The sequence below is a fragment of the Flavicella sp. IMCC45668 genome, assembly GCF_057219105.1.
In genome coordinates this window covers 1,671,795-1,902,480 of sequence record NZ_CM170114.1, presented here as the reverse complement: position 1 = coordinate 1,902,480, position 230,686 = coordinate 1,671,795, and the positions used below count along the sequence as shown (strand labels likewise).

Genomic DNA, 230,686 nt, shown 5'->3' with positions numbered 1-230,686 from the left:
AAAGATATGTTGTTTCCAGTGCGTTTACCAGGATCAGCAGGAGCTTATTATGACCCTATTACAACTTATAATATTGGGAATATGACGAATAAAGGATTAGAATTGGCCTTGAATTATAAAGAAAATATAGGGAAGAGTAGAATTAGACTAGGTCTTACTTTTACTAAGAACAAAAATAAAATCACCAAAATGGCCAAAGGACAGAATTTGATTTACAATAGTAATTCCACTTTGATTTCTGGAGACCTTAATTCAATTACCACTGTTTTGGCTGAGGGGTATGAAGTTGGTTCTTTTTTCTTATATGAAACTGATGGAGTTATCAAAACACAGGAAGAATTAGATGAGTACATATTACTAGATGGACGACAAAATGCACGACTTGGAGATTTAAAATATATTGATCACAACAATGATGGCAAAATTAACGAAGATGACAAGCATTATATGGGGAGCGCATTGCCTGATTTTGAAATGGGATTCAATTCTAATTTCTCATATAAAAACTTCGATGTGGTAATGAATTGGTATGGTACATTTGGTTCTCAGATATTGAACGGAAATAATGCTGCTGCTTATACTAATGGAGCCCATAAGGCTTTAACTGGAATGTGGACTCCTGATAATTCAATATCTGATATTCCATTACATACCGGAGATTCTAAAAGTGGTTTGTATAACTACACTGGGGTAACAGATCAATGGTTAGAGAGTGGTGATTATTTGAGGTTGAAATTAATTGCTTTGGGGTATTCATTAAGACCTGCAATATGTCAAAGTATGGGGGTTTCAAATTTTAGAATCTATTTGCAAGCTCAGAATCCTTTGACTTTTACAAAATACAAAGGTTATGACCCAGAAGTTGGAGGAGGTAATGTTGCTAGGAGAGGTTTAGATGTATCTAGATACCCTGTAAGCGCCTTGTATACGTTAGGACTTAAATTTACTTTTTAATCTAAAAAACACATTAATATGAAAACAAAATTTATATATTTCATAGGAATGATATTAATGACAAGTGCATTCATATCATGTTCAGATGAGGCTTTAGAAGAAATAAATCCGAATAGTGTTTCTTCGGATATATATTGGTCAAATTTGGAAGAAACGAATGCTGCTTTAACTTCCGTTTATGGAGGAATGTATAATCATTTTATCTTAGGGTTTGATGTTGAAGCTTGGAGGTCTGATTTAGCTTTTCCAAAATCAAGAACAAATCCTTACACCAAAGCCATTCCTTGGTATGAAAAAACTTTTAATAATAGTTTAGCAGATGTTACTAACAAATGGAATGCTTTGTATCAGGTTATATGGAGAGCCAATCAAGTAATTGAGGGCTTAGAAAGAATGGATGCTGAATTTAAAGCTGATGAAAGATGGACAACTCAAATGGCAGAAGCTAGATTTTTTAGAGGATTGTGTCATTTTTATTTACACTCAGAATATAATGGAGGTGAGATTGTTTTAAGAGATAGAGTTCCTAGTCCAACAGAACTTTCTAAACCTTTATCTACTTCGGCAGACGTTCAAGAATTTTTTAGAGCAGATTTAGAGTTTGCCTATCAAAATTTACCAGCTCAACAAGAACAGAAAACAAGAGCTTCTGCAGGGTTAGCGGCAACAATTTTAGGGAAAAGCTACTTGTATTCAAGAGATTATACAACTGCAATGACTTATCTATCAGATGTTATCAATAATTCTGCTTATGGTTACAGTTTGTTAACAGGAAACGATGTTGGTAAATTATTTAGATCTGAGGGTGATTTTAATTCAGAGTCGATATTTGAGATTAATTATGCTAGTGAGCATCAGTTAGAAGATGGTAATTTTGATGAGGAAAGTTTCTTTAATAGATGGGCGCGATATTCAGGTCCGACTGGATCTGTTTTGGGGGCATCTGCATTATTTGTTCCATCAGCTTGGTTGACACATGCTTATTCTAATGAAACTATGGATTCGAATGATCCTAGGAATTATATAGATGATGGTTCAGGAATTAATCAATTGAGAAGTGTTCCCTTAAGAGCAGCGCAGATGATTGCTGTGGTAAATGATGAAGAGTCTGAGTATTATCAGAGTCCTGCAGCGAATACTGTTTTTAATTTCAAAGGAACTGTTTTTTCATTATTTAAAAAATTTACGAATCATGATATAGCTAGTTCAGAAAATGATATTGCCTCTACTGCATGGAGGTCTGGTAAAAACGTGGTTGTTTATCGTTTGGCAGATGTGTATTTGATGTATGCAGAATGTTTGACGGAGACAGGAGATTTAGATACTGCTATTTCATACATAAATGAAATTCGTCAGAGATGGGGAGTAGAATCAATAGGTTTGCCAGATGGATCAAACCATGATTTTAACCTAGTTGTTTATACTCAAGAAACTTTAAGAAAACATATCCAAGAAGTTGAAAGACCTTTAGAACTTTCATTAGAAGGTTTTTCAGAAAGAAGTATTGATCTTAGAAGATGGGGGATTTCAAAACAACGTTTTGAAGATTTAGCTGCAATGGATTTTTATTTAGAAAATTATACAACGCAAGGTGATACTCCAAAAAATTTAAATAAATCTAAAATCATCCAAGGATTAAGTCCAACAGATCCTACAGATCCAACTATTCAGATAAAAGAATATGAACAAGCAGCGGAACGTTATAACAGTGAATTGCATGATTATTTACCATTGCCATTAAGTGAAGTTTTATACAACCAAGAACTAAATAACTAAAAACTTAAATGATGAAAAAAATATTGATATTAAAATCACTTTTGTTTGCTTTTATTTTAGCGGCAAGTTGTGATAACGCTTATGAATTCCCGTATAATGATTATTCGAGTTTTTCTATATACACTAGCGGAACTTGGGCTGAAACTGATAAAGTGTTAAATATAGATAACTATGTTATTTATAAGGATTTGTCGACCAATGCTATTGAACATACTTGGACGATCCCAAGCTCATGTAAATTTTTAAATTCTGAATTTACCGAATTAGACAGCGTATATTCTGATTTTATAATTCCAAATGCTGGAACCGTATCGACAGAAGCACAAGCTAATGTTTTGTTTACGGAACCAGGGATTCAGGAAGTTAAATTGCACAATGTATTTAAAGATTCTGTTGTTGGTTCTGTGCTGACAGGCGGACAATGGGTATTAGATACTATTTTTAAAGTGGATGTGTTTGCAAATGTTAATCCGGCATGTAATGTATATACTGTAGATAGATTGACTGATCCTTCAAACGATCCTATCTTAACAAAAGTGTTAACGCTTACTGAGGATCAATATCCTAAGGAAAGTGAAATGGGAACTTGGGATCAAGTTACCATTGAAGCAGGTTCAGAATTGTATTTCGAAGATCAAACTTCAACAGGTAGGCCTACGAGTCGTAGATGGTATACACCAGGTGCCAGTTCGGAAGAATCAGGTGCGAATCCAGCATTTATCAAATACAATAAGTTAGGAGAGTTTACAGCTTCTATGGAATCTATTAGAAGTGGAGAAGGAGTACCTAGCAATACTGTAGGGAAATTAATTCCATTGGTAATAAATGTAATAGGATCTTCTCAACCTTTTGTACAGTCTGGTAAACCTTTTGTTGAGGAAGATGGAGATGAACAATATATTTCTTTCTCCGTTACAGGAGAAGTAGAAACATTGATTTCAGAAGAAGATAATTTTACGGTTCATGTGACCAATACGGGTGCTGGTTTTGATGGTAATATTGCTGTTCAGTCCGCTAGAATAAACAATGAGGATGCTACGATTATTGAATTGGTTTTAGCGGAAAAGGTGTATAACACTGATGTAATTGATCTTTCTTTTGCTGGTGGGAATATTGTATCTGTGGATGCTAGAGTTTTGGCAGATTTTAGCGCTGTTCCTGTAAAAATGGAAGCAGGAAATAATGTTCTTGTTCAAACTTGGGCTGGTTTTGAAACCTATAAAAATAATTGGAAAACTGCCAATTGTACGGGGTATTGGGTTGGTACAGCAAATGGAACAGCTGAGGCTCCAATGTGGACGCGTACAGAGGAACAAGCTTCTGAAGGTACTGCTAGTATGAAATATACAAAAGCCTCAACAGCAATAAAATTGCAAGGTTCTGATTTTTCAAAACCAGCGGGGTTAACTGGTGGTGAATATTTAGTTTCAATTGATGTTTACTTGGAGTCTGGAAATACGATGAAAAATTTCTTAACAGTATTGTCTGCTCCTTATACCGTATACACATGGGATATAGAATCATTGCCAAGAGGTGAATGGGTTACACTTTCTCAAATAATTACGATACCGGACGTTGCATCTGGTGTGAAATTAAATTTTGATATGTCTACACCTGAAAATGCAGGTTCGTTAGATGGAGAAGTAATATTCTTAGATAATCAAAGTTGGGTTGTTTTAAATCCAAGACCATAATAATTTTATCAAATTTATTTGGAAGAGGCTGTGTTTGACACAGCCTCTTTTTTTTGTTAAAACAGCCGTATAAACCTTTAGATACATTTTATAAACTGAGATACACGGAATCTTTTCTTATCTGAAGTATATTTGAATAACTATTGACATATAATTAAAGAACATATAAACGAATCATGAAAAGTATAATCAGTCAAATTTTAGCATTAAGCGCTTTATGTATTTTAAATTCTTGTGCTGAATCAAAACCAAAACTTAGTGAATCAAAACCAAATGTAATTTACATTTTGGCAGATGATTTGGGGTATGGAGATATAAGTAGTTATGGACAAGAAAAGTTTTCTACGCCTAATTTGGATGCTATGGTTGCAAACGGAATGAAGTTTACACAGCACTATAGTGGAACTTCTGTTTGTGCGCCATCTAGATCCTCTCTAATGACTGGTCAGCACACAGGGCATACTCATATTAGAGGAAATAAAGAATTAGGGACTGAAGGGCAAGAGCCTTTAAAAGGGAGTTCTATTACCATTGCTGAGGTTATGAAAGAGGCAGGTTATGTTACCGGGGCTTTTGGTAAATGGGGTTTAGGGTTTGTTACAACGGAAGGAGGAGCCACGCGCCAGGGGTTTGATGAATTTTTTGGGTACAACTGTCAACGTATGTCTCATAGATATTATCCAACTCATATTTGGCATAATGAGGAAAAAGTATTGCTTGAAGGAAATGATTGGACGCATAAAGTAACCTATGCTCCAGATGTTATTCAAAAGAAAACATTAGAGTTTATTGAGAAAAATAGTGACAAGCCATTTTTTGCATATGTACCGATAATATTGCCACATGCAGAAATGATTGCACCGGAGGATCCAATTTTTGAAAAATACAAAGGGAGGTATGCAGAGATACCTCATACTGAGGAATCGGACAATTATACATCAGATTATGGACCTAATATGGTTCCGAAACATTATTGCCCGCAACCAACTCCGCATGCCGCGTTTGCTGCCATGGTTGATAGATTGGATATGTATGTTGGACAAATAGTTGACAAAGTAAATGAATTGGGAATTGCTGAAAATACAATTATCATGTTTGCTAGTGATAATGGTCCTCATGGAGAGGGTGGAGCTGATCCTAAATTTTTTAACTCGGCAGGAGGGTTGAAAGGAATGAAGAGAGATCTGTATGAAGGTGGTATTCGAAGTCCTTTTATAGCAGTCTGGCCAAATAAAATAAAAGCAGGTTCTACTACAGAACACATATCGGCTTTTTGGGATGTAATGCCTACAATTGCGGATTTAGGTGGTGTTAAAACTCCAAAGCAAAGTGATGGAGTGTCATTTTTACCAACATTATTGGGTAAGGAAACTCAAGAACAACATGAGTTTTTATACTGGGAGTTTCATGGGAAAGGTGGTCGTCAAGCTGCAAGAAAAGGAAAATGGAAAGCGGTGGCATATCAAATAGAAAATCCCAAAAAGACAACTTTTGAGTTGTTTGATTTAGAAAAAGATCCATCAGAGTCTAATGATGTTGCATCCCAATATCCAGAAGTAGTGAAGGATATGAAGCGAATTATTAAGGAATCCCATATAGAGTCAGAAATTTTTCCATTTAAATGAAATATGAGCAGCTTTTAAAATATTACTGTTTTTTTGTTTTAGGCTTATCTTGTCAGTGCTTGGTTTTTTCTCAAGTTGTAAAAAATAACAATGTTGTTAGTGAGGAAAAATACCAAATAGTTGCCGGAGAGTCTTTAAGTGATTACCGGGTCAATTTGCTTCCGGGCAAGTACGATATGCGTATGTTGGTTTGGGTGAATGAAGGGTCGAGTCTTAGAGGGATTAAGTCTGTTATTCTGGCGGAAATACCAATTGATGTAACTTGGGATTTGTTTGGGATTGAAAAAGGATCGTGGATTGAATTAAAAAAAGATTTTTATTTGACTACAGAAGTGTCAGATGCACTTTTTAGCATAAAAATGCAGAAAGATTTTTTAGGAGTTGGAGAAGGGGAAGTCTACATAGATGATATTAGGATTCAAAGGAATCAAGATTATTTGGAAACAGATAACTTTAGTATCCAAACAGTGGGTGAAACATGTTTAGATAAAAATAATGGTAAGATAATTATTGAAGCAAAATCAAGTCAAAATTATACTGCAAATTTAGATGGAGTAGAATTTAATTTTATGGAATCTTTAGAAATCGAAAATTTATTCTCAGGTGAACATAATTTATGCATTTCCATTGAAAATTTGAATTTTGAACAATGTTATTCTCTTCAAATCCCCCAAGGGAAAAAACTTTTATCTAAGATGGGTTTTGATAAAGGTATGGCTACAATTGATATCGAATCTGGGACACCACCATATACGATTTTCTTAAATGATGAGATTGTTTTAACCACTTCTGAAAAACAAATTAAATTGATTTCTAAACATGGAGATGAAATCAGAATTTCATCAAATGTGGCATGTGAAGGAGTGGAACATCAGAAACTTACTAGTGAGTTTGTTATTTATCCAAATCCAACGGAAGGAGAATTTAGGATCTATGTTCCAAGTGAAAGAACATCTGTATTTGTAACCATTTTTAATTCGTTCGGTAAAAAAGTTTGGAGTGGAACAAGAGAAGTAGAAAATGGATGGATCTCGATGGATCTAAGGGAATTGAGTTCTGGGGTGTATTCAGGGGTTTTAACTCTTGATAAACCAGAAAATTTTAGGCTGATAAAAAATTAAACTGCGGTGACTTTTATCAGACCTAACTTTTAAAACTCTTTTGAAAAAGATTATATTTACTTTAGTTTAATCAAACAAAAATAAATATGAAAAGTAAAATAATATTTTTATCCCTTATAATTCTTGTTGCTTCTTGTCAAAACAAAAAAAGTTCTAGTGGACAGAATCAGACAGTTGATAATAAAGAACTGTTAAAATTGGCCGATAGTTTAGAGTTGAAGCAAACTGAATATGATGATTTAATTGATAGTGTCAATACTTTAAATAAAAAATCTGATTTGTTTTACCGAAAGATACATATTCAGAAAAAAGAAATTGATCGACTAAAAGATGAAAATAAAATATTTGCTGATGTAATTGCTAAATTAGAAAAGAAAGAGGAAAAACCTGTTCTTTCGAAACAGGAGAAGGCAATTCAAAATTTGGTATTTAAAATGCACAAGTCTTGGGCTAATTTGATAAAAAGCAAAGACCCAAATGATGTTCTTCAATATTTTAATTCGAAATATTTAGTAAGTAGAATTTCAATAGATAAAGACGATAAAGCATCGGTTTCAAGGTTTTCTCATGATGACTTTAAAGAATATATTGAGAAAACTATTATTGCTGAAGATGGCTTGTCAGTTGAATTTGCTGATGTTGACTTTTTGGATATCGAAATTAAAGATAACGCTTATTTTAACGTAGCCTATAAATGCGTTATGGGAACTTACCGTAATGATAGGTTGGAGGCAACTAATTCTTTATTGGTCACTATTACCGGAAAAAATATTGAAGGAACTTGGGGGATTTCTAGTTATTCCTGGGTCAATTTTAAATATGGTATGGATTAATTTTCTAAAAAAAAGAGTTCCAATTGGAACTCTTTTTTTTATCTGTTTTCTGCTGATGTATTTGTAAAACTAGGAATAATTGATTTTTTTAAATCATTATATTCAAAAGAGGCAACACCTAAATCACCTTTTTTCCATGTGTCATAAGCAGTTGAATTTTCAGAAATTAAACATTTTAAATAATGTTTGTTTACCATTTCACTTAATTTAGAAACAGTCAATGATTTATTTTTTTTAATTTCTCTAGTTATTTTTTGAGCACTTTCTGCAGTAATCGCATTTAAAATAGCAATTCCATACAACTCGTCTTTTTGATTTTTAAATACATCGCCATTTTCGTGATGTGTGTTAAATTCTAAAATAGAGACATTTTCAAATCCAACACCAGCTTCATCAAGAATTGCTACTGTGTTAAGATGTTTGTCAATATATTCTTCAACTTTTTTATGCATGTTTGAAATTGTTTATTCGTTACTGGTTGCAAAAGTAAACGTTTTTTGAATACTGATAGATATCATATTTCATTCATTTAAAGATTAGGACATTTATATGGTGTAACCAATACTTAAAATTATGGATCGTGATACGCCTATTTCAAAAATTATGACCACAAATGTAATTGCTCTTACTTTGAGTAATTCATTGTTAGATGCGGAGCAGCTATTTAAAAGCTATAAAATACGGCATATACCAGTAGTAAGAAATAAGGATATTATTGGTATTTTAAGTTTGACCGATTTACAAAGAATAAGTTTTACTGATATGAGTCAAGAGCATAGTCCAGAAACAGAAGATACTTATTTAGAAAATTTAAGTGTTGAGCAAGTAATGGTAAAAAATCCGATTCAAATAATTGCAACTAAAACTATTAAGGAGGTGGCAGAAATTTTGTCAAAAAATGAATTTCATGCACTACCTATTGTGGAGGATCACGAATTGATTGGAATTGTAACTACAACAGATTTATTGAATTATTTGATCGAACAGTATAATTGACTATAGTTTGAAGTTGATTCCTTTTTCAACTAGTTTGTCGTATTTTGTTCTGTTGAATTTGTATAAAAATGCACCTTTTTTAGAAGTCGATTTATCCTTTTCATCTAATTTTGTCAGTACATCTAGTGCAATAATTTTTTTTCTAAAATTTCTATCGTCAAATTTCTTTTGATAAATAGATTCATAAAGTCTCTGTAAGCTTGGAATTGTAAATTTTTCTGGAAGTAATTCAAAACCGATTGGTTGATAGCTCGCTTTCAATCGTAATTGAGCTAAAGCATCTTCTACTAGTTGGTTATGATCTAAAACTAAATTTGGCATTTCATCTAAATCATGCCATACCGCTCCGTGTTTTTCTACCAATTCAATGTCTTGGTCTTCAATTCTAATTAGTGCATATTGACCAACCGTAATACAGCGTGCCCCAGGATCTCTTTCAACAGCACCATAAACTTTTGATTGTTGCATAAAAACATTTTCCAGTCCAGTAATTTCGGTTAAAACACGTTTGGCAGCATCGTTAACACTCTCAGTATTTTTCACAAAACTACCGATAAGAGACCATTCTCCTGCAAACGGAGCAATTTCTCTCTTGAAAATCAGTAGTTTAATGGATTGATTATCGAAGCCAAAAATAATACAATCTGTTGCAATTAAAATTTTGTCCTGTGTACTGTAGAAATTTGATTGTTCTCTGCTCATAGAATTCAAAAGTAAATAAAATTGGTGGATTTTAACATCTTTTTTATAAATGTATTAAATACATTTATTATATTTGTAAAACTTTAACTTAAATTATCGCGTCAAATGAGTACGAAATTATCGCAGGCAGAATATGATAGAATAGACAATATCTTTACATCAGGAGATTCTGATGTTTTGAATATTGAGGCACCAGGAAGAATTAATTTAATTGGTGAACATATTGATTATAATGGAGGTAACGTGTTGCCAGCAGCAATTGATAAGTGTATTTACTATTCTTTTAAAAAGAATGATAGTGAAGCAATTTCAAATGTTTTAAGTAAAAACTTTAGTGAAGGATTTTCATTTGATATAACGGTACCTGAAAAACCGGGTGATGGTTGGCTGAGTTATTTATCGGGTGTCCTTTCTGAAATAGATAAAATCAGACCGGGAAAAGTTTCTGGGTTTGATTGTTCATTAGATAGTAAATTACCTATTGGTTCTGGTATTTCTTCTTCAGCAGCACTTTTGTGTGGATTTGCTAAAGGGTTAAATGAATTATTTTCTTTAGAAATTGATGATATTACAATTATAAGATTGTGTCAGAATGCAGAACGCATATTTTCAGGAGCAAATGTTGGAGTGATGGATCAATTTGCGGTTGTTAAAGGGAAAAAGGATCACTTTATTCTCTTAGATTGCGAAACTTTAGAATATTCTACGATACCAGCTGCGATGAACACGAATATGTTATTGTTGTTAAACACAAATGTATCGCATAATTTAGCAGATAGTGCCTATAATGAAAGAAGGGCACAATGTGAATCTGCGTTGGAAATTATTCAAACTAAATATCCAGAAGTGAAGACTTTGGTTGAAGCTACGGAGGAAATGGTTGAAGAGTTTAAATCTGAACTCGGTGAGGATAGAGTGAAAAGAGCTACGCATGTAATTCAAGAGCAGAAAAGAGTTGAAGCAACTGTTGAAGCATTGAAAAATAATGATTTCACCTTAGTCGGTGAACTTTTAAATCAATCACATGATGGGCTTCAAAACTTATATGAAGTAAGTTGTCCTGAATTAGATTTCTTAGCAGCCTATGCGAAAGCAGATGATAGAGTGTTAGGAGCTAGAATGATGGGTGGTGGTTTTGGTGGATGTACCATAAATTTAATAGATGAAAAGAATGTTGAAAGTTTTGTTGCTGATGCGACAAAGGCTTACAAAGAGGCTTGTAATCTTGACTTAACACCAATACCAGTAAAAACAAATAACGGAGTTCAAAAAATATAATTATAATGGCAACAAATATTAATGAAACATCGCATAGAAGGTATAATATTCTAACTGGAGAATGGATTTTAGTATCTCCACATAGAACAAAAAGACCTTGGCAAGGAAAGAAGGAGGAAAAAGCAGTGATGGATACTACAGAGTACGATGAAAATTGTTACTTATGTCCTGGCAATTCAAGAGTTGGTGATGATGTAAATCCAGAATACAAGGATACTTTTATTTTTCAAAATGATTTTGCTGCAATTCTAAATGATGAGCCAACAACTTTTGAAAATGGTTTGTTAAAATCTGAAGTTGAAACAGGGATTTGTAAAGTAGTATGTTTTTCTCCGAATCACTCATTGACAATTCCATTGATGGAGGAGTCTAGTATTACCAAAGTAATAAAACTTTGGAAAAACGAATATACAGATTTAGGTTCTAAAGAAGGAATCAATTACGTTCAGATCTTTGAGAATAAAGGATCTATTATGGGTTGTAGTAATCCACATCCACATGGTCAAATCTGGTCGCAGAGATCTATTCCAGGTGAGATTGTGAAGAAATCAGAAAAGCAAGCTGAATATTTTAATGCGAACGGAAAAAGTTTGTTAGGAGACTATATCAAACAAGAGTTAGAAGGGGATAGAGAACGTATATTGGCTGAAAATGACGATTTTGTTGCATTGATAGCTTATTGGGCAGTATGGCCATATGAGGCAATGATTGTTCCTAAAAAGCACTATCAAAATATTTCTCAGTTGTCGGAAAGTGAAATGGAATCTTATGCTTCTATTTTAAAAGAATTGACAATAATGTATGATAATTTATTTGAAGTTTCTTTTCCTTATTCTGCTGGGATTCATCAAAGTCCGACAGATGGAGGTGACCATGAGGGTTGGCATTTTCATATGTCTTTTTACCCACCATTATTAAGATCGGCAACAGTTAAGAAATTTATGGTTGGTTATGAGATGTTTGCAAGTCCACAACGTGATATTACAGCTGAGCAAGCGGCGGCTACTTTAAAAGCACTGCCTAAAGTTCATTACTCAAAGCAATAAAAAATTGATATTTTATAAAAAGCCAAAACAGAAATGTTTTGGCTTTTTTTATGCCTAAACTTTTAAGGCCTTCCATTCAACGAAAGAAATAAGTCGTTTATCGATAAACGCAATGGTAAAAAAGCTTGTTGTTTTACTTTTGAAGTATAGTTTATTGAACCACTTAATTTATTTATTATGAGAAGAGTTTTACTTATTTATATGTTTTTGACTCCAATATTCATGATTGCACAAAAAAGCTTTGATTTTAAAGGAATGCACGAAACTTTTGGTTGGATTGAATCTGGTGGTTCTAGTGAGAATTCAGGTATTACTACAGAGGGATATGAATTGAATTGGGAGGCGTACAAGACTCCAAAAATCAAGCATGATGCTGCTAATATTGACGCCCAAAAGACACCTATTTTAGCAGTAACAGTAAAGATAAAATCTGATAATATAAAAACATTACGCATCGCTCATACTAATGGGAATATAACAGAAGAGAAAGTATATTTAGCGGATGAAATTTTACACAGAAGTCCGGTCGCTACTACTTATTACTATGATTTATCAGGAGAAAACTGGAAGAATTATACTGATGAGGGTGATCATGATTTTTTTGAAATAGGGTTTCAGGATTATGAGAAGAGGAATCTATTCAGCCCAAGTTCTTACGGAGATTTGGTAATTGAAAAGATTGAGTTCCTAGAAAAAACTCCAGAAGAAAATTCAGATAGCAGTATAAGTGACGCAGGTTTACAGGATAAAAATTGGAAGCAAAACGACAATGGACTGTCTGTAAGTGAAGCTGATTAATGAAATTAAAAGAAGAAAGTGAAAAAGAATTTCTCATTTTATTAGGGGTAATTTAATTGAGAAAAGTTGTATCATCTTTGGTATTGGATGATATAAAAAAAGGTGATACTTATGTATCACCTTTTTTATTTTATATAGAATATATTAATTGATCATTGCTTTAAGCTCTGCAACGGTTGTAATTGGGTCTTCAGCACCAAATACATAACTACCTGCAACCAATACATCAGCACCAGCTTCCACTAATAAGTTGGCATTTTTATTGGTAACCCCACCATCTATTTCAATAAGAGTATCAGCTCCAGCAAAATCGATTAGATTTTTTAACTGTTGTACTTTTTTATAGGTATTCTCAATAAATGATTGTCCACCAAAACCTGGATTTACACTCATGATACATACCATGTCAATATCTTTTATTACATCCTCTAAAACAGCGACAGGAGTATGAGGATTTAAAGCAACTCCTGCTTTCATTCCTTCTGCTTTAATCGCTTGAAGCGTTCTGTGTAAATGTGTACAAGCCTCATAATGAACAGTCAATATATCTGCTCCAATTTTTTTAAAAGTAGGAATGTATTGATCTGGATTTACAATCATTAAATGCACGTCCATTGTTTTCTTTGCGTGTTTTTTGATTGCTTGAACCACTGGCATTCCAAATGAAATATTAGGTACAAATACCCCATCCATTACATCAATATGAAACCAATCGGCGTCACTATTGTTAACCATTTCTATATCCTTTTGAAGGTTTGCAAAGTCTGCTGCAAGAACCGAAGGGGCAATTAATTTGCTCATTTCTTTATGTTTGAATAATTATTTTGCAAAAATAGTATAAAAAAAGAAAACTCTCGATAGGTATATCGAGAGTTTTTGGTAGTTGATTATTAATACTTGGTTATCCTAAGTAAGTCATCAAGATTTTTGATCTTGAAGTGTGTTTTAATCTTCTAATAGCTTTTTCTTTGATTTGACGTACACGTTCTCTTGTTAAGTCAAAAGTTTCTCCAATTTCTTCAAGAGTCATTGGTTGGTGCTCCCCAAGTCCAAAATATAATTTTACAACATCAGCTTCACGAGGAGTTAAAGTTTCAAGAGCTCTTTCAATTTCAACTCTAAGAGATTCATGTAATAACGTTTTATCTGGATTAGGAGATTCTCCTGAATTCAATACATCATATAAATTAGAATCTTCACCTTCAATTAAAGGCGCATCCATAGAGACATGACGACCTGAGTTTTTCATAGATTCCTTTACATCATTTACAGTCATGTCTAATTTCTTAGCAATCTCTTCAGCTGATGGCGGACGCTCGTTTTCTTGCTCTAAGAAAGCGTACATTTTATTAATCTTATTGATAGATCCAATTTTATTCAATGGTAATCTAACGATACGTGATTGTTCTGCAAGTGCCTGAAGAATAGATTGACGAATCCACCATACTGCATATGAGATAAATTTAAATCCACGTGTTTCATCAAAACGTTTTGCAGCTTTAATCAATCCCAGATTTCCTTCGTTAATCAAATCAGGTAAAGTCAATCCTTGATTTTGGTATTGTTTTGCTACAGAAACCACAAAACGTAAATTTGCTTTGGTAAGTTTTTCTAGCGCTACTTGGTCACCCGCTTTAATACGTTGTGCCAATTCTACCTCCATATCGGCAGTAATCAAATCTACTTTTCCAATTTCTTGTAAATACTTGTCTAACGATGCAGTTTCCCTATTGGTAACCTGCTTGGTAATTTTCAGTTGTCTCATAGTGTTGCAAATGCTAAGCAGAAGTCGAGTTGAGTCTCAGTCTTCTCCGCTTGTATATATACGTATGATCGTCAGAAAATGTTACAAAAAATAGTAGTTATTTTTTGTTTTATTTTTAAGAGTATGTGTATTCTACTGATTTGTAGGTTATTGGGATAGTGAATTCAATTCTGGTTCCTTCCCCAATTACGCTATGTATTTTGAAAGATCCGTTCATCATTTTTATTCTTGCCTCAATTTGATGGATTCCTATACCGTTAGATTCTATTTTTTTAGAAGTATCAAACCCAACTCCATTATCTTCAATTTCTACATGCAAGTTTTTCCGATATTCCATAACATTAACATGGCCCTCTGTGGCACGACTGTGTTTTATAAGATTGTTTACCAGTTCCTCAATGATATTATTGGTCTTGATTTCGAAACTTTCCTCGTATCGTTGTAGATTTTCTGTAGATGCTGTTATCTCTAAATCGGTATTTGAGTATTTCTCGCAAAAATCTTGAATGGCATAGCTGAGTCCAAATTTTAATAAAACCGATGAGATAAGTTCGTGCGATAAATTTCTGATTTTCCCTGAGGCCTCATCAATGATAGTTTGAGTCTTATCTATTTCTATAGGGATCTTACCAACTACCTTGTTTTTACTTGCCTGCAAATGTAGATTGGCAGCGGAAAGAAGTGCACTTACACTGTCGTGTAATGTTTCTGCTATTTGTCTACGTTCCGCTTCTTTTCCGTCAAGTGTAGCATTTAAAATTTTGATACGGGTGAGAGATTCCATGTGTTCAATTTGTTTCTCTTTCATTAACCGCGTTTTCTCAATAACAAGATCTTTGTTTTCGTCCTTAAGCTTTGCATTTTTAGTGTAGATCCAAAAAATAAAAATTAAAATAAATAAACAAACAATTAAACTTATGATAATGAGCTCAAAGCGTTTTTTTTCTTGAATTTGAAGTAATTGTTTTTTTGCAGCATTTTGTTTGATGATGTCTACATTGTGTTTGGCCTCAATTTCAGTTATAATGGCATCAAATTCGGCATTCCTTAAACTATCGGCAATTTTGTTAGCTCTATTTAAATATTCATAAGCGATGTAATCTTTTGTTTTGTAATAGGTCCAAGCAAGATTTGCATTGATCATTCTTTGTAGACTAGTTTTTCTATTTGACCTAGAATTTTTTAACAAATCTAAAGCTTCAGAATAATAGGCTTTAGCTTCATTGTATTTCGTTAATTTAAGATCATTACCTGCTAATGTATTTAGACAAATTACTTGTCCAATCGTGTCTTGTCTTTTAATTTGAATGTCAAGTGCTTTTTTGACATAGTTTCGGGCTTTGTTATGTTTATTGTTTAGAAAATATATTATTGATAAACCATTATATTGCTCTGCCTTTTGACGTAAATATTTTGGGTTGGTACCAATGTACTTAGAGGCAGTTTCGTTATAGTAAAATAGAGTGTCTTTACTTTTATTATATTTAAGACTATCCTGTACATATTGATTAAAGTGATTAGCACTTAAATTTAGATTGCTGTTAATAATAAAGGAGGTGTCTTTAAGGATTTTTGAGAGGGATAATGCTTTTTTATTGTAAAATATAGCTTTTTGAAAATTATTTATGTTTTTAAAAATTTTTGCTATTTCTGAATTTGCAATGTATAGAACTTTCAAATTATTTCTAATTCGAGCAATTTCGATAATCTTGAGGTATTCTGTTAAAGCCTTTTCTATTTCATTTGATGCAACAAATTCTTCCGCGTTTTTAAGTAATTTTGGTAAATCATTTTTTTCATGAATTTTATCAACAACAAAAGCCACTGAAAAACCGTCAGTGGCTAATATTTTGTTAAAAGTTCCAAAAAGAACCAAAGTAAAAAAAACTTTTAAAATTTTTTTACTCATATATAATGGTTATTTTTTATTGCATTACAAACTCAGGAGGATCTACCTTATATCTGTTACTAGTTCTAGCACTTAAAGTAGTTGTACTTATGTTACGCATAAATACAATGTTTAATTTTTCTCCGTCGAATTTAAGATAATTTTTTGAATAATTGTTTTTTCCTTCTGTAACACCTGGATCTAGATATATTTCATGTCTATTTAATTCGTCATTAAATCCAAAAGTCGCTACAAAATTTTTCTTTAGTTTAAAGTCTAATTGGTATGAGCCATCTTCTAACATTGTAATTTTATAATCTTTTACAATTTTGATAGTTTTCGCACTTGCAGTTTGAGAAATTTTATCGTCTAAAATGCTAATGCCAGGGATTTTAATCTCATCGTTACTGATGAAGTCTAACTTAATTTGGTTGTTTACCAAGGGTAAAACCGTTGTGTTGTTCACGTTTGTAGTTCCCTCAGAAATGATGATTTCATTTCCTTCTGAACCACTTACAATTGTAGAAGTGTTACCTTCACTTAAAGTATGTTCTAAAATAAAACTTCCATCCTCTGTTGTTGATAAAGAGTATGATTTTAAAGAAGTTTCTTGACTTAATTCTTCTGTTAAATTTGAATCATCGGTACAAGAAGTTAATCCGATTGTTAAGGCTGCAATAGCCAGACTTTTGTAAAAAGTTTTCATAATTTTAGGGTATATGGTTATTAAACGGTTCGTTGTTTGTAAAAAAATGCCCTAGCTTTTGAGGGCTAGGGCAGTAAAATCAAATATTAGGGGTAGGATCTGATTTTATAATAATTTATTCCTCACAGCATACATTGCTAATCCAACTGAATTTTTTGCTTTTGTTTTGAAAAGCAGGTTTTTTCTGTAAGTGTCAACAGTGCTTGTGCTGATGTTAAGTCTTTCAGCTATTTCTTTAGTACTTAATTCAATACTAATTAGCCTTAAAACTTGTAGTTCTCTATCTGTCAATGAGCTGGTGAAAACACCATCTTGATGTACTTTTTTTCTAACTGTTCTTCCTACTGCCGCAGCAACTAGGTCTTTTTGAACTTCTTTACTAAAATATTGATCTCCGTTGTAAACAGAGTTGATTGCTTCTACGATGTTTTCTCCAGCACATTTTTTTGCTAAAAAACCATCAGCACCAATTTTCAGTACTTCTTTTACCAATTTAACATCATCGTAACTCGATAATACAATTGTAGGTTGTTTGATACCATTTTTATATAAATGATTTAAAACTTCCAATCCGTCAAGCTTTGGCATGTTAATGTCCAAAACCAATACATCCGCTTTATTCTCCTCTAACCAACTTAGTACATCCTGTCCGTTAAGTGAGTGTCCTGCAACTTCAATATTTTTTTCATCTTTTAATACTGCTTCAATTCCGTCAATTAATATTTGATGATCATCCGCAATATGAACTTTAATAATTTCTTTATTTTCCATTAGCTGTTACAAATTTAAATGGTTTATAGGTTACTCACAATCCTGCTTATAAGCGAAATTTACATATCCCTAAAAATAGGGATGTCTTAAAAACAAATATATAAAGTATTTTTTGGTTAGAATTTTGATAAATTCAAACTAGTGTTTTATCCATAAAAAAACCTGAAGCTGAACTTCAGGTTTTTTCCGCATAAATAAACTAAGATGTTAGGGTTATCGCAGACGATCTACAGATTTTACAAGGTTTTCATCCTTTTTAATTGCTTTGTTAGCCATGACGAGCAAAACAATAACAATAATTGGAAGAGTTACCCCAATACCTTTCTCCGAAACGTTAGTTCCTCCAGATACCATTAGAGACTCGAATAACAATACACCTAATAAATAGAAGTTGATTAGAATGTTTAATCGTCCAAGTACAAATTGATTTTGTCTATTTTTGAATAAAAAGATAGACAATGCAGATAAAAGACTTGAAATGAAAAAACCAATTCCAATTGATTTTATTAAGAAACGATCATCAGTGATTAAACTTGTTATATTAGAAAGATTGTCGTTTTCACTTCCTAGAAAGGAAACAAAAAACACAACTCCACCTGAAATAAAGGCTGCTAATAACAAGTAAATAGACTGGATTCGTTGTATCATTTAATTAATTACTGATAATTTTGGTGAACAAAAATAGTTTTTCTTGTTTGAATATTCAATAAAAATTGAAGTTAACTTGTGTATTATATTTTGAATGATCAATAGTAGTTTGATATACAGAAATTTGTATGGCTAGAATGTCGCTGTATATTTTAGATTTTTTTTATAAACTTTATGTTTTAAAGAATAAAATTATATATTTGTTATTCATATCGATACTACGTTAGGCTGTTTTGAACTCTTCAAAACTTCTAATGGGTTAGTAATTCACAAAAATCATATCCAATTCTTCTTCATTTTATTTTCGCTAGAAGAATATCATAAATTATATACACATTAACATGTTTGAAATTTCACAACTCAAGAGTAAGACTCTTGTTGAGTTACAGGCTATTGCAAAAGAAAAAGGACTAAAAAAAACAAGTCAATTGAAAAAAATTGATTTGGTCTACCAAATCTTAGATGCTCAAGCTGCTGAAGGTGCGTCTGCAAAAGAAACTGTTGAAAAGACAGAAAAGGTTGCTCCGAAACCGAGAAAAAAAAGAGTGAAAGTAGAAAATCCGGTCGTATCAAAGCCAAAAGAAACTTCTAAAGAAGTAGAGGCTGTACCTGCTGCTGCCCCAATCAAGGAAGAAGCTAAAATGGAAATTATTAATTCCGATAAAAAGATTGGTGCAAAAGAAGATAAACCTCGTGTACCTAAGAAAAGAGTAGAACGAAACGATGTTTCTAAGGCTCCAACTAAGGACGTGGCTGGTTCTGAGAATCAAAAAACTAATGAAGGTGTTAAGTCTAAAGGACCACAACATAGAAATAATGATGGGAAACAAAGACAGAACCCAAATCAGAATCAAAAAAGAACTCCTCAACATAAAAATCAACATAAAGAAAAGAATCACAATAAGAGTAATACCAAATTTAGAGATCCTGATTATGAATTTGACGGGATTATTGAAAGTGAAGGGGTGTTAGAAATGATGCCTGATGGGTATGGTTTTTTAAGATCTTCAGATTATAATTACTTATCATCTCCTGATGATATTTACGTGAGTCAATCGCAAATTAAATTATTTGGTTTAAAAACTGGTGATACGGTTCTTGGTAATGTAAGACCTCCTAAAGAAGGTGAAAAGTATTTTCCTTTAATTAGAGTTTCTAAAATTAATGGTTTACCTCCTAATGTGGTTAGAGATCGTGTTTCATTTGAGCATTTGACTCCTTTGTTTCCGAATGAAAAATTTAATTTAATAGACAGGAAAAAAACATTGTCAACTAGAATTATGGATTTGTTCGCTCCAATAGGAAAAGGACAAAGAGGGATGATTGTTGCCCAACCTAAGACAGGTAAGACAATGTTGTTAAAAGATATTGCAAAAGCAATAGCAGAGAATCATCCGGAAGTTTATCAGATTGTTCTTTTAATTGATGAAAGACCAGAAGAGGTTACAGATATGCAACGTAGTGTAAAAGGAGAAGTAGTTGCTTCTACGTTTGATGAACCTGCTGAGAAACATGTTAGAGTAGCAAATATTGTGTTAGAAAAAGCAAAAAGACTTGTTGAGTGTGGACATGATGTGGTAATTCTTTTGGATTCAATCACACGTTTGGCAAGAGCTTATAACACCGTAGCTCCTGCTTCCGGTAAAATTTTGTCTGGAGGTATTGATGCAAATGCATTACACAAGCCAAAACGTTTTTTTGGTGCTGCAAGAAATATTGAAAATGGAGGTTCTTTATCGATTATAGCAACTGCATTGACAGAAACTGGTTCTAAAATGGATGAAGTAATTTTTGAAGAATTCAAAGGTACTGGAAATATGGAATTACAGTTGGATAGAAATATTTCTAACCGTAGAATTTACCCTGCAATTGATCTTATCAAGTCAAGTACAAGAAGAGATGATTTGTTATTTGATGCTAAATCAGTGCAAAGAATGTGGGTGTTACGTAAGTATTTGGCTGATATGAATCCTATTGAAGCAATGGAATTTATTAGTGATAAAGTAAAGTACTCTTTAAATAATGAAGAGTTTCTTATTTCTATGAATGGATAATAACAAAAAAATATATTTGAAAAACGGACTGCTTATGCGGTCCGTTTTTTTTTTAAAAAGATTCTAAAACTATTTCAAGTTTTTTTTGATTACCAATTAAGGATGTAACCGAGTCTATATTCAAATTGGAGATAATCCTATGATGCCCTAAGTTTTTACCGGTTTGATTTATATTTAAGGTTTCAATAAGAATTGCTTTTGTTTGTTTGGCAACTGCCCTTCCGGAATCTATAATAGAAATAGAATCGCCTGTCAGTTTTTTTATGCTTGGAATAAGAAAGGGGTAATGAGAGCATCCAAGTACAAGGTAATCGATATTTTTGGCCAACATGGGCGTTATGTATTTCATTAGAAGCGCATCCATTTCAGGGCTTTCTATTTGGTTCTGCTCTATTAGTGGTACAAGACCTGTTCCGACCGTTTCAATTATTTTAATACCATCCATGTGCTTTTTAGAAGTTTCAGCAAATAGGGAGCTATTGAGAGTGCCTTTGGTAGCAAGGATACCAATTATTTTGGATTTTGTTTGTAGAGCTGCCGGTTTTATTGCAGGTTCTATACCAATAAAAGGTATGTTGTAAGTAGCACGTAAGGTTTTGATTGCATTTGTTGTAGCTGTATTGCATGCTACTACAATTAGTTTACAGCCTAGTTCCATTAACCTTTCAGTGTTTTTGATACAAAGTTTTAATATTTCTTCCTTTGATTTTTCTCCATAGGGAGCATTTTTGCTGTCTGCAAGATATATAGTGTTTTCCATAGGAAGTAAATCAATGATTTCTTTCCAAATAGAGAGACCTCCGACTCCAGAATCAAATATTCCTATAGGCTTTGTACTCATGAAAAAATCTTCTAATTAGTTGTTTTATGAAACTGTTAGGGGCTAAAATAAACAAAAAAAAACTCGTTATTCATTGGAATAACGAGTTTCAGATAAAGTGTGAATTCTTTATTGAATTCCTAATTTTGTTTTTACAGCTGGACCTAAATCTTCACCTTCAGAAACGATTAGTGCTTTTGAGTCTAAAACATAAACAAAACCTTTAGTTTTAGCGATCGCTTTTATAGCGTCTTGTGCTTTTTTAATAATTGGCTCAAGAGCTGCTTTCTCCTTTTGTTGTAGTTCTTGCTGAGCAACTTGTTGTAGTTGTTGAATTTTTCCTTGATCAGCTTGAACTTCTTTGATTCTTGCCTCATTTTGAGCTGCAGTTTGAGAAACCTCTTCTGCAGTATACTTGTCAATCTTAGCTTTTAATGCTTTCTGAGCATTAGTGATTTCTTCACCGTATGTTTTACCAAGTTTTTCTAAATCTGCTTGAAGTTTAAGAGTTTCAGGCATTTTAGATACAATCTCTTCAAAATTAATATGTGCTACTTTTTGAGCTTGAGTGAAAGTAGACATCCCTAGTGTTATCACTACTGCTGCTAATAAAGTTTTAAAATGTTTCATCTTTGTAATTATTTAATATTTATTCTTTTGGTTATTTTTATCTATGGATAATTTTACTTTCTCTTTCTGCTTTTTTACGCTTTTGCTCTTCAATTCTTTTTTCTAGATCTTCTTTAGCTTGTGCTTTTTTAAGTTTCGCTTCTTCTCGTTCTCTTTCTTTTTCTGATTTCGTAATGTAAGAGATTACCGTTTTACTAATATCATACTTTGGATTTGCATATAGCATTGTAAGATCACTAGTTCTATCGAAAACAAAGTCATATTTTTTTCTTGCTACTATTTGCTGAATGGCATTAAATACTTCGTCTTGGATAGGTTGAACTAATTGTTTTCTTAATTCGAAATAAGCTCCTTTTGTTCCAAAGTAACTAGCACGCATTTTTGATAATTCGTTTTCTTTTATTTGGATATCTTCTTGTCTTTCTACTACAAGGTCTTCCGTTAAAAGTATTTTTTCATTGTTAAGTTCTAATTTTAGGTTTTTTATTTCGTTTTCAGAACGTTCAATTTTTTTTCTCCATTGCGATGCTTTAGAGTCCAATTTTAATTGTGCTTTCTCATAACCTGGTACATTTTGTAAAATATACTCCATGTCTATAAAAGCGATGCTCTGTGGTTTTTGACCAATACAAGCACAACTTATGAAAATGATTAATATGGAAAGTTTTTTTAACATTATTTAACTCAAAAATTTCTACGAAAACAAATATAGTAAATTAGAACTGTTGACCAATAATAAAGTGTGTTTGCCATCCTGATGGTTGGAAACTACCTGGAGGAGCATCAAGTCCATTTGCAAAATCTATACCTAATAAACCAAAAGCAGGCATAAATATACGTACTCCAAGTCCAGCAGATCTTCTCACATCAAAAGGATTGAAAGATTGAAAGTCTTGGTATGAATTTCCTGATTCTAAAAATCCTAATACATAAATAGACGCAGAGGGTTTTAAAGTAATTGGATATCTAACTTCCATGGTAAATTTGTTATAGATAGTTCCTCCATTCACGCCAGAAAGACTAGAGTTTTCATAACCTCTCAAACCTACAATTTCCCTACCGTCAAATTGACTTTGCTGCAATCCATCTCCACCTACGTAATATCTTTCAAATGGCATGTCTTTTAACGCTTCATTATAATACCCCAGGTACCCTAACTCTATTTGTGTCATCAATACTGATTTTCCAATCAATTTGGTATACCATTTTGATTTGTAACCAAGTTTGTAATATTCCAACCATTTATAGCGTGCTTCGTTGATTCGCCCTTGGTTTGGAACTGTACCTAAGTATTCACCATTTGGTCCGTAAGCATCATCTCTATATGCTGGGTCATCTTCTATGGTACTAAAATCCGTACTGCTGAATAATGAGTGAGGTAAAGTAAATTTTGCAGAAACACTGAATTCTGATCCTGTAGTAGGGAAAATTCTACTTGGTCCTGATGAGTTTCTTCCTAGGGTAATGCTATAAGATAGGTTATTAGAAACTCCTGTACCATCTTCAAAGTTTAACAATCCAATATTGTATTGGTTGATGTCGTATTGTTTAAAACTAATAGCTTGACTAAGCGTAAAGAAATCATCTGGCCATGTCAAACGTTGCCCTAAACCAACCGTTACTCCAAAAATATTCAAACGTCTGCTTTTGTCAACATTATTTGATGTGAAATCAACTTGATATTGTCGAGAATTGTAAATAGAAAATGAAAATGATTTAGGTTTTTTACCACCTAACCAAGGTTCTGTAAATGAAAAACTATGTGTGCTGTAGTATCTACTTACCTGAAGTCTCAATGCAAGAGATTGACCATCACCCATCGGTAAAGGTTTGTATTCTTTACCGTTAAATAAGTTTCTTATAGAGAAATTGTTAAACGATAATCCTAATGTTCCAATGAAAGATCCACCACCGTAACCTCCTTGCAGTTCTATTTGACTGGAACCTTTTTTAACAACCGAGTAGTCAATATCAACGGTTTTATCTGCATAATTAGGTTTTAAATCAGGAGTCACATTTTCAGGATCAAAGAAACCTAATTGCGAGATTTCACGAATAGAACGGATAATATTTTCCTTACTGTATAGATCTCCTGGTCTCGTTTTTAGTTCTCGATAAACAACAAAATCATTCGTTACCTCATTACCAGAAACTGTAACATTTCGAATAGTGGCAGGGTCATCTTCATGGATTCTGATTTCTACAGAAATCTCATTGTTATCTACCCTTGTTTCAACAGCATTTACTTGAGAGAACAAGTAACCACTATTTTGGTATAAAGATGAAATATCTTCGGAGTCAGGTGAACCATCACCTTTTACTCTTTCATTAAGTAATTTGGCATCATAAACATCACCTTTTTCAATTCTTAAGAAACGATTTAATTGGGCAGTGGTGTAATTACTGTTTCCAAGGAAGTTGATGTCACCAAAATAGTAACGTTTCCCTTCTTCTAATTTAATTTGAAGACTAATGCTTTTGTCATCTTTGTTCCAAATAATACTGTCAGATATGATTCTAGCATCACGATACCCTAACTCGCTATATTCGTCTAGTAAGTTTTGTAGATCGTCTTTGTATTTTTCTTTGATGTATTTAGAAGACTTCCAGAATCTACCCCAAAATTTTCTTTTGGTATCTTTAAAAAAAGTTCTTAATTGAGCATCACTTATATCTTTATTTCCATCAAAAGAAATTTCTTTAATTTTTATCTTTTTACCTCTATCAACCGAGATTAAAAGGTCCATAGCATTTCCTTCTGTGGTGTCTTTTCGAGTATGAAGATTTACTTTTGTTTTAAGGTACCCTTTGTCAGTATATGTTTTTTTAAAGTAGTTTTTGGTGGTTACCATAAGGTTGTCAGTAAGCATATCACCTTTATTGATGTCAGCTTCTTCCCTTAAATCTTTTGCTTTTGATTTTTTGATTCCTGAAATGGTAATACTACTAATCTGTGGCAATTCAGTAACATTGAATTCTAAATAAGCGGTATCTCCGTCAATTTTAGAAATAAAGACTTCTACAGAACTAAATCTTTTTGTACCATAAAGTTTTTTGATTGCGCTTGAAAGCTTGTCTCCGGGAATTTTTATAACCTGACCGGTTTTAAGACCAGAATATACTTTTACCGATTGTTCGCTAAATTGTTGCGCTCCAACAACAGAGATTTCACCTAAAATGTACTCTTTTCCACTCTCAAAAGGAACAGATGAAGTAGTGGTGGAGGACTCAGTTTCTTGAGATGTGGCTATGCTTGTGCATAATACAAAACTCAAAAAAAGAGTTAATATTTTGATACTATTCATTTAGGTTTTCAATTTGTTCGCTTGTTTTTCCAAAGCGTCGTTCACGATTTTGATACTCAACTACAGCCTTATAAAAATCGTTTTTTCTAAAATCTGGCCAAAGAACATTTGTAAAATGAAATTCTGCATATGCAATTTGCCATAATAGAAAGTTGCTAATACGTTGTTCTCCACTTGTTCTGATAACTAGGTCAACTTCAGGCAAAGAAACTGTATATAAATGATTATTAATAATTTTTTCATCAATTTCTTCAATTGAAAGTTCATTATTAACAATTTTTTTTGAAATGTTTTGTACGGCTTGAACAATTTCCTCTCGAGAACCATAGCTCAAAGCAAAGGTGAGGGTTATTTTTGTGTTCGTTTTGGTTGCCTCAATAACATCTCTTAAAGTATTTTGTGCTTTTTTGGGTAAGCTTTCTAAACATCCAATAGCATTAACTTTGATATTGTTTTCTTGAAAGCCAGGTAATTCTTTTTTTAAGGAGTTTATAAGTAGACTCATAAGAGCGTCTACTTCGAGTTTGGGCCTGTTCCAATTTTCAGTAGAAAAAGCATATAATGTAATTGCTTTAGTTCCAATCTCGCTTGCTGCCTCTACAGACTCTCTTACAGATGTAAGTGCATTTCTATGACCGAATATTCGGTTCATTCCTTGCTGTTTAGCCCATCTACCATTACCATCCATAATGATAGCAACATGTTGAGGGATTTTATTTGAGTCTATTTGAGTAAAGTAGTCCATTAGCGTCTTCTTGTTGTGTAATATCTAGTCCTACCAAAGGTGTAAGACAAGGTGAAACCGGTAAATGCATACCAGTCGTTTGTTTTGGGGTCCCCAAATTTAGCATTTTCTGGGTGATTTGTCAGTATTTCATTTTTATAAAATTGACTATCATCCAAATCGTCAGTAAAAGAGTATCGAATGCGGAGCTCTGCCCCTAAAATTAGATTGTCTGAGATCTGAACTTTATATCCAGCACCAAAAGGGAGTGCGATTCCAAATTTGTTTTTATAACTGTAATTGTCAGCGGTACCTTGTGCAGCTTTGTAATGAAAAGCAGCCAATTCAAAAATCAGATATGGGGTATGCGATTTATGCCAATGTGAAACAGTATAATCGAAAAAATTAAAATCAATTCCTGCTGTAATTTCAGAAACAGTTTTATTTACAGGTGTATCAAATTGTTGTCTGATTTCATTTTTAGAATCTGCGTTGTTCGCCTTTATTTTCATAGCAGTGAAAGATGCACGATAAGAAATTCTTGGGTTTCTGTTGTATTTGTACATCAGTCCAAACGCAGGTGCATTTGGAATTACAAGTGTTGAAGTTCCTATATCTCCACTATAGTTACTTCCTCCAATTGATGCTCCTATTTCATGTAATTGGGCAAAACAGCTTGCTCCAAAGCAGATAAATGTTAATATTATTAAATTTTTCCTCATAATTTAAAATAGCGTGCAAATATAAATATTTCAATTTGCATTGTTAAGTAATACATTCTCTTTTTATTAACTTAAATATAGTAGCTTTATTGTAAGGGAATAATTTATCTGTGTGAATAGAGGCGTTAGTTTGTGTAATTTCTTTTGTCTTCTCCCCAAAATAATTTTTCTCTAAGGGTTCCTATAAAAGTTTGTTGATTTAATTGGATGATTTTTACAGGAAAATTAGCTTTTGTAAGAGTAAGTTCAATTTCAAAAGGTACTGTAGATACTCTCGAGTCTAGAGAAAGAAAAAATTCCTTTTCTCTTCCGATAATTTTTAATTTAATCTCTGTGGTGTCAGGGATAACCAAAGGTCTTGCGCTTAAATTATGAGGAGCAATAGGTGTTAGTACAAAATTATTTGATTCTGGCATGATAATCGGTCCATGACAACTTAAAGAATATCCAGTAGATCCCGTTGGAGTGGCAACAACCAATCCATCAGACCAATATGTGGTTAGATATTCGTCATTTAAATAGGCTTCTACTCCAATCATAGAAGTAGAGTTTTTACGTGCAATAGTTACTTCGTTTAAGGCAAAGTTGATATCGTTAAAATGAATATTTTCATCATTTGTAGAAATTTGTAAAACCGCTCTTTCTTGGATGGTATATTCTTTGTCGATTAAAGATTGAATTGTGTTTTCAATTTCTTTTTTCTGAACTGTAGCAAGAAAACCTAATCTTCCGGTATTAATTCCTAGTATGGGAATATTTAAATCTTTTACAAGTGTTGCTGCATTTAAGATGGTTCCATCTCCTCCAAGCGTAAATAGTAGGTCAAAGGTGCTGTCTAATTCTTCATGTTTTTGAAAAGTTTTATAATTTAGATTTTCAACTCCTAATTCGTCAAGAATGGTTACAAACTCTTTATAGATTAAAATTTCAATATTGAATTTGTTTAAGTTTTCAATAAGGATTTCAAAGTATTGTCGATCCGTATTTTTATACGCTTGTCCAAAAATGGCAACTTTATTCATTTCTTGTGTTTTGTGTTGAGTAAGATTAGATACTCAAATATCTTTGTAAATAATTAGATCTGTTTTTTAGGTCCTCTAAATAAGAGTCATCCTCATGATTTGAGATTACATTATATTCATAACGTCTGTATGATTGTATAATTTCGTCAATAATATCTGTTTTTATTTTTAGCGTAATCTGTGTGGTTTTTTCATTTTTTAGAGAAACATGCAAGCCAAGGACTAGGGCATTGTTGGATTCTGAAATTTGAGTAATCTCGGAAATAGAATACGTTGCTGTATCTTTTTCAAGGATTAAAACGATACCCTCTTCCGTTAAAAAAGGAGTTTCTGCATAGATATTTAGGATCTCGTTTAGTTCGTAAAAGCCAATATATTCCTTTTTTGAATTTAGAACTGGTAGAATATTCGTTTCGTTTGTCGCAAAAAGAGTTAATAAATCAATTATATTATCTTCATCTGTCGCGAAAAAAGATTCAAACGAATACTGGTATTCAGAAATTAATTTTGATTCATCGCTGAAGGTTTGCAAATCACTTGCCGATAAAGAACCAAATAATTTATTATTTTGAAGTATCGGAAAATGACTAACTAACTGATCTTTAGTTTTTAGTTTTGAGTCTGAAACACTTTCGTTAAAGTTTAACGTAGGTAAATCGTTCGAGATGTAATCTTCTAATTTCATGGTGTTTTCTAATTGTCGCAAATTAATAAAATTTCATGTAAAATGATGTATTTTTGCCTTTTTAAAATGGCTGTTTCGAATAGTTAAAATACAAAAAATATTATGACAAAATTAAGTGTGAATATTAATAAAATAGCGACGTTAAGGAATTCAAGAGGAGGGAATACTCCAGATTTGCTTAAGGTGGCTTCGGATATAGAGGGGTTTGGTGCAGAAGGAATTACGATTCACCCAAGACCTGATGAACGTCATATTCGTTATCAAGATGCTTATGATTTAAAAGACTTGGTTACAACTGAATATAATATTGAAGGAAATCCTATTGAGCAATTTAAGAAAATGGTTTTAGAAATTAAGCCTACGCAAGTTACCTTGGTGCCTGATGGAGATGATAATATAACTTCAGATGCTGGTTGGGATACCATAAAACATCAAGAATATTTAAAAAATATAATAAGCGAGTTTAAGTCTCAAGGAATCAGAACTTCCATTTTTGTAGATCCAATTCCGGAAATGATTGAAGGTGCTGCCGCTACAGGAACCGATAGGATAGAATTGTATACAGAGGAGTTTGCAGTTGCGTATGCTAAAGGAAATGAAGCAGCGATCAAACCGTATGCAGCTTGCGCCCAATTAGCACACGATTTAGGAATGGGAGTGAATGCTGGGCATGATCTAAGTCTTGAGAATATTGAGTTTTTTGCAAAAAATATTCCGCATCTTGCAGAAGTATCGATTGGGCATGCACTGATTTCTGAATCTTTGTATTTAGGATTAGAAAATGTGGTGAATATGTATAAGAATAAGATGAAATTTGACTAGCTAAATATTTATGGAAGTTTTACATTCTAAAATTCAGGGAGAAGGAACTCCGTTACTTATTTTACATGGGTATTTTGGTATGGGTGATAATTGGAAATCTCATGCCAATAAACTCGCAGAAAATTATCAAGTTCATTTAATTGATCAGAGAAATCATGGAAGGAGTTTTCATTCTGACGATTTTGATTATGAATTATTAGTGGAAGACTTAGAAGGGTATTATGATTTTCATAAGCTAGAAAGTGCTATTGTATTAGGGCATTCAATGGGTGGGAAAACTGCGATGTCTTTTGCTGTGACTTTTCCTGAAAAAGTAGAGAAGTTAATTGTAGCAGATATTGCCCCTAAAAATTACCCACCACATCACCATCAAATATTGGAAGCTTTAAATGCAGTTGATTTTTCTAAGATTTCATTACGAACAGAAGTGGATGGCATTTTGAAGCAATATATTGATGAAGTTGGAGTTAGACAGTTTTTACTTAAAAATGTATATAGAAAAACTAAAGACCAACTTGCTTTTAGGTTCAATCTTGAAAGCTTAACGGAAAACAATAATGAAGTAGGAGCGCCATTGGCAGCATTTACAGAGTATGATGGGGAGGTGCTTTTTTTAAAAGGCGCTAATTCAGGGTACATATCTGACGATGATATTCCGCTTATTGAGGCGCATTTTTCAAATGCCACGCTAGTTACAATTGAAAATGCAGGTCATTGGTTGCATGCTGAAAATCCTACAGATTTTATGAATGCACTCCTAGCTTTTCTGAATACGTAAGAATTTGAGTTTTAAATAAACACTACGTTTATTAACTGTTTTATTGTCAGTGTTTTTGTTAACTTGTCATGATACAACAGAATGGTATTGTTTTGGCTGTTGTTTATTTAAATTTAAATATATGAAAACACTTATAAAAATATTGGTTACTGCAGTTGCGGTATTGATTATTTCTAATTTATTACCCTCTATACATGTAACAAACTACACTTCTGCTGTTTGGGTTGCAGCGGTTCTAGCCTTATTGAATACCTTTTTAAGACCCGTGCTGATTTTGCTAACCTTGCCCGCTACTATTTTAAGTATGGGATTGTTTATCTTCTTTATAAACGCAGGTATCGTATTGATGGCTAGTAATATGGTTGATGGTTTTTATGTAAATGGATTTATGTCGGCCTTACTTTTTAGCTTGTTGCTTTGGGGGGTAAGAGCTGTGTTGTTTTCATTGTTGCTTGAAGATGACCAAACTCCAAGAAATAGAATAAGTTAAAGATTGTTCAATTCGCAAAAAAGTATTATTTTTGCACCCAATTTTAAGGAATATAAAAGTCAAAGAATTAAGATGAATATTACAAAAGAAAGTATAGACTCGTTAAATGCTGTTGTAAAAGTTGATATTACGGCTGCAGATTACAAAGAGAAAGTAGAAACTATTTTACAAGATTACCGTAAAAAAGCTGATATCCCTGGATTTAGAAAAGGACATGTGCCTTTAGGTATGGTTAAAAAGCAGTATGGTAAATCTATCATGATTGACGAGATCAATAAGATGTTGCAAGAATCTTTGAACAATTATTTAACTGAAGAAAAGTTGGATATATTGGGGAATCCTTTACCAAAAGTAAATGAGGAATTCTCTTGGGATACTGAAGATTTTTCTTTTGAATTCGAATTAGGTTTAGCTCCTCAGTTTGAAGTTGACTTAAGTGCGAAGAAAAAAATTACTCAATACAACATTATCGCTGAAGATAGTTTGATTGATAAAGAAGTTGAAAATTTACAAACTCGTTTTGGAAATGTTATCCAAAAAGAAGCTGTAGAAGAAACTTCTAATGTTACTGGTACTTTTGTAAATGCAGAGAAAGAAATCGAAAAGAAATCTACTGTTGCTGTATCTGATATCAAAGGAAAAGTAAACGTAAAGAAATTTGTAGGAGCTAAAGTTGGAGATGTTTTAGAATTAAAAACTAAAAACTTATTTGAAGACAACCATAAATTAATGGGAGCTTTAGGATTGAGTCATGATGAAATTGAAGGATTAGAAATTCCTTTGACTTTTACAATTGAGGAAATTACTGAAACTGAATTAGCTGAATTAAATCAAGAATTGTTTGATAAAATCTTTGGAGAAGGAAAAGTAGCTACTACTGAAGAGTTGAGAGCTAAAATCAAAGAAGATGCAGAAGGTCAGTTCAAACAACAATCTGAGCAACAATTATTAAATGCAGTAACGGAATACTTAGTAGAGAATACTAAGTTTGATTTACCAGCAGAATTCTTAAAGAAATGGTTAGCTACTGCTGGAGAGAACCCAATTTCTGAAGAGCAAGCAAATGAAGAGTTTGAAAAGTCTGAAAAAGGTTTACGTTACCAATTAATCGAAAGTAAAATTATGTCAGCTAATGACATTAAATTAGATTTCGAAGAGTTAAAAGAGTATGCTAAAGGATTTATCAAAGCTCAAATGGCTCAGTATGGAAATTTAGATCCAGAAGAGAAAGAATTGGAAGATATCGCAAACAGAGTATTGGGTAACCAAGATGAAGCGAAGCGTTTACAAGACCAATTGGTAAGTAAAAAATTATTAGATTTCTATAAAGAAACGATCACTTTCAAAGAGAAAGAAGTTTCTTATGATGCTTTCGTAAAAGAAGTATACAAATAAGAAATTTAAAAGTATAAAGAAAAAGCTCTAAGGGAAACCTTAGAGCTTTTTTCATTTCTATTGTAAATAAAGTTTATGTACCCTTTGATAAGTTCAAATGGTTAGAATTAAGTTTTGTTTTTTAGTAATTAGAAATGGACTTTTTTGGGGTAGGAAAAACATAATAACTACTTTATTGATTAGCAACAATGTTTCTTTTTTTTAATGCTTTTAGGTTTGTCCTAAAAGCATTTTGATGTATTCTATTTTTTGATAATCTGCTTGGTTGTGCTTTTGCCGTTAGAGTAGATTTTAATAAAATATAGTCCGTTTTCGTAGGGGCTTAAGTCCAAATCGTTTCCAATATTTTCGCCTAATGTGTTGTATACTTCAACTTGGTCAATAACGGAGTTGTTTCCAGATATGTTAACTAAACCAGTAGTTGGATTAGGAGTAAGTTTTAAAGTGTTAAAATCGTATGTTTCTTTTGTGGCTAGACTAGGTTGGGTAATTGAGAATGTTTGGGTTGCTTCTATTCCGTCCGTATTGGATTTCCAGAATCCAATTGTTTCTGTCCCGGTAAATACTGCACCTCCAAAAAAACCTGGTGAGAATGTGAATGTAACATCTCCTGATGCATCTGTAGTGACTACCTTTGAGCCACCCGCCCATTGGTCTCCTGATACATTAGTAATTCTAAATTGATTGAATACCGTATACTCCGTATCCGCGGTAAAGCCTGTTAAGGTAATTTCTAAAGCGGTAGCAGGTGTTTGTGACCAACTTATTGCCTTATTGTCTCCATCTGTATTGATGATGGCAGAGGTAATGGTGCTTTGAGTAATTGTTTGCGCTTTTGAAAGGAACCCAATAAGTAATAACACAAATGTTAAAGTAATTTTTCTCATAATTAAATAGTTTTAAGTGAGTTTCAAAGTTAGGTTATAAAGTGGTTCTAAAGACGGGGAAAAAGTTTACACGTACCTCATTGCGATTATTTTGGTTTTCTTTTTACTTAGTTAACATGTTAGTTAACATGTTAGATAGCAAAGTTATTATTGAATATATTGAGTCGGGCTAGGAGCTTAAGAATTGACCTTTTTGAGTTTCATAAATTAATGACGAGATAGTGAGTTTTTGAAGTCAAGTTTTTATCTATTTTTATTAATTTTAGTTAGCTGTTTTTCGGTGAGTAATTGGAATTAGATTAAAAATAAAAAAGCTTTTAGGTGTCCCTAAAAGCTTTTTATTATTATTTGATCTTTGTTTTTGAGGCTATTTTCGCTTCTGACCTCTCGTTTTTGGTTTTTTATATTTTTTAGCCAATTCTCTCCTGTAAGATCCACCTTGGTTTGTTTTTTTGTTTTTCTCTTTCTTTTCATGAAAAGCTGGTCCTGGTGCAAACTCTTTAGATTTTTTCTTTTGGTAAGGTTTTATGACTTCAACCGGCATTTCATCTTCCGTCATTTTTGAAGAAATATCAACTTCTTCGGGAAATGCAACAGTTTCGACTTTTAGGTTCATCAACGTTTCTACGTTTTCTAAAATTTCTTGATCATTTTCTGTAATAAAACTAATAGCATTTCCTTCATTTTCTGCTCTACCCGTTCTACCAATTCTGTGAATGTAATTTTCTGGGTCATCAGTTATATCAAAATTGATTACATGTGTGATTCCCTCAATGTCAATACCTCTAGCAAGTACATCTGTAGCAATTAAAATTCGATGCAATCCTTCTTGGAACCCTTTTATTGCTTGTAATCTGTAGTTTTGAGATTTATTAGAGTGAATTACAGAAATTCCATCGCTGTCTCCAGAGTTTTCTAATTCGGTAAATAGTTTATCTGCCACCCTTTTGTTTTTTACAAATACTAGGGCTTTGCTATAGCTGTCTTTATCTGCAAGTAAAAATTTAAGTAGATTAACCTTGGTATAGAAGTTTTTTACATTGTAAATGCGTTGTTCTATGTTTTCAAGTGGTGTTCCTGAACGTTCTATTTCAACAGTTAATGGGGCTCTAAAAAATGTATTAATTATATTTTTAACCTCAGCGGTCATGGTCGCAGAAAATAAAATACTTTGTTTCTTTTCTGGCAACAAATCTAAGATTGTTTCTAATTGATGTCTGAAGCCTAAATTTAAAACTTCATCAACTTCGTCTAAAACTAATTTCTGAATTTTTTTTAAGTTCAATACCTTACTTAATCCTAGGTCAATAATTCTTCCAGGAGTAGCTACTAAAATATCCAACCCTTCAAAAATTAATTGTTTTTGAGTGTTGATGTTTGCTCCTCCATAAACACCACCAATTCGGGTATTGATGTAGGGAGTTAATTCTTTTAAAGCCTCTTCTACTTGTACTACTAATTCTCTCGTAGGAACTATAATTAGGACTCTTGGGTGTTTTTGTTCCGAGTATTTTAATTGCTTTAATAGAGGCAGTAAATACGCATAGGTTTTACCAGTTCCGGTTTGTGCAATCCCAACAACATCTCTACCTGATGATATTACAGGAAATGCTCTGGATTGAATAGGTGTTGCATAATCGTAGCCTAAATCATCAAGAGCATTTAATAAAGGTGTGTTTAGTTTTAAGTCAGAAAACCTCATAATCTTATTTTTCAATTGTGATGCAAAGGTAATCTTAAGATTCCATACTAAAATGGTTTAGCTCATAAATTAAACGATACACATATAAAAAAGAAGAGCCGCCATTTGGAAGCTCTCTAAAGTTAATCTTTTCTGTTTTTTATGATTTCATCTTGAAGTTTTCGACTAAGCTCTTGCTGTCTAACCAATGATTTTTTTTGATGGGCTTCAAATTCGTCTTGAGTTTCTTGTAAAAGTTGCTTTGCTTCTTTGGTAATTATATTACTATTGGTGTATTTGTAAAAGAAGAAAAGTGCTACGGCAAGTAAAGTGAAAATGATGATTCCAGCAATCAAGTTGTAATTGTTTTTATTCATGCTTAGTCCCACAACACTAATAGAATCTTTATTGGTGTTGGCCATAGATAAAGCTTCCTTGTTAGTTGCCAACTCATTTTTTAATTTATTGATTTCAGTTAGTTGGGTGTTATTTTCTTCATGTTTCAAATTCAATAGCTTTTTTTGATTTGCCATCGAGTCTAATACATTTTTATGTAATTTGTTGAACTTAACCTTAGTGATTACCTTATATTCTTTGTAATTGGTCGAGGTCTTTTCAAGATAAATAAACTGACTATTTAAATCTCCTTTGGTTTCAAATGGATTTTCTAATTTCTTTTTTTGAGCATGACCTACTGAGAAGGCTATAAATAGGAATAAAAATATAATAAGTTTTCCGTTTTTCATTTTTGTGGTTTTCTATATGTGGTTTGTAAATTTATACAAATCTAACGACAAAAAAATGCGGTTAGTATACAAATATGCCCAAACTGTGAAATTCTAATTGAACTTTATAATTATGGAATCATAACCTAAGGTTTTAGTAAAAAAGAATCTTAAATAAATTAATTGTTTTGAGATTATTTTCTATATTAACCAAACAAATATTCCTACGGGTAATGGAGATTTCATTTACAAATGAATAACTCGTTTTAAGGAATAACTTAGTACCTTTACAAACTATAATTAAAAAATAGAATCAAATGGATTACGGAAAAGAATTTGAAAAATACGCAACAAAACACCACGGAATTAATAGCATGCACTATGATAAAATTAGAAGTTCTGTAACTCCGTATATCATGGAAGAGCGTCAAATGAATATCACACAAATGGATGTGTTTTCTAGATTGATGATGGATAGAATTATTTTCTTAGGAACTGGGATCAATGACCAAGTGGCAAATATTATTCAAGCACAATTATTATTTTTAGAAAGTGTAGATGCAAATAAAGATATTTCTATTTACATAAATTCTCCTGGTGGAGGTGTATATGCAGGATTGGGTATTTATGATACTATGCAATTTATCAAACCAGATGTAGCAACAATATGTACAGGAATGGCAGCATCGATGGGAGCAGTTTTAATGTGTGCAGGAGAAAAAGGAAAAAGATCAGCGTTGCCTCATTCAAGGGTAATGATTCACCAACCTTTAGGTGGTGCACAAGGACAAGCAAGTGATATAGAGATTACTGCAAGAGAAATATTAAAGTTGAAAGATGAATTGTATCAAATTATTTCAAAGCATTCAGGACAGTCTATTGAAAAGGTTCATGATGATTCAGATAGAGATTACTGGATGAAAGCTGATGAAGCGAAAGCTTATGGAATGGTTGATGAAATTTTATCTAGAAATAAATAAAATTAGATATGTGGTTGTTGAATAACTACATGCGATAATTAAGGAAAGATGTCGAAAGAAGAAAATTTAGAGTGTTCATTTTGCGGACGTAAAAAGGTGGAAACAGATCTGTTAATTGCAGGTATGGATGCGCACATTTGCGATAAATGTATTGAACAAGCCCATGGAATTGTATTAGAAGAAATTTTAGAAGCAGATGACGTATCTGCTGTTTCTGATTTGGAAGTTAAAAAACCAACTGAGATAAAAGCTTTCTTAGAACAATACATTATTGGACAAGATCAGACAAAGAAAACTATGGCTGTGGCGGTTTACAATCATTACAAAAGATTGACACAACCAAAGGACGATAAAAATGATGTTGAGATAGAGAAAAGTAACATGATTTTGGTTGGAGAAACTGGAACCGGTAAGACATTGATTGCGAAAACAATTGCAAAAATGTTAAATGTGCCATTCTCTATTGTTGATGCCACTGTTTTAACGCAAGCGGGTTATGTTGGTGAAGATGTTGAAAGTATTTTAAGTAGGTTATTACAAGCTGCTGATTATGATGTTGAAAAAGCAGAAAGAGGTATTGTATTTATTGATGAAATAGATAAGATTGCCAGAAAAGGGGATAATCCATCAATAACCAGAGATGTTTCTGGGGAAGGAGTGCAACAGGCTTTGTTAAAATTATTGGAAGGAACAGTGGTAAATGTGGCTCCTAAAGGAGGTAGAAAACATCCTGATCAAAAATTTGTAGAAGTGAATACCAAAGATATTTTGTTTATCGCTGGTGGTGCCTTTGCAGGAATTGAAAGAAATATTAGCAACCGTTTGAACAGACAAGCTGTTGGTTATTCTGCGGCTATGGCCGTGGATAATGTTGATGAGACAAATTTATTGCAGTATGTTATTCCAAGTGATTTAAAAACATTTGGATTGATTCCTGAGATTATTGGACGTTTGCCTGTTCTAAGTTATATGAATCCTTTGGATGCGAAAACATTACGCTCTATTTTAACAGAACCTAAAAATTCATTAGTAAAACAATACACTAAATTGTTTGAAATGGATGATGTTGCATTTACAATAGCAGATGAAGCGTTGGATTATATTGTAGAAAAGGCCTTAGAATATAAACTAGGAGCTCGTGGTTTACGTTCTCTTTGTGAAGCTATATTAACAGATGCCATGTTTGAGTTACCAAGTTCAGATGAAAAAGAATTTAACGTAGATAAGGAGTATGCAGTTGCAAAACTGACAAATACTACTTTAAAGAAATTGAAAGCAGCTAGTTAAAAGTTGTGGTAAAAATTATAAAAAAGGGATTCAAGCAATTGAATCCCTTTTTTTATTAAAATCGTTTTCCTATGGTGATTCCTCCTCTACCAACTACGGGTACTTCATCATTGTTGCTTGTCATAACACGTCCAAGACCACCACTGATTTCAGCAATAAATCCACGTTTGGTAACCCATTTTCCACCAACGCTTATCCCGATTGCCCCGCCTTTATAGGTGGTAGTGTTATAATTCTGGTATTGAAAAGAACCGTCTATGTTGTCATAATTATTGTAGTAATATTGTTCATCTTTTCTTTCATAATACATACCGAATAGTTCTATAAAAAAACCTTGATTGTATTTACTAGAAAAATAGGATCTATAATAAGGTGTGATAGATAAGGTTCTATACATTTCAGCATCTAAATTGTTTTGACCAAGTACGTAAACAGATAAACCAATAGATGATTCATGATTTAAAACTCTTTCATAAGTAAAGTCCAACGCTCCAAATGCTATAAGAGTTAGGGCATTTATTTTAAGTTCGTTGTTTTTTTTGTTCTCTTCTTGTGCTTTGCTTTGTGTGATTGATGTTATTAATAATAATAAGATCAACCCATGTTTTAATTTCTTCATATTTATTTTTGAGCGAATGTAATGATATATTATTTAGATTAAATCCTAATTACGTTAAGTTTTCGCTATGAAAAAGAGTCTAGAATTCTTTTTAATGAATAATCTTAGTTATTTTTGTTTTTCAAAATTTTGAAGACTCAATGATTTTAAGAAGTACCATAGACCGTGTTTTTGAAACTGCTCGAGTAGAGGAGGTAATTGGTGAATTTGTTACCTTAAAAAAAGCGGGAAGTAACTTTAAAGGATTGAGTCCCTTTACAGATGAAAAGTCACCTTCTTTTATGGTGTCACCTGTAAAGCAAATATGGAAAGATTTTAGTACTGGAAAAGGAGGGAATGCAGTAACATTTTTAATGGAGCATGAGCATTTTTCATATCCAGAGGCTATCAAGTATTTGGCGAAAAAGTACAATATTGAAATTGAAGAAGAAGAACAGTCAAACGAACAAAAAGAAGCGGCAGATGAAAGAGAAAGTATGTATGTGGTTTCTAACTTTGCCAAAGACTATTACCATGATGTTCTTTTAAATAATCCCAAAGGGAAGGCCATTGGTTTAAGTTATTTTAAAGAGCGTGGTTTTTCTGATGAAACAATAAAAAAGTTTGAATTAGGATATAATTTAGACGATTGGTCTGCATTTACAGATACGGCTATCAGAAAAGGGTACGACATTGATTATATGTCTAAGACAGGGCTCACCATAGTAAAAGAGGGAGGGAAGCAGTTTGACCGTTTTAAAGGTCGTGTAATGTTCCCGATTCATAGTATGAGTGGTCGTGTTTTGGGGTTTGGAGGAAGAATATTAAAAGCAGATAAAAAAGCCGCTAAATATTTAAACTCTCCGGAAAGCGAAATTTACCATAAGAGTAAGGTTTTGTATGGTATTTATCATGCAAAACAGGCCATTTCTAAAGAAGATACTTGTTATTTGGTAGAAGGGTATACAGATGTGATATCTATGAATCAGGCAGGTGTTGAGAATGTAGTGGCCTCTTCTGGTACGGCACTTACGCCAGATCAAATTAGATTGATCAAAAGATTAACACCTAATATTACGGTTTTATTTGATGGAGACGCGGCCGGAATTCGTGCTTCCATGCGTGGGATAGATTTGATATTGGAACAAGGAATGAATGTCCGAGTTTTAATATTTCCTGACGGAGATGATCCTGATAGTTTTTCAAAACGTGTATCCACAGAAGAATTAATAGAGTTTCTAAAAAGTAATTCTAAAGATTTTATAAATTTCAAAGTGTCTCTTTTAATGAAAGAGGCAGAAAACGATCCTATAAAAAAAGCAAATCTGATTCGTGATATAGTTACAAGTATCTCTAAAATACCAGATAATATACAAAGAGAGGTATATGTACAGGAGTGTTCTAGGATTATGGAAATCTCGGAAACGGTGCTTTTTAATGAGTTGGCTCAGATTAGTAAAAAACTTGAAAGAGAAGCCTATCAGAAAGAGCAGCAGCAAATAAGAAAAGCTGAAAGAGAAAATCAACGCAGTTTAAAAGGTGAAACTAGAGGAGATAGAAGCGGAAGTTCAGAATCTAGAAGAAGTGAATCTAGAGAGCCTTCACTTATGTCACGTGCTCAAAGAAAAGCAAGTGAAAAAGCTGGTTTAGCCGCTAAAAAAAATGCACCAAAGGAAGTCAATACATTAGAGTTGTATGAAAGAGAAATCATTAAAATATTATTGATTTACGGAAATAACCAAGTAGAGTTTATTGATTGGATTGAAGAGGTAAATGAATTTGGGATTGTTAAAATGGTTAAGGAAGAGTATTCTAATATTGTATCTCAGGAATTGTATCTGCAATTACAGGATGATGAAGTAGAATTTTCCCATTCTATATTTCAGAAAATTTATTTAGAAATAATTAATAAATTAAATGTGGAACAAAATATTTCCATAGAAGAATTGACAAGCCATCAAGATACAGAAATCTCACAGACTGTTACGGATATTTTAATGGATGATGAAAAACACATTCTAAGTGATTGGGAGAGCAAAGATATTGTTGTGACGGCGAAAGATGAGGTGTTGCCTAAAATGGTAACAGACGCGATTCTTAATTTAAGAAGGGTTTTGATTGAAAGAAAAATTAAGGAGCTAACTGCAGAATTAGCAGAAGGTAAAAGTAGAGAGGCTTCCTTAGAAATGGTTGTAGATTATACCTCCTTAAAAACTAAACTTTTTGAGAAATTGAATAGAATATTGTAAAACACTCTCGTTGTTTATTGTCTTTTTTATGCCGTTCATATATTTATAAGTTTTTTTTTTTTTTCTTTCTTGAGAACAATTAAGTTTGTACTTATTGTTGTGAAAACCGATTGCTATGAAAAGTAAAGTTGAGTTTTTTGAAATTCAAGAATCTTTTTGAAACGGAAATCATGATGTTATTTTTGTTAAACATATGTCTTAAGATGTATAAAAATTAATGTTATTATGAGTAAATTTAAAAGTTTTGGGGTAAAAGCCAATGGAGTATTGTTATTTCGTAAAGAAAGTAAACAGCGCGGGTTAGAAGAGTTTTCAGCCGTTTCAACTGATCAATTGCTTATGACTCGTGGAGGTCAAGGGAAGTCAGTACCAGGAGGGAGAGAGGAGATTCAATCTACTGGGGGAGGTACGGGAGGAGGACCTGCATTTCAACCAGGAAGTGGAGGAGGAGCTTACCAGGTTGGTAACGGAGTCGGATCTTCATTGGAGGCTGTAAGTTTTTGGGTTGGGGAAGTGATATCGGACCTTTTTGGAAGTACAGTTGGAACTATTATGGGTACAACATCTCTAAATAATTACCCTTCTAAAAGCTATGGTGTGAAAGTGCCATCTAGAAACGAACAAATAAATAGTGATTATAAAGCTTTTCAAAGAATGCAGGAAAATACTTACCCAGGAGGTGGAGCTCCTGTTGAAAACTAGATTCCTATTAAATTTAATGTAATTTGAAATCTATGTCATTTTTTAAAGCGTTAGTATATGTAACTGTTATAATTATATGGCATAGTTTATTAATTAGTATTAAATCAAGAGGTTTTATCTCTTTAGAATTGTTTACTTTTTTATGGTGGTTAGATAGTGTTATTGTTTTAGGCTTAGTTTATAAGTTTAATTTACAATCAATAAAAGGAATATTTTGTTTAGAAGTTAAAAGTCAGAGAGGAGAAGAAATATTAGCATCTTTTTTCTTGTTTTTCTTGATAAATGTGGTTTTGGTTATGATGGTTTATCCTATTGCCATTCGCTATTATAATACAACTATAAGTGAAAGTATTCAATTAAATAACCAAGTTAATATGTTCTATACAGTCTCATTATTAGCTTTAGCACCGTTTTTTGAAGAATTGATTTTCAGAAGAGTATTTGCACATGAACTTTATAAAAGGTACGGATTTATTAAATCTATATTGATGTCATCAATACTTTTTACTTTGGTACATGTTTTTTCTAAAGATTCTAATGACTTTTTTGTTTTGTTCTTTGAGGGAGTATTGTTAGCTTATATTTATTTGAAAACAAAGAACGTATATTTGGTTATGATTATTCATCTTTTTTGGAATTTAAATACCCATTTAACGCAAGAAGGGAACTTCGTAGTAAATATTTTAAATAAATATAGACAATCTAATAACTTTTGGGAATATTATATTTTGGTTTTTATTTTCTGTATTATCGGGTGTTATTTTTCGAACTCATATTTGAATAAATATTATGCAAAGTATATTAATAAGTAAAGAAGAATTATTTGTTTTTCATTTTTATAAAAGTAATCTAGAAATAGAAAGAAAAGGAAGGCTTAAGCAAAATATATTGTATGAAGATGTGCTAAGTTGTGAATTAAGAAAGGGGAAAAATCAAATTGCCGCCACTCTTCTTATTAACTTATTGGTTGTTGTTTTGCATTTGATACCGGGTGTTCCAAAAAAAATATTTAGAGAACATGATCAATTAGTCATAATTTTAAAAAACAATAAGATATTAAATTATCAATTAGGAAGAAATATTGACAAAAATAATGTTAAAAGAGTTATAAATTGTATAAAGTTCAATACTTTTAAATTCATGTAATTCTGAAAAATTTATGTCTCGTAATTAAGTGTGATTGATCTATCTTTAGTATGAAATTAGATAATAGGAGGACCTTAAATACTACTTTTTGATAATTACAAGAATTGCCTGATCCAAGTTTACATATAGAAGAAATAATAGGTAAAAAGCCCAATTGGTTAATTAGGTTAGGGATTTCTAGTATGCTATTAATGTTGCTGACTTTGCTATTTGTAGCATGGTTAGTAAAGTATCCTGATATTATTAATGCCTCTGTTTACATTAGTACACCAAACCCGCCTATAGATTTGGTCAGTCCGTCCAATGCAAAAATTGAAAAAGTGTTTAGATATGATACGGATAGTATTGTGAAAAAAGGAAGTCCACTGATATTGCTAGAAAATACTGCTTCTTATGAGGAGGTTCAAAAACTTAAAGAGTTTATTGAAATGTTGGAAAAGGACTCTTTTTCCGGAGAATCTATTCCTATTTATTATGATTTTTCAAAACTTGGAGCATTGCAAAATGAGTACAACGAATTGATTACTTATTTAGATGAATATAATGAGTATATAAAGTATGTACCTTTTAAAAAAAGAATACAATTTTTAAAAGACATTATTGAGAATGCAAAGAATTCTTTAGTTAGTTCTGAAAAGCGATTTTTGTTAGAACTTCAGGATAAAAAAATGGTTGAAAAAGATGAACAAAGAGCAAAAAAATTATATGATAAAGGTGTTGTCTCTGAAACAGGGCATGAAAAACAAACGCAAAGACTGTTAAATAAAGAGATTCAACTAGAAATTATTAGAAAAGATTTGATAAATCAAAAAACTAAGATTGTTAATTTAGAAAAGCAATTGATGGATTTACAGATTGATAAAGAACATTTTTATAATAGAATAGTCATAAATATTAGAAACGCTGCAAAAGAACTTTATGCACAGATTGAACAATGGAGTGATACTTTTGTCATTTCTGCACCAATAAACGGTACTATTTCAATATTCAATGAGTTTAATAGTGGTGATTATCTTTCTGCAGGGAATTATGTATTAACAATGCTTCCATTGGGAGATCAAGAGATGTTTGCTTACGGTAATTTTTCTGTAATTAAAGCGGGAAAACTAAACGTGAATAATAAGGTGATTATCAAATTACATTCTTTTCCATACAGAGAATATGGTTCTATTGATGGATGTATAGAAAAGATTTCAGATTTTCCGATCAAAGATAGGTATTTCGTGAAAATTCGTTTACCGGAGAAGCTTGAAACAGGTTACGATAAAAAAATTCAATTCAAACAGCGTCTTTCAGGAGATGCAGAATTGATTACAGAAGATAGGAGTTTGTTGAGTAGGGTTTTTAGCAATTTCAAGTATTTCATCGAGTATCAAATACAGGACAATTCATGAAATTATTCAAACAGCATGATTTAATGGATTGTGGTCCTACGTGCCTTAGGATGATTGCAAAACATTACGGGAAAAGTATCCCTCTAACGGGGATTAGAGAAAAATCGTATTTGTCGAAAGAAGGAGTTTCTTTTGTTGGAATTAGTAATGCAGCTGAATATTTTGGTTTTAAATCTTTAGGAACAAAATTGAGTATTGAAGATTTGTATAAAAAAGCCCCTTTGCCTTGCATTTTACATTTTGATGAAAATCATTTTGTTGTATTGTATAAAGTAAAAAAAAGTAAATTTTATATTGCAGATTCTGGGAATGGGAAATACATCCTTTCTAGTAAAGAACTCTCTGAAAAATGGATATCGAATATGGTGCTTTTACTAGAGGTAACTCCTGATTTTTATAATATAGAAGATCAAGATAATCCAAAATGGGGTTATTTTTTGAAGTATTTTTTACCACATAAGAATTTGATCCTTCAAACATTATTGGCACTCGTGTTTTCATGTATCGTTAGTTTGATAACACCTTTTATCACACAGTCTGTTGTGGATATTGGAATTTTAGGTAAAAACTTGAGCTTTATTTATTTAGTGTTAGGTGGTCAATTAGCAATAGCCATAAGTAGTGCAGTGGTTGGTTTTATACAAGCCTGGGTGAGTCTTCATTTGAGTATACGTGTGAGTTTGTCTTTTTTGATAGGTTATATTTCTAAATTGCTCAAAATGCCTTTCGTCTTTTTTGAAACTAAAACATTGGGAGATATTTTTCAAAGGATAGGAGACAATTCCAGAATTGAATCTTTTATAAGCAATTGCTTTTTTTCGATTGTTATTAGTTCTTTAAATTTTATTATTTATACTGCTATTATGGCATATTATAATTATAAAATATTATTGATCTTTGTTTTTGGGAACGTTGTCTATGCCTTGTGGATTCTGGCTTTTATGAAAAAAAGAAAAGAGTTTGATCACCAGGGATTTAAGTTGGCTTCAGAAAACCAGAATTCATTGTTGCAACTTTTTACAGGATATAGAGATATTAAATTGAATAATTTAGAAAAACAAAAAAGATGGGATTGGGAGAGGGTACAAGCTAAACAATTTAGATTGGATATTAAAACAACTATTTGGGGACAACTTCAATCTTCAGGTTCTTTGATTATTAATAGCAGTGTAGGAATAATAATGAGTATTATTATGGCGCAAGAGGTTATTGAGGGAAAAATGACTTTGGGTATGATGATGTCTGTTCAGTTTATTTTAGGACAAATAAGTGGTCCTTTGATGTCGTTTTTGGGGTTGATTCACTCTTATCAAGACGCAAGTATAAGTTTAGAAAGATTGAGCGAAGTCCTTATACACAAAGAAAAAGACAGTTATCCATTTCCTTTAAATGGTTTTATTGAGAAAGATATTGTGTTTGAAAATGTTTCTTTTCAACACGAAGGAACTTTGTCATCAAAGGTTTTGGAAGATATAAATTTTACAATTCCTTGTGGTAAAGTAACGGCTATTGTAGGTCAAAGTGGTAGTGGAAAAACTACTTTACTAAAATTACTTTTAAAAATGTGGAATGCTTCTAGTGGGAAAATAAAATTGGGAAATATTGATATAAATACGATTGATGATTATTATTGGAGGGATAATTGTGGGGTGGTTATGCAGGATACTTTTATCTTTTCTGATACGATTTTGAATAATATAACTCTAAAAAGTTATGAGTCTATTAATTTTGAAAACTTCTTACGGGCTTTGGATATTGCAAATATTAGAGAATGGGTAGAATCTTTGCCGTTTAGTTATAAAACAAAAATAGGCGAAGATGGCCATGGTATTAGTGAAGGGCAAAAACAACGTTTGCTTATTGCTAGAGTTGTTTATAAAAACCCACAACTTATAATTTTTGATGAAGCCACAAATACGTTAGATGCCATTAATGAAAAATTAATATTGAAGAATTTAAAAAATAAATTTAAGGATAAGATGATGGTAGTTGTTGCTCACAGATTAAGTACTATTAAAGAAGCTGACCAAATATTGGTTTTGAAAGATGGGAAAATTGTCGAACAGGGAAATCACAACAAGCTATTGGAAATAAAAGGGGTGTATAATCAATTAATAAAAGAACAAAACAGGCTATAAGTATAGTAGTTAAACAGGGTTTAATAATTCGTTTAGCTTATGGTTTCAAGCTCAATAACTTCTAAGTTTTTAATTTCTTCCTTATCTATTTCAAAACGCAGCATAGTACGTACTTCATGAAAACCATGCTTACCAGCTGCTCCAGGATTCATATGTAAAAGATTTAGTTTTTGATCGTATTGAACCTTTAGAATATGGGAATGTCCACTGATAAATAATTTTGGCGGATTGTTTTTTATATCTTCCAGAATTCTAAAATTATATTTATTTGGATACCCTCCAATATGAGTAATCCAAACAGAAACATTCTCTACGGTGAAACGTAAATCTAATGGATATTCTGCCCGAACGGTCTTGTCATCAATATTGCCATACACCGCTCTAAATGGTTTTAACTTCTTAATGGTATCAGCAACTTTTATTTGACCTATGTCACCGGCATGCCAAACTTCATCTGCTTGAGCTATGTATTTTAGAATACCGTCATCGATATGGCTATGCGTATCCGATAATAAAAGAATTTTTTTCATGAAATCGAAATAGGCTTATTTTATTTTTTTGCCTTTAAAGTTTTGATCACTAGAACCAGAAAAATGGTAGAGTTGAAGAGAGTCTAATTCCAGACGTTTTTTGAGCCATTTTTTTAACTGTACCTCTTGCTTCTCTGTATTCGGAATACTATCATACCATTGAATATAGAAAACGGGAATGGTGTCAATTCTTTCAAAATTTGTTTTGATTAAGTTTGAAAAACTCAATGCTTTAAGCCCAGCGTGGTTAATTTTAGCCTCTTGGCTAATATTTACAAAGGGAATTTGGCGTTTTTCAATTTTTTCAAGTTGATAGCTCAGTTTTCTTATTTTTTCATCTTTTTCAAAAATCGATTCATCCTTCGAGGCTATCAATTCTTGGTTTTTCACATAAGAACCTTTGATTACATTTATTTCGTCAATCAACTTAGAAGTTTCTTCATCTTGGTGAATCTCCAGCGTTGTGTTTTCTAATCCATAGGCTGGAAGTTTTTCTTCCCATATAGGCAGTTCACTTCTTTTGATATTATGGCCTAATACAATTATTGTAATATTTCTAGTGGTATAGTCAATTTTTGAATTGATGATTCCTGCTCCTGTTGATTCTCCTAAGAGTTCAATATAGCTTTGTGCGTTTGAAATGTATTGGTTTTTTTTAAAAAGTCCATAAAACAAATAGATACTAAAGCCAAATATAATCAAAGCGACTGTAGAGGCTATTTGAGATATTTTTCTTCGTTTTACAGAGTTGATATATCGAACCATTGGAAAGTTCAAAAACTTCACAATTACAAAGGTTGCCAATGCAATAAAAATAGTGTTGATGGTAAACAAAAACATCGCCCCACCAAAATATTTGAAATTCATGGTTGCCAAGCCATACCCTGCAGTACATAGAGGGGGCATTAAAGCAGTAGCAATAGCAATACCTGCAATTGTATTGGTTAGCTCTTTTTTTCTACTTAACGCAATAATTAATGCCAATCCACCTGTAATAGCAATTAGTACATCTCGCACATCTGGTTGCGTTCTCGCGATAATTTCTGGGGTGGCTTCTTGAAATAAAGGAATACTAAAAAATATAAATGACGAACTTAAACTAAGTCCAACCATCACTCCTAAGTTTACAAGCGAGCTTCTTAAGGTGTCAATGTCGTTTATTCCAATAGAGAGTCCAATTCCAAGAATAGGTCCCATTAATGGAGATATTAGCATGGCTCCAATAACAACTGCCGTTGAACTGGTATTTAATCCAATAGAGGCAATCAATATAGAGAAAATCAGAATCCAGGCAGTATGACTTTTAACCTGTATTCCATCCTTTATTTTTTGAATAGTTTCTTTTTGATCAGTTCCTTCTCTAATGTCAAGTAAGTTTACTAAAAATGTTCTAACACTTTGAATTAATGCTGAGGAAGTTTTTTTAACTTCCTCTTTGTGTTCATCTAATTTTTCAGTTTCCTGATCTTTGTTTTCCATTCTTTAAAGCGAGTTTCAGTTGAAGGTAGTTTGTTTATACTTCTCCAAATTGTTGGTTTGCTTGAGATGCAATTTCTTTAATGTCTTGTTCTTTTTCTTTCGGGCAGATCATCAATACACCATCTTTCTCAGCAACGATAAAATTAGATAAGCCTTGAATGACTACTTTTTTATGTGATTGGGTTTTTACAATGTTCCCTTCAGATTCTCTGTAGATAGCTTCTCCTCCAATGGTAATATTTTCAGATGTATTAGTGGCCTTTTTGTCATATAAAGATCCCCAAGTACCCAAATCATTCCAACCAAACTCAACAGGCAGTACGTGAACATTATTTGCTTTTTCGATGATTCCAAAATCAATAGAAATATTTTCTGCTTTAGCATAATTTGCATTGACAAAGGTTTGTTCTTCGTTTGTATTCCAAGTAGCTTCTCCTTCTTGAAACAATTGGTACATTTCCGGTAAGTGTTCTTTAAAAGCTTTGATGATACTTTTTGCAGACCAAACAAATATTCCAGCATTCCAAAGATAGTCTCCTTGTGCTAAAAATTCTTTTGCTTTTTCAAGCTTAGGTTTTTCTGTAAATTGTTTTACTTTTTTTATTTCTGATGCTTCCTCGTTGAACTGTATATAGCCGTATCCAGTATTAGGCGAGTTAGGCTTTATACCTAAGGTCATCAAGATATCTTCTTCATTACAAGCGTCATAAGAAGTTTGAATGTTTCTTAGAAACTCTTCTTCATTTTCAATCCAATGATCTGAAGGAGCTATAATCATTACTCCATCAGGGTTTTGGCTATGTACCTTTAATGCAGTTGCTAAAATACAAGGAGCTGTATTTCTCATTGCAGGTTCTAAAAATAGTTGGTGTTCAGAAATGCTTGGTAATTGTCTTAAAACAATGTCTTTGTATCTTTCATTTGTTGCTATAATAACATTTTCTGAAGGGACTAAAGACTCAAGTCGCATGAAGGTTTTTTGTATCAAAGAAACTCCAGCTCCTAACATGTCATGGAATTGTTTAGGTGTTTCCGCTGTGCTAATAGGCCAAAATCTTGAACCAATTCCACCCGCCATGATTACTGCGTAGTTATTTTTATTCATAGTGTGTATTGAGGCTTACCTCAGAGTTTAAATGTATTAAGTATTTTTTTTGTGATTTTACATCCAAACAAATACTGCGAGTTCGTTTTTTTTCTAATAAAACAAACGTTCTCTGTTTGAATTCAAATTCTGATCCAATTTTTAACTCAAAGATATAATTTTTATTGGAATTTTTTATTTGTTGTTTTAACGCAAGGGATAATCTAGGATCACTGTCGGTACTAGCTTTCGCGTTTAGTAAGTATTTTGCTAGATGAGGTAAAATATCCAAAGGATAAATTTCAGGTCTTACCAACGGTAGCATCAAATTTTTAAAGGTTTGTTTCCATTCAAGCCCATGAGGTTTTACACGACCATATTTTTTATAAGTTTCATAATGTGCAACTTCATGAACCAACGTTAATAAAAATTGATACGGATTTAAATTGTTGTTTATGGTTATTAAAAAATCACCTTGTTTTCTTTTTCTGAAATCCCCATGTTTTGTGGCACGTTCTTTTTTAACTACTACGGTTAAATCATTTTGATTTAGGTATTCAGTTATTGTGGCATGTGCTGGAGTTGGAATGTAATGGTAAACGTCTTTCAAAAAAAATAATTATGGAGTTGTGCTAGAAACTTGTAAGACTTTACCATTATAAAATTTAGCTCCTTTGGTAGAGAAATCATATATGTAAGCTGCCATTTCTTTAGGTTTCAAAGGTGCTTGATATTCAGGAAATGCTTCTTCTAACATTTCAGTTTGAACGGCTCCAATTGCCAAAACATTGAATTTGAAACCATGGTCTCGATATTCTTCTGCTAATAATTCAGATAAGGTAATTACGGCACCTTTAGAAGAACTATATGCAGCAAGTCCGGCGAATTTCATGCTCCCTTGAATACCTCCCATACTACTGATAGTAACGGTATGTGTATTTTCTTTGAAGTATGGAATTAATTGTTGTGTAAGTGCCGCTACGGCAAATACATTCACTTGATATACCTGGATAAAATCATCTGTGCTAGTTGCTGCAAACTCTTTATTTAATAAGGTTCCGGCGTTATGTATTAGAATATCAACTTGTTTCCAATTGTTTTTTACATAGTTTGCAACTTCTGCCAAAGAATTTTCGTTTGTAAGATCTGTTGCTAAGGTTGTAATGTTTTTATGATTTAGCTCTTTTAGAGTTTCTTCGTTTCTAGAAAGAGCCAGAACGTTAAAATTGTTGTTTGCAAATAACTGTGCTAGTTCAAAACCAATACCTCTACTGGTTCCTGTGATAACTACATTTTTCATTTTTAGTAAGTATGATTTTATTCCTCTTCAGGGAAAATAATATGTTGATATGCTCCAATATCAGGTGCTGTTGTTCTGTCCGTCTGAATTATGTCCAAAGGAGTTTTGGCTGCGTTGGTGATATCACCTTTGTTTATCAATTCACTTTCTTCACCAATTTCAAACTTGTTCAATGACGTATTTAGATAGTTGGGTTCTGCATTGAAAATATTGTCTAAATATTTAGAAGTATCTGTAAAGTCATATAGTGGGTTTTCAGAAGTTTCAGACTGTTTTAGCATGCAGTTTTGAAAAAAGTATGAAAAGACGTCAGATTCATTTTTCTCTAGATATAATTCATTAGTTGTATTTCCATCAATGATAGAGTTACTTATATTGAAAGTTAAATCAGTTGCAGTTTCTTCAGGGAAGTCCGTTGATTTTATATTACTAATTTGTAGGCTGCTTCCTCTTCGAATACTTTCGGTCCAATAATTCGCGATGGTCAAATGATTAAAGTCATAAGTACCTCCATTAAGAATAGTAAGAGATGAATTTCTGCTACTTCCGATAACAAGGTTTTCTCCATTTACAATAGAATGATTGGCTAATAAACCTACTTCTGCATGATTGTAGAATTCAGAATTACTAATAGATAGAGTAGGTGTTGAACCGTCTACACTAAGAGAGTCACAGACGATTCCAAATCGTCCATTTTTATTGTTTAAATAATTAATAGTGTTTCCCTTGCTCCCTGCTCTTAACCATAAAGCGTCCCATTGTCCGGGTCTGTCACTAAATTCGGGCTCTAGTCTATCTCCTTCAATCAATACCTTTTCATCAAACGTTCCATTGATAACTAAACTTGCATCTTTTTCAACGACCAAGGCAGAGTTTTTATGGAAGTGAAGATTTTTATTCGGAGCAATCGTTAATGTTTTATTTTCAGGGACAGCACAATAGCCATAAAAAACAATTGATTTTTCATTGGCCGGATCATTAAATATAGCAATCTCTTCATCCGATAAATAATGTATTTTTTTTGGAGAAGCATCTGGTAGAAAATAGGGAACTACCGTAGTAGTATCTATTGCATTATTTACGTAAATAAAGTGGGCGTCTTGAACTAAAGTAACCAATTTTATGTTTTTGGCATTGATTCCAGAATCGAAAACTATGGAGTCTGTGTATATTGGGTTTGTTGCAGAATAATTAATGGTTCCTTCAATAAAAATAAACAAACTGTCTCTTGCTCTTAATGGGACATTTTGAAAAGAAGTACCTGGCAAACCATCTACATTTAATCTGTAGTAAGAATCACTTCTTCCTAAATAGATAGAAGGGATATGGATGTCATTTGAACTGTTGTTGTATACTTTTAAGGAATAAGTGCTTGTGCTAATATTAGAAAAAACCGTATCTAAAAAAATGGTGTCGTTTGGCGCTGAAAAAGATAAATTATCACTGTGACTTGGAATCGTTGAAAAGTCCTTTCTACAAGAGAAAGTAAGAAGCAAGACCGTTATTAAAACAGGATAAATAAGTGTGTTTTTCATCGAAAATTTACATTTTTGTAAAGATACACTTTTTCGTATTGAATCAGATTTAGATGGAAGAAACTATAGCTAGAGAATTATTTTTTCAACAGTTGAATCTCAAATATTTTATTCCAGTTTTTACCTGTAACAAATAAGCGTTTACCAACTTTATCGTAAGCAATACCGTTCAATACATAACTTTTATTAGGGTCTGGTTTGTCAACTTTATTTCTTAAGCTATTTAGATTCACAACTCCTTCGATGGTACCATTGGTCGCGTTGATAATTATAATCGTGTTTTTTTGCCAGATGTTAGCGTATATTTTACCATCAATATATTCAATTTCATTCAGGCTTTCAGCTTTTCTCGTATTGGTATAGGCCTCAATATATCGCATTTCTTTTTGAGTTTCCGCATCGAGAAACCAAATTCTTTCTGTACCATCAGATTTAATTAATTGGTTGCCGTTATTTGTCAATCCCCATCCTTCTTTACTTTTGTTGTAATTGAAAGAACCGAGTTTTTCAAACGTTTCTAGATCATAGATAAATCCAATTTTAGATTGCCATGTCAGTTGAAAAATCTTTGAGTTCAGAATGGTAATCCCTTCACCGAAATATTTTTTATCAAGTTCTTGTGTTTTTAAGATTTCTCCAGTTTTTAAATCCGTTTTTCTAATAGAAGATTCTCCACGTTGACCGGTTCCTTCATAAAGGAAACCGTTTTTGTACTCCAATCCTTGTGTAAAGGCCTTAGGGTCATGTGGGTAAGTGTTGATTAGTTTGTAGGAATAAATAGAAGGTTTTTTATCTGCAAGAAAATAAATTCTATTATTCAGCTTTTTGGTAATGTCATCATAGAAAATATGAGCAGTTAAAGTATGTATTCCTAAGACTTCCTCGGAAATAGAAATGGAAGTATTATTTTGAACGTTAATACGTTTTCCATCAATGAAAAAATGAACGGAATCCAATTCTTTCCCATTAGTTTCTTTAACCGATAATGTTAAATTTTCATTTATGTTAATTTTTTGTGGAGTATTGAATTTGAACTCAATATCTTCTCCACATCCTATGATTGCTAGGCTTAAAAGAAAAAAAATGACTGGATATTTAAGTGACATTTGTGAAAATTTAGGATTAGAAAGTTTTGATAACAAATAAAACAATTTATTTGTTTGAAATCTAAAAAATATCGTTAAATTTGCAGTCTCAAAAAAAGAATTAAAGATTAAAAATATATAAAGATGAAAAAAGGTATACATCCAGAAAACTACAGAATGGTTGCTTTTAAAGATATGTCAAACAATGATGTTTTCTTAACTCGTTCTACAGCTGCTACAAAAGAAACTTTAGATGTTGATGGTGTTGAGTATCCATTGATCAAATTAGAGATCTCTAGAACATCTCACCCTTTTTACACTGGTAAATCTAAATTGGTTGATACAGCAGGACGTATCGATAAATTTAAGACAAAATACGCAAAGTTCAAGAAGTAAGCTTCTTTTACTTTTTAGTTTATATAAAATCCTATCAGTTTTTGATAGGATTTTTTCTGTTTCTAATAGTTGGGTAGGTGTTAAACGCTAAGTAAACCGATCTTCTTCAGGTTTTCTATGGGTTTAGAATACCAGAATAACTCAAAATCTTCAAAGTTGTTTTCATAGTCTTTCTTCATGTCAGAAAACGTTGTTTTTTTCATGTCTGATGCTATTTTCAAGGTAGGTAGTAATGCAACCAGCCATTTTCCTTTTGATTCTTCTAAAGAAAATTCTTTCGTTTCTGTAGTTGTATGAAAGAACAAACGCATCATAGACCATGAATTATTTTTTTTAGTTTTCTTATAAAGTTCAAAAATTGGATCTGTTCCCAACCAAAGAATTTGAGCGTTAGGTTTTGTGTTGAAACTATTTTTGTTTAGGATACAATTTTCTATATAATTCGGTGTAATAGTTGTTTTTGGAGTTTTAAATTCAAACCAATCTCGTGGAGATAATTCAAAACCAATTCCATGCATGTAATTAAAAATGGAAGCTTTCAATCCTTTGCTAAACTTATCATGGTTGATTCCCGTTTTATCGGTAAAATCAACATCATTGTTTGCAAATTCAATATCTTGATACAAAGGAGTGATTCCGTATTCTTGTGGTACTTTTCCTATTGGACTATGTGTGGTAAGTGAGAATTGGTGCCAAAATCCCGATTGTATGGTTCCTATTTCAAAGAGCTGACGGACCATTTCTAAACTATCAATAGTTTCTTGGACAGTTTGACTTGGGTAGCCATACATTAAATAGGAATGAACCATAATGCCGGCTTGAGTAAGGTGATTGGTAACCTGCGCTACTTGTTCTACTGTTACTCCTTTTTCAATTAATTGTAATAAGCGATCTGAAGCTACTTCTAGACCTCCTGAGACAGCGATACAGCCTGATGCTTTTAGTAAATAACATAGATCTTGTGTGAAACTTTTTTCAAATCGAATATTCGTCCACCAAGTAAGTGTTAATTTCCTTTTTAAAATTTCTATCGCAACAGCTTTCATCAAAGCGGGTGGTGCAGCCTCATCCACAAAATGAAATCCATTTTCTCCTGTTTGTTCTATTAGTTCTTCAATTCGATCAACTAGGATTTTAGCCGCTACGGGTTCATATATTTTTATATAATCTAAGGAAACGTCACAAAAAGAACATTTACCCCAGTAACAACCATGTGCCATGGTTAGTTTATTCCATCTACCATCGCTCCACAAACTGTGCATTGGATTCGCTACTTCAATCACAGAAATGTAGGAATCTAGTAAAAGATCAGAATAATCAGGTGTACCAACCGTATTTTGTTTGTAATCACTTTTTAAAGAACTGTTGTTGTAGCATACTTTGTTATCCTTTAATAACAAAGTTCTTTTAAATTTATTAAAATCCTCATTTTTCTCTGTAGGATCATTTAAATTGGAAAGAAGTAATTCAATGGGAAGTTCACCATCATCAAGTGTTATGAAATCTAAAAATTCAAATACCCTTGGGTCTTTTAGATCTCGTAACTCTGTGTTTGGGAAGCCACCACCCATTGCAATTTTTGTTGTAGGGTAGTTGCTTTTAATATATTGTGCACAACGGAAAGCACTAAATAAATTTCCTGGGAAAGGAACTGATAGGCACACTAATTTGGGTTTCGACTGTTTTAATTTTCCATCTAAAAGGTCTAAAGTGATGCTATCTATATAGCTTAGATCTAAAGATAATTCATGGTAAAGTTCATCAAAACTATTAGCACTTTTTCCAATACTTTCAGCATAGCGACTAAACCCAAAATTAGAGTCAATACATTCAATAATAAAATCAGAGATGTCTTCTAGGTAAAGTGTTGCAAGGTGTTTGGCTTTGTCTTGCATTCCCATTGCTCCGAAAGCGTATTCTAAATCATCCAACTGATCAAACCTGCTGGCCCTTGGCAAAAAGTTGTCACTACAAATAATGCGCGCGAGCGTTTGGTTTTTACCTTGTAAAAATGAGATAATGGTGTTTATGGTGTTAAAGTAATTTTCCCTTAAAGAGTAGATTCTTTTTGAATTATCAGATTGTATGGTTTGAGACTCATATGCGATACCAAAAAATTCTTCTAATCGTTGTTTGGTGAACAATTCTAAGATTACTTCAATACCTAAATCTGACTGATAACAAGTGATATTTTTGGTGTTTAAAAAACCTTTTAAATATGCAGTTGCTGGGTAAGGAGTGTTTAATTGAGTAAAAGGAGGTGTTATTAATAATGCTTCTGTCAAACCTATAATTTTAACAAAGATACATAAACAATCTAGGGTAATAGGAGAATTAGCAAGCTTTGGATATTATAGAAATAAAAAAGATTCCTTTTATCAGAAAGGAATCTTTTATAAATTCAAGGTTGGTGGAATTAGATAAAAGTTACTTTACCTGTAGAGACATCATAAGAGGCACCTACAATATTTATTTCACCGTTTTTCTCCATTTCTGCTAAAATTGGGCTTTCAGCTTTTATTTGTTCAATTGATAATTCAATGTTAGTAATCGCTGTTTCTTCTATAGACTCTTCAGTAACTTCAGGTTTATTTACTTTAGAAACAGCAGGTTGAATTTTATTCAAAAGAGCAGTTATATTTCCAAGTTCTACATGTTTACATGCAGCTGTAACAGCTCCACATTTTGTGTGACCGAGGACAACAACAGATTTTGATCCTGCTACCTTACATCCATATTCTATCGAACCTAATACATCTTCATTGACTACATTTCCTGCAACGCGTACACTGAAAATGTCTCCAATCCCTTGGTCAAAAATAATTTCAGCAGGTACTCGTGAATCAATACAACTTAAAACTACAGCAAAAGGAAATTGTCCTGCACTAGTTTCGTTTACTTGACTATTTAAGTCTCTTTCTACCTTTTTGTTTTCAACAAACCTCTTGTTTCCTGATTTTAATGTTTCAATGACAGATTCAGGAGTGAATGTTTGTTGCGTTTCTTTAGTTTGTGCTTTCATTATGTATGTATTTATAATATTGTTAGTTGATAGATAGTTTACTTTTTGGCCTATTATTAAAAAACGCAACAAAACTTTCTGGGTTTTCTACGACGCCGCGTTTCGAATTTAATTTAATTTTTATGTTCCTGTTTTTTGCTTTTAACAGAAAGTCTTCTAATATTTCTATAATGTCATTGTCCAAAAATCTTGTTTTTAGTAAATTAATTTCTAAATATGTGTCTTTGGGGATATTCTCTAATTCTCTCATAATAGCACCTTTGTTAAAAAAAGTTACTTCTTCTGCTAGCTCCATGCTTAAATAGTGTTGGTCTGTCTCAGAGTCTTTGATGTGTAGAAAGTGAGAGTTTAAATAACTTTTATAGAGTACCACCAAAATCCCTAAAACCAATCCAACACCAATCCCAACCAATAAATTGTATTGAACTAATAACACAGTAACTATAAAAGGCACGAATTGCTGCCAACCTAATTTATATACTTTTTTAAAAGTGGCTGGATTTGCAAGTTTATAGCCAACTACTAACAGTATTGAAGCCAAAACTGCTAACGGAATCATGTTTAAAATTGTTGGAATTGCGATTACCGATATTAAAAGAAAAAAACCATGGACGATTGTAGAAAGCTTTGTTTGACCACCAGATTGTATATTGGCGGAACTTCTAACAATCACCTGAGTGATAGGTAAACCACCAATCATTCCTGATAGTATATTACCCGTTCCTTGTGCAAATAGCTCTCTGTTGGTTGGTGTAATTCGCTTTCTAGGATCAATCTTGTCAGTTGCCTCTACACATAATAATGTTTCTAAACTTGCTACTAAAGCAATGGTAAAACCGGTAATCCAGACATTTTTATTAGATAAGGCGGTAAAGTCAGGTAATGAAAACTGTGCAAAAAAAGAATCAATATTTTCTGGGATTGGAACTTTGACTAAGTGCTCAGGTAGCATTTCCATGGAATCACTAGATTTAGTTATAATATAATAAATCACCCCAATAATTACCGCTGCAAAAGGCCCTTGAATTAAGGTAAAGAATTTTCCTTTTTTAGAAAGAACATTACTCCAATAAATAATCAATATAAGCGAAATTGTACCAATTAAAGTAGCGCTTATATTTACAGAGTTGATGGCATTTAAAATATCCGAGAAAGTATTATTACCATTAACCTGGAAAAAATCAAAATCGCCTTCAGGGTTTGTGTCGTATCCGAAGAAGTGTGGAATTTGTTTTAGAATAATTATTATTCCAATTCCAACTAGCATTCCTTTGATTACAGAAGACGGGAAATAATAGCCAATTACTCCAGCTCTAATGACACCAAACAAAATTTGAATAACACCACCTATAACAACAGCGACTAAAAAGTTTTCATATCCTCCAAGATCTGTTATCGCAGTCATAACAATAGCGGCTAGACCTGCTGCAGGACCACTTACTCCGATCTGTGATCCACTAATGGAACCAACAACAATTCCTCCGATGATACCGGCAATCATTCCGGCGAATGGTGGTGCTCCACTGGCTAATGCTATTCCCAAACATAAAGGGAGAGCAACGAAAAATACAACAATACTTGCAGGTAGGTCTGACTTGAGATGTTTGAAAATTGACGAATTCATGGCGATTATTTTTTAGGTTGATAGAAAATTAAATACTAACTCTTTATAAAAAACGGTGATTGCTTCTTTGTCATCAGACAAGTCTGTGAGAGAAGGTAAGTGCTCAGAAAAATATTTTTGATGGTGTGCTCCTTCAATGACAGTTGAAACAAGCATATGAGGGTATTTAAAGTCTGGTTTTATTTCTAAAATAATCTCAGCAACTTTGTTTACTACAGATTTGAATGCGGTGTAAGAACCTTTGCTGTTGGCTTCATCTACATTTTTAGTATGATAGGCTTTCGTTGATTCGGAGAAAATAATTGCACTAAGTAATACTTCATTTACATAAGAGAAATCATTATCAATTAAAACGGGTTTGGTTAGAAGATCTAGGGATTTGGATAATCGTTCTTTTGGGGAGTCTATGTTTGTAGTGGCAAACAATAATTTATATTCCATCCAAGTCCAATACCAACTTGTCAAATAGATTAATAAGCGATGTTTATTATCAAAATATCTGTAAATAGAGCTTTCAGGGGAACTAATTTTTGAGCCCAATTTTTTAAAAGTGAATTGTTCAAAACCTATCTCATAAATAAGTTCTATACTATTAGAAATGATCTTTTTTCCTAAGGCTGAAGAGTCTGGGTTTTTTGTATATAACTCAGAATCTATTTCAATATGTATGTGTAGTTCTTCCATAAAATTGTTTCTAGCCTATTGTAAATATAATAGTATTACTATTGATTATGCAAATAAAACGACTATTTTCTATGTATTATGGATATGATCAGTAATTCTAAAACATAAAAAAACCTTTACTAATAGTAAAGGTTTTTAATATGTTTTGTACTTGAAAATTATTGTACTCCAACTAAATCTCCAGTAGCGTTTTTAGTAGGTAAATCTGATTTACCCATTAAATAAATGTCAACTTGTCTAGCAGCTTCTCTACCTTCAGAAATAGCCCAAACGATTAATGATTGTCCTCTTCTCATATCACCTGCAGTAAATATGTTCGGTACATTTGTTTGGTATGATCCGTATTCAGCTTTGTAATTAGAACGAACATCTCTATCAAGTCCTAATTTGTCAGCTAAAGTACTTTCTGGACCTGTAAAACCTAATGCCAATAATGCTAAATCACAAGGCCATGTTTTTTCGGTACCTTCAATTTCAATTAACTGAGGTCTTTGACCAGGAACCATTTTCCATTCAACATTTACTGTTTTTAATGCAGTAAGTTTCCCGTTTTTATCTTTGATGAATTCTTTAGTATTGATCAACCAGTTTCTATCACATCCTTCTTTGTGAGAAGAAGATGTTTTCAACTGTAAAGGCCAATAAGGCCAAGGAGTTGAAGCTGCTCTGTGTCCAGGAGGTTTCGGCATGATCTCAAAGTTAGTTACAGATTTAGCACCGTGTCTGTTTGAAGTACCAACACAGTCAGAACCTGTATCTCCACCTCCAATAACAATAACGTCTTTATCAGTCGCTAAAACTTGGTCTTTGATCTCTTGTCCGAATACAACTTTAGTTTGTTGTGTTAAGAAGTCCATTGCTTGAACAACACCATCAGCGTCAATTCCAGGAGTTGGCAAACTTCTTCTTTCAGTTGCTCCACCACATAATACGATAGAATCAAATGCTTTTAAGTCTTCAACGTCATAGTTTACACCAACGTTTACATTTACTTTAAAAGTGATTCCCTCAGCTTCTAAAATAGCCACACGTCTGTCAATAATTCCTTTCTCCATTTTGAAGTTTGGAATTCCGTAACGTAACAATCCTCCGATTGCATCGTCTCTTTCAAAAACAGTAACTGTATGACCCGCTCTGTTCAATTGCTGTGCAGTTGCCAAACCAGCAGGTCCAGAACCAACAACAGCAACAGTTTTACCTGTTCTAGTTTTTGGTGGCTGAGGTTTGATCCAACCTTCTTTAAAAGCACGTTCAACTATATTCTTCTCAATGTTTTCAATTGAAATAGGATCTTCAATAATTCCCAATACACATGCTTGCTCACATGGTGCAGGACACAAACGACCTGTGAATTCAGGGAAGTTGTTTGTTGAGTGTAGTATCCAAGAAGCTTTTTTCCATTCTCCTTGGTGTACCATGTGGTTGAAATCCGGAATTAAGTTACCAAGTGGACATCCACTATGACAAAATGGAATTCCACAATCCATACAACGAGATCCTTGTTCTGTAATTTCAGTTTCACTTAATGGAACTGTAAACTCACTATAATTCTCTACACGGTCTTTTACAGGCGTGTATGTTTCATCTTTTCTTTCGAATTCTTTAAAACCTGTTACTTTTCCCATTGTTATACTGTTTCTAATTCTTCAACCATTACTTCACCTTTCGCTAAACGAGCTAGGGCTTTTTTATACTCTGTAGGCATAACTCTAACAAAATTACTTAAACTAGTGTCCCAGTCAGCCAACAATTCTTTACCTCTATTACTGTCAGTATATAAAACATGCTTTTCAATCAATCCTTTCAAGTCTGCTGCATCTTCTTCCAAGATATCTTCAAACTCAATAGTTTCAGTGTTGCATAATCCGTTAACAAATTTGTTTTCTGGATCGTATATATAAGCGATACCACCACTCATACCAGCAGCAAAGTTTCTACCTGTATTACCAAGAACTACAACTTTACCTCCTGTCATGTATTCACAACCGTGATCTCCAACTCCTTCAACAACAGTTGTTGCTCCAGAATTTCTAACTGCAAAACGCTCTCCGGCAATACCATTGATATAAGCTTCTCCTTCAACAGCTCCGAATAAACAAACGTTTCCAACAATAATATTGTCTTCTGCTACGAAATCAGCTTCAGCTGGTTTCTTAACAATTAATTTAGCTCCAGATAAACCTTTTCCTAAATAGTCATTTGTATTTCCTTCTACAGTAAAAGTCAATCCATGTGCACTAAATGCTCCTAAACTTTGACCAGCAGAACCTGTGAATTTAAGATTTAAAGTGTCTTCAGGTAATCCTAAATGTCCGTAAATCTTAGAGATTTCATTACTTACGATAGCACCCACAGAACGATCTGTATTGATGATAGGGTACTCAAGAGTCATTTGCTCTTTTCTGTACAATGCACGGTGAGAATCTTTTAAGATTTGGAAGTCTAGAACGTTGTCTAATCCGTGGTCTTGTTTTTCAGTATTCTTAACAGGCATTTCGCTGTATGCTGCAGGTCTGTGTAAGATAGCAGATAAGTCTAATCCTTTTGCTTTGTAATGTGTAATTGCTTTGTTCGCATTGATCTTATGTGTTTGACCAACCATTTCTTCCAAAGTTCTGAATCCTAATTCAGCCATGATTGCTCTTAATTCTTCCGCTACATAGTAAAAGAAGTTAATCACGTGTTCTGGTGTTCCTTTGAAGTTTTTACGCAAGTCTTTATCTTGAGTAGCAATACCAACTGGACAAGTATTTAAATGACACTTACGCATCATAATACATCCAGAGGCAACTAATGGTGCGGTAGCGAAACCAAACTCTTCAGCTCCTAATAAGGCAGCAATTGCAACATCACGACCAGTTTTCAACTGACCATCACATTCTACAACAATTCTACTTCTTAAGTTATTTAATACTAATGTTTGTTGTGCTTCAGCTAAACCAAGCTCCCATGGTAATCCTGCGTGCTTCAATGATGTTAAAGGAGAGGCTCCTGTTCCACCATCGTAACCTGATATTAATACAACATCAGCCTTGGCTTTAGAAACTCCAGCCGCAATTGTACCTACACCTACTTCAGAAACCAATTTAACATTGATACGAGCAGCTCTATTTGCATTTTTAAGATCGTAAATCAACTGTGCTAAATCCTCAATAGAGTAAATATCATGGTGAGGAGGTGGTGAGATCAATCCTACGAAAGGAGTAGAGTTACGTGCAGACGCAATCCAAGGCAATACCTTTTCTCCTGGTAACTGTCCACCTTCTCCAGGTTTAGCACCTTGAGCCATTTTTATTTGAATTTCTTTTGCACTAGATAGGTAGTGAGAAGTAACTCCAAAACGTCCAGAGGCAACTTGCTTAATTGCAGAGTTACGGCTGTCTCCATTAATGTTTGGTTGGAATCTTCTTCTATCTTCTCCACCTTCACCAGAATTAGATTTACCTCCAATTCTGTTCATGGCAATCGCTAAGTTTTCATGTGCCTCTCTTGAAATCGATCCATAAGACATCGCTCCCGTTTTAAAACGTTTTACGATATCAGTCCATGGTTCAACTTCATCCAATGGAATTGGATCTAGGTTGTCAAATTCAAATAATCCACGGATAGTCATTAAATTTTCAGCTTGCTCATTTACGTTTTTAGCATAAACATCATAACTAGCCTGATCGCTTAATCTTACAGCTTGTTGTAATTTTGCAACAGTTGTAGGGTTAAACATATGTCTTTCTCCGTTACGTCTCCATCTGTAATCTCCACCAATGTTTAATCCTAAACGGTTTTTGATTTGTGTATCTGGATACGCATATTTATATCTTTCATTGATTTCTTTTTCAATTTCATACAAACCGATTCCTTCAATTCTAGAAGCAGTATATGGGAAGTATTTCTCAACGAATTGAGAATTGAAACCAACTATTTCAAATATTTGAGAACCTCTATAAGAATGTAAAGTAGAGATTCCAATTTTGTTCATTACTTTAAGGATACCTTTTCCAATAGCTTTGTTGAAGTTGTCAACTGCTTTTTGCTCATCCATTCCTGTGATGAAGCCTTGTTGTACTTGTATTCTGATAATTTCGTTAACCATGTATGGGTTAATCGCACTTGCTCCATATCCAAATAAAGTAGCAAAGTGATGTGGTTCACGTGGTTCTGCAGATTCGATGATAATATCGAAGTAAGAACGCTTACGTAAACGGTTCATTTGGTGATGTACAAAAGAACAAGCTAATAGCGATGGAATAGGAGCGAACTCTTTATTAACACCTCTATCAGAAAGGACAATGATATTTGTTCCTCTTTCGAGTGCTTTTGTAATCTGAACGATTATATTGTCTAAAGCATCTTCTAATCCATTTAGACCTTTGTCTTTTGGATATAACATTTCAATAGTTTCAGCTTGGAAACCATCAACGTCAATACTTCTGATTTTTTCTAAATCCGAGTTAGAAATAACAGGGTTTTGAATTCTTAATTTTCTACACTGTCTTTCAGTAATACTAAAGATATTTCTGTCTTTACCAAGTGCTAAACTAATATCTGTTACAATTTCTTCACGGATTCCATCTAAAGGTGGATTTGTTACCTGTGCAAATAATTGTTTAAAGTAATTAGAAATTAATTGTGGTCTGTCAGATAATACAGCCAAAGGAGTGTCAATACCCATTGAACCTAATGCTTCTTTTCCAGCAATGGCCATTGGTGTAATTACTTCTTGAATATCTTCTATGGTATAGTTGAACAAACGAGATCTTGTTGCGATGTCTAATGTTTCAACTGGGCATTCCGTGTTAGTTACAGGAATATCTTTAAGGTGTAATCTTGTTTTGTCTAACCATTCTTTGTAAGGTCTTTCAGAAACAATTTTACTTTTGATTTCTTCATCTTTGATGATACGTCCTTCGTTCATATCAACCAAGAACATTTTTCCTGGCTCTAATCTACCATGACTATCAACATCTTCTGGAGCAACTTCAACAACACCAATTTCTGATGCCATAATTAATTTTCCACTTTTAGTTACCGTATAACGAGATGGTCTTAAACCGTTACGATCTAATAAAGCACCAACGTAATCACCATCTGTAAAAGGTACAGAGGCAGGTCCATCCCATGGCTCCATCAAGCACGCATTGTATTCATAGAAGGCTTTTCTTTCTTCAGACATGGTTGCGTCTTTTTCCCAAGCTTCAGGAATCATCATCATCATTACTTCCGGTAAAGAACGACCTGTATGCGTTAATAATTCTACCACCATATCCATAGAGGCAGAATCAGATTTACCTGGCAAGATAATAGGGAATAACTTATCGATCTGCGGTCCAAACACCTCACTTTTCATGATTTCTTCACGAACACGCATTCTACTTACGTTACCTCTTAAAGTATTGATTTCTCCATTTTGACACATGTATCTAAATGGTTGTGCCAATTCCCATGCAGGCATTGTATTTGTAGAGAATCTTTGGTGTACAAGAGCTAATCTTGTAACCAAGTCAGATTGTTGTAAATCTGTATAGTATGGTCCAATATCTTCTGGCATAATAATACCCTTGTAGATCAAAGTAGTATTTGATAAACTAGGTAAGTAGAAGTATGAACTTTCTGACATTTTTGAAGAGCTAATAGCATGCTCTGTTATTTTTCGAGCAGCATATAATTTAGCTTTGAAGATGTTTTCTTCAATATCTTCCGTTTTTCCAATAAAGATTTGCTCAATATTAGGCTCAGATGCTAAGGCAATCTCTCCTAATTGACTTGAGTCAACAGGCACAGCTCTCCATCCTAAGATAGATAATCCTTGTGCTTTGATTTCTTTCTCGAAAGTATCTTTACAATATTTATATTGGTTCTCGTTTTTTGGTAAAAACACCATTCCAACGGCATATTCTCTTTGTGCTGGGATTTCAAAATCACAAACGCGTGAGAAATAATCATGAGGGATATCAATTAATAATCCTGCACCATCTCCTGTTTTTCCATCAGAACTCACACCTCCACGGTGTTCAAGTTTTACTAAAATTTCCAATGCATCATGGATGATTTGGTTTGTTTTTTCACCTTTTAGGTTACAAATAAAACCTGCTCCACAGTTTTCGTGTTCAAATTCTGGTAAATATAGACCTTGTTTTTCTATCATAATCTTGAAAATAAGAACGCAAAATTACGTAATTTCAATATTAAAAACCAATAGAATGGGAATAGAAAAAGTAAAAATGTATTTATTATAATATTGTTGTGGCAATATTGTTAAATGTGAAAATTATCAACATAAAATAACTGATAATGTTATATTGATGGAGTTAGTGCTAGAAAGTTTGCGAATAATGAAATTTCACTAAATCGTTGTAGAAAATCCACAGAGGTTTGAGGTTTTAAAATATAGGCATGAAAAAAGCGACTTTGAATTTTCAAAGTCGCTTTTAAAATATTGAATATGATTGCTCTAGTGAGCTAAAATATTTTAGTGATCGTTCATTCTGTAATCAGGGTAAGCGCTCATTCCATGTTCAGCAGAATCTAATCCTTCGATTTCTTCTTTTTCTGAAACTCTTAATCCCATTGTTTTCTTTAAAGTGTAAAGAATTATGAAAGACGTTGTTAAACAGAATGCACCAACAATAGCTACACCGGTTAATTGAGTAATGAATTGCTCAACACTAGCCATAGCTCCGAAGATACCAACAGCTAAGGTTCCCCAAATACCACAAATAAGGTGAACTGCAACAGCTCCAACTGGGTCATCCAATCTTAATTTGTCAACCAAAGCAACAGCCAATACAATAATGATACCAGCGATAATTCCAATTAAAATTGCATCAGTAGGACTCATTTGATCAGCTCCAGCAGTAATTCCTACTAAGCCACCTAAGATTCCGTTTAAGAACATTGTTAAATCGAAATTCTTATAAAGGATTTGAGAGAATGCAAATGCACCAACTCCACCTGCAGCAGCAGCCAAACAAGTTGTTACTAATGTTAATGAAGTTAATTCTGGATCTGCAGATAAAACAGATCCACCGTTAAATCCGAACCATCCTAACCAAAGAATTAAAACACCTGCTGTAGCTAAAGGAATATTGTGTCCTTGAATAACTTTTGGGTTTCCTTCTTCATCGAATTTTCCGATACGAGCTCCTAATAACCAGATAGCAACTAAAGCTGCCCATCCACCAACACCGTGTACTAATGTAGAACCTGCGAAATCATAGAATCCCATAGCGTCTAAGAATCCACCACCCCATTTCCATGCTCCTACGATAGGGTAGATTAACCCAACGTAAACAACAGTAAATACCATAAAGGTTGTAAGTTTTACTCTTTCAGCTACCGCACCAGAAACAATTGTTGCAGCAGTTGCAGCAAACATTCCTTGGAATAAGAAATCTGTCCACCAAGTGTATCCACCAGATGCGTATTCGGCTGTCATTCCTCCTTCTGGAGCATAGATACCAAAACCTGCAAATCCAAGGATCCCGTCACCAATAAGGTTAAAGTCACCAGGGTACATCATGTTAAATCCTGCTAAGCAGTATAATAATAGTCCTGTACAAACAATAAATACATTTTTAAATAAAATATTGATTGTGTTTTTTTGTCTTGTTAATCCGATTTCTAATAAAGAGAAACCTAAGTGCATGAAAAATACCAATGCCGTACATAGCATCATCCATACATTGTTCGCTGTAAATAAACCTGCGTCCATATTATTTTAATTTTTGTTTTTTATTTTAAAGTGTCTTCTCCTTGTTCTCCGGTACGAATTCTGTATGCAGTTGAAACATCTGATACAAATATTTTTCCATCTCCTATTTCTCCAGTTGCAGCTGATGAAAGAAGAGCATCTATAGTTGCTTGTTCAAAATCATCATTAACAATAATAGAAATGTGACGTCTTTGTATGTCACTAGTGCTGTAAGCAACACCTCTATATACGTGACCTACTTTTTCGTTTCCTTGTCCGGTTACGTCCCAGTATGTGAAGAAATTTACATTTACAGCATGTAAGGCTTTTTTTACAGCAGAATATTTTGATTTTCTGATGATTGCTTCAATTTTTTTCATAATAGTTTATGTTTTATCGTTAAAATTTCTGTAAAGAAATAATAAATCATGAAAAAAATCACACAAAGACCTAAAATCTTTGTGTGATTTCATTATTTAGACATATGTCTTTTTATTTGTCTTCCATTTCTCTTACACGTTCACCAGGGTAAGCTAGTGCTCCGTGCTCAGAAAGATCTAATCCTTCAATTTCTTCTTTTTCAGTAACTCTTAGTCCAATAGTTTTCTTTAAGATAGTCAAGAAAATTAAAGAAGTAACAACTGCCCATGCAGCATAAGCTAAAGTTCCAACTAATTGAGTCATGAATTGAGAAGCTCCACCTCCGTTTAATAAACCGATAGCAGTATCTCCGTCAACACCCCATAATCCGATAACTAAAGTACCCCATGCACCACCGATAGCGTGTACAGAGAATGCACCTACAGCATCGTCAATTTTAAGTTTTTGCTCTACAAATTCCATAGAAAGAACTACGATGATACCTCCAATAAAACCAGCAATGATTGCACCACCTTCAGTCATGTTACCACAACCAGCAGTTATACTTACCAAACCAGCCAATGCTCCATTCAAAGTCATGTCTAAGTTAGGTTTTCCGTATTTGATCCATGTCAATGCTAATGCAGCAACAGCTCCAGCAGCCGCAGCTAAGTTTGTAACTAGTACTACCATAGAAGCACCTACAGCATCATCACCACCCCAAGCTAATTGAGATCCACCGTTGAATCCGAACCATCCGAACCATAAGATAAATACACCAATTGCAGCGTACATTTTATTGTGTCCTGGGATATTAACAGCTTTACCGTCAATGTATTTCCCGATTCTAGGTCCAACTAAAATTGCAGCAACTAAAGCAGCCCATCCACCTACAGCGTGTACAATTGAAGATCCAGCGAAATCGATAAACCCTTTTTGAGCTAACCAACCGTCACCGTTCCATTGCCATCCACCTGCGATTGGGTAAATAATAGCTGTTAAAACTACTGAAAAGATAATATAAGTCGTGTATTTTGTTCTACCTGCAATAGCTCCAGAAACAATTGTAGCAGCAGTTGCACAGAAAACAGTTTGGAAAAATAAATCAGCTGGTCCTTGGTTGTACATTAAACCACCCCAAGCGATGTAACCATTAGTTTCTCCATACATTAAAGAGTATCCGATAAACCAGAATACTAAAGATCCTACAGCGATATCTAATACGTTTTTCATTGCAATGTTAACAACATTCTTAGAACGTGTCATTCCAGATTCAACTAATGTAAATCCTGCTTGCATTAAGAATACTAAGATACCCGATATAAGCATCCATAACATTCCCATGTCTCCATTTATTTGCTCCACTGCTGCAGCTAAGTCAGCTGTAGAAGTTTCTTGTGCTATTGTAAGTGCTAAACTCATATTGTAAATTTTGAATTAAATCTTTTTTGAATTGCGGACTGGCCTAGACCAGTCCGTAAAACTGTTTTTTTTGTTTTCTTAGAAAGAATATACTGCTGCTAACAAAACTGAAGCTAAACCGTCATTAAGGTCTGTTCCGCTTGTGTAAGTTGGTTCTGATGCAGAATCCATTCTCACCTCAGGAATAATTGTCAATCCTTCAGCAACCTTGTAGTTTGCAGATAATGTTAAAGCTAAAATATTTCCTTTTCCATCAGCATCTTCGTTAATTGCTCCGAACGATCCAAAAGTAGAGAAGTATTCAGGTCTTAATCCTACAGAAAATTTATCAGAAGTAGTAAGTTGCGCATACAAAGCAGCTCCTAAGTAACCCATATCATCAGCACCTTCGATAGCTGTCGTGTTGTATGTAGTGTTGATTCCTAAGTAAAAGCTTTCAGATAGGTTGAATCCTCCAGTATAGTCAATTTGAAATTGAGTATCAGTTGTTGTATCCATAGTTTGATCACCATAAATAATGTTTAAGAATTGACCTTTATATCCAAGTTGAGCACCAAGAGTATAGTTTCCTGTCATGTTATAATCAGTATTGTCTGTAGCGTTCATAACTGCAAGCATTACAGAAAAGTCTTCATTAACAGCATAGTCTAATTTCAAACCTGTATGAGAAAAAGGTCCGTAAGAAAACATGTAAGAAGTAGAGTAGTTAAAGTTAACTGCTGGTGAAATAACTTCATAACCTAAGAATGTGTTGAAGTTACCCATTGTTGCAGTTAATTTATCTGTCAAATTCCAGTAAACATATAATTGGTTAACGATAGAGCTAGTCCCTGTTGAGTTGAATACAGCGTCTGAACCTCTTTCCCCGTATACCATATCCGCAACAAAACCAACTTTTTCACCCTCATAAGCAGCTACTAAGTTGATCATTCCAAGTGCAAAACCAGGTCTGTTAGCGAAAGATGTTGCTGGAGTTTGATCTTGATCTGCATTTAGATTTGCTTTAGCGTAAGTGTCAATTGATCCTGAAAAACTAAAACCTTTTTCTTCTTGTGCAAAAGTAACTGCGCTTGCAAGTAATAATGCTGATAAAATAATTTTTTTCATTTTTGATAATTTAAATTGATAATTGTGTTTCGATTAATACATGGCAAATATACGTAGTTTTACGTAATTACAAATTTATTCGATAAAAATTTAAGTATTTATATCGGCTTCTTGTTAAAATATACCTAAGTATTTTGTGAATAATATAATTAATCAATCCTTAACCTTCAGTTAATATGATGAAATTTGTGTTAATTTGGTGTTTTGTTGTTGATATGATAAAAATTAATATTTGAAATATTTTATTTCAATTTAAGTAGTAGAAATATCATTTTTATTCAAACCTGCGGTATCGCAGGTTTTAATACGATGAAAACGCTGTGTTCTAAGCGATTAAAGAGGTGTAGGGGAGAGCTTATTTTGATAGATTTTGCGTTTTTTACGTAGATTTTTGCATTTTTCGATTGGGTTGATTTATGAGAATTGCTAAAATGATAGTAATTATCATTGTATTTCCTTAATTTTAGTTTTACGTAGTAGTTTTTATAAGTACTTAAAAATTATTTTAAGTGCTACGTAGAATATAAGTAGTGCTGTGGCAGTTTTAAGACTTTTTTCAGAGACTAATTTGATGCCTATACGTGTTCCTATTTGACCACCAATAAAAGCAGTAGCTGCAAGAAGTATCGTTATTTCTGGTTTTATTGAAAAATCGGGGTTGGTAATTTGTCCTCCTAAACCAGCTAAAGAATTTACTAAAATAAATAAACTAGCGGTGGCTGCGATTTTTTTAGAATTGTCCCATTTGGAAAGATGTAGTAATGGGGCTAAAAAAATTCCTCCGCCAATTCCAACAAGTCCAGATAAAAATCCGATAAAGCCACCATAACTCAAACTTTTATAGATTGAATGGATACTCGCCTCCTTAAAAGTAATGTTTGTTTTACGTATGAGCATTAGGACTGCCGCTGCGAGAAGTGTGGCTCCAAGTAGCAAGAAAAATATTCTTTCTTCAATTTTTAAGTATCCACCTAAAAATGCTAAGGGCACGCTTGTAAGAACTAAGGGGGTAACTTTTTTGAAATTGTAAAAACCATTTTTGTAATATAGGAATGTAGCATTGGAAACTACAACAATGTTGCATATCAAAGCTGTTGCTCTGATTTCAGTAAAAGCGAAAGAAGTGAGTGCAAGTATCGCTAAATAGCTTGATCCTCCCCCAAAGCCAACCGATGCGTATAAAGTTGCAATAACAAAAAAGGAGAGTAAAATTTCCCAGTGGGTGTGTATAATATCTAAATAACTCATGCTAATTAATTCCATGCAAACATACTCAAAAATTATTGTGAAGTGTAGTTCGTGCTTTTGAATCTGTTGTTTGTAGATATGTTTTTAGATATAGCATTTCTGTTTTTAAATTCGTGAATAAATGAATAGGAGTCATATGTTTCAGATTAGGGTTGTATTTTCGCTTCTTTTGTAATGTCTTCTTTTTTATTCGGATTAAAATTATATTTTTATCCTCTAACCAAACTTTATCAGCTAAATGTCAAAACAAGATTTAAAAAAATACTGGAAAGAAAATTTAAAATACTTAGCAATTTTGTTGAGTATATGGTTTGTAGTTTCTTATGGATGCGGTATTTTGTTTGTAGAAGAACTTAATAATTTTAGAATAGGAGGTTTTAAACTTGGTTTTTGGTTTGCGCAGCAAGGTTCTATTTATGTTTTTGTAGTCATTATATATATGTATATAAGACTCATGTCAAAATTGGATAAAAAATACGGTTTAGACGAATAGTATCAATAAACTGAAAAAGATAAAATTATGAGTGCACAATTGTGGATTTGGATTCTAGTAGGGATAACATTCTCATTATATATAGGTATTGCTGTTTGGGCAAGAGCCGCATCAACTAAAGAATTTTACGTAGCAGGAGGGGGTGTTTCTCCTATCGCTAATGGATTAGCTACGGCTGCTGACTGGATGTCTGCGGCGTCATTTATTTCAATGGCAGGTTTGATCTCGTTTAGTGGGTATGATGGTTCTGTTTATTTGATGGGGTGGACTGGTGGTTATGTTTTATTAGCCTTGTTATTGGCGCCTTATCTTAGGAAATTTGGAAAGTTTACGGTTCCAGATTTTATAGGAGATAGATATTATTCTAATGTTGCTAGGACAGTCGCAGTGTTCTGTGCTTTGATTATTTCATTTACGTATATCGCAGGTCAAATGCGTGGGGTTGGACTTGTGTTCTCTAGGTATTTAGAAGTGGATATCAATACAGGTGTTTTGATTGGGATGGTTATCGTTTTGTTCTATGCTGTTTTGGGTGGTATGAAAGGAATTACATATACTCAGGTTGCTCAGTATTGTGTGTTGATTTTTGCGTTTATGGTACCAGCCATTTTTATAAGTTTTCAGATGACAGGAAATTTAGTGCCTCAGTTTGGATTTGGAGCAGAAGCCACAGATGGTGTGTATTTGTTAGATAAATTGGATGGATTACATAAAGAGCTCGGCTTTCATGAGTATACTTCAGGTTCTAAATCGGTGATGGATGTGTTTTTTATAACTGCTGCCTTGATGGTTGGAACAGCCGGATTACCCCATGTTATTGTTCGGTTTTTTACAGTGAAAAAAGTGAGTGATGCAAGGAAATCTGCTGGTTGGGCCCTGTTGTTTATTGCTATTTTGTATACAACTGCTCCTGCAATTGCTGTTTTTTCAAGAGTTAATTTAATTGAGACGGTAAGTAATAAGAAATATTCAGAGCTTCCTGAGTGGTTTGGAAATTGGGAGGTAACAGGTTTGTTACAGTTTGATGATAAGAATAACGATGGGTTGGTACAATATGTTGCAGATGAGAAAACAAATGAGCTTACAGTTGATAGGGATATTATGGTGTTAGCAAATCCAGAGATTGCTCAGTTGCCCAATTGGGTGATTGGGTTGATAGCTGCTGGTGCGCTTGCCGCGGCACTGTCCACAGCGGCCGGATTATTATTGGTTATTTCGGCTTCGGTTTCTCATGATTTAATTAAGAAAATTGTAAAACCAGATATTTCTGAAAGAGGTGAGTTGATTGCGGCGAGGGTTTCAGCTTTTTTAGCGGTTATTCTTGCGGGTTATTTCGGGGTCAATCCGCCAGGTTTTGTTGCAGCAACTGTGGCCTTGGCGTTTGGTTTGGCAGCTGCATCTTTTTTTCCGGCAATCGTTTTAGGAATTTTTTATAAAAGGATGAATAAGGAGGGAGCTATTGCTGGTATGGTTATTGGAGTTTTGTTGATGCTATTTTATATGACCAAATTTAAATTTGGTTGGTTTGGTGGTGGCGCCAAAGAAGATTGGTGGTTTGGAATTTCGCCTGAAGGATTTGGAACCTTTGCGATGCTGGTAAATTTTGTGGTGTCAATAGTTATATCAAAATTCACACCTGCACCGCCAAAAAATGTGCAAGAAATTGTTGAGAATATTAGAATACCTTCAGGAGCTGGGCAAGCTGTTGATCATTAAAAAAGAATAATAAAAATTAAAAAGATATGGTAGAGAAGATTCATTCTTATAAAAAATATAAAGAAGATTATATTGAGAGTGTTGAGAATCCTGAAAAATTTTGGGGTTCAATAGCAGAGGGGTTTTCATGGAGAAAAAAATGGGATACTGTTTTTAAACATGATAAAGAAAACTCTGAGGTGAAATGGTTTGAAGGTGGTAAATTAAATATTACCGAAAACTGTTTGGATCGTCATTTGGAAAAAAACGGGAACAAAACCGCTATAATTTGGGAACCAAATAATCCAGATGAGGAATCTCGTTATATTACCTACCGTCAGCTATATGTAAAAGTATCCCGATTTGCCAATGTTTTAAAAAATAATGGAATTAAAAAAGGGGATAGGGTTTGTTTATATATGCCTATGATTCCTGAGTTGACAATTGCTATGTTGGCTTGTGCTAGGATAGGAGCTGTTCACTCTATTGTTTTTGCAGGTTTTTCTTCGTCCGCTTTGTCGAGTAGGATAAATGATTCGGAGTGTAAGTTGTTGATTACCGCAAATGAAGTGTATCGAGGAACAAAGCCAATTAATTTAAAAGCAGTCTGTGATGAGGCCTTAGAAGATACTCCTTCTATTGAAAAGGTGATTGTTTATAGAAGAACAGTAGAGCCAACTGAAATGAAAGCGGGTAGAGATGTTTTTTGGTTTGATGAATTACAGAAAATAGAAGACTTTGAGTGTGAGGCAGAAGAGATGGACGCAGAAGATATGTTGTTTATTTTGTATACCTCAGGTTCCACTGGAAAACCTAAGGGGATGGTGCATACCACTGGTGGGTACATGGTCGGTTCAACGTATACATTTCAGAATGTCTTTCAGTATGAAAAAGATGACGTTTATTGGTGTACTGCCGATATTGGTTGGATTACTGGTCATTCTTATATAATTTATGGACCGTTGGCGGCTGGTGCAACTACTGTGATGTTTGAAGGGGTGCCTTCTTATCCTGATTATGGACGTTTTTGGGAAATAGTTGAAAAATTAAAGGTGACTCATTTTTATACGGCACCTACAGCGATTAGAGCTTTAGCCAAACATCCGATTAGTTTGGTTGAGAAATATGACTTGTCTAGTTTGAAAGTTTTAGGTTCTGTTGGAGAGCCCATAAATGAAGATGCCTGGCATTGGTATAATGATAATATTGGTAAAGGAACCTGTCCTATTGTTGATACTTGGTGGCAAACAGAAACAGGTGCAATAATGATATCTGCAATGGCTGGGATTACTCCATTGAGGCCAACTTTTGCTACGATGCCGTTACCGGGAGTTCAACCGGCACTGATGGATGAAAATGGAAAAGAGATTTTAGATTCTCCTGCGGAAGGTAGATTGGCAATGAAAGCGCCATGGCCGTCTGTTGCCAGAACGATTTACGGAGATCATCAACGTTATAAAGATACTTATTTTTCTGCGTATGAAGGAATGTATTTCACAGGTGATGGTGCATATCGTGATGCTATGGGGAACTATAGAATTACAGGTAGAGTAGACGATGTTGTAATTGTTTCTGGACATAATTTAGGAACTGCACCTATTGAAAATGCTATTGATGAACATTTAGATGTAGTAGAGTGTGCTGTAGTTGGATTCCCGCATGATGTAAAAGGAAATGCTTTGTATGCTTATGTTACTAAAATTGATGAATCTGTGATTTCGGATGATGCATTAAGGAAAGAAATTAATGATTTGATTCGTGGGTCTATTGGAGCTATCGCAAAATTGGATAAGATTCAATTTGTCTCAGGGTTGCCTAAAACAAGGTCTGGTAAAATTATGCGAAGAATTTTGAGAAAGATTGCAAGTAATGATACTTCTAATTTGGGAGATACGTCTACCTTATTGAATCCGGAGGTGGTAACAGAGATTATGGAAAATGTAATTAAATAAACAATTTTAATTTTGATAAAAAAAGCTTGAAGAATTCTTCAAGCTTTTTTTTTAATAGTTCAGTGGGTTGATAAAAAGATCTTTGTATTTCATTTTTCCATCTTTATTAAGTTTTGGCATTATTTTTAAAAAAGCTAGTCCTGTAATAAAGGCGTCTCCCGCTGCAGTATGTCTGTCTTTTGGTGTTATTTTTAATTCTTGAGCAATTTCATCTAAAGTATATTTTTTATTTGGATCAATAATATTGACGATGTGTTTTGATCTTTTAAAAAGGATGCCGGTATCAAGTACATCATTTTTTAATTTCCCGAGATTGTGTCTTTTTAAGGCCCTGTTGATAATTCCAATGTCAAATCCTGCATGATGAGCAACAAGTACACTATCTTTAATATAGTCTAAGAATTGTATGAGTGCCTCAATTTCCTCTACCTTCTTAACTTTTTCGGATTTTAAAATACCATGAATTTTTACAGTGTCAGCTTTAAATACACTTTGGTTTAAATACACTTCAAGTCCATCTTTGATAAGTATTTTGTTGTCTTTGATGGCTGTTGCTCCTATACATAAGATTCGATCTTCTTTAAAGTCAAAACCAGTTGTTTCTGTATCCAAAACAATGAAGCGTGTTTCTTTGATAGTGCGTAGTTCTTTAGTTTTAAAATGTTCGCAGTATCTTTTCCAGAATTCAGGGACTTCGGTTCTGTTAAAATTGAAAAATGGAAACTTCATATTACATCATTTGTTTTAAATTGAATCGGATAATCAGTAATTCTTGTATTTCCTTGATGGGTTTGAAGGCCCTTTTAAGTTTTAGTTTTTCCGTTTTGCTAAGTGATTCTAAGTTGATTATTTTTCCTGAGTCGTTATTAAGAATGCCTTGTTCGGTTTTGAATTTTAATAAGGTTCTAAATGCTCTAGCGCAGGAATTATAAAGATCTTCGTTTTGAGGTTCAAGCTCTGCTAGTTTTTTATATCTGTTTAAGGTGTTGTTGCTGTTTTTGACATTATGTGATAGGATCAATATTCGGGCGGCATCAATAAGTGGCATCAAAGCACGAATTTTAATATTGAAAGCTTCTTGATGTTCTCCGTTAGTCTCCACAATGAATTGTCTAAAGAATCCAACAGGTGATGGTTTGTCAATAACGTCTTTTCCTAATTTTGATAAAAAATATTTATGTTCATTTATGGTTTTAAACAAACTACGACCTAGTTGATCGGTAAGTTCTTTTTCTCCATAAATATATTCGTAATCAAAAAATATTGAAGATAGAAGGGTTCCTGCTCCATCAGGATTTATAATCCAATCGTCAAATTGTTTTTTCCATTCTGATAATGAGGTACACCATTTTGGGTTGCTTGCCATCATATCTGCAGGACAGTATTCGTATCCTATAGTATTAAGATATTTTACAACCTTAATAGATAAAGCAATGAAATATTCTTGTGTTTCCTTGAACTTTGTTTCTGGGACATCCTCAAAAATTAAGGCATTGTCTTGGTCTGATCTTAGTAGTTGTTCTTTTCTTCCTTGGCTCCCTAGTGCTAGCCAGGTAAACTTGACAGGAGGTTTTGTGTCCATTTTTTTAAGGCATAGTTCAATGCTTCTAGAAATGATTACGGTATTTATTTCAGAGATTATGTTTAGTATATGCGGGAATGGCAGTTCTTGTTCTAAATATGTTTTTAGTAAAAGATCTACCTTTTCGCGGATAGTTCTTAGGTGTTTGGATTTCTTTGCTCTGTTTATTTCTTTAATAAGTACAGAAGGATTGTTTCCAAGTGAAACAATTAAATCGTGTAGGGAAAGAATTCCAACGAGTTTTGATTTTGGAGTACCATCTTTGGTGATGCATATATGACTTGCAGAATGTTTAAGCATGGCAATATGTGCTTCAGGTATAGTAATCTCCTCGGTAGAGGTGATCACGGGACTAGACATTATTTCTTGTGCTTCACTAAGAATTTCAAAATCGCCTGTAGCAACCTTGTTGCGTAAATCTTTACTCGTAATAATACCGATAGGTTTTTTGTTTTTTGCTACAACCATTGCTCCAATCTTTTGATCACGCATGCAAATAGCAATTTCTTTTACGGTAGTTGTAGCCTCGCAAGTAATTGGTTTTTTAGTGAATTTTGCATTTTGTAAATTGAACAAATCATTGTTGGTTTCCTTTTTTATGTAAGAAGAAATGTTTCCTCTACCTTCAATAATCGAAGTGTCTTTTATGTTTGATGCAAAACTAGTGATCAAGTAGTTTTTTACGTTTTTGTTTTTTTCAGATAATGGTTTGAAAATGTGTAAAGGAATACCGTATAAAATGGATTCCTCATTTGTTTCGGCATTTAGAATGTAATTTTCTTGAATCATCAAAGGACGTAAACCAAAAATATCTCCTTCATCACAAATGTCAATAATATTTTGTTTGTCCTCTTCTTCCATGGTAAGCTTAACTGCTCCCTTGTTTACAATATAGAAATGAGCAAGAGGTTTTGAGGCAGCGTTAAAAATAAACTTCCCTTTTTCTAAATATAGAACTTCAACTTCTTCTGATATGGCTGACAGTTCTTTTTTGGAAAGAAGGTTAAAGGGAGGGTAGTTTTTTAAAAAGTCTGCAATTCTTTCTGCAATAGTATTTTTCATGTTGTTTAATGTGAAAATTGTCTGATAGCGTCGAAAATCCTGTTGTAGTAATCTAAACCATAGGGTACATATGCCTCCGAATTGTTTTTTAGCTCAAATTTAAAGGCGTCTATTGGTATAAGTTTAATTGCAGCAACCTCACTTTCCTGGATGACTAAGTTTTCTAATTTTTCGTTCAGCGGACAGATATAAATGTGATGAAGCTCATGATCAATTAAATTATTGGAATGAACGTGTTTATGTGAACTCGTTCCAATGTTTCTTAAGTTCTTGTCTTGGATAGTAAGTCCAATTTCTTCTAGAATTTCCCTTTGTGCGGCAATAATAGGTAATTCCTTATATACTATATGACCTGCTACGGATACGTCCCATAAGTTAGGGAAGGTGTTTTTGTCAGCGTGTCTCTTTTGGATTAATAATTGTTTGTCCGCTGTGTATAGCCAAATATGCACACTCGCATGATAAAGACCATTTTTGTGAGCCTCAGATTTTAAGCAGCGTTCTCCGCTTGGTTTGTTGTCTTTGTCTAGAAGTTCTATATATTCATCCATAATATGTAAAAAAAAGAGGTTGTCGTAATAATAGACAAACCTCTTTTTATAGTAGTTTTATTGTTTATTTGAAGTAGCTAAAAGTTTCGCCTTCTTCAATTTTTAATAAACTTTCATAAATTAACTTAATGACGTTTTCCACATCGTCTTTGCTAACCATTTCAACTGTCGTATGCATATAACGCAATGCAAGAGAAATCAATGCAGAAGGAACTCCTCCGTTGCTATAAGCAAATGCGTCGGTGTCAGTTCCTGTCGCTCTAGAGGATGCATGCCTTTGGAAAGGGATGTCGTTTTCCTCGGCAGCACTAATAATTAATTCTCGTAAATTGTGTTGAATAGCTGGAGCGTAAGAGATAACAGGTCCATCACCACTTTTTGATTCTCCTTCCACTTTTTTATCAATCATAGGTGTGGTGGTATCATGACAAACATCAGTGATAATTGCAACATCAGGTTTGATGGTTTGTGTTATCATTTCAGCTCCTCTTAAGCCAATTTCCTCTTGAACAGCATTTGTAATGTATAATCCGAAAGGTAAAGTTTTATTGTTTTCTTTTAGTAAACGCGCAACTTCAGCAATCATAAAACCACCCATTCTATTGTCTAGCGCTCTACAAACAAAATTATTTTCATTTAGGATCATAAATTCATCTGGATATGTAATTACACAACCAACATGAACACCTAGGGCTTCAACTTCTTCTTTCGTCTTGCATCCAACATCAATAAATATGTTGTCTAATTTTGGAGTGTCTTCTTGTTTTCCTTTAAGTCTGGTGTGAATAGCGGGCCATCCGAATATACCTTTTACTATACCTTTCTTTGTATGTATATTTACGCGTTTAGATGGAGCTATTATATGGTCGCTTCCACCATTGCGAATTACGTAAATCAATCCTTCAGGAGTGATGTAGTTTACATACCAAGAAATTTCATCAGCGTGCCCTTCAATAACAACTTTAAATTTAGCATCTGGATTGATAACTCCAACTGCGGTTCCGTATGTGTCAGTAATAAATGTATCTACATATGGCTTAAGGTAATCCATCCAGATTTTTTGACCTTCACTTTCGTAGCCAGTTGGAGATGCGTTGTTTAAATATTTTTCTAAGAATGCTATAGAATTATCATTCAGTATTGATGTTTTGCTCATATGTTATGTGTGTATTTCTTTACTGTTAATTGTTCAAAAGTAATGAATAGTTTGTTGAGTTCAAAGATTGAATTAGATTATGATTTTGTGGGGTGTGTTAGGAATGTCTGTATGTTTTGTTGAGAAAATAAAATGTATCAAAAATTAATTCGATAACTTTGAGTCCTTATTATAAAGTTTTCATGAATAGAATATTTTTCGTCTTGTTTTTTGTTTCTGGGTTAGTGATGTCTCAGGATAAAGATTCCTTAGATCTAAGTCGTTATACCTTGTTTGAAAATGATAGCCTGATTACAGACTTAGAAGAGGTACAGCTTTTGCCTAAGTTAGAGTTTAAATCTTATAATGATAAACGTTATTATTATTGGTTTAGGAAAAAGGTCTTGAAAGCGTATCCTTATGCTAAAATAGCAGCGGAAGAATTGTCTAAATTAAATGATGCTTTAGATAGTATTCCTACGAAAAGGAAAAAGAAAAAATATACTAAAGAGGTTAGAAAGTATTTAGAAAAGGAATTTACGCCGCAGTTAAAAAAATTAACTCGAACTGAAGGAAGGGTTTTGATAAAGTTAATGCATCGCGAAACAGGTGAAATAACTTATGATTTAGTGAAAGAGTATAGAAGTGGTTGGAAAGCCTTTTGGTATAATGCCACTGCAAATATGTTTAAAATGTCTTTGAAAGATGGTTATGATCCAGTAAATGTTCAGGAGGATTATATGATAGAAGATGTGTTACAGAGAGCATGGAGGGATAATTTAATTGATTTGGATGCGCCAAAAATAGATTTCGATTTTCCTAACATAAAAAAGAAATGGAAATTAGGGTATCCTCCAGACTACAAGCATAAAAAATCTTAATGGCGGTATTTGAAACAATTTGTGTAAAACGTTGTGTAGTTTAATATAGTTATTGGTTGATTTGTTTAGACAGGGATGGTCTTAATTAAGTTCTGATAGAGGGGTAGTATGATGAATAGGAGATATAAGTAATGTGCCAATTGATTTTTTTAGCAATAGAGTCTGGTATTGCTGTAGAAATGATGACGGAATTAGAAGATTGGTTGTCTTCTGCGGAAGATAGTGCAGAAGGAAAAGACTATATAGAGTGATTTTTTACTGTCTTTAGTGTTGATAAGATTAAAAAAAAATAGATGCAATCCACCTTTTGTAATAAAGGGTGGATTTTTTTGTAAAGTTTCATGTTTGCGTTTTTCGGTGTTTAATAGCAGATACTATTAAGTAAATCGGTTATAGTTTCAAGTATTGTTTCTATTTATGTAAAAAATATTTTGTTTTAAACTGCATGTTTTAAGTGATGTAGGTTTTGGGGATAAAATAATTTCAAAAAAAGCGATTTTTTTCATTGTTGTAACGATAAAAAGATCTAGTTTTGCATCCGCTAAGGAAAACAGCTATTGTTGTTTTGGGAAGCGAAGAGTTCTTTAAAATGCTGGTAAAATTTAAGATTAAGAGTTTAAAAAAATAAATTAAATTTTATTTTTTTATAACGAAAAAAGGTTTTAGATTTGCAGCCGCTAACACGCCAAGCGTTGTTAGAGAAAAAAGAAACAAACCAGATCTGTGATCTGACGTTCATTGAAAATATTGAAATTGACAGCGTAAAATTAAAGATTAAATTACGTGTTTTTAGTAACACGAATTCTGATTAGAGTAAGCTAGTATCGTATAAAAATAAGTCACTTCGGTGACTAAAAAAAATAACGATGAAGAGTTTGATCCTGGCTCAGGATGAACGCTAGCGGCAGGCTTAACACATGCAAGTCGAGGGGTAACAGGGAGAAGCTTGCTTTTCTGCTGACGACCGGCGCACGGGTGCGTAACGCGTATAGAATCTACCTTGTACAGAGGGATAGCCCAGAGAAATTTGGATTAATACCTCATAGTATAACTGAATGGCATCATTTAGTTATTAAACATTTATGGGTACAAGATGACTATGCGTCCTATTAGTTAGTTGGTAAGGTAACGGCTTACCAAGACATCGATAGGTAGGGGTCCTGAGAGGGAGATCCCCCACACTGGTACTGAGACACGGACCAGACTCCTACGGGAGGCAGCAGTGAGGAATATTGGACAATGGAGGCAACTCTGATCCAGCCATGCCGCGTGAAGGAAGACTGCCCTATGGGTTGTAAACTTCTTTTATATAGGAAGAAACACTCTTACGTGTAAGAGCTTGACGGTACTATATGAATAAGGACCGGCTAACTCCGTGCCAGCAGCCGCGGTAATACGGAGGGTCCGAGCGTTATCCGGAATCATTGGGTTTAAAGGGTCCGTAGGTGGACTAATAAGTCAGAGGTGAAATCCCATAGCTCAACTATGGAACTGCCTTTGATACTGTTAGTCTTGAGTTACTTGGAAGTAGATAGAATGTGTAGTGTAGCGGTGAAATGCATAGATATTACACAGAATACCGATTGCGAAGGCAGTCTACTACGAGTATACTGACACTGATGGACGAAAGCGTGGGGAGCGAACGGGATTAGATACCCCGGTAGTCCACGCCGTAAACGATGGACACTAGTTGTTGGGATTTATCTCAGTGACTAAGCGAAAGTGATAAGTGTCCCACCTGGGGAGTACGGTCGCAAGATTGAAACTCAAAGGAATTGACGGGGGCCCGCACAAGCGGTGGAGCATGTGGTTTAATTCGATGATACGCGAGGAACCTTACCAGGGCTTAAATGTAGGATGCATTAGCTAGAGATAGCTATTTCTTCGGACTTCTTACAAGGTGCTGCATGGTTGTCGTCAGCTCGTGCCGTGAGGTGTCAGGTTAAGTCCTATAACGAGCGCAACCCCTATTTTTAGTTGCTAACAGGTTAAGCTGAGGACTCTAAAGAGACTGCCGGTGCAAACCGTGAGGAAGGTGGGGATGACGTCAAATCATCACGGCCCTTACGTCCTGGGCTACACACGTGCTACAATGGTATGGACAGAGAGCAGCCACCTGGCGACAGGGAGCGAATCTACAAACCATATCACAGTTCGGATCGGAGTCTGCAACTCGACTCCGTGAAGCTGGAATCGCTAGTAATCGCATATCAGCCATGATGCGGTGAATACGTTCCCGGGCCTTGTACACACCGCCCGTCAAGCCATGGAAGCTGGGAGTGCCTGAAGTCGGTCACCGCAAGGAGCCGCCTAGGGTAAAACTGGTAACTAGGGCTAAGTCGTAACAAGGTAGCCGTACCGGAAGGTGCGGCTGGAACACCTCCTTTCTAGAGAAAGAGATGTTAGGTTATGAAAATTAAGAATTGTTTAATTCTTTAATTGCTGTTCAATTTTATATTATATACAAGACTAAAAGAAACAGAGTCTCGTAGCTCAGCTGGTTAGAGCGCTACACTGATAATGTAGAGGTCGGCAGTTCGAGTCTGCCCGAGACTACTTTTTTTAAAAAGAGTTAGGTATATAACATATAGGAAATTTTAGAAGTTGAGTATTCGTTAGAAGTCTAACGACTAACTACCCAATACTAGCTACTAGTAATTTTGGGGGATTAGCTCAGCTGGCTAGAGCGCCTGCCTTGCACGCAGGAGGTCATCGGTTCGACTCCGATATTCTCCACAAAAGTCAATTGACAATTACCAGTTGACAATTAGCAATTTTATAATTGTTATTTGTTATTTGAGAATTGTTTATTGCAAAGAGTTCATTGACATATTGAAATACTGATATCGTATGATATTAGAAGTTATATTTTAGAAAAACTAAAATTAATAACGAGCTATAATACAAATAGAGGCATGCATAGCATGCAAACCGTAGAAGGTATTTAGTTTAGGACAGGTAGTAATACTTTGTTTCTGATACTATTTACATTATACAAATAATAGAATAAAAGAGCAAAAAGTACAAAAAGCTAAGTAAGGGCGTATGGCGGATGCCTAGGCTCTCAGAGGCGATGAAGGACGCGATAAGCTGCGATAAGCTTCGGGGATTTGCACATAAGAATTGATCCGAAGATTTCCGAATGGGACAACCCAGCATGTTGAAGACATGTTACTCCGCAAGGAGGGCGAACCCGGTGAACTGAAACATCTAAGTAACCGGAGGAAGAGAAAACAATAGTGATTCCGTTAGTAGTGGCGAGCGAACGCGGATTAGCCCAAACCAAGCTTGTTTCGGCAAGTTTGGGGTTGTAGGACCACGATATTTGATGTTAATTGAATCAGAACAAACTGGAAAGTTTGGCCATAGAGGGTGATAGCCCCGTACGGGTAAGATTAATTATTGATAGTGGTATCCTGAGTAGTGCGGGACACGAGTAATCCTGTATGAATCCACCGGGACCATCCGGTAAGGCTAAATACTCCTGAGAGACCGATAGTGAACTAGTACCGTGAGGGAAAGGTGAAAAGAACCCTAAGTAAGGGAGTGAAAGAGATCCTGAAACCGTACGCCTACAAGCGGTCGAAGCACATTTACTGTGTGACGGCGTGCCTTTTGCATAATGAGCCTACGAGTTACTGTTTCTAGCAAGGTTAAGTGATTCAGTCACGCAGCCGTAGCGAAAGCGAGTCTGAATAGGGCGTATAGTTAGTAGTAGTAGACGCGAAACCTGGTGATCTACCCATGGGCAGGTTGAAGCTGTAGTAACATACAGTGGAGGACCGAACCCGTTGACGTTGAAAAGTCTTGGGATGACCTGTGGGTAGGGGTGAAAGGCCAATCAAACCAGGAAATAGCTCGTACTCCCCGAAATGCATTTAGGTGCAGCGTTGTGGTTTAGTTTATTAGAGGTAGAGCTACTGATTGGATGCGGGGGCTTCACCGCCTACCAATTCCTGACAAACTCCGAATGCTAATAAATATACACAGCAGTGAGGGCATGGGTGCTAAGGTCCATGTCCGAGAGGGAAAGAACCCAGACCATCAGCTAAGGTCCCCAAATATATACTAAGTTGAACTAACGAGGTTCGATTGCATAGACAGCTAGGATGTTGGCTTGGAAGCAGCCATTCATTTAAAGAGTGCGTAACAGCTCACTAGTCGAGCGATCGAGCATGGATAATAATCGGGCATAAGTATATTACCGAAGCTATGGATTTATGATTTATCATAAGTGGTAGGGGAGCATTCTAGTTGCGTTGAAGGTGTTCTGTAAGGAATGCTGGAGCGTCTAGAAAAGAAAATGTAGGCATAAGTAACGATAAGGCGGGTGAGAAACCCGCCCACCGAAAGACCAAGGTTTCCTCAGCGATGCTAATCAGCTGAGGGTTAGTCGGGACCTAAGGCGAACCCGAAAGGGGTAGTCGATGGACAACTGGTTAATATTCCAGTACCTGCTCACGTTAAAAGTGACGGATTCGTATAGTTGTTGCGTACTGACAGAATAGTACGTTGAAGGGAGTGGTAACACCCCGATAGTACACTGAGACTTCGGTCAAGGTGATAATACAGCGAAGCGAGTTCCAAGAAAAGCGAGTGAAGCAGCCCGTACCCTAAACCGACACAGGTGGTTGGGAAGAGAATTCTAAGGTGCTCGAGTGATTCATGGCTAAGGAACTAGGCAAAATCGCCCCGTAACTTCGGGAGAAGGGGCGCCCATCTATGATGGGCCGCAGTGAATAGGTCCAGGCGACTGTTTATCAAAAACACAGGGCTCTGCTAAAACGAAAGTTGATGTATAGGGCCTGACACCTGCCCGGTGCTGGAAGGTTAAGTGGAGGAGTTAGCTTCGGCGACGCTCTCAAATGAAGCCCCAGTAAACGGCGGCCGTAACTATAACGGTCCTAAGGTAGCGAAATTCCTTGTCGGGTAAGTTCCGACCTGCACGAATGGTGCAACGATCTGGACACTGTCTCAGCCATGAGCTCGGTGAAATTGTAGTATCGGTGAAGATGCCGATTACCCGCTACGGGACGAAAAGACCCCGTGAACCTTTACTATAGCTTAGTATTGACTTTGGATAAGTAATGTGTAGGATAGGTGGGAGACATCGATCATGCGTCGCCAGGCGTATGTTAGTCGTCCTTGAAATACCACCCTTTGCTTGTCTAGAGCCTAACCCTGCGAAGGGGACAGTGCTTGGTGGGTAGTTTGACTGGGGTGGTCGCCTCCAAAAGAGTAACGGAGGCTTCTAAAGGTACCCTCAGCACGCTTGGTAACCGTGCGTAGAGTGCAATGGCATAAGGGTGCTTGACTGCGAGACTAACAAGTCGATCAGGTTGGAAACAAGAGCATAGTGATCCGGTGGTTCCGCATGGAAGGGCCATCGCTCAAAGGATAAAAGGTACTCCGGGGATAACAGGCTGATCTCCCCCAAGAGCTCACATCGACGGGGGGGTTTGGCACCTCGATGTCGGCTCGTCACATCCTGGGGCTGGAGAAGGTCCCAAGGGTTGGGCTGTTCGCCCATTAAAGTGGCACGCGAGCTGGGTTCAGAACGTCGTGAGACAGTTCGGTCTCTATCTGTAGCGGGCGTTAGAAATTTGCGTGGATCTGACTCTAGTACGAGAGGACCGAGTTGGACTAACCTCTGGTGTATCTGTTGTTCTGCTAAGGGCATTGCAGAGTAGCTACGTTGGGAAGGGATAAGCGCTGAAAGCATATAAGCGCGAAACCCACCACAAGATGAGATTTCTTTAAAGGGTCGTGGAAGATTACCACGTTGATAGGCTATAGGTGTAAAGGCAGTAATGTCATAGCCAAGTAGTACTAATAACCCATAGGCTTTTGTACAAAGAACTTCCGCTAGGTTTACCTAGCGGGAGGGAAACTCTTTATACATTCTATTACTCAATTATTATAGCACTTCTAATTTGAATATTATATTTATGGCATCTCTGATGCATTTCAATATGTTAATTATTAAATACTGGTTTAAGAAATTAGACTAGCAAAGACCTTAAGGTGGTTATTGCGATAGGGCTCACCTCTTCCCATTCCGAACAGAGAAGTTAAACCTATCAGCGCAGATGGTACTGCCTAACCGGTGGGAGAGTATGTCACCGCCTTTTTTTGAAACCTCAATCAGTAAAATGATTGAGGTTTTTTTTTGTGCCTTATTTTTAAGGTTTTTGATGAACGCTAAATTACATTGTTAATAATATTTGTAAATGGTTATTCGCTCTTCATAGTTTACTTTTTTATCGTGCCTTGTTTTGCCTATATTTACTTAGTATTAGTTGGTGTGTCCACTAAGAAATAATAAATTAGGGTTTATGACTACATTAGAGAAAATTAATAAGTTGAAAAAGGCAATGTCTCAATCTGTGATTGGACAGGAAAAACTGATCAACAGATTGGTATTGGTATTGCTTTCAGATGGAAATATTTTATTAGAAAGTTTGCCAGGTTTGGCTAAAACACGAACTATAAAAAGTCTTGCAAAAGAGTTGAATAGTGGTTTAAGTAGAATTCAATTTACTCCCGATTTATTGCCTTCTGATATTACAGGTACTGAAATTTATCAACCAGAGTCGGAAGAGAAGTTTATTTTTCAAAAAGGACCTATTTTTAGTAATTTAATTTTGGCAGATGAGATCAATAGAGCTCCTGCTAAAGTGCAATCAGCACTGTTAGAGGCTATGGAAGAGCGCCAAGTATCAGTAGCAGGTACAACCTACAAAATGGAGCAATTATTTATGGTAATGGCTACGCAGAATCCTGTAGAGCAAGAGGGTACCTATCCTTTACCAGAAGCTCAAATGGATAGGTTTTTAATGCATGTTACTATTGATTATCCGAATAATTCATCTGAATTAGAAATTATGCGTTTGAATAGAAAAGAACAAAAAAATGCGAAGGTTGATTTTATCGAAAAAATGGATCCAAAAGTCATTTTTGATGCTAGAGAAGAAATCATGGAGATAACTATATCCGAAAATATGGAAAAGTATATTGTAGATATAATTGAAGCAACTAGATATCCGGAAAAGTATAACGAAAATTTAGGGACATGGATAGAGTACGGTGCTAGCCCAAGAGGTACGATTGCTTTAGATCGTTCTGCTCGTACACATGCATGGATGTCTGGACAAGGCTATGTAACTCCAGATAATATTCGTGCTGTTGTTCATGATTGCTTAAGACATAGAATAAGTTTAAGTTATGAGGCAAATGCGCAAGGAATTGACATTGATAGTGTATTAGATGAAATTTTAAACCAAGTAGCTGTTGTTGCATAAGAGATATGGCTGAACATTCTGATTTTCCTGAAAAAGTTTTTGTCTCACTTGAGGATTTACTCAAAATGGAACCTATTGCCCGTGGTTTTAGTTTTTTGGCTAGAAAGCAAAAAGTAAAAAGTGTGTTAGGAGGTAAACATGCGTCTAGATTGCGTGGTAGAGGGTTAGATTTTGAAGAAGTTAGAAATTATGTGCCTGGTGATGATATTAGAAATATTGATTGGAAAGTAACGGCAAGAACACAAAAGACTCATCTTAGAGTTTTTACAGAAGAGAAAGAGAAACCGGCTTTGATAATAGTAGATCAAACAAAATCTATGTTCTTTGGTAGTGTAAATAAAACAAAATCTACTGTAGCAGCAGAATTAGCCGCTATGGCGGCGTTTAGAGTTTCTAAAGAAGGAGATCGAGTTGGAGGAGTTGTCTTTGGTGATAATGGAGTGGACGCTGTATCGCCGAAAAGGAATAGGAAAAACATGTTACTTTTTTTCGATAAACTGATAAAAAGAAATCATGAATTGAAAAATTCGAAACAATTTGATTTTGAGGCTGGATTAGAAGAGGTTTTTCAAAAAGTTCGGAATATAATAACTCATGATTTTTTAGTTTTTATTGTGAGTGATTTTCATCGGTATTCGGAAAAAGTAATAAAAGAAATTTCATTTATAGCTGCCCATAATGATGTAGTTCTTGCTAAAGTGTATGACCCTTTGGAAAGAAATTTAATTCCAAGTAAATACGTTGGTGGTAATGGACAGAAGCAATTATCTATCGATGGTAATGATAGAAAGTTGGTTAAAAATTTTCAAGATGGTTTTGATGCTGATTATATGAATTTTGAGAAGCAGATGAAAAAGCATAGAATTCCATTGTTTAAAATTAATACAGTAGAGGACGTGAGCGATCAAATTCAGAATGTTTTTAATGGGAATTGAATTAATACATATTGTCTTGACTCCGGTAATGCAGGATAAGGAAGTGTTTGAAGATCTCGGCCCATTGCTAGAGCCAAATCCAGTTGCCTTTTCCTTTGATACCCTTGGTTGGAAAATTAGTTTTGGTTTCTTCTTGTTCAGCTTGTTGATTTGGTCTGCTTTTGTTCTGAGAAACTTTGTGAGAAATAAATATAGGCGTATGGCATTAAATGTACTTGCTAGTGGAATTAATACTTCATTGGATAACAATATCAAGAAGGTGAATTTTGCAAATACAATCTTAAAAAAAATAGCGATAGAAGTTTATGGAAGGCCAACAGTAGCTGGAATGTCTGGATCTAGTTGGTTGGCTTTTTTAGATTCAAAATGTGGAGTTTCAAATATGAGTCAGTTAGAATCTATTTTTAATAGTGCAAGTTTTAATTTAAAAGAAATATCAGATGTTGAATTGGATTTGGTGTTGAATCAGACAAAAAAATGGATAAAACATCATGCCAGATAATTTTGAAATTATACATATATGGGTCTTATTTTTAATACCATTGCCTTTGGTGTTTTTTATATTTCCTGCTTTAAAAATAAAAAGTGCTTCTTTATTAGTGCCTAATCTGGCTAAATCTGCTATTTATACAAAGCAGGAACCCACAAAATCTTCTTTTGTAAACAAAAAATCTTTCTTTGAGATTTTCGTTCTTTGTGTGATTTGGACATTATTGTTAGCAAGCCTTTCTTCTCCTCAGTTGGTTGGTAAAGCGGAATTAAAAGCAAAGAATTCTAGAAATTTTTTAATTGTAGCTGATTTGTCTTTTAGTATGGCGCAAAAGGATTGGAAGATAGATAATAAACCGGTGACTCGTTGGGAAGCAGTGACAGATGTAATGAATGAGTTTATTGAAAAACGAGAAGGAGATCGTATGGGATTGGTATTATTTGGTTCTAATGCATACGTACAAGCACCATTTACTCCGGATTTAGTTACTGTAAATACGATGTTGGATGAAGCTGCTGTTGGGTTGGCTGGACAGACAACTTCTATTGGTAAAGCGATTATGAAAGGAGTTGATTTGTTTGACAAAGACACGATAAAAACAAAGGTAATGCTCTTGTTGACTGATGGGGTTGATGCAGGGATTGGCGTGCTGCCTTTAGATGCCGCTGAAATTGCTAAAAGGGATTCAATTTTGATCTATACAATAGGGATAGGTGACCCTAATACTGGTAATTCTGATTTAGATGAGAAAACACTAGAAGAAATTTCTGAAATCACCGGTGGTCAATATTTTAGAGCGATAAATACCGAACGATTGAATTCTATATACGAGGAATTAGATCGATTGGAACCGATTGAATATGAAGAGGAATCGTATCGTCCACGAACTTTATTATACCATTATCCCTTGGGAGTAGCATTGCTGTTGTTTACTATATATAGTTTGTTTACTGGGGTTATTTCTTTATTTAAGAAAAGAATTAAAAAAGAAACCAATGGATGAAATGATAGATAAATTTGTTTTAGAGGATTTCCATTTGTTAAGGCCGTCGTTATTATGGTTATTTATTCCTTTTGGAATTATTGTAATTCTTTTTCTTTTATCAAGACAAGAAGAAATTAAATGGAAAAAACAGATCCCGAAACATTTGAGACCTTTTATGATAGAAAAGGGAAATCAGACAAAAGTGTTAGTATGGAGAATAGTAATGTACTTTACTTTTATTCTTGCGGTATTTGGACTCTCTGGGCCGACTTGGTCGAAAATTGAAATACCAGGTAAAAGGCTGGAAACTCCGGTTGTTGTGGTTTTAGATTTGTCTCAAAGTATGATGGCAACGGATATTCAACCAAATAGGTTAGAAAGAGCCAAGTTTAAAATTATGGATTTGTTAAAAGCAAAACCTGGGGCTAGGGTTGCGCTTGTCGGTTTTTCTGGAACGGCTCATGTGATTCTTCCTTTGACAAATGATTATTCATTGATAGATTCACATATCAACCAATTAAGTCCGAATGTAATGCCATATTACGGTAGTGATTTAAAAGCGGGAATTGAAAAAGCTATTGCGCTTACCAATGTAACAGATGCTCCGGCAACGGTGATTGTTTTTTCTGATGATTTTGATGAAACTGACTTTGATTATCTGAGTAAATTGGGCCAATCTACAAAGTCTGCTTTTGAAATTTTTCCTGTAAATACGGTTACAGGTTCTTCCATTCCTTTTGGAAGATATAACAGGGAAATGAAAGATGACAAAGGGCAGGTAGTAATTTCAAGTTTGAATGAAAACGTGTTACAGAAATTAAATTCTCTTGAGCATGTTCGTGTGAATTATTTGACATTAGACAATAGCGATGTTGAGCGTGTTTCTAAAACCATTCATAAGCAATTAGTTTTTACTGATAAGGCAGAAGAGAAGGAAGATGACTGGGAAGATCAAGGATTGTTGTTTATAGTTCCGTTTGCAATTATTATATTATTTTACTTTCGAAAGGGAATGGTATTGTTTTTTATCCTTACAGTATTCAATTCTTGCTCTGATGATCAAAAATTTAAAGATTTATGGTTAACAAAGGACTATCAAGGTCAATTAGAACTGAATAAGGAGAATTTTGAACAGGCTGGGGCATTATTCCAAGATCCTTTGAGAAAAGGAGTTGGATATTATAAGGCAGGTAATTATGATGAAGCAATCCGTGCTTTTTCAAAGGATACAACTGCACAAGGAATGTATAATCTAGGCTTGTCGTATTACAAAAATGGTGACTACGCAGCTGCTGCTTTGGCGTTTGGAAAAACAATCGAAATTGATTCAACGATAAACATGGCTCATCATAATTTAACAATCGCTCAACATTTGTCGGGAGGTACCAGTGAAACACCAGAAGATGCTACTTTAGACTCTGAGAATAAAGAACGAGCTCAAAATGAACAAAATAAAAGTCCGGAGGATTTAAGTGGAGGAGGCCAGGAAGCTACAGAAAAAGATATGCAGAAAAAGCGTCTAGAAGAAACAACGAATACGGATATTAGAAAAGGGAAAGAGTTGGACGAATTGCCTGATGATTTTGAGTTAGGGAAGCCAAGTGAGAGTCCAAAAATTATGATGCAAAAAGTAGATGATGACCCTTCCTTGTTTTTAAAACGAAAATTTAGACATCAGGTTAAAAAAGAGGGATTGAAACCGAACGGAAAAATGGATAGATGGTAATAGAAAAAAGAAAATATGTACTGTTGATTTTTTTATGCTGTACCTTTTTGCTTCAAGCTCAAAGGCATCTTAGAACGGAAGTTAGTTTTAACAAAAGAGCTGTTTATGTTGGAGAACCCATGGAAGTAAGTGTAACGGTTTATTCTTCTACTTGGTTTACAGAAGGAGTTGATCCAGGAAATATTAAAATCAACGGAGCATATACTGTTTATTTTAGGTCTTTAAGCACTTCAAAAAAGTTTGGGAATAAATTATATTCAGGAGTGACTTTGTTTTTTAATGTTTTTCCCTACAACGAAGAGAATGTTGAATTTCCATCCTTGGAGTTTGTAGTTGAAACTCCAGATGAGGGGAATTATATAGGCATAAAACGCAAAGTTAAAACACGCTCGAGAGAGATTGTTGTAAAACCAATTCCCCCTGGAGTAAATAAAAATTCTTGGTTGGTTTCGCCATCAGTCAGGGTTTATAATTCTTGGAAAGGCGATTTAACTAAGGTGAAAGTAGGAGATGTTTTGGAAAGAAATATTACGATTAAAGCCGAAGGAACTATTTCAGAATTTATTCCGAAAGTTACATTTGATACCTTGCAAAATGTAAGTTTATATCCTAAAAGACCCTATTTGAAAAATAATAAGACAAAAACAGCGATCAGTGCGCAGCGAGTTGATGGTACGAGATATTTATTTGAAAAAGAAGGGGTGTACACAATTCCGGAAATCGTGGTGTATCATTGGAACCCAAGATATAGTAAATTATATAAGAAAGTATTAAAAGAATTAACCATTGAGGTAGTAGAAAATCCTGATTTGGGGATGCTTGAAAGTGTTAGGGAATCATTGGAAGCATCGATAGAAGAGCAGGTTGCTGATGAGAAAGAGTTATTAATATGGGGCTATACGATAAAAGAATTCTTAGCAAGGCTAGCACTGGTTATTTTGATGATAGTTATTGGGGTTAAAATTAGTAGAAAAATTGTAAAAAGGATACAATTAAAAAAAGTAGCTTATCAGAAATCCGAAGCTTTCTTTTTTCATAAGTTTATAAAAGCCAAGGATTATGCAGCAAAGCAAAAGAATATTTATAAATGGCTAGATCAATTAGCTCTGAAGGAACCAAGCATGCATTATTTTATTTCCCATTACGGTACTAAAATTTTGATGGAAAAGTATCAACAGAATAAAATTTCAAATCATAATTTTTCTGAAATTTTAGCCTTAAAGACAGAGTGGAAAAAATCAAGAAAAAAATATATTGCTTTAAAAAAAGAAAACATCAATGCTAACTCTAATTGGGTAAATCCTTAGATTTGTCAAAGTACTTATCAATTGCTCATGAACTATCCTTTTCAAAAAAACATAACCCATTTATTGCTTCTTTTCATTGTTATAATGACTTCTTGTAAAAGTGATAAAAAAGATGCTTACACAGAAGTAAAGTATGATTACAAGAATTCAAAATTTGTAGGATCAGAAAGTTGTAAAGAATGTCATGCAGCATCTTTTAATAAATGGAAAGGATCACATCATGATATGGCAATGAAAATTGCGGATTCTGCTTCAGTTAAGGGAGATTTTAATGATACGGTTTTTATACATAAGGGTGTCAAGTCTTCTTTTTATAAAAAAGGAAAAGAGTTTTACGTTACAACAGCTAATAAACAAGGGGAACCAGAGGAATACAAAATAGTATATACGTTTGGTGTAACTCCGTTACAGCAGTATATTGTAGCCTTTCCCAATGGAGCATATCAATGTTTATTAACGGCATGGGACACGGAAAAACAACGATGGTTTCATTTACAAAAAGATGTTAATTTAGCACACGACGAATGGCTGAATTGGACAGGAGGTGCTTCAAATTGGAATACCATGTGTGCGGATTGTCATTCTACAGATTTGAAGAAGAACTATGATTCTAAAACCGGACATTACAAAACTACTTTCAGTGAAATCAATGTAAGTTGTGAAGCCTGTCATGGCCCTGCTTCAGGTCATGTAGCGCATTATAAAAACCCAATTTTAGATAAAGTAGCGCCCAAACTGTACATGGAGTCAAATATGAATTCAAAGGAATTGGTTGACAAATGTGCAAGATGCCATTCTAGAAGAACTCAAATCACAGATTATTTTAATTATGATGGTGCGTTTTTAGATCATTATATCCCTAGGATATTAGAAGCACCTACCTATGAATTAGATGGTCAGATAAAAGATGAGGATTATGTGTATTCTTCTTTTGTACAAAGTAAAATGTACCATAATGGTGTTTCTTGTAAAGATTGTCATGATGTGCACTCGTTGAAGCTTAAAAAAGAAGGAAATGCCCTTTGTCTAAATTGTCATACATCAAAATATGACTCTCCTGAACACCATTATCATAAAATGAATACCAAGGAGGCTGAATGTATTAGTTGTCACATGGATGGTAAAGTGTATATGGGAAATGATTTTAGAAGAGATCATAGTTTTAGAATCCCTAGACCAGATCAATCAGCTAAGTATGGTACTCCAAATTCCTGTGTAACTTGCCATAAAAATAAAACCAATGAATGGGCGGCAAATGCTATTGTAAAGAACTATGGATCGGAAAGAGCGGATCATTTTTCTGATTATTTATTAAAAGGCTCTCAAGGAGATAAAGCGGCTTTATTAAAATTGTTGGGGAGTGATAAATATCCAGATATTGCGGTAGCTACTTCTATGTCGCATTTGATTAACCAAAGAGCCTCTAAGGCGGAAGTTGCAAAGATTGCTTTAAAGTTGGATGACGCTTCAGCCTTGCTGCGAAGAGAGGCAATTGTTTCTATTCAAAAAACAAGAGATGCGTCGTATGCAAACAGTATTAAACCTTTGTTGAATGATTCAATACGTTCCGTTAGAATGGCTGCTGTAAGTTATTTTATAGCTTTAAAAATTGATGTTTCTGATGATGTAAATTATAAAATAGCTCATAAAGAGTTTTTGAATTTTCTTGATCTTAATTCTGATTTTGCGAGTGGTCAATTGCAGATTGCTGAATATTTACAATCAAAAGGGGAGACTGATTTAGCCATTGAAGCTTATCTGAAAGCAATTGAAATTGATTCTTATTATAATGTAGCTAGAATGAATTTGGCCCTCTTATATTATCAGAAGAAAGAGATTAAAAAAAGCATAGAATTGTATACAAAAGTTATTGAGTTAGAACCAGAATTTGGGTATTCTTATTATATGTTAGGTTTGTTGTATAGCGAGTTGAAGAATCCCGAAAAGGCTCTTTATCATTTGAAATATGCAATGGATAAGGATCCTAGCAACTTGAATGCTTTTTATAATTATGCATTGCTGCTGCAGCAAGAGGGGAGATTGCAAGAAGCTTTAACTGTTTTAAATATGGCAGTAAAAAGATTTCCCAAAAATGAAAAGTTGTTGTATGCCAAACTTATTGTAGAATTAAATTCTAACGCTTCGGAGCAGGCATTTAAAACTTGTTTGTTGTTATTGGAAATAGCTCCCAATAATCCAAACTATAATCAAATCATGCAGCAATTACATTCTAAATCATAGAATGATATGTAAATTGTTGCTGATGTTTATTATTACGCTTATATTTAATCTGTTATAAGTAAAATAACACCGATCAGATAACTTTTTGACTTAATATTGAAAACCGTAATACTTAATTTAATAATTGAACTATGAAAAAAAGCAATTTTTTTAAATCTATTGCAATTGCAGCTACAGCATTTGCATTTGGTTTTAGTACAAATGCACAAAAGAAACCTAACATTCTTGTAATTTGGGGGGATGATGTAGGATGGGGAAATATTAGTGCTTACAATCATGGTATGATGGGGTACAAAACCCCTAATATTGATAGGATAGCAAATGAAGGTGCTATGTTTACGGATTGGTATGCACAGCAATCATGTACGGCTGGTAGAGCAGCATTTATTTTAGGGCAACATCCTTTTAGAACTGGTTTGTTAACTATTGGTATGCCAGGCTCCACTCAAGGAATAAAAGATAACCAACCAACTATAGCAGAATTATTAAAAACACAAGGCTATACGTCAGGTCAGTTTGGTAAAAATCATTTAGGAGATAGAGATGAGCACCTGCCTACAAACCATGGATTTGATGAGTTTTATGGTAATTTATATCACTTGAATGCAGAAGAAGAACCAGAAACATATTATTATCCTAAAGATCCTGAATTTCATAAGAAATTTGGTCCAAGAGGTGTAATTCATGCTACATCTGACGGTAAAATAAAAGATACAGGACCCTTGACAAGAAAACGTATGGAAACTGCCGATGATGAGTTTACTGCCGCGGCGATTAAGTTTATTGAGAAAGCACATGCTAATAAGCAACCATTCTTTGTTTGGTTGAGTGCTACGCGAATGCATGTTTGGACACATATGAAAGAGGAAAGTATCGGTGTTACCGGAATTGGTTTGTATCCTGATGGTATGGTAGAACATGATAAAACGATTGGTGTAGTTTTAGATAAACTAGAAGAATTAGGAATTATTGATAATACTTTAATTATGTATTCTACTGATAATGGAGCTGAAAAATTTACTTGGCCTGATGGAGGAACAACTCCGTTCAAAGGAGAAAAAGGTACTACTTGGGAAGGTGGTTTTCGAGTTCCTTGTGCAATACGCTGGCCTGGAGTGATAAAACCTGGTACAGTTGAAAACAGTATTTTTTCACATGAAGATATGATGCCTACCATTTTAGCAGCAGCAGGAGTTCCTGATGTGAAAGAAAAATTATTGAAAGGTTATAAAGCAAACGATAAAAAGTTTAATGTTCATTTAGATGGATATAATATGATGCCTTATTTAAAAGGAGATGTGAAGGAAAATCCTAGAAAAGAAATTTTTTACTTCGACGCTGGAGGGAATCTAAACGCCCTAAGATATGGAAACTGGAAATTACATTTCTCAACAATGGAAGGTGCTATTAATACAGCTTATAGAAAAACACCTTCTTGGCCGTTAGTTGTGAATTTACGAGCAGATCCATATGAAGTTTCGACAGATTCTGCTTTATACATCCGATGGATGGCTGATAATATGTGGTTGTTTGTACCAGCGCAGGCTTATATTGGAAAGTTTTTAGAAACATTTAAAAAATATCCACCGGTTCAAGGAGGTTCCTTGGGGATAGATAAGGTTGTTCAATCTTTGAATACACCACCAAGAAACTAAAATACCAATGGTTTCAAAAAAGCTTGTACTAGAATTTAGTACAAGCTTTTTTTATGCTTACATAATTCTTATCTTAGAGGTAAACATTTGTTAAGGGGAGCATGGCCATTTGTTTGTAATTTAGTTTCGAGAGTTTTTTATACAATAAATAATTTAGAAGACTTTTAATTATTTGAAAATCAATTATTAATTAAATATGTTATTATGAAAATGAAAAAAAAGGATTTGTTTAAATCCATTGTTTCAGCCGTTGCTATGGTGGCAATTGGAATTGGTGCACAAGCACAAAAGAAACCTAATATTTTGGTGATATGGGGAGATGATATAGGACAATCTAATATCAGTGCTTATACCAAAGGTATGATGGGGTATACAACCCCGAACATTGATAGAATTGCAAATGAAGGATTGATTTTCACAGATTATTATGCAGAGCAAAGTTGTACTGCTGGTAGATCTTCATTTATAATGGGACAAAGTGTTTTTAGAACAGGTTTAAGTAAAGTTGGTTTACCTGGGGCCAAAGAAGGAATTTCTTCTGAAGATCCTACAATTGCAGAATTGTTAAAACCATTAGGGTATGCTACAGGTCAGTTTGGGAAAAACCATTTAGGAGATAGAGATGAGCACTTACCAACAAATCATGGATTCGATGAGTTTCTTGGGAATCTTTATCACTTAAATGCTGAGGAAGAGCCAGAATTACCAGATTATCCGGACCCAAAGAAATATCCTAATTTCAGAAAGAAATATGGACCAAGAGGTGTGATTAGCAGTTCTTCTGATGGAAAAATAAAAGATACGGGACCATTGACTAAAAAGAGAATGGAGACAATTGATGATGAGACTGTAGCGGCTGCCAAAGCTTTTATTACTAAAACAGTACAATCAGGGAAACCATTCTTTGTTTGGTGGAATGGAACAAGAATGCACTTTAGAACTCATGTTAAAGAGGAGCATAAAGGTATTTCTGGACAAAATGAGTATGGAGATGGAATGGTAGAGCATGACATGCACGTTGGAGAGTTGTTGAAGTTGTTAGATGATTTAGGAGTTGCAGATAATACAATTGTAACTTATGGAACTGATAATGGACCTCATAAAAACTCTTGGCCAGATGCTGCAGCAAGTCCGTTTAGAGGTGAAAAAAACACCAACTGGGAAGGTGGTTGGAGAGTACCAGCAATGGTACGTTGGCCTAAGAAAATAGAAGCAGGTTCTATTTCTAATGATATATTTTCTGGAATGGATTGGCTTCCAACATTTTTAGCCGCTGCTGGAGATAAAAACGTAAAGAAAAAATTATTAAAAGGGTATAAAGTAGGAGATAAAACATTCAAAGTTCATTTAGATGGATACAATATGTTACCTCTTTTAACTGGGAAATCTAAGGAGAACCCACGTCATGAATTATTCTACTTTTCTGATGATGGTGACTTAACAGCACTTCGTTATGATGACTGGAAGTTTATTTTTATGGAGCAAAGAATGGCAGGTACTTTAGGAGTGTGGGCAAATCCGTTTACTCCTTTACGTGTACCATTGATTTTTAACTTACGTAGAGACCCTTATGAAGAAGCTACTATTACATCGAATACGTATTACGATTGGTTGTTAGATCACGTATTTTTATTAGTGCCTGCGCAGGATATCGTTGGCGAATTTTTAGGTACTTTTCAAGAATACCCACCAAGAATGAAAGCAGCAAGTTTTAGTTTAGAGAAAGTGTTGGATAAATTATCGACACCACAGCAAAATTAGGAGATTGCTTACAAAAAATTAAAGTCTAATAGAAGAAATTCTATTAGACTTTTTTTTATCATGATTTTGACGTACCGTAAATCATGCTAGTAGATGTTGAAAAATATTATTTGCGTGTATAACTTACAAAACTATAAGCGTATTTGTTTTTTTCGTCAGGTTCAAAAGTTTCTCTTTTTGTTTCTTTCCATACAGATGCATCTATTTTAGGAAAAAAAACATCCGCATCAAATTCATGATGTACTTCGGTAATATCTAATTGGTCTACAAGTTTAATTGCCTCATTGTATATTTGGGCACCACCTATAATAAAAGGACTAGAGTCTGATTTGGCAACCTCTAAAGCCGCTGAAATTGAATTAACGATGATACACCCTTCTGCTTTGTAATTCTTGTTTCTTGTAATGATTACAGTAGTTCTATTTGGAAGTGGTTTTCCTATAGATTCATAGGTGTTTCTTCCCATAATGATATGGTGGCCTGTAGTGGTTTTTCTAAAACGAATTAAATCTGCAGGTAAATGCCAAATTAGGTCATTATCCTTTCCAAGCGCATTATTTTCTGCAATTGCAGCAATTATTGTTGTCATTTTTCAGTTGATTTTCTAATCGACCAATTTAGTGAGGTTTATAGATACTTGCAAGTAAAAACAATAATTAGCTTTATCTATAAAAACCTCAAAAGAAACTAGAGATTCTGTAGCTGGAGTATTGATATTCTAGTTTAATTCGGGTTTGTGTGGTTCTAGTATAAATAATCTTGACTTGTGATTTTTTATGCTGATAACGATCCGATTTAGTCTAGTGGGTAGGTTTATTATTTTTAGGGTGAAATAATATGTTTCTTTTATGAAAATAGGAAAGTTGTCTTATTTAGGATTTTGCAAATTCGAATTTGAGGAAAAGGACAGAAAAATCATATGAATATTTTTATTCGACCATGAAGCTAATTGGTAGTGAAAAAATCGATTTGTATGGCTTTCCTTGTCTAAGAGAAGGGTGGTTGAATTTAGGTATTAGTTTAATTATTCTTTTTGTTTCCTCTTCCAATTCGGTGTGTTTAGCATCTGAATATAGAAACTTAAAAGTACCATTTTCTTGTATTTGCAACGTTGATATAAAACGATGTTTACCAGGTTTCAGGTTTAGTTTTTTAAGTTTAGTACTTTTGAAATTTTGAGCTATGGATTCGTGAATAGTTTGCTCACTGCAATGCTTTCTATAACGAGTGGTTAGTTCTTTTTCACATCCAAGGATCGTTGGGTTCTGATGAATAATAACAATAGGATTTGGATTGATAATTGTTTTTTTATTTTTATAACATAGAATATTTAAGGAGGCTTTGTCAATATTATGATTATCAATTAATTTGAGTATATCAATGGGGGCATTTTTAATCAATTTATTAATTCTATAGGATAAAAAGATATCTCTGCTGTTATTATGTGGGTTGTAGATCTTTCCATTATTGTCAATATCGAATGTGACCCTTAAATTTGGCTGAAAATACGATAGTTCTGCTTCCCGTATGTCTTTAGTTGTTAAGTGACTTTTTAAGTATGAAAGTAAGTCTTGGTTTTCTGCTATAGAATCTGTTAGTTTAGAGTTGTATTTATAAGTTTTAGGATAAAATTTTTCATCAAAAGAAATTGAAAAATGCTGGGTGGAAGTTTTATATGACGCGTTTAAAGTTGCTGGTTTAATTTTTAAAGGAAATGATTTTAAGATTTTTTCTTTTTCTTCAAAAATTATTTGGTCTTCATTCGGACTCGGTATGATTTTTAAATTACCGATTTCATCAATAATATATTTTACTTTAAGATGAGTATAATTGCGATTGTTAAATAAATTAAAATTAAAATTATCGAAAAAATGTTCCTTGACTTTTTCATTGGTACATGTAAGTTTATCAAAGTATAAGATTTCTTGGTTGCAATCGCCGCAAATAGGGCTTGTTAATTCAATAGGTTTGGTGCTACAATTAAAGAAAATCTTACCAGATTTTTTTGAAATTAGTTGCATGTCATAATAACAATCTGGTTTTAGGTCATAGAATGATTCCTTGGTGAAACGATGAAAAAGTAGTTTATAAATTTCATTATTCAATTCGGAATATTGGGCTGAAAGATTAACTGAATAGATTTTTTTATGATTATTTACATAAAATTTAGCAGTTATGACTGTGCTGTTTTTGTATAATTTTGCTTTTTGTAATAATGTATCAGCAATATTTTTTTTGAAATATTGGGAAATTACATTTGTAGAATCAGGTTTCGATAAGTATTTATAATCTGTAAAGCTTATCTTTTGAGCAACCAAGCAGGTAAATGAAAATAGAAAGATAAATCCGAAAAAATATTTGGTCATAGCTAGTTTTTTTGAGTCAATAAAAATAGCAGAATATCCCGTTGATAAAAAGCAGAAACCCTTGTTGTTAGTTTTTGTCTATATGTTTTAATCTAGTAGTATAAACTTTATTAGTGTTCCAATATAAAAGGAGTTTTAATCAAGTTACTTATTGGTTACGCAAAAGATAATCTTAAAAAAAAAATGAACCCATAGGGTTCATTTTTTGTATTATTTCTTAAAAGATACTAAACTGATACAGCTCCTCTAATTAAAGGATGAGGATCATAGCCTTCTAAAGTAAAATCTTCAAAAGTAAAATCAAAAATAGATTTTATATTAGGATTGATTTTCATAGTTGGTAAAGGTCTTGGGTCTCTTGACAATTGTTCTTCAATTTGATCAAAATGGTTGGTGTAAATATGTGCATCACCAAAAGTATGAATAAACTCACCCGCTTCTAATCCAACAACCTGTGCAATCATCATTGTCAATAATGCATATGATGCAATGTTAAAAGGTACGCCTAAAAAAATGTCAGCACTTCTTTGATAAAGTTGGCAAGATAGTTTTCCATCCGCTACATAAAACTGGAAAAAAGCATGACATGGTGGTAGGGCTGCTTTGTTATTTGCTACATTTTCAGAAAAAGATACCGTGGTATCTGGCAACACACTTGGATTCCAGGCAGAAACCAACATACGTCTGCTGTTAGGGTTTGTTTTAAGAGTTTCAATGACTTCTTGAATTTGATCAATTTCTTCACTGTTCCAACTTCTCCATTGATGACCATATACAGGACCTAAGTCTCCATTTTCATCTGCCCAAGCATCCCAAATTTTCACACCGTTTTCTTTAAGGTAATTGATGTTGGTATCTCCTTTTAGAAACCATAAAAGTTCGTGGATGATAGATTTTAAATGCAGCTTTTTAGTAGTAACCATTGGAAATCCTTCCGTTAAGTCAAAACGCATTTGGTAACCAAATACACTTTTAGTTCCGGTACCTGTTCTATCTCCTTTGAATACGCCGTTTTCTTGTACGTGTTTTACTAAGTCTAAATACTGCTTCATCTTCTTTATTTTAATCTTGTTTGTTCAAAAATTTAAAACAAGCTTTACAAAAATAACAAAAGCATATTTTTAAAAAAGGACTTAGGTTTTTATTTTTAGAAAAGTAATTAACAGTTTAACAGTGCTAAAAAAAAATGATTTAGCGTTTGCTAATTTCATCTCTTAAATGTGCAGCAGTTTCATAATCCTCTTGCTCAATAGCTATTTGAAGTTGATTGTTTAATTCTTGAAGCGACATACGCTTTAAAGGGTCTTCATCTTCTGTTGTTGAAGTTTCTGTTAACAATTCATCCATGTCAAGTTCACTAGTGTCACTTACAATATCTTCTGCTTCTAATTTTAAAAAGATACCTGCTTTTTCAAGAATGGTCTCATAGGTATATATGGGCGCATTAAATCTCGTAGCTAATGCTATGGCATCAGATGTTCTTGCATCAATAATTTCCTCTGCTCCGTCTTTTTCACAAACAAGACTAGAGAAGAAAACTCCGTCTACAAGCTTATGAATGATCACCTGAAGTACTTTTATTTGAAACCTTTCTGAAAATGTTTTGAAAAGATCATGAGTTAAAGGTCTTGGAGGTTTGATTTCTTTTTCAAGTGCGATTGCAATTGATTGTGCTTCAAATGCCCCAATAATTATTGGGAGTGTTCTGTTTCCTTTAATTTCTGTCAAAACTAATGCATATGCCCCGCTTTGAGTTTGACTGTATGAAATCCCTTTAATGTCTAGTTGTACTAAACTCATATCTTTTTCTAGTTGTAGTGTAAAAAAAGACTGTTTATAAGATCGAGTTAAGTTCGAATTAGTATAAACAGTCTTATATGGTCTCAATTTAGTGAAAAATGTTAGTTTTTCGACTTAAATTCTTTTAGTTTTTCAATAAGTTGTGGAACAACTTCAAACGCATCACCAACAATTCCGTAATCTGCAGCCTTAAAAAATGGTGCTTCAGGGTCTGTGTTGATAACTACTTTTACTTTTGATGCATTCACACCTGCTAAGTGTTGAATGGCACCGGAAATTCCTATCGCGATGTATAAATTTGAAGCAACAGGTTTTCCTGTTTGTCCAACATGTTCACCATGTGGTCTCCAACCAAGATCAGAAACAGGTTTAGAACATGCGGTAGCAGCACCTAAAACATCAGCAAGATCTTCGATCAAATTCCAGTTTTCAGGGCCTTTCAAACCTCTACCACCAGAAACAACTACATCTGCATCTGCAATAGAAACTTTTCCCGCACTTTTATTGATGCTAGTTGAGCTTACTCCTGATGTAATAATTTCAGGTGAAAAATCTTCTTCTTCAGCTGTCGCTGGATTTTCAATAAGTCCAATAGAGTTTTTAGCCAGTCCTAATACTTTAATCGCACTTGAAATTTCAGTATGGTTAAAAGCTTTGTTAGAAAAAGCCTTTCTTTTTATAGTAAAAGGAGCGGTAGCACTAGGCTCTGCAATTACGTTAGAAGCATATCCGGCTTCTAATTTTGCAGCAACAATAGGAGCTAAATACAAGCCGTTTGAACTAGAATCAATGATAACGACTTCTGCATTTTCTTTTGTGGCAGCTTGCTCAATAATAGAAGCAGTAATTTTGGCGTTAAAAGAAGCTAATTCACTATTAGATACTTTGATAATTTTATCTGCTCCGTAGCTAGCTACTTCTGAAGCATTATCTGCATTGATGGTCAGCGCTACTAATTGAGTTCCTAATTGAGCAGCTACTTTTTTTCCATAAGAAACAACCTCAAATGCAATTTTTTTAAATTTTCCTTCCGATGATTCGGCAAAAACTAATACAGACATATACTATGTGTTATTAAGTTAACGTATTTTTTTTAGTTATCTCTAATTAGATAACTTTAGCTTCGTTGTGTAAAAGATCAATTAATTCATCAATGGCTCCAGCATCTACCATTTTACAAGCTCCTTTTTCTTCAGGTTTGTCAAATTTAACAGCTTTAGTAAGTGCTTCGGCATTGTTGCTTGGAACTATAGCCAATGGTTTTTTACGAGCCATCATAATTCCTCTCATATTAGGGATTCTCAGGTCTTTTTCTTCTACTAGTCCTTTTTGACCTGCAACTACTAAAGGTAATGAACTAGACAAACTTTCTGTCCCGCCATCAATTTCTTTTGTTGCTGTTGCATTAGAACCTTCAATTTCCAAACCAACACAAGCGTTTATAAAATTATAATCGATTAATGTAGCTAAAATTCCAGGTACCATGGCTCCATTATAATCGATAGATTCTCTTCCCATAAGGATCAAATCATAACTATTACCTTTCACCACCTCCGCAAGTTGTTTGGCAACGGCAAAACCATCTGTAGCTTCAGCATCAATTCTAATCGCATCATCAGCTCCTATAGCTAAAGATTTTCTTAAAGAAGGCTCTGTAGAAGCATCACCTACAGTAATCACTGTTACACTAGCTCCTTGCTTTTCTTTAAACCACATAGCACGAGCTAATGAAAATTCGTCGTATGGGTTGATAACGTATTGTACACCATTTGTGTCAAATTCAGCACCATCTGCTGAGAAATTTATTTTGGAAGTCGTATCCGGAACATGACTTATACACACTAATATTTTCATAGTTATAAGGACTTGTAATGTTATTTAATAAGTAATGCGAAGGTACTTAAAATTTTAGTAAAATGTAATTTTAATAAGGAAGAGTATCTATTTTTATCAATACAATAATTAAAGTAATCTCAGCATTTTTGGCTTTGGATTTTTTGGTTTTTCATAAATATAACACTTTTATTTTATTGATAATTTAAAAAATATTCCGATAACATATTTTTTTTAGTGAAAGAATAATATGATTTCTTGAAAATATTTTTTTTTTGAGAACTAATTAACAATTATGAACTGAAAATCCTTATTTTTGCTGTCTCATAAAGATGACTACAATGAAAACAATACAATTTAGAGAAGCGATTTGCGAAGCGATGAGCGAAGAAATGCGTTTGGACGAAAGCGTGTACTTGATTGGTGAAGAGGTTGCCGAATATAATGGAGCATATAAAGCTTCAAAAGGAATGTTAGATGAATTTGGAGAAAAAAGAGTAATAGATGCACCGATTGCCGAGTTAGGTTTTGGTGGTATTGCTGTTGGATCTACTATGACAGGTAACAGACCAATTGTTGAATACATGACATTCAACTTTGCTTTGGTAGGTATCGACCAGATAATTAACAATGCAGCTAAAATTCGTCAAATGTCAGGTGGACAATTTCCTTGTCCGATTGTATTCAGAGGTCCTACTGCATCTGCAGGTCAATTAGGAGCTACGCATTCACAAGCATTTGAAAACTGGTTTGCAAATACACCAGGTTTGAAGGTTGTTGTACCATCTAACCCGTATGACGCAAAAGGTTTATTGAAAGCTTCAATTCGTGATAATGATCCTGTAATCTTTATGGAGTCAGAGCAAATGTATGGTGATAAAGGTGAAGTGCCAGAAGGTGAGTACATTATTCCTTTAGGTGTTGCTGATACGAAAAGAGAAGGTACTGATGTAACGATTGTGTCTTTTGGTAAAATTATCAAAGAGGCATACAAAGCTGCTGATGAATTGGCAAAAGAAGGGATTTCTTGCGAGATTATCGACTTGAGAACAATTCGTCCTTTAGATATTGATGCTATTATCGAGTCTGTTAAGAAAACAAATAGATTAGTTATATTGGAAGAGGCTTGGCCTTATGGTAATATTTCTACTGAGATTACTTACCAAGTGCAAGAGAAGGCATTTAACTATTTAGATGCTCCGATCAAGAGAATTAATACTGCTGATACACCAGCTCCTTATTCTCCTGTTTTATTGGCAGAATGGTTGCCAGATTATACAGATGTAATTAAAGAAGTAAAAGAAGTTTTATACGTGAAGTAAAAACTTTAATAGTTTAAGAAAGAGCCTTTTTTCAATTTTGAAAAAAGGCTCTTTTTTTGATTTAATGATTAAATGTAAAATGATAGTTTTATTGCTATTAATTTTACATTTAAAACAGTAAGAAAACGTTGGAGTAAATTTTTGTCTATTTGATTTGCAGAATACTTAATTTGTCTATTTTTACGGGAAATTAGTAAGCAATCAAATAAAATCAAACTATGAGTGTAAATTCACCAAAAACTTTCGATGTCTTAATAGAGATCCCAAAAGGGAGTAGAAACAAATATGAATATGACTTCGATTTGCATAAAATCCGTTTCGATAGAATGTTATTTTCTTCTATGATGTATCCAGGAGATTATGGATTCGTACCTGAAACATTAGCATTGGATAGTGATCCTTTAGATGTTTTAGTATTAGGACATCAGCCAACCTACCCAATGGTTGTAATGGAGGTTCGTCCAATTGGTGTTTTCTATATGACAGATGAAAAAGGACCGGATGAGAAAATTATTTGTGTTCCTGTTTCAGATCCTATTTGGAGTAATAAGGAAGATATTTCTGATTTAAATCCTCATAGATTAAAAGAAATTGAGCATTTCTTTAAAGTTTACAAAGACTTAGAAAAGAAAAAAGTAGATACAGGCGGTTGGGGTAATGCTGAAGCTGCTATTCAGATCTACGAAGAATGTGTAGAACGCTATGAGAATAGTGAAGATAAAAAGAAAGGAAACTTTACAATTTAATGTGATTTTTCTCATAAAATGAAAACACCGTGTTTATTAATTTAGACACGGTGTTTTTTTTGTCTATTATATTTCCCTATTTTAGAAACAACTAAACCAAAAATTAATATTTAAATCAAAATTTATTACATGATGGAATTAATCGTAAATTATTTACCTCTGTTCGGGGTATTGGCTTTAGCCTTTGTGTTCTTGAAAAACACATGGGTTTCAAAACAAGATGAAGGAAGTGAAAAAATGGCACAAATTGCACGGAATATTGCAGATGGTGCCATGTCTTTTTTAAAGGCAGAATACAAAATGCTCTCGATCTTCGTTTTGGCTGTTGCAGTATTACTTTATTTTAAAGGGAGTTCAGAAGCAGATTCCAATGGAATGGTAGCCGTGTCCTTTATCGTTGGTGCTATTTGTTCGGCTTTAGCTGGTTTTATAGGTATGAGAGTAGCAACTAAAGCCAATGTTAGAACAACACAAGCAGCCAGAACTTCATTAGGAAAGGCTCTTGAGGTTGCTTTTGCAGGAGGGGCTGTAATGGGACTTGGAGTTGTTGGACTTGGAGTATTAGGCTTAAGTGGTTTGTTTATGGTGTATAGTGCTCAAGGATGGGGACTGAATGAAGTCTTAAACGTACTTTCAGGCTTTTCTTTAGGAGCATCTTCTATTGCGTTATTTGCGCGTGTGGGTGGAGGTATATATACAAAGGCAGCTGATGTTGGTGCGGATTTAGTAGGAAAGGTAGAAGCAGGGATTCCTGAAGATCATCCTTTAAATCCAGCTACAATTGCAGATAATGTAGGTGATAATGTAGGAGATGTTGCTGGTATGGGAGCAGATTTATTTGAATCTTATGTAGGTTCTATTATTGGTACAATGGTTCTAGGAGCTTTTATTGTAACGCCTGACTTCAATGGTCTTGGTGCGGTATATTTACCACTTGTATTAGCTGCAGTAGGAATTGTAATGTCAATTATAGGTACGTTTTTTGTGAAAGTTAAAGATGGAGGGTCTCCTCATGCTGCATTAAATATTGGAGAATTTGGTTCTGCAGGTTTGATGGTGGTAGCTTCTTATTTTATTATCAATAGTTTGTTGCCAGAAAGTATTTCCGGATTGCCTTTTGGGGCGATGGGAGTCTTTTGGGCTACCATTGCTGGATTAGTTGCTGGATTGGCTGTCGGAAAAGTAACGGAATATTATACGGGAACTGGGTTTAAACCTGTGAAATCAATTATCACTCAATCAGAAACAGGATCTGCAACGAATATTATAGCAGGTTTAGGGGTAGGAATGATGTCAACTGCTGTGCCGATTATATTGATTGCGGCTGCTATTATAGTATCTCATTATTTTGCAGGATTGTATGGTATTGCTATTGCGGCAGTAGGGATGCTTGCGAATACGGGAATTCAATTGGCTGTGGATGCTTATGGGCCTATTTCTGATAATGCCGGTGGAATTGCGGAAATGGCAGAGTTGCCAAGTGAAGTAAGAGAAAGAACAGATAAGTTAGATGCGGTTGGGAATACTACCGCAGCGATTGGAAAAGGGTTTGCAATTGCTTCTGCAGCGTTAACGGCTTTAGCTTTGTTTGCTGCTTATATGAAAACAGCAAATGTAGTTGCGATTGACGTTTCCAGACCACTTATCATGGCAGGTTTATTAATAGGTGGTATGTTGCCATTTGTTTTTTCTGCGTTGTCTATGAATGCTGTAGGTAGAGCTGCGATGGCAATGATTGAAGAAGTGAGACGTCAATTTAGAGACATTCCTGCTTTGAAAGCTGCTTTGGAGATTATGAGGAAATATGATTCTGATATGTCAAAAGCATCAGATGAGGATAGATCTATTTTTGATGCTGCGGATGGTGTGGCAGAATATGATAAATGTGTGGACATCTCTACAAAGGCTTCTTTGAAAGAAATGGTATTGCCAGGAGTTTTAGCTATTGTGGTTCCGGTTGCGATTGGATTTATAGGTGGTCCTGAAATGCTAGGAGGCTTGTTAGCAGGTGTGACTACTTGTGGTGTATTGATGGCGATTTTTCAATCCAATGCTGGAGGTGCTTGGGATAATGCTAAAAAAACGATCGAAGAACAAGGAAGAAAAGGTACAGATGCTCACAAAGCTGCTGTAGTTGGAGATACAGTTGGAGATCCCTTCAAAGATACTTCTGGTCCGTCTTTAAATATTTTATTAAAACTGATGTCTGTAGTAGCCTTGGTAATTGCTCCTAGTATTGCGAATGATACTGCAGTAGCAGATTATATTAAAAAGAAAGAAGCTGAAAAACCAGCTATTGAATTGGTTATTCCTTCAGAAATTACTTCTGAAGAAGTCTTAGAGGAAAAAGAAGTAATTCAAACAGTTTCTTTTATGTACGAAATAGAAAAAACAGTTCAAATAATTACATCAGTGAAAGATGAATCTGACTGTTAATTCCATGATTTAATATATGAAAAAAGGGATCTCAATTGAGGTTCCTTTTTTTTGTTTTAAAATAGCCCATGGATTTGAGCGTCAATTTTATCAATGATCATTCCTAGGTCTTCTTGGTTTTCAACAAAATCTATATGATCAACATCAATTATTAATAATTTTCCTTTGTCATATTGAGATGCCCAAGCTTCATATCTTTCATTCAGTCTACTTAGATATTCAATACTAATGCTGTTTTCATATGCTCTACCTCGTTTGTGAATTTGGCCTACCAATGTTTTGATATCGGCTCTAAGATAGATCAGTAAATCAGGAGGAGTTACTAGGTTTTCCATCAAGTCAAACAAAGAGGAATAATTGCTGTAGTCTCTATTGGTCAATAGTCCCATTGCATGAAGGTTAGGAGCAAATATTTTCGCATCCTCATAGATGGTTCTATCTTGAATAATGTTTTTACCGCTTTTTTGAATTTTTAATATTTGATCAAAACGACTGTTCAAAAAGAAAACCTGAAGGTTGAATGACCAGCGTTCCATTTCACCATAAAAATCATCTAAGTATGGATTGTCTTCTGCATTTTCAAAATGCGCATCCCAATGGTAATGTTTTGCTAAAAGTTCTGTGAGAGTTGTTTTTCCAGCTCCAATATTTCCTGCTATCGCTACGTGCATAGATAGATTTTTATAGTAGTTTTAGTGTACTAAGATATTATTTTTTATCAGTAGAAAAAAGATATAGCTCAGAACCGTCAAAGATAAAGAAATGATTATTTAAAGTGTAGAATTTTTCAATATTAGATGGTTCTGGAAAAGTGATGGGTTGAACTACCTTTTTTGTTCTGAAAATAGTATCGTTTTGTAAGGTGTAAAGCACTCTATTGTTGTATTGAAAGTCTTTTAGATTTTTGTTTTTATAATTTTTTATAAAATTCCCTAAATAGTCATAAGTTCTAATTCCTTCTGTAGTTTGAATAAAAACATTATTTTCGGTACTTTTCATATTCAAAACGGTTGCATTCTTTAATGGTTGAGATTTAGCTAGGACTGTTTGAGTTTTAAAATTAAAATTTTCTATGGTTTTGGTGTTTGTAGTAAAAAGCCAAAGATGATTTGCCGTTCCCTTGGTTGCAAAACTTACGTCATAAGGGAGTTGAATAATATCGGTTTCATTTAATTGGCTGTCCAAAAGAACTACCACATTAAACTCTTGGTAAAAAACTACAATTTTTAAGGGATTAGTAATATCCACCGAACTAATATTTCCATAAAGAAAATTTGAGTACGACAAGATGTTGTTTTTTGTTTGTTTTGAGAGTATTGTATTACTGAAATAGTAATAATTGAAGTCATAATCACATCCAATAAAATGATCCGCTTCGAGCTTTGTTTTTTTTACCAAACTGCTTTGCGTTTGTCCGTGGAAATTGATGGAATAGAGAAGGTGAAAAAAACATAATAAATATCGCATAAAAACAAAGTTACAAAACTTAAGAATCTTTTATTGAAAAACTAAGGTTACTTATTAAACCATGTTGCGTTTCTTTGGTCTTAGTAAGAAGTGTTACTAAAAATAAAACCCAACTATGAAAAACTTATTACTAGGAATTGGTTGTATGCTGATTTCATTTTATTCATTTTCTCAAGATTTTCAAGGAGAAGCTGTATATATGTCAAAGACTAAATTTCAATTTGATTTTGGAACAAGAAAAATTCCAGAGGATGCTAAAAAGCGTATGCAAGAACGAATGGATAAGGCAATGCAAAAAACATTTGTTTTAAATTTTAATAAAGTAGCCTCTATTTATGAAGAGGAAGTAAAATTAGAGACTCAAGATAAAGGAGGAAGAGGGGCTATGTTTGCTTCTATTTTTGGTGGACCGAGTATGGGGAAAACCTACAAAAATATCGCGAAAAAAGAATCCAAAAGAGCTGTGGAGTTTTTTGGTAAAAATTTTTTAGTGGAAGATCCATTGAAGCCTTTTGCTTGGAAGTTAGAAAAGGAAACAAAAAAGATAGGGAAGTATACTTGTTTTAAAGCAACTACTTCGATTGATAAAAAAGAGAATCCTTTTGCGAAAAGTAAAGATTCATTACAAACCAAAACTATTGTGGCCGTTTGGTACTCACCAGAAATACCGGTTTCTATGGGGCCTGATAAATATTGGGGATTACCAGGGTTAATTTTAAGTGTAAATGCAGGTGACACACAAGTTATATGTACCAAGGTAGTGTTGAATGTGAAAGAAAAGAAAGAATTGAAAGCTCCCAAGAAAGGTAAAAAAGTTACGGAAGAGGAGTTTGATAAAATTGTCGAGGAAAAAACTATAGAAATGAGAGAGCGTTTCAGAAAAGGTCGTCAAGGAGGTGGCGGAAACAGACCAAAACAATAAGTTTATGAGAGGATTTAAAAATTGGTTAGCTGTTTTATTGTTGTTTTATTCTGGGGTTAATTGTGCGCAAACTATCAAAATAAAAGGAATCGTAAAAGATTCAATTGGAAGTGGCTTAGAGATGGCAAATGTTATTGCCTTTGCTTCATCAACGAATGAAATGGCAGAGTACGCAATTACAGATTCTAAGGGGCGGTATTCCATAAGCCTAGAAGCTGGTCAAGTATATGAGTTTAAGGTAAGTTATATGGGGTTTGATACTAAAACTGTATCCATTGACCTTGTAGGGGTTACAGATGATATGTCTAAAGATGTGCTATTAAAGGAAACAAAGGATTTGTTGGATGAGGTGGAAATAGCTTATGAGATGCCTGTGACAATTAAAGGAGATACGATTGTTTATAATTCAGACTCCTTTAGAAATGGAACAGAAAGAAAGCTAGGAGATGTGTTAGAAAAATTACCAGGAGTAGAGATTAATGACGATGGAGAAATTGAGATTGAAGGGAAAAGAGTCTCGAAAGTAATGGTGGAAGGGAAGGATTTTTTTGATGGTGATTCTAAGGTCGCTGTAGATAATATTCCTGCGAATGCCTTGGATAAGATAGAAGTGTTAAGGAATTATAATGAGGTGAGTCAAATGAAAGGAGTTACCAACAATGAAGATTCTATCGCAATCAATATTAGATTGAAAAAAGGGAAGGATAAATTTTGGTTTGGAGAAATAACCGCCGGTGCAGGTGTTGAAGATCGATATTTGGTGCATCCGAAGGTGTTTTTTTATAGTCCCAAAACAAGTGTGAGTATTCTAACGGATTTTAATAATATAGGGCAAGTTCCGTTTACGAATAGAGATTACTATAGGTTTACAGGTGGATTAAGGAATTTGTCTTCAAGAGGAGGAACCTCTTTGAATATTGATAGTAATACAGTTGGTTTGGCAACAACCCAAAATAATAAAGCCTTTGAATTGAATACGCAATTTGGTGCAGCTAACTTCAATCATAATCCAAATAAGAAAGTTTCATTAAGTGGTTTTGGTATTTATTCTGGTACGCAAACTGATTTGTTAGAGTTAACTACTAAAACTTACCAAGATACCGACGATATTGAAAAAATAAATAGTGCTACGGATCAGAAGAGTAAATTGGGGTTGTTTAAGTTTAGTACTGTTTATAAACCATCGGTAGACTTACAATTGGATTATGATTTGTTTATTAAAAAATCAGAGCAAGGAGAGAATTCTCTTAGAAGTTCTGAGTTGAATGATATGGGGAATGGGTATATTCTTACTGATAACAATGACGACCCCTATTCTGTTTCTCAGAATTTAAATATATATAAAACTATCGATCCAAAGAATATCTTGGCTTTTGAAGGACAGTATCTTTATCAAAAAGAACTGCCTATATTGAATTCAATTTCAGATGTTTTAAATGTAGATACTTCCTTAACTCCCCCTTTAGATAATGCACAGGAGTTCTATAATTTATTTCAAGATAAAGTTATTAGTACAGGTAGACTAGATGCTAAAGTAGATTACTATTATGTATTAAATAACCAAAGTCATTTGAATTTTACGATGGGAACTCTGTTGAGTAATCAAAAGTTTAATTCAGGTTTATTACAGATTCTAGATGATGGTTCTGAAAATTTGTTTTACGAAGATCGTTACGTGAACGATGTGTTATTTAAGTTTTCTGATATTTATTCAGGGCTTCATTATAAATTCGTAAGAAAAAAAATGACCATTGAGCCAGGAGTTTCTTTACATCTTTATACCACAAAGGATGAGCAGTTGGGGTCTGAGAACAGTTCTTCACAATATAGAATGTTGCCTGATTTTTATGCGAATTACCAATTTAAAAAAGCAGAAAGTCTTCGTTTTAGGTATAATATGACAAATCAGTTTACAGATATTAAAAAACTTTCAGAGGGACTTTTGTTTAATAATTACAATTCTGTCTATGCTGGAAATAGAAATTTAGAAAGTGCGGTTTATCATAAATATTCGTTGAGTTATTTTAGTTTCATCATGTATAATTATACAAATATCAACGCCTCTATTGATTACACAAAGAAAGAAAACACTATAAAAACAGATACAGAATTTAATGGGATTGGACAGGATAGAACGTCTATTAATTCTATTTTTCCTGATGAGACCGTATCAGCTAGGTTTCGATATGGAAGAACTTTTAGGAAGATAAAAGTGAATTTGCGTACGAATGGAAATTATTCGAAAAATTACAATATTAGAAATGGAGAATGGTTTGCAAATAATGTGTACAATTATGCCTATGGAGGTGATCTAGGAACAAATTTTAACAAGGCTCCAAATATCAAAGTGGGCTATACGAAAAGTACGAATGATTATGGTGATCGTGTCTATTATACAGATAAACCGTTTGTGAATATTGATGCTAAATTTTTGAAACATTTTATTTTTACTGCGGATTATGATTATTACAATTATCATGATCAAGCAAAAACTATTTCAAATAAGTATGCCTTTTTAAGTGCAGAACTGAGCTTTAGAATGACAGATAGTCATTGGGAATATGTTATTTCTGGTACAAACCTATTAGATACCAAGTCCTTAAATAGAGATAATATTTCTATTGCTGCCAACACAGTAACTAGTAGTAGTTATTTTGTACAGCCAAGGTTTGTCATGTTTATTTTGAAATATAATTTATAGTTCTTTTTTGTTTTAGATGTTTAATCAATTGTGCTAAACTATTTCGTACTTTATGAGTTTGTTTGATTATTAAATTTGGGTAATTAAGTAATAGTGTTGGAATAAAAATTCCTGCTTTTTTATTTATTTTATTTAATAACTTGTGATTCAGTTTTTTTACAAATGCATTATTTCAAATAAAAACGATTTATGAAGAAGTTTAAGTTACGAATCAACGGAAAATCTTTGATGGTAAAGGTTGATGAAAATACACCACTACTATGGGTTCTTAGAGATGAACTGGGGATGGTAGGAACCAAGTTTGGATGTGGAATAGGTCAATGTGGTGCGTGTACTATACATTTTAATGGGAGTGCTACTAGGAGCTGTTTATTACCTATATCTGCTGCAGTTGGCAGTGAAATCACTACTGTTGAGGGGATTTCAAAAAATAATGATCATCCCATTCAAAAAGCATGGAAAGAATTAGATGTACCACAATGTGGGTATTGTCAAGCAGGTCAAATAATGACTGCTTCTGCCTTTATTGAAGAGAATAATAACCCGACAAGAGAGGAAGTAAGAGAGGCAATGCATGGTAATATTTGTAGGTGTGCTGCTTATAATAGAATTGAAAACGCGGTTCTATTAGCAGCAAAAGAAAAACAATCAAATTCTTAAAAATAATGGGAACAATGCAAAACAGTACAGATAGAAGGTCATTTATGAAAACTTCATTGTTGGCCAGTGGTGGAATTTTGTTTGGTTTTAATCTAATAAAAGCTGTAAACCCAGATTCTTTGTTACCAAATTCAGTTGAGAAATTAAATTTTCATGATTTTAATGCCTTTATTAAAATAGCTGAAACAGGGAAAGTAACAATATATTCTCCAAATCCAGAGATTGGTCAAGGAGTAAAAACATCTATGCCAATGCTTATTGCTGAAGAGTTAGATGTAGATTGGAATGATGTTGAGGTTGTACAAGCAAAACTAGATACGCAAAATTTTAAAAGGCAAGTAGCCGGAGGAAGTCAAAGTATAAAAAGAGGTTGGAAACCCTTGAGGCAAACAGGAGCAACGGCAAGGCAAATGTTATTAAATGCTGCTGCAATACAATGGAATGTTTCTGCCGATAGTTTGATTACACGAAAAGGGTATGTTTTGCATTCCGATGGAAAAAAACTGGGCTATGGTAAGTTGGTTGTTGCTGCAGCAAAACTTGAAATACCGGTTAATGTTAAATTAAAAGAACCTAAAGATTTTTCCATAATTGGTCAGTCTAAAGGAAATGTTGATGTAGAAAAAATTACAAAGGGAGCACCTTTATTTGGAATAGATTATAGAAAAGAAGGGATGTTTTATGCAGCAGTGGTGCGTCCTCCTGCTTTTGGACAAACTTTAGTTAGTTTTGATGTCAGTGAAGCAAAAAAATATCCTGGTGTTGAAGAGGTTTTGAAATTTGACGATAATATTGCCGTTGTGGCAAAAAACACCTGGGCTGCTTTTTCAGCAAAGAAATTAATTATAGCAAAGTGGAGTTCAGATAAGGACTTGGAAGGAACTGTTGAATGGGATGCTAAAATGTTGAAACTTTTGGCAGGTAATGAATTTAAAGAACTGCGTAAAAAGGGAGATATTGAAAATGCCTTCCATACTGCAGATTCCGTTTTAGATGAGGTTTATGAAAGTTCTTTTTTACCTCATAACTGTATGGAGCCAATGAATTTTTATGCGGATGTACAATCTGATAAAATTTTATTGGCGGGTCCTGTTCAAACCCCGGAAAATTCTGTTAAAAATGTTGCTAAAAAATTAAATAGAGATGTTTCAGAAATCACGCTGGAATTGACAAGAATGGGAGGTGGTTTCGGTAGGCGTTTAAATGGAGATTTTGTGGTAGATGCAGCAGTTATATCTAATCAGGCGAAAAAACCAATCAAATTGGTGTATACTAGAGAGGATGATATGACTGGTGGAGTATATAAGCCAAATGTAAAATATAATTTTAAAGCAGCATTACAGAAAGGGACTATGTCGGGTTATCAATTAACGGAAGCTGCGGTGAATTGGAATATGTATCGTCATAATGCTCAGAATTTTCCGTTTGGAGCAGTTCCAAACTATAAAGCTAGAGTTGCAAAAATAGAAAGTCCTGTAACTGTTGGTTTTTGGAGAGCACCGGTTTCTAACTTTTTAGCATTCGCAGAACAAAGTTTTTTAGATGAGGTGGCAAAAGCTTTAAAGAAAGACCCAATAGCATATAGATTGGAATTGCTAAAGGATGTAAAAGGAAAAGTCAACTATTCTGTAGAAAGAATGACTACAGTTATTAAAAAAGTGAGAGAACTTTCTAATTGGGGAAAAAGCAAAAAAGGAGTTTATCAGGGGTTTAGCGCTTATTATAGTCATTTCTCCTATGTTGCTGAGGTGGTAGAGCTTGAGATGATTGATGAGTTACCTGTTGTTAAAAAAGTATATTGTGTGGTTGATTGTGGAGTTGTAGTAAATCCCCTTGGTGCAGATAATCAGGTAGTAGGAGGTATTATTGACGGAGCTGGACATGCGTTGTATGGAGATTTTGAATTTGAAAAAGGAAAGCCCAAAAGTTCAAATTACGATCAGTATCGACTGATTAGAATGATGGAAACACCAGAAGTTATTTGTTCGTTTATTGATAGTGATGAGGATCCTACAGGTCTTGGAGAGCCTACTTTACCTCCAATAAGTGGTGCTATCGGGAATGCTATAGAAGCAGCCACAGGAAAAAGAATACGAAAATTACCTTTTGTTAAAAACTTGAAATTAAACGCATAATGACACACGAATTTAGAAAAATAATAGATGCTTATTCTAAAGTGAATGAGACAGGACAAAAGTCGGTTCTCGCTACTGTTGTCCATGTGGAAGGCTCTTCATATAGACGAGAAGGAGCCAGGATGTTGGTGTTTGAGGATGGAAAAACAATCGGAGCAATAAGTGGGGGCTGCGTAGAAAAAGAAGTTGTTTTACAAGCACAATCTGTATTTAAATCAGGTGTTGCGAAAATTATGACTTATGATGGAAGGTTTCGACTTGGGTGCGAAGGGACTTTATTCGTTTTGTTAGAAGAATTGGATATGGATTCTGAAACTCTTGAATTGATCCATGATTCCTTTTGTAAAAGGAACGGGTTTGTAATACAGTCTTGGTTTTCATCTGAAAATGGAGAATTACCTATGGGTTCGATGATACATTTTGATACTGGAGGGAGTACTAGTATAAATAGACATATCAAACCTAGCACAAGATTGGAATGTTTTGAAGAAAAATTGGAGCCATGTTTTCAGTTGGTGCTTTTTGGAGGTGAACATGATACTGTTAAGCTTTGTGAAATTGCGGCATCGACAGGGTGGGATGTTACGGTTGTTTGTTCTCCTAAAAGTTCAAAATCGATTTTGGATTTTCCTGGTGCTTCTGAAGTTATTCTAAGTACGCCAGAGGGATTTAATGCAAGCTTGATTGATGTTGAAACAGCTGTGGTTATCATGTCTCATAACTTTGCCAAAGATGTTTTGTTTTTAAAGGCTTTAAAAGATACTAGACCTGTTTATATTGGCTTATTAGGACCCGCTAAGAGAAGAGAACAATTATTGCATGCTTATTTAGAATACCACCCTGAAGTTGATGAAGCATTTTTTGAAAAAGTTTATGGTCCCGCTGGTTTGAATATTGGTGCTGAGACGCCTCATGAAATTGCAATTTCTATTATTGCAGAAATTTTATCTGTTGTGAGGAATGAAAAAGTGATGTCATTGCAAGATAAAAAAGGAGCTATTCATAATAAAAGAGTAAAACCTAGTTACAAATAAGGAAATGAAACGAAATATAGCATGTTTGATCTTGGCAGCGGGTAGCTCTTCTAGAATGGGAAGTCAAAAGCAGTTGCTAGAATGGAGAGGTAGCACACTTTTGGGGAGTGTAGTTGCTATGGCTATTTCTGTTTTTCCTGAGGATGTTTTTGTTGTTGTTGGATCTGGAAAAGATGTGGTAGAAGAGGAGTTGTCAAAATTTAATATTCAGACTGTTTTTAATCCGGGGTGGACAGAGGGAATTGGTAAATCGATAGCCCATGGAGTAAGCAAATTAGATGGTTATGATGGAGTTTTAATATTGGTAGCGGACCAACCATTTTTGAACTCGAAGCATTTGTTGAAAATGATTGAATATTTCGACAACAATGTTCATGGAATCATCGCATCTGGTTATAGGAATATAAAGAAACCTGTAGTTCCGATTTTATTTGATAAAATATATTTTGATGAATTGATTCAATTATCAGGTGAAAAGGGAGCGCAGGAATTATTGAAAAAACATGAATCGTCAGTATTTCAGCTACATACGGATACAGAATTTGTTGATATCGATACGCCTAAAGATTATGAGAAATGCTGTAGAATGATTAATAAAAAATAATTTCATTTTTTTTGATGTTAGCCCTTGTTACATCTAAATAAAGTTCTATATTTGCAACCGCTAACAGCAACGGTCTGGTAGTTCAGCTGGTTAGAATACCTGCCTGTCACGCAGGGGGTCGCGGGTTCGAGTCCCGTCCAGACCGCAAAAGCCTCAAAACATTTGTTTTGAGGCTTTTTTTTTGTTCTTCTTTTCAAATGTTTATAATTAATTGGGGGCTTTTGTCGAATTATTTTTTTTTTGTAATTTAAAATTAAATCTAAAAAACTTAATTATGACTAAAAAACTACTACTACACGTTATTATGATTATTTCAATAAACTTATTGTTTTTTGAAAGTTACGCACAAGGAACTTTTACGGATACAGAAGCGGACGGTTCAGGAAAATTTTTATGGAGCAATATTAATAATTGGAGCGGTGGTGTTGTACCTGGAACAGGTGAAGTTGCAACTATCGCAGGTAATCCAACAATTGATGCTTCTGTTACGGTTGGAAGTATCGAGATGGGGGGAAGTGGTGATTACACGATCTCAGGAGAGGTCAATAATGTGCTGACTCTGGATTCAGATAAACCTATTAAAAATACGATGAATGCTCTTCTAACGATTGATTGTGATGTGAAAATTATGACGGTTGGAAATATAGATACTTCTGCCGGAAAAGCAAGTAATAAAATTTTATTTGCAGCGGGAAAAACATTGGATATTATTGGAAATTTGAATATTAGAAATTATTCGGATAACACGTTAGAAATTAATTGTAATGTAATTGGAACAGGAAATTTGACCACTCACAAGGGTAGTGCTTCTCATGTGGTCTTTGGAGATTTAGCTGACTTATCTGGCCACACAGGCTCTTTGCAATATCAATCCGCTGAGTCTGGAAGTTACAAGATGATTTCTAATATTGGTACAAGTGCAGGAACTGGAAAGCTAAGAGGGGTAGCTGGTGTGCTAAAGTTTAATACCGTTGGTGGTGGTGTCGTTGAAATAAACGGAGCTAATACAATGTTAGGAACTATTAATAGTAATCATCCTGCGGGTACAACAATTACTGTTGATTTGAATGCTTTTCAAACAATTAATGTTGTTAAATACAACACGGCAAGTACTCTAAATTTGGATACGAGTGGTATCTCGGAGTTAACGATTACTACTATACAAACTTCTCTTTTTACCCAATTGGGTACGCTGAATTTCACGGGGTTTCAAAATGAAAAAATTACTGTAGGTAATAATATGGACGCGGATCGATTGGGGAGAATGACACATGATTTAAGTATGGAAGCATTACTTCAAAATCCAGCGACAGATAAATTGGTGGAAAGTTCTATTTTATCCGTATCAAAAGAACAGAGTGAGAAAAACTTGGTGTATCCTAATCCTGCCAATAGTTTTGTAAATATTCATGCATCGATTGGAAGTGGAGTACGCATTTTTGATGTTTTAGGAGTTCTGATAAAGGATTTTAAATGTGAAACGGAAATTACAAACTTTCCTATTGATGATTTTCTAGGTGGAATTTATTTTGTTGAGATCTCTAATAATGGTAGAATATCTAAGACAAAGTTAATAGTGAAGTAATTTTAGAGATTGTTTTTTTATCAGCCTGCTTTTAATTTTAAAAGTAGGCTTTTTTTATCTAATAGGATTTGTTGGTATGCATTGGAAATTTATTATTATCATAAAATGCAGTTATATGATTCAATAAAATAACTGTATTTCCATAAAAAAAATTATTTTTATCGAAATACATATTCCTTATTTGAATGTCCTACGAATTATTAAAAAAGAATATTACTAAGAACCTTGTGTTATCAAAAGAAGATCAAGATTTGTTTTGTTCTAAATTTAGCTCTCAAACAATTGGTAAAAAAGAATTTCTTCTAAAGCAGGGGGAAGTTTATAAATTTGAAGGATTTGTGATAAGTGGGTGTTTTAGGGTGTTTTCTATAGATTCAAAGGGAAATGAAAATACTTTGTATTTCGCCACGAAGGATTGGTGGGTAATGGATATTGATAGCTTTTTAAATCAAAGTCCATCAGAATTAAATATTCAGGCCTTGGAAGATAGCACTGTATTGCTTATCAAAAGAAGTGATAAATTTGAGATGTATGAAAAATTACCTGCCATCGAAAAGTTATTTAGAGTTATGTCACAAAAAGCTTTGGTTGCTTGGCAAAGGAGATTGATTCATAGTAATTCTTTGACAGCAAAAGAACGATATTCTAACTTTTTGACGACTTACCCAACCATTTGTTCCAAAATTTCTGATCGTCATATTGCAAGTTATCTAGGGATTACACATGAGTTTTTAAGTAAGTTAAAAAAGCAATTGAAAGATTGAGTTGTTCTTTTTGATCATTATGATGGAATGGGTAATGCGTTAAGTATCTTTAAAATTTCTCTAAAATTTGGACGAAGCTCAACTATTGGATTCTTACAATCATTTATCAATATTTCAAGGTCGAGTATTAAACCAAAAATTTTTTCTTGAGAAGTAACAAGTCCAAGAATATCCTCAAGAAAGCAAGCATAGGCTCTGACTTCTATCTTTTCTAAATTTTTGCAGGCTTTATCGTTTTTTTTATAAAAGGAAGCAGCTCCAAAATCACTAAAGATACATTTATTAGAGGCTGCTATTAAAATATTATGGGCATATAAGTCGCCATGATTGATTCCTCTAGTATGAAGATGATGTGAAACAGAAGCAATATTTTTTGATAAATGATAAACTTCTAAAATTGTTAATTTGTTATCTTTTTCAAAGGTGTCACGTGTGCAAGATTCTAGACTTGGTGGATTTCCTAAGTTTTTATATTCTGCAGAAATTAACTGTAAAATAAGACCACTTTTAGCTTCAGGCTGCTCTTTTATTTTACCAAGAACAGGAATAAGGTTTTTATGCTGGCCGGCGGCAATGGAAACTTGCATTTCATCATCTGGTAAGCCATCACTCGTTACAGAACCTCTAAAGATTTTTAGCGCAACTTCTTTGTTTTTAGATTTCCAGCTTGCTTTAGAGATAATTCCCGAAGCACCTTCTCCTAAAATCTCTTTAATTTCAAAATCATCAAAATTGTAAGCAGTCAGTTTGTTACCAAAATTATTTGCTACAGGGATGTTGTTTCCACCAAAGGCTAACCAGGACAGTTTTGGCATTTCTAACAACCATTTTGGAATTGCGCTTAGCTTGTTAGCCGCAATTCTTAATAACTCTAAATGAGTACACTTTTGTAGTTCCTCGGGTAATTCTGAAAGCAGATTTCCTGCAACTAGAAATTTTTGCAATAGATGGCAATTTCCAATGCTTTTAGGAAGTACTGTGATTTTGTTATCGGTCAAAATCAGCCAATTTAAAAATTTTGGAAATGCGTTTTCAGGAACTGTTTCTATTTGATTGGATTTAAAACCTATCATTTTTAATGACGTACAGGATGCCAATACTTTTGGAAAAACAGTAAATTTATTTCTAGCGAAAAAAATAATTTTCAAATGTTTTAACTGATCTATGTTTTCTGGTAATTCGGATAAGTTATTGTCAGATAAATCTAAAATTTCTAGAGTGTCAGCTAAAGAAAAAATTTCATTAGGAAAGGTTTCAAGGTCGCAAGCGAGCTTTAAGGTTTTTACTCCTAATAATTTTCCAGTTCTTAAATCTTGTAGCGTTTGTGTCATGTAAATGTTTTGTGTCGCAAATGTATATTTTTCCTCAGAAATTTCTTTAGTTCATAGAATTAATTACTAATTTTAAAAGCTGAAATTTTTTCTTTTTTTTTAAAATTATGACTCCCTTCGTTGAAAATACAATTCAGGATTTTATTCCTTTAGAAAGCTCGGATTTAAAATTATTTTTATCCAAATGCGAACTGCAGGTTTACTCAAAAAACCAATGTTTTATTCATGTAGGGAAAAAGTGTGATTATTTGGGGTTTATCGTAAAAGGAGCCTTGATGTGCGTGTATCACAAAGAAGGAGATGAAATTATTGATGAGTTTTCTCTTGAAAATGAATTTATTGCCGATTATAAAAATTTTATTGACAATACAAACGCAGAGAAAGATGTTCGCTGTATTGAGAATTCAGAAATACTTGTGATCCGCAGGAAAGATCTTTACGAATTGTATGATAAGCATCAAAACTTTGAGCGAGTTGGACGTTTGATTGCAGAATCGCTATTTAAAAATTGGCAGGAGAAATCTATTTCTTTAGTAATGGATGATGCAAAAAAAAGATACCAAAAATTAATTCATGCTAGACCTTCTTTAGTGCAAAGAGTACCTCAGTATTTGATAGCATCTTATTTAGGAATCACGCCACAATCTTTGAGCCGAATTAGAAAGGAAAAATAATTTTATTAGTTACCATAGGATAATCGAATAGCCTTGGCTGTCATGCTATTTTTGTTTCATAACTATTTAAATAAAATAAATATGAAAAAAAATGTATGTCTGTTCGTGGCAGTCTTGTTGGCAATTACGGTTCAATCTCAAAATAATCTAGCAGAAAATAAAAATGTTGTTTTTATCCATGGAGCCTGGTCAACGGGTCAAGTTTGGGCACATTATGAGTCTTATTTTAAATCAAAAGGGGTTCTTGTAGATAGTCCTACATTATTGGGACATACTCCGGATTCCAAAAACGAAATAACTGGAATAAGTATGGAGGATTATGTGGATCAGTTGAGAGAAATAATTCAAAAAAAAGATGCCAAACCTGTTCTGGTGGCTCATTCTATGGGGAGTATTATTGCACAACGTTTGGCAATGGAAGGTCTTGCATCAAAACTGGTTTTGATAGCACCTCCCGTAAATTATGGTATGATGCCCCCCTCTGAAAGTATTAAAACGGTAAAATGGGTTAACAGTATTGATCATTTGAAAGAGAATACGGGCAAACCTACGTTTGAAGAAGCGGTAGAAGGTATGTTATGCAATTTGTCAGCAAAAAAACAAAAAGAGGTATACCATAAAATGGTCGATGAATCAGGGCTTGTACTGAAAGAGATGATTTGGATTAAAAATGTTTTTGGATACAAGCCGAACAAAATAAAATATTCAGAAATTAAAATTCCCGTTTTGATTGTGTCAGGCGGGCAGGATAAAGCGTCTCCTGTAAAAATAGCAGAAAAGTTAGTCAAAAAGTATAAAGGAAATGCTGAGTTGAAAGTTTTTAAAGAGAATGCTCATTGGATGCTCGAGGAAAAAAACTGGAGAGAGATTGCCACAAGTATCTTTGATTGGATTGATTAAAGGGTGAAAAGAACTGGGTTCTCAGCTAGAATGCAGTTCTTTTTTTTAGAAGAAATAATATATGTAACTTACAAAGAATCAATTGTAAATTATTTATGATGAAATCTAAAGAATATAATAATGGAGAAATAACCGTATTGTGGCAGCCTGAAAAATGTATTCATGCTGCGGTTTGTGTAAAAACATTGCCAGAAGTTTACCAACCTAATGAAGTGCCTTGGGTAAATATAAATCAAGCGACTACAGATCAATTAAAACATCAAGTAGGACTTTGTCCTTCAGGCGCTTTGTCTATTAAATGAAATGAATTATAACAATAAAAAATTTAGAGCGGTTACGAATTCTGAATTTGGTGAAACTACAGAAGAAACTGTTTTTCTATATTATCAAAGTGGAGCTATTTTAAAAGGAACCTACAGCGGAGGGTCTGTAATAAAAGGACAGTTGCTCGGTTCTGTTTCTTTGGATGGTACCATTGATATGTGTTATCATCAAATAAATACTAAAGGAGAATTAAAGTCGGGTATATGCAAGTCTATACCTGAAATTCTATCTAACGGTAAAGTCCGTTTGCATGAATCTTGGAAATGGACCTCTGGGGGAACTGAAAGTGGAAATTCAATTATTGAAGAATTCTAAAGTGATTACAAAAATTAAAATATAGGGATACATGAATAAAATATTAATCATTGCCGTTTTTTTTATAGCCTGGAATTCAAATGCTCAAGGTTCTACCGATGATTTGGATTTAGCATCTAAGCTACAAGAAGTATCAGAAATAAATATTTTAAGGGATAAAAACTATCACAATTGGGGGTCTTCAATTGTGAAAACAAAAGATGGGAAATATCATTTGTTTTATGCACAAATGTCAAAAAAGCTTGGGTTTAGTACTTGGCTGACAGATGGCATTGTATCTCATGCCGTTTCTGAGAATCCAGCGGGGCCATATAAGTTTAAAGAAGTGGTTTTAAAAGGAAGAGGAAATGGATATTGGGATGCTCATACAGCTCATAATCCCCGCATCAAAAATTTTGATGGGAAATATTATTTATATTATATGTCTACAAATGTTGGGGATAGAGAATTATCATCTGCAGAATGGGAACAGGCAAGGAAAAGTGGTATTTCAAATGAATATAGAGCATTGGTAAGAGAAAACCAACGTATTGGAGTTGCTGTTGCTAACAGTGTTGATGGACCATGGGAGCGTTTTGATAAGCCGCTAGTAGAACCTGCCGGACCGATTGCTCAAATTACCTGTAACCCAGCTTTAGCGGAAAGACCGGAAGGCGGTTATATCATGATTTTAAGAGGCGATAAACCAAATGTAGCATATGCGAATGGTATTTCACCAAGCCAGTCAGAATTGGTAAGAAGTCAAGCGATTGCCTTGTCTAAAAGTCCACTTGGTCCTTGGGAAATTCAACCAAAAGCAGCTGTAGGAAATTTGAATTCTGAAGACCCTGCGATTTGGTATGATCAAAAGAGGAAGCGCTATTATGGAATTTATCATGCTTTTGGTTATATGGGAATGATTACTTCCACGGATAGTTTAAATTGGGAGAAAGCGAAGCATTATAAAGTATTGGATAAAGCAATTAAAAAAACGGACGGTACCGAAGTTTCTGTCCATCGTTTGGAACGACCTTATATTTATGTTGAAAATGGAGAGGCTTTGGTTCTAACCGTGGCAGCCTTGGATATGGAGGGAAATGCTTATTCTTTGTTTATTCCTTTAAAATAAATTTGTGGGGAGTGAGTAGCAGCTAAAAAAGATTATATCTTCTGAGTTTTTTTAAAAGTTTGTTTTTTAATAAGTATCAAGGGATAATGTTTTCTGATAAAATTATAGATTTACTCTGAACTGCTCAATCTTTAATGTGGCGTTTCCCGTGTAAACTTCATATCCAGCATTGATGCTTTTAAGCCATGTATTTGGTAAAGCAATATTGGTTTCGGCTAATGCTCTCAGTTCAGGTGTGAGATTTACATATGGCAAATAATCTTTAGTGATTTGAATGACTTCTTTTACGTTGATTTTTAAAATGTCAGGTAACTCCGTATTTCCGTATGGGATAAATTTCAAGTGAGTTTTATTATTCTTATCTCCTGAATTGATAAAAAATTTATATCGAACCGCATAAGTATATGTTTTTCCATCGATAGTGAGGAGGTAAGGTTTCAAGCTTTTGTCGGAGTTTCTAGCGAAATACCAATGTGTGTTTTTAGTATTTTCGTCCAACGGTTTGTCTTCAACACTATCATTGAAATTGTGATGAGCGTGCATAATTACTAAATCGTAATCTCGTTCACTAGCCACAGGTTCACTTATTGCAGTTCCATAATTATCAAAAATAAAGTTGATAGAAGCCATCCATTTATCATCAGCGTTATTAGCTTCTAATTGGCTTGTTTTAAAATCAAAAGTCAAAGTATTAGAGATGTCTTTCAATTGTACTGGCATTCCAACTACTGCTTTATCAGAAACCCAATAATTATTTCCGAAACTTACACTTCCAATAGTGATACTTGGGTAAGAGTCCATTCCTTGTCCGCCTTCATCGAAATATTCTAAAACATAACTTCCTCCATGACTTTCGTTGAATTTGGTATCTAAAAAATACATCTGACTAAAATTTTCATCCAAATACATTTTCAATGTATGATCCGGAATTATAGTTTCTGCACCTGTTACATAAACTTTTTCAGCTGGTGGTATATTCTCAATAATTTCATTTTCTTCTGGTGATGAACAAGCCATAAAAAATGAAGCAATGTAGAAACTCAGCATATAATAGATGGTCTTTTTATTATTCAGCATAGCGGATTAAAGTTTTGTTGAGGTAAATTTACTAGTAACATGTCACTTAGAAGTTCTTTTGTAATCTGTAATGGTTTGGTAATTGTCAATATCAAATTATGTTAGTTTATAACTTCTTATTAACGTATTTTAGGAAAGTAAGACTTTAAAAAAAAGTATTTTTGTAAAAGTTTTATCTATTTAAAATAATTATGATGTTGAACTGGTTTTCGTCTGGCTTAAAAATGTATTGGTTAGTTTTAATTTGTGCTTTGTTTTTTCAAGGAGCTGTTGCGCAAGAAGAACATGATGTTGTGGAGATACCTGAACCTTTAATGTTTGATTTGGTAAGAGGGTTAGGAGCAAAGAAAGGAGAGTTAGAAATCAATGCTTTGGCTGATTTTCCTGTAAACAACAGTGCCATTCGTGGTGTGGAATGGGCACCCGAAATTGAATATGCTTTGTTTGATAATTTTGCCGTGGAATTAGAATTTCCTATGAATGATTTTGAATTGGAAGCCTATAAAATGGCTATTCAATGGACGATGGGAAGTTCAAAAAACAATAAATTTATTCATGGTATTCAAGTGATAGGAGAGTCGTATACGCATTTAGATTTATTGGAATTGAACTTTTTATATGTACCCGCTTATCGATTTAATGAGGTTTGGAGTGCCATAGGTTTATTTGGTTTGATGCTTGAATCTGGAAATGATGCAGCAGAAAAAAAATATACGATTCTGTTAAATGCTTCGATATTTGCGGATATCAATAAAAAAACTGTAGTTGGTCTAGAAATAAACAACTCAGATCCTACCTTTCAGGGTTTGGATAATAACGAAATGGAATTGTTAATTTTACCTCAAGTGCATTTCGAATTTGAAAAAGGGTATTCTCTACAGCTCGGGGTTGGTACAAAGTTTTATGAAAATCAGTCAGATTTATCAGGTGTGGCTAGAATAATTAAAACATTTTAATTCAATCACAACCATGCTATGATAGAGAAAATTCCACACATTATTTTCAATCCTGATTCGGAAGAAAATTTTGGTTTTGAAATTGTCCCTATTGAGAGAATTGCTGGAAAGAAAAAAGCCCAAGGACATGATCCGGAAAAGCCACATCAATTAAAGTTTTACAATTTTATTTTTTATACAAGTGGAACCGGACGACATTATATTGATTTTAAGTGGTATCCTGTTAAAAAAAACACACTAGTTTATCTCACCAAGGACCAAATTAATGCCTTTGAGTTTTCTAAAGACTTAAAAGGTTATTGTTTGATATTCACAGAAGCTTATTTTGTGAGCTGTTTCCCAAATATCACAGAGGATTTTGTGTTTCGTTTGTTCAACTCTCAGTTGTTCTCTCCAATACTACAAATCCCGGGTGGTTCAGATTTTGAACGATACTTTCAATTGTTACAGGCAGAATATAAAGTCGCTAACTCTTTTAATCAAAGAAATGTAGTTAATTCTTTATTTGTTATTTTGTTGTCTAAGGCAGAGAGTATTAGGAAAACTAGAACCATAGAAATAAAAGATACTTCTAAAACACGTTGTTTTCATCGTTTTATCCTTTCAATTGAAAAGAATTTTAGAACTACTAGATCTGCAACGTTTTACGCAAGTGAGTTAGCAATTACCTATAAACATTTAAATACTATCTGTAAGGAACTTGCTCATAAAACAGCCAAAAATGTGATTGATGATTTTGTTATTCTTCAAGCAAAAAGAAGATTGATCAATGCTAGAATTAAAAGTACGGATTTAGCTTATGAACTCGGGTTTGATGACCCTACAAATTTCACTAAGTATTTTAAGAAAAATACAAGTTTCACCCCAAATTCTTTTGTAAAGTCATTAGATAAATGATTTTGGTTCGATTTTAACCATTTTTATCCCGATTTGTATCTTATTGATTGTACCAAGTTGTACCATCTTTGTAGTAACAAAAATCTACAAATATGAAACGTTTATTTACAACATTGGCAGTTACGTTAGTTATCATCTCATGTAATACTGCAAAAAAGAAAGTCAAAGAAAACACAAATCAAAAAATGGAAACTAAAATGGAATTATCAAACAAAGAAAAAGCAGCAGCCCTAATTAAAAGTTTAGAAACTGGAGACAAATCAACTATTACCTATATAAACCCTGAGAAGTATATACAGCATAATCTTATGGTTGGGGATGGATTGAAAGGATTTGGTGAAGTGTTACACAATGCCCCAGAAGGTGGTTTTAAGGCCGATGTGATTAGGTCTTTTCAAGATGGTGACTATACCTTTTCTCAAACTAAATATGATTTTTTTGGTCCCAAAATAGGATTTGATGTTTTCCGTTTTGAAAATGGACTCATCGTGGAGCATTGGGATAATCTAATTACAATTCAACCGAACAACCCTAGTGGTAGAAGTCAGATTGATGGTGCGACTGAATTAACTGATTTGGATAAAACAGAGGAAAATAGAAAAGTTGTAGAGAATTTTATTGATTCGATATTATTCAAACATCAATCGAATTACACGGATTATATAAACCCAGAAAAATATATTCAACACAATCCTGCAGTAGCTGATGGCTTAGAGGGATTCGGTGCTGCAATGCAATATTTTGCTGAGAATGGACTGGTGATGGAGTATGATAAAACACATAAAGTATTGGCAGAAGGAAATTTTGTTTTGAGTATTAGTGAGGGGAAGTTCGGAAAAGGAGAGGCCACTTCTTTTTATGATCTATTTAGATTAGAAAATGGGTTGATAGTGGAGCATTGGGATGTTATTGAAACTATTTTACCTGAGAGTGAACATAAAAATAGTAACGGTAAATTCAATTTTTAAGAATCCCTATTGATACATTGGATAAAACGTAAAAGGTTCAGGAATATATTTTCTGGGCCTTTTTTAGTAGGGTGATTTTTAGTTTAACTGTTTTATAAATAGAAATAACCAAACTAAATAAATGTATGATGAAAAGAAATTACCTAACAATTGTATTAATAGCGTGTTTTATAACAAGCGTGATATCCTGTAAACAGGAAAGTGAAACCTGTACAGACAGCGTTTGGTATTTAGATAATGATGGTGATAATTTAGGAGATCCTTCAGAAAGTATCACGGCTTGTGAGCAACCAGATGGCTATGTCTCGAATAATAACGACGATGATGATAGTGGTTCTGTTAAGGTGGATTGTGATGTCGAAAATGAGGCGAATCAATCAGAAGTTCAGGAAATAGAAGTAATGAGACAAACAATGCTTACTTTTCGTAATTCATTAGCTACTTCCTTACTAACAGAAGCAGCAAACTGTTTGGCTGATGAACGATTTTATCTCTGGCACAATACACCTAATGGAGGAGGTAATTCAAGAGACGGAATTATTTATGGTGATTTATCTGAAGAACAATTAGAAAATTTTAAAGAATTGTTACAGTTGTTTTTAAGCGAAAGTGGCTATCAGAAAGTAGATGAAATAACTATGTTAGCAGAAGGTTTATTAAATGAATCGTCCCCTTCGGTATGGAGTCCTGATTATTATTCAATTGATTTATTTGGAGATCCGGAAAATAGTGGATCTTGGGGATTTCAACTTGATGGACACCATTTGGCAGTTAATTTTTTAGTGCATGGTGATAAAGTGTCAATTGTGCCAGCTTTTTTAGGTGGTGAGCCTGCTGTTTCATCGTTTAACGGAACTGAATTTGATATTTTTAAAGATGAAAGAGATTTAGGGTTGGCATTATTTAATGGGTTGACAGATAATGAAACTCCAAATGCGGTCAGTTCTGAAGGACATTCCATGGAGGTAGGTCCAGCTTCCTCTCCCGGAAGTGTTGATCCTTACCGCGGCAGTTATGATTATTCTGGATTTAGTGGCATTGGTTTAAAATATTCTGATATGTCCGCCCAGACACAAGCAAACCTTATTCTTGTGATGAAAGAATATGTCTATAATATGACAACTACTTTTGCTGATGAGTGGTGGGCTGATATTATGGTAAACATAGAAGATACGTATTTTGTTTGGAAGGATGAAGTAGATAACCCAAATGCAACTTCACCGTTCTATTATCGAATTTACAATCCTTATTTATGGGTAGAGTACAATTCTGAAAATGCCTTAGGAGGTGGTGGTGCAGATTATAACCATGTACATACCATAACAAGAATACCAAATGGACCTGCTACAGACAATGGTGGGGATTATGGAGTTTTCGCAGAGGTGATTAATAAAAAAGGGTATAAAACACTATATGAGCATTATGCGACTACCGATCATCACAAAGTGAGTAAAATGTTATTTGATTATTCTATAATAAAGAGTAATGTTACCCATGAGCATCATTTGCATAATCATACGCATCATGAACATTCCATCTATTAAAAGTTGATACTTTATATAATTAGAATACAAAGAGGGATTGCTAAAGCTATTCCTCTTTTGTTTACGAATTGTTTTTAGTTTATTACTTGATATAACAATGTGTGCCAATAAAAAAATCCCATTTCATAGAAATGGGATTTTTTTATTATTTGAAGGGAAGTTATTATTCAATATTTAAAACAAAAGTCAGATCAAAGTCAGTGTCACCGTCTGTAGCTCCCGTGCTAGAAGATTTGATATCTGGTTGATGCTGTAATCTAATAGTAAAAGTCCCTGCTGCTTGTAATGCAGAGGCAGATGTTGTCCATGTAGTTTGTAAACCTAATGGGTTCTGGTTTTCGTCAAAATCTAAATAATTGATAGTGCTTGAACCTGAAATGTTTCCAGTTCCAGTTGGATTAGAAAAAGCACCGTCTGTAAATCCAAAGAAAATCTGGTGTTCATCAGCTTCTTCGTCTATTTCTTCTCCGATGTTCTCTCCAGGAGTTTCTAAATTATTCATAATTTCAAACGTAAGTGTGTACTCTGTGTCCGGAGTAAGAGTAATCTCATCTATGATTTCCAACTCTTCTACACCTTCACCATCTGGATCTTGTGCTCTAGCTTCAACAACAGGTCCTGTAGTTGGTGTGAAAATTAGTTTAATATCTGTGATGATTTCCTCATGATTTTCTTCTTCAGGAATTTCATCGTCATCATTGTCACAACTAGTGAATGTTACTCCGGTAAAAAGAATTGCAATTAGGCTGTAGATTTTCAAGTTTTTGATTGTTTTCATTTTTAGTAATTTATTAATTAATTGTATAGTTAAGAGTTAAAAGGAAATTTCTTCCGGGTTCGTCTGCAAATAGACGCATTTCATTTAAATAATCTCGATATGAGGTATTGGATACATTTTGAATAGTGAATCCTGTTTTAATTTTTTTCCATTGAAAGTTCCAAGAGATGTCTAGTAAGAAATAACCATCAGGAGCATCTTTAAAATCAAAGATGGGAGTTTCAGGAGTAATTATTTCTGAACCATCGATTAAATCTTCTGGAGGAACCGTTCTTGGTGCTTGGTACTGTTTGAAGGTGTAGCTTGGTTTAATGGCAATTGTAGAGTTTTCTAAACTTCCAAGTTTCGCTTTTTTCCACTCTAATTTATAACTAAGTGAGGTGGGAGGTTGGTTGATCAAAGGTTCATTTTCAGTTATGTTTTTTGACCACAAATAGCTCAAACCAAAGGTCCCTGCAAGTTGCCCAGTAAATTCATGTTTCCAACTATAATCGGTACCTAAGAAAACAGCATCAGATTGAACATAAATATAAGCAGGCATCGGACCTCGAATGGTGCCATAAACGCCATATGGACGATCGTAAATAAAATTCTCTATATAATGTCCATAAAGTGTAATATGGTGTGAATTATTCGTATTGTGTGTTGAAAACTCATTAATGAATTTATAGCCTTTTTCCGGTGCTACCTTAGAGTCTTTCATAGAAATGACTTTGTCAGTTTTTAGGTCACCATCGTCGTTGGTGTAATATCTTAGCAAACCAAAACTATTTTTAAAACCATGTTGCCCAAAGCTATATAATTCAGCCATGTTCGGGGAACGCCATGCGGTACCTATATTGGATCTAAATGTACTGTGATGATTTATTTTTCTGACAAACCCGAAGCTTGAAGATAAATTTGAAAAACTGTAGTTGTCCTTAAAAACATCATTGTTAGATTCTCTTCCTCTTACATCACTTGTTTCGTGATCAAATCGAAAACCTATTTCATAAGTGGTTTTATTAAATGACTTGCTTTCTGTTATAAAACCACTGATTCTGTTTGTGTTATAGTTTGGGATGAATGGTGTGGTACCCGTTCCTGGATTATTGTCATTGTCTTGGTTAAAAACTTGCAGTCCAATCAGGCCATCAAATTTCAACCACTCAGGGTGTTTCCATTCTAATTGATAGTCAGAAGTAGTTAAATCTAAATTTATGATGGGTTTGTCTGCATTTCTTCTAACATCATACTCTTTTCTCAGATTGAGTTGTTTTCCTGCTATTAGAGTAAGTTTTGCATCATCAGCATAATACCAGTTGATTGCCGCTTTTGCTAAATGATGTGTTGTAAGTTGGTTAGGCTCATTTATATCATATGAAAAAGGTCTGATAAAAAGAGGCCTGTCAGAATTGATAGCTTTCACAAAGGTTTCTCCACTTTCAGCAATGGAAGATCTAAGAAATGCTAAATTCTGATCAATATAACTGTAATACAATTTAAAATCAAAATCTTTTAAATGATAACGCGTTCCTAATCCAAAAGATTTTTCTTCTTTTCCCGAATTGGTTAGCATATAATCAGGTGCATGTTTGTCACCGATTTTAGTGTAGTTTCCATTGATAAAATAACTCCATTTTTCAAAACCTGTTCCTGTTTCAAAACCTGCATTATATCCTTTTCCGTTACTTTGGAAGCTTGTACCAATTTGGGCATAAGTAGATTTGTTTAAATGCATAGGGTTAGGGTTTATATTGATGGCACCACCTATGGCTTCTGGACCAAATCTAACACCCGCAGCTCCTTTGATAATCGTAATAGAGTTTGCAGCAGAAATATCTATTTCTGGAGCATGATCTGTACCCCAATTTTGAAAACCATGTTTTATTCCATTGTTAAGAACTAAAATTCTATTACCGTACAACCCGTGGATAACTGGGAGTTGGACATTATTCCCAGAGGATACAAAAGTAACTCCTTGCGTTTCAGCTAATACTGTAGCCATAGACTGTGTTGGGTTTAACTGAATTTCAGCCTTGTTCACATTAATTTGAGAAATAGTAACGGTTCCTTCCTTTTTTTTGTTTTGGGCTTCTATTAGAACAGTTTCTAAGCCCATAACTTCTTGAGTTAAAAAAATATGAGGAGATTTACCATGTTGGTGATTGTGTTCACAAATGGTATCGCAATATCCAAAACAGGATATGATGAGTGTATTAGCCTCGCTACATAAATTTTCAATCAAAAATTTTCCGTGAATATCAGTAGTTGTGTATTTCTCAGTGCCTTGAATCCTTACGGTAACATAAGGGATGGGTTGCTTGGTTTCATTATCTAAAATTTCACCAGTTACACTATGGCTACAAGTCGAATCTTGGGCTTGTATCATGCATATTTGAAAAATAAATATGAGAATAAAATAAAAGCGTTTTCTTTTAGGATTCATCAGTAGGGAAAGGATCTGAGTTTTATTTTGCAACACAACATTTATTTTCGTTACACCTGCAAAATTTAATATTATACAAGTGTAAAAGAATTAATAGGGTAGAAGGAATGTAAATTATTTCTTCAGGGATATTGATATGTGCCAATTTTTCATTTAAAATAATTAAAAACATCCATATCCAGCTTGTCCATAAACCTAATAAAACCCATTTGTTATTTTGTGTTTTGTGAATTTTACAGACCGCATAAAATGATAGCGGTAAGAACACATAATCCAAAATAGGCCACCAATTTGGAGTCAACTGGGAACTGTTAAGGTTAGCAGTGCTAACAAATAATATAGGTGTTGCTAGGCAGTGTAGCGAGCATAAAAATGCAGCTATAGCACCAAGGAAATCATTTTTTATTGTGTATGTGGACATAATATTCTATTAACGCAACTAAGTTGCAAATATATAAAAAATTAACAAACGCAACAATGTTGCTTTAATAAAATATTTATATTATTTTTGAAATCACAACTAAGGTGTATCATATGAATTTAGAATTGGTTTTAAAGGAGCATGGATTGAGAAAAACAACTTTTAGAAAGGAGTTGTTAGATGCGTTCTATAAATCTAACTCTTCCCTTACGGCGGATGAAGTGAAATCCAGAGTAGGAGAGAATACGGATAGGGTAACTGTTTATAGAGCCTTGGATGCTTTTGAGAAGAAAGGATTGATTCATCGTGTTCCTGATAAAAACAATCTAACTCGTTACGCTTTGTGCCAAAGTAAATGTAGTGCAGATGCGCATTTACATAACCATGCACATTTTATTTGTAATGGTTGTAATGAAACATTTTGTATTAATGATGTTGAAATTCCTAAGATCAAGGATGCGAAAGGATTTCGAATAACCAAATCTAAATTGACATTGGAAGGTAGTTGTCCGAACTGTAGTAATTTTTAATAAAATATTACATCAACATTTTACGGGTTAAAATGATAACCTATTCCTAAAAAGAGCCGTGCTCCACTAATTTTGTTTGCCCAAGAAATGTCAAAATCTACAGGACCGATAATAGAGTTATATGATGTTGTGAGCCCAACCGTAGTAAGTAAACTTGTTTGTGTTTGTGTTACCCATTGGCCAGTAGGTTTATAAAAATCTTTGAGATAGTTATTAAAGTCACCAAAACCAACTGAGGCAATATTTACATGTGGAGTAAAGTAAATACTTGAAACAGGAGAATATTGGGCAGAAAGAGCTAACATATTAAACTGTGTTACAGCTAATTCATTTTCTTCCAAACCAGGTGTTATAAAGGCATCATATCTAGGACGTTCAATATTACCTCCTAAGAAAAAGTTCGCGGCATATCCAAAACTGTCATAGCTTATTTTGCTTCCATTATCATTGAAAAAAGTATGTCCACCGGTAACACCAATAATACCTGTTAGCTTTTTGTTTATTGGAATTCGTTTTTCAAACTTATATCTAAATCTAGTAAAGGTACTTAAGGCTCCTTCAGTATCAGGAATGTTAAATTCATCCAATGACTCTGCAATCATGTTATTAAGCACAGAAGTACTCAGTTTTACCTTAAAAAAAGTTCCTTTTTCAGCATAGAAAACCTTGTCTAAGGTATTGTGAATATATTGAGCATAGATATCAATGTTTTTGAAATCATAATGGTCCAAACTATATATATTGTCACTTATACTTGGGTCAATTTTGGGTTTTAGTCTGTTCCAATCATAAGTAAATCCAAGCCCAATATAATTTCTAAATGAATCAAGATTAAAATTTATTTGATTGTCAAATTGAATGTGTTCATTTCTAAGATCTCCTGAATATTGCCCAACAAAGAAGGTTTTTTGATCTAATTTTTCTCCATATAAATCAGATCTAAACCACCAATCTTTATTTCTTCCAAAGTTTTTCTGGTATTGTAATCTATAACGTAAATCGTTGGATAAATCAACACTTGCAATTATTCTAGAGGATTCTCCTAGTAAATTCCTTCCAGTGTAATTCAGAAATAAGCCGACTCCTCTGAAGTCATCAAAATGAAGAGATCCTTTAAATAGGTGCGTTGTTTTTTCTTTTGCGGTAATTTTTAAACCAGATTTATTTTTATAACGAAATAAGTGAAATGAAATGGCATCAAATAAATTAGTCCCTAAGGCATTATGTGAGGCCGCCTTGATTTCGTCTAAAGTGTAATATTCATTAGTGTTTAAGTTAATTCTTGATCTAAAAAGATCCATATTTCCTTTGCTAATACCTTCTATTACGATAGAATCCAACAAAACCTTATTTGCAACATTTGGTAATTCAGGTTTTAACTGTTTGAAATTTTTTATTTTTTCAGCAATTGCCGTAAGTCCAGCAATATTTTCTTTAGTAGCAATTTTACCTTCTTGATAAATTTCCACATTCTTGCCAAAACTCCCCGTAGAGTGCGTGAGGTATTTTGTATGGTCGATTAAAACGTCACATAACTTTTTATTTTCAGGAACCTTTAAATTGGAGGCTAGCATAGCACTTTGAAACACTACAGTAACAGGACTATCTAGTTTCTCTTTAGGTTCCATTCCTCCTCCTACGTCACTTCCGATAATAATATCAGCCCCCCATTTTTTAGCAATATCTGTAGGGAAGTTATTCAAAACACCGCCATCCACTAATAGTACATCTTTATATTCCATTGGAGCAAAGACTGCTGGGATAGACATACTAGACCTCATTGCAAAACTCAAAGAACCTTGATCAAGAATTATCTCTTTTCCGTTTACTATATCTGTAGCAACTGCTCTGAACGGTATAGGTAAACTATCAAAATCTTTTATATTGTTGACAGGATAAGTCATTTCATTAAAAAATGCATTGATGTTTTGATCACTGATGATGGATGTTTTTTTTCGAACCTTTCCTTTTTCCCATTCTAATTCTACTAAATATCTTTTGTATTCACTTTTTTCCTCATTACTTACAGCAGTTACAGGAATGTTGCTGCTAAAGAGTTTAGTCCAGTCTGTGTTTTGAGAAACTGCAGCGATACTATCACCAGAATAACCACTGGCGTATAGTGCTCCAACAATGCTACCCATACTTGTTCCAATAATAACATCCGGTACAATCCCTAGGGAGTCCATAGCCTGTAATGTTGGGATATGTGCAATTCCTTTTGCTCCACCACCACTAAGTACAAGAGCCACTTTTGGTTTGGAGGTTTGTGCTATTCCACAAAAGCCAATAAATAAGATACAAAGGAAGATTGTAAAGTTTCTTTTCATAGCATTAAGATCGATGTGTCAAATTTACATAGATTCAATGTAATAACAAGTAAAGAATGTTATTTCAGTTGTAATAGCGATTGGTTGATTTCAATTTCAATCAATAACTGTAGCGTACAAATTGTGTATGTACAGAGACAATTTGCTAAATTGTTTTAACTTTATTTGGATTACTAAAATGATAAATATGAAAATAGTATTAAAGATTGCATTTGTATTTTGTTCACTCACCCTTTTTGCCATAAATAATAAAATTGATGCAAAGAAAAAATCTGCTATCCAAAGTATAGAAACCGGCTTGACCATTTTAAAAGTAAGAAATGCGCGAGCCAAAAGTAAACCGTTTATTGTTGCCTCTAGTTATGAAGGAACTGTAGTTGGATATTCCTATGAAGGTAAAAAGTTATGGGAGAATAAAATGTCAGGTTTTATGAACCATGATCTGTGGTGTGAGGATATCACGGGAGATGGAAATGATGAAGTTTTGTTAGCTAATGCAGACGGTAAAATTTATTGCTTAGATGTTAAAGGAAATTTGTTGTGGGAGTATGGTGCAGGTATTACACCAATGTATGCAGTTAGTGTGATACATAAAAATAAGCAAGCATATGTTGTTGCTGGCGGATTTGATAAAAAAATATATTATTTGTCTTCTACTGGAGCATTAATAAAAGAAATTCCAACTTCGGTTTTCTCCATTGAAAAACCGTATAAAAGTGCGACCAAAATAATTCCAAAACCTAATGAATGTGTTGCTAATTTTATTAGAAAGATAAAAAATTCTGAAGGTCAAGAAATTCTTGTCATTTTAGGAAGTAACAACCATATGCAAGTGGCGGGAACTTTATATTTTTTCAATCCATTGGAAGAAAAACCATTTAGAAAAAAGAAAATTTCAGTTGATAAAAAAACTAGGGGGAAACTGAGAATTCGCCCGTTAGGAGATTTCCAAGTGTATGATATCAATAATGATGGCAATGAGGAGATTATTTTGGGTGCTTCAGCACATGCAAATGATCTTTTAGTTTCTACTTATGATTTTAGTAATGATGTTTTTAGTTTTCATCCAATAAAAAAAGTGAAATTTGGTTATGACATTGCGCATACTGTGGTGTTAAAGGAAAAAAATAAAACTGAATATGTGACTAGAGTGGGAAGTCAAATCCATATTTACGAGCCTGATTCTGCAGACAAGGATGTAGAAAGGTTGACTGCTAAATATGCTTATAATGATATGCGTTTCAATGCAGATACTCAAAAACTTTTATTAGCAAGTACTCAAAGTGGAGGAAGTTGTATACATGTTATTGATGTGAACAATAATAAGTGGAAAAATGAATTTATCAAACTAGAGCCAACAGGTAAAATGGCGGCTATAATTCATAATGCAGCCAAGATTAGAAAAGATTTACAATCGTTTGAAAAACCAACATATGAAGAAGTTTCGCAATCGGTTTATTTGATGACAGAAAAAGTACCTGCGAATCTTGAGAGTTTAAAAAGATCTTTAGAGAAAAAATATAAGAATCCTATTTTTTTAAATTCTTTGCATATGAGGTATGTTGAGAATTGGGATAGATCTGCAGTAACGAATGAGAAATATAAAAAATCTAGGGATCGTAGAAAAAAATATACTTTAACTCAAGAGCAGGCAGTAAAACAAATAAGTGATAGTTATGTTGGAGCTCCAGGAATTGCTTATTGGGCAGGACATGGGAATGATCCTTATATGTTTCACATAAGTACTACAAAAAAGGTTATTGATAAAGCTGCCGGTAAAAAAACGGTGCTGATTTATCCAGAAATGGAAGATCATTCAAAGAAAAATTTAGACTTTTTAGTGAATGATTTAGTATATCCCTTAGCTGACTATGCAAAAGGTAAAAACACAAATATATTTTTGAGATCCAAAAATGTATTTTGGTTGGGGTCAAATTATTTAGAATCATGGGCAAAATTAATGTCTGGTGAATATGCTGATGTTTTTGTTCCTTCCATGGAAGAAACAACAGATAAAACAATGGAGTTGAGTTTGGCAGGTAGAATGGGAATGTGGACCAGTGGTGCAGTAAATAGCTGGGGAACAAGAGCGGTACCAGATAATACGGCTTTTGATAGATCCAAACAACTTGGATACCAAAGATTGCCGAGTCATTTTTTAAGAATGTTAGTTTTTCATACTGCAAATGGTGCCCAATTCATTAATAATTTTGCGGTAAATCAAGACTATCAAAGTATATATTGGGAATTAATAGCACGAGGAGCTTTGTATGTTCCTAAAAGAAATGAAATTTTAAGTATTTCTCCTGTTCATGTAAGTATGAAATCTCCTGATCATCATTTTATGAATGAAGGCTCTAACGGTAAGTGGACCACTTTTTATGATGAAGAGTATGAAAAGAAGAATGCCTTTGTTTTTAGCCGAATGAATGGAACATGGCCTGGAGCGGCTGTTACTGAATATGATTTTTCTAGATATGCAGCAGGTGTTAAAGAGAGAAGGTTGAATTTTCTAGCACCTTATGAAAAAGGGCTTGTTTTGATAACACCACCTCAAGAGGGAGTATATGCTCAGAAAAATGTAGAAAGAGCTCCGCTAGAGGAAAATTTACATCCTATTTATAAAAAGAATCTTACTGAATTTATCACGGATGGTCATCATTACTACTCAGCAGATGGAAAAGAAACGTATCCGGCAGATACATATTACAAAGTAATCGAAGAGAAGATAAAAGAATCTGCTAAAATTTTACCACTTACTGTTTCTGGTGATGTTGCATGGGTATCAGCGCAAACGGCTCCAAAACACATTCGATTGACCTTAATTGATAATGGATACATCAACCCTAAAGAAAGCACTGCTGTGGTTAAATTTAATAGAACAGATATAGAAAAAATAAAAGATATTTTGACTGGAGAAGAATTTAAAAAATCAAAAGAGAATACAACAAATATAGAGATTCCACTTGGCGCATTTAGATTTATTGATATTGAATTAAAGAAGAGTCTATGAGAAATTTAATTTTCTTTATAATTACTGCGTTTGCGATTACTGTGTTGCCAGCTCAGAAAAAAAATGGACTAGAAAAAAGAGTTGTAGAAAGTTTTAATAAGGATTGGGCATTAAAATTAGAAGATGATGCAAGTTTTAAGGATGTTGACTTTGATGATTCCCAATGGCGTAAATTAATCTTACCTCATGATTGGAGTATTGAAGGGGAATTCGACCCGAAAAATACAGGGAGAAATGCTTGGTTGCCGGGAGGTGTTGGATGGTATCGAAAAAGTTTTCAATTACCTAAATCAGCAAAAGGAAAGTATATTCAGATCCAGTTTGACGGTGTTTATAGACATGCTCAAGTATATGTTAATGGAGAACATGTTGGTGCGCAATATGACGGTTATACAAGTTTTTATTTTGATATATCTCACTGTGTAGTATTTGATAAACCAAACACCATTGCGGTCAAAGTAGATAATTCTGTGCAGCCTAATTGTCGTTGGTATAGTGGTTCTGGGATCTATAGAAATACCTGGTTGACCATTAGTAATGCAACGCATATTGAAAATTGGGGTACCTATATCACAACACCCGAAATAAGTAAAGAACAAGCGAAAGTAAAAGTAGAAACTACAATTGAGAACTTTAAAAACCGAGGGAAACTAGTCTTAGAATCCACAATTTATGATCAATCGGGTATAGAAGTTGCCATTTCTAGAACACAAATACTAGCAAGTTTAAGAAAAGATTATACTGTAAATCAGGAGCTTAATATAGAAAATCCGATATTTTGGAATTTGGAAAGTCCTCATGTCTATAAAGTTATCTCTAGAATATGGGAAGGTGAGACCTTGTTAGATGATTATGAAAGTAGTTTTGGAGTTCGTAACATTGAATTTCGTGATAAGGAAGGTTTTTTTCTAAACGGAATGCACACAAAACTAAAAGGAGTTTGTTTGCATCATGATGCTGGAGATCTAGGAGCGGCTGTTCCCATAGAGGTTTGGAGATCAAAATTGAATACTTTAAAAGAAATAGGTTGCAATGCTATTAGAACTGCCCATAATGCTACGGCTCCGGAGTTTATGGATCTTTGTGATGAATTGGGTTTTTTAGTTATGGATGAGTTTGTCGATAAATGGTATGACAATCAACCTTATGCTTCTGCGAAAAAAAGCAAGAGTAATTTTTTTAATCCTAGTGGATTTGGTGATCCTAACTTTTATTTAGAATGGAGGAAAAATTATGAAGAGACAGTAAAAAGAGATAGAAATCATCCAAGTGTCATCATATGGAGTGTGGGGAATGAAAATCATAGTCCAGGTGATGTACGTCAAAAGTTGGGACTCAAAACCTATGCGGGATTTGTAAGAACATTAGATCCTACAAGACCTGTGATTTCTGGGATGGAACGTGGGAGAGATGGTAATCCAACAGATAAAGTAGATGCTATTATTGAAACCTGTAAAGAGATGGATTTAATTGCACTTAATTATGGGGAACAATGGTGTAAAGCGATTTCTAAAAAAGCTCCGGGAAAACCTTATGTGAGTACTGAAAGTTATGTCTATTTTAATAGTACACCAGAAAAAAGATTTTCCAATATTGAAAGAGCTCCCTGGTTAGATGTTATGGAAAATCCATTTAACATGGGTCTTTTTTTGTGGGTAGGGATAGACTATTTAGGGGAGGCCAAGAATTTTCCTGCAACCGGAACTAATTGTGGGCTCATAGATAAAGCAGGGTTTAGAAAGGAAATCTCATATTTATATGAAGCCTTTTGGTCAGAAAAACCAATGGTAAGAATTGCTGTTTATAAAGATGATGCTGAAGATTTTTCGAAATCAGGAAGATGGTGGTTCCCAAAAATAATGGAGACATGGAATTTTGAAAAAAATGAGGTGAAAGACATTGTTACCTATACCAATTGTGATGCGGTAGATCTCTATATAAATTCAAAAAAAATAGGTAGGCAAAATTTGTCTGATTTTGAAAATTGGATTGTCAAGTGGAAGAAAGTGAAATTTAATGCAGGAAAAATTAAGGCTGTAGGGATAATAGAAGGAAAAGAAGTTTGTGAGTTTGAGTTAAAAACGGCTAAACGATTAAAGAAAATTAAGATTACAACACCTAAAAAGGAGTTGAAGCCAAATGAAGTGATAGAACTGATTGTTGAATTACAAGATAGTTCTGGAACATTGGTGCGAGCGGCAAAGAATCTTTCTGTGAATGTTGAAGGAAATGCTGATGTTTTAGCATTTAGTAATGGTGATATGTCTGATATTAAAAGCGCATCAGATAAGAGCCAATGTCTTACTCAAGATGGTAAATGTAAATTGTTTTTAAAAGCAGGAAAGAAAGAAGGCAAGCTTAAAATAAATATTTCATCGGAAGATAAAATGAACACAACATTGAATTTGAAAATAAAAGGAAGCAAGAAATAATTATGGATAGAAGCATTAAGAATTGGATGTTGTTGTGTTGCATTGCAATCAGTACAATGAGTTGTAGTACCTCAAAAAATGAGAAACAGAAAAATAAAAAGCCAAACATTGTTTTTATTTTAGTTGATGATTTAGGGTATGCTGATGTTGGGTTTAATGGATCAACGTGGTTTGAAACTCCGAATTTAGATGCGTTGTCAAAAGAAAGTTTGGTTTTGGATAATGCTTACATGTATCCTACTTGCTCTCCTTCAAGAACGGCAATTTTTACTGGGAAACAGTCTTTTAGAACAGGGGTCTATACAGTTCCTGTATTGGAAAAAGGGACCGCTGAGGAAAATGTGTTTTCCCGTTGGACGGTAGAGAAAAAACATCCCATATATGCAGAGCCATTAGCAGAGGTTGGTTACAAGTCAATTCATATTGGGAAATGGCATATTGTTGGTCCAAATCCTTCTGAAGAGTTGGCTATGAAATTTCCCTTGCAGCAAAAATTATCACAACCTGATCCAGGTGACTATAGTTGGGCTGAGGAGCATAAAAAACCATTTACGCAACAGTTTTATCCAAGAGGGAGAGGGTTTATAAAAAATGTTGGAGGTACCTATCGTGGTGATCCTGCTTTAGAACCTGGTGGTTATAAAAGTGAATCAGGAGGCTATTGGGCTCCTTTTAGCAATCCATTTATAGAGCCCAAATCAACAGATAATTGGTTAACAGATAGAATGACAGATGAAGCTATAGAATTCATGGACTTGCATAAAGAAGAGCCTTTTTTAATTAATTTAAACTATTACGCTGTGCATGCTCCTGTTAGAGCTAGAAGCGAGGCATTATTGAAAAAATATTTAGAGAAACCAGTGGATTCAATACATGGTCAAGGGATGCATGTGAAAGAGAAACGCAGAGAATATCATGCAGGATATGCCACAATGGTGGAGTCTGTTGATAACAATGTTCAACGCATTTTAGACTATTTAGATCAAAGTGGTTTGAGAGAAAATACAATGATAGTTTTTACCTCGGATAATGGGTATCATGGAGGGCAAAGCAATAATAAATTACTGAGAGGAGCAAAAGGATATATTTATGAGGGAGGTTTAAGGGTGCCAATGCTTGTCAATTGGCCAGGCAAGGTAAAACCAAGAAGAAGTAGTGCGGCCGTTACTTGTATGGATGTTTTTCCTACTTTAATGGATGTAGCAGGGGTTGAAAATTATGCGGGTGTTTTGGATGGGAATTCTGTTACAGATATTTTTAAAGAAGATACAGAGTTGTTTCAAAGCCGCCCCCTTTTTTGGCATGTAGCAAGTCAATATAAACATGGAGCTTGCTCTGTAATCAGAAAGGGTAATTATAAATTGATTCAGTTCTTAGCAACAGGTAAAGTTGAGTTGTATAATCTTTTACAAGATCAGGCAGAATCAAAAGATTTGTCAGAATTAGAAAAGAGTAAAAAGCAAGAGTTGTTACAGGAATTGGTTGCTTGGAGAAAATCAAATAAAGTGCCTTTACCTCCAAATGCGGTTATGGAATTCTAGTTTTAAAGAACTAAAGAATTTGAACAATAGTACTTAGGGCTTTTTTAACAAGTTATTTTTTCTAAATTAAATGCCTGAGGTTACTTGTTTTCAAAATAGAGTTGTTCAAAATGATAGTTTCATTTGGTTGTTTGAGAAAAAATGAGGAATTTAGTCTTAAATTAAGGATTTATTAGCCTAATTAAAACTTATGAAAATGAAACAGAATAAAATTATTTTGACTTTTGTGGGGATGTTTTTTGGAACAGTTGCCACATTTGCACAAGATCTATTGAATCGTGAGATTTTACCAATCGTTGAACCGGAAGCCAAAACGTACACAGAATTAGATGCACGTAATACAAAGCCACCAAAAAGGTTTGAGGTAAATGCACCGAAAGAAGCACCAAATGTTGTCATTGTTTTAATTGATGACCTGGGTATGGGAGCAACAACTGCCTTTGGAGGGCCTATTAAAACTCCTACCATGGAAAGGTTGGCTGCCGCGGGATTACGATATAATAATTTTAACACCACTTCTTTATGTTCTCCTACCAGAATGTCCATTAAAACCGGTAGAAATCACCATACTTGTAACACGGGTTCAATTATGGAAACAAGTACGGCATACCCTGGAAATACAGGTGCATTGCCACCAAGTGTAGCTCCGTTAGCTGAAACATTAAGGTTGAATGGTTATAGTACAGCGGCTTTTGGAAAATGGCATGAAACAGCTGCTTGGGAAACAAGTGTATCTGGACCTTTTGATAGATGGCCAACGCGTCAAGGATTTGATAAGTTTTATGGTTTTATTGGAGGAGAAACAGATCAATGGGCTCCGCTAATTTTTGATGGAGTAAAGAAGGTGAATCCTCCTAAAATGGACAATTACCATTTTACAACGGATATGACCAACCAGGCAATTAACTGGGTTAAGGCGCAACAATCGATGACTCCAGATAAACCATTTTTTGTTTATTTTTCTACAGGAGCTGTACACGCGCCTCACCATGTATCAAAGGAATGGTCAGACAAATATAAAGGTCAATATGACAAAGGATGGGATGAGGTTCGTAAGGAATCTGTTAAGAATATGAAAGCAGGTGGAATTATTCCATCTAAAACAAGATTGGCTCCAAAACCTGATGATATTAAGGATTGGAAAAAACTGACCGACAACGAACGTAAATTATTTGCTCGTCAGGCTGAGGTTTTCTCTGGTTTTGTGGAAATGACTGATTACGAAATAGGAAGATTGGTAGATGCAATTGAAGAAATTGGCGAGTTAGACAATACCATGATTGTTTTTGTCGCAGGAGATAATGCAACAAGTGCAGAAGGGGGTATGGTAGGTATGTACAATGAAATGACTTACTTTAATTTTGTTGAAGAAAAGGTAGAAGATTTATTGCCATTAATGGATGATTGGGGATTACCAAATACATTCCCTCATATGGCCGCAGGTTGGGCTGTAGCTTTTGATGCTCCTTTTACATGGACAAAACAAATTGCGTCAGATTTTGGAGGTACAAGAACAGGAATGATTGTACATTATCCTGATCAGGTAAAAGAAGGTAAAGGAATTAGAGAACAGTTTACACATGCTATTGACATAGCACCTACTATTTTAGAAGTTGCTGGTTTGCCTGAGCCAAAGGTGGTTAATGGAGTTCCTCAAACACCTATAGAAGGTACAAGTTTTGCATATACTTTTGATGATAAAGAGGCTGCAGAAAGACACAATGTGCAATATTTTGAATTGTTTGGAAATAGGGCTCTTTATTTAAATGGATGGTATGCTAGAACATTACATAGAGCGCCTTGGGAAATGAAAGATTTTCCTAACTTAGAAGATGATGTTTGGGAGCTGTACGATGTGAAGAATGATTTTAGTTTGACTAAAAACTTGGCTAAAAAGTATCCTAAGAAGTTAAAAGAAATGCAGGATTTATTTATGGCTGAGGCTGAAAAATATCATGTGTTACCGATTGATGATCGTGTAGTTGAAAGAACAAATCCAGCAATAGCAGGTCGCCCAGATATTATGGGAGGTAGAACTGTATTGAAATTATATGAAGGAATGGAAGGTATGATGGAAAACACTTTCATCAACATTAAAAATAGATCCTTTACTATTGATGCTGAAGTTGAAGTGAAAGACGATGCTACTGGTGTTATTTTGACGCAAGGAGGCCGTTTTGGAGGATGGTGTTTATACATGAAAGAAGGGGTTCCTGAATTTACTTATAATTTCTTAGGGTTAGAAAGATTTGTTATAAGTACAAAAAGTAAATTGAAAGCCGGAAAACATAAAATAAGTTTTACATTTAACTATGACGGTGGAGGTAATGGAAAAGGTGGTGATGCTAGTATTATTGTCTCTGATGGTTCTAAAGGAAATGGAAGAATTGAGAAAACACAACCGAATATGTTTTCTGCTGATGAAACAGCCGATGTTGGGTTAGACAATCAAACTCCAGTAGCTGAGGGAATTGGTTATGGTCCAGAAGAAACTAAGTTTACAGGAAAAATTGACAAAGTGATTGTTGAAATAAAATAATTCTCACTAATAAGATTCAAAAGCCTCCAATGCAATATTGGAGGCTTTTTTATTTTAAAGATGAAAATAAAGCAAGTGAAAAGGTATGTCTTGGCGGGGTTATGACTGTAGCGGACAAATATTAAACTCTCGGAGACGCTATTATTTTTTATATTTTTTTAATTCGTATCATCAATTAGATAAGAATATGAGAAATACAATGTCTTTAAAAGTTATGGCACTCTTAGTGTTTGTTGTCGGTTTTAAATCCTCAGCCTATTCACAAAAGCTTAAAAGTAAACCCAATGTATTGTTGATTACAGTTGACGATATGAATGATTGGGTAGGCGTGTTCGGGGGACATCCTCAAGCAATAACGCCTAATATGGATAAGTTTGCAAAAAAAAGTACTGTGTTTAAAAATGCATATTGCTCGGCTGCTTTGTGTAATCCGTCGCGAACCAGTATGCTAACAGGTTACCAACCTTTTAAGACAGGAGTATATGGAAATGTAGAGGTTTTTAGAAAAATGCAAGGCTTTGAAAATACGATTACCCTTCCTCAATATTTTGCAGAAAACGGTTATGAAACGGTTGCTTCAGGAAAAATTTTTCACAGTCCAAGAGGAACCGCTAAAGAACCAAAAGAAGGAAGCGATCCTGGATCTTTCCAGATTGAAAACAAAGTTGGTTTAGGAACTCCGTATCCGAAAAATAGATTTCCACATGGTTTAGACTTTAAAAAGGCAGGAGTTAAAGGAAGTAAAACAAGATCTTTTGATTGGGGACCTGTAAATGTTCCTGATGAAAAGACAAATGATTGGAAGTCGGCAGAATATGCCTCTAATTATCTGAAGAAAGAACATGATAAACCATTCTTTTTAGCCTGTGGAATATTCAGACCTCACTTACCACTCTATGCACCAAAAAAATATTTCGACATGTTTGATGAAGAGAGTATTGAACTACCTAAAGTTTTACAAAATGATTTAGACGATGTGGGTCGAATTGGGAAAAACTGGACGGGAAATAAGTTGCATGCTGAGATATTAAGAAATAATAAATGGAAATCAGCCGTAAAAGGTTATCTCGCAAGTTTGGCTTTTGCGGATGCATGTGTTGGACATTTGTTGGATAATTTAGAGAAGAGTGCCTATGCAAACAATACCATTGTTGTTATTATGGGGGATCACGGTTGGCATTTAGGTGAAAAAGAACATTGGTCAAAACAGACACTTTGGGAAGAGTCAGCAAAAACACCATTGATCATATTTGATCCAAGCAAAAGTAAAGGTGAAGTTAGCGTTAGGACAGTTTCTTTAATAGATGTCTATCCAACTTTAATAGACTTATGCGATTTGCCACAAAAGAAAGATTTGGATGGAAATAGTTTTGAGCATTTAGTATCCAATCCAAAGGGGACTTGGAATCATTCTGCTCTGACAACTAAAGGCTTGGGTAATCATACATTGAGAAATGAAAACTATAGATATATTGTTTATTCGGATGGCTTTGAAGAGTTATACGATCATAGAAATGATCCAATGGAGTGGAAAAATGTTGCAAAAGAATCTAAGAATAAAAAAGTGATTAAAAAGTTCAGGAAGGAATTAAAAATCCTTTTGAACTAAAAAAATTTGATTTATGAGTATTTCATTCTTTATAGAATTTTGTATTCAAAATTATAAAGGAACAATAGAATGTTCATAAGAGTTGGGTTGTAAAATAGATGGAAAATAGAAGAGATTTTTTAAAAAAAGTGGGACTTGGAAGTCTTGCCATGACAGGAATGTCGACTTCGGCTATGGGAAAGTTAACGAAGCTAGATGGCGAAGATTTGTTTTCAAATAAAACAATTATTGGTGAAGGGAAGCAAATTCAGGTAAAAGTGCAGGCACCCTTGTTTTGTCCTTTTCAGAGTTTGAATGGTCCTGGTGAGAAGGGTGGGAACTCCTACTATTATCAGAGTAAACCGTTTGTTTACAATCCATTCACATGCAAAGCAGCAGGGATGTCTGGATCTCCTGTAATTATTGATGCAAAAGGTAAATTTATTGGGTTTATGACTACTTTAGGGTATGAAAATTCAATATATAGTTTTGACGGTAAAGAAACCTTAACTGTAATTATTCCTGAGGGACAAGAAGTTTTCCTGGACGAGACAGGAAATGGAGATGAAGCTTGGAAAGAATACAATCGCATCATGATGAGGAGATTGAATATTACACCATATGTGCAAACCCCTAAATTTTGGGCAGATGTTGAGTATTGTACTTGGTCTGAACAAAAACATTTGTCGAGTAAAAGACACGAGCATTTTCATTTATTGAATCATAAGTTTGTAAAGTACTATATAGATAAAATTGTGGAGCTTGGGTATCCCAAGGGTAAGTTGACTTTAGATCATGGTTGGGGTACTTTTCCTGATGGCAGTATCAATTCTGGGTTTGGGTCATGGATTCCGGATTCTAAAAAATTCCCTGATTTTAGAAAAACAATGGATATGATCTATGAAAAAGGATTTACGCCTGGTTTGTGGATTGGTTTTCCGAAGATTCATAAAAATAGTATTGCCGCTCAACAGTATCCTGAACTTTTAGGGAATTATTCTTTTGGAACAAAAATAGGGAGGAAAGATGATGTACAGTATTTAAATAGTCAATCCGATATATATGGATATGCTTCAGAAGTGATTTCACGTTTTCATAAGATGGGGGTAATGAAGTTTAAAATAGACATGTCTTACAACACCAAATCAGGGATGTTACCAATCCATAGAGCTTTGTATAGAGCAGCGAAAGACATTAATAAAAATATTGAAATGGAGTTTCATGTACCAGATGTTTTTCTTTCCAAATATGCCGATGTAGTACGTACGAATGATATTTGGCTATTGGACAAATACAACTGGAAAGGTCGTGTAAAAACACACTATGAGATTTGTTATAAGTCGGCTCCAGGTAAAGGAATCAACTTAGATCATATTGGAGGTAACTCGACTGATGCAATAACAGAAAAGAAATTTTTAGAGCACTTAGAGAGTTATAAAACCAAAACAGGCTTTCCACTAGTCTCAGTGTTGCCACATCATTTTGGGAATAAGTGTGTTGATGAAACTGGAGATTATTTATGGAACTATGAAAAAGGCCCTAAAAATATTCTTTCAGATTTTTATTAGAGAGAATCAAATGACGATAAAACTTAACATTACTAAATAGTATTATAATGAAGATTAATTTTAAAACTTTAGTGGCAGGTGTATTTGCTTTTAGCACTCTTTTCAGTAACGCTGCTGAGGAGGAAGTAAAGCCTAAAAAGCCCAACCTAATTATTATCCATACGGATGAACATAATTTTAGAACATTAAGCTGTTATCAAAAATTATTACCAGAAGCCGAGGCTTTTGTTTGGGGAAAAGGAAACAACTCCAAAACACCCAATATAGATAAAATTGCTAATGAAGGTGTAATTTGCACTAGCTACTATGCTTCTTCTCCTGTGTGTACTCCCTCTAGAGCATCTTTGGTAACAGGTTTGTATCCACAGGCAACTGGAGCACCTAAAAATGGAATGCATATTAGAGAGGATATTCCAACTTTTGCAACTATTTTACAGGAAAATGGTTATGCAACTTCTTATGTGGGTAAGTGGCATTTAGCAGGACATGAGAAATATACTTTCGGAATTAAGTACCAAGCTGGATTTGCGGATAATAGATATATGATGAGAGGTGGACACGCTCCATATTTTCATATAAAAAATGGAACATATAAAGGAATTAATGAAAAAGTAGCCGCAAAGTTGCCTGAGGATGAAGTAATTCATTTAACCGACTTTTTCACGGATAAGACATTAGAAATATTAGAAAGAGATAAGAACAAACCTTTTGCATTAATGCTATCGATTCCCGACCCTCATACGCCTGACTTTGCAAAACCGCCATATGATAAAATGTATGCCAATATGGATATTCAGGCTCCATTGACCTCTAAACATGAATACGCTAATAACAGACCGAGTTGGGGAAAAGGTGGAAGTAATGAGGCTACTAAGAAAAAAGCCTTTGAAAATGAAAAAGAAGCTTTGAAACAATATTTTGGTATGGTTAGTCATATTGATGATAGTGTAGGCCGAATATTAAATTTTTTAGAAGAGAATAATTTAGAAGAAAATACAATTATTATTTTCACTTCAGATCATGGGGATATGTTTTTCGAGCACAAAAGAAGAAATAAAGGAGTACCATATGAAGCATCCTCTAGAATACCGTTTGTATTGCGTTATCCTTCAAAAATAAAGTCAGGGAAGGTTATCAATAAAGCTTATACGAATGTTGATTTTACCCCAACTATTTTGGGAATAATGGGAGTTCATTCTGATGCACGTTTTCATGGGATGGATACCTCAGAAGATTTCTTAAATAGAAAAAAAGTTGTGGATAGTGATCGTATTACATATTTCGCCAAGTCTGGTGGTTGGTGGGTTGCTGCCGTTTCAGATAGATTTAAATTGGTAATAGATAAAAAAGAAAAACCTTATTTGTTTGATATGAAAAAGGATCCATTTGAACTGGTGAACGAATACAATAACAAGGAGTATCAAGAAGTTGCAGAAAAAATGCAGACTGAATTGTTTAAGCAATTACAAGAGTTTGACGAACCTGGTTTAAAGTTAAATCAAACATATGTTACAAAATAGAATTTTGGAGTTTTGTATAAAGTAGGTTAGTTCTACAGGAACAATAAAAATTGAAAATACAATTAATTTATAAATCTATGCATATTTATGAGATTCCATATCTCCTTTAGATGTTTTAAATAATAAGAATGACTAAAATGCTAAATAATTTCAAAAGAACAGAAATCAAAGGGAACAAATATTTTTATGTTTTGTTTGTTTTTTTTCAGGTATTTAACCTAACAGCTCAAACTTTAGAAGAACAAGCTCGAACAAAAATATTGGAATTAAATACATTAATTACAACTGCTAAAAACGACGGTATTGAAGTTCTAAAAGAAGAAATGACAGTTCGAACTGCTGAGGTTTTCTTAGACTATGCAAATTGGGATGAAAGCAATATTAGTATGAATACTGAGTTATTCGCTATGGTTAGTAGGTATAAAGATAATGCTGGAGAAATGGCTGAATTGTTGCCTGATTTTGAAAGATCCGATGTGTTAAATATGTTAGAGGAATCGATTTCATACTTATCCATGTTAATTGATAAAACAGTTTTTAGAGAATCGATTCCAAATATTGATTGGGAGCATGTTGTACATGAAAACGATCAGCTTACTTATAATGGAAAACCAGTTTTTTTGGCCGACTTTACTTGGAAACCAGTAATTGATCAATTAACAGAGTTTTACGGGAATCAAGATGGGTATTTTTTGACACCGGGACTTGTTGTAGACAATCAAGGTACGATTAAAACAAATACATACAATGAGCTAACAGCCAAGGAAACGGGGTCTCTTGGATTTATTTTTATGAACCATAAGAATGTACCTGATTGGTCAATACAGGAATATGGAGAGGATTTTGAAATGCGTACTGATACCTATACAGGCTACGATATTGATAATCCCGGAGCAAGAGAGATGCAATCATTTTTAATTGGAGGCACGGTGCCCCATATGGCAGGTAAAAAGTATTCCAACTTGGGGTATATGTTATGTAATGAACCTCATTTTTTTACGCAAAAAACTGGTGATAAACTGGCATGGGCATCCGGACCTGTCTCTGAATTTACAATTGAAAAATTTAAAGTATGGCTTGAGAGTAAACATGGTACTATAGAAAGACTTAATAGTTTGTGGGAAACTAGTTTTGTGGATTTTAGCGATGTTACTATTGAGATTCCCATTGATACTAGTTTAAGGGGGAGTGCGAAATGGTACGATTGGTCATTGTTTAATATGTATAGAGTAACAGAATGGTATAAATTTTTGAAATCAGAAATTCAAAAGTATGATGATGATACCAAAATCCATTTAAAAATTATGCCCAATTTATGGACAGAAAACGAAAGGGTACATGGTATAGATTTGGAAGCTTTAACAAGTTTAAGTGAAATTGTTGGAAATGATGCTGGTGCTATAAATAATCATATGTGGGGGCCAGAAGAAGAGTGGGAAGAAAACTATGCCTTAGAGTGGAGAGAATTATGTATGGGTTATGATTTTATGAAATCTGTAAGTCCATATAAAATTAATTACAATACTGAAGTTCATTATTTATCCACCGTACGGTCTAGGGATTTATATTTAGATCCTGCTTACGCAAGAGCTACTTATTGGCTAGGTCATATGTATGCAATGACGGCAAGTCAAACTTGGTTTTGGCCACGAACCGAAGATGGTTCTCCAAGAAATGGAGTAAGCGTGGGGAATGGATATGCAGGATCAAATATTCAGCAACCTAGGGTTACCAATGAAGTTATGTCTACCATGATGGATTTAAATTCACATTCAGAAGAAATCATGACATTTCAGCGTTTGAAAAAGCCGATACGTATCTTTTATTCGAAAACTTCCGCAATAAACAAAGCAGCTCATATGGATGACATTTTTGAATTGTATGAAGAATTGCATTTTGAAGGAACCCCAATTGGTTTCGTAACGAAAGACATTTTATTGAATCAGTCAATGGATTCATGGGATGTAGTATTAATATCTAATACCGAATATGCATCAGAAGAGGAGGTTCTTGCGCTGCAAAATTATTTAGATAAAGGTGGTGTTATTGTGATGGATGACATTAGTTTAAAGCACAACGAATATGGTGAAGATTTAACTCCGTTAATGGTAAGTAACGGAGTTTTGTCTGTTACCTCCCATCAAGAGATGAAGACGAAAGCTTTCGAGATTTTGGATGAAAATGACGAGTTGCCGAGTATAATTGTAAGTGAGACGAACTCAGTGAATAGAAAAGGTTGTGTTTGGAGATCTTATCGTAATGCTTTTGGAAATGTTGTTTTGTCGGTTGTAAATATGGGGAAAAGTAATGCTTCCCTGGAAATTAGTTTGAAAGAATCAATTGGCCCTGTTGTTGCAAAAGATTTCATTAAAGGGATTGAAACTTCGTTGTCACCTGTTTTGAAACCTTATGAAATTTATTTTGTTGAAATAATTGACAAAGGATCTGAGGATGTTTTGATAGATTATTATGGATTTGAATCTGCTGATGCTGTTACACCAGGTGTGATAGAACCGAATTCAAATGGAAATGCAGTGGAAACTGGTTGGTTTTTTCAGCATCGAAATTATTCTTTTTCTGAGTCTGTGAAAAAATCTGGATTTTATAGTTTGAAGTTTGATTCTTCTGTTGGAATTGAAACCTCATATCAAGCTCAAGGTGGCGGTAGTACTTCTCCTGAAAATTCTAAACTATCTTTAGAAGAAGGAACATATATTGCAAAGCTATCTGTTTATATAGATCAAAATAGCCCAAATATAATTCAAACTAATATTGCTTCCCCTTTTAAATCAATTTCATGGGATCTTACTGGTTTGGAGGAAAAAAAATGGCACGATTTGAGTCAAGAAATCGAATTAGGTGAAACGGTTGCATCTAAACTTTCGTTTAAAATTTTAGATAGTGCAATAGAGAGTTATCCATCAGTATTGTATGTAGATGATCTTAGTTTTAATCAGAAAACACTTTCTATAAATAATGAAGTTAAGGAGAAGAAATATACAATATACCCTAATCCAGCTAAGAACGAGGTGAGTATCAAGGCTCCAAAAAATAGTTTGGTTACCTTTTATAATGTTTCTGGTGTTTTAGTTAAAACTTTTGTATGTCAGTCAACTTTACAAGTTATTTCTATTAGTGACCTAGAAAATGGTTTGTATTTTGTATCTATAGAAAATGAATCAATTAGGGAGATGAAAAAACTAATTATTGAATAACAATCGTTAGAAATTAAAAAAGCTCTCTATACGAATAGAGAGCTTTTTTGTGGTCAATAACTGCAAACTATTGGCCTCTCGTAAGCGAGTTTTATATTTTTTAGAAGAAGGCTAGAATACCATAACTTCCTTTTAGCATTCCAACAGAGAGCACTGCAATAACACAAATTATTAAAATGCTAAGCGGAATAATTAATCGGTCTACAATGGTTAGATTTTTAGGTCGTTCTTTGTCTCCAATTAATCCATTATTATCTAGAAACATCGCCAAAGCCCATGCTAACACAGGGTTGGTTACCATGGCCATGAAAATACAAATTCCGGCTGCCTGAGCACTTGCACTTTCCTTAACCATTTGAATACCTGCCTCAATCATAGGTAAAAATACGCCTACCAATAGGGCAATAGATCTTACGGGTGGCCATACGGCAACATCCATAGGACTCCCTAATATTGCTACTGCAATTACCATCAGCCCGAGTAAGATTGCCCCAGCTGGAATGGGTCTTTTGGCAATTGCGGCTGGAATCAAATAGGTTCCCCAAGAAGAGGTAATATTACCACCTCCAACAGCGGTTCCTACCATTTGTCTTATGGAACACATTGTCATTGTATCATCTACATCCATTAGTACTTTATCTGATTTTTTAGGATAGTTCATTTCTTGAAAAATTCTATGTCCTAAGAAATCGGGAGACCACATTGCTACTGCCAAAATGGCAAAAGGTAAGGAAGCCACAAAATGTTTTGCCTTTGGTAACCCTAGCATCCATCCTTCACTAGTATTTCCCCACCAGTAAGCTGGATTCAAATTAGGTAATCCTATTTCTGTAGTAATTTGAAGGTCAAAACTTGCCCCGCCGATTAAAGCTATTAATAAAGCCGAAACAGCACAAGCAGGAATGGATAACCAACGTTTGTCAATTCTTGCTAGATAGCTGTATAGTATAATAGTAAAGCTTAAAATGATTAAGCCTAAGAATCCCATAGATCCGGCTTCAACTGTTTCAGAAGAAAGTCCTTTACTCCAGGTTTGAATTGTTTTGATCTGGCTTAATGCTCCCATAAATCCAAGGAAAATTAATAAGCCTCCTGCAACTCCTTTACTTGTGAGGTTTACTAGTTTAGAGCCGCCTTTAAAAAAACTGAGTAGTAAACCAAATACACCAATTAGGATCGCAAGAGCTAAGGGGTGTGCACCTGCTAATGCAATACTTGCAATTAATGGTATCATTGGTCCATGATTTCCTGCTAAATTTGCCCTTGGATTAAAAAATCCCGAAGCTAAAATAACAAACAGAAATGCTGGAATAATCATTTCTACTCGGGATACTTCAATAGCAAATTCTTTTCCAAGTGATATATGATCCCATGCTTTGGATAATCCTTCTGCCCAAGCCATCATAACGGATGAGTACATGGCAATAATACCAAGGGTTCCTGCCAGTGCTGGTACTAAATCTTCCCATTCAAATTTATAATCTCTTCCAGGTAGGTTTAATTTGAACCTTCTTGGTTTCATGATTTGTAACTCATGTTCTAAATAGTCAGTACGGTTTTCAAACGCTGATGCCGGTTTATGCTGTTCCTTGTAGGTTTTCATATTGTAATATGTTTCGGAGATGATATTGTTATCCTAATAACCATCTGTATATTCTGGAAGTTTTATCTATGCTAAGGGTTGTTTTGAAAAGTGGATACTTATGCGTCTTTTGATTAATTTAAAACTTAATTGTAGTAACGATAAAACTTATTTATTTTTCGTGTCTCAGATCATAAATGGTATGAGTGCTAGGTGTTGTTAGTTGACTTTTACTTCTTTGAAATATTCATTCAAAATAGTTACAGCCTCGTTCAGTTCATTTTCGGTGTTTTCTTGTATATCATTTAATTTATATTCCCATCCTAAGGCTTTCCATTTATGAACGCCTAACTTGTGATAAGGTTGTAATTCTATTTTTTCAATAGTTTTGTAGTTTTTGAAGTGCTTTCCCATGGCATGAAGCAATTCTGGCCTATTTGTGATACCAGGAATTAACACGTATCGCAACCACATTTTTTTACCAGAAGCTTCTCTATGAGCTGCAAATTTGAATGTTGTTTCTTTGTTTTTTGCACCAGTTAAGTATTGATAGCCATCCTCTGTCATGTGTTTGATGTCTAACATTACAAGATCAGCGTAATCATCTAAAAGTTTTTCTGTATAATGATTTAAAACTCTACCATTAGTGTCTATATTGGTATGGATTTCTTCTTCTTTTAAACGTTGGAAAAAATGAATCAATTCTTTAGATTGTAATAGAGGTTCTCCACCAGATACGGTTACTCCTCCTTTGTTGCCAAAGTAAGATTTCATGTTAACAGCACGTCGAACTAAATCCTCAATTTTATGTTCTTCACCTCCATGTGTGTCAATAGAATCTGGATTATGGCAGTACAAACATTTTAATTTACATCCCTGTAAAAAAACAACCATTCTAACTCCTGGACCATCATGGGTTCCAAAAGATTCGATAGAATGTACTCTTAATGTATTTTCTGAAGTTTTGATAGGCAAATTGTTTAATGAAATATGGTGCCCGGCGGGGTAGTACCGAACACCTTATTTTAATTACATAGATTCGTGGAAAGATCTTGTGATAACTTCCATTTGTTGCTCTTTTGTCAATCGGATAAAGTTGACCGCATAACCTGAAACACGAATTGTTAATTGTGGATATTCTTCTGGGTTTTCCATGGCATCTAACAAAGTTTCCTTATCAAGTACGTTGACATTTAAATGTTGTGCTCCCTTGTCAAAGTATCCATCTAAAGTAGTTGCTAAATTGTCAATTCTTTCTTCTTCTGTTGCCCCTAAAGATTTCGGTACAATTGAAAAAGTGTTAGAAATACCATCCTGAGAATCTTCATAATTTATTTTTGCTACTGAGTTAAGTGAAGCAATAGCTCCGTTAGAATCACGGCCATGCATTGGATTTGCACCGGGTGCAAAAGGAATTCCTTTCGCTCTACCATCTGGAGTAGCTCCTGTTTTTTTACCATAAACTACGTTAGAGGTTATTGTTAAAACAGACATGGTAACAGCAGCATCTTTATAAACAGGTAGTTTTTTTAATTCATTATTGAAATCAGCAACAGCATTTGCAGCAAAGATATCTACGCGATCATCGTCATTTCCGTATTTAGGGAATTCTCCTTCAATTGTAAAGTCAACTGTCAGTCCTTCCTCATTTCTTATAGGTTTAACTTTCGCATATTTGATAGCTGATAACGAATCGGCAACAATAGATAATCCGGCAATACCATAGGCTATATTGATCATTGGATTGGTGTCAATAAGAGCCATTTGGGCTTTTTCGTAATAATACTTATCATGCATGTAGTGAATGATGTTCATAGAATCATTGTAAACTCTAGCAACCTCTTTCATGGCAATTTTGAAATTGTCCATTACTTTATTGAAATCTAGAACGTCATCAGTCATTGGTGCAATTCCTTCCACCATTTGAGTTCCGGTATTCTCACATTTACCTTCATTGATAGCTAATAATAGCGTTTTTGCAAGATTCGTTCGGGCACCAAAGAATTGTATTTGTTTCCCGATTTCTTGGAATGAAACACAACAGGCAATACCATAATCGTCAGAATCTCTTGTAGTTCTCATTAACTCATCATTTTCAAATTGAATGGATGAGGTATCTATAGATACTTTAGCACAATAGTTTTTAAAGTTTTGAGGAAGACCATATGACCAAAGAATAGTAATATTTGGTTCAGGTGATGGGCCTAAGTTGTATAAAGTATGGAGGAAACGGAATGAAGTTTTGGTGACCTTTGTTCTTCCATCGGCAAACATACCACCAATAGCTTCTGTAACCCAAGTTGGATCTCCTGCAAATATTTCATCATAAGCCTCCATACGTAGGTGTCGAACCATTCTTAATTTCATTACGAATTGGTCTATGTATTCTTGCGCTTCCTCTTCCGTAATGACACCTGCCTCTAAATCTTGCGTAATGTAAATATCTAAGAAAGAAGAGACATTTCCTAAAGACATAGCGGCACCGTCTTGTTCTTTTACCGCGGCTAAATAAGCCATGTAAGTCCATTGCACAGCCTCTTGTGCATTTTGAGCAGGTCTTGAGAGATCTAATCCATAATGATTACCCATCTCGATCATATCATTTAAGGCTCCAATTTGCTCGGCAACTTCTTCCCGTAAACGAATCACGCTATCACTCATTGGACCCGTAATCTTTGCTAAGTCTTCTTGTTTTGTTTTTATCAGTTGATCAATTCCATATAAAGCAATTCTTCTATAGTCACCAATCACACGTCCACGTGCATAATTATCAGGCAATCCTGTTAGGAATCCTAGAGATCTAAATTTTTTGATTTCAGCGGTATAAGCTGAGAATACACCATCATTATGTGTTTTTACATATTTAGTAAAAAGTTCATTTACTGCATCACTAGGGGCAAGTCCATGTTCGGAAAGTGCTTTTTGAACTACCTTGTACCCTCCAAAAGGTTTCATAGCTCGTTTTAACAATTCATTGGTTTGCAATCCAACAATTGTTTCATTCTCTTTATCTATGTATCCAGCCTCAAAGGAGTTTACTCCAGAAATAGTTTCTGTATCTACAGATCTAACACCATTGTTTTGTCTTTCTTCTTTTACAGCAGATTTACAAATATCCCAAAGTTTTTGTGTTTTTTGTGAGGGGGCAACTAAAAACTCATGATTCCCGTAGTAAGGAGTAATATTCTGAATAACAAAGTCTCTAACGTTAATTTCTTTGTCCCAAATTCCATTTTTAAATTCTAATACTTTCATGTCCAATGTTTTTAAATTGTATAAATCTACCTTTTGTTTTACAGGTCAAATTTACAATTAAAACATAAAGAATACAATTTAGTCTTTTATTGAAGAATGGAAATATGCAGTTTGAAGGTGTCTATATTTTAATGATTATTATAATATTTTGATAGATTGAAAATTAATTAGGAGTCAGTTTACTAGCACGTAATGAAACCTATAGTTTTTATGCATAATTCATAAAAATAAAGATAATTTAATCTTTTTTAAAAAGACTTGTCTAACCTGCGTAATCGCAGGAATTTGCTTAAAGGAAATTAGGAATTTATCCTGGAATATAAATATTTTTTACGTTTATGTAGAAGAAACCCAAGTAATGAAACGAATACAACGGGAGCAAATAAATTTATCAGTTGCCAATAAGATTTATTTTCTAATATTTTTTGTTTGTCTAATAACCTTAAATTAATTTTTTTTGAACGAATACTTATAAGTCCAGTATCGTCTAGAAGATATTCAATAGCGTTTAATAAAAACTCTTTATTGCCATAGAATTGTTGTGTCCACTTATCCACACCCAATTCTAACGGTTGTCCTTTGTGAATTTGATTTTTTCCAATATCTCCATCCGCAATTAAGATCATTTTGTTCTGAGAACCTTTTTCTAAGGGTTTCGCAAACCTAACCGGTTTGATACGATCTTTGTATGCGGAATTAAAATTTCCCTCTAACAAAAGACCTAAGATTTTATTTCCGTTTTTATAAGTATTAGATTCAGGTTTTTCCATAACAGAATTTAATTCCACAATTGTCGGAACTTGAACTTCTTTGGAAAGCATTGAACTTTGCAGCAAGATTGTTTTTTTTACATCATTTTTTAAGGTGTCTATGGAAGATACAAAACTTAAAGATACCGGACTTATGTTATTTACGATGGGATGATTACTCTTTGAGCTAACCAGGGGAGCATAAAGCCAAAGAAAGTTTTCAAAGTTTGTTTTATTACCAGTATTACCCGTTGCTAAAGCTATTTTAGATGCGTATAAGTCTTTTACTAGGTTTTGGTTTATCCTAGCTCCATATCTAAAAAAGAAATCATCTAGGTTAAGTTCTTTCGAGTAGGCAAGGGATTTACCATTTTGAAACAAACTATCCATTTCGGCTTGGACATTATCAACCATCCATAAACTTTTACCACCGTTCAATATGTATTGATCTAAGGTGTATTTTTCTTCCTCAGAAAAAGGGATAGTTGGTTTTGCAATGATGGCTAGGTCAAACGATTTTAGGTGCTCTATCGTTTTTAAAGGATTTGTTTGAACAGAATCTAATGTAAATTTTGCAAGATGATAATTTGAACCGACAGATTTCAATAAACTGTATAGTTGAATATCTTCCAATTCTCCATTCCCCGAAAGGATTACAATACTTTTTTCTTTTTTAGAAGAGACGTTTTTTATGGCGTGTAAAAAAACATATTCTAAATTTTGAATGGAGTTTTCTAGTTGTTGCTCTTGTGAGCTTTTAGGATCACTATCTTTTAATAAAGAAATAGTTTCTTTTTTGTTTTTGTAGGTGATGGTAGCCCATGGAATAATTACACTTTCTGAGACTACACCATTTTCTTCAATGGTAAGTCTGCTTGGTGTTAGACCTTCCGAAATTAATGACTGTAAGTTATCTTTCGGATCAATGAATAACACTTTGATATTACCATTCATTATTTTTAATTCTTCCAAAAACTGTCTTGTTTCGGTTTGAAGTCTTTTAAATTCTGGTGGGAAATCCCCTTCAAGATATACTTTAATGACTGCAATTTCATCTAAGTTTTTTAGGATAGATGCTGAGGTTTCTGAGAGCGTGTATTTTTTATCACTTGTTAGGTCAAATCTTGTATGAAAAGATTTACTTACTGTGATAAGAAGAATTGTTAAAACAAATAATGTCGCTATTTTCTTTTTGGGTACAATGCTGTAAAAATTAAAGAGGGTGCATTGTAGAAAGAAAACCGTTACAATAATAAAATAAATAATATCTGTTGTATCTACAACACCTCTAGCAATACTCAAAAAATGAGTATATAAACTTAGAGATTCTGTATTAAGGCTCGGGACAATCGAACTTATATCAGAGAGTCCACTGTATAATATCAAACAGAGTAAAATAGAACCTAATAAAGAAATAAGAGTGTTTTTAGTAAGAGAGGAGACGTAGAGTGCTATGGAAATAAAAGCACTGGCCAAAAAAAGTAAACCTAGATACGATCCTATAATACTACCTGTTTCAATAGCTCCTACAGGCGATGCAAGTTTATAAATACTGTAAACATATATTATTGTTGGCAGTAACATGAAACCAATAATAAGCAATATTGAAAAGAACTTTCCAAGAACAAATGCTAAGTTGCTAATGGGTTTGGTTTTGATAATTTCAATGGTTCCAGATAGATACTCCTCTGAAAAACTTTTCATAGTCAGGGCCGGAATAACTAAAATAAAGAGCCATGCAGTACTATAGAAAAAATTTGCAAGTGAAGCAAAACCACTGTTTATAATACTGGCATCCGTTTTAAAAATCCAAAGCCATAAACTATTCAAAATAAGAAAACCAAGAATTATTGTGTAGCCTCCTAGAGATCCAAAAAATAATCGAAGTTCCTTTTTTAATACGGCTAACATAGATAGTGAAGTTTTACTTTTTTATAACGGAACTTTTAAATAGTTATTCTGTTTTATGAAAATCTAATGTAATAGAGTCTCTATAGTCTAAACCAAGAAGACTTGAAGCGCCACCAACTGTTGTTAGATTACTTTTATAAATCGCAATTTCAATAAAACCAGCAGAGTTAAATATGGCAAGTTTGTTACCATCGCTTTGCCTTAATACAGGATCTAAGGTAAAGTCAACAATATCACAATATTTATAATTAATTTTAGAGAAAGTATATCTACTTGCACTTAATGTAAATTGACGTCCTTTACCAACCTCTTTAAAAAGTTTTTCTGTGATATTACTAATAACGTTCCCATAATTATCGATGTAAATAACATTACCAGAAATACTAGAAAGGTCGCTTGATACTTTAGGCTGAAGCTCAAATATTTTTTTATAAGTCTCCAAAGGTTTTCCTATTACCTCTAAAGTACCACCCCTTGCTATGTGCGCTGCAACCTGAACAAAAACATCTAAAACGGAAAAACTAGACTCAAATCGATCATGAATATTTATTTCAACAATTTTAGAAGGTTTTATCTCAGAGGCAATCATGGAAATCAAACCATTATCTGGGCATACAAAGTAATGACCATTTAACAAGAGCGCAATATGTTTATTATCTTCGTTTAATTCTGAATCAACCCCAACAATATGGATGGTTCCTTCCGGAAAATTCTTGTATGCATTTTTTAAGATATAAGCAGTCTCTGTAATATTAAAAGGCGAAATTCTGTGAGATATATCAACAATCTTAGCGTCTGGAACCGTAGAATAAATAGCACCTTTAACTGCTCCTACAAAGTGGTCTTTGGTTCCAAAATCTGTAGTTAAAGTAATTATAGACATCTGTGGTTTGCTTCCTTTTGAGTGTTCGTTTTTATGGATATGAATCCTTAAAAATCTTGAACAAATTTATACAAATATATAGGAATTAATAGTATTTTTAGACATGAAAATAAAGGAAATATAAACAATAAAAAGCAAGCAGTTGAACGAACGTATTATAAGTCTTTCAGAGATAAATCCTAATGAGTTTTTTGGGCACCAAGAAGCTACAATCAAACAGTTAAGAGCTTATTTTCCAAAACTTAAAATAGTGGCAAGAGGTTCTCAAATAAAAGCTTATGGTGAACCCGTTATTTTGGATGAGTTTGAAAAACGTCTGGAAATGATTATCAAGTATTTTGATAAATACAATAAGATAGATGAGAATTCTATCGAACAATTGTTGACCAATACCGGTAAAAAAACAGCAACCTCCTCAACGGCAGATGCAGTTTTGGTGCATGGTGTAGGAGGGAAGCTGATCAAAGCCCAAACGGAAAATCAAAGAAAAATGGTAGCCAAAATGGAAACAAATGATATGTTGTTTGCAATAGGACCTGCCGGAACCGGAAAAACCTACACAGCAGTGGCTTTGGCTGTAAAGGCGCTTAAGGATAAAGAGGTGAAACGAATTATATTAACCCGACCTGCAGTTGAATCAGGTGAAAATTTAGGTTTTTTACCAGGTGATTTAAAGGATAAATTGGACCCATATATGCAACCTTTGTACGACGCTTTGAGAGATATGATTCCTTTTGAAAAATTGGATTCGTATATCGAAAAAGGAGTGATTCAAATAGCTCCTTTGGCTTTTATGCGGGGAAGAACGTTAGATAATGCTTTTGTTATTTTGGATGAGGCACAAAATACAACGACTGGCCAAATGAAAATGTTTCTAACCAGAATGGGAAAAAGAGCCAAGTTTATTATTACGGGTGATCCTGGGCAAGTGGATTTGCCTCGTAAACAAGTTTCTGGTTTAAAAACTTCGTTATTGGCCTTAAAAGGAGTAAAGGGGATTGCAAATATATTTTTAGATGACAAAGATGTAATACGTCATCGATTGGTAAAAGAGATTATCAAAGCTTATAAAAATATTGAAACAGAATAATTATTGTGATAAAGTAAATGAAGAAATGAAGTTTCTAGTGTAGAATTCTTTATTTTTGCCGAACTATTTTATAGACATAACGATAGCAATAAATTTTTTATAATGACAAATACGATCAACGACACAAATTTTAATTTCCCAGGACAACAGAAAGTTTACAAAGGAAAGGTGAGAGAAGTATATACGGTTAGTAACGATCTTTTGGTGATGGTAGCTACTGATAGGTTGTCAGCTTTTGATGTGATCATGCCAAAGCAGATTCCTTTTAAAGGGCAGATATTGAATCAAATTGCTTCGAAAATGTTGGAAGCAACTAAAGATATCGTGCCAAATTGGGTGGTGGGTACTCCGGATGAAAATGTTACCATTGGGCATTCTTGTGAGACTTTTAAAGTAGAAATGGTAATTCGAGGTTACCTTACAGGGCATGCTTGGAGAGAGTATAAGGCAGGTAAAAGAGTTTTGTGTGGGGTTGCAATGCCTGAAGGAATGATTGAAAATCAAAAATTTGAATCTCCTATAATAACACCATCAACAAAAGCTGATATTGGAGATCATGATGAAGATATTTCTAGAGAAGATATTTTGGCAAATGGAATTGTATCAGAAGAGGATTATAAACAACTAGAAGCCTATACTTATGCGTTGTTTGAAAGAGGAACTGATATTGCTGCAAAACAAGGACTTATTTTGGTGGATACAAAATATGAATTTGGTAAAACTGCGAATGGAGAAATCGTTGTGATTGATGAGATTCATACTCCGGATTCTTCTCGTTATTTTTATGCAGATGGTTATGAAGAGATTCAAGCAAAAGATCAAAAGCAGAAACAATTGTCGAAGGAGTTTGTTCGTGAGTGGTTGATAGAAAATGGTTTTCAAGGAAAAGAAGGGCAAGTAGTTCCTGAATTAACGGAAGAAAAAATAACTGATATTTCGAATAGGTATATTGAATTATATGAGAAAATAACCGGAGAAACTTTTGTGAAGGCAGATGTATCTAGAGTTATAGAAAGAATCGACACAAATGTGAAAGGTTTTTTGAATTCTCTTTAAATCAATACTAGTGTATAAAAAAAGCCTCTACTGAATAAGTAGAGGCTTTTTTTTAGTTTGTGTTTTTTATGATCTTTGTCGCACAGCTTCATATAAGAAAGCTCCACAAGCAACAGATACATTTAAGGATCCAATATTTCCTTTAAGAGGTAATTTTGCTTTTGCATCTACCATTTTTAAGATTGACGGGTTGATACCTCTATCCTCAGAACCCATAATGATGGCAGAAGGTTTTTTTAAATCAACATCAAATAATAAATCTTCCGTTTTTTCTGTAGCTGCTACAATTTGAATTTCGGCTGCTTGTAAAATAAACATGGCATCTTTAATATGGTTTACTTTACAGATAGGAATATTAAATGCGGCTCCGGCAGAAGTTTTTACCGTTTCTGCATTCACCGGAGCGTTTCCTTGGTTTTGGATAATTATTCCGTGCACTCCTGTACATTCTGCAGTTCTAATAATTGCACCGAAATTTCGTACATCAGATACTTGATCCAATAATAAAAATAAAGGTGTTTCTTCTTTTTCTAAAGTAGCTTCCACTAAAGTATCTAAATCGTGAAAATTAATTGGAGCAATCTGTGCTACTGCACCTTGATGATTGTTGTATTTAGATAATTTATCCAATTTTTCTACAGGAACATAACTAAAAGCAACTTTGTTGGTTTTAATCTGCGTCATCAATTCATTCATTAAATGTCCAGAAATTCCTTTCTGAATAAACACTTTATCTATAGAGCTCTCACTATTGATAGCCTCAATAACTGCTCGTAATCCAAATATTTTTGACGTCTTTAATTCCATGGCGCAAATGTACTGCTATTATTTGTATAAAAAAACCCGCTTTAAAAGCGGGTTATGAGTTCTGTTGCAATATTTTTGTTTATGGGTTAACAGTAAACGTATGGGATTCTGAAGCAGAGTCAAATTCATTATTGAAAAAGTAAACTTCTTCGGCTAAAGTCATCTTGTAGTATCCGTATTCAGGATAGGATAATCCATCACCAAAAGCATCGTTGATTGTAAACGTGTAATCTCCGGGAATTAACTGACAGAGAGTTACTGACATGGAAGTTGTGCCGTCTGGATATGTACCTTCAGCAAAAGAATAGACCAATTCATTTGATGAATTTCTAATTTCAACTGAAGTTTCACTAGCATAACCGTCAAATACAATTTCTAGTTTTGGACATTTTAAACCGACACTAATAGTTATTGGCTCACCAATGTAAATGTTATTGTTCTCCGAGGTAAGATTTAAATTAAGTAGTTTGTCAGGATCAATATTCATGTCTTGAACACTTAATGGAATATTACCGATATTGCTATTTGCTGGAATGGTTACAGTGTTAGGTAATGTATAAGATGATGGATCTAATGTAGAAGTGTCAAGTATCTCTATATTGAAAACTCTATCATTTGAATGAATTTGATTAGCGTATATTTTAATATCTTGAACTACCGTTTCTCCATTTGGAACCAGGATGGAAACATCCGATTCTAAAGTAACGAAATCGGCAATTGTAGGTCCTTCATCTTGACAACTAGCCACAAAGAAAAGGACCAATATTATAGAACTAAGTTTGTATATGTATTTCATGATTTTAGTTTTAACGATTATCATTTACAGAGTCATTGATGTTTTCATTAGCATCAATTTCTTTTTGAGGAACTTTTAAAAAGAATTTTTTATCATCCGCTTCTAAATCAGAGTTAGGTAATCTGTGATTTCCTGTTCTAGGTATTGCACGTCGTAATCGTTTGGCATCAAACCATTCAACTCCAATCTCCGCATATAGTTCTTTTCTTCTTTCAATAAGAATTTCTTCTAATAAGTCCGCTCCAGTGTTGGTAGATTTAATTGCATTTGGATCTCTGTTAGACTGTAAGGCGAATAGAAGATCATGAGCTGTTGGATCGCCTAACCTGTGTTTCGTTTCTGCTTCAATTAAAATCATTTCTGATGTACGCATTAATGGAAGGTCAGATTCAAAAGAAAATTTAAATTTTGTAGTTGTTAAAAATTTCCATTCCGCTCCAACTGTTTGATCATATGTTTCATCAAATAAGTTCCTTACGTCTGTGCTGCTAAAAAGTGCACGAAAATCTTCATTAACATAAGTACCAAAATATCCATCAGCGAAATGATCACTAAATGCATGGGGGGCAGCATAGTAATAGTTTGATTGGTCTGTTGTTTGTGGACTTCCCCACATCCATTCAGAACTTTCAATCTTGTCAAAACCATTTGAGTATTCTGAGGCATTTAATGCTGCTGATGGATTCCCTCCATATGCAATTATTGCTGCGTCTCTTGCTCCTTCCCAATCTTCCATAACTAAATATACACGAGCTAAAATACCCGCAGCTACTTGCTTGTTGATATAGGATTTTCCTAGGCGAGATTCGTCTAGATTAGCAACAGATTCGGTTAAGTCAGCTACGATTAAATTATACATTTCGCTTAAAGTAGACATTGGTTTTCCTTCTAGGGATAGTTCTAGATAAATTGGAGGAGCAAGATCAGTAGGGTCTTTTGAATAGGTGTGTTGGAATTCCATACTTAATTGAAAGTAAAAAAAGGCTCTAATAGCTTTTGCTTGTCCCATTAATTCTTTTACATCTTCCTCTCCTATATTGCTATTTGGTAATCCGTTGATAATTGAATTAGCTTGATTGATCATATAATAAGGGTATTCCCAACTAAAAACAGTTCTTGTATAATTCGGTTCTCTGTTGTCATTATCATAGTCAAAGTTGTACCAAGAGTTTTGAATAAAATCATTTCCTTTCACGGTTCTTGCAAAATACATGGAATACATACCACCCGCATCTGTTCTTGTAAATTGGTCTCTAAACTGTCTTTGTATTCCGGATAAATGAGCTTCCACTCCTTCTCTAGAGTCAAAAATCACGGTTTCGGTAACTGCATCGGTAGGTTTTGGCTCGTTTAAAAAATCATCGCTACAACTGAATAAAATCATTGCAACGCAAATAATTGCTGTGTTTATAAGTTTTTTCATGTTGTAAAAATTAAAATTCTAAGTTTAAACCTAAAGATGTAGTTTTTAAATTGTATGATCGGTTGTCTGTGGTTCCTGCAAGGTTTTGTTCAGGGTCGATACCTTTATGACTTTGCCAAGTAAATAAATTATCTCCCTGAATGTAAAGTCTTAATCTTGATAAATGCATTTTAGTGACTAATTTGTTAGGGAGATTATAACCAAATGTAAGGGCCTTAAGTCTTATGTAGTCATTCTTAAAAAGGAATCTGTCAGATTGTGAAGTGTGATCGTTTTGTGCATTTAACAAAAGAGGCACATCTGTAATATCTCCTGGTTTTTGCCAACGTCTTAACAAATCTACATGACCTGGATCTCCAATTCTTTCCATTCCCCCCATTAGAGAAGCATAACTTGAGTCGTAAACATAGGCACCAAAACTAAAGTTGAAAAGAAAGTTTAAGTCAAAATCTCGATATACAAAATTATTGGTGAAACCACCTACAAAATCAGGAAGTGATGATTTGTTTGCATAGGTCCTAGAATCAGAAGTTTCTGCATAAACTTCAGTAACTTCTCTTCGTTCAATGTTTCCGTTTTCGTCTTTGATGTGTTTATACCACATTCCATTTCCGTTTGCTGGATTGACTCCTGCCCATTCAGCAAGATAGAAGTCGTAAATTGATCTTCCAACTTCCCATCTTTTCGTTCCATTTATGTAAGAATCTTGTGATAGTTCAGTTATTTTATTGTTGTCGAAAGAAAAATTAAGTCCGGTTGTCCACCTAAATTCTGATTTTTTAAGAATGTTTGATCTAAGCGAAACTTCTACACCGTAGTTTTTAACTGCGCCTATATTGGTTACTATTGACTCATTACCAGTTGATATTGCTAAAGGTGCATCGTATATTAGATCAACCGATTCTTTTGAATAGTAATCAACGGAACCGTTAAGATATTGACCGAAGAAATTAAAATCTAATCCAATATTAAATGATCCTGTTTTTTCCCAAGTTAAATTTGGGTCTGCAACATTTCCAAGGAGTACACCGGTATTTGATAATTCGTTAAATCCTGTCTCGTATAGTGATAAATAAGGGAAGTAATTGTCGTTATCGTCTGCATCTAAAGTTCTGTTGTTCCCTAATTGACCATAAGATGTTCTTAGTTTTAAAAACTGAATTTGGTCTATGTTTTGCATGAATCTTTCATCAGATATAACCCATGACCCACCAATGGAGAAAAAGTTACCCTTTCTAACACTTTGGTGAAATCTACTAGAGGCATCTTGTCTAAAGGAAGTTTCTATAAAATACCTTTCGTTATAGTTATACATTGCTCTTCCAAGAAAAGATTGTAGTGTTTCGTCTGTAAATGATCCTCTAACTGCTTCAGGTGTTGTGCTACCAGACAGTACTTCTACTCCAGGGAGAAATCCTACCCCTTGAGCTCCTAAGGCACTAATGTTTTTTTCAAACGCTTCATATATAAGGTTAGCTGAGAGATTATGTTTATCGTATGATTTAGAGAAGTTTAAACTGTTGATTATGTTTTTTGTAGTTGTGAAGTCTCTATCTTGATCAACTCTTCCCTTTGCAGCAGCACCAGCACCATATTTATAATGATCATAGGAATAAGCATCGTAAATGTATTTTTCATATGAAATTTGAGTTTTAAAGTCTAAGTAGGAAGTAATTTGGAAATTTACATAACCATTTGCGCTAAAATTATCTCTTTTATAGGTTTGCTTACCTAAGTACAAGGTACCTACCGCATTTCCACCTGATAAAACTGGTCTTGCGGCATTTAAGATTCCGGTATTATTACCATAATCATATATGTTATTCCCATTTGCATCTTTAATTAAATTGCCGTCAGGATCTCTTCTGTATAATGGGTAATATGAAGAAACACTATTGATCCATTGCATGGTACTAGTAAAAGAGGTCCCACTTTGATCCGGGAAATTCTGTGATGAATTTGAGTAAAATAAAGAAATACCTGTTTTGAACCATTTGTTAACCTTTGTATCAACAGATAGACGTGTGGTTACACGTTCAAAGTTGGAAGTATTAACTGTTCCTTCTTGGTCCAAATAGTTTAAATTGAAAGAATGAGTAGTTTTTTCACTTCCACCTGAAATTCCTAAAGTGTGTTCTACTCTCTGTGCATTATTGTTTTCAATTAGATTTGCCCAATCAGTATCCCAATGTTTTTCGGTAGAGATTAATTTTCCGTCTGTACCAACAGGTTGATCGTTTTTGTAAGGATTGTAACCTAAATTAGCCACTAAACCATTGGAAGCTGCGATAGCTGCCGCTTCTGCACTTAAACCTTGTCTATATTGGTTGTTGTTTTTTATTGCTTCCCAAGTGTATTCTGTGAATTCGTCTGTATTTAATAAACCATGTCTTTCAACTGCCCTTCCTGATATTCCATAACTAGATGTAAAAGAAACCTTGGTAGCAGTATTTAATTTTCCTCGTTTTGTATTTATAAGAATAACCCCGTTGGCTCCCCTAGATCCATATAATGAAGTAGATGATGCATCTTTTAAAACATTCATACTTTCAATTTGGTCTGCACTAATAGTGTTAAGGTTTCCGTTGAAAGGAGCGCCATCAACTATTATTAATGGCTCGGCAGAAGCATTAATTGAACTTATTCCTCTTATTCGGATGGTTGGATTTTCACCAGGTTGTCCTCCTCCAGAAATTATGTTAACCCCTGCAACATTTCCTTGCAACGCAGTTGCTACTGAAGTAATTTGTTGGTTTGCTAAAGTGTTTGAAGAGACTGATGAAATCGCTCCTACTATAGATTTTTTGGTTTGTTTACCAAATGCTACAACAACCACCTCTTCAAGTGCCTGAGTATCTTCTTGCATGGTTATTTGCATTGGTGAAGAATTTTGCACTGTTTTTTGTAGGGAAACCATACCAATATAACTAATATCGAGAACAGCTCCAACTTCGGCTTCAATAGAAAAGTTTCCATCAAAGTCTGTTTGAGTTCCGGTGGAAGTGTTGTTAACTAAAACCACTACTCCAGGAAGTGGTCCTGAAGCATCAGAAATAGTACCGGTAACAGTAATTTTCTGGCTTTGTGAATAAGAAATTTGAATAACGAGCATGCAAAAGAGCATCGTCAATCGATGTAATTTTAGATTCATTTGGGTAGAGTTTTTAGATTATTTAACATAATTATAACTTTTTTTGGAATATTCCCTATAAAAGGTAGTGAAAAATTTTAGATATTAAGAAATTGTTAACTTTTGTATATTAGGTTTTTGGAAAACTTCGTTTCGCTAAGTATAATTTGCAAAAGGTGTTTTTTTTTTGAAGAATGGTTAAAAATCAGTTGTTAGTTTAATGTGGAATATGCCTTGGTTAAGGTTGAACGGGCTATCATTTGTTTTACCAAATGCATAGTTTAAATTTATGAAACCTCCCTTTGTTTTGTACGCGTATCCTAGTCCGAAACTATAATATCTGTCATTTATTGAGCTTGTTGGGTTGTCGGTTATAGCAAAGTCCGTGAATGTGTATAGGTAGGACTCTAGTGAGGTAAGTAATTGATATTCGAAATTTGTGAAATTATAGGAGGATGTAAAAATACTTTGTTCGTAAAATCCTCTAATGGTGTTCGCTCCTCCTATTTGAAAAAGCTCATTTAGAGTAAGGTTTTTTCCAAATATGTTTTCGGTTCTGTTATGAATGTATATTCTGCTTCGTTTTGAGAGTTTTTCGTAGAAGGAGAAATCTAACAAAGTATAATATTGACCCTCTGATGTTGCTGTTGTTTTTTTTGTTCCGGCGCTAACTTTAGTATTTAATTTGATATTGGTTTGGTTTCGTCTTCTGTGTTTAAAGGAATATTGTGTCCCGTAAAGTTTTTTCTGATAAGTTTCAATAGTTGTGTTGTTGTTTGTTAGCAGATTGGTAGAGTTTTTTGAAGAAAAGTTAAGTCCTATTTGATGCTCTATGTTTAGGTTGTAGTCTAGTGAAACGTTTAGTGTAGTGTTGATAAAAGAAGAGTCTTGTTTGTAAATCTCAAAATTTATTTCTGGATTTATTGAAGAGCCAAAAATATATGGGGTTGCTGCTTTTAATCTAAAGTTTTCTTGTTTATTACCATTGTTACTCCAATAGAAAGCAAGATGTTCTCCTTTGTTAAAGGTGTTGTTTAAAGATACATCGAGGTAGCCGTTGAATCTTAATTTGCCATTTTCTCCGTTAGTAAAGCCTACAAGGCCATCAAATTTATTAGATTGATGTTTGTGTAGGTACAAGTATATCTGGGTGGAATCTTTTGTGAATAATACTTCCGGTTTTCTTGTTTCTGTTACGAATGAAAGGTCTTTGATTTCTTCACTCGTTTTTGAAAGTGTGTTTTTGTTGTAGGTTTCTTCAGAGTTAAGTTTTAAGTGTCGTTTAATAAATTTTTTAGGAAAGCTTTTGTATCCGTTGATTACTACTTTATCAATAGTTCTTTTTTTTGTTGTTTTTATGGATATTTCCGTGAAAAGTGTGTCGTTTCTTTGGTTTTTTATTGTCGGAGTTAGTTCTGTAAAGGTATAGCCTTGTTTCTCATAATATTGATATAGAATTTTCAGTTTTTGGTGTAACTCCAGAAAAGGAAAAACTACATCATTGGTTTTAAAATCAGGTAAGAGTTCTGTGGGGTGCGTAAATTCTAATTTAACAAAGTTTATTTTTTGTCGGTAATTTATCGTGTAAGAATAACTGCTATCATTTTGTTTGGAGAGAACTATTTCATGATTTATATATCCTTGTTCGTTGAGCTTTTGACCGGTTTGTTTAAGATATGAAGTTAGTTCGGTGTGGTTTTCAAACAGGGTGTCTCTTTTAGGTGTTCTTATGTTATCTAAGTACTCTTCTTTAAGTCGGATGGTTTTGTTCTGTGCAAAGATAGTTGTGGAAAAGTGTATGACAACAACAAATAATGGTAGTAGAATGTTTTTTGTAGAAGGTAATGGATGGTTTAATTGTCTGTTTTGCATGTAAGAAAACATTTCACTTTTGATAAAATGCCTAAGGTCAAAGCTAAATTATAATTATACAATTATCAAGAAATATGTAAAGATTAAAATTTAACTAACTGGTATTTGATTAATTAGATAAAAAACGTATATTTGCACCCTCTAAAAAATAGAGAATTATAAAATAAACACAATTTATAACAATTTAGTATGCCAACTATTCAACAATTAGTACGCAAAGGAAGAACCCAAAACACTAAGAAGAGTAAATCGGCTGCTTTAAATTCGTGTCCTCAAAGAAGAGGAGTATGTACACGTGTTTACACTACAACACCTAAGAAACCAAACTCTGCAATGAGAAAAGTTGCCAGAGTTCGTTTGACTAACGGTAATGAGGTAAATGCATACATCCCTGGAGAAGGACACAATTTACAAGAGCACTCGATAGTATTAGTAAGGGGAGGAAGAGTAAAAGATTTACCAGGGGTAAAGTATCACGTTGTTCGTGGAGCTTTAGATACGGCTGGTGTTGAGGGAAGAACTCAACGTAGATCTAAATACGGAGCCAAACGTCCTAAGAAGTAAATTTTTTAATGTTCGCTAAGGGTCAATTGATTTATTAGCAACAACAACAAACTCAAGAAAACATGAGAAAAAGAAGAGCCAAAAAAAGAGTTCTTTTACCGGATCCTAAATTTAACGATCAATTAGCAACACGTTTTGTAAACATGCTAATGTGGGACGGTAAGAAATCAGTAGCTTTTAAAGTATTTTATGATGCTTTAGATATCGTAGAAGAAAAAAAGGGAGAGGAAGAGAAATCTGCCTTAGAAATTTGGAAAGATGCATTGTCAAATGTAATGCCTCAAGTAGAAGTTCGTAGCCGTCGTGTTGGTGGAGCAAACTTTCAAATTCCAATGCCAATTAGACCAGATAGAAAAGTTTCTATGGCTATCAAATGGATGATTTCATTTGCTAGAAAAAGAAATGAAAAAACAATGGCTCAAAAGTTAGCAGGTGAGATTTTAGCTGCTGCTAAAGAAGAAGGAGCTGCTGTTAAGAAAAGAGTTGATGTTCACAAGATGGCTGAAGCAAACAAAGCATTCTCACACTTTAGATTCTAAGAAATGGCAAGAGATTTAAAATTTACAAGAAATATTGGTATTGCTGCGCATATTGATGCTGGTAAAACTACAACAACAGAACGTGTATTGTATTATACAGGAGTTTCTCATAAGATTGGAGAAGTTCATGATGGTGCAGCTACAATGGACTGGATGGAGCAAGAGCAAGAGAGAGGTATTACAATTACTTCTGCTGCAACTACTTGTGAGTGGAAGTTCCCTGTAGAAAATGGGCAAGCTACTCCTGATACAAAGGGGTACCACTTCAATATTATTGATACTCCAGGACACGTTGATTTTACTGTTGAGGTAAATAGATCTTTACGTGTATTGGATGGTTTAGTTTTCTTATTTAGTGCTGTTGATGGTGTAGAGCCTCAGTCAGAAACTAACTGGAGATTAGCTGATAACTATAAAGTACCAAGAATTGGTTTTGTGAACAAAATGGACCGTCAAGGATCTAACTTTGCTAGAGTTTGTACTCAAGTGAAAGAAATGTTAGGTTCTAATGCTGTTGAAATCGTATTGCCAATTGGTGAAGAAGCGGATTTCAAAGGTGTGGTAGATTTAGTAAAAAACAGAGCTATTTTATGGCATGATGAAACTCAAGGGGCAACTTTTGATGTTATTGATATTCCTGAAGATATGGTTGACGAGGCTGCAGAGGCTCGTGCTAGATTGATCGAAGAAGTTGCATCTTACGATGAAAACTTATTAGAGAAATTCATGGAAGATGAAAACTCAATCACTGAAGAAGAAGTACATGCTGCTTTAAGAGCTGCGGTAATGGATATGGCTATCATTCCTATGATTGCTGGTTCTGCATTTAAAAACAAAGGAGTTCAATTCTTGTTGGATGCTGTTTGTCGTTACTTGCCTTCTCCATTGGATAGAGATGAAATCGTTGGTACGGATCCTGCTTCAGGTGAAGAAATTTCTAGAAAACCAGATGCAAAAGATGAATTTTCTGCATTGGCATTTAAAATTGCTACCGATCCTTTCGTAGGACGTTTGGCTTTCTTCCGTGCTTATTCAGGTCGTTTAGATGCTGGTTCTTATATATTGAACAACCGTTCAGGTAAAAAAGAGCGTATTTCACGTATCTACCAAATGCATGCTAATGAGCAAAAAGCAATCGATTTTATCGAGGCTGGTGATATTGGTGCTGCTGTTGGATTTAAAGATATTAAAACTGGGGATACAATGTCTTCTTTAGAAGCTCCAATTATTTTGGAATCTATGGATTTCCCTGATCCAGTAATTGGTATCTCTATTGAGCCTAAAACGAAAGGAGATATGGATAAATTAGGTATGTCTTTAGCTAAATTGGCTGAGGAGGATCCTACATTTACTGTAAAAACTGATGAAGCTTCTGGGCAAACTGTAATCTCAGGAATGGGAGAGTTGCACTTAGAGGTATTGATTGATCGTTTGAAGCGTGAATTTAAAGTTGAAGTGAACGAAGGTGAGCCTCAAGTTGAATACAAAGAAGCTGTAACGAAAACTACTCAGCACAGAGAAACTTATAAAAAGCAATCTGGTGGACGTGGTAAGTTTGGTGATATCGTATTTGAGATGGGACCTGCTGATGAAGATTTCAAAGGACCAGGATTACAATTCGTTGATCAGATCAAAGGAGGACGTATTCCTAAGGAATTTATTCCAGCTGTTGAGAAAGGATTTAAGGAATCTATGCAAAATGGACCGTTAGCTGGTTTCGTTATGGATACTTTAAAAATTACTTTGACAGACGGATCTTTCCACCCTGTGGATTCTGATGCTCTTTCTTTTGAATTAGCTGCAAAAATGGGTTATAAAGCTTGTGCGAAAGCTGCAGGTGCTGTAATCTTAGAACCTATTATGAAAATGGAGGCAATTACTCCAGAAGAGAATATGGGTGATATTGTTGGTGATTTGAATAGACGTAGAGGTCAAGTAAACGATATGGGAGACCGTTCGGGAGCGAAAGTTATCAAGGCAGATGTGCCATTATCTGAAATGTTTGGTTATGTAACAACGTTACGTACTCTTTCTTCTGGTAGAGCAACATCTACAATGGAATTTTCTCATTATGCACAAACTCCTTCTAATATATCAGAAGAAGTTATCGCAAAATCAAAAGCATAATCTCTAAAATATAAATCATGAGTCAAAAAATTAGAATAAAATTAAAATCTTACGATTATAATTTAGTAGATAAATCTGCTGAAAAGATTGTAAAGACTGTAAAGTCAACTGGTGCTGTAGTTAATGGGCCAATTCCTTTACCAACAAATAAAAAGATTTTCACTGTGTTGCGTTCGCCACACGTAAATAAAAAATCTAGAGAACAATTTCAATTAAGTTCTTTCAAAAGATTATTAGATATCTATAGTTCATCTTCAAAAACTATTGATGCTTTGATGAAATTGGAATTACCAAGTGGAGTTGAAGTAGAAATTAAAGTTTAATTTCTCTCTGACGAATAAGAAAAGGCTATATCATTTGATATAGCCTTTTTTTGTTTTGGTTTATCTGAGAAATAGATTTCGGGTATCCCTGTTTTTTAGTACAGAATTGGTATTGTAACTTGTTTTTTATGAGAGTTTTAGAATTGTGTAATTATTATCTAAATCGTTTTTTTATTCAAATTATATATTCTATATTTGCACCTCATTAAAAATAGGTGATTGCTAAGATAATCACGTATATACATGTCCGGAGCTGCGAGCGAAGGAAAAACGGTAAAAAATAGATTCAGAGCTGGATATATTTTTGCTCTGTTTTTTTTGGGGTAAAATAAGAGAATAATAATTAATATAAATAAATAAAAATGTCTGGGTTAATAGGAAGAAAAATCGGAATGACCAGCTTATTTGATGCAAACGGGAAGAATATTCCTTGTACTGTTATTGAATGTGGTCCTTGTGTAGTTACCCAAGTCAGAACTGAAGAAGTAGACGGTTATGCCGCTTTACAGTTAGGTTTCGATGACAAAGCAGAGAAACGTACATCTAGTGCGTTAAAAGGTCACTTTAAAAAGGCTGGAACTACTGCTAAGAAAAAAGTCGTTGAGTTTACAAGTTTTGATGAGGAGTACAAATTAGGAGATACTATCACAGTAGATCTATTTGAAGAAGGAGAATTTGTAGATGTGTCTGCAGTTTCTAAAGGTAAAGGATTCCAAGGGGTTGTAAAACGTCATGGATTTGCCGGAGTTGGTCAAGCAACACACGGTCAACACAACCGTTTAAGAGCGCCAGGTTCTATCGGTGCTGCATCATATCCAGCAAGAGTATTCAAAGGAATGCGTATGGCCGGAAGAATGGGTGGTGAAAATGTAAAAGTTCAAAATTTAAGAGTTTTAAAAGTATCTTCTGATAAGAACTTACTTGTAGTGAAAGGATGTGTTCCTGGTCACAAAAACGCTTACATAACTATTGAGAAGTAATGAAAGTAGCAGTTTTAGATATTACAGGAAAAGACACAGGAAGACAAGTTGAGCTTTCTGATGCTATATTCGGATTAGAGCCTAACAAGCACGCAATTTATTTAGATGTAAAGCAGCACTTGGCTAACAAAAGACAAGGAACGCACAAGTCTAAAGAGAGAGCAGATATTGCTGGTTCTACTAGAAAAATCAAAAAACAAAAAGGGACAGGTACTGCTCGTGCAGGATCTATCAAGTCTCCTGTTTTTAGAGGTGGAGGTAGAGTTTTTGGTCCAAGACCAAGAAACTATTCTTTCAAATTAAACAAAAACTTAAAAAGATTAGCTCGTAAATCTGCTTTAAGTACTCAAGCTAAGGATCAAAACATTGTAGTAGTGGAAGATTTTTCTTTCGAAACTGCAAAGACAAAGAACTTCGCTAACGTATTAAAAGCTTTTGGTGTTGAGAATTCTAAGTCTTTGTTTGTACTAGGGAATACTAATAACAACGTTTATTTATCTTCTCGTAATTTGAAAAAGACATCAGTAATTACTAGCGATGCGTTAAGTACTTATGGAGTCTTAAATACAAATAAAGTTATCCTTTCTGAAGGAGCTTTAGAAGGAATTGAGTCTAATTTAAGCAAATAGGGAAGAGATGAGTATTTTAATTAAACCTATTATCACAGAAAAAGCAACTGCTGATAGTGAAACGTTTAACCGTTACACTTTTAAAGTAGCTGTTGGAGCAAATAAAGTAGAGATCAAAAAAGCTGTTGAAGCTGCTTACGGAGTATCTGTAGAGAAAGTAAGAACAATGGTTTACCCAGTAACAAGAACACAAAAATTCACTAAGAAAGGTGTTGTTTCTGGTATGGTTGGTCAATACAAAAAAGCAATCGTTCAATTGTCAGATGGTGAAGCAATTGATTTTTATAACAATATTTAATAACTAGAGATGTCAGTTAGAAAATTAAAACCAATTACACCAGGTCAGCGTTTTAGAGTAGTAAATGGGTTCGACGCCATAACTACTGATAAGCCGGAAAAAAGTTTACTTGTTCCGAATAAAAGATCTGGAGGTCGAAACAACAGTGGAAAGATGACCATGAAATTCATGGGAGGTGGACACAAAAGAAAGTACCGTATTATTGATTTCAAAAGAGATAAAGCGGGTGCTGCTGAAGTATTGTCTATTCAATACGATCCAAACCGTACAGCGTTTATTGCTTTGTTGCAATTTGCTGATGGTGAAAAGAGATATGTAATCGCCCAAGGTGGTTTACAAGTAGGACAAAAAGTTGAGGCTGGTTCAGGAAATATCGCTCCAGAAGTTGGAAATGCGATGCCTTTATCAGAAATGCCTTTAGGAACTACAATTAGCTGTATCGAATTAAGACCAGGTCAAGGTGCTGTAATGGCTCGTAGTGCTGGATCATTTGCTCAGTTAATGGCGAAAGATGGTAAGTATGTTACTGTAAAGATGCCTTCAGGAGAAACAAGATTGATTCTTGCAACTTGTATGGCAACTATTGGAGTAGTATCAAACTCAGATCATCAATTACTAGTATCTGGTAAAGCAGGTAGAAGTAGATGGTTAGGAAGAAGACCTAGAACGAGACCAGTGGTTATGAACCCGGTTGATCATCCAATGGGTGGTGGTGAAGGTAAATCTTCAGGAGGACATCCTAGATCTAAAAACGGTATACCTGCAAAAGGTTACAAGACCAGATCTAAGACCAAAGCGAGTAATAAGTATATTATAGAACGTAGAAAAAAATAATAAGATATGGCACGTTCATTAAAAAAAGGACCTTACGTATTTCATAAACTTGAGAAAAAAGTTTTAGCTAATGTTGAGGCAGATAGTAAATCAGTAATCAAAACTTGGTCTAGAGCAACAATGATTACTCCAGATTTCGTAGGACAAACAATTGCAGTACACAATGGAAGAGCATTTGTACCTGTTTATGTTACTGAAAATATGGTAGGTCACAAATTAGGAGAATTCTCACCAACACGTTCGTTTAGAGGACACGGTGCGGATAGAAAAAACAAAGGTAAAAAATAGTAGGTATGGGAGTTCGTAAGAAAAATATGGCAGACCAACGTAAAGAAGCGAATAAGTCTATCGCTTTTGCAAAGTTGACTAACTGTCCTACATCACCAAGAAAAATGCGTTTGGTGGTTGATCTAGTAAGAGGTTTGGAAGTTGAGAAAGCTTTACAAATTTTGAAATTTAGTTCAAAAGAAGCATCAATCAACGTTGAAAAACTTTTACTTTCTGCTATTGCTAACTGGCAAGCGAAAAACGAAGGAGCTAGTATCGAAGATGCTGCTCTATTTGTAAAAGAAATCAGTGTTGATAGCGCAGGTATGTTAAAAAGGTTAAGACCGGCACCACAAGGTCGTGCACATAGAATTAGAAAACGTTCTAATCATGTTACAATCGTGTTGGGAAGTAAGAATAATGCAACTAATTAATCGTAAGTAGAAATGGGACAAAAAACAAATCCAATTGGAAATCGTTTAGGAATTATCAGAGGATGGGAATCTAACTGGTATGGTGGAAATGACTACGGTGATAAATTAGCTGAAGATGATAAAATAAGAAAGTACGTTCGTGCTAGATTATTTAAAGCAAGTGTTTCTAGAATTATTATTGAGCGTACGCTTAAACTTGTAACCGTTACTATCACTACTGCAAGACCTGGTATCATTATCGGGAAAGGTGGAACAGAGGTAGACAAGTTAAAAGAAGAGCTTAAGAAAATTACTGGAAATGAAGTTCAAATCAATATTTTTGAAATTAAGCGTCCGGAATTAGATGCTACTTTAGTTGCTTCTAGTGTTGCTCGTCAGATTGAAAATAGAATCTCTTACAAGAGAGCTATCAAGATGTCTATTCAAGCTGCTATTAGAATGAATGCTGAAGGAATCAAAATTGAAATTTCAGGTCGTTTGAATGGAGCTGAGATGGCACGTTCTGAGCATTTCAAAGAAGGTAGAATTCCTCTTTCTACTTTTAGAGCAGATATTGATTATGCACTAGTTGAAGCACATACTACTTATGGAAGATTAGGTATTAAAGTGTGGATTATGAAAGGTGAGGTTTATGGTAAAAGAGAATTGTCTCCACTAGTTGGCTTAGAGAAAAAGCAAGGTGGTAAAGGTGGTAATTCAAAGAAACAACAACCTCGTAAAAGAAAATAAAACTTAAGAAATGTTACAGCCAAAAAGAGTAAAATACCGTAAGGTACAGAAAGCGAAGGGTAATATGAAGGGTAACTCTCAAAGAGGAAACCAACTTTCTAATGGAATGTTTGGAATCAAATCTTTGGATCAAAACTTACTTACATCTCGCCAAATTGAGGCAGCTCGTATTGCGGCAACACGTCATATGAAAAGAGAAGGGCAGTTATGGATTAAAATATTTCCAGACAAGCCTATTACTAAAAAGCCATTAGAAGTACGTATGGGTAAAGGTAAGGGTTCTCCTGAATATTTCGTAGCAGTAGTAAAACCAGGAAGAATTCTATTTGAAGTAGGAGGAGTTCCTTTTGAAGTTGCAAAAGAAGCATTACGTTTAGCAGCACAGAAACTTCCAGTTCAAACTAAGTTTGTAATTGCAAGAGATTTTGATAACGCTTAATATCTAAGAGACATGAAACAATCAGAAATTAAAGAATTATCAGTTGCTGAGTTACAAGAAAAACTAGCAGGATTCAAAAAAAACTATACTGATCTAAAAATGGCACATGCGATTTCTCCTTTGGAAAATCCTTTGCAATTAAAAACTATTAGAAAAACAGTTGCTAGAATTGCTACTGAATTAACTAGTAGAGCTCAGTAAATATTAGAAAAGATGGAAAAAAGAAATCTTAGAAAAGAAAGAATTGGTGTTGTATCTAGTAACAAAATGGAGAAATCTATCGTTGTTGCTGAGGTAAAGAAAGTAAAACACCCGATGTACGGAAAGTTCGTTTTGAAAACGAAAAAGTATGTTGCGCATGATGAATTAAACGACTGCAATATTGGAGATACTGTAAAGATCATGGAAACTAGACCTTTAAGTAAATCTAAGCGTTGGAGATTAGTAGAAATCCTAGAAAGAGCTAAATAATATGTTACAGACAGAATCAAGATTAAAAGTAGCAGATAATACTGGAGCTAAAGAAGTTTTAGTAATTAGAGTTTTAGGAGGAACTAAAAAGCGTTACGCTTCAATCGGAGACAAAATTGTTGTTTCTGTAAAGAGTGCAACTCCTAATGGGTCTGCAAAGAAAGGACAAGTTCATAGAGCAGTTGTTGTAAGAACTACAAAAGAGATCAGACGTAAAGACGGATCTTATATCAGATTTGATGACAATGCATGTGTATTGTTAAATGCTTCTGAAGAGATGACAGGAACTCGTGTATTCGGACCTGTAGCTAGAGAACTTCGTGATAAACAATTCATGAAAATTGTATCATTAGCACCTGAAGTGCTTTAAAATTATAAAAAATGGCGAAGCTAAAATTAAAAACAGGAGATAACGTAAGAGTTATTGCTGGTGATCAAAAAGGAAAAGAGGGAAAAATTACTCGTGTTTTTGCAGAAAAAAACAGAGCGATTGTTGAGGGTGTAAATTTAGTATCTAAACATACTAAGCCTAGTGCTCAAAGTCCTCAAGGAGGAATTGTTAAGAAAGAAGCTTCTTTAGATGTTTCTAATCTAGCGTTGTTAGAAGACGGTAACGTAACGAAAGTTGGTTATAGATTAGAAGACGGAAAGAAAGTACGTTTTTCTAAAAAATCAGATAAAGCTATATAATATGAGTTATATACCAAGACTAAAAGAAGATTACGGAAAGAGAATTGTATCTGCCTTGACTGAGGAGTTTGGATACAGTAACGTAATGCAAGTACCGAAATTAGAGAAGATCGTTATTAGTAAAGGAGTTGGTGCTGCTATTGCTGATAAAAAATTAATCGAATATGCTGTTGAAGAATTAGCTACGATTACGGGTCAAAAACCAGTTGTTACTCTTTCTAAGAAAGATATCGCGACATTTAAATTACGTAAAGGAATGCCAATTGGTGTGAAAGTTACGTTAAGAGGTGTTAAGATGTATGAGTTCTTAGATAGATTGATTACTGCTTCATTACCTCGTGTAAGAGATTTTAACGGGATTAAAGCTAACGGTTTTGATGGACGTGGAAACTATACTTTAGGTATTACAGAACAAATCATTTTCCCTGAGATCAATATTGATAAGGTAAATAAAATTGGAGGAATGGATATTACATTTGTAACGTCTGCTCCAACTGATAAAGAAGCTAAATCATTATTAACTGAAATGGGATTACCATTTAAAAAGAACTAAGATATGGCTAAAGAATCAATGAAAGCCCGTGAGGTTAAAAGAGAAAAAGTTGTAGCTAAATACGCAGAGAAAAGAAAAGCTTTGAAAGAGGCTGGTGATTACGAAGCGTTACAAAAGTTGCCTAAAAATGCATCTCCAATTCGTTTGCACAATCGTTGTAAATTAACTGGAAGACCTAAAGGTTATATGCGTCAATTTGGAATTTCTCGTGTGACTTTCCGTGAGTTGGCAAACCAAGGTTTGATCCCAGGTGTAAGAAAAGCTAGTTGGTAATTCACCAATTATTGATAATAAAAACTCTATTTCTTTGGAAATAGAGTTTTTTTTCATATAAATTTTAGAAACGTTGAAGATATTATACATATTTTAGTATCTTTGCACGCTGTTATTTGTATGAGAATGACTGAATTCAATGAAAATCGACTTAAAAAGGTGTGGTTTTATTGAGAAAAATAGAATATAAATTGATTTCAGGTTTTGTCTTAGAGTAAGACGAAAAACCGTAATCGCAAATAAGTATATATGTACACAGATCCAATTGCAGATTATCTTACAAGGATAAGAAATGCTGCAGCAACCGGACACAGAGTTGTGGAAATTCCTGCTTCAAACTTGAAGAAGAATATGACCAAAATTTTGTTCGAGCAAGGTTACATTTTGAGCTACAAGTTCGAGAACAATACTGTTCAAGGAACTATCAAGATTGCCTTAAAGTATGATGCTGACTCAAAAGAGCCAGTAATTAAGAAATTAGAACGTATTAGTACACCAGGACTAAGACAATACGTAAACGCATCAGAGATGCCACGTGTATTGAATGGTTTAGGTATTGCTATCGTTTCAACTTCAAAAGGTGTGATGACTAACAAGAAAGCACGTCAAGAGAATGTTGGAGGAGAGGTTTTATGTTACGTTTATTAATAAAGAGATAGTATTATGTCAAGAATAGGAAAAAACCCAATAGCAATAGCAGAAGGTGTGACCGTTACTATCGCGGATAATTCAATTACTGTAAAAGGTAAATTAGGTGAATTAACGCAAGAAATTAGTGGAGGTATTACAGTAAAGCAAGAAGATAACTCATTAATCGTGGAAAGACCATCAGATAGTAAAGCTGATAGAGCTAATCACGGTTTATACAGATCTTTGATCAGTAATATGGTACAAGGAGTAGCTACAGGATTTACTAAAGAGTTAGAATTAGTTGGTGTTGGTTATAGAGCTTCTAACCAAGGGCAAGTATTAGATTTAGCCTTAGGATTTTCTCATAACATCGTTCTGGATATTGCTCCAGAGGTGAAAGTTGAGACTGTTTCTGAAAAAGGAAAGAATCCGATTGTAAAGTTAAGCTCTTTTGATAAACAATTAGTAGGACAAGTTGCTGCTAAGATTCGTGGATTCAGAAGACCAGAGCCGTACAAAGGAAAAGGAGTTAAGTTTGTAGGTGAAGAATTAAGAAGAAAAGCAGGTAAATCTGCATAATTTATAGAAAATATATTATGGCATTATCAAAGCTTGAAAGAAGACAAAGAATTAAATCTAGAATTAGAAAAGTTGTTTCTGGAACATCTGCAAGACCACGTCTTTCTGTTTACAGAAGTAATAAAGAGATTTACGCTCAAATTGTTGATGACGTAGCAGGTGCAACATTAGTATCTGTATCATCTAGAGATAAAGGAGTTGACGCTAAAGGATCTAAGTCCGAAGTAGCTACTACAGTTGGAAAAGCAATTGCTGAAAAAGCAATCGCTGCAAAAATAGAAACTGTTTCTTTTGATAGAAATGGGTTTTTATACCACGGAAGAGTTAAAGCATTAGCTGAAGCAGCTAGAGAAGCTGGTTTAAAATTTTAAGAAGTAAAGTATGTATCAAAAATATAAAAACGTAGAATTAGTTAAGCCAAGTGGTTTAGAGCTTGTTGATCACTTAGTAGGTGTAAACAGGGTTACTAAAGTAACGAAAGGTGGACGCGCATTCGGATTTTCTGCAATCGTTGTTGTAGGAGATGGAAACGGAGTTGTAGGTCACGGTTTAGGGAAGTCTAAAGATGTTGCATCTGCAATCGCAAAAGCAATTGAAGACGCTAAGAAAAACTTAGTGAGAATTCCTATTATAAACGCTACTTTGCCACATGAGCAAAAAGGTAAGTTTGGAGGAGCAAGAGTATTCTTGAAGCCTGCATCTCATGGTACTGGAGTTATTGCCGGTGGAGCTGTACGTGCGGTATTAGATTCAGTTGGAGTACATGATGTATTATCAAAGTCTCAAGGATCTTCTAACGCTCACAATGTGGTAAAAGCAACTTTTGATGCTTTATTACAGTTGCGTAGTGCTCATACTATTGCAAAGCAAAGAGGAGTTTCTTTAGATAAAGTTTTTAACGGATAAATCGAAGAACGATGGGAAAAATTAAAATAAAACAAGTAAAAAGCCAAATCAGACGCGAAGGTTCTCAAAAGAAAACCTTAATTGCTTTAGGGTTGCGTAAGATGAATCAAGTTGTGGAGCATGAAGCTTCAGCAACAATACTTGGTATGGTAAATAAGGTTAATCACTTAGTTTCTGTAGAAGAAATTAAATAAACAATATTCACGTAATGAGTTTAAGTAACTTACAACCCGCAGCTGGTTCAGTTAAAAAGGGTAAGAGAATAGCAAGAGGTGAAGGTTCTGGTAAAGGTGGAACTGCAGCTAGAGGTCACAACGGTCAAAAATCACGTTCAGGATATTCAAGAAAGATTGGATTTGAGGGTGGTCAAATGCCTTTGCAAAGACGTGTTCCTAAGTTTGGTTTTACAAACATTAACCGTAAAGAATATCAGGGAATTAATCTTGATAAATTGCAAGAGTTTTTGGATGCAGGAAAAATTTCTGAAACTGTAGATTTAGCATCTTTAGTAGCATCTGGATTAGCTCACAAAAATGACTTAGTAAAAGTATTAGGTCGTGGTGAGTTAAAAGCAAAGTTGAATATTACTGCACATAAATTTACTGCATCTGCCAAAGCGGCAATTGAAGCAGCAGGTGGAACAGCAGTAACTTTATAAGAAAGATTTAAGTAAATGAAGAATTTTATAGAAACCTTACAGAACATTTGGAAAATAGAAGAACTTAGAAATAAGATTCTTTTAACACTTGGTTTAATGGCGGTTTACCGTTTTATGGCTCAAATTCCTCTTCCGGGAATTGATCCAACTCAGTTGACAGCTTTGGAAAATCAAGCAGATGGAGGTCTGTTAGGTTTGTTAAATGCATTTACAGGAGGGGCGTTTTCTAGAGCATCTATAATGGCTCTAGGAATTATGCCATATATTTCTGCTTCAATTGTGGTTCAGTTAATGGGAATCGCGGTTCCTTATTTACAAAAACTTCAGAAAGATGGTGAAAGTGGAAGAAAGAAAACTACGCAAATAACACGTTGGTTAACTATTGGAATTACCTTAGTTCAAGGACCTGCTTACATTACTAACATGGCATCTATTTTGCCAGAATCTGCTTTTGTTGCAGATGCAGTTGTTGGTACTGGATTCTTCTGGTTCTCGTCTATGATTCTTTTGATGGCCGGTACTGTTTTTGCAATGTGGTTAGGAGAGAGAATTACTGATAAAGGAATTGGTAACGGAATTTCGTTATTAATTATGATTGGTATTATCGCTCGATTCCCTTCATCATTTGCACAAGAATTAGCTTCTAAAACAGCTAGTGGTGGTGCAGGTGGAGTAATGATGATATTGTTAGAAATTGTAGTTTGGTTCTTAGTAATCTTAGCTTCAGTGTTACTCGTAACGGCCGTTCGTAGAATTGCGGTTCAATATGCAAGAAGAACTGTAGTAGGAGATGTTAAGGATGTAGAAGGTACAAGACAATACATTCCGTTAAAGTTAAATTCAGCAGGTGTTATGCCTATTATATTTGCGCAAGCAATTATGTTCATTCCTGGAGCGTTGGCTCAAAAAGCAGAAGGATCGTTCCAAGCGATTGGAGCGAGTTTTGCTGATATGAATGGGTTGGGGTATAATATTTTATTTGCAGTATTGATTATTGTGTTTAGTTATTTCTATACAGCAATAACAATACCAACTAATAAAATGGCTGATGATTTAAAACGTAGTGGTGGATTTATTCCTGGAATTAGACCTGGGCATGAAACTGCAGAGAGATTAGATTCTATTTTATCTCGAATTACGTTTCCAGGTTCTTTGTTCTTAGCATTGTTGGCTATTTTACCAGCAATAGCTGTGCAATTTGGAATTCAACAAAACTGGGCATTATTTTACGGAGGTACGTCATTGATCATTATGGTTGGTGTGGCTATCGATACTATTCAACAAATTAACTCTTACTTATTGAACAGTCATTATGACGGTTTAATGAAAGTAGGAAATAAAAGAAAATCATCATTGTAATATGGCTAAACAAGCTGCAATACAACAAGACGGAACAATTACTGAGGCATTGTCAAATGCAATGTTTAGAGTTGAACTTGAGAACGGTCATATCGTAACCGCTCATATATCTGGTAAAATGCGTATGCATTATATCAAATTGTTACCAGGCGATAAAGTGAAGTTAGAAATGAGTCCTTATGATTTATCTAAGGCTCGAATTACTTATAGATACTAAAACATTATACGATGAAAGTAAGAGCATCAATAAAAAAGAGAAGTGCCGAGTGCAAGATTGTGCGTAGAAAAGGCAGATTATATGTAATCAACAAAAAGAATCCTAGATTCAAACAAAGACAAGGGTAAGTTATGGCAAGAATAGCAGGAATTGACATACCAAAAAACAAAAGAGGAGTTATTGCTTTAACTTACATTTTTGGAATTGGTAGCAGTAGAGCTAAAGAGATTTTAGCAAACGCAGGAGTAGACGAAAGCATCAAAGTTCAGGATTGGACTGATGAGCAAATTGGAGCAATCCGTGAGCAAGCTGGTACTTTCACTATTGAAGGTGAATTACGTTCAGAAACTCAATTGAACATCAAACGTTTGATGGACATCGGATGTTACAGAGGAATTCGTCATAGATCTGGTCTTCCATTAAGAGGACAAAGAACAAAGAACAACTCTAGAACAAGAAAAGGTAAAAGAAAAACTGTAGCGAACAAAAAGAAAGCTACTAAATAATAACTAGAAATTATGGCTAAATCAAATTCAAAAAAGCGTAAGGTTATTGTTGAGTCAGTGGGTGAAGCGCACATCACGGCTTCATTTAACAACATCATTATTTCTTTAACAAACAAAAAAGGAGATGTAATTTCTTGGTCATCTGCTGGTAAGCAAGGATTTAGAGGTTCTAAAAAGAATACTCCTTATGCTGCTCAAACAGCTGCAGAAGATTGTGCAAAAGTTGCTCATGAAGCTGGATTAAGAAAAGTAAAAGTTTATGTAAAAGGACCTGGTAATGGACGTGAGTCTGCAATTAGAACTTTGCATAATAATGGAATTGAAGTTACAGAAATCATTGATGTAACACCTATTCCTCATAATGGTTGTCGTCCACCAAAAAGACGTAGAGTATAATTAATTTTAAATTTAATTAGGAGTTAGATTGTCGGAGGAGTTCGCCTTAATTCACAATCCCTAATTATAAAACAATAAGAAATGGCAAGATATACAGGACCAAAAACTAAAATTGCTCGTAAGTTTGGAGAAGCGATTTTCGGAGATGATAAATCTTTTGAAAAAAGAAATTACCCTCCAGGGCAACATGGTAATGCAAGACGTAGAGGAAAGAAATCTGAATACGCGATGCAATTGCAAGAAAAACAAAAAGCAAAGTATTCTTACGGAATATTAGAGCGTCAATTCAGTAACTTGTTTAAAAAAGCGTCAAACAGTAAAGGAATTACTGGTGAAGTTTTATTACAATTATGTGAATCTCGTTTGGATAATGTAGTTTTCCGTATGGGAATCTCAAATTCTCGTAGAGGAGCTCGTCAGTTAGTATCTCACAGACATATCACGGTAAATGGAGAAATTTTAAATGTTCCTTCATACTCATTACAACCTGGTGATGTTGTTGCTGTAAGAGAAAAGTCTAAATCTTTAGTTGCTATTGAAGATGCATTAGCTGCAAACAGCAATGTATACGAGTGGTTAACTTGGAATGCTGATACAAAACAAGGAACTTTTGTTTCTGTACCAGAAAGACTTCAGATTCCTGAGAACATCAAAGAACAATTAATAGTAGAGTTATACTCTAAATAATTTTTGACACCCGTTAAACTATGGCAATTTTAAATTTTCAGAAACCCGACAAAGTAATAATGATTGAATCTACTGATTTTGAAGGTAGATTTGAGTTTAGACCTTTAGAACCAGGTTTTGGTTTAACAGTAGGTAACGCATTGAGAAGAGTATTACTTTCTTCTTTAGAAGGATTTGCTATTACATCTTTAAGAAAAGAAGGTGTAGAACATGAATTCTCTACTATAGAAGGAGTTGTGGAAGATGTTACTGAAATTATCCTTAATCTTAAGCAAGTACGCTTTAAGAAACAAATTGAAGATACTGATAGAGAAACAGTTTCTATTTCAGTTTCAGGACAAGAGCAAATCACTGCTGGAGATATCCAGAAGTTTACATCAGGTTTCCAAGTATTAAATCCAGATTTAGTTATCTGTAACTTAGAAAGCAGTGTAAAGTTTGATATGGAAATTACTATCGAAAAAGGTAGAGGTTTTGTACCTGCAGAAGAGAATAAGAAAGTAAATGTGCCTATGGGAACTATTTTTACTGACTCAATTTACACTCCGATAAAGAATGTAAAATATGCAGTAGAAAATTACCGTGTAGAACAAAAAACGGATTACGAAAAATTAGTTTTTGACATCGTTACTGATGGTTCTATCAATCCTAAAGATGCATTAACAGAAGCAGCTAAAATTTTGATTCACCACTTTATGTTGTTCTCTGATGAGAGAATTACGTTAGAGGCGGACGAAATTGCTCAAACTGAAACATATGATGAAGAGTCTTTACATATGCGTCAGTTGTTGAAGACTAAACTAATTGATATGGATTTATCAGTTAGAGCCTTGAACTGTTTGAAAGCTGCAGAAGTTGAAACTCTTGGAGATTTAGTATCATTCAACAAAAATGACTTAATGAAGTTCCGTAATTTCGGAAAAAAATCTTTAACGGAACTAGATGAATTAGTTCATGTAAAAGGTTTGAACTTTGGAATGGATTTAAGTAAATACAAATTAGATAAAGATTAATCTTTCATAGTTTGCTCCTCAGAAGTGAGTTGAGCAAGATGAAAGCAAAAAAGAAAAGTCATGAGACACGGAAAAAAATTCAACCATTTAGGTAGACAAACTGCACATAGAAAAGCAATGTTAGCTAATATGGCATGTTCATTAATTGAGCATAAACGTATTAACACAACAGAAGCTAAAGCTAAAGCTTTACGTCAGTTTGTTGAACCGATTATCACGAAATCTAAAAATGATACTACGCACAATCGTAGATTAGTTTTTAGTGTTTTAAGAAACAAATTTGCTGTAACTGAATTGTTTAAAGAAGTTTCAGTAAAGGTTGCTGACCGTCCAGGTGGATATGTTCGTATCATCAAATTAGGAAACCGTCAAGGAGATAACGCTTCGATGTGTATGGTGGAATTAGTTGATTACAACGAAATTTACAATCCTAATGGAGCTAAGAAGAAAAAATCTACTCGTAGAGGAAGAAAAAAAGCTGATGCTGTAGTTGCACCGGCTGCTGAGGCACCTGCTACTGAGGAAACTAAATCTTCTGAAGAATAAGATGTTATATCAATAACAATTATATAAAGGATAAACTATTTTTTAGTTTATCCTTTTTTTATATACGATAAGGAAATGTAGAACGCATTTATTATCTTTGCACAGCGAAAAAAAGTACATTATAATTTTGAGTTGAAACAGAAGTTTTAACGAACGTAGATCTTATACATATGAATTACAAGAATTTAAAAAGAGCAATTTTATTATTAGAAGACGGAACTATTTTTGAAGGGAAATCGGTTGGAATCGAGGGATCTTCATTTGGGGAAGTTTGTTATAATACGGGAATGACTGGATACCAAGAGATTTTTACGGATCCTTCTTATTCTGGTCAGCTTATGGTTACTACCAATGCGCATATTGGTAATTATGGGGTTAATGATGACGAAGTTGAATCAGATGGTATTAAAATCGCTGGATTGATATGTCGTAATTTTAGTTTTCCATATTCTAGAGATAGATCTCATGGATCGTTGGAGCAATATTTAGAAAAGCATAATTTATTGGCGATAACTGATGTAGATACGAGAGCATTAGTGAGCTATATTAGAGATAGAGGAGCAATGAATGCTGTTATTTCTACTGATGTTGATAATATTGAAGGTTTAAAAGCACAATTGAAAGAGGTTCCTAATATGGAAGGTTTGGATTTAGCTTCTACGGTTTCAACAAAAGAGCCATATTTTTATGGAGATGAAAATGCGACTTACAAAGTTTCTGCCCTTGATTTAGGTATTAAAACTAACATTTTAAGAAATTTAGCAAAAAGAGATTGTTATATCAAAGTATTTCCAAATACAGCATCATTAGAGGAATTAAAAGCATTTAATCCTGATGGATACTTTTTATCAAATGGCCCTGGTGATCCAGAACCATTGAAGAATGCACAAAAAGTAGCTGGTGAGATAATTGAACAAAATTTACCATTATTTGGTATTTGTTTAGGGCATCAAGTGATAGGAATATCACAAGGGGTTACAACTAAAAAAATGCATAATGGGCATAGAGGAATTAATCATCCTGTAAAAAATTTGATTACTGGTAAAGGTGAAATTACATCTCAGAATCATGGTTTCGTAATTGATAGAGCTTCATTAGAAGGGAATGATAATGTAGAAGTAACTCATATCCATTTAAATGATAATACAGTTGCTGGGATTGCAATAAAAGATAAAAATTGTTTCTCTGTGCAGTATCATCCAGAGGCAAATCCTGGACCACATGATTCTTCATATTTGTTTGATCAATTTATTGAGAATTTAAAAAAGTAATTTTCTTAACGTTTCGATGATATGAATGTCGAGTTAATGTTTGATATTGGTAATTGTATTACGAATACGATTTAGGAAATAAAAAAGAAATAAGAAAGTAATTTATATGTGCTTTTGTAAATTGCATACGAATTAAGAATAAACTAAAATATATATTAAATGAGCGTAATTATTAGCATTCATGCACGTCAGATTTTTGACTCAAGAGGGAATCCTACTGTTGAAGTAGATGTTATCACAGAAAGTGGAGTATTAGGTAGAGCAGCAGTTCCTTCTGGAGCTTCTACTGGAGAACATGAAGCTGTAGAATTAAGAGACGGTGGTTCTGATTTTATGGGGAAAGGTGTTTTAACTGCAGTAAATAATGTAAATACTTCTATAGCTGAAGAGTTGTTAGGGTTTTCTGTATTTGAGCAAAATGCTATTGATCAAGCGATGATTGATTTAGATGGTACACCAAATAAATCTAAATTAGGTGCTAACGCAATTTTAGGAGTTTCTTTGGCTGTAGCTAAAGCTGCTGCTAATGAATTAAACCAACCTTTATATCGTTATATTGGTGGAGTAAGCGCAAACACGCTTCCTGTACCTATGATGAACATTGTAAACGGAGGTTCACATTCTGATGCTCCGATCGCATTTCAAGAGTTTATGATTATGCCAGTGATGGCTAAAACATTTTCTCATGCATTGAAAATTGGATCTGAGGTATTCCATAACTTAGCTAAAATATTGCACGGAAGAGGTTTAAGTACTGCAGTAGGAGATGAAGGTGGTTTTGCACCAACGTTCGAAGGAACTGAAGATGCAATTGAAACTGTATTATCTGCTATTGAGAAAGCTGGATATAAGCCAGGTGAAGAAGTGATGTTAGCATTAGATTGTGCTGCCGCTGAATTTTTTGAAGATGGTAAATACAACTATGCAAAGTTTGAAGGTGAAAATGGAGCTGTAAGGACTTCTGAAGAGCAGGCTGATTATTTAGCTGAATTGTCTCAAAAATACCCTATCATTTCTATCGAAGATGGAATGGATGAAAATGACTGGGAAGGATGGAAATACTTGACAGAAAAAATTGGTGATAAAGTTCAATTAGTTGGTGATGATTTATTTGTGACTAACGTGGAGCGTTTATCAAAAGGTGTTGAAGAAGGGATCGCTAATTCTATTTTGATTAAAGTTAATCAAATTGGAACATTAACGGAAACAATTGCAGCTGTGAACATGGCTAAAAATGCTGGATTTACTTCTGTAATGTCTCATAGATCTGGAGAAACTGAAGATAATACAATTGCTGATTTGGCAGTTGCATTGAATACTGGTCAAATTAAAACTGGTTCTGCATCAAGATCTGATCGTATGGCTAAATACAATCAATTATTAAGAATTGAGGAAGAGTTAGAAGAGCAAGCATATTATCCACAGGATAAAGCTTTCAAATTGAGCTAAGATTCTTTTTAGAATATAAAAAGCCGTTTCATTTTTGAAACGGCTTTTTTTGTTACAATTATCCTTATTTTAATTGGGAAACCAATTATTGTTTTCATGATGAATTAGCGAAATTCGCATATTTACACTAACACTATCTGTGTTAGTTGATGTAAAATTGTGTAATTATTAAAAATTCACCGATTTTATTGCGAATTTTTTTGGTAGAAAAACAAGGGATTTTATGTAAATTTGCATCTCTTGGAAAGAGAAGCTTAAAATCCAACAAAAAAAATTTAAATATGTCTGAAACAGCGAAACTAAAAGTAAACGGTAAAGAGTACGAATTTCCTTTATTAAAGGGGACTGAAAATGAATTAGCAATTGATATAAAATCATTGAGAGCCGCTACTGAAGGAGTTATTACGTTGGATTCAGGATATAAAAATACAGGGTCTTGTGAAAGTGCTGTAACTTTTTTGGACGGTGAAAAAGGTATTCTTAGGTATAGAGGATATTCAATTGAAGATTTAGCTAGTAAGTCAAATTTTTTAGAAACTTCATACTTGTTAATTTTCGGAGAATTGCCGACGGAAGCAGAGTTAAAGAAATTCCATGATGATATCCTTGCAGAATCTTTAGTTGATGAAGATATCAAAAAGATATTAGATGGTTTTCCTAAATCAGCCCATCCTATGGGAGTTGTTTCTGCATTAACAAGTTCTTTGATTGCGTTTAATCCGGAATCGGTAAATATCGAATCTAGAGAAGATATGTATGACGCGATTGTTAAACTTTTAGCTAAATTCCCAGTTCTTGCAGCATGGACTTTACGTAAAAAACAAGGATTGCCATTAGATTATGGAGATGTTAATTTGGGCTATGTTGAAAACATGTACAAAATGATGTTCTCTAAACCGAACTGTGACTTTAAAGCGAATCCTGTAGTTTTAAATGCGTTGGATAAGTTATTGATTTTACATGCCGATCATGAGCAAAACTGTTCGACTTCTACAGTAAGAATTGTAGGTTCTTCTCACGCTGGTTTGTTTGCGTCTATTTCTGCTGGAATCTCTGCATTATGGGGACCATTGCACGGTGGGGCTAATCAAGCTGTTATTGAAATGTTGGAAGATATTAAAAATGATGGAGGAGATTATAATAAATATATTGCCAAAGCAAAAGATAAAAATGATCCTTTCCGTTTAATGGGATTCGGACACAGAGTTTATAAGAATTTTGATCCTCGTGCAAAAATTATTCAAGTTGCTGCTGAGGAAGTGTTAGCAGACCTTGGTATAAATGATCCTGTATTGGAAATTGCAAAAGGTTTAGAAAAAGTGGCTTTAAATGATGAGTATTTTAAATCGCGTAATTTATATCCAAATGTTGATTTCTACTCTGGTATTATTTATCGTGCATTAGGAATTCCAGTAGAGATGTTTACTGTAATGTTTGCATTAGGAAGGTTACCAGGTTGGATTGCTCAATGGAAAGAAATGAGAATTAAGCATGAACCAATTGGACGTCCTCGTCAGCTTTATACTGGTGAAGTTTTAAGAGGTTTTGAATCTATTGAAAAAAGATAATTAAATAATTTATATTTGGACCCCCATAGTTTTACTATGGGGGTTTTTTATGTTAATAATATTTTATGACTGAATTTTATTTAATGGTAACACCACAAAATGGTGAGGAGCAGTTAAAATTGGAATTTCAAAATATAGTATCTGAATTGAGAAAGTTAGGTTTGGAAATTCTTATGCTACCCGCTTCTGATGCAGTTAAAGGAAACCAATATTTGTGTTCGAGAGATTGGATATCCTTTGTTGATGATCGTGTTGTTGTTGTGTATCCAATGGCTCTTTTAGATAGGCAACGGGAAAGAAACGATTTGGTTTTTGAGTTGTTGGAAGAAAATAATTTTGATGTTACTAATGTAATTGATTTTACCGAAGCTGAAATCGAAGGGGTGTTTTTTCATGGTTTAAGTAGTGTTGTAATAGATAAAATTAATAGAGTTGCTTATTGTAGTGCCTCTCAGTTAAGTGATCCAGATCTTTTTATTGAGTTTTGTGAAGAGTTAGAATATACACCTATTTTGTTTAATGAGGATGCTTTTCTAAATAATGAAAGGATAAAAACTTCGAATATTATAACGATTTGTGAAGATTTTGTGTTTTTATGTTCTTCTGGAATACTAAATAAAAAAGAGCGGAAGCTTGTATTGACACATTTGAAAAATAGTGGCAGAGAAATTATTTATGTTGACAAACATCAAGTACAAAATTATGTTAACGATACTGTTCAGTGTCGAGACAAAAATGGGAATAGTATAGTCTTAATGTCTAAAACGGCTTTTAATTCTTTAAGAAAGGAACAACTCGATAGGATTTCGAGTTTAGGAAGGATCAGGGTTTTTGACTGTGAGAAGATAGAACGATTCGGCAATCATAGTTTGGGAGCTATGATGAATGAAATAATAAAATAAAAAAGGAGCCATTTGGCTCCTTTCTTTGTTATTCTATTTTTTCTTTGTTCTTCTTTATTTTTACCGTTAGTTCGTTACTTTTTTTATCCAGATCCATTAAGATTGAATCTCCTTCTGAAAGTTTTGAATTAACAATTTCTTCGGCTAAAGCATCTTCAACGTATTTTTGAATAGCTCGTTTAAGAGGTCTAGCGCCATAATTTTTGTCAAACCCTTTTTCAGCGATATAATCTTTAGCAGTTTCACTAAGTTGAAGTTCGTATCCTAGTGAAGAAACCCTATCTAAAAGCTTTTTCAATTCAATTGTAATGATATTGTGAATATCAGCTTTTTCTAGTGCATTGAATATAATCACATCATCTATTCTGTTAATGAATTCAGGAGCAAAAGATTTTTTTAAAGCGTTTTCAATAATACCTTTCGCATGGTCGTTCGCTTGTTCAACTTTTGCTGCAGTTCCAAAACCAACACCACCGCCAAAGTCTTTCAATTGACGAGCACCAATGTTAGATGTCATTATAATTACAGTGTTTCTAAAATCTATTTTACGTCCTAAACTGTCCGTTACAAAACCTTCGTCCAAAATTTGTAGTAACATATTAAATACATCTGGGTGGGCTTTTTCAATTTCATCCAAAAGAACAACAGCATAAGGTTTTCTTCTTACTTTTTCAGTTAATTGACCTCCTTCTTCATATCCTACATACCCTGGAGGAGCTCCAATTAATCTAGAAATAGAGAATTTTTCCATGTATTCACTCATGTCAATACGAATTAATGAATCGCTAGAGTCAAATAATTCACTAGCAAGGATTTTTGCTAATTGTGTCTTTCCAACACCAGTTGATCCAAGAAAAATAAATGAACCAATTGGTTTGTTCGGGTCTTTTAAACCAATTCTGTTTCTCTGAATTGCTTTAACTACCTTCGCAACCGCGTCGTCCTGACCGATAACTTTTCCTTTAATTTTGTCTGGCAATTCACCTAATCGATTTGATTCCGCTTCCGCCACACGATTAACAGGAATTCCTGTCATCATAGAAACAACTTCAGCAACATTATCTTCTGTTACAATTTGTTTGTTCTCTTTTGATGCCTCCTCCCATTGGTTTTGAGCAGATTTTAAGGCAGCCTCGATGTTTTTCTCATCATCTCTAAGCTTTGCTGCTTCTTCGTACTTTTGACGGTTCACAGCGTTTGTTTTGCTTTCTTTTATATCCTCTAATCTTTTTTCAAGTTCTAGGATTTGTTCAGGTACAACAATATTGGTGATATGAATTCTTGAACCAGCTTCATCTAAAGCATCAATAGCCTTGTCTGGTAAGAATCTATCTGTCATGTACCTGTTTGTTAATTTTACACATGCTTCTATAGCATCTTCTGTGTATAAAACATTGTGATGGTCTTCATATTTTTCTTTTATATTATGAAGAATCTGCACAGTTTCATCAATGGATGTAGGTTCTACAATGATTTTTTGAAAACGTCTTTCCAAAGCACCGTCTTTTTCTATGTTTTGTCGATATTCATCAAGAGTAGTGGCACCAATACATTGAATTTCACCTCTAGCAAGAGCAGGTTTCAACATGTTAGAAGCATCTAAAGATCCAGTAGCTCCACCCGCACCAACAATCGTATGAATTTCATCAATGAACAAGATAATATCTTTGTTTTTCTCTAGTTCATTCATCAAGGCCTTCATTCTTTCTTCAAACTGACCTCTATATTTTGTACCGGCAACTAAACTTGCAAGATCAAGAGAGATAATTCGCTTATCAAAAAGAATTCTTGAAACTTTTCTTTGAACAATCCTTAAAGCTAGTCCTTCTGCAATTGCAGATTTACCTACTCCTGGTTCACCGATTAACATTGGGTTGTTCTTTTTTCTTCGACTTAATATTTGCGAAACACGTTCAATCTCTTCCTTACGTCCAACCACTGGATCTAAAGTATGATCCTCGGCCATGGCTGTTAAGTCTCTACCAAAATTATCCAATACAGGAGTTTTAGATTTGGTATTGGCCTTACTTTTTGCCGGCTGTGGGTCAAACGGATTGGGTTTGTTCTCAGAGAATTCATCATCTTGTCCACTTTCTGCTGTCGGTAATTCAGGTAAATCATCCGTACCACTTTCAAGTTGTTTGAATAATGATTTTACATCGTTATAATTGATTTCAAAGTTATTCAACAGTTTCGTTGTTGGGTCGTTTTCATTACGCAATATGCACAATAATAGATGTGCAGTATTGACCGCGGTATCTTGATATAGCTTAGCTTCTAAAAAGGTCGTTTTCAACGCTTTTTCAGCTTGTCTAGTCAAATGAAGTTTTTTCTTGTCAGCTTCATCGCTGATTCCTGACTCTGAAGGGTTCAAAGCCTCAATTTTTTTCTTTAAATAATCTAGATTTATATCTAGAGTTGTCAATATGTCAATAGCTTTCCCTTCAGCTTTTCTTAGGATGCCTAAAACTAAGTGTTCAGTACCAATAAAATCATGGCTCAGTCTTAATGCTTCCTCTTTGCTGTATCCTATAACATCTTTTACTTTTTGTGAGAAATTATCGTCCATAGTTTTTGTTTTGATTTAGGTAAATTTAGTAGAAATTTTTATAAAAAATTACAAAATTTAGTTTATAGTTGGGTAAAAATTATATTATTAACATTTTTTTATAAAAAAAGTAACTGATTTTCAGTTGTATAAATGATGTTGAAAACCCTGTGAAAATGTTAATAACTCTATGTAAATGAAGCGCTAGTATTTCTTGCCTAAAAGTGTAAAAATTGTATCTTGCTTATCAGAAAAAAAACTAAGTAAAACTAAATATATTTTTATGGCAGACGGGGATAAGTTGATACCTATCAATATAGAAGAACAAATGAAATCGGCATATATTGATTATTCAATGTCGGTTATCGTATCTAGAGCATTACCAGATGTACGTGATGGTTTGAAACCAGTACATAGAAGGGTTTTGTTTGGGATGCATGAATTAGGTATTAAGGCTACCGGATCTTATAAGAAATCGGCGAGAATTGTTGGAGAGGTATTAGGAAAATTTCACCCTCATGGTGATACATCTGTTTATGATGCAATGGTGCGTATGGCTCAAGATTGGAGTGTGCGTTATATGATGGTTGACGGTCAAGGGAATTTTGGTTCTGTTGATGGAGATAGCCCAGCAGCAATGCGTTATACTGAGGTTAGAATGAAGAAGCTATCTGAGGATATGATGGCTGATATCGAAAAGGATACAGTAGATCATAAACTGAACTTTGATGATACTTTACAAGAACCTACGGTATTACCAACTCGTATCCCTACCTTGTTAGTCAATGGAGCTTCAGGTATTGCTGTTGGTATGGCAACTAATATGCCTCCACACAACCTTACCGAAGTGGTAGGAGGAACGATTGCATATATCGACAATAGAGATATTGAAATTGATGAGTTAATGGAGCACATCAAGGCACCTGATTTTCCAACAGGAGGAGTTTTGTATGGAACTGAAGGAATTAAGGAAGCATTTCATACTGGTAGAGGAAGAATTATTATGCGAGCAAAAGCTTCTTTTGAGGAGGTGAATGGTCGAGAATGTATTATTGTGACGGAGATTCCGTATCAGATCAATAAGGCAGAGATGATTAAGAAAACTGCTGAGTTAGTCAATGAGAAGAAACTTGAAGGTATCGCAAATATACGCGATGAATCGGATAGAAACGGGATGAGAATCGTATACGTTTTGAAACGTGATGCGATTCCTAACATTGTAATGAACAAATTGTTTAAATACACCTCTCTTCAAACTTCATTTAGTGTTAATAATATCGCTTTGGTGAATGGGCGACCTGAAATGTTGAACTTAAAACAAATGATTCATCATTTTGTTGAGCACAGACATGAGGTAGTTGTTAGAAGAACTCAATTTGAACTTAAGAAAGCTGAAGCTAGAGCACATATTCTGGAAGGGTTGATCATTGCAAGTGACAATATTGACGAAGTGATAGCTATAATCAAGGCATCGAATAACGCAGATGAGGCAAGAGCTAGTTTAATTGAAAGGTTCAGTCTTACTGAAATTCAAGCGAAAGCAATTGTTGAGATGCGATTGAGACAGTTGACAGGTCTGGAGCAAGATAAACTAAGAAGTGAGTATGAGGAAATTATGCTTTTGATTACTGACTTGAAAGATATCCTAGCAAATGAGCCTAGGAGAATGGAAATTATCAAAGATGAGTTAATTGAGGTAAGAAGTAAATACGGAGACGAGAGAAGATCTCAGATTGAATTTGGAGGAGCGGATATGAGAATTGAGGATATGATTCCTGATTCTAAAGTGGTTGTTACAATTTCTCATGCTGGTTATGTAAAAAGAACTTTGCTATCTGAATACAAAACTCAGAATAGAGGAGGTAGAGGTCAAAAAGGAGTTTCTACTAGAAGCGAAGACTTTTTAGAGCATCTGTTTGTAGGAACGAATCATCAATATATGATGTTCTTTACTCAGAAGGGGAAAGTTTTCTGGATGCGTGTGTATGAAATTCCTGAAGGTGGAAAAGTCGCCAAAGGTCGTGCATTACAAAACCTTATTAATATCGAAAATGATGATAAGGTAAAAGCGTTTTTGGTTACTCAAGATCTAAAAGATCAAGACTATATCAATAGCCATTATATTATTATGGCTACTAAAAAGGGTCAGGTTAAAAAGACATTGTTAGAGCAATATTCTAGACCAAGAGCAAATGGTATTGCTGCCATTACGATTAAAGAAGGAGATGAATTATTAGAAGCGAAACTTACCACAGGAGATAGTCAAGTTATGTTAGCTTTAAAGTCTGGTAAATCTATCCGTTTTGAGGAGGAAAAAACTCGACCAATGGGGCGTGGTGCTTCAGGAGTAAGAGGTATTACTTTGGCTCATGAAGAAGACGAAGTTGTTGGAATGGTGGCCGTAAACGATATGGATAGTAATATACTTGTTGTTTCAGAAAAAGGATATGGTAAGCGTTCTAGTTTAGAAGATTATAGAATTACGAATAGAGGAGGTAAAGGAGTCAAAACTCTAAATATCTCGGAAAAAACAGGTGATGTTGTAGCTATTAAAAATGTTACAGATGAAGATGATTTAATGATTATCAATAAGTCTGGTATTACCATTCGTCTTGCTGTAAGTGGACTGAGGGTAATGGGAAGAGCGACTCAGGGTGTGAAATTGATCAATATCAAAGGAAATGATTCTATTGCTGCTGTTGCGAAGGTAATGCATGAGGAAGAAGAAGTGATTGATGTTGAAGCGGAAGTAACTGATGGAGCGGAAACAGCTAAAGACCAAGAGAGTTCAAGTGAAGAAATTAACCAAAATTCAGAAGAATAAATATAAACCTTAATTAATGAAAAATAAGTTAACCATACTGATGATGCTATTGCTTAGCATCACAGTGTTTGCTCAGAAAAAAGAATTAAAAGCCGCTGAGAAGTCTTTGAAAAAGAAAGATTATGCTGCTGCGAAAGAGCAATTAAAAGCAGTAGAACCTTTGTTGGAAGGTGCTGATGACAAGTTAAAGGAAAAGTATTATTACTTGAAAGCAACAGCGCTTCATGGTGATGGTAAAAATTGGAAAAATGATAAGCCTGCTGCCAGAGCTTATAAAGAACTTATCAAGTTTGAAAAAGAGTCTGGACAAAAGAAATATTTGAAACAAGCAGAAACTTCTCTTCAGAACTATGTTCAGAAATTTGCTGCTTCAGGTTCAAAATTCTACAAAGAAGAGAACTACAAAAATGCAAGTTATCAATTTGAAATGGTTTATAGTTTAAGCCAAAGAGATACGTCATTTTTAGATAATGCTGCTTTGTCTGCTTTTTTGGATAAGAATTATGATAGATCTATTCGTTTTTATCAAAAATTATTAGATTTAGGATACACAGGTATTGCTACTCAATATAGAGCTAAAGGACTCAATGGTGAATATGTGTATTTTGCTACAAAAAAGGAAATGGATAATCAGATTATTCTAAAAGCTGCAACGCAGCCAGAAGTATTTCAAACTGAATCTAGAGCCGGAGATATAGCTAAAAATATTGCGTTGAGTTATATTGCAAAAGGTGATGAGAAAGGTGCTTTAGCAGCGATTGCAGAAGCGAAGAAATCTTTTCCTAATGACTATACTTTGGTTATAAGTGAAGCTAATATCTACTATAAGTTGGGGGACAATGAAAAATTCCTTGCTGGTTTAAAAGAGGCAATCGCGATCAAGCCTAATGATCCTCAATTGTATTATAACGTTGGAGTGTTGACATTAGAACAAGGTTATGTAGATGAGTCTATAAAAGCTTTTGAAAAAGCAGTAGAATTGAAGCCTGATTATGCGGATGCTTACAATAATATTGGTGTTGCAATATTGGAAAGAACCAAACCTATTGTAGAAGAGATGAATAAAAATTTGTCTAACTTCAAAAAATATGACGCCTTAAATGCAAAACAAAAAGAGGTGTATAAAGAAGCTTTGCCTTATTTTGAAAAGACATTAGAATTAAGACCTACGAATGAAGCTACTTTAAGCACTTTAGTTGGGTTGTATGAAATTCTTGAGATGTACGATCAACAAAAAGCTACTCAAGCTAAATTAGATGCTTTATAGAATGTCTGATATTTGAAAATAAAAAAGCCTAGTGAATTTCACTAGGCTTTTTTGTATTGTATAAGTTCAATTATAATAACTCTAAAAGAACTACATTCTCAACATGATGTGTTTGTGGAAACATATCTACGGCTTGCGTGTTAGCGACCTTATACTTGTGTTTCATAAGGGCTAAATCCCTTGCCTGAGTAGCAGAGTTGCAGCTTACATAAACAATGCGTTTGGGAGTAATTTTTAAAATTTGCTCTACTACTTTTTTATGCATACCGTCCCTAGGTGGATCAGTTATAATTACATCAGGTTGTCCATGTTTGTTAATGAATTCAGAAGTAAATACTTCTTTCATATCTCCAACAAAGAATTCGGTGTTTTCAATTTTATTATGTTCTGCATTTCCTTTAGCATCTGCAATTGCTTCAGGAACAGATTCAACACCGATAACTTTTTTTGCTTTTTTAGCAACAAATTGGGCAATTGTACCAGTCCCTGTATATAGATCGTATACAAGCTCTTCTCCTGTTAAGTTAGCAAGATCTCTGGTGACTTTGTAGAGTTCATACGCTTGTTTAGAGTTTGTTTGATAGAAAGATTTAGCATTTATTTTAAATCTTAGGCCTTCCATTTCTTCAAAAATATGATCTCTACCATGGTATAAAATAATATCCTGATCGTAAATTGAATCATTTCCTTTACTGTTGATGATATATTGTAAAGAGGTTATTTGAGGGAATTTTTCTTTTATAAAGTTTAAGAGAAGTTCTCTTTTGGCTATGTCTTCTTTGAAAAACTGAATTACAAGCATTATTTCTCCTGTTGAGAGAATGCGTAACATCATGGTTCTTAAAAGACCGTCTTGTTCTCTTGGGTTATAGAATTCGATTTCGTTAGAGATGGCAAAATCTTTGATTGAATTTCTTATTTCATTAGACGGGTCTTCTTGAAGATAACATTTCTCAACATCTAATATTTTGTCCCACATTCCAGAAATATGAAATCCTAATGCATTTCTGTTGTCTACTTCTTCATCGGAGTTTATTTCTTCATAAGTAAGCCAGCGATTACTAGAAAATGAAAATTCCATTTTATTACGATAGAAATAGGATTCTTCACAACCAAGAATTGGAGTTATGTTTTCTAGATCAAGGTGTCCAATGCGTTGTAGGTTTTGAATAGTTTCTTTTTCTTTATAGAAAAGTTGGTCTTCATATTTCATATGTTGCCATTTGCACCCTCCACAATGTTCAAAATGAGTACATTTTGGTTCAGCTCTTTTGTCAGAATATTTATGGAATTTAGTTGCAGAACCTTCGAAGTATGCTTTTCTTTTTCTGCCTGTTTGAATGTCTACGACATCTCCAGGAATTGCATTTGTTAAGAATATAACACGACCATCAGGAGCTTTTGCAACTGATTTCCCTCTAGCTCCAGCGTCGATAACTTCAATGTTTTCGAACGTATAATTTTTCTTTTTTCTACCCATTTTGCAAAGATACTTTTTTCTTGAAAATATAACTCAAAAAAAATCCTCTCTACGTAGTTGTAAAGAGGATAATACTTATTTTATTGATTATTAATTTCTTCTTCTTCCGAAACCTGAACTTCTATCTGATCTATCAGGTCTGTCAGAACCTCTTCTATCGGAGGATCTTCTTTCTGATCCACCGTCTCTTCGTCTGCTATCACTTCTGTCAGATCTACCGCCTTCTCTTCTGTCAGAACCGCCTCTTCTGTCCGAACGATTTCCTCCTTCGTAACGTCTACCACGACCTCTTCTTTCTTCACTTCCTCCTCTACGGTCACGTCTTCCTCGTCCACCGCCTCCAGAGCGCTTTTTCTTTTGAGTAATTTCAACATTTACACTTCTTCCATTAAATTCAGCTCCTTCAAAAGAACTAATGGTCTCATCTGTAAAGTTTTTGTCCAATTCAAAGAAAGAGAATGTGTCCAATATTTCAATTTGTCCAATCTCAACATTATCAGTTATCTCTTGTTCGTTGATCAATCCAATTAATTTTCCTGGATTAAGATCATCTTTTCTACCTAAATTGATGAAGAAACGAGTCATATTTTCATCATCTCTTGATTTTCCTCTTTCGTCAGCTCTTCCTCTTTCCGCTTCGTTTAAGTCGCGAGAGTTTGCGTAGTATTTTAAGAACTTGTTGAATTCTACTGAAACGAATTTTTGAATCAATTCTTCTCTGTTCAGCCCTTCTAGGCTTGAATAGATGCTTTCTAAGTAGTTGTCAATCTGCTCATGGTTTACTTCCGTTTCCTTAACGTTATTGATCAGACTAAACAATTGGCTCTTGCAGATTTCTTCTCCTGAAGGAACTTCTTTTTTATCGAACTTCTTGTTGATTTTTCTTTCGATAGGACGTAATCTTCCAACTTCTTTGTTGGTGATTAATGCAATAGAGATACCTTTATTTCCAGCTCTACCTGTTCTTCCACTTCTATGAGTGTAAGCTTCAGTTTGATCTGGTAATTTGTAGTTAATTACATGTGTCAGGTTGTTTACATCTAGTCCACGTGCCGCAACATCAGTTGCAACTAACATTTGTAAACTTTTCTTACGAAATTTTTGCATAACACCATCACGTTGAGCTTGAGATAAATCTCCATGAAGGGCATCTGCATTATAGCCATCTTGAATTAGATTTTCAGCAACTTGCGCCGTTTCTCTTTTTGTTCTACAGAAAACTATTCCATATATATCAGGATTCGCGTCACAAATTCTTTTTAATGCAGGGTATCGGTTTCGTTCTGTTACAACATAGTATTCGTTAGTAACATTGTCAGAACCTTTATTTTTTTGACCTGCTGTAATTTCAACAGGATTGTCCATGTAGTTTCTTGCGATAGATTCAACTTCTCTTGGGAAAGTTGCAGAGAATAGCAATGTTTGTTTCTCTTCTGGTGTAACCTCAAGTACTTGGTCTAATTCGTCTTTGAATCCCATATTAAGCATTTCATCTGCTTCATCAAGGATCAACCATTGAACATTTTCTAATTTTAGTTTTCCTCTTTTGATAAGATCAACCGTTCTTCCCGGTGTACCAACAACTATTTGAACTCCTTTTCTAAGACCTCTTATTTGTTCATCAATGTTTGCTCCTCCGTAAACAGTAAGAACATTAACACCTTTCATGTATTTTGAAAAACTCTCGATGTTTTTTCCAATTTGAACAGCTAATTCTCTTGTAGGAGAAAGTATGATTGCCTGTGTAGATTTGTTATTTGTATCTAGCTGTTGCAATACAGGTAAACTAAATGCTGCTGTTTTACCAGTTCCAGTTTGTGCAAAAGCTTTTAAATCTTGTGTAGATGAAATAACTTGCGGGACAGCTTTTTCTTGAATTTCGGAAGGTGTTTCGTATCCTAAATCGGTTAACGCTTTTAGGATTTCGTCGTTCAATCCTAGTTCTTTAAATGTAGACATTTTGTATAAGTTATTGACTTACAAAATAATATCGCTACTTTGTCAGCCGTTGTTAAAAGTCTGCAAAGGTACATCTAATAGTTTCATTAATCTAAGGAATAGAGTTCTTTTTTGAATATATTAATAGTTCTAAGTTGTATTTCATTCATTAAAAAAATATTGTTAAGTTAAAGTTTCTTCTAACTGTTTAAAAATCAGTTGAATTAAAATTTAGTATGTGTTGTGCAGTTTAAAAATAAACGCTAAATTTGCACTCCTTTTTACGAGTGCAGATTTAGAAAGGATTGAATACATTTTTTAAATTAACATCTCCTATTGTTAATTTCGTTTAAAAAATCTGGTTAATGGTTGGATACAAATAATTAAGACAACATGTCTGAAGAATTAAAAAACGAAGTTGAAGCTCAGGAAGTACCTGCAGTTGAGACTGTAAACCCAGAACAATTTTTAGCAGATTTCGATTGGCATAAATACGAAGAAGGTATTGAGGCTGTAGACGAAGCTAAATTGAAAGAATTTGAATCAGCTTTAGAAGGAACTGTTGGTTTCGTTAACGAGTTGGATGTAATTGAAGGTACGGTAACTAGATTGACTGAGCGTGACGCTATCATCGATATCAATTCAAAATCTGAAGGAGTTATTTCTTTGAACGAATTCCGTTACAATCCTAACTTAGCTGTTGGTGATGTTGTAGAGGTATTGGTTGATAAAAGAGAAGACGTTTCTGGTCAATTAGTATTATCTCACAAAAAAGCGAGAGTAATCAAAGCTTGGGATAGAGTAATCAATGCTCAAGAAACTGGTGAAGTAGTTAACGGATTTGTTAAATGCAGAACTAGAGGAGGTATGATTGTAGATGTATTCGGAATCGAAGCATTCTTACCAGGTTCTCAAATTGATGTTAAGCCAATTAGAGATTACGATCAGTATGTAGATAAAACAATGGAATTCAAAGTTGTGAAAATCAACCACGAGTTTAAAAACGTTGTTGTATCTCATAAAGCTCTTATTGAAGCTGATATTGAAGTACAGAAAAAAGAAATCATTGGTAAATTAGAAAAAGGACAAGTACTTGAAGGTATCGTTAAAAACGTAACTTCTTACGGTGTATTCATCGATTTAGGTGGTGTAGACGGTTTAGTACATATTACTGATTTATCTTGGTCAAGAATCAATCACCCATCTGAGGTAGTTGAATTAGATCAAAAATTAAATGTTGTAATCCTTGATTTTGATGACCAAAAAACAAGAATTCAATTAGGATTGAAGCAATTAAACGCTCATCCATGGGAGGCTTTAGATGCTGAATTGAAAGTTGGAGACAAAGTAAAAGGTAAAGTAGTAGTACTTGCTGATTACGGTGCGTTCATCGAGGTTGAACAAGGAGTAGAAGGATTGATCCACGTTTCTGAAATGTCATGGTCAACTCATTTACGTTCAGCTCAAGACTTTGTGAAAGTTGGAGATGAGGTAGAGGCAGTAGTATTGACTCTTGATAGAGAAGATAGAAAAATGTCATTAGGTATCAAACAATTACACCCAGATCCATGGACAGATATTACTAAGAAATATCCAGTTGGTTCTAAGCATAAAGGAACAGTAAGAAATTACACAAACTTTGGTGTATTTGTTGAGTTAGAAGAAGGTATTGACGGATTGGTTTACATTTCTGATTTATCATGGACTAAGAAAATCAAGCACCCATCTGACTTTGTAGCAGTTGGAGATGTATTAGATGTTCAAGTTCTAGAATTAGATGTTGAAAACCGTAAGTTAAACTTAGGTCATAAACAAACTCAAGATAACCCATGGGATGGACATGAGGCTACTTACAGCATCGAATCTGTACATGCAGGTACAATCAAAGAGAAAACAGACAAAGGAGCAATCGTTGTCTTTGCTGATGGAGTTGAGGCTTTCGTACCGGGACGTCATTTAGAAAAAGAAGATGGAAGCAAACTTGGTAAAGGTGATGCTGCTGACTTTAAAGTATTAGAATTCAACAAAGAATATAGAAGAATTGTTGCTTCTCATACTGCAATCTTTAGAGCAGAAGAGGCTAAGAATATCAAAGCTGTAGCTAAGAAAGCAGAATCTGCCGAAAAATCTACATTTGGAGATATTGCTGGTCTTGCAGACTTGAAGAAGAAAATGGAAGGAAAAGAATAGTTCCAACCTTTTTTATAATAAGAGAAGAGCTGTCTATTTTTAGACGGCTCTTTTTGTTTTTAGATAATCCGTGTGTTCGAACACATAAGTTTTGTATATTTGTAAAAAAATAGTCAAAAATAGAAGCTTACCTTGTGTACTTTTTTATTTTTGTGTTCAAATTCATATAAATCGAAATAGAAATATGTCATTAATTAAATCAATATCAGGAATTAGAGGAACCATTGGAGGTTCTATTGGAGATAACCTTACACCGTTGGATGCAGTGAAGTTTGCAAGTGCTTATGGTACGTGGTTGGTAGAAAGGAATAAAGGTGCCACAGAAACATTAAAAGTTGTTATTGGTAGAGATGCTCGTATTTCTGGTAAAATGATAAGTAGTTTGGTATCTAACACCTTGGTAGGTTTAGGTATTGATGTTGTGGACTTAGGTTTGTCTACAACTCCTACTGTTGAGGTGGCAGTTCCTATGGAGCAAGCAAATGGTGGTATCATTATCACTGCATCTCATAATCCAAAGCAATGGAATGCCCTTAAACTCTTAAATGAGAAGGGGGAGTTTTTAGATGGTGTCGAAGGTCAAAAAATTCTGGTGATTGCTGAAAATGATGCCTATTCATATGCTGAAGTTGATAATCTGGGTAGCTATACTAAAGATAGATCTTATGTTCAAAAACATATAGATGCAGTTTTAGCTTTAAAATTAGTAGATGTTGAAGCAGTTAAAAAAGCTAATTTTAAAGTGGTATTAGATGCTGTGAATTCTACCGGAGGTATTTTTATTCCTGCTTTATTGGAGCAACTTGGGGTAGAATGTATTAAATTATATTGCGAGCCTAATGGTGAATTCCCGCATAACCCGGAACCTTTGAAGGAACATTTAGGTGCTATTTCTAAGCTAGTTGTTTCTGAGAAAGCGGACTTTGGAATTGTGGTAGATCCGGATGTTGATCGTTTAGCTTTGGTTAATGAAGATGGATCAATGTTTGGTGAAGAGTATACTTTGGTTGCTTGTGCAGATTATGTACTAGGAAAGTTGAAAGGAGGTAATACAGTTTCGAATTTATCTTCTTCTAGAGCTTTGAGAGATATTACAGAAAAGCATGGAGGATCCTATACCGCAAGTGCTGTAGGAGAGGTGAATGTGGTAATAGCCATGAAAGAAACTAATACAGTAATTGGAGGTGAAGGTAATGGAGGAATTATTTTTCCAGAATCTCATTATGGAAGAGATTCTCTAGTTGGAGTTGCTCTGTTTTTATCACATTTAGCGACGAGTGATAAAACATGTAAAGAGTTAAGGGATTCTTACCCGAGTTATTTTATGAGTAAAAATAAAATTCAATTAACACCTACGTTAGATGTTGATGATATTCTAGCAAAAATGGCGGAAAAGCATAAGTCAGAAAACGTGAATACTATTGATGGGGTAAAAATTGATTTTCCTTCTGAATGGGTTCATTTAAGAAAATCTAATACTGAGCCTATAATTAGAATTTATACTGAAAGTGATTCTCAGCAAAATGCGGATGCATTAGCAGAGAAGACAATTGAGGAAATAAAGACTATTGCAGGTATTTAAACCGTAATTTATTAGTTTACTTTTTGATAGGCCATTTTGCTATTGTTTCTAATGACAATATTAAAATGGTCTATTCTTTTGATATCAATTTCTTTTGAAATATTGAAATTAAGTTGAGTTTGTATTGAGTCTTGTTTCTTAACGATTACATTCTTGGAATTATAGATTGCCTTATTTGTGGATATTGTTTGGTTCTTTTTGGTTTTAAATACGATTAAGGTTTCTAGGTTGTCTAAGTTGAAACCATAAGCGTAGGGATTAGATATAGAGACTGTAGCAGTGTTGATTCCTGTATTAAATATAAAATTTTTATCTATGGAAACATACTTCAAATCTCTTAAAGGTTCAAAATTATTAAGTCTTGTTGCATAGAGTGTGCCTTTTTCTTTTTTCTTAAAAGTGAAGGTTGCGTTATTGTTATTGTGTCCATCAATTAACAGGATATTTTTGTTTGTCAATTGAATTTGAAAGTCCCATAGGTTAAATTGATTTTTTCTCGAGGAAAAAGCATTATATGCGCCTGTAAGTTCATTAGTGTAAAATGAATATAGGGAAGCATTCTGATAAGAATTTACGAATAATTTAGCTTCTCCATGCGTTTCCTTTTGTATGTCTAAGACCCATTTTTTGTTACCATGCATTTCTAGTTGGATTGGAATAATTCCTTCGTTAGCCATGATGATTCGTGCTATGCAGATGGTAATTAGGTTGACGATTGCAAGTTTTTTAAATAGCTTTCGGTTTTTGTCGTTTTTAATTAAATATAAGAATGTGATAATAATTAAAGGAAAAGTAATAGGAATTGTCCATTGTGCTTGTGTAGGACCTTTGAATGACATTAAAAAGAAGAAGGATATAAATCCAACAACAATAAAATTAAGTGCTTTTTGAAAAAGCTCTTTATTCTTGAGGTTTTTGTAGAATGCCAAATAGACAATTGGAAAGGTAAAACCAATAATAGCTATTTGATTTAATAAGTGTGTTGTGGTGTAATCAATTCTATAGGTTCTTGAATTGGAACGTTCAAATAAATGATAACGAATAGAAGGATAATCATTTTCTATTTGCCAAAGTAAGTGAGGAGAGAATAAAAGAATTACCCCAAGAATACTCAACCAAAACTGAGTGCTTTTTAAAAGTTTTAAATTTGAAAGCAACGTGAAAATCACGATCAATAGTCCAGTATATTTACTGTAAAGTAATCCTGCTATGGATAGTGAAAACAGAAGGTAGGCTTGCCAATCATTTGCGTTAATTATTCTCTTATACGAAATTAAAAATAACACCATGAAAAATAACAAAGGCGTATCAGGAACTGTGATAAAACCATAAACATTAAAAAGAAAAGTAGACAAGACTATTAATAGAAATAGCTTCAAATGATCTTTTTTATTTGGAATATCAATCACCTGCCAAAGCAAGTAGACAGTGAGACTGTATAGGATAGCAGACATGAATCTGACCCCGAGCTCACCTGAAAAAAATATATCACTTACATAGATATATAAAGCAACTAAGGGAGGGTGGTCAAAATATCCCCAATCTAAAAAATTACTGTACATCCAATAATATGCTTCATCTTGTAAAAGTTCTGTAGTGTAAGCTTGGATTATGTTAATAATTGCGACACCAACTAATACAATGGTCAAAAAATACTTTTTCATAAGGAAGCCTTTAGGAAGGTGCTTGGTCTTTGTGTTTGAATCTTTTATGCGTCCAAAAATAATATTCTGGTTTCTCGTATATTTGTTTCTCAGCTCTTTCTAAGAACATGTCAGTAATTTCAAAATCATTATATTCCCTCGGGTGTTTGGCTAAAATTTCAAATTCTACTTCGTAATGACTTCTTTTAACTCGGTCTACTTTCATGTAAATTACCGTAAAGTCGTGTTTTTTTGCAAGCATTTCTGCACCTGTATGAATTGGAACTTTTACATTTAGAAACTTAGACCAATAGTGTGTTTTTTGAATTGCGGGAGACTGATCGCTCAATAATCCATATAGAGAAAGAATTCCCTTCTGTTTATTTTGAATTACTTTTTTTAAGGTATGATTGGTTTGAATAAAACTTCCTCCGAATCGACTTCTATTTTCTTTTACTAAATTGTCGAAATGGGGGTTTTTTATTCTCGAGTACACTCCCACGCAGTTAATTGTGGTAAAACTAGCAAGATTTACAATCCACTCCCAATTAGCATAATGCGCTCCCATAATGATGACGCTTTTATCTAAGCTTTCTAGCTCTCTAAAGATTTCTGGGTTTGTGTATTTGTATCTTTTATTTAGTTCTTTTTCTGAGATAGTAAATGATTTGATCATTTCGATAAAGATATCAATGAAATGACGAAAAAAATGTCTTCTTATTTTTAGCAGTTCTTCGTTGCTTTTCTCAGGAAATGCAAGCTTAAGGTTGTTTAAAACCACTTCTTTTCTGTAGTTAAAAATATAGAATAAGATAAAGTAGGCAATATCTGATATTCGATGTAGTATAAAAAATGGCAGCTTTGAAAAAAACCAAATAATTGGGTAGACAATTAAAAATTGTAAACGCTTCATGTGAATTGTTTTTGAGGAGCAAAGATAAGTAAACCAATTTATTGATGTTTGCCATTTTTGAGTAAAATTTTCAATGAAAAATATAATTAGTATTTTAATGAATGGTCTGTTTTTTAATTTAAACGGTATGAAAAAATAGTTTTTTTTAATTAAAATTTAGTTTTATCTTTAGCCGGGCGTTTTACTATTATGAACAATTTTGTACTCAGTATTATTATTATCAACGTTTTGTTTTCGTATAAAGGAATTCAAGATAGATTATTTTTAGATAGATATAAGTTTCAAGTAGGTCCTATTTTGGCAGGTCAGAAAGTACGCCTTTTTACCTCTGGTTTTTTGCATGTAGATTATATGCACCTAGGTTTTAATATGTATGCTTTATACATATTCTCTGATGCCGTTGTAGATTCCCTTGGGGTTCTTAATTTCTTGATTGTATATGTTGGTAGTATGTTTCTAGGGAATTTGTTTTCTTTGGCCTATCATAAAAATGAACCGTATTACAGTGCGGTGGGTGCTTCTGGAGCAGTCTCTGGAATTGTTTATAGTGCTGTAATGTTATACCCTAATATGAGCTTGATTATGTTTCCTATTCCAATTCCTTTACCGGGTTATGTGTTTGGAGTTGGGTATTTGTTGTATTCAATATATGCAATGAAAAAACAATTGGGTAATGTTGGGCATAGTGCGCATTTAGGAGGAGCAATCGGAGGATTTGGATTGACTTTACTTTTGTATCCACAATTGATTTTTGAAAATCCAATAATGATTGGGTTACTTGCGATCCCAATAATATTGTTGTTTGTAATTGAAAAAAGAATTACCAATTAAATGTTTTCATAAAAAAAAGCCTTATCGATAGATAAGGCTTTTTTGAGCGAAAGACCGGGTTCGAACCGGCGACATTCAGCTTGGAAGGCTGACGCTCTACCAACTGAGCTACTTTCGCGGTATTGCGGTGCAAAGATACTTTCTTTTTTAGATCTACCAAGAAAAAAATCAATAAAATTCACTGTTTTTTTGTAATGCTTTGATAAAGTGGCATCCATGAATTTCATAATTGTCATTTAATTAAAATTTATGAGATTTTTTGTTTTCTGTATAAGTGTTTAGTTCTGTTGCCTCATAGCGTTTTTGTTTTGGGTAAAGATAGATTCACTCGAATAATTGTTGACCAAAATTTTGACTTCTGAGATCATTATGAATGATGACCTAATCAAGTCCAAGAACTTATCACTACAGTGCCTTGTTAATGACCATAAGCTGCAGATCTTGATTAATCTTTTGTTTTTGTAGACACCAACGCATTCATAATTTTGATCAGTCATTTCCAAAACACGTTCTTCTAATGTATTTAAAGGAGTTTTGGTGTTTAGGATCGATGGAGGGGTATTGGTTAGAATATTTTCTTTTAAAATTATTTTACGATGAAGTTTGTCATAGTTTTAAATTGGTGTATTACATATCTTCGTGATAATTATTAATTTATCAAGCTATTTGTTTGGTAATAGAAAATATTTATTTACATTTGTCGCTCATATCAAGAAAATGAAAAACACATTTGCATTTAACAGTTTCTATTTCTTCTTTTATTTTTTTAAAAGAAGCGAGACTTTCTGTGTGTTGTAAAAATAAATAATAAATAATACAATTTAGGAAGTCTCGAGAAATCGAGACTTTTTTTTGTTATATAGATATCGAAGTATGAAAATAGCCATTCAAGGAATAAAAGGATCTTATCATCACATAGTTGCTGAAAATTATTTTGGCAAAAATAATGATTTGGAGGAGTGTATGACTTTTGCTGAGATGCCGGATAAAGTTATGTCTGGTGCTGTGGATATTGCTGTTATGGCGATTGAAAATTCCATAGCAGGTGCTATTTTACCAAATTATGCGTTGATTGATGAAGCTGATATTACTATCGTTGGTGAATATTACTTACCGATCCATCACAATTTAATGGCTTTAGAAGGACAAGATATCTCTGAGATAAAAGAGGTTCATTCGCATCCTATGGCTTTACTTCAATGTCGAAAGTTTTTCAGAAAGTTTCCACATATTCAGCTGATTGAAGATAAAGACACGGCAGATGTAGCCAAAAGAATAAAGGAAAAAAAGTTGAAAGGGGTTGGGGCAATAGCAAGTTCTTTAGCAGCCCAAATATACGATCTAGATATATTAGCTTCTGAGATTCAAACGGTAAAAGACAATCATACTAGATTTGTTATTGTAGAGAAAAAAGGCAAAGATTTGATTGAGTTTCCTACAAAAGCTTCTATTAAATTTGTCCTTAAGGATGAGAGTGGTTCTCTCGGAGAGGTGTTGATGGAATTGGCAAATCATAAAGTTAATTTGTCTAAGATACAATCGCTTCCAATTATCGATAAACCATGGGAATATGCATTTTTTGCGGATTTGGTTTTTACTGATTATAAAGAATATAAAAATGCCCTTTCAGATATTAGATCTAAAGTTTCTAGTTGTAAAGTGTTAGGAGAATATAAAAAGAATTAAGTGATGATTTCAAAAGCAAATAGATTAAACGATGTTAAGGAGTATTATTTCTCTAAGAAATTAAGAGAAGTAGGTCAGTTAATTGCAAAAGGAAAGCCAATTATTAGCTTAGGGATTGGTAGTCCAGATTTAAATCCACCAGCAGAGGTGTTGGAATCTTTGATATCTTCTTTAGGCGATGTTATGGCTCATGGTTATAAAAGTTATCAAGGAATCCCTGAATTGCGTGGTGCAATGTCAAATTTTTACAATAATTTTTTTGGAGTTTCTCTACGTCCAGAGAATGAGATTCTTCCATTGCTAGGGTCAAAAGAAGGGATAATGCACATTTCTATGGCGTTTTTGAATGAAGGAGATCAGGTTTTAATTCCGAATCCAGGATATCCAACTTATAGTTCTGTTGCAAAGTTAGTTGGAGCTAAGGCTATAGAGTATAATCTAATTGAAGGGAATGGCTGGTTGCCAGATTACGAGGAGATTGAGAAGAATGATTTATCAAAAGTGAAAATTATGTGGGTGAACTATCCTCACATGCCAACTGGAACAAAGGCTTCTGATGAATTGTTTAAAGATTTGATACTGTTTGCAAAAAAACACGATATTTTGTTAGTGAATGACAATCCGTATAGTTTTATTCTAAATGATCATCCTAAAAGTATTTTTCAATATGAAGGAGCAAAGGAGGTAGCTTTAGAGTTAAATTCATTAAGCAAATCGTTTAACATGGCAGGTTGGCGTGTTGGTATGGTGTCTGGTTCAGAGTTGTATATCGCAGAAGTTCTGAAAGTAAAGAGTAATATGGATTCAGGTATGTTTTACGGAATTCAAAAAGGAGCGATTAAGGCATTAGAATTATCTAAAGATTGGTTTGATGAGATAAATGCAGTCTATGAAAAAAGAAGGGCTTTGACATGGAGAATTTTAGATGCTTTAAATTGTGAATACAATGTTGGAAATGGAGGGATGTTTGTTTGGGCAAAATTGCCTGAAGGAATTACTTCTGAACAGATGACTGATAAAATGCTTTATGAAAAAGACGTGTTTTTAACTCCTGGTACTGTTTTTGGATCCAATGGAGAAGGTTATATAAGATTGTCATTATGTGTTTCTGAAGAGAAACTAGAAGAAGTGTTGGAAAGAGTTTCTTAACGAAGCTGAATATTGAAAAGTAATAAAATGAATAAAAAAGTAGCCGTAATTGGATTGGGACTTATAGGAGGTTCTCTCGCTTTGGAGCTAAAAAAACGCTTCCAATGGACTGTTTTTGGCGTTGATTCTAGTGAGGGAAATGCGAAAAAGGCACTTGAACTAGGGATAATTGATGAAATTGCAGATTTTTCCATTGTTAATACTGCTGATGTTGTTGTCATAGCAATACCCGTCAATCATGCGCCACAACTGGCTTTAGAGGTGTTGGATGCAGTAAAAAATGATGCCTTGGTTTTTGATGTAGGTTCAACTAAAGAAAACATTTGCAAAAATGTTGTAAAGCATTCAAAAAGAGTTAATTTTGTGGCCGTTCATCCAATTGCCGGAACTGAATTTTCTGGACCAGAAGCAGCAATTTATAATTTGTTCGATGGAAAGGTAAATATCATTTGTGATAAAGGGATGAGTAGTGAGGAGTCTATTCAGAAAACTTTAGAGATTTTCGATGGATTAAATATGAGAACTATCTTTATGGATAGTAAAGAACATGATAAGCATATTGCATATGTATCTCATTTATCTCACATAAGTTCTTTTATGTTAGGGAAAACTGTTTTGGAAATTGAAAAAGACGAAAAAAACATTTTTGACATGGCGGGTAGTGGATTTGAATCTACTGTTCGTTTAGCGAAAAGTTCTCCAAAGATGTGGTCCCCTATTTTTGTCGGAAATAAAAAAAATATTTTGACCTCTTTAGATGGTTTTATAAAAAATCTTAAAGAGTTTAAAGAATTGATAGAAAACGAGGATACGGAAGCATTGAAGAATTCAATGTCGGAAACAAATTACATAAAAGAAATATTAAACGGAATAAAAAAATAAAAAATAAATTAAAAGAAGGCTAATGTTTTAGCTGATTTTGAAACAATTTTAGAAACTAGATTAAAATGGAAAATACGAAAGAATTCAGAACATGGTTAGATGACATGCAATTAGACCATCCATTGGTTATTGCTGGACCTTGTAGTGCAGAAACAGAAGAGCAAGTGTTGAAAATTGCTCACGAATTGAAAAACACAGATGCAACTGTATTTAGAGCAGGTGTATGGAAGCCAAGAACTAGACCAGGTGGTTTTGAAGGAATTGGTGCTATTGCTTTACCTTGGTTACAGAGAGTAAGAAAAGAAACAGGAATGAAAATTGCTGTAGAGGTTGCTAATTTAGCACACGTAAAATTAGCTTTAGAAGCAGATGTTGATATCTTGTGGATTGGAGCTAGAACTTCTGTAAACCCATTTGCAGTTCAGGAAATAGCAGATGCTTTAAATGGAACTGATAAAATCGTTTTAATTAAAAATCCAATTAACCCAGATTTAGCATTGTGGTTAGGTGGTGTTGAGCGTTTGTATACTGCAAATATTAAAAACTTAGGAGTTATTCATAGAGGTTTCTCTTCTTATAAGAAAACAAGTTACAGAAATGTACCTCAATGGCAGTTGCCAATTGCTTTGAAACAACGTTTCCCTGATTTACCTATTATCAATGATCCATCTCATATTTGTGGAAATAGAACTGGAATTCAGGATATTTCACAAATTGCTTTAGATTTAAACTTTGAAGGTTTAATGATTGAAACGCATGTTGATCCAGATAACGCATGGTCAGATGCAGCGCAACAAATTACTCCAGATCGTTTGGTGGAAATCATGAACGACTTGAAGGTAAGAGAGCCAAAAGCTGAAGGTGAGGCATTAGATCAATTGAAAGAATTGAGAGCTGAAATTGATGTAATTGATAATCATATTTTAGATACTTTAGCTGAAAGAATGAAGGTTGTTGAGCAAATCGGAGAAGTGAAAAAGGGTGAAAATATCTCTATTTTACAAGATGATAGATGGGCAGCAATTTTAGAAACAGTAAAAAAAGAAGCAGCTGTTAGAGGATTGAGTGATGCTTTTGTTGAGTCAGTTTTCAAAGCGATTCACCAAGAATCAATAAACCATCAAGAAGCAATTGTATCAGGAAAATAATTTCTTGCATATTGTTTTTTAAACAAGATAAGAATACCACAAGTTTCTCAAATTATTGAGGTCTTTGTGGTATTTTTGTTTTCAAATGTATTATTATTAAAGGTTTGCTATAGAGTATAGGTTATGAAGGGAGTGGTTGTAAAATCTACCGGTAGTTGGTATTTGGTTCGAACGGAGAATGCAGAAGTGCATAAATGTAGAATCCGAGGTAAATTTCGTATGGAAGGGATTAAGAGTACAAATCCTGTTTCTGTAGGAGATACTGTAGATTTTGAACTGGAACCGCAGAAGGAAACCGGAGTGATTAAAAAAATTCACGATCGAACAAATTATATTGTTAGAAAGTCGGTGAATTTATCGAAAAGAACCCATATAATTGCCTCTAATATAGATCGTGCTTTCTTGGTGATTACCATTGACAATCCGCCTACTACAACAAGTTTTATTGATCGTTTCTTGGTCTCAGCAGAAGCATATCATATACCTGTAACGTTGTTGTTTAATAAGATAGATACTTACACTGAAGAATCAAATGAACTGAAAGAGGAGTTGATTGATATTTATGAGAATATTGGTTATGAATGTATAGAGATTTCTGCCAAAGAAGGAGTAAATGTTGAGAAGGTAAAGGAGTTAATGCAGGGTAAGGTAACTTTGTTTTCGGGGCATTCAGGAGTTGGTAAATCCACTTTGGTTAATACTATTGAACCAGTCTTGAATTTGAAAACCCTGGAGATTTCTGAGCAGCATAAGCAAGGGCAGCATACAACTACGTTTGCGGAGATGCATGCTTTGAGTTTTGGTGGGTATATAATTGATACTCCTGGAATAAAAGGTTTTGGAATTGTAGATTTTGAAGAGGATGAAATTTCAGGCTATTTCCCTGAGTTTTTTGAGTTGAAACAGGATTGTAAATTTCATAATTGCAAGCATCTCGATGAACCAAAATGTGCTGTAAAAAATGGATTAGAGGATGATAGTATTGCTCCATCTAGGTATTTTAGTTATGTGCAAATAATGAGGGGGGAAGAGGAGCATTTTAGACAAGATATCTACAGTCAAAAAAAATAATATGAAAATTGTTTTACAGGTTGTTAAAGAAGCATCCGTTACGATTGAAAAGAAGCTTTTTTCTAAAATAAATCGCGGGTTGTTGATCTTGGTAGGAATAGAGGATTGCGATACAGCAGAAGATATTGTTTGGTTGTCTAATAAAATTACAAATATGCGTGTTTTTGTTGATGATAATGATACCATGAATCTTTCTGTGAAGGGAGTTGAAGGTGAAATTTTAGTAGTAAGTCAATTCACCTTACAGGCAAGTACTAAAAAAGGACATAGACCATCTTATATGAAAGCGTCTAAGCCAGAGATTGCTATACCTTTGTATGAAAAATTTGTATCACAATTAGAAATTGATTTAGGGAAACCTGTGCAAACTGGTGTTTTTGGGGCGGATATGAAGGTTAGTCTGATAAACAATGGACCTGTTACCATTGTGGTAGATTCTAAAGATAGAAAATAAAAAAAGCTATATTCGAAATATTATTCAATCATTTTTTATGTCGGGTAACAAAGTATTAAATTCTGTTTTAACAATTAAAGAATCTTTGATTCCAGTTGTCTTATTGGTTTCATTGTTGGCGTATAATATTTTTTTTGCGGAAGGTGTTCTATTGGGAGATTACTCCAACCAATACATTCTGTTGATTTCCGCATTTTGTGCATTGTTCATTGGTTTGAATAAGAATAAGACGTTTTTTTTAATTTTCAAGGAGGTTTTTAAAAATCTTAAAAGTGTTTTGGTTCCAATTCTAATCTTGTTTTTAGTAGGTGCATTGGCGGGAACTTGGTTGGTTAGTGGTGTTATTCCAGCAATGGTTTATTATGGTTTACAGGTGTTAAGTGCAGAAATATTTTTGCCCGCTGCCGTTGTTATTTCTGCAATAATTTCTATTGCTACAGGTAGTTCATGGACTACTTCAGCAACGGTAGGGATCGCGTTAGTCGGAGTAGGAAGTGCACTAGGAGTGCCCACTGGGATGGTTGCAGGTGCAGTTATTTCTGGAGCATATTTCGGTGATAAAATGTCCCCTTTAAGTGATACTACAAATTTGGCTCCTGCGATGGCAGGAACGGATTTATTTACACATATTAAATATATGTCCTTAACCACAGTCCCAACATTACTAGTAACGCTATTCGTTTTTACGCTGATAAGTTTTAATTTGACTACGACAGGTGAAACAGATTTGTCAGATATGTTTAATGTGATTGAAGAAACATTTTATATAACCCCTTGGTTGTTTGTTGTTCCGGCTACGGTAGTGTGTTTAATTCTTTTGAAAGTAAAACCGTTATTGGCATTATTATCGGGTGTGCTTTTAGCGATTGCTTTTTCTGTTTATTTTCAACCTGATGTTTTACTGGAAGTTTCGGATTCCTTTGTAAGAAGTATAGTCCAAGCAGTTTTTTTTGATATTGAAATAGTAACAAGTCATGAAGCATTGAACGATTTGTTTTCCTCTGGAGGGATGCAGGGAATGATATGGACAATTCTTTTGATTATAAGTGCAATGGTGTTTGGGGGAGTGATGGATGGAATTGGTGCTTTGGGGGTTGTTACAGAATATTTACTAAAACGAACAAAGTCAACTTTAGAATTGTTTTTTGCTACTGTTGGCAGTTGCTTAGGTTTGAATATTATTGCTTCTGATCAATATTTAGCTATTGTGATTCCAGGGAAAATGTTTAAAAAGGCTTTTGAAGATAAAAACCTTGCACCAGAAAATTTAAGTCGAACTTTAGAAGATTCAGGAACTGTTACCTCTGTTTTAATTCCATGGAATACTTGTGGAGCATATCAATCCTCTGTGCTAGGGGTATCCGTTTCAGAATATTTTATTTTTGCAATATTCAATTATTTAAGTCCAATTACTACACTTTTATTTGCGGCGTTTAATTTGAAAATTAAACACTTGAAGAAGTAGAAAATAGTTTTTTAATGAAAATTTATATCACACAAGTATTACTTTTTTTTAGCCTTTTTTGTACATCTCAAGAATATTCTGTTGAAAAATTTCCAAATCGTGTTAGGTTGAGTTGGGAGACTGTTTCAATGTCAACAGAAGCAGATTTAGGCTTTGTAGGGATAGGTTTTGATTTGTTCCATTTGGTGAGAAACACCAATACTATATATGTAGGTGTAAATTCTTATTCTGCAGTAACAGGAATAAGACCAGGGTTGATTACACTTGGGATGTCAGCCGGTTGGAGCCCTCAATTAACTAAATCTGGACTTTTTTTGGATACTGGATTCTTTCTTGGAGGAGGAGGAGGTGGTGGTGCTGATGATGGAGGAGGTTTGATACTTCGACCTCATTTAAATTTAGAACAAAGATTTGGTGAGCTAGGGGTTCGATTTGGTGTTTCTAGGATTGATTTTCCTACAGGGAATATTTCTGGAAATCAGGTCAACGTTGGACTTACCTTAAATGGTAATAATTATTTGAAAGTTAGAGACTCTGGGTATGAATTTGTGGAACATGATGGTTTAGCGGAGTCAAAGTTAAGAGTAGCCGTTGTCGGTACTTCTTATTTCAATTTATCTGATGGTTCGGTTCCAACAAAACCTGAGGTAACAAATATTGGTCTTTTAGGTATGCAATTGGAAGCAGAAATTAATAATAATTTTTATGGACTTGTAAAATTAAATGGTGCGCTTGCAGGTGGTACAGATGGGTATATGTCTATATTTTTGGGCGCTGGAGCTAAATTACCATTGGTTGCAAATTTTATGAATTTGGAGTCACGTCTTTTAATGGGACCTACTGGAGGTGGTGGTGTTGAATCAGGAGGTGGAGCTACGGTGCAAGCAGAGGCAGGATTAACGTTTCTGTTAGGTAATGGGTACGACTTAAAAATGATGACGGGTAAGACTTTTTCTCCATGGGGACCATTTGATTCTAACCATGTCGAGATTGGGTTGGGTAAAAGTTTTGGAAGATTAAAGCCTAGAGCAGATGTTTCAGGTATGGATAAATTTAATGTGAATTCTAATGACTATTATGCGAACGATATGGCCTTGTCTATTTTTAATAGAACGTATTTTCCTCCAAAAGCTTTGAATAAAAATGGTGAGCCTTATTTGTCGAGTTTTAATTCTTTAGGGTTTGAAATCCAAAAGTATTTTGGTGATAGATTTAGTATTAATGCAGGTACTGTATGGGCTTATCAAGGTGATTATGGTGCCTATGCGGAGGGGCTTGTTGGTGGGACTTACTATCAACCTATTTTTAATAAGACTAAGGCATCTCTAAAGTTTATGGTGGGGGCTGCTGGTGGCGGTGCATTGGACTTAGGAGAGGGCTTGTTATTTGAATATGCAATTGGTGTTGAACGAGAATTGAGTGATAGATGGGATCTACTTGTTCACTTTGGTCAAACCCAGCCGTTTGAAGGGAACTTTAATCCTTTGAGTTTAGATTTTGGACTTAAGTTTCACCTGAGTCAACTGCTTAAAAAGTAGAAAAACCTAGGTGTTAAAACGTCGTTAAAAAAGTTAACGGGAGTTAAAAATAATAACAATTATCTACTACTTTTTTATCTTTGATTAGAATTATAAAAATTAAAAATGAAAAAATTAGTTAGTTTAGTCTTTGTTGCTTTTTTAGGAGGAGCAATTTCGTTAGCAGGATTTTCTTATTTGTCTAAAAACCAAAAACATGGAAGTCCAGAAACTTCGGTAGTTTCAAGTAGTTTTGTTCCGATACCAACTAGTTATCCAAGTGTTACTAGTATAGCTGGTGAAAATACTGATTTTGTAGATGCAGCATCGAAGAGTTTAAATGCAGTGGTGCATGTAAAAAATACTTCCATTAGTACATATCATGATCCTTTTGCAGATTTCTTTTACGGAAGAGGAAATGGAGCGCCAAGAGAGAGAGAGTCTGTAGGGACTGGAAGTGGCGTTTTAATTTCACAAGATGGTTATATTGTTACGAATAATCATGTAATTGACAACGCGAATTCAATAGAAGTTACTTTAAATAATAGGAAAACTTATACTGCGGAGTTAGTGGGAGCAGATCCAGGTAGTGATATTGCTTTGTTAAAAATTGAAGGGAATGATTTTGAGTCGTTAACTTTTGCAAACTCGGACGCTATTCAAGTTGGAGAGTGGGTATTGGCAGTTGGGAATCCTTACAATCTTACTTCTACAGTTACTGCAGGAATTATTAGTGCAAAGGGAAGAGATTTAGAAGGGAATTCCAATACGGAATCTTTTATTCAGACTGACGCGGCGGTTAACCCGGGAAATAGTGGTGGTGCATTGGTAAACACAAGAGGGGAATTAATAGGTATTAATACAGCGATTTCATCGCAAACAGGTTCTTTTGTGGGCTATTCTTTCGCGGTACCATCAAATATAGCGAAGAAGGTTATTGAGGATATTATGGAGTTTGGTAATGTTCAAAAAGCACTTATTGGAATCCAATATGATCCTAGAAAAGATGATTTAGAGGGAGTGCGAATTACGGCAGTTACCGACGGTGGTGGTGCTCAAGAAGCTGGACTTCAAGAAGAAGATATTATAGTGAAAATTGAAAATGTTAAGATTAGAAAATTTTCAGATTTAAAAGGACAATTAAATGCAAAAAGACCTGGTGATAAAATCCAAGTAACTGTGCTTAGAGGGGATACTACACTCACAAAAACGGTCATATTAACTGAAAATAAAGCACTTCATGTTAATTTGTTAGGATTTTCAGTTGAGGAATTGTCAAAATCAGAAATGAAGAAACGAAAAGTTGATTCAGGGGTTAAAATTGTGAATATTAGAAACTCTGAATTAAAGGAATTAGGTGTTGTAGAAGGGGATGTGTTACTTGAAATAAATAATGAAAAAGTGACCAACGTTTCTCAAGTGGATGCCTTGTTGAAAGAAAAGTCAGAGGTTGGCTATTTAAAATTGGGTATTTTAAACTCAAAAGGAATTAAAGAGAATTATATTTTTAGATAATAAGTATTAATTTGAGTTTTAGAGCCGATACTCCATGAGTATCGGCTTTTTATTTGTTTTTTTATAGTGATTTAAAATAGAGGAAAGCTCCGCTATTTTTTTTACTTTTACTTTTTAAAATTGACTATAATCTAACACATATGAAATTTACTCTTTATGCTCTCATGTTGAGTGTGCTTGCGATTTCTTCATGCAAAGAAGAAAAAAAAGTAAAATTACCACCTCAGAAATTAAAAGTTGTTGAAGTAATACCGAAAACAGTTCCTATTTATAGGGAGTTTGTGGGGCAGGTTTACGGTAAAAGTGATATTCCTATTCGAGCTAGAGTTGAAGGATTTTTGGAACAAATTCATTTTAAAGAAGGTAGCACAGTTAAAAAAGGACAACTGCTTTATAGTATTGATGCAGATCCTTTTAAACAAGATGTTGCAACTCAAGAAAGTAGATTAGCACAATCCAAAACAAGTTTAATTCAGAAAGAGAGTGATTTAGAAAGGGTAGAGCCCTTGGCAGAAATAGATGCTGTAAGTAAGCGAGAGTTGGATATGGCTAGAGCACAAAGAGATGCTGCTAGATCTGAGGTGAAAGCGGCAAAAGCTAGTCTAGAGCTTGCTAAAATTAATTTAGGATATACTAATATCTATTCACCGTTAAATGGTTTGATAGGTAAAACGTTAGCCAGGCAAGGAGAATTTGTCGGTAAAGATCCGAATCCAGTAATTTTAAATACTGTATCGAGAGTTGATTCTGTTCGAGTTCAGTTTTTTCTGTCAGAGAATGATTATTTATTGATTGCTAGAGAGTATGCTGCTGCAAAAAAAGAAAAATTTAAAGAAGAAGACTCAAAGGAGAATGTACAATTGATTTTTTCAGATAGAAGTACTTATGAGCATAAAGGTCATATTGATTTTATTGATAGAAATGTAGATCCAACAACTGGTGCAATTTTGCTACAAGCTTCGTTCCCAAATCCTGATAGGATTATTAGACCTGGGCAGTTTGGTAGGGTGAAAATAAATATTAGAAATGCAGAAAATGCTTTACTTGTTCCTCAAAAATGTTTGAAGGAATTACAAGGAGACTATTCTTTATTTGTAGTAACGAACGAAAATAAAGTTGAAAATAGATCTGTTGAAGTTGGTTTGTCTGTTGACGATTTTAGACTGATAAAATCAGGATTAAAACCAGGTGAAAAAATAATATTAGACGGAATTCAGAAAGTTAGAGCGGGTATGGAAATTGTTCCGGATCTAGTGGAGTTCGAAAGTAGAACTGAAAAATAAATATATGTCTGATAGTAAAGGGAATTTTTTCGTCCACCGTCCAATTGTTGCCATAGTAATAGCAATTATTATTGTTATTGTTGGGGCAGTTTCAGTAATAGGTTTGCCAATTGAGCAATATCCAAATTTAACGCCACCGATTGTAGAAGTTAGAGCGACTTATACCGGTGCAAATGCTACGAATGTAGAGGAATCTGTAGCAACTCCTTTAGAGCAGGAGATGAATGGTGTAGATAATATGATTTATATGAAATCTACCAATGCCAATGATGGTACTATGGTGATTCAAGTTTCATTTGACGTAGGTACAGATCCGGATATGAATACGGTACTTGCACAGAATAGGGTGTCTGCGGCTACTGCAAAATTACCGGCAGCAGTTACAAAATATGGGGTGACTACAAAAAAATCATTACCCAATATTTTGATGCTTATCTCATTAACTTCTGAAAACCCATCTCATAATGATCAGGATTTTTTAGGGAATTATGCTTTGATCAATATAAAGGATCAATTAGCTAGATTAAAGGGTATTGGTCGTGTAGATGTTATGGGAGCAGCCAATTATTCTATGCGAATTTGGATTAAGCCAGACAGACTTTCAAGATTAGGAATTACAGTTTCGGAAATGATTGATGCGATTAATCAGCAAAACTTAATTGTTCCTGGGGGAAAATTTGGAGCGGAACCTGCACCAGCAGGAACGGAGTTTACCTATACCGTGAGATTACCGGAAAGATTTAATTCACCTGAAGCCTTTGAGGAGATTGTAATTAGAACTAAATCTGATGGTTCTAATGTGAAAATTGGTGATGTAGCGAGAGTAGATTTAGGGGTGGAAACTTATAATATGATTCCTCGTTTAGGGGTCAATGCAGAAGGTAGAGATTCCATTCCAAAAGAATCAGCGATTGTAGCTTTGTATCAAGCACCTGGCTCTAACGCTGTGGAATTGGCTCAAAATGCGGTTAAAGAAATGGGGGAGTTATCTAAAGGATTTCCAGAAGGAATGAGTTTTGATGTTTCGTTAGATTCCACCTTACCGATTACTGCAGGTATTAAAGATATTATAGTTACTCTAATTGTAGCGTTGATTTTGGTAGTACTAGTGGTCTTTATCTTTATTCAGGATTGGAGGGCAACTCTGATTCCAACATTGGCTATTCCAGTTTCATTAGTTGGAGCCTTTATGTTTTTTCCTGCTTTAGGTTTTACAATTAACGTATTGTCATTATTGGGGCTAGTACTCGCCATTGGTATTGTTGTAGATGATGCCATTGTTGTTGTAGAAGCGGTTCAAGTGAATATTGCATCGGGTATGAATTCAAAAGAAGCCACATTAGATGCTATGCGTAAGGTAACAGCTCCTGTTATTGCAACAACATTGGTTTTAGTAGCGGTTTTTATTCCTGTAGCCGGAATGGCGGGTATTACTGGGTTACTCTATCAACAATTCGCAATTACTATTGTGGTTTCTGTAATTGTATCTTCGGTAAACGCCTTAACTTTGAGTCCAGCATTATGTAGTTTATTATTAAAAGAACCTAAACCTTATGGAGGCTTGTTAGGAAAATTCTTTGATGCTTTTAATAAATGGATGGGGAAGAGTACGGATTCCTACATGACTTATACTAGAATTATTTCTGGAAAGGTTAAGAGAGGAGCTATTTTTATAGTTATTTTGACTATTGGAGCAGGGATCTTCGGGAAAATGGTTCCAGGAGGTTTTATACCTGAGGAAGACATGGGGTATTTTTATGTAAACCTACAGCTTCCAAATGCTGCTTCATTACAAAGGTCTGATAAGGTTGCAAGTGATGTAGAGGCTATTTTGTTAAACTATCCAGAAGTGGAATATGTGACAAATGCAACAGGTTATAGTATGCTTTCTGGGTCTATGGCTTCTAATAATGGTTTTATGTTCGTAACCTTAAGAGATTGGTCAGAGCGTGAAGCTACGGTTAAACAGGTTATTGATAGGTTGAATGTAGAGTTGGCTCAGAAAATAAAGGGAGCGCAAGCTTTTGCCTTTGGACCTCCTGCAATTCCAGGATTAGGAAATGGATCTGGTTTTAGTATAATGGTGCAAGATAAGGGAGGTAACTCACCTGAATATCTTTCAGAAAACACCAATAAGTTTATCATGGCTGCAAATGCAAGGCCAGAAATAGGTCGTGCCTTTACCACTTTTCAGGCAACAGTACCTCAAAGGTATATGGATATTGATAAGGAGAAAGCTCTTAAATTAGGAATTTCATTAAATGAATTATATACCACAGTAGGGGCTTTTATGGGAGGAGCTTATGTAAATGATTTTACGAGGTTTGGTAGATTGTATAAAACTTATATTCAGGCAGAAAATGAGTATCGTGTAGATGAGTCTCAGATAGAGAACTTTTTTATTAAAAATAAGGATGGAAATATGGTGCCTTTGTCAACAGTAGCTACAATTACACCAATTTCTGGACCAGATTATACCACTCGTTTTAATTTATTTAGATCTGTTGAGGTAACCGGAGGGCCTGCCCCAGGATATACTTCAAAACAAGCAATGGATGCTCTGAAAGAAGTTGCTGCGGAGACATTACCCTCAGATATGACAACTTCTTGGAATGCGATGTCTTATCAAGAAAATAAGGCTTCTGGATCTTTAGGAACTATATTAACGTTTTCGTTGGTGTTTGTATTCTTAATTTTGGCAGCCCAATATGAAAGTTGGTCGTTGCCATTTAGTATTCTTCTAGGAACGCCTTTTGCTATATTTGGAGCATTGTTTGCTTTGTGGATTTCAAGATTGTTTAGTCCTTCTTTTGAGAATAATATTTTCGCTCAAGTATCTTTTGTGATGTTAATTGGGATGGCCGCTAAAAATGCCATTCTGATAGTCGAATTTGCCAATGATGAATTTCAAAAAGGGAAAAGTTTATTTGATGCGGCTCTTGAAGCGGCAAGATCTAGGTTTAGACCGATTTTAATGACTGCATTTTCTTTTATTTTAGGAGTTTTTCCTTTAGTAGTAGCATCCGGTACTGGTTCTGAAGCGAGAAAAGTGATGGGAATGGCGTTGCTTGGTGGAATGACCTTAGCTACATTTTTGGGAGTTTTCATGTATCCTATGTTATTTATCCTGATAGGAAAACTCGCGGGATATGAGAAAAAACGAGAGATGCAGAGATTGAATGAGTTAGAAACATCTAAAGAAGCTAATGATGAAAATTAATTTATCTACATATATAAGTTTGTTTGTAATAGGTTTGTTAATCTATTCATGTGCGGTTGGACCTAATTATCACAAACCTAAAGATCAGACCACCTCAGAATTCAGGTTTAAATCAAAAGACACTACCTTGACAGATAGTGTTGTGAATTTGAAATGGTGGGAGATTTTTCAAGACAGTGTCATTGATACCTTAGTTCGTCAGGCACTTGTGAATAATAAAAACTTATTAATTGCTGCGAGCAGGATAGAACAGGCAAGAGCCAATGTGAAATTCACCAACGCAGATAGGCTTCCGCAATTTTCGTATAATGCAAGTGCAGGAAGAAATATGGCGTTTGCAAATGTTTTTCCGGATAATAAAGGATTTAATAGTTTTAATGGAACTGTAAATGCAAGTTGGGAAATTGATTTTTGGGGGAAGTATAAACGTTCAACGGAATCGGCAAAGGCGGAGTTAATGAGTACTTTGTATGCGAAAAGGGCTATTGAAATTGCATTGATTAGTGAGATTGCGATTAATTATTTTAAGTTAATTGGCTACCGTACGCAATTAGATATTTCAAATAAAACGCTAGCGAGTCGTGATAGTACGTTGACAATAATTCAGAATAGATTTGATTTTGGTTATACCCACATTATCGACGTGAATCAAGCTGAAATTCAGAAGGCAATTGCACAGACAGCAGTACCTTATTACAAAAGGCTAATTGCGATTACTGAAAATAATTTGAGTGTACTTGTTGGTAAGATGCCTGACGATGTAAAAACAAAGGTGACTTATTATGATTATAAACTACCAGATTCTATTCCTATAGGAATTCCGTCTGAGGTTTTATTAAGACGACCAGATGTTTTACAAGCAGAACAAAACTTTAGAGTTTCGAATGCTAAAGTGGGGGTAGCACAGGCTATGAGATATCCTTCATTTAGTTTAACAGGTCTTCTAGGTTTAGGTAGTAATGAGTTGTCAACCGTGTTGGATAATGGATTAGGTTGGGGAGCTTCTGCAGGGATAACTGGTCCTATTTTTAATTTTGGGAAAAATAAAAAGAGGGTAGATATTGCCAGGGAAGTAGCAAAACAGTCCCTGTTATCCTATGAAAATACTGTGTTGAATTCAATGAAAGAAGTAAGTAACTCTTTAGTAGAGATAGAAACATTGAAAGAAGAGTTAAAAGCTAGACAATTAAGATTAGATGCTGCTAATAATGCAAGTAATTTGTCTAGTCAAAGATACTATCAAGGGGTTACTAGTTATTTAGAAGTTACAGAGAATCAACGTCAAGAATTTGATGCGGAATTATCCTATTCTGATAACTTTCAACAATTATTAACCGCTTATGTGAATTTGTATAAATCACTTGGAGGTGGATGGGTTTCTGAGGCGGAAATGGAAAAATATGCTGAGATCATTGCTGAAGAAAGAGATATTGAGTTGGATTCTATTAAAAGAGATACGTTGGTTTATATGGGGCAAATAGTAGATTATAAACTTACGAAAGAGGAAAAAGAACAACGAAAGCAACAGAAGGAGAAAGAAAAAGAAGCTTACAAGCAAAGAGAGAAGGAAGCAAAGAATTCCAAAAAATAATAAGAGAGAAAAGAACATCAATTTAGATGTTCTTTTTTTTTGATTATTTTTAAGTTTCAAATAGAAAATGTCTGATCATTTATTAGATTTGTATGAAATCATATATAAGAATATAAATGGGGCAGACAGTTGAAAACCAGATAGAGGAATTACGTGAGGAAATAAGAAAGCATAATTATAATTATTATGTGAAGGATATTTCAACTATTTCTGATTTTGATTTTGACATTTTGTTGAAAAAGTTAGAAGCACTAGAGCTAAAATACCCGCAGTTTTATGATAAAGATTCACCTAGCCAAAGAGTTGGTGGAGAAATAACCAAGAACTTCGAAACATTAGTACATAAAAATAGAATGTACTCCTTGGATAATTCATATTCCATAGAAGATTTAGAGGATTGGGAAAAACGGATCAAGAAAATAGTTGAAGGACCTATAGAATATACCTGTGAATTGAAGTATGATGGTGCGTCAATTAATTTAACCTATGAGAATGGCAGCCTAGTGAAAGCCGTAACAAGAGGTGACGGATTTCAAGGAGATAATGTTACGACTAATGTAAAAACGATCCGTTCGC

Annotated in this window: 193 protein-coding genes, 4 tRNA genes and 3 rRNA genes (2 of these 200 only partly in view); 128 read left to right on the top strand and 72 right to left on the bottom strand. The window is 34.1% G+C overall.

Annotated elements, in window-relative coordinates; translation table 11 throughout:
- The 6 genes from AC2DZ0_RS08050 to AC2DZ0_RS08025 form a co-directional block, all read left to right on the top strand.
- Window positions 1-954, top strand: the end of a protein-coding gene (locus tag AC2DZ0_RS08050; RefSeq protein WP_484641150.1) for a SusC/RagA family TonB-linked outer membrane protein. The gene continues 2,139 nt to the left of window position 1, outside the view; 954 of the gene's 3,093 nt are visible here — the last part of the coding sequence; its start codon lies off the left edge, out of view; its stop codon occupies window positions 952-954.
- 18 nt (window positions 955-972) lie between these two features.
- Window positions 973-2,730, top strand: coding sequence for a RagB/SusD family nutrient uptake outer membrane protein (locus AC2DZ0_RS08045; RefSeq protein ID WP_484644813.1), 1,758 nt, complete (start codon window positions 973-975; stop codon window positions 2,728-2,730).
- Between the two features lie 11 nt (window positions 2,731-2,741).
- Entirely contained in the window at window positions 2,742-4,424 is a 1,683-nt protein-coding gene (locus AC2DZ0_RS08040; RefSeq protein WP_484644812.1) for a carbohydrate binding domain-containing protein, read from the top strand.
- Window positions 4,425-4,600: 176 nt separating this feature from the next.
- Window positions 4,601-6,049 carry an arylsulfatase gene (locus AC2DZ0_RS08035; protein ID WP_484644810.1) on the top strand — a complete coding sequence of 483 codons (1,449 nt, stop codon included), beginning with the start codon at window positions 4,601-4,603 and terminating at the stop codon, window positions 6,047-6,049.
- Window positions 6,046-7,170, top strand: a complete 1,125-nt coding sequence (locus AC2DZ0_RS08030; RefSeq protein ID WP_484644809.1) for a T9SS type A sorting domain-containing protein — start codon at window positions 6,046-6,048, stop codon at window positions 7,168-7,170. The genes AC2DZ0_RS08035 and AC2DZ0_RS08030 overlap by 4 nt, the downstream gene beginning before the upstream one ends.
- Window positions 7,171-7,256: 86 nt before the next feature.
- Complete coding sequence (locus AC2DZ0_RS08025) at window positions 7,257-8,003, top strand: hypothetical protein (protein WP_484644808.1); 747 nt, start codon at window positions 7,257-7,259, stop codon at window positions 8,001-8,003.
- Between the two features lie 38 nt (window positions 8,004-8,041).
- Here AC2DZ0_RS08025 and AC2DZ0_RS08020 read toward each other — a convergent pair whose 3' ends face one another.
- The gene (locus AC2DZ0_RS08020; protein WP_484644807.1) at window positions 8,042-8,455 is read right to left on the bottom strand and encodes a hypothetical protein; all 414 of its coding nucleotides are present in this window, start codon (window positions 8,453-8,455) and stop codon (window positions 8,042-8,044) included.
- A 121-nt stretch (window positions 8,456-8,576) separates the two neighbouring features.
- Here AC2DZ0_RS08020 and AC2DZ0_RS08015 point away from each other — a divergent pair, with 121 nt between their 5' ends.
- A complete protein-coding gene (locus AC2DZ0_RS08015) occupies window positions 8,577-8,999 on the top strand; it encodes a CBS domain-containing protein (protein ID WP_484644805.1) in 423 nt (140 codons plus the stop codon).
- Here AC2DZ0_RS08015 and AC2DZ0_RS08010 read toward each other — a convergent pair whose 3' ends face one another.
- A complete protein-coding gene (locus AC2DZ0_RS08010) occupies window positions 9,000-9,701 on the bottom strand; it encodes an NUDIX hydrolase (RefSeq protein WP_484644804.1) in 702 nt (233 codons plus the stop codon).
- A 105-nt stretch (window positions 9,702-9,806) separates the two neighbouring features.
- Here AC2DZ0_RS08010 and galK point away from each other — a divergent pair, with 105 nt between their 5' ends.
- The 3 genes from galK to AC2DZ0_RS07995 all read left to right on the top strand — a co-directional run bounded on the left by galK (window position 9,807) and on the right by AC2DZ0_RS07995 (window position 12,823).
- Entirely contained in the window at window positions 9,807-10,979 is a 1,173-nt protein-coding gene (gene galK / locus AC2DZ0_RS08005; RefSeq protein ID WP_484644802.1) for a galactokinase, read from the top strand.
- 5 nt (window positions 10,980-10,984) lie between these two features.
- Window positions 10,985-12,025 (top strand): UDP-glucose--hexose-1-phosphate uridylyltransferase, encoded by a 1,041-nt coding sequence (locus AC2DZ0_RS08000; RefSeq protein ID WP_484644801.1) that lies wholly within the window; start codon window positions 10,985-10,987, stop codon window positions 12,023-12,025.
- A 177-nt stretch (window positions 12,026-12,202) separates the two neighbouring features.
- Complete coding sequence (locus AC2DZ0_RS07995) at window positions 12,203-12,823, top strand: hypothetical protein (protein WP_484644800.1); 621 nt, start codon at window positions 12,203-12,205, stop codon at window positions 12,821-12,823.
- 144 nt (window positions 12,824-12,967) lie between these two features.
- Here AC2DZ0_RS07995 and rpe read toward each other — a convergent pair whose 3' ends face one another.
- The 6 genes from rpe to AC2DZ0_RS07965 form a co-directional block, all read right to left on the bottom strand.
- Window positions 12,968-13,624 carry a ribulose-phosphate 3-epimerase gene (rpe, locus tag AC2DZ0_RS07990; RefSeq protein ID WP_484489557.1) on the bottom strand — a complete coding sequence of 219 codons (657 nt, stop codon included), beginning with the start codon at window positions 13,622-13,624 and terminating at the stop codon, window positions 12,968-12,970.
- 100 nt (window positions 13,625-13,724) lie between these two features.
- Window positions 13,725-14,588 (bottom strand): sigma-70 family RNA polymerase sigma factor, encoded by an 864-nt coding sequence (locus AC2DZ0_RS07985; protein WP_152285620.1) that lies wholly within the window; start codon window positions 14,586-14,588, stop codon window positions 13,725-13,727.
- Window positions 14,589-14,703: 115 nt separating this feature from the next.
- Window positions 14,704-16,497, bottom strand: coding sequence for an ATP-binding protein (locus AC2DZ0_RS07980; RefSeq protein WP_484644798.1), 1,794 nt, complete (start codon window positions 16,495-16,497; stop codon window positions 14,704-14,706).
- 16 nt (window positions 16,498-16,513) lie between these two features.
- Window positions 16,514-17,182: a hypothetical protein gene (locus tag AC2DZ0_RS07975; protein ID WP_484644797.1), complete on the bottom strand. Its 669-nt coding sequence runs from the start codon at window positions 17,180-17,182 to the stop codon at window positions 16,514-16,516.
- 105 nt (window positions 17,183-17,287) lie between these two features.
- Window positions 17,288-17,953, bottom strand: coding sequence for a response regulator (locus tag AC2DZ0_RS07970; protein WP_484644796.1), 666 nt, complete (start codon window positions 17,951-17,953; stop codon window positions 17,288-17,290).
- Between the two features lie 213 nt (window positions 17,954-18,166).
- Window positions 18,167-18,601, bottom strand: coding sequence for a DUF4293 domain-containing protein (locus AC2DZ0_RS07965; protein WP_484644794.1), 435 nt, complete (start codon window positions 18,599-18,601; stop codon window positions 18,167-18,169).
- 341 nt (window positions 18,602-18,942) lie between these two features.
- On the opposite strand from AC2DZ0_RS07965, the gene rho reads away from it, so the two are divergent.
- Complete coding sequence (gene rho, locus AC2DZ0_RS07960) at window positions 18,943-20,655, top strand: transcription termination factor Rho (RefSeq protein ID WP_484644793.1); 1,713 nt, start codon at window positions 18,943-18,945, stop codon at window positions 20,653-20,655.
- 52 nt (window positions 20,656-20,707) lie between these two features.
- Here rho and murI read toward each other — a convergent pair whose 3' ends face one another.
- The 8 genes from murI to AC2DZ0_RS07920 all read right to left on the bottom strand — a co-directional run bounded on the left by murI (window position 20,708) and on the right by AC2DZ0_RS07920 (window position 28,563).
- Complete coding sequence (murI, locus tag AC2DZ0_RS07955; RefSeq protein ID WP_484644791.1) at window positions 20,708-21,496, bottom strand: glutamate racemase; 789 nt, start codon at window positions 21,494-21,496, stop codon at window positions 20,708-20,710.
- 108 nt (window positions 21,497-21,604) lie between these two features.
- Window positions 21,605-22,105 (bottom strand): OmpH/Skp family outer membrane protein, encoded by a 501-nt coding sequence (locus AC2DZ0_RS07950; protein ID WP_484489550.1) that lies wholly within the window; start codon window positions 22,103-22,105, stop codon window positions 21,605-21,607.
- Window positions 22,106-22,142: 37 nt separating this feature from the next.
- Window positions 22,143-22,781, bottom strand: coding sequence for an OmpH/Skp family outer membrane protein (locus AC2DZ0_RS07945; protein ID WP_484489549.1), 639 nt, complete (start codon window positions 22,779-22,781; stop codon window positions 22,143-22,145).
- A 40-nt stretch (window positions 22,782-22,821) separates the two neighbouring features.
- Window positions 22,822-25,410 carry an outer membrane protein assembly factor BamA gene (bamA, locus tag AC2DZ0_RS07940; RefSeq protein ID WP_484644790.1) on the bottom strand — a complete coding sequence of 863 codons (2,589 nt, stop codon included), beginning with the start codon at window positions 25,408-25,410 and terminating at the stop codon, window positions 22,822-22,824.
- Window positions 25,403-26,155, bottom strand: coding sequence for an undecaprenyl pyrophosphate synthase (uppS, locus tag AC2DZ0_RS07935; protein WP_484489547.1), 753 nt, complete (start codon window positions 26,153-26,155; stop codon window positions 25,403-25,405). The genes bamA and uppS overlap by 8 nt, the downstream gene beginning before the upstream one ends.
- Window positions 26,155-26,856, bottom strand: coding sequence for a type IX secretion system protein PorG (gene porG, locus AC2DZ0_RS07930; protein WP_484644788.1), 702 nt, complete (start codon window positions 26,854-26,856; stop codon window positions 26,155-26,157). Before porG ends, uppS begins: the two co-directional genes overlap by 1 nt.
- Before the next feature lie 125 nt (window positions 26,857-26,981).
- On the bottom strand, window positions 26,982-27,878 hold the full coding sequence (locus tag AC2DZ0_RS07925; RefSeq protein ID WP_484644787.1) for an NAD kinase: 897 nt from the start codon (window positions 27,876-27,878) through the stop codon (window positions 26,982-26,984).
- A 25-nt stretch (window positions 27,879-27,903) separates the two neighbouring features.
- Window positions 27,904-28,563 carry an acetoin utilization protein acuB gene (locus tag AC2DZ0_RS07920; protein WP_484644785.1) on the bottom strand — a complete coding sequence of 220 codons (660 nt, stop codon included), beginning with the start codon at window positions 28,561-28,563 and terminating at the stop codon, window positions 27,904-27,906.
- A 102-nt stretch (window positions 28,564-28,665) separates the two neighbouring features.
- Here AC2DZ0_RS07920 and AC2DZ0_RS07915 point away from each other — a divergent pair, with 102 nt between their 5' ends.
- From AC2DZ0_RS07915 to tig, 4 genes are all read left to right on the top strand, one after another.
- Window positions 28,666-29,385: a pyridoxine 5'-phosphate synthase gene (locus AC2DZ0_RS07915; protein WP_484644784.1), complete on the top strand. Its 720-nt coding sequence runs from the start codon at window positions 28,666-28,668 to the stop codon at window positions 29,383-29,385.
- Between the two features lie 10 nt (window positions 29,386-29,395).
- A complete protein-coding gene (locus tag AC2DZ0_RS07910; protein ID WP_484644783.1) occupies window positions 29,396-30,163 on the top strand; it encodes an alpha/beta fold hydrolase in 768 nt (255 codons plus the stop codon).
- A 121-nt stretch (window positions 30,164-30,284) separates the two neighbouring features.
- The gene (locus AC2DZ0_RS07905) at window positions 30,285-30,653 is read left to right on the top strand and encodes a phage holin family protein (protein WP_484489541.1); all 369 of its coding nucleotides are present in this window, start codon (window positions 30,285-30,287) and stop codon (window positions 30,651-30,653) included.
- 72 nt (window positions 30,654-30,725) lie between these two features.
- Window positions 30,726-32,048: a trigger factor gene (gene tig / locus AC2DZ0_RS07900; protein ID WP_484492472.1), complete on the top strand. Its 1,323-nt coding sequence runs from the start codon at window positions 30,726-30,728 to the stop codon at window positions 32,046-32,048.
- Between the two features lie 242 nt (window positions 32,049-32,290).
- On the opposite strand, the gene AC2DZ0_RS07895 is transcribed toward tig, so the two are convergent.
- From AC2DZ0_RS07895 to AC2DZ0_RS07885, 3 genes are all read right to left on the bottom strand, one after another.
- Entirely contained in the window at window positions 32,291-32,935 is a 645-nt protein-coding gene (locus AC2DZ0_RS07895) for a T9SS type A sorting domain-containing protein (protein ID WP_484644782.1), read from the bottom strand.
- Between the two features lie 367 nt (window positions 32,936-33,302).
- Window positions 33,303-34,637, bottom strand: a complete 1,335-nt coding sequence (locus AC2DZ0_RS07890; protein ID WP_484644780.1) for a DEAD/DEAH box helicase — start codon at window positions 34,635-34,637, stop codon at window positions 33,303-33,305.
- 122 nt (window positions 34,638-34,759) lie between these two features.
- Window positions 34,760-35,362, bottom strand: a complete 603-nt coding sequence (locus AC2DZ0_RS07885) for a tRNA (guanine-N1)-methyltransferase (RefSeq protein WP_484644779.1) — start codon at window positions 35,360-35,362, stop codon at window positions 34,760-34,762.
- 296 nt (window positions 35,363-35,658) lie between these two features.
- Between AC2DZ0_RS07885 and clpP the strand changes: the two genes are divergently transcribed.
- Window positions 35,659-36,321 carry an ATP-dependent Clp endopeptidase proteolytic subunit ClpP gene (gene clpP / locus AC2DZ0_RS07880; protein WP_484492468.1) on the top strand — a complete coding sequence of 221 codons (663 nt, stop codon included), beginning with the start codon at window positions 35,659-35,661 and terminating at the stop codon, window positions 36,319-36,321.
- Window positions 36,322-36,369: 48 nt separating this feature from the next.
- Window positions 36,370-37,608, top strand: a complete 1,239-nt coding sequence (gene clpX, locus AC2DZ0_RS07875; RefSeq protein ID WP_484644778.1) for an ATP-dependent Clp protease ATP-binding subunit ClpX — start codon at window positions 36,370-36,372, stop codon at window positions 37,606-37,608.
- A 55-nt stretch (window positions 37,609-37,663) separates the two neighbouring features.
- On the opposite strand, the gene AC2DZ0_RS07870 is transcribed toward clpX, so the two are convergent.
- A complete protein-coding gene (locus tag AC2DZ0_RS07870; protein WP_484644777.1) occupies window positions 37,664-38,227 on the bottom strand; it encodes a DUF3575 domain-containing protein in 564 nt (187 codons plus the stop codon).
- A 140-nt stretch (window positions 38,228-38,367) separates the two neighbouring features.
- Here AC2DZ0_RS07870 and dnaG point away from each other — a divergent pair, with 140 nt between their 5' ends.
- The 6 genes from dnaG to AC2DZ0_RS07840 all read left to right on the top strand — a co-directional run bounded on the left by dnaG (window position 38,368) and on the right by AC2DZ0_RS07840 (window position 45,835).
- Window positions 38,368-40,455 carry a DNA primase gene (gene dnaG, locus AC2DZ0_RS07865; RefSeq protein WP_484644776.1) on the top strand — a complete coding sequence of 696 codons (2,088 nt, stop codon included), beginning with the start codon at window positions 38,368-38,370 and terminating at the stop codon, window positions 40,453-40,455.
- Between the two features lie 225 nt (window positions 40,456-40,680).
- A complete protein-coding gene (locus AC2DZ0_RS07860) occupies window positions 40,681-41,157 on the top strand; it encodes a hypothetical protein (RefSeq protein WP_484644775.1) in 477 nt (158 codons plus the stop codon).
- A gap of 32 nt (window positions 41,158-41,189) precedes the next feature.
- Window positions 41,190-41,969, top strand: coding sequence for a CPBP family intramembrane glutamic endopeptidase (locus AC2DZ0_RS07855; RefSeq protein ID WP_484644773.1), 780 nt, complete (start codon window positions 41,190-41,192; stop codon window positions 41,967-41,969).
- On the top strand, window positions 41,947-42,303 hold the full coding sequence (locus AC2DZ0_RS07850) for a hypothetical protein (protein ID WP_484644772.1): 357 nt from the start codon (window positions 41,947-41,949) through the stop codon (window positions 42,301-42,303). Before AC2DZ0_RS07855 ends, AC2DZ0_RS07850 begins: the two co-directional genes overlap by 23 nt.
- A gap of 104 nt (window positions 42,304-42,407) precedes the next feature.
- Entirely contained in the window at window positions 42,408-43,697 is a 1,290-nt protein-coding gene (locus AC2DZ0_RS07845) for an HlyD family secretion protein (protein WP_484644771.1), read from the top strand.
- Complete coding sequence (locus AC2DZ0_RS07840) at window positions 43,694-45,835, top strand: peptidase domain-containing ABC transporter (protein ID WP_484644769.1); 2,142 nt, start codon at window positions 43,694-43,696, stop codon at window positions 45,833-45,835. Before AC2DZ0_RS07845 ends, AC2DZ0_RS07840 begins: the two co-directional genes overlap by 4 nt.
- Window positions 45,836-45,867: 32 nt before the next feature.
- Here the strand turns inward: AC2DZ0_RS07840 and AC2DZ0_RS07835 are convergent, their stop codons facing one another.
- The 7 genes from AC2DZ0_RS07835 to AC2DZ0_RS07805 form a co-directional block, all read right to left on the bottom strand.
- The gene (locus AC2DZ0_RS07835; protein WP_484644768.1) at window positions 45,868-46,365 is read right to left on the bottom strand and encodes a metallophosphoesterase family protein; all 498 of its coding nucleotides are present in this window, start codon (window positions 46,363-46,365) and stop codon (window positions 45,868-45,870) included.
- A gap of 15 nt (window positions 46,366-46,380) precedes the next feature.
- Window positions 46,381-47,844, bottom strand: coding sequence for a DUF389 domain-containing protein (locus AC2DZ0_RS07830; RefSeq protein ID WP_484492463.1), 1,464 nt, complete (start codon window positions 47,842-47,844; stop codon window positions 46,381-46,383).
- Window positions 47,845-47,878: 34 nt separating this feature from the next.
- Entirely contained in the window at window positions 47,879-48,949 is a 1,071-nt protein-coding gene (locus tag AC2DZ0_RS07825; RefSeq protein WP_484644767.1) for a mannose-1-phosphate guanylyltransferase, read from the bottom strand.
- Window positions 48,942-49,538 carry a SprT-like domain-containing protein gene (locus AC2DZ0_RS07820; protein WP_484492461.1) on the bottom strand — a complete coding sequence of 199 codons (597 nt, stop codon included), beginning with the start codon at window positions 49,536-49,538 and terminating at the stop codon, window positions 48,942-48,944. The genes AC2DZ0_RS07825 and AC2DZ0_RS07820 overlap by 8 nt, the downstream gene beginning before the upstream one ends.
- A gap of 9 nt (window positions 49,539-49,547) precedes the next feature.
- Window positions 49,548-50,228 carry an SDR family NAD(P)-dependent oxidoreductase gene (locus AC2DZ0_RS07815; RefSeq protein WP_484644765.1) on the bottom strand — a complete coding sequence of 227 codons (681 nt, stop codon included), beginning with the start codon at window positions 50,226-50,228 and terminating at the stop codon, window positions 49,548-49,550.
- A gap of 17 nt (window positions 50,229-50,245) precedes the next feature.
- Complete coding sequence (locus tag AC2DZ0_RS07810) at window positions 50,246-51,763, bottom strand: hypothetical protein (RefSeq protein ID WP_484644764.1); 1,518 nt, start codon at window positions 51,761-51,763, stop codon at window positions 50,246-50,248.
- Between the two features lie 77 nt (window positions 51,764-51,840).
- Window positions 51,841-52,869 carry a glutaminyl-peptide cyclotransferase gene (locus tag AC2DZ0_RS07805; protein ID WP_484644763.1) on the bottom strand — a complete coding sequence of 343 codons (1,029 nt, stop codon included), beginning with the start codon at window positions 52,867-52,869 and terminating at the stop codon, window positions 51,841-51,843.
- 123 nt (window positions 52,870-52,992) lie between these two features.
- On the opposite strand from AC2DZ0_RS07805, the gene AC2DZ0_RS07800 reads away from it, so the two are divergent.
- Window positions 52,993-53,244, top strand: coding sequence for a type B 50S ribosomal protein L31 (locus AC2DZ0_RS07800; protein WP_300322746.1), 252 nt, complete (start codon window positions 52,993-52,995; stop codon window positions 53,242-53,244).
- 80 nt (window positions 53,245-53,324) lie between these two features.
- Here AC2DZ0_RS07800 and AC2DZ0_RS07795 read toward each other — a convergent pair whose 3' ends face one another.
- The 11 genes from AC2DZ0_RS07795 to AC2DZ0_RS07745 form a co-directional block, all read right to left on the bottom strand.
- Window positions 53,325-55,529, bottom strand: coding sequence for a B12-binding domain-containing radical SAM protein (locus tag AC2DZ0_RS07795; protein WP_484644762.1), 2,205 nt, complete (start codon window positions 55,527-55,529; stop codon window positions 53,325-53,327).
- A 131-nt stretch (window positions 55,530-55,660) separates the two neighbouring features.
- The gene (locus AC2DZ0_RS07790) at window positions 55,661-56,266 is read right to left on the bottom strand and encodes a carbonic anhydrase family protein (protein WP_484644760.1); all 606 of its coding nucleotides are present in this window, start codon (window positions 56,264-56,266) and stop codon (window positions 55,661-55,663) included.
- Window positions 56,267-56,288: 22 nt separating this feature from the next.
- The gene (locus tag AC2DZ0_RS07785) at window positions 56,289-57,878 is read right to left on the bottom strand and encodes a SulP family inorganic anion transporter (protein ID WP_484644830.1); all 1,590 of its coding nucleotides are present in this window, start codon (window positions 57,876-57,878) and stop codon (window positions 56,289-56,291) included.
- Between the two features lie 24 nt (window positions 57,879-57,902).
- Window positions 57,903-58,574: a TetR/AcrR family transcriptional regulator gene (locus AC2DZ0_RS07780; RefSeq protein WP_484644759.1), complete on the bottom strand. Its 672-nt coding sequence runs from the start codon at window positions 58,572-58,574 to the stop codon at window positions 57,903-57,905.
- 158 nt (window positions 58,575-58,732) lie between these two features.
- Window positions 58,733-60,199: a glutamate synthase subunit beta gene (locus tag AC2DZ0_RS07775; RefSeq protein WP_484492454.1), complete on the bottom strand. Its 1,467-nt coding sequence runs from the start codon at window positions 60,197-60,199 to the stop codon at window positions 58,733-58,735.
- Window positions 60,200-60,201: 2 nt separating this feature from the next.
- Window positions 60,202-64,716: a glutamate synthase large subunit gene (gene gltB / locus AC2DZ0_RS07770; protein ID WP_484644758.1), complete on the bottom strand. Its 4,515-nt coding sequence runs from the start codon at window positions 64,714-64,716 to the stop codon at window positions 60,202-60,204.
- A gap of 324 nt (window positions 64,717-65,040) precedes the next feature.
- The gene (locus AC2DZ0_RS07765; protein WP_484644756.1) at window positions 65,041-66,282 is read right to left on the bottom strand and encodes an ammonium transporter; all 1,242 of its coding nucleotides are present in this window, start codon (window positions 66,280-66,282) and stop codon (window positions 65,041-65,043) included.
- A gap of 20 nt (window positions 66,283-66,302) precedes the next feature.
- On the bottom strand, window positions 66,303-66,641 hold the full coding sequence (locus AC2DZ0_RS07760) for a P-II family nitrogen regulator (RefSeq protein WP_484644755.1): 339 nt from the start codon (window positions 66,639-66,641) through the stop codon (window positions 66,303-66,305).
- Between the two features lie 112 nt (window positions 66,642-66,753).
- Window positions 66,754-68,043 (bottom strand): ammonium transporter, encoded by a 1,290-nt coding sequence (locus AC2DZ0_RS07755; protein WP_484492450.1) that lies wholly within the window; start codon window positions 68,041-68,043, stop codon window positions 66,754-66,756.
- Between the two features lie 78 nt (window positions 68,044-68,121).
- Window positions 68,122-69,150, bottom strand: coding sequence for an outer membrane beta-barrel protein (locus AC2DZ0_RS07750; RefSeq protein ID WP_484644753.1), 1,029 nt, complete (start codon window positions 69,148-69,150; stop codon window positions 68,122-68,124).
- A gap of 483 nt (window positions 69,151-69,633) precedes the next feature.
- Window positions 69,634-70,413 carry a sulfite exporter TauE/SafE family protein gene (locus AC2DZ0_RS07745; RefSeq protein WP_484644752.1) on the bottom strand — a complete coding sequence of 260 codons (780 nt, stop codon included), beginning with the start codon at window positions 70,411-70,413 and terminating at the stop codon, window positions 69,634-69,636.
- A 223-nt stretch (window positions 70,414-70,636) separates the two neighbouring features.
- Here AC2DZ0_RS07745 and AC2DZ0_RS07740 point away from each other — a divergent pair, with 223 nt between their 5' ends.
- Genes AC2DZ0_RS07740 through acs form a run of 3 tightly spaced genes read left to right on the top strand, consistent with a single transcriptional unit; the run spans window position 70,637 to window position 74,538 of the window.
- Complete coding sequence (locus AC2DZ0_RS07740; protein ID WP_484644751.1) at window positions 70,637-70,891, top strand: DUF4212 domain-containing protein; 255 nt, start codon at window positions 70,637-70,639, stop codon at window positions 70,889-70,891.
- Window positions 70,892-70,918: 27 nt separating this feature from the next.
- Complete coding sequence (locus AC2DZ0_RS07735; protein WP_484644749.1) at window positions 70,919-72,607, top strand: sodium:solute symporter family protein; 1,689 nt, start codon at window positions 70,919-70,921, stop codon at window positions 72,605-72,607.
- A 26-nt stretch (window positions 72,608-72,633) separates the two neighbouring features.
- The gene (gene acs / locus AC2DZ0_RS07730; RefSeq protein WP_484492445.1) at window positions 72,634-74,538 is read left to right on the top strand and encodes an acetate--CoA ligase; all 1,905 of its coding nucleotides are present in this window, start codon (window positions 72,634-72,636) and stop codon (window positions 74,536-74,538) included.
- Window positions 74,539-74,589: 51 nt separating this feature from the next.
- Here the strand turns inward: acs and AC2DZ0_RS07725 are convergent, their stop codons facing one another.
- The 4 genes from AC2DZ0_RS07725 to AC2DZ0_RS07710 form a co-directional block, all read right to left on the bottom strand.
- Window positions 74,590-75,267 carry a 3'-5' exonuclease gene (locus tag AC2DZ0_RS07725; RefSeq protein WP_484644748.1) on the bottom strand — a complete coding sequence of 226 codons (678 nt, stop codon included), beginning with the start codon at window positions 75,265-75,267 and terminating at the stop codon, window positions 74,590-74,592.
- 1 nt (window position 75,268) lies between these two features.
- Window positions 75,269-77,182 carry a DUF294 nucleotidyltransferase-like domain-containing protein gene (locus AC2DZ0_RS07720; RefSeq protein ID WP_484644746.1) on the bottom strand — a complete coding sequence of 638 codons (1,914 nt, stop codon included), beginning with the start codon at window positions 77,180-77,182 and terminating at the stop codon, window positions 75,269-75,271.
- 5 nt (window positions 77,183-77,187) lie between these two features.
- Complete coding sequence (locus AC2DZ0_RS07715) at window positions 77,188-77,733, bottom strand: NUDIX hydrolase (protein WP_484644745.1); 546 nt, start codon at window positions 77,731-77,733, stop codon at window positions 77,188-77,190.
- A 64-nt stretch (window positions 77,734-77,797) separates the two neighbouring features.
- Entirely contained in the window at window positions 77,798-78,889 is a 1,092-nt protein-coding gene (locus AC2DZ0_RS07710; RefSeq protein ID WP_484492441.1) for a M42 family metallopeptidase, read from the bottom strand.
- A 182-nt stretch (window positions 78,890-79,071) separates the two neighbouring features.
- On the opposite strand from AC2DZ0_RS07710, the gene AC2DZ0_RS07705 reads away from it, so the two are divergent.
- From AC2DZ0_RS07705 to AC2DZ0_RS07635, 15 genes are all read left to right on the top strand, one after another.
- On the top strand, window positions 79,072-79,749 hold the full coding sequence (locus tag AC2DZ0_RS07705; RefSeq protein ID WP_484644743.1) for a DUF4294 domain-containing protein: 678 nt from the start codon (window positions 79,072-79,074) through the stop codon (window positions 79,747-79,749).
- Between the two features lie 863 nt (window positions 79,750-80,612).
- Window positions 80,613-82,136: ribosomal RNA gene (locus tag AC2DZ0_RS07700) — 16S ribosomal RNA — on the top strand.
- Window positions 82,137-82,231: 95 nt separating this feature from the next.
- Window positions 82,232-82,305 (top strand) — tRNA-Ile (locus AC2DZ0_RS07695).
- Between the two features lie 106 nt (window positions 82,306-82,411).
- A tRNA-Ala gene (locus tag AC2DZ0_RS07690) sits at window positions 82,412-82,485 on the top strand.
- 287 nt (window positions 82,486-82,772) lie between these two features.
- Window positions 82,773-85,602, top strand: a 23S ribosomal RNA gene (locus AC2DZ0_RS07685).
- 167 nt (window positions 85,603-85,769) lie between these two features.
- Window positions 85,770-85,880 (top strand): 5S ribosomal RNA (gene rrf, locus AC2DZ0_RS07680).
- The 16S, 23S and 5S rRNA genes sit together here with 2 tRNA genes alongside, the layout of an rRNA operon.
- A gap of 204 nt (window positions 85,881-86,084) precedes the next feature.
- Window positions 86,085-87,050 (top strand): AAA family ATPase, encoded by a 966-nt coding sequence (locus tag AC2DZ0_RS07675; RefSeq protein WP_484644741.1) that lies wholly within the window; start codon window positions 86,085-86,087, stop codon window positions 87,048-87,050.
- 5 nt (window positions 87,051-87,055) lie between these two features.
- Window positions 87,056-87,985: a DUF58 domain-containing protein gene (locus AC2DZ0_RS07670; RefSeq protein WP_484644739.1), complete on the top strand. Its 930-nt coding sequence runs from the start codon at window positions 87,056-87,058 to the stop codon at window positions 87,983-87,985.
- Window positions 87,975-88,487 carry a DUF4381 domain-containing protein gene (locus AC2DZ0_RS07665; protein ID WP_484644737.1) on the top strand — a complete coding sequence of 171 codons (513 nt, stop codon included), beginning with the start codon at window positions 87,975-87,977 and terminating at the stop codon, window positions 88,485-88,487. The genes AC2DZ0_RS07670 and AC2DZ0_RS07665 overlap by 11 nt, the downstream gene beginning before the upstream one ends.
- The gene (locus tag AC2DZ0_RS07660; protein WP_484644735.1) at window positions 88,477-89,478 is read left to right on the top strand and encodes a VWA domain-containing protein; all 1,002 of its coding nucleotides are present in this window, start codon (window positions 88,477-88,479) and stop codon (window positions 89,476-89,478) included. Before AC2DZ0_RS07665 ends, AC2DZ0_RS07660 begins: the two co-directional genes overlap by 11 nt.
- Window positions 89,471-91,186 carry a VWA domain-containing protein gene (locus AC2DZ0_RS07655; protein WP_484644733.1) on the top strand — a complete coding sequence of 572 codons (1,716 nt, stop codon included), beginning with the start codon at window positions 89,471-89,473 and terminating at the stop codon, window positions 91,184-91,186. Before AC2DZ0_RS07660 ends, AC2DZ0_RS07655 begins: the two co-directional genes overlap by 8 nt.
- A complete protein-coding gene (locus tag AC2DZ0_RS07650) occupies window positions 91,180-92,493 on the top strand; it encodes a BatD family protein (RefSeq protein WP_484644731.1) in 1,314 nt (437 codons plus the stop codon). Before AC2DZ0_RS07655 ends, AC2DZ0_RS07650 begins: the two co-directional genes overlap by 7 nt.
- A gap of 84 nt (window positions 92,494-92,577) precedes the next feature.
- Window positions 92,578-94,734, top strand: coding sequence for a multiheme c-type cytochrome (locus AC2DZ0_RS07645; protein WP_484644730.1), 2,157 nt, complete (start codon window positions 92,578-92,580; stop codon window positions 94,732-94,734).
- A 131-nt stretch (window positions 94,735-94,865) separates the two neighbouring features.
- Entirely contained in the window at window positions 94,866-96,389 is a 1,524-nt protein-coding gene (locus AC2DZ0_RS07640; RefSeq protein ID WP_484644728.1) for an arylsulfatase, read from the top strand.
- Window positions 96,390-96,593: 204 nt separating this feature from the next.
- Complete coding sequence (locus tag AC2DZ0_RS07635; RefSeq protein ID WP_484644726.1) at window positions 96,594-98,150, top strand: arylsulfatase; 1,557 nt, start codon at window positions 96,594-96,596, stop codon at window positions 98,148-98,150.
- A 106-nt stretch (window positions 98,151-98,256) separates the two neighbouring features.
- Here AC2DZ0_RS07635 and AC2DZ0_RS07630 read toward each other — a convergent pair whose 3' ends face one another.
- The 6 genes from AC2DZ0_RS07630 to AC2DZ0_RS07605 form a co-directional block, all read right to left on the bottom strand.
- Complete coding sequence (locus AC2DZ0_RS07630; RefSeq protein WP_484644724.1) at window positions 98,257-98,739, bottom strand: dihydrofolate reductase; 483 nt, start codon at window positions 98,737-98,739, stop codon at window positions 98,257-98,259.
- Between the two features lie 340 nt (window positions 98,740-99,079).
- Window positions 99,080-100,516 (bottom strand): hypothetical protein, encoded by a 1,437-nt coding sequence (locus tag AC2DZ0_RS07625; RefSeq protein ID WP_484644722.1) that lies wholly within the window; start codon window positions 100,514-100,516, stop codon window positions 99,080-99,082.
- Between the two features lie 227 nt (window positions 100,517-100,743).
- Window positions 100,744-101,568 carry a thymidylate synthase gene (locus AC2DZ0_RS07620; protein WP_484492428.1) on the bottom strand — a complete coding sequence of 275 codons (825 nt, stop codon included), beginning with the start codon at window positions 101,566-101,568 and terminating at the stop codon, window positions 100,744-100,746.
- A gap of 139 nt (window positions 101,569-101,707) precedes the next feature.
- The gene (locus tag AC2DZ0_RS07615) at window positions 101,708-102,316 is read right to left on the bottom strand and encodes a bifunctional nuclease family protein (protein WP_484644720.1); all 609 of its coding nucleotides are present in this window, start codon (window positions 102,314-102,316) and stop codon (window positions 101,708-101,710) included.
- A gap of 101 nt (window positions 102,317-102,417) precedes the next feature.
- On the bottom strand, window positions 102,418-103,377 hold the full coding sequence (locus tag AC2DZ0_RS07610) for an electron transfer flavoprotein subunit alpha/FixB family protein (protein WP_484644719.1): 960 nt from the start codon (window positions 103,375-103,377) through the stop codon (window positions 102,418-102,420).
- Window positions 103,378-103,423: 46 nt separating this feature from the next.
- Window positions 103,424-104,170, bottom strand: coding sequence for an electron transfer flavoprotein subunit beta/FixA family protein (locus AC2DZ0_RS07605; RefSeq protein ID WP_484644717.1), 747 nt, complete (start codon window positions 104,168-104,170; stop codon window positions 103,424-103,426).
- 320 nt (window positions 104,171-104,490) lie between these two features.
- Between AC2DZ0_RS07605 and AC2DZ0_RS07600 the strand changes: the two genes are divergently transcribed.
- The 3 genes from AC2DZ0_RS07600 to AC2DZ0_RS07590 all read left to right on the top strand — a co-directional run bounded on the left by AC2DZ0_RS07600 (window position 104,491) and on the right by AC2DZ0_RS07590 (window position 108,653).
- The gene (locus AC2DZ0_RS07600) at window positions 104,491-105,471 is read left to right on the top strand and encodes a pyruvate dehydrogenase complex E1 component subunit beta (RefSeq protein WP_484492424.1); all 981 of its coding nucleotides are present in this window, start codon (window positions 104,491-104,493) and stop codon (window positions 105,469-105,471) included.
- A 218-nt stretch (window positions 105,472-105,689) separates the two neighbouring features.
- Window positions 105,690-106,217 (top strand): inorganic diphosphatase, encoded by a 528-nt coding sequence (locus AC2DZ0_RS07595; protein WP_484492423.1) that lies wholly within the window; start codon window positions 105,690-105,692, stop codon window positions 106,215-106,217.
- 132 nt (window positions 106,218-106,349) lie between these two features.
- Window positions 106,350-108,653 (top strand): sodium-translocating pyrophosphatase, encoded by a 2,304-nt coding sequence (locus tag AC2DZ0_RS07590; protein WP_484644829.1) that lies wholly within the window; start codon window positions 106,350-106,352, stop codon window positions 108,651-108,653.
- A 56-nt stretch (window positions 108,654-108,709) separates the two neighbouring features.
- Here AC2DZ0_RS07590 and AC2DZ0_RS07585 read toward each other — a convergent pair whose 3' ends face one another.
- The gene (locus AC2DZ0_RS07585; RefSeq protein ID WP_484644716.1) at window positions 108,710-109,324 is read right to left on the bottom strand and encodes a deoxynucleoside kinase; all 615 of its coding nucleotides are present in this window, start codon (window positions 109,322-109,324) and stop codon (window positions 108,710-108,712) included.
- A 37-nt stretch (window positions 109,325-109,361) separates the two neighbouring features.
- Complete coding sequence (locus AC2DZ0_RS07580; RefSeq protein ID WP_484644714.1) at window positions 109,362-109,940, bottom strand: hypothetical protein; 579 nt, start codon at window positions 109,938-109,940, stop codon at window positions 109,362-109,364.
- Between the two features lie 295 nt (window positions 109,941-110,235).
- Here AC2DZ0_RS07580 and AC2DZ0_RS07575 point away from each other — a divergent pair, with 295 nt between their 5' ends.
- The 9 genes from AC2DZ0_RS07575 to AC2DZ0_RS07535 all read left to right on the top strand — a co-directional run bounded on the left by AC2DZ0_RS07575 (window position 110,236) and on the right by AC2DZ0_RS07535 (window position 120,525).
- Window positions 110,236-111,042: a GLPGLI family protein gene (locus AC2DZ0_RS07575; RefSeq protein WP_484492420.1), complete on the top strand. Its 807-nt coding sequence runs from the start codon at window positions 110,236-110,238 to the stop codon at window positions 111,040-111,042.
- A 4-nt stretch (window positions 111,043-111,046) separates the two neighbouring features.
- Window positions 111,047-113,743 carry a TonB-dependent receptor gene (locus tag AC2DZ0_RS07570; protein WP_484644713.1) on the top strand — a complete coding sequence of 899 codons (2,697 nt, stop codon included), beginning with the start codon at window positions 111,047-111,049 and terminating at the stop codon, window positions 113,741-113,743.
- Between the two features lie 189 nt (window positions 113,744-113,932).
- Window positions 113,933-114,403, top strand: a complete 471-nt coding sequence (locus tag AC2DZ0_RS07565) for a (2Fe-2S)-binding protein (RefSeq protein WP_484644712.1) — start codon at window positions 113,933-113,935, stop codon at window positions 114,401-114,403.
- Between the two features lie 5 nt (window positions 114,404-114,408).
- A complete protein-coding gene (locus AC2DZ0_RS07560) occupies window positions 114,409-116,538 on the top strand; it encodes a xanthine dehydrogenase family protein molybdopterin-binding subunit (protein ID WP_484644711.1) in 2,130 nt (709 codons plus the stop codon).
- The gene (locus AC2DZ0_RS07555; RefSeq protein ID WP_484644710.1) at window positions 116,538-117,572 is read left to right on the top strand and encodes an XdhC family protein; all 1,035 of its coding nucleotides are present in this window, start codon (window positions 116,538-116,540) and stop codon (window positions 117,570-117,572) included. The genes AC2DZ0_RS07560 and AC2DZ0_RS07555 overlap by 1 nt, the downstream gene beginning before the upstream one ends.
- A 4-nt stretch (window positions 117,573-117,576) precedes the next feature.
- Complete coding sequence (locus AC2DZ0_RS07550) at window positions 117,577-118,176, top strand: nucleotidyltransferase family protein (protein WP_484644708.1); 600 nt, start codon at window positions 117,577-117,579, stop codon at window positions 118,174-118,176.
- A 71-nt stretch (window positions 118,177-118,247) separates the two neighbouring features.
- Window positions 118,248-118,321 (top strand) — tRNA-Asp (locus tag AC2DZ0_RS07545).
- Window positions 118,322-118,450: 129 nt separating this feature from the next.
- Window positions 118,451-119,761, top strand: coding sequence for a T9SS type A sorting domain-containing protein (locus tag AC2DZ0_RS07540; RefSeq protein WP_484644707.1), 1,311 nt, complete (start codon window positions 118,451-118,453; stop codon window positions 119,759-119,761).
- A gap of 185 nt (window positions 119,762-119,946) precedes the next feature.
- The gene (locus tag AC2DZ0_RS07535) at window positions 119,947-120,525 is read left to right on the top strand and encodes a Crp/Fnr family transcriptional regulator (RefSeq protein ID WP_484644706.1); all 579 of its coding nucleotides are present in this window, start codon (window positions 119,947-119,949) and stop codon (window positions 120,523-120,525) included.
- Window positions 120,526-120,542: 17 nt separating this feature from the next.
- On the opposite strand, the gene AC2DZ0_RS07530 is transcribed toward AC2DZ0_RS07535, so the two are convergent.
- The gene (locus AC2DZ0_RS07530) at window positions 120,543-121,856 is read right to left on the bottom strand and encodes a leucine-rich repeat-containing protein kinase family protein (protein ID WP_484644704.1); all 1,314 of its coding nucleotides are present in this window, start codon (window positions 121,854-121,856) and stop codon (window positions 120,543-120,545) included.
- Between the two features lie 107 nt (window positions 121,857-121,963).
- Between AC2DZ0_RS07530 and AC2DZ0_RS07525 the strand changes: the two genes are divergently transcribed.
- From AC2DZ0_RS07525 to AC2DZ0_RS07505, 5 genes are all read left to right on the top strand, one after another.
- Window positions 121,964-122,530 (top strand): Crp/Fnr family transcriptional regulator, encoded by a 567-nt coding sequence (locus tag AC2DZ0_RS07525; protein WP_484644703.1) that lies wholly within the window; start codon window positions 121,964-121,966, stop codon window positions 122,528-122,530.
- Between the two features lie 81 nt (window positions 122,531-122,611).
- Window positions 122,612-123,430 (top strand): alpha/beta hydrolase, encoded by an 819-nt coding sequence (locus AC2DZ0_RS07520; protein WP_484644702.1) that lies wholly within the window; start codon window positions 122,612-122,614, stop codon window positions 123,428-123,430.
- Between the two features lie 98 nt (window positions 123,431-123,528).
- The gene (locus AC2DZ0_RS07515) at window positions 123,529-123,732 is read left to right on the top strand and encodes a (4Fe-4S)-binding protein (protein WP_484644701.1); all 204 of its coding nucleotides are present in this window, start codon (window positions 123,529-123,531) and stop codon (window positions 123,730-123,732) included.
- Window position 123,733: 1 nt separating this feature from the next.
- Window positions 123,734-124,069: an avidin-fold protein gene (locus AC2DZ0_RS07510; protein WP_484644699.1), complete on the top strand. Its 336-nt coding sequence runs from the start codon at window positions 123,734-123,736 to the stop codon at window positions 124,067-124,069.
- A gap of 31 nt (window positions 124,070-124,100) precedes the next feature.
- The gene (locus AC2DZ0_RS07505) at window positions 124,101-125,177 is read left to right on the top strand and encodes a glycoside hydrolase family protein (protein ID WP_484644698.1); all 1,077 of its coding nucleotides are present in this window, start codon (window positions 124,101-124,103) and stop codon (window positions 125,175-125,177) included.
- A gap of 102 nt (window positions 125,178-125,279) precedes the next feature.
- Here AC2DZ0_RS07505 and AC2DZ0_RS07500 read toward each other — a convergent pair whose 3' ends face one another.
- Window positions 125,280-126,254, bottom strand: a complete 975-nt coding sequence (locus AC2DZ0_RS07500) for a hypothetical protein (protein WP_484644697.1) — start codon at window positions 126,252-126,254, stop codon at window positions 125,280-125,282.
- A gap of 224 nt (window positions 126,255-126,478) precedes the next feature.
- Between AC2DZ0_RS07500 and AC2DZ0_RS07495 the strand changes: the two genes are divergently transcribed.
- The 4 genes from AC2DZ0_RS07495 (at window position 126,479) to AC2DZ0_RS07480 (ending at window position 130,619) form a co-directional block, all read left to right on the top strand.
- Window positions 126,479-127,210: a hypothetical protein gene (locus AC2DZ0_RS07495; protein WP_484644695.1), complete on the top strand. Its 732-nt coding sequence runs from the start codon at window positions 126,479-126,481 to the stop codon at window positions 127,208-127,210.
- An 18-nt stretch (window positions 127,211-127,228) separates the two neighbouring features.
- On the top strand, window positions 127,229-128,107 hold the full coding sequence (locus AC2DZ0_RS07490; protein WP_484644694.1) for a helix-turn-helix domain-containing protein: 879 nt from the start codon (window positions 127,229-127,231) through the stop codon (window positions 128,105-128,107).
- Between the two features lie 92 nt (window positions 128,108-128,199).
- The gene (locus AC2DZ0_RS07485; RefSeq protein ID WP_484644692.1) at window positions 128,200-129,075 is read left to right on the top strand and encodes a nuclear transport factor 2 family protein; all 876 of its coding nucleotides are present in this window, start codon (window positions 128,200-128,202) and stop codon (window positions 129,073-129,075) included.
- Window positions 129,076-129,200: 125 nt separating this feature from the next.
- Window positions 129,201-130,619, top strand: coding sequence for a DUF3500 domain-containing protein (locus AC2DZ0_RS07480; protein WP_484644691.1), 1,419 nt, complete (start codon window positions 129,201-129,203; stop codon window positions 130,617-130,619).
- Between the two features lie 163 nt (window positions 130,620-130,782).
- On the opposite strand, the gene AC2DZ0_RS07475 is transcribed toward AC2DZ0_RS07480, so the two are convergent.
- The 3 genes from AC2DZ0_RS07475 to AC2DZ0_RS07465 form a co-directional block, all read right to left on the bottom strand.
- Complete coding sequence (locus AC2DZ0_RS07475; RefSeq protein WP_484644690.1) at window positions 130,783-131,397, bottom strand: GTP cyclohydrolase; 615 nt, start codon at window positions 131,395-131,397, stop codon at window positions 130,783-130,785.
- 13 nt (window positions 131,398-131,410) lie between these two features.
- Window positions 131,411-133,768 carry a TonB-dependent receptor gene (locus AC2DZ0_RS07470; protein ID WP_484644688.1) on the bottom strand — a complete coding sequence of 786 codons (2,358 nt, stop codon included), beginning with the start codon at window positions 133,766-133,768 and terminating at the stop codon, window positions 131,411-131,413.
- Window positions 133,769-133,847: 79 nt separating this feature from the next.
- A complete protein-coding gene (locus AC2DZ0_RS07465; protein WP_484644687.1) occupies window positions 133,848-134,246 on the bottom strand; it encodes a MerC domain-containing protein in 399 nt (132 codons plus the stop codon).
- A 113-nt stretch (window positions 134,247-134,359) separates the two neighbouring features.
- On the opposite strand from AC2DZ0_RS07465, the gene AC2DZ0_RS07460 reads away from it, so the two are divergent.
- Window positions 134,360-134,776 carry a Fur family transcriptional regulator gene (locus tag AC2DZ0_RS07460; protein WP_484644685.1) on the top strand — a complete coding sequence of 139 codons (417 nt, stop codon included), beginning with the start codon at window positions 134,360-134,362 and terminating at the stop codon, window positions 134,774-134,776.
- 20 nt (window positions 134,777-134,796) lie between these two features.
- Here the strand turns inward: AC2DZ0_RS07460 and AC2DZ0_RS07455 are convergent, their stop codons facing one another.
- Entirely contained in the window at window positions 134,797-137,106 is a 2,310-nt protein-coding gene (locus AC2DZ0_RS07455) for a patatin-like phospholipase family protein (RefSeq protein WP_484644684.1), read from the bottom strand.
- Between the two features lie 187 nt (window positions 137,107-137,293).
- Here AC2DZ0_RS07455 and AC2DZ0_RS07450 point away from each other — a divergent pair, with 187 nt between their 5' ends.
- The 8 genes from AC2DZ0_RS07450 (at window position 137,294) to AC2DZ0_RS07415 (ending at window position 154,522) form a co-directional block, all read left to right on the top strand.
- Window positions 137,294-140,119 (top strand): hypothetical protein, encoded by a 2,826-nt coding sequence (locus AC2DZ0_RS07450; RefSeq protein WP_484644683.1) that lies wholly within the window; start codon window positions 137,294-137,296, stop codon window positions 140,117-140,119.
- Window positions 140,116-142,551, top strand: a complete 2,436-nt coding sequence (locus AC2DZ0_RS07445; protein ID WP_484644681.1) for a glycoside hydrolase family 2 TIM barrel-domain containing protein — start codon at window positions 140,116-140,118, stop codon at window positions 142,549-142,551. Before AC2DZ0_RS07450 ends, AC2DZ0_RS07445 begins: the two co-directional genes overlap by 4 nt.
- 2 nt (window positions 142,552-142,553) lie before the next feature.
- Entirely contained in the window at window positions 142,554-144,092 is a 1,539-nt protein-coding gene (locus tag AC2DZ0_RS07440) for a sulfatase (protein ID WP_484644680.1), read from the top strand.
- Between the two features lie 196 nt (window positions 144,093-144,288).
- The gene (locus AC2DZ0_RS07435; protein ID WP_484644678.1) at window positions 144,289-146,631 is read left to right on the top strand and encodes an arylsulfatase; all 2,343 of its coding nucleotides are present in this window, start codon (window positions 144,289-144,291) and stop codon (window positions 146,629-146,631) included.
- Window positions 146,632-146,818: 187 nt separating this feature from the next.
- Complete coding sequence (locus AC2DZ0_RS07430; protein ID WP_484644676.1) at window positions 146,819-148,240, top strand: sulfatase; 1,422 nt, start codon at window positions 146,819-146,821, stop codon at window positions 148,238-148,240.
- A 98-nt stretch (window positions 148,241-148,338) separates the two neighbouring features.
- Complete coding sequence (locus tag AC2DZ0_RS07425; protein ID WP_484644674.1) at window positions 148,339-149,787, top strand: alpha-galactosidase; 1,449 nt, start codon at window positions 148,339-148,341, stop codon at window positions 149,785-149,787.
- A gap of 47 nt (window positions 149,788-149,834) precedes the next feature.
- Complete coding sequence (locus AC2DZ0_RS07420; RefSeq protein WP_484644673.1) at window positions 149,835-151,307, top strand: sulfatase family protein; 1,473 nt, start codon at window positions 149,835-149,837, stop codon at window positions 151,305-151,307.
- Window positions 151,308-151,435: 128 nt separating this feature from the next.
- Window positions 151,436-154,522, top strand: coding sequence for a T9SS type A sorting domain-containing protein (locus AC2DZ0_RS07415; RefSeq protein WP_484644672.1), 3,087 nt, complete (start codon window positions 151,436-151,438; stop codon window positions 154,520-154,522).
- A 100-nt stretch (window positions 154,523-154,622) separates the two neighbouring features.
- Here AC2DZ0_RS07415 and AC2DZ0_RS07410 read toward each other — a convergent pair whose 3' ends face one another.
- The 5 genes from AC2DZ0_RS07410 to AC2DZ0_RS07390 form a co-directional block, all read right to left on the bottom strand.
- Entirely contained in the window at window positions 154,623-156,125 is a 1,503-nt protein-coding gene (locus AC2DZ0_RS07410; RefSeq protein WP_484644671.1) for a DUF3360 family protein, read from the bottom strand.
- 198 nt (window positions 156,126-156,323) lie between these two features.
- Complete coding sequence (gene pflA / locus AC2DZ0_RS07405) at window positions 156,324-157,079, bottom strand: pyruvate formate-lyase-activating protein (protein ID WP_484644669.1); 756 nt, start codon at window positions 157,077-157,079, stop codon at window positions 156,324-156,326.
- Window positions 157,080-157,133: 54 nt separating this feature from the next.
- Window positions 157,134-159,359 (bottom strand): formate C-acetyltransferase, encoded by a 2,226-nt coding sequence (gene pflB, locus AC2DZ0_RS07400; RefSeq protein ID WP_484644667.1) that lies wholly within the window; start codon window positions 159,357-159,359, stop codon window positions 157,134-157,136.
- A 299-nt stretch (window positions 159,360-159,658) separates the two neighbouring features.
- The gene (gene gldG / locus AC2DZ0_RS07395) at window positions 159,659-162,019 is read right to left on the bottom strand and encodes a gliding motility-associated ABC transporter substrate-binding protein GldG (RefSeq protein ID WP_484644666.1); all 2,361 of its coding nucleotides are present in this window, start codon (window positions 162,017-162,019) and stop codon (window positions 159,659-159,661) included.
- A gap of 43 nt (window positions 162,020-162,062) precedes the next feature.
- The gene (locus tag AC2DZ0_RS07390) at window positions 162,063-162,902 is read right to left on the bottom strand and encodes an SAM hydrolase/SAM-dependent halogenase family protein (protein ID WP_484492379.1); all 840 of its coding nucleotides are present in this window, start codon (window positions 162,900-162,902) and stop codon (window positions 162,063-162,065) included.
- A 142-nt stretch (window positions 162,903-163,044) separates the two neighbouring features.
- Between AC2DZ0_RS07390 and AC2DZ0_RS07385 the strand changes: the two genes are divergently transcribed.
- Complete coding sequence (locus AC2DZ0_RS07385; protein ID WP_484492378.1) at window positions 163,045-163,992, top strand: PhoH family protein; 948 nt, start codon at window positions 163,045-163,047, stop codon at window positions 163,990-163,992.
- A gap of 102 nt (window positions 163,993-164,094) precedes the next feature.
- On the top strand, window positions 164,095-165,048 hold the full coding sequence (locus tag AC2DZ0_RS07380; RefSeq protein ID WP_484492377.1) for a phosphoribosylaminoimidazolesuccinocarboxamide synthase: 954 nt from the start codon (window positions 164,095-164,097) through the stop codon (window positions 165,046-165,048).
- Between the two features lie 66 nt (window positions 165,049-165,114).
- Here the strand turns inward: AC2DZ0_RS07380 and rlmB are convergent, their stop codons facing one another.
- The 5 genes from rlmB to AC2DZ0_RS07355 all read right to left on the bottom strand — a co-directional run bounded on the left by rlmB (window position 165,115) and on the right by AC2DZ0_RS07355 (window position 173,076).
- Window positions 165,115-165,855 (bottom strand): 23S rRNA (guanosine(2251)-2'-O)-methyltransferase RlmB, encoded by a 741-nt coding sequence (rlmB, locus tag AC2DZ0_RS07375; protein WP_484644664.1) that lies wholly within the window; start codon window positions 165,853-165,855, stop codon window positions 165,115-165,117.
- Window positions 165,856-165,934: 79 nt separating this feature from the next.
- Entirely contained in the window at window positions 165,935-166,651 is a 717-nt protein-coding gene (locus AC2DZ0_RS07370; RefSeq protein WP_484644663.1) for a hypothetical protein, read from the bottom strand.
- 10 nt (window positions 166,652-166,661) lie between these two features.
- Window positions 166,662-168,074, bottom strand: coding sequence for a RagB/SusD family nutrient uptake outer membrane protein (locus tag AC2DZ0_RS07365; protein WP_484644661.1), 1,413 nt, complete (start codon window positions 168,072-168,074; stop codon window positions 166,662-166,664).
- Window positions 168,075-168,084: 10 nt separating this feature from the next.
- Window positions 168,085-171,225, bottom strand: a complete 3,141-nt coding sequence (locus AC2DZ0_RS07360) for a SusC/RagA family TonB-linked outer membrane protein (RefSeq protein ID WP_484644660.1) — start codon at window positions 171,223-171,225, stop codon at window positions 168,085-168,087.
- Window positions 171,226-171,402: 177 nt separating this feature from the next.
- Window positions 171,403-173,076, bottom strand: a complete 1,674-nt coding sequence (locus AC2DZ0_RS07355; RefSeq protein WP_484644658.1) for a BamA/TamA family outer membrane protein — start codon at window positions 173,074-173,076, stop codon at window positions 171,403-171,405.
- Between the two features lie 189 nt (window positions 173,077-173,265).
- Here AC2DZ0_RS07355 and rpsL point away from each other — a divergent pair, with 189 nt between their 5' ends.
- The 36 genes from rpsL (at window position 173,266) to AC2DZ0_RS07175 (ending at window position 195,913) form a co-directional block, all read left to right on the top strand.
- Window positions 173,266-173,640, top strand: coding sequence for a 30S ribosomal protein S12 (gene rpsL / locus AC2DZ0_RS07350; protein ID WP_152285527.1), 375 nt, complete (start codon window positions 173,266-173,268; stop codon window positions 173,638-173,640).
- Between the two features lie 62 nt (window positions 173,641-173,702).
- Window positions 173,703-174,179 carry a 30S ribosomal protein S7 gene (gene rpsG, locus AC2DZ0_RS07345; RefSeq protein ID WP_139958430.1) on the top strand — a complete coding sequence of 159 codons (477 nt, stop codon included), beginning with the start codon at window positions 173,703-173,705 and terminating at the stop codon, window positions 174,177-174,179.
- A gap of 3 nt (window positions 174,180-174,182) precedes the next feature.
- Entirely contained in the window at window positions 174,183-176,306 is a 2,124-nt protein-coding gene (fusA, locus tag AC2DZ0_RS07340; RefSeq protein ID WP_484644656.1) for an elongation factor G, read from the top strand.
- Between the two features lie 17 nt (window positions 176,307-176,323).
- Complete coding sequence (rpsJ, locus tag AC2DZ0_RS07335; protein ID WP_139958432.1) at window positions 176,324-176,629, top strand: 30S ribosomal protein S10; 306 nt, start codon at window positions 176,324-176,326, stop codon at window positions 176,627-176,629.
- A 362-nt stretch (window positions 176,630-176,991) separates the two neighbouring features.
- Window positions 176,992-177,609, top strand: coding sequence for a 50S ribosomal protein L3 (gene rplC, locus AC2DZ0_RS07330; RefSeq protein WP_300321698.1), 618 nt, complete (start codon window positions 176,992-176,994; stop codon window positions 177,607-177,609).
- Entirely contained in the window at window positions 177,609-178,238 is a 630-nt protein-coding gene (gene rplD / locus AC2DZ0_RS07325) for a 50S ribosomal protein L4 (RefSeq protein ID WP_484492370.1), read from the top strand. Before rplC ends, rplD begins: the two co-directional genes overlap by 1 nt.
- A gap of 7 nt (window positions 178,239-178,245) precedes the next feature.
- Complete coding sequence (gene rplW, locus AC2DZ0_RS07320) at window positions 178,246-178,536, top strand: 50S ribosomal protein L23 (protein WP_300321692.1); 291 nt, start codon at window positions 178,246-178,248, stop codon at window positions 178,534-178,536.
- 9 nt (window positions 178,537-178,545) lie between these two features.
- Window positions 178,546-179,370, top strand: a complete 825-nt coding sequence (gene rplB / locus AC2DZ0_RS07315) for a 50S ribosomal protein L2 (RefSeq protein ID WP_484492369.1) — start codon at window positions 178,546-178,548, stop codon at window positions 179,368-179,370.
- 6 nt (window positions 179,371-179,376) lie between these two features.
- Window positions 179,377-179,658 carry a 30S ribosomal protein S19 gene (rpsS, locus tag AC2DZ0_RS07310; protein ID WP_300321686.1) on the top strand — a complete coding sequence of 94 codons (282 nt, stop codon included), beginning with the start codon at window positions 179,377-179,379 and terminating at the stop codon, window positions 179,656-179,658.
- 5 nt (window positions 179,659-179,663) lie between these two features.
- Window positions 179,664-180,071: a 50S ribosomal protein L22 gene (gene rplV / locus AC2DZ0_RS07305; protein WP_484492368.1), complete on the top strand. Its 408-nt coding sequence runs from the start codon at window positions 179,664-179,666 to the stop codon at window positions 180,069-180,071.
- A gap of 12 nt (window positions 180,072-180,083) precedes the next feature.
- On the top strand, window positions 180,084-180,800 hold the full coding sequence (gene rpsC / locus AC2DZ0_RS07300; protein ID WP_484492367.1) for a 30S ribosomal protein S3: 717 nt from the start codon (window positions 180,084-180,086) through the stop codon (window positions 180,798-180,800).
- A 10-nt stretch (window positions 180,801-180,810) separates the two neighbouring features.
- Window positions 180,811-181,239 (top strand): 50S ribosomal protein L16, encoded by a 429-nt coding sequence (rplP, locus tag AC2DZ0_RS07295; RefSeq protein ID WP_484492366.1) that lies wholly within the window; start codon window positions 180,811-180,813, stop codon window positions 181,237-181,239.
- A gap of 12 nt (window positions 181,240-181,251) precedes the next feature.
- Window positions 181,252-181,440, top strand: coding sequence for a 50S ribosomal protein L29 (rpmC, locus tag AC2DZ0_RS07290; RefSeq protein WP_484492365.1), 189 nt, complete (start codon window positions 181,252-181,254; stop codon window positions 181,438-181,440).
- A 12-nt stretch (window positions 181,441-181,452) separates the two neighbouring features.
- Window positions 181,453-181,710: a 30S ribosomal protein S17 gene (rpsQ, locus tag AC2DZ0_RS07285; protein ID WP_152285516.1), complete on the top strand. Its 258-nt coding sequence runs from the start codon at window positions 181,453-181,455 to the stop codon at window positions 181,708-181,710.
- 1 nt (window position 181,711) lies between these two features.
- Window positions 181,712-182,080 carry a 50S ribosomal protein L14 gene (gene rplN, locus AC2DZ0_RS07280; protein ID WP_152285515.1) on the top strand — a complete coding sequence of 123 codons (369 nt, stop codon included), beginning with the start codon at window positions 181,712-181,714 and terminating at the stop codon, window positions 182,078-182,080.
- An 11-nt stretch (window positions 182,081-182,091) separates the two neighbouring features.
- The gene (gene rplX / locus AC2DZ0_RS07275) at window positions 182,092-182,400 is read left to right on the top strand and encodes a 50S ribosomal protein L24 (RefSeq protein WP_300321667.1); all 309 of its coding nucleotides are present in this window, start codon (window positions 182,092-182,094) and stop codon (window positions 182,398-182,400) included.
- Window position 182,401: 1 nt separating this feature from the next.
- Window positions 182,402-182,953 carry a 50S ribosomal protein L5 gene (gene rplE, locus AC2DZ0_RS07270; RefSeq protein WP_484492364.1) on the top strand — a complete coding sequence of 184 codons (552 nt, stop codon included), beginning with the start codon at window positions 182,402-182,404 and terminating at the stop codon, window positions 182,951-182,953.
- A gap of 3 nt (window positions 182,954-182,956) precedes the next feature.
- Entirely contained in the window at window positions 182,957-183,226 is a 270-nt protein-coding gene (rpsN, locus tag AC2DZ0_RS07265; protein ID WP_484492363.1) for a 30S ribosomal protein S14, read from the top strand.
- 249 nt (window positions 183,227-183,475) lie between these two features.
- On the top strand, window positions 183,476-183,874 hold the full coding sequence (gene rpsH, locus AC2DZ0_RS07260) for a 30S ribosomal protein S8 (RefSeq protein ID WP_484492362.1): 399 nt from the start codon (window positions 183,476-183,478) through the stop codon (window positions 183,872-183,874).
- A 15-nt stretch (window positions 183,875-183,889) separates the two neighbouring features.
- A complete protein-coding gene (gene rplF / locus AC2DZ0_RS07255) occupies window positions 183,890-184,435 on the top strand; it encodes a 50S ribosomal protein L6 (RefSeq protein WP_484644652.1) in 546 nt (181 codons plus the stop codon).
- A 17-nt stretch (window positions 184,436-184,452) separates the two neighbouring features.
- Window positions 184,453-184,806, top strand: coding sequence for a 50S ribosomal protein L18 (gene rplR / locus AC2DZ0_RS07250; RefSeq protein ID WP_484492360.1), 354 nt, complete (start codon window positions 184,453-184,455; stop codon window positions 184,804-184,806).
- Window positions 184,807-184,816: 10 nt separating this feature from the next.
- Window positions 184,817-185,341 (top strand): 30S ribosomal protein S5, encoded by a 525-nt coding sequence (gene rpsE / locus AC2DZ0_RS07245; RefSeq protein ID WP_300321653.1) that lies wholly within the window; start codon window positions 184,817-184,819, stop codon window positions 185,339-185,341.
- Window positions 185,342-185,352: 11 nt separating this feature from the next.
- Window positions 185,353-185,535 carry a 50S ribosomal protein L30 gene (rpmD, locus tag AC2DZ0_RS07240; protein ID WP_484644650.1) on the top strand — a complete coding sequence of 61 codons (183 nt, stop codon included), beginning with the start codon at window positions 185,353-185,355 and terminating at the stop codon, window positions 185,533-185,535.
- 14 nt (window positions 185,536-185,549) lie between these two features.
- Complete coding sequence (rplO, locus tag AC2DZ0_RS07235; protein ID WP_484492358.1) at window positions 185,550-185,999, top strand: 50S ribosomal protein L15; 450 nt, start codon at window positions 185,550-185,552, stop codon at window positions 185,997-185,999.
- A gap of 15 nt (window positions 186,000-186,014) precedes the next feature.
- Window positions 186,015-187,358: a preprotein translocase subunit SecY gene (gene secY, locus AC2DZ0_RS07230; protein ID WP_484492357.1), complete on the top strand. Its 1,344-nt coding sequence runs from the start codon at window positions 186,015-186,017 to the stop codon at window positions 187,356-187,358.
- A 1-nt stretch (window position 187,359) separates the two neighbouring features.
- A complete protein-coding gene (gene infA, locus AC2DZ0_RS07225; RefSeq protein WP_093668881.1) occupies window positions 187,360-187,575 on the top strand; it encodes a translation initiation factor IF-1 in 216 nt (71 codons plus the stop codon).
- 11 nt (window positions 187,576-187,586) lie between these two features.
- Window positions 187,587-187,703, top strand: coding sequence for a type B 50S ribosomal protein L36 (gene ykgO, locus AC2DZ0_RS07220; RefSeq protein ID WP_013621733.1), 117 nt, complete (start codon window positions 187,587-187,589; stop codon window positions 187,701-187,703).
- Between the two features lie 3 nt (window positions 187,704-187,706).
- Window positions 187,707-188,081 (top strand): 30S ribosomal protein S13, encoded by a 375-nt coding sequence (gene rpsM / locus AC2DZ0_RS07215; RefSeq protein WP_484492356.1) that lies wholly within the window; start codon window positions 187,707-187,709, stop codon window positions 188,079-188,081.
- Window positions 188,082-188,093: 12 nt separating this feature from the next.
- Window positions 188,094-188,477 (top strand): 30S ribosomal protein S11, encoded by a 384-nt coding sequence (gene rpsK, locus AC2DZ0_RS07210; RefSeq protein ID WP_152285502.1) that lies wholly within the window; start codon window positions 188,094-188,096, stop codon window positions 188,475-188,477.
- Window positions 188,478-188,558: 81 nt separating this feature from the next.
- Window positions 188,559-189,164, top strand: a complete 606-nt coding sequence (gene rpsD / locus AC2DZ0_RS07205; RefSeq protein WP_484492355.1) for a 30S ribosomal protein S4 — start codon at window positions 188,559-188,561, stop codon at window positions 189,162-189,164.
- A 20-nt stretch (window positions 189,165-189,184) separates the two neighbouring features.
- Window positions 189,185-190,177 carry a DNA-directed RNA polymerase subunit alpha gene (locus tag AC2DZ0_RS07200; RefSeq protein ID WP_300321630.1) on the top strand — a complete coding sequence of 331 codons (993 nt, stop codon included), beginning with the start codon at window positions 189,185-189,187 and terminating at the stop codon, window positions 190,175-190,177.
- Between the two features lie 60 nt (window positions 190,178-190,237).
- Complete coding sequence (gene rplQ / locus AC2DZ0_RS07195) at window positions 190,238-190,723, top strand: 50S ribosomal protein L17 (protein WP_484644646.1); 486 nt, start codon at window positions 190,238-190,240, stop codon at window positions 190,721-190,723.
- Between the two features lie 170 nt (window positions 190,724-190,893).
- Complete coding sequence (gene carA, locus AC2DZ0_RS07190; RefSeq protein WP_484644644.1) at window positions 190,894-191,994, top strand: glutamine-hydrolyzing carbamoyl-phosphate synthase small subunit; 1,101 nt, start codon at window positions 190,894-190,896, stop codon at window positions 191,992-191,994.
- A gap of 159 nt (window positions 191,995-192,153) precedes the next feature.
- Window positions 192,154-193,443, top strand: a complete 1,290-nt coding sequence (gene eno / locus AC2DZ0_RS07185) for a phosphopyruvate hydratase (protein ID WP_484644643.1) — start codon at window positions 192,154-192,156, stop codon at window positions 193,441-193,443.
- A 281-nt stretch (window positions 193,444-193,724) separates the two neighbouring features.
- Complete coding sequence (locus AC2DZ0_RS07180; protein ID WP_484492351.1) at window positions 193,725-195,011, top strand: citrate synthase; 1,287 nt, start codon at window positions 193,725-193,727, stop codon at window positions 195,009-195,011.
- Window positions 195,012-195,076: 65 nt separating this feature from the next.
- The gene (locus AC2DZ0_RS07175; protein WP_484644641.1) at window positions 195,077-195,913 is read left to right on the top strand and encodes an arginine deiminase-related protein; all 837 of its coding nucleotides are present in this window, start codon (window positions 195,077-195,079) and stop codon (window positions 195,911-195,913) included.
- Window positions 195,914-195,941: 28 nt separating this feature from the next.
- Here the strand turns inward: AC2DZ0_RS07175 and AC2DZ0_RS07170 are convergent, their stop codons facing one another.
- Window positions 195,942-198,482 carry an ATP-dependent Clp protease ATP-binding subunit gene (locus AC2DZ0_RS07170; RefSeq protein ID WP_484644639.1) on the bottom strand — a complete coding sequence of 847 codons (2,541 nt, stop codon included), beginning with the start codon at window positions 198,480-198,482 and terminating at the stop codon, window positions 195,942-195,944.
- A gap of 262 nt (window positions 198,483-198,744) precedes the next feature.
- Between AC2DZ0_RS07170 and gyrA the strand changes: the two genes are divergently transcribed.
- A complete protein-coding gene (gene gyrA, locus AC2DZ0_RS07165) occupies window positions 198,745-201,285 on the top strand; it encodes a DNA gyrase subunit A (protein ID WP_484644637.1) in 2,541 nt (846 codons plus the stop codon).
- 16 nt (window positions 201,286-201,301) lie between these two features.
- Entirely contained in the window at window positions 201,302-202,552 is a 1,251-nt protein-coding gene (locus tag AC2DZ0_RS07160; protein WP_484644635.1) for a tetratricopeptide repeat protein, read from the top strand.
- Between the two features lie 70 nt (window positions 202,553-202,622).
- Here the strand turns inward: AC2DZ0_RS07160 and rlmD are convergent, their stop codons facing one another.
- The gene (gene rlmD / locus AC2DZ0_RS07155) at window positions 202,623-204,032 is read right to left on the bottom strand and encodes a 23S rRNA (uracil(1939)-C(5))-methyltransferase RlmD (protein WP_484644634.1); all 1,410 of its coding nucleotides are present in this window, start codon (window positions 204,030-204,032) and stop codon (window positions 202,623-202,625) included.
- 90 nt (window positions 204,033-204,122) lie between these two features.
- On the bottom strand, window positions 204,123-205,991 hold the full coding sequence (locus AC2DZ0_RS07150) for a DEAD/DEAH box helicase (protein WP_484644632.1): 1,869 nt from the start codon (window positions 205,989-205,991) through the stop codon (window positions 204,123-204,125).
- A gap of 372 nt (window positions 205,992-206,363) precedes the next feature.
- Here AC2DZ0_RS07150 and rpsA point away from each other — a divergent pair, with 372 nt between their 5' ends.
- Window positions 206,364-208,160 (top strand): 30S ribosomal protein S1, encoded by a 1,797-nt coding sequence (rpsA, locus tag AC2DZ0_RS07145; RefSeq protein ID WP_484644631.1) that lies wholly within the window; start codon window positions 206,364-206,366, stop codon window positions 208,158-208,160.
- A 184-nt stretch (window positions 208,161-208,344) separates the two neighbouring features.
- Window positions 208,345-209,742: a phosphoglucosamine mutase gene (glmM, locus tag AC2DZ0_RS07140; protein ID WP_484644629.1), complete on the top strand. Its 1,398-nt coding sequence runs from the start codon at window positions 208,345-208,347 to the stop codon at window positions 209,740-209,742.
- An 11-nt stretch (window positions 209,743-209,753) separates the two neighbouring features.
- Here the strand turns inward: glmM and AC2DZ0_RS07135 are convergent, their stop codons facing one another.
- A complete protein-coding gene (locus AC2DZ0_RS07135; RefSeq protein WP_484644627.1) occupies window positions 209,754-211,406 on the bottom strand; it encodes an ArnT family glycosyltransferase in 1,653 nt (550 codons plus the stop codon).
- Between the two features lie 10 nt (window positions 211,407-211,416).
- Window positions 211,417-212,298, bottom strand: coding sequence for a lysophospholipid acyltransferase family protein (locus AC2DZ0_RS07130; protein ID WP_484644626.1), 882 nt, complete (start codon window positions 212,296-212,298; stop codon window positions 211,417-211,419).
- Window positions 212,299-212,487: 189 nt separating this feature from the next.
- Here AC2DZ0_RS07130 and AC2DZ0_RS07125 point away from each other — a divergent pair, with 189 nt between their 5' ends.
- Window positions 212,488-213,129 (top strand): rhomboid family intramembrane serine protease, encoded by a 642-nt coding sequence (locus tag AC2DZ0_RS07125; protein WP_484644625.1) that lies wholly within the window; start codon window positions 212,488-212,490, stop codon window positions 213,127-213,129.
- 45 nt (window positions 213,130-213,174) lie between these two features.
- Here the strand turns inward: AC2DZ0_RS07125 and AC2DZ0_RS07120 are convergent.
- Window positions 213,175-213,247: transfer RNA gene (locus AC2DZ0_RS07120), tRNA-Gly, on the bottom strand.
- Window positions 213,248-214,002: 755 nt separating this feature from the next.
- Here AC2DZ0_RS07120 and AC2DZ0_RS07115 point away from each other — a divergent pair.
- The 13 genes from AC2DZ0_RS07115 to ligA form a co-directional block, all read left to right on the top strand.
- On the top strand, window positions 214,003-214,815 hold the full coding sequence (locus AC2DZ0_RS07115) for a prephenate dehydratase (RefSeq protein WP_484644623.1): 813 nt from the start codon (window positions 214,003-214,005) through the stop codon (window positions 214,813-214,815).
- A gap of 3 nt (window positions 214,816-214,818) precedes the next feature.
- Window positions 214,819-215,964, top strand: a complete 1,146-nt coding sequence (locus AC2DZ0_RS07110) for a pyridoxal phosphate-dependent aminotransferase (protein WP_484644622.1) — start codon at window positions 214,819-214,821, stop codon at window positions 215,962-215,964.
- Window positions 215,965-215,991: 27 nt separating this feature from the next.
- Window positions 215,992-216,846: a prephenate dehydrogenase gene (locus tag AC2DZ0_RS07105; protein WP_484644620.1), complete on the top strand. Its 855-nt coding sequence runs from the start codon at window positions 215,992-215,994 to the stop codon at window positions 216,844-216,846.
- A 65-nt stretch (window positions 216,847-216,911) separates the two neighbouring features.
- The gene (locus AC2DZ0_RS07100; protein ID WP_484492336.1) at window positions 216,912-217,994 is read left to right on the top strand and encodes a chorismate mutase; all 1,083 of its coding nucleotides are present in this window, start codon (window positions 216,912-216,914) and stop codon (window positions 217,992-217,994) included.
- Between the two features lie 123 nt (window positions 217,995-218,117).
- The gene (gene rsgA, locus AC2DZ0_RS07095; protein WP_484644618.1) at window positions 218,118-219,065 is read left to right on the top strand and encodes a ribosome small subunit-dependent GTPase A; all 948 of its coding nucleotides are present in this window, start codon (window positions 218,118-218,120) and stop codon (window positions 219,063-219,065) included.
- 1 nt (window position 219,066) lies between these two features.
- On the top strand, window positions 219,067-219,519 hold the full coding sequence (gene dtd / locus AC2DZ0_RS07090; protein WP_484644617.1) for a D-aminoacyl-tRNA deacylase: 453 nt from the start codon (window positions 219,067-219,069) through the stop codon (window positions 219,517-219,519).
- A gap of 37 nt (window positions 219,520-219,556) precedes the next feature.
- Window positions 219,557-220,984: a Na+/H+ antiporter NhaC family protein gene (locus tag AC2DZ0_RS07085; RefSeq protein WP_484644615.1), complete on the top strand. Its 1,428-nt coding sequence runs from the start codon at window positions 219,557-219,559 to the stop codon at window positions 220,982-220,984.
- A gap of 14 nt (window positions 220,985-220,998) precedes the next feature.
- Window positions 220,999-222,522 carry a hypothetical protein gene (locus AC2DZ0_RS07080; RefSeq protein WP_484644613.1) on the top strand — a complete coding sequence of 508 codons (1,524 nt, stop codon included), beginning with the start codon at window positions 220,999-221,001 and terminating at the stop codon, window positions 222,520-222,522.
- Window positions 222,523-222,627: 105 nt separating this feature from the next.
- Window positions 222,628-224,016 (top strand): trypsin-like peptidase domain-containing protein, encoded by a 1,389-nt coding sequence (locus AC2DZ0_RS07075; protein WP_484644611.1) that lies wholly within the window; start codon window positions 222,628-222,630, stop codon window positions 224,014-224,016.
- Window positions 224,017-224,156: 140 nt separating this feature from the next.
- Complete coding sequence (locus AC2DZ0_RS07070; RefSeq protein ID WP_484492330.1) at window positions 224,157-225,299, top strand: efflux RND transporter periplasmic adaptor subunit; 1,143 nt, start codon at window positions 224,157-224,159, stop codon at window positions 225,297-225,299.
- Between the two features lie 4 nt (window positions 225,300-225,303).
- Window positions 225,304-228,519 (top strand): efflux RND transporter permease subunit, encoded by a 3,216-nt coding sequence (locus tag AC2DZ0_RS07065; RefSeq protein ID WP_484644610.1) that lies wholly within the window; start codon window positions 225,304-225,306, stop codon window positions 228,517-228,519.
- Window positions 228,509-230,110: an efflux transporter outer membrane subunit gene (locus tag AC2DZ0_RS07060; RefSeq protein WP_484644608.1), complete on the top strand. Its 1,602-nt coding sequence runs from the start codon at window positions 228,509-228,511 to the stop codon at window positions 230,108-230,110. Before AC2DZ0_RS07065 ends, AC2DZ0_RS07060 begins: the two co-directional genes overlap by 11 nt.
- 116 nt (window positions 230,111-230,226) lie before the next feature.
- A protein-coding gene (gene ligA / locus AC2DZ0_RS07055; RefSeq protein WP_484644606.1) for an NAD-dependent DNA ligase LigA crosses the window boundary here: on the top strand, window positions 230,227-230,686 show its 5' portion. It continues 1,541 nt past the right edge of the window; the window shows 460 of its 2,001 coding nt (coding positions 1-460); the start codon lies at window positions 230,227-230,229; its stop codon lies off the right edge, out of view.

Excerpts from the sequence above, each read along its gene's own strand:
- AC2DZ0_RS08045 (WP_484644813.1), top strand. The coding sequence starts at position 973 with ATGAAAACAAAATTTATATATTTCATAGGAATGATATTAATGACAAGT.
- AC2DZ0_RS08040 (WP_484644812.1), top strand. The coding sequence starts at position 2,742 with ATGAAAAAAATATTGATATTAAAATCACTTTTGTTTGCTTTTATTTTA.
- AC2DZ0_RS08035 (WP_484644810.1), top strand. The coding sequence starts at position 4,601 with ATGAAAAGTATAATCAGTCAAATTTTAGCATTAAGCGCTTTATGTATT.
- AC2DZ0_RS08030 (WP_484644809.1), top strand. The coding sequence starts at position 6,046 with ATGAAATATGAGCAGCTTTTAAAATATTACTGTTTTTTTGTTTTAGGC.
- AC2DZ0_RS08025 (WP_484644808.1), top strand. The coding sequence starts at position 7,257 with ATGAAAAGTAAAATAATATTTTTATCCCTTATAATTCTTGTTGCTTCT.
- AC2DZ0_RS08020 (WP_484644807.1), bottom strand. The coding sequence starts at position 8,455 with ATGCATAAAAAAGTTGAAGAATATATTGACAAACATCTTAACACAGTA.
- AC2DZ0_RS08015 (WP_484644805.1), top strand. The coding sequence starts at position 8,577 with ATGGATCGTGATACGCCTATTTCAAAAATTATGACCACAAATGTAATT.
- AC2DZ0_RS08010 (WP_484644804.1), bottom strand. The coding sequence starts at position 9,701 with ATGAGCAGAGAACAATCAAATTTCTACAGTACACAGGACAAAATTTTA.
- galK (WP_484644802.1), top strand. The coding sequence starts at position 9,807 with ATGAGTACGAAATTATCGCAGGCAGAATATGATAGAATAGACAATATC.
- AC2DZ0_RS08000 (WP_484644801.1), top strand. The coding sequence starts at position 10,985 with ATGGCAACAAATATTAATGAAACATCGCATAGAAGGTATAATATTCTA.
- AC2DZ0_RS07995 (WP_484644800.1), top strand. The coding sequence starts at position 12,203 with ATGAGAAGAGTTTTACTTATTTATATGTTTTTGACTCCAATATTCATG.
- rpe (WP_484489557.1), bottom strand. The coding sequence starts at position 13,624 with ATGAGCAAATTAATTGCCCCTTCGGTTCTTGCAGCAGACTTTGCAAAC.
- AC2DZ0_RS07985 (WP_152285620.1), bottom strand. The coding sequence starts at position 14,588 with ATGAGACAACTGAAAATTACCAAGCAGGTTACCAATAGGGAAACTGCA.
- AC2DZ0_RS07980 (WP_484644798.1), bottom strand. The coding sequence starts at position 16,497 with ATGAGTAAAAAAATTTTAAAAGTTTTTTTTACTTTGGTTCTTTTTGGA.
- AC2DZ0_RS07975 (WP_484644797.1), bottom strand. The coding sequence starts at position 17,182 with ATGAAAACTTTTTACAAAAGTCTGGCTATTGCAGCCTTAACAATCGGA.
- AC2DZ0_RS07970 (WP_484644796.1), bottom strand. The coding sequence starts at position 17,953 with ATGGAAAATAAAGAAATTATTAAAGTTCATATTGCGGATGATCATCAA.
- AC2DZ0_RS07965 (WP_484644794.1), bottom strand. The coding sequence starts at position 18,601 with ATGATACAACGAATCCAGTCTATTTACTTGTTATTAGCAGCCTTTATT.
- rho (WP_484644793.1), top strand. The coding sequence starts at position 18,943 with ATGTTTGAAATTTCACAACTCAAGAGTAAGACTCTTGTTGAGTTACAG.
- murI (WP_484644791.1), bottom strand. The coding sequence starts at position 21,496 with ATGAGTACAAAGCCTATAGGAATATTTGATTCTGGAGTCGGAGGTCTC.
- AC2DZ0_RS07950 (WP_484489550.1), bottom strand. The coding sequence starts at position 22,105 with ATGAAACATTTTAAAACTTTATTAGCAGCAGTAGTGATAACACTAGGG.
- AC2DZ0_RS07945 (WP_484489549.1), bottom strand. The coding sequence starts at position 22,781 with ATGTTAAAAAAACTTTCCATATTAATCATTTTCATAAGTTGTGCTTGT.
- bamA (WP_484644790.1), bottom strand. The coding sequence starts at position 25,410 with ATGAATAGTATCAAAATATTAACTCTTTTTTTGAGTTTTGTATTATGC.
- uppS (WP_484489547.1), bottom strand. The coding sequence starts at position 26,155 with ATGGACTACTTTACTCAAATAGACTCAAATAAAATCCCTCAACATGTT.
- porG (WP_484644788.1), bottom strand. The coding sequence starts at position 26,856 with ATGAGGAAAAATTTAATAATATTAACATTTATCTGCTTTGGAGCAAGC.
- AC2DZ0_RS07925 (WP_484644787.1), bottom strand. The coding sequence starts at position 27,878 with ATGAATAAAGTTGCCATTTTTGGACAAGCGTATAAAAATACGGATCGA.
- AC2DZ0_RS07920 (WP_484644785.1), bottom strand. The coding sequence starts at position 28,563 with ATGAAATTAGAAGATTACATCTCGAACGATTTACCTACGTTAAACTTT.
- AC2DZ0_RS07915 (WP_484644784.1), top strand. The coding sequence starts at position 28,666 with ATGACAAAATTAAGTGTGAATATTAATAAAATAGCGACGTTAAGGAAT.
- AC2DZ0_RS07910 (WP_484644783.1), top strand. The coding sequence starts at position 29,396 with ATGGAAGTTTTACATTCTAAAATTCAGGGAGAAGGAACTCCGTTACTT.
- AC2DZ0_RS07905 (WP_484489541.1), top strand. The coding sequence starts at position 30,285 with ATGAAAACACTTATAAAAATATTGGTTACTGCAGTTGCGGTATTGATT.
- tig (WP_484492472.1), top strand. The coding sequence starts at position 30,726 with ATGAATATTACAAAAGAAAGTATAGACTCGTTAAATGCTGTTGTAAAA.
- AC2DZ0_RS07895 (WP_484644782.1), bottom strand. The coding sequence starts at position 32,935 with ATGAGAAAAATTACTTTAACATTTGTGTTATTACTTATTGGGTTCCTT.
- AC2DZ0_RS07890 (WP_484644780.1), bottom strand. The coding sequence starts at position 34,637 with ATGAGGTTTTCTGACTTAAAACTAAACACACCTTTATTAAATGCTCTT.
- AC2DZ0_RS07885 (WP_484644779.1), bottom strand. The coding sequence starts at position 35,362 with ATGAAAAACGGAAAACTTATTATATTTTTATTCCTATTTATAGCCTTC.
- clpP (WP_484492468.1), top strand. The coding sequence starts at position 35,659 with ATGGATTACGGAAAAGAATTTGAAAAATACGCAACAAAACACCACGGA.
- clpX (WP_484644778.1), top strand. The coding sequence starts at position 36,370 with ATGTCGAAAGAAGAAAATTTAGAGTGTTCATTTTGCGGACGTAAAAAG.
- AC2DZ0_RS07870 (WP_484644777.1), bottom strand. The coding sequence starts at position 38,227 with ATGAAGAAATTAAAACATGGGTTGATCTTATTATTATTAATAACATCA.
- dnaG (WP_484644776.1), top strand. The coding sequence starts at position 38,368 with ATGATTTTAAGAAGTACCATAGACCGTGTTTTTGAAACTGCTCGAGTA.
- AC2DZ0_RS07860 (WP_484644775.1), top strand. The coding sequence starts at position 40,681 with ATGAGTAAATTTAAAAGTTTTGGGGTAAAAGCCAATGGAGTATTGTTA.
- AC2DZ0_RS07855 (WP_484644773.1), top strand. The coding sequence starts at position 41,190 with ATGTCATTTTTTAAAGCGTTAGTATATGTAACTGTTATAATTATATGG.
- AC2DZ0_RS07850 (WP_484644772.1), top strand. The coding sequence starts at position 41,947 with ATGCAAAGTATATTAATAAGTAAAGAAGAATTATTTGTTTTTCATTTT.
- AC2DZ0_RS07840 (WP_484644769.1), top strand. The coding sequence starts at position 43,694 with ATGAAATTATTCAAACAGCATGATTTAATGGATTGTGGTCCTACGTGC.
- AC2DZ0_RS07835 (WP_484644768.1), bottom strand. The coding sequence starts at position 46,365 with ATGAAAAAAATTCTTTTATTATCGGATACGCATAGCCATATCGATGAC.
- AC2DZ0_RS07830 (WP_484492463.1), bottom strand. The coding sequence starts at position 47,844 with ATGGAAAACAAAGATCAGGAAACTGAAAAATTAGATGAACACAAAGAG.
- AC2DZ0_RS07825 (WP_484644767.1), bottom strand. The coding sequence starts at position 48,949 with ATGAATAAAAATAACTACGCAGTAATCATGGCGGGTGGAATTGGTTCA.
- AC2DZ0_RS07815 (WP_484644765.1), bottom strand. The coding sequence starts at position 50,228 with ATGAAAAATGTAGTTATCACAGGAACCAGTAGAGGTATTGGTTTTGAA.
- AC2DZ0_RS07810 (WP_484644764.1), bottom strand. The coding sequence starts at position 51,763 with ATGAAAAACACACTTATTTATCCTGTTTTAATAACGGTCTTGCTTCTT.
- AC2DZ0_RS07805 (WP_484644763.1), bottom strand. The coding sequence starts at position 52,869 with ATGTCACTTAAATATCCAGTCATTTTTTTTCTTTTAAGCCTAGCAATC.
- AC2DZ0_RS07800 (WP_300322746.1), top strand. The coding sequence starts at position 52,993 with ATGAAAAAAGGTATACATCCAGAAAACTACAGAATGGTTGCTTTTAAA.
- AC2DZ0_RS07790 (WP_484644760.1), bottom strand. The coding sequence starts at position 56,266 with ATGAAAGCACAAACTAAAGAAACGCAACAAACATTCACTCCTGAATCT.
- AC2DZ0_RS07780 (WP_484644759.1), bottom strand. The coding sequence starts at position 58,574 with ATGGAAGAACTACACATACATATTGAAATAGATTCTGAGTTATATACA.
- AC2DZ0_RS07775 (WP_484492454.1), bottom strand. The coding sequence starts at position 60,199 with ATGGGAAAAGTAACAGGTTTTAAAGAATTCGAAAGAAAAGATGAAACA.
- gltB (WP_484644758.1), bottom strand. The coding sequence starts at position 64,716 with ATGATAGAAAAACAAGGTCTATATTTACCAGAATTTGAACACGAAAAC.
- AC2DZ0_RS07765 (WP_484644756.1), bottom strand. The coding sequence starts at position 66,282 with ATGGACGCAGGTTTATTTACAGCGAACAATGTATGGATGATGCTATGT.
- AC2DZ0_RS07760 (WP_484644755.1), bottom strand. The coding sequence starts at position 66,641 with ATGAAAAAAATTGAAGCAATCATCAGAAAATCAAAATATTCTGCTGTA.
- AC2DZ0_RS07755 (WP_484492450.1), bottom strand. The coding sequence starts at position 68,043 with ATGAGTTTAGCACTTACAATAGCACAAGAAACTTCTACAGCTGACTTA.
- AC2DZ0_RS07750 (WP_484644753.1), bottom strand. The coding sequence starts at position 69,150 with ATGAAAAAAATTATTTTATCAGCATTATTACTTGCAAGCGCAGTTACT.
- AC2DZ0_RS07745 (WP_484644752.1), bottom strand. The coding sequence starts at position 70,413 with ATGGAATTAATTAGCATGAGTTATTTAGATATTATACACACCCACTGG.
- AC2DZ0_RS07740 (WP_484644751.1), top strand. The coding sequence starts at position 70,637 with ATGTCAAAACAAGATTTAAAAAAATACTGGAAAGAAAATTTAAAATAC.
- AC2DZ0_RS07735 (WP_484644749.1), top strand. The coding sequence starts at position 70,919 with ATGAGTGCACAATTGTGGATTTGGATTCTAGTAGGGATAACATTCTCA.
- acs (WP_484492445.1), top strand. The coding sequence starts at position 72,634 with ATGGTAGAGAAGATTCATTCTTATAAAAAATATAAAGAAGATTATATT.
- AC2DZ0_RS07725 (WP_484644748.1), bottom strand. The coding sequence starts at position 75,267 with ATGAAGTTTCCATTTTTCAATTTTAACAGAACCGAAGTCCCTGAATTC.
- AC2DZ0_RS07720 (WP_484644746.1), bottom strand. The coding sequence starts at position 77,182 with ATGAAAAATACTATTGCAGAAAGAATTGCAGACTTTTTAAAAAACTAC.
- AC2DZ0_RS07715 (WP_484644745.1), bottom strand. The coding sequence starts at position 77,733 with ATGGATGAATATATAGAACTTCTAGACAAAGACAACAAACCAAGCGGA.
- AC2DZ0_RS07710 (WP_484492441.1), bottom strand. The coding sequence starts at position 78,889 with ATGAGCAAAACATCAATACTGAATGATAATTCTATAGCATTCTTAGAA.
- AC2DZ0_RS07705 (WP_484644743.1), top strand. The coding sequence starts at position 79,072 with ATGAATAGAATATTTTTCGTCTTGTTTTTTGTTTCTGGGTTAGTGATG.
- AC2DZ0_RS07675 (WP_484644741.1), top strand. The coding sequence starts at position 86,085 with ATGACTACATTAGAGAAAATTAATAAGTTGAAAAAGGCAATGTCTCAA.
- AC2DZ0_RS07670 (WP_484644739.1), top strand. The coding sequence starts at position 87,056 with ATGGCTGAACATTCTGATTTTCCTGAAAAAGTTTTTGTCTCACTTGAG.
- AC2DZ0_RS07665 (WP_484644737.1), top strand. The coding sequence starts at position 87,975 with ATGGGAATTGAATTAATACATATTGTCTTGACTCCGGTAATGCAGGAT.
- AC2DZ0_RS07660 (WP_484644735.1), top strand. The coding sequence starts at position 88,477 with ATGCCAGATAATTTTGAAATTATACATATATGGGTCTTATTTTTAATA.
- AC2DZ0_RS07655 (WP_484644733.1), top strand. The coding sequence starts at position 89,471 with ATGGATGAAATGATAGATAAATTTGTTTTAGAGGATTTCCATTTGTTA.
- AC2DZ0_RS07650 (WP_484644731.1), top strand. The coding sequence starts at position 91,180 with ATGGTAATAGAAAAAAGAAAATATGTACTGTTGATTTTTTTATGCTGT.
- AC2DZ0_RS07645 (WP_484644730.1), top strand. The coding sequence starts at position 92,578 with ATGACTTCTTGTAAAAGTGATAAAAAAGATGCTTACACAGAAGTAAAG.
- AC2DZ0_RS07640 (WP_484644728.1), top strand. The coding sequence starts at position 94,866 with ATGAAAAAAAGCAATTTTTTTAAATCTATTGCAATTGCAGCTACAGCA.
- AC2DZ0_RS07635 (WP_484644726.1), top strand. The coding sequence starts at position 96,594 with ATGAAAATGAAAAAAAAGGATTTGTTTAAATCCATTGTTTCAGCCGTT.
- AC2DZ0_RS07630 (WP_484644724.1), bottom strand. The coding sequence starts at position 98,739 with ATGACAACAATAATTGCTGCAATTGCAGAAAATAATGCGCTTGGAAAG.
- AC2DZ0_RS07625 (WP_484644722.1), bottom strand. The coding sequence starts at position 100,516 with ATGACCAAATATTTTTTCGGATTTATCTTTCTATTTTCATTTACCTGC.
- AC2DZ0_RS07620 (WP_484492428.1), bottom strand. The coding sequence starts at position 101,568 with ATGAAGCAGTATTTAGACTTAGTAAAACACGTACAAGAAAACGGCGTA.
- AC2DZ0_RS07615 (WP_484644720.1), bottom strand. The coding sequence starts at position 102,316 with ATGAGTTTAGTACAACTAGACATTAAAGGGATTTCATACAGTCAAACT.
- AC2DZ0_RS07610 (WP_484644719.1), bottom strand. The coding sequence starts at position 103,377 with ATGTCTGTATTAGTTTTTGCCGAATCATCGGAAGGAAAATTTAAAAAA.
- AC2DZ0_RS07605 (WP_484644717.1), bottom strand. The coding sequence starts at position 104,170 with ATGAAAATATTAGTGTGTATAAGTCATGTTCCGGATACGACTTCCAAA.
- AC2DZ0_RS07600 (WP_484492424.1), top strand. The coding sequence starts at position 104,491 with ATGAAAACAATACAATTTAGAGAAGCGATTTGCGAAGCGATGAGCGAA.
- AC2DZ0_RS07595 (WP_484492423.1), top strand. The coding sequence starts at position 105,690 with ATGAGTGTAAATTCACCAAAAACTTTCGATGTCTTAATAGAGATCCCA.
- AC2DZ0_RS07590 (WP_484644829.1), top strand. The coding sequence starts at position 106,350 with ATGGAATTAATCGTAAATTATTTACCTCTGTTCGGGGTATTGGCTTTA.
- AC2DZ0_RS07585 (WP_484644716.1), bottom strand. The coding sequence starts at position 109,324 with ATGCACGTAGCGATAGCAGGAAATATTGGAGCTGGAAAAACAACTCTC.
- AC2DZ0_RS07575 (WP_484492420.1), top strand. The coding sequence starts at position 110,236 with ATGAAAAACTTATTACTAGGAATTGGTTGTATGCTGATTTCATTTTAT.
- AC2DZ0_RS07570 (WP_484644713.1), top strand. The coding sequence starts at position 111,047 with ATGAGAGGATTTAAAAATTGGTTAGCTGTTTTATTGTTGTTTTATTCT.
- AC2DZ0_RS07565 (WP_484644712.1), top strand. The coding sequence starts at position 113,933 with ATGAAGAAGTTTAAGTTACGAATCAACGGAAAATCTTTGATGGTAAAG.
- AC2DZ0_RS07560 (WP_484644711.1), top strand. The coding sequence starts at position 114,409 with ATGGGAACAATGCAAAACAGTACAGATAGAAGGTCATTTATGAAAACT.
- AC2DZ0_RS07555 (WP_484644710.1), top strand. The coding sequence starts at position 116,538 with ATGACACACGAATTTAGAAAAATAATAGATGCTTATTCTAAAGTGAAT.
- AC2DZ0_RS07550 (WP_484644708.1), top strand. The coding sequence starts at position 117,577 with ATGAAACGAAATATAGCATGTTTGATCTTGGCAGCGGGTAGCTCTTCT.
- AC2DZ0_RS07540 (WP_484644707.1), top strand. The coding sequence starts at position 118,451 with ATGACTAAAAAACTACTACTACACGTTATTATGATTATTTCAATAAAC.
- AC2DZ0_RS07535 (WP_484644706.1), top strand. The coding sequence starts at position 119,947 with ATGTCCTACGAATTATTAAAAAAGAATATTACTAAGAACCTTGTGTTA.
- AC2DZ0_RS07530 (WP_484644704.1), bottom strand. The coding sequence starts at position 121,856 with ATGACACAAACGCTACAAGATTTAAGAACTGGAAAATTATTAGGAGTA.
- AC2DZ0_RS07525 (WP_484644703.1), top strand. The coding sequence starts at position 121,964 with ATGACTCCCTTCGTTGAAAATACAATTCAGGATTTTATTCCTTTAGAA.
- AC2DZ0_RS07520 (WP_484644702.1), top strand. The coding sequence starts at position 122,612 with ATGAAAAAAAATGTATGTCTGTTCGTGGCAGTCTTGTTGGCAATTACG.
- AC2DZ0_RS07515 (WP_484644701.1), top strand. The coding sequence starts at position 123,529 with ATGAAATCTAAAGAATATAATAATGGAGAAATAACCGTATTGTGGCAG.
- AC2DZ0_RS07510 (WP_484644699.1), top strand. The coding sequence starts at position 123,734 with ATGAATTATAACAATAAAAAATTTAGAGCGGTTACGAATTCTGAATTT.
- AC2DZ0_RS07505 (WP_484644698.1), top strand. The coding sequence starts at position 124,101 with ATGAATAAAATATTAATCATTGCCGTTTTTTTTATAGCCTGGAATTCA.
- AC2DZ0_RS07500 (WP_484644697.1), bottom strand. The coding sequence starts at position 126,254 with ATGCTGAATAATAAAAAGACCATCTATTATATGCTGAGTTTCTACATT.
- AC2DZ0_RS07495 (WP_484644695.1), top strand. The coding sequence starts at position 126,479 with ATGTATTGGTTAGTTTTAATTTGTGCTTTGTTTTTTCAAGGAGCTGTT.
- AC2DZ0_RS07490 (WP_484644694.1), top strand. The coding sequence starts at position 127,229 with ATGATAGAGAAAATTCCACACATTATTTTCAATCCTGATTCGGAAGAA.
- AC2DZ0_RS07485 (WP_484644692.1), top strand. The coding sequence starts at position 128,200 with ATGAAACGTTTATTTACAACATTGGCAGTTACGTTAGTTATCATCTCA.
- AC2DZ0_RS07480 (WP_484644691.1), top strand. The coding sequence starts at position 129,201 with ATGATGAAAAGAAATTACCTAACAATTGTATTAATAGCGTGTTTTATA.
- AC2DZ0_RS07475 (WP_484644690.1), bottom strand. The coding sequence starts at position 131,397 with ATGAAAACAATCAAAAACTTGAAAATCTACAGCCTAATTGCAATTCTT.
- AC2DZ0_RS07470 (WP_484644688.1), bottom strand. The coding sequence starts at position 133,768 with ATGATACAAGCCCAAGATTCGACTTGTAGCCATAGTGTAACTGGTGAA.
- AC2DZ0_RS07465 (WP_484644687.1), bottom strand. The coding sequence starts at position 134,246 with ATGTCCACATACACAATAAAAAATGATTTCCTTGGTGCTATAGCTGCA.
- AC2DZ0_RS07460 (WP_484644685.1), top strand. The coding sequence starts at position 134,360 with ATGAATTTAGAATTGGTTTTAAAGGAGCATGGATTGAGAAAAACAACT.
- AC2DZ0_RS07455 (WP_484644684.1), bottom strand. The coding sequence starts at position 137,106 with ATGAAAAGAAACTTTACAATCTTCCTTTGTATCTTATTTATTGGCTTT.
- AC2DZ0_RS07450 (WP_484644683.1), top strand. The coding sequence starts at position 137,294 with ATGAAAATAGTATTAAAGATTGCATTTGTATTTTGTTCACTCACCCTT.
- AC2DZ0_RS07445 (WP_484644681.1), top strand. The coding sequence starts at position 140,116 with ATGAGAAATTTAATTTTCTTTATAATTACTGCGTTTGCGATTACTGTG.
- AC2DZ0_RS07440 (WP_484644680.1), top strand. The coding sequence starts at position 142,554 with ATGGATAGAAGCATTAAGAATTGGATGTTGTTGTGTTGCATTGCAATC.
- AC2DZ0_RS07435 (WP_484644678.1), top strand. The coding sequence starts at position 144,289 with ATGAAACAGAATAAAATTATTTTGACTTTTGTGGGGATGTTTTTTGGA.
- AC2DZ0_RS07430 (WP_484644676.1), top strand. The coding sequence starts at position 146,819 with ATGAGAAATACAATGTCTTTAAAAGTTATGGCACTCTTAGTGTTTGTT.
- AC2DZ0_RS07425 (WP_484644674.1), top strand. The coding sequence starts at position 148,339 with ATGGAAAATAGAAGAGATTTTTTAAAAAAAGTGGGACTTGGAAGTCTT.
- AC2DZ0_RS07420 (WP_484644673.1), top strand. The coding sequence starts at position 149,835 with ATGAAGATTAATTTTAAAACTTTAGTGGCAGGTGTATTTGCTTTTAGC.
- AC2DZ0_RS07415 (WP_484644672.1), top strand. The coding sequence starts at position 151,436 with ATGACTAAAATGCTAAATAATTTCAAAAGAACAGAAATCAAAGGGAAC.
- AC2DZ0_RS07410 (WP_484644671.1), bottom strand. The coding sequence starts at position 156,125 with ATGAAAACCTACAAGGAACAGCATAAACCGGCATCAGCGTTTGAAAAC.
- pflB (WP_484644667.1), bottom strand. The coding sequence starts at position 159,359 with ATGAAAGTATTAGAATTTAAAAATGGAATTTGGGACAAAGAAATTAAC.
- gldG (WP_484644666.1), bottom strand. The coding sequence starts at position 162,019 with ATGTTAGCCGTATTAAAAAAGGAACTTCGATTATTTTTTGGATCTCTA.
- AC2DZ0_RS07390 (WP_484492379.1), bottom strand. The coding sequence starts at position 162,902 with ATGTCTATAATTACTTTAACTACAGATTTTGGAACCAAAGACCACTTT.
- AC2DZ0_RS07380 (WP_484492377.1), top strand. The coding sequence starts at position 164,095 with ATGACAAATACGATCAACGACACAAATTTTAATTTCCCAGGACAACAG.
- rlmB (WP_484644664.1), bottom strand. The coding sequence starts at position 165,855 with ATGGAATTAAAGACGTCAAAAATATTTGGATTACGAGCAGTTATTGAG.
- AC2DZ0_RS07370 (WP_484644663.1), bottom strand. The coding sequence starts at position 166,651 with ATGAAATACATATACAAACTTAGTTCTATAATATTGGTCCTTTTCTTT.
- AC2DZ0_RS07365 (WP_484644661.1), bottom strand. The coding sequence starts at position 168,074 with ATGAAAAAACTTATAAACACAGCAATTATTTGCGTTGCAATGATTTTA.
- AC2DZ0_RS07360 (WP_484644660.1), bottom strand. The coding sequence starts at position 171,225 with ATGAATCTAAAATTACATCGATTGACGATGCTCTTTTGCATGCTCGTT.
- AC2DZ0_RS07355 (WP_484644658.1), bottom strand. The coding sequence starts at position 173,076 with ATGCAAAACAGACAATTAAACCATCCATTACCTTCTACAAAAAACATT.
- rpsL (WP_152285527.1), top strand. The coding sequence starts at position 173,266 with ATGCCAACTATTCAACAATTAGTACGCAAAGGAAGAACCCAAAACACT.
- rpsG (WP_139958430.1), top strand. The coding sequence starts at position 173,703 with ATGAGAAAAAGAAGAGCCAAAAAAAGAGTTCTTTTACCGGATCCTAAA.
- fusA (WP_484644656.1), top strand. The coding sequence starts at position 174,183 with ATGGCAAGAGATTTAAAATTTACAAGAAATATTGGTATTGCTGCGCAT.
- rpsJ (WP_139958432.1), top strand. The coding sequence starts at position 176,324 with ATGAGTCAAAAAATTAGAATAAAATTAAAATCTTACGATTATAATTTA.
- rplC (WP_300321698.1), top strand. The coding sequence starts at position 176,992 with ATGTCTGGGTTAATAGGAAGAAAAATCGGAATGACCAGCTTATTTGAT.
- rplD (WP_484492370.1), top strand. The coding sequence starts at position 177,609 with ATGAAAGTAGCAGTTTTAGATATTACAGGAAAAGACACAGGAAGACAA.
- rplW (WP_300321692.1), top strand. The coding sequence starts at position 178,246 with ATGAGTATTTTAATTAAACCTATTATCACAGAAAAAGCAACTGCTGAT.
- rplB (WP_484492369.1), top strand. The coding sequence starts at position 178,546 with ATGTCAGTTAGAAAATTAAAACCAATTACACCAGGTCAGCGTTTTAGA.
- rpsS (WP_300321686.1), top strand. The coding sequence starts at position 179,377 with ATGGCACGTTCATTAAAAAAAGGACCTTACGTATTTCATAAACTTGAG.
- rplV (WP_484492368.1), top strand. The coding sequence starts at position 179,664 with ATGGGAGTTCGTAAGAAAAATATGGCAGACCAACGTAAAGAAGCGAAT.
- rpsC (WP_484492367.1), top strand. The coding sequence starts at position 180,084 with ATGGGACAAAAAACAAATCCAATTGGAAATCGTTTAGGAATTATCAGA.
- rplP (WP_484492366.1), top strand. The coding sequence starts at position 180,811 with ATGTTACAGCCAAAAAGAGTAAAATACCGTAAGGTACAGAAAGCGAAG.
- rpmC (WP_484492365.1), top strand. The coding sequence starts at position 181,252 with ATGAAACAATCAGAAATTAAAGAATTATCAGTTGCTGAGTTACAAGAA.
- rpsQ (WP_152285516.1), top strand. The coding sequence starts at position 181,453 with ATGGAAAAAAGAAATCTTAGAAAAGAAAGAATTGGTGTTGTATCTAGT.
- rplN (WP_152285515.1), top strand. The coding sequence starts at position 181,712 with ATGTTACAGACAGAATCAAGATTAAAAGTAGCAGATAATACTGGAGCT.
- rplX (WP_300321667.1), top strand. The coding sequence starts at position 182,092 with ATGGCGAAGCTAAAATTAAAAACAGGAGATAACGTAAGAGTTATTGCT.
- rplE (WP_484492364.1), top strand. The coding sequence starts at position 182,402 with ATGAGTTATATACCAAGACTAAAAGAAGATTACGGAAAGAGAATTGTA.
- rpsN (WP_484492363.1), top strand. The coding sequence starts at position 182,957 with ATGGCTAAAGAATCAATGAAAGCCCGTGAGGTTAAAAGAGAAAAAGTT.
- rpsH (WP_484492362.1), top strand. The coding sequence starts at position 183,476 with ATGTACACAGATCCAATTGCAGATTATCTTACAAGGATAAGAAATGCT.
- rplF (WP_484644652.1), top strand. The coding sequence starts at position 183,890 with ATGTCAAGAATAGGAAAAAACCCAATAGCAATAGCAGAAGGTGTGACC.
- rplR (WP_484492360.1), top strand. The coding sequence starts at position 184,453 with ATGGCATTATCAAAGCTTGAAAGAAGACAAAGAATTAAATCTAGAATT.
- rpsE (WP_300321653.1), top strand. The coding sequence starts at position 184,817 with ATGTATCAAAAATATAAAAACGTAGAATTAGTTAAGCCAAGTGGTTTA.
- rpmD (WP_484644650.1), top strand. The coding sequence starts at position 185,353 with ATGGGAAAAATTAAAATAAAACAAGTAAAAAGCCAAATCAGACGCGAA.
- rplO (WP_484492358.1), top strand. The coding sequence starts at position 185,550 with ATGAGTTTAAGTAACTTACAACCCGCAGCTGGTTCAGTTAAAAAGGGT.
- secY (WP_484492357.1), top strand. The coding sequence starts at position 186,015 with ATGAAGAATTTTATAGAAACCTTACAGAACATTTGGAAAATAGAAGAA.
- infA (WP_093668881.1), top strand. The coding sequence starts at position 187,360 with ATGGCTAAACAAGCTGCAATACAACAAGACGGAACAATTACTGAGGCA.
- ykgO (WP_013621733.1), top strand. The coding sequence starts at position 187,587 with ATGAAAGTAAGAGCATCAATAAAAAAGAGAAGTGCCGAGTGCAAGATT.
- rpsM (WP_484492356.1), top strand. The coding sequence starts at position 187,707 with ATGGCAAGAATAGCAGGAATTGACATACCAAAAAACAAAAGAGGAGTT.
- rpsK (WP_152285502.1), top strand. The coding sequence starts at position 188,094 with ATGGCTAAATCAAATTCAAAAAAGCGTAAGGTTATTGTTGAGTCAGTG.
- rpsD (WP_484492355.1), top strand. The coding sequence starts at position 188,559 with ATGGCAAGATATACAGGACCAAAAACTAAAATTGCTCGTAAGTTTGGA.
- AC2DZ0_RS07200 (WP_300321630.1), top strand. The coding sequence starts at position 189,185 with ATGGCAATTTTAAATTTTCAGAAACCCGACAAAGTAATAATGATTGAA.
- rplQ (WP_484644646.1), top strand. The coding sequence starts at position 190,238 with ATGAGACACGGAAAAAAATTCAACCATTTAGGTAGACAAACTGCACAT.
- carA (WP_484644644.1), top strand. The coding sequence starts at position 190,894 with ATGAATTACAAGAATTTAAAAAGAGCAATTTTATTATTAGAAGACGGA.
- eno (WP_484644643.1), top strand. The coding sequence starts at position 192,154 with ATGAGCGTAATTATTAGCATTCATGCACGTCAGATTTTTGACTCAAGA.
- AC2DZ0_RS07180 (WP_484492351.1), top strand. The coding sequence starts at position 193,725 with ATGTCTGAAACAGCGAAACTAAAAGTAAACGGTAAAGAGTACGAATTT.
- AC2DZ0_RS07175 (WP_484644641.1), top strand. The coding sequence starts at position 195,077 with ATGACTGAATTTTATTTAATGGTAACACCACAAAATGGTGAGGAGCAG.
- AC2DZ0_RS07170 (WP_484644639.1), bottom strand. The coding sequence starts at position 198,482 with ATGGACGATAATTTCTCACAAAAAGTAAAAGATGTTATAGGATACAGC.
- gyrA (WP_484644637.1), top strand. The coding sequence starts at position 198,745 with ATGGCAGACGGGGATAAGTTGATACCTATCAATATAGAAGAACAAATG.
- AC2DZ0_RS07160 (WP_484644635.1), top strand. The coding sequence starts at position 201,302 with ATGAAAAATAAGTTAACCATACTGATGATGCTATTGCTTAGCATCACA.
- rlmD (WP_484644634.1), bottom strand. The coding sequence starts at position 204,032 with ATGGGTAGAAAAAAGAAAAATTATACGTTCGAAAACATTGAAGTTATC.
- AC2DZ0_RS07150 (WP_484644632.1), bottom strand. The coding sequence starts at position 205,991 with ATGTCTACATTTAAAGAACTAGGATTGAACGACGAAATCCTAAAAGCG.
- rpsA (WP_484644631.1), top strand. The coding sequence starts at position 206,364 with ATGTCTGAAGAATTAAAAAACGAAGTTGAAGCTCAGGAAGTACCTGCA.
- glmM (WP_484644629.1), top strand. The coding sequence starts at position 208,345 with ATGTCATTAATTAAATCAATATCAGGAATTAGAGGAACCATTGGAGGT.
- AC2DZ0_RS07135 (WP_484644627.1), bottom strand. The coding sequence starts at position 211,406 with ATGAAAAAGTATTTTTTGACCATTGTATTAGTTGGTGTCGCAATTATT.
- AC2DZ0_RS07130 (WP_484644626.1), bottom strand. The coding sequence starts at position 212,298 with ATGAAGCGTTTACAATTTTTAATTGTCTACCCAATTATTTGGTTTTTT.
- AC2DZ0_RS07125 (WP_484644625.1), top strand. The coding sequence starts at position 212,488 with ATGAACAATTTTGTACTCAGTATTATTATTATCAACGTTTTGTTTTCG.
- AC2DZ0_RS07115 (WP_484644623.1), top strand. The coding sequence starts at position 214,003 with ATGAAAATAGCCATTCAAGGAATAAAAGGATCTTATCATCACATAGTT.
- AC2DZ0_RS07110 (WP_484644622.1), top strand. The coding sequence starts at position 214,819 with ATGATTTCAAAAGCAAATAGATTAAACGATGTTAAGGAGTATTATTTC.
- AC2DZ0_RS07105 (WP_484644620.1), top strand. The coding sequence starts at position 215,992 with ATGAATAAAAAAGTAGCCGTAATTGGATTGGGACTTATAGGAGGTTCT.
- AC2DZ0_RS07100 (WP_484492336.1), top strand. The coding sequence starts at position 216,912 with ATGGAAAATACGAAAGAATTCAGAACATGGTTAGATGACATGCAATTA.
- rsgA (WP_484644618.1), top strand. The coding sequence starts at position 218,118 with ATGAAGGGAGTGGTTGTAAAATCTACCGGTAGTTGGTATTTGGTTCGA.
- dtd (WP_484644617.1), top strand. The coding sequence starts at position 219,067 with ATGAAAATTGTTTTACAGGTTGTTAAAGAAGCATCCGTTACGATTGAA.
- AC2DZ0_RS07085 (WP_484644615.1), top strand. The coding sequence starts at position 219,557 with ATGTCGGGTAACAAAGTATTAAATTCTGTTTTAACAATTAAAGAATCT.
- AC2DZ0_RS07080 (WP_484644613.1), top strand. The coding sequence starts at position 220,999 with ATGAAAATTTATATCACACAAGTATTACTTTTTTTTAGCCTTTTTTGT.
- AC2DZ0_RS07075 (WP_484644611.1), top strand. The coding sequence starts at position 222,628 with ATGAAAAAATTAGTTAGTTTAGTCTTTGTTGCTTTTTTAGGAGGAGCA.
- AC2DZ0_RS07070 (WP_484492330.1), top strand. The coding sequence starts at position 224,157 with ATGAAATTTACTCTTTATGCTCTCATGTTGAGTGTGCTTGCGATTTCT.
- AC2DZ0_RS07065 (WP_484644610.1), top strand. The coding sequence starts at position 225,304 with ATGTCTGATAGTAAAGGGAATTTTTTCGTCCACCGTCCAATTGTTGCC.
- AC2DZ0_RS07060 (WP_484644608.1), top strand. The coding sequence starts at position 228,509 with ATGAAAATTAATTTATCTACATATATAAGTTTGTTTGTAATAGGTTTG.